This is a genomic window from Paenarthrobacter nitroguajacolicus (assembly GCF_051027655.1).
Classification (GTDB): domain Bacteria; phylum Actinomycetota; class Actinomycetes; order Actinomycetales; family Micrococcaceae; genus Arthrobacter; species Arthrobacter nitroguajacolicus.
The window spans coordinates 3,247,741-3,477,753 of record NZ_CP073234.1 but is presented as its reverse complement, the minus strand read 5'-3'; the positions used below and the strand labels follow the sequence as shown (position 1 = coordinate 3,477,753).

At 62.0% G+C, this 230,013-nt stretch carries 221 protein-coding genes, 5 tRNA genes and 1 pseudogene (2 of these 227 cut by a window edge); 149 read left to right on the top strand and 78 right to left on the bottom strand.

The window, feature by feature from the left end:
• The 4 genes from exaC to KCX59_RS16500 all read left to right on the top strand — a co-directional run.
• Nucleotides 1–1,233, top strand: the 3' portion of a protein-coding gene (exaC, locus tag KCX59_RS16515) for an acetaldehyde dehydrogenase ExaC (protein WP_179019600.1). It extends 291 nt beyond the left edge of the window; the window shows 1,233 of its 1,524 coding nt (coding positions 292–1,524); its start codon lies beyond the left edge, outside the window; its stop codon occupies nt 1,231–1,233.
• A gap of 42 nt (nt 1,234–1,275) precedes the next feature.
• The gene (adhP, locus tag KCX59_RS16510; protein WP_179019882.1) at nt 1,276–2,286 is read left to right on the top strand and encodes an alcohol dehydrogenase AdhP; all 1,011 of its coding nucleotides are present in this window, start codon (nt 1,276–1,278) and stop codon (nt 2,284–2,286) included.
• Nucleotides 2,286–2,702, top strand: a complete 417-nt coding sequence (locus KCX59_RS16505) for a DUF779 domain-containing protein (RefSeq protein WP_179019602.1) — start codon at nt 2,286–2,288, stop codon at nt 2,700–2,702. The genes adhP and KCX59_RS16505 overlap by 1 nt, the downstream gene beginning before the upstream one ends.
• 167 nt (nt 2,703–2,869) lie before the next feature.
• Entirely contained in the window at nt 2,870–4,423 is a 1,554-nt protein-coding gene (locus KCX59_RS16500) for an amino acid permease (RefSeq protein ID WP_179019604.1), read from the top strand.
• A 798-nt stretch (nt 4,424–5,221) separates the two neighbouring features.
• Here the strand turns inward: KCX59_RS16500 and KCX59_RS16495 are convergent.
• From KCX59_RS16495 to KCX59_RS16470, 6 genes are all read right to left on the bottom strand, one after another.
• The gene (locus KCX59_RS16495; protein ID WP_179019606.1) at nt 5,222–5,635 is read right to left on the bottom strand and encodes a hypothetical protein; all 414 of its coding nucleotides are present in this window, start codon (nt 5,633–5,635) and stop codon (nt 5,222–5,224) included.
• Nucleotides 5,636–5,652: 17 nt separating this feature from the next.
• Nucleotides 5,653–6,828 (bottom strand): amidase domain-containing protein, encoded by a 1,176-nt coding sequence (locus KCX59_RS16490; RefSeq protein WP_179019608.1) that lies wholly within the window; start codon nt 6,826–6,828, stop codon nt 5,653–5,655.
• Nucleotides 6,829–7,729: 901 nt separating this feature from the next.
• Nucleotides 7,730–8,365 (bottom strand): DUF2461 domain-containing protein, encoded by a 636-nt coding sequence (locus tag KCX59_RS16485; RefSeq protein WP_179019610.1) that lies wholly within the window; start codon nt 8,363–8,365, stop codon nt 7,730–7,732.
• Nucleotides 8,366–8,497: 132 nt separating this feature from the next.
• The gene (locus tag KCX59_RS16480) at nt 8,498–9,979 is read right to left on the bottom strand and encodes a catalase (RefSeq protein WP_178997340.1); all 1,482 of its coding nucleotides are present in this window, start codon (nt 9,977–9,979) and stop codon (nt 8,498–8,500) included.
• Nucleotides 9,980–9,994: 15 nt separating this feature from the next.
• Nucleotides 9,995–10,471 (bottom strand): Fur family transcriptional regulator, encoded by a 477-nt coding sequence (locus KCX59_RS16475; protein WP_017199873.1) that lies wholly within the window; start codon nt 10,469–10,471, stop codon nt 9,995–9,997.
• A 30-nt stretch (nt 10,472–10,501) separates the two neighbouring features.
• Nucleotides 10,502–11,296 (bottom strand): hypothetical protein, encoded by a 795-nt coding sequence (locus KCX59_RS16470; protein WP_179019612.1) that lies wholly within the window; start codon nt 11,294–11,296, stop codon nt 10,502–10,504.
• Between the two features lie 92 nt (nt 11,297–11,388).
• Between KCX59_RS16470 and KCX59_RS16465 the strand changes: the two genes are divergently transcribed.
• Together KCX59_RS16465 and htpX are read left to right on the top strand one after the other, a co-directional pair.
• Nucleotides 11,389–12,660 (top strand): MFS transporter, encoded by a 1,272-nt coding sequence (locus KCX59_RS16465; protein WP_179019614.1) that lies wholly within the window; start codon nt 11,389–11,391, stop codon nt 12,658–12,660.
• Between the two features lie 195 nt (nt 12,661–12,855).
• On the top strand, nt 12,856–13,725 hold the full coding sequence (gene htpX / locus KCX59_RS16460; RefSeq protein WP_178997334.1) for a zinc metalloprotease HtpX: 870 nt from the start codon (nt 12,856–12,858) through the stop codon (nt 13,723–13,725).
• 78 nt (nt 13,726–13,803) lie between these two features.
• Here htpX and KCX59_RS16455 read toward each other — a convergent pair whose 3' ends face one another.
• Nucleotides 13,804–14,295 (bottom strand): YajQ family cyclic di-GMP-binding protein, encoded by a 492-nt coding sequence (locus KCX59_RS16455; RefSeq protein WP_017200185.1) that lies wholly within the window; start codon nt 14,293–14,295, stop codon nt 13,804–13,806.
• 182 nt (nt 14,296–14,477) lie between these two features.
• Between KCX59_RS16455 and KCX59_RS16450 the strand changes: the two genes are divergently transcribed.
• Entirely contained in the window at nt 14,478–14,744 is a 267-nt protein-coding gene (locus KCX59_RS16450) for a hypothetical protein (protein WP_054808617.1), read from the top strand.
• Between the two features lie 128 nt (nt 14,745–14,872).
• A tRNA-Tyr gene (locus KCX59_RS16445) sits at nt 14,873–14,954 on the top strand.
• 323 nt (nt 14,955–15,277) lie between these two features.
• Here KCX59_RS16445 and KCX59_RS16440 read toward each other — a convergent pair.
• Together KCX59_RS16440 and KCX59_RS16435 are read right to left on the bottom strand one after the other, a co-directional pair.
• Entirely contained in the window at nt 15,278–16,036 is a 759-nt protein-coding gene (locus tag KCX59_RS16440; protein ID WP_179019616.1) for a potassium channel family protein, read from the bottom strand.
• 38 nt (nt 16,037–16,074) lie between these two features.
• A complete protein-coding gene (locus KCX59_RS16435) occupies nt 16,075–16,296 on the bottom strand; it encodes a hypothetical protein (protein ID WP_179019618.1) in 222 nt (73 codons plus the stop codon).
• Nucleotides 16,297–16,471: 175 nt separating this feature from the next.
• Here KCX59_RS16435 and KCX59_RS16430 point away from each other — a divergent pair, with 175 nt between their 5' ends.
• A complete protein-coding gene (locus KCX59_RS16430) occupies nt 16,472–17,017 on the top strand; it encodes an acyl-CoA thioesterase (RefSeq protein ID WP_178997310.1) in 546 nt (181 codons plus the stop codon).
• Here the strand turns inward: KCX59_RS16430 and KCX59_RS16425 are convergent.
• From KCX59_RS16425 to KCX59_RS16415, 3 genes are read right to left on the bottom strand one after another with little or no spacing between them, the layout of a single operon-like run.
• The gene (locus tag KCX59_RS16425; protein WP_179019620.1) at nt 17,014–17,814 is read right to left on the bottom strand and encodes an ABC transporter permease subunit; all 801 of its coding nucleotides are present in this window, start codon (nt 17,812–17,814) and stop codon (nt 17,014–17,016) included. The two genes, KCX59_RS16430 and KCX59_RS16425, sit on opposite strands and share 4 nt — an antisense overlap.
• Nucleotides 17,807–18,805 carry an ABC transporter ATP-binding protein gene (locus KCX59_RS16420; RefSeq protein WP_370629253.1) on the bottom strand — a complete coding sequence of 333 codons (999 nt, stop codon included), beginning with the start codon at nt 18,803–18,805 and terminating at the stop codon, nt 17,807–17,809. Before KCX59_RS16420 ends, KCX59_RS16425 begins: the two co-directional genes overlap by 8 nt.
• Complete coding sequence (locus tag KCX59_RS16415; protein WP_179019622.1) at nt 18,802–19,479, bottom strand: TetR family transcriptional regulator; 678 nt, start codon at nt 19,477–19,479, stop codon at nt 18,802–18,804. The genes KCX59_RS16420 and KCX59_RS16415 overlap by 4 nt, the downstream gene beginning before the upstream one ends.
• Before the next feature lie 142 nt (nt 19,480–19,621).
• On the opposite strand from KCX59_RS16415, the gene KCX59_RS16410 reads away from it, so the two are divergent.
• Nucleotides 19,622–19,999 (top strand): thioredoxin family protein, encoded by a 378-nt coding sequence (locus KCX59_RS16410; protein WP_091469153.1) that lies wholly within the window; start codon nt 19,622–19,624, stop codon nt 19,997–19,999.
• A 132-nt stretch (nt 20,000–20,131) separates the two neighbouring features.
• Here the strand turns inward: KCX59_RS16410 and KCX59_RS16405 are convergent, their stop codons facing one another.
• Complete coding sequence (locus KCX59_RS16405) at nt 20,132–20,410, bottom strand: putative quinol monooxygenase (protein ID WP_024817673.1); 279 nt, start codon at nt 20,408–20,410, stop codon at nt 20,132–20,134.
• Between the two features lie 83 nt (nt 20,411–20,493).
• Here KCX59_RS16405 and KCX59_RS16400 point away from each other — a divergent pair, with 83 nt between their 5' ends.
• Complete coding sequence (locus tag KCX59_RS16400) at nt 20,494–22,170, top strand: AMP-binding protein (RefSeq protein WP_179019624.1); 1,677 nt, start codon at nt 20,494–20,496, stop codon at nt 22,168–22,170.
• Between the two features lie 13 nt (nt 22,171–22,183).
• On the opposite strand, the gene KCX59_RS16395 is transcribed toward KCX59_RS16400, so the two are convergent.
• From KCX59_RS16395 to KCX59_RS16385, 3 genes are all read right to left on the bottom strand, one after another.
• A complete protein-coding gene (locus tag KCX59_RS16395; protein ID WP_091469148.1) occupies nt 22,184–22,996 on the bottom strand; it encodes an ABC transporter permease in 813 nt (270 codons plus the stop codon).
• Nucleotides 22,996–23,964: an ATP-binding cassette domain-containing protein gene (locus tag KCX59_RS16390; RefSeq protein ID WP_179019626.1), complete on the bottom strand. Its 969-nt coding sequence runs from the start codon at nt 23,962–23,964 to the stop codon at nt 22,996–22,998. The genes KCX59_RS16395 and KCX59_RS16390 overlap by 1 nt, the downstream gene beginning before the upstream one ends.
• Nucleotides 23,965–24,067: 103 nt before the next feature.
• Entirely contained in the window at nt 24,068–25,039 is a 972-nt protein-coding gene (locus tag KCX59_RS16385) for a DNA-3-methyladenine glycosylase family protein (RefSeq protein WP_179019628.1), read from the bottom strand.
• Nucleotides 25,040–25,182: 143 nt separating this feature from the next.
• Here KCX59_RS16385 and KCX59_RS16380 point away from each other — a divergent pair, with 143 nt between their 5' ends.
• From KCX59_RS16380 to KCX59_RS16360, 5 genes are all read left to right on the top strand, one after another.
• Complete coding sequence (locus KCX59_RS16380; RefSeq protein WP_179019630.1) at nt 25,183–25,575, top strand: VOC family protein; 393 nt, start codon at nt 25,183–25,185, stop codon at nt 25,573–25,575.
• 68 nt (nt 25,576–25,643) lie between these two features.
• Complete coding sequence (locus KCX59_RS16375; RefSeq protein WP_179019632.1) at nt 25,644–26,648, top strand: type IV toxin-antitoxin system AbiEi family antitoxin; 1,005 nt, start codon at nt 25,644–25,646, stop codon at nt 26,646–26,648.
• Between the two features lie 193 nt (nt 26,649–26,841).
• A complete protein-coding gene (locus KCX59_RS16370) occupies nt 26,842–27,465 on the top strand; it encodes a hypothetical protein (protein WP_179019634.1) in 624 nt (207 codons plus the stop codon).
• Nucleotides 27,466–27,551: 86 nt separating this feature from the next.
• Nucleotides 27,552–28,937 (top strand): cystathionine beta-synthase, encoded by a 1,386-nt coding sequence (locus KCX59_RS16365; protein WP_178997295.1) that lies wholly within the window; start codon nt 27,552–27,554, stop codon nt 28,935–28,937.
• A gap of 62 nt (nt 28,938–28,999) precedes the next feature.
• The gene (locus KCX59_RS16360) at nt 29,000–30,163 is read left to right on the top strand and encodes a cystathionine gamma-synthase (RefSeq protein ID WP_179019636.1); all 1,164 of its coding nucleotides are present in this window, start codon (nt 29,000–29,002) and stop codon (nt 30,161–30,163) included.
• Nucleotides 30,164–30,271: 108 nt separating this feature from the next.
• Here the strand turns inward: KCX59_RS16360 and KCX59_RS16355 are convergent, their stop codons facing one another.
• Entirely contained in the window at nt 30,272–32,392 is a 2,121-nt protein-coding gene (locus tag KCX59_RS16355; protein WP_256871616.1) for a phosphocholine-specific phospholipase C, read from the bottom strand.
• Nucleotides 32,393–32,578: 186 nt separating this feature from the next.
• On the opposite strand from KCX59_RS16355, the gene KCX59_RS16350 reads away from it, so the two are divergent.
• Nucleotides 32,579–33,130 (top strand): winged helix-turn-helix transcriptional regulator, encoded by a 552-nt coding sequence (locus tag KCX59_RS16350; RefSeq protein WP_179019640.1) that lies wholly within the window; start codon nt 32,579–32,581, stop codon nt 33,128–33,130.
• The gene (locus KCX59_RS16345) at nt 33,127–34,569 is read left to right on the top strand and encodes an MFS transporter (RefSeq protein WP_179019642.1); all 1,443 of its coding nucleotides are present in this window, start codon (nt 33,127–33,129) and stop codon (nt 34,567–34,569) included. The genes KCX59_RS16350 and KCX59_RS16345 overlap by 4 nt, the downstream gene beginning before the upstream one ends.
• A 146-nt stretch (nt 34,570–34,715) precedes the next feature.
• Here the strand turns inward: KCX59_RS16345 and KCX59_RS16340 are convergent, their stop codons facing one another.
• From KCX59_RS16340 to KCX59_RS16325, 4 genes are read right to left on the bottom strand one after another with little or no spacing between them, the layout of a single operon-like run.
• Nucleotides 34,716–37,796: a glycoside hydrolase family 2 TIM barrel-domain containing protein gene (locus KCX59_RS16340; RefSeq protein ID WP_179019644.1), complete on the bottom strand. Its 3,081-nt coding sequence runs from the start codon at nt 37,794–37,796 to the stop codon at nt 34,716–34,718.
• Complete coding sequence (locus KCX59_RS16335; RefSeq protein WP_091469125.1) at nt 37,796–38,710, bottom strand: carbohydrate ABC transporter permease; 915 nt, start codon at nt 38,708–38,710, stop codon at nt 37,796–37,798. The genes KCX59_RS16340 and KCX59_RS16335 overlap by 1 nt, the downstream gene beginning before the upstream one ends.
• Nucleotides 38,707–39,666: a carbohydrate ABC transporter permease gene (locus KCX59_RS16330; protein ID WP_178997282.1), complete on the bottom strand. Its 960-nt coding sequence runs from the start codon at nt 39,664–39,666 to the stop codon at nt 38,707–38,709. Before KCX59_RS16330 ends, KCX59_RS16335 begins: the two co-directional genes overlap by 4 nt.
• Nucleotides 39,663–40,997: an ABC transporter substrate-binding protein gene (locus KCX59_RS16325; protein ID WP_179019646.1), complete on the bottom strand. Its 1,335-nt coding sequence runs from the start codon at nt 40,995–40,997 to the stop codon at nt 39,663–39,665. The genes KCX59_RS16330 and KCX59_RS16325 overlap by 4 nt, the downstream gene beginning before the upstream one ends.
• Before the next feature lie 149 nt (nt 40,998–41,146).
• Between KCX59_RS16325 and KCX59_RS16320 the strand changes: the two genes are divergently transcribed.
• Complete coding sequence (locus KCX59_RS16320; RefSeq protein ID WP_178997279.1) at nt 41,147–41,767, top strand: TetR/AcrR family transcriptional regulator; 621 nt, start codon at nt 41,147–41,149, stop codon at nt 41,765–41,767.
• A 62-nt stretch (nt 41,768–41,829) separates the two neighbouring features.
• On the opposite strand, the gene KCX59_RS16315 is transcribed toward KCX59_RS16320, so the two are convergent.
• The 4 genes from KCX59_RS16315 to KCX59_RS16300 are packed head-to-tail and all read right to left on the bottom strand — an operon-like array spanning nt 41,830 to nt 46,501.
• Nucleotides 41,830–43,005, bottom strand: coding sequence for an acyl-CoA dehydrogenase family protein (locus KCX59_RS16315; RefSeq protein ID WP_179019648.1), 1,176 nt, complete (start codon nt 43,003–43,005; stop codon nt 41,830–41,832).
• A 42-nt stretch (nt 43,006–43,047) separates the two neighbouring features.
• Nucleotides 43,048–44,574, bottom strand: coding sequence for an APC family permease (locus KCX59_RS16310; RefSeq protein ID WP_091469113.1), 1,527 nt, complete (start codon nt 44,572–44,574; stop codon nt 43,048–43,050).
• Nucleotides 44,571–45,776, bottom strand: a complete 1,206-nt coding sequence (locus tag KCX59_RS16305; RefSeq protein WP_091469111.1) for a glutathionylspermidine synthase family protein — start codon at nt 45,774–45,776, stop codon at nt 44,571–44,573. Before KCX59_RS16305 ends, KCX59_RS16310 begins: the two co-directional genes overlap by 4 nt.
• A 2-nt stretch (nt 45,777–45,778) precedes the next feature.
• Complete coding sequence (locus KCX59_RS16300) at nt 45,779–46,501, bottom strand: Tat pathway signal protein (RefSeq protein ID WP_179019650.1); 723 nt, start codon at nt 46,499–46,501, stop codon at nt 45,779–45,781.
• 152 nt (nt 46,502–46,653) lie between these two features.
• Between KCX59_RS16300 and KCX59_RS16295 the strand changes: the two genes are divergently transcribed.
• The 9 genes from KCX59_RS16295 (at nt 46,654) to KCX59_RS16255 (ending at nt 55,583) form a co-directional block, all read left to right on the top strand.
• Nucleotides 46,654–48,207 carry a sensor histidine kinase gene (locus tag KCX59_RS16295; RefSeq protein ID WP_178997269.1) on the top strand — a complete coding sequence of 518 codons (1,554 nt, stop codon included), beginning with the start codon at nt 46,654–46,656 and terminating at the stop codon, nt 48,205–48,207.
• A complete protein-coding gene (locus KCX59_RS16290; RefSeq protein ID WP_091469103.1) occupies nt 48,204–48,878 on the top strand; it encodes a response regulator in 675 nt (224 codons plus the stop codon). The genes KCX59_RS16295 and KCX59_RS16290 overlap by 4 nt, the downstream gene beginning before the upstream one ends.
• 32 nt (nt 48,879–48,910) lie before the next feature.
• Nucleotides 48,911–49,567, top strand: coding sequence for an MOSC domain-containing protein (locus KCX59_RS16285; RefSeq protein WP_179019652.1), 657 nt, complete (start codon nt 48,911–48,913; stop codon nt 49,565–49,567).
• A 394-nt stretch (nt 49,568–49,961) separates the two neighbouring features.
• Nucleotides 49,962–52,118 (top strand): DEAD/DEAH box helicase, encoded by a 2,157-nt coding sequence (locus KCX59_RS16280; RefSeq protein WP_091469101.1) that lies wholly within the window; start codon nt 49,962–49,964, stop codon nt 52,116–52,118.
• A gap of 212 nt (nt 52,119–52,330) precedes the next feature.
• A complete protein-coding gene (locus KCX59_RS16275; protein ID WP_179019654.1) occupies nt 52,331–52,837 on the top strand; it encodes a LysM peptidoglycan-binding domain-containing protein in 507 nt (168 codons plus the stop codon).
• 152 nt (nt 52,838–52,989) lie between these two features.
• Nucleotides 52,990–53,061: transfer RNA gene (locus KCX59_RS16270), tRNA-Thr, on the top strand.
• Between the two features lie 61 nt (nt 53,062–53,122).
• A tRNA-Met gene (locus tag KCX59_RS16265) sits at nt 53,123–53,196 on the top strand.
• A gap of 65 nt (nt 53,197–53,261) precedes the next feature.
• Entirely contained in the window at nt 53,262–53,918 is a 657-nt protein-coding gene (locus KCX59_RS16260) for an NAD(P)-binding oxidoreductase (protein WP_179019656.1), read from the top strand.
• Between the two features lie 93 nt (nt 53,919–54,011).
• Nucleotides 54,012–55,583 (top strand): Na+/H+ antiporter, encoded by a 1,572-nt coding sequence (locus tag KCX59_RS16255; protein ID WP_179019658.1) that lies wholly within the window; start codon nt 54,012–54,014, stop codon nt 55,581–55,583.
• An 11-nt stretch (nt 55,584–55,594) separates the two neighbouring features.
• On the opposite strand, the gene KCX59_RS16250 is transcribed toward KCX59_RS16255, so the two are convergent.
• Nucleotides 55,595–56,818: an ROK family protein gene (locus tag KCX59_RS16250; protein WP_179019660.1), complete on the bottom strand. Its 1,224-nt coding sequence runs from the start codon at nt 56,816–56,818 to the stop codon at nt 55,595–55,597.
• Between the two features lie 239 nt (nt 56,819–57,057).
• On the opposite strand from KCX59_RS16250, the gene KCX59_RS16245 reads away from it, so the two are divergent.
• The 5 genes from KCX59_RS16245 to KCX59_RS16225 all read left to right on the top strand — a co-directional run bounded on the left by KCX59_RS16245 (nt 57,058) and on the right by KCX59_RS16225 (nt 62,984).
• A complete protein-coding gene (locus KCX59_RS16245; RefSeq protein WP_179019680.1) occupies nt 57,058–58,356 on the top strand; it encodes an ABC transporter substrate-binding protein in 1,299 nt (432 codons plus the stop codon).
• A 24-nt stretch (nt 58,357–58,380) separates the two neighbouring features.
• Nucleotides 58,381–59,310, top strand: a complete 930-nt coding sequence (locus KCX59_RS16240) for a carbohydrate ABC transporter permease (protein ID WP_179019682.1) — start codon at nt 58,381–58,383, stop codon at nt 59,308–59,310.
• Nucleotides 59,310–60,170 (top strand): carbohydrate ABC transporter permease, encoded by an 861-nt coding sequence (locus KCX59_RS16235; protein ID WP_091469086.1) that lies wholly within the window; start codon nt 59,310–59,312, stop codon nt 60,168–60,170. The genes KCX59_RS16240 and KCX59_RS16235 overlap by 1 nt, the downstream gene beginning before the upstream one ends.
• Before the next feature lie 77 nt (nt 60,171–60,247).
• Entirely contained in the window at nt 60,248–62,002 is a 1,755-nt protein-coding gene (locus KCX59_RS16230) for a glycoside hydrolase family 13 protein (protein ID WP_179019684.1), read from the top strand.
• A gap of 22 nt (nt 62,003–62,024) precedes the next feature.
• Nucleotides 62,025–62,984, top strand: a complete 960-nt coding sequence (locus tag KCX59_RS16225) for an aldo/keto reductase (protein WP_256871617.1) — start codon at nt 62,025–62,027, stop codon at nt 62,982–62,984.
• Between the two features lie 96 nt (nt 62,985–63,080).
• Here KCX59_RS16225 and KCX59_RS16220 read toward each other — a convergent pair whose 3' ends face one another.
• From KCX59_RS16220 to KCX59_RS16205, 4 genes are all read right to left on the bottom strand, one after another.
• A complete protein-coding gene (locus KCX59_RS16220) occupies nt 63,081–64,013 on the bottom strand; it encodes a TauD/TfdA dioxygenase family protein (RefSeq protein WP_091469079.1) in 933 nt (310 codons plus the stop codon).
• A 65-nt stretch (nt 64,014–64,078) separates the two neighbouring features.
• Complete coding sequence (locus tag KCX59_RS16215; RefSeq protein ID WP_179019686.1) at nt 64,079–65,008, bottom strand: ABC transporter permease; 930 nt, start codon at nt 65,006–65,008, stop codon at nt 64,079–64,081.
• Entirely contained in the window at nt 65,008–65,895 is an 888-nt protein-coding gene (locus tag KCX59_RS16210) for an ABC transporter ATP-binding protein (protein ID WP_178997250.1), read from the bottom strand. Before KCX59_RS16210 ends, KCX59_RS16215 begins: the two co-directional genes overlap by 1 nt.
• Nucleotides 65,896–65,897: 2 nt before the next feature.
• A complete protein-coding gene (locus KCX59_RS16205; protein ID WP_179019688.1) occupies nt 65,898–66,923 on the bottom strand; it encodes an ABC transporter substrate-binding protein in 1,026 nt (341 codons plus the stop codon).
• Nucleotides 66,924–67,300: 377 nt separating this feature from the next.
• On the opposite strand from KCX59_RS16205, the gene KCX59_RS16200 reads away from it, so the two are divergent.
• The 7 genes from KCX59_RS16200 to KCX59_RS16170 all read left to right on the top strand — a co-directional run bounded on the left by KCX59_RS16200 (nt 67,301) and on the right by KCX59_RS16170 (nt 72,828).
• A complete protein-coding gene (locus tag KCX59_RS16200) occupies nt 67,301–68,164 on the top strand; it encodes an HpcH/HpaI aldolase/citrate lyase family protein (protein WP_179019690.1) in 864 nt (287 codons plus the stop codon).
• A gap of 2 nt (nt 68,165–68,166) precedes the next feature.
• Nucleotides 68,167–69,084, top strand: a complete 918-nt coding sequence (locus tag KCX59_RS16195) for a DUF2797 domain-containing protein (protein ID WP_179019691.1) — start codon at nt 68,167–68,169, stop codon at nt 69,082–69,084.
• Between the two features lie 158 nt (nt 69,085–69,242).
• Nucleotides 69,243–69,467: a DUF3188 domain-containing protein gene (locus KCX59_RS16190; RefSeq protein ID WP_054809088.1), complete on the top strand. Its 225-nt coding sequence runs from the start codon at nt 69,243–69,245 to the stop codon at nt 69,465–69,467.
• Nucleotides 69,468–69,524: 57 nt separating this feature from the next.
• Nucleotides 69,525–69,974 (top strand): FAS1-like dehydratase domain-containing protein, encoded by a 450-nt coding sequence (locus tag KCX59_RS16185; protein WP_178997244.1) that lies wholly within the window; start codon nt 69,525–69,527, stop codon nt 69,972–69,974.
• A gap of 2 nt (nt 69,975–69,976) precedes the next feature.
• Complete coding sequence (locus tag KCX59_RS16180; RefSeq protein WP_179019693.1) at nt 69,977–70,414, top strand: MaoC family dehydratase; 438 nt, start codon at nt 69,977–69,979, stop codon at nt 70,412–70,414.
• A gap of 41 nt (nt 70,415–70,455) precedes the next feature.
• A complete protein-coding gene (locus KCX59_RS16175) occupies nt 70,456–71,742 on the top strand; it encodes an MFS transporter (RefSeq protein ID WP_256871618.1) in 1,287 nt (428 codons plus the stop codon).
• A gap of 18 nt (nt 71,743–71,760) precedes the next feature.
• Nucleotides 71,761–72,828, top strand: coding sequence for a UDP-N-acetylmuramate dehydrogenase (locus KCX59_RS16170; RefSeq protein WP_178997240.1), 1,068 nt, complete (start codon nt 71,761–71,763; stop codon nt 72,826–72,828).
• On the opposite strand, the gene KCX59_RS16165 is transcribed toward KCX59_RS16170, so the two are convergent.
• Complete coding sequence (locus KCX59_RS16165) at nt 72,825–73,304, bottom strand: hypothetical protein (protein ID WP_179019697.1); 480 nt, start codon at nt 73,302–73,304, stop codon at nt 72,825–72,827. The genes KCX59_RS16170 and KCX59_RS16165 overlap by 4 nt on opposite strands.
• Before the next feature lie 85 nt (nt 73,305–73,389).
• Here KCX59_RS16165 and KCX59_RS16160 point away from each other — a divergent pair, with 85 nt between their 5' ends.
• Nucleotides 73,390–74,520 (top strand): winged helix DNA-binding domain-containing protein, encoded by a 1,131-nt coding sequence (locus KCX59_RS16160; RefSeq protein ID WP_178997236.1) that lies wholly within the window; start codon nt 73,390–73,392, stop codon nt 74,518–74,520.
• 108 nt (nt 74,521–74,628) lie between these two features.
• Here KCX59_RS16160 and asd read toward each other — a convergent pair whose 3' ends face one another.
• From asd to KCX59_RS16120, 8 genes are all read right to left on the bottom strand, one after another.
• Nucleotides 74,629–75,771: an aspartate-semialdehyde dehydrogenase gene (gene asd, locus KCX59_RS16155; RefSeq protein WP_091469060.1), complete on the bottom strand. Its 1,143-nt coding sequence runs from the start codon at nt 75,769–75,771 to the stop codon at nt 74,629–74,631.
• A gap of 108 nt (nt 75,772–75,879) precedes the next feature.
• On the bottom strand, nt 75,880–76,104 hold the full coding sequence (locus KCX59_RS16150; protein WP_054809086.1) for an NF038396 family protein: 225 nt from the start codon (nt 76,102–76,104) through the stop codon (nt 75,880–75,882).
• Nucleotides 76,105–76,106: 2 nt separating this feature from the next.
• Complete coding sequence (locus tag KCX59_RS16145) at nt 76,107–76,724, bottom strand: dihydrofolate reductase (RefSeq protein ID WP_178997234.1); 618 nt, start codon at nt 76,722–76,724, stop codon at nt 76,107–76,109.
• Nucleotides 76,721–77,524: a thymidylate synthase gene (locus KCX59_RS16140; RefSeq protein WP_179019699.1), complete on the bottom strand. Its 804-nt coding sequence runs from the start codon at nt 77,522–77,524 to the stop codon at nt 76,721–76,723. Before KCX59_RS16140 ends, KCX59_RS16145 begins: the two co-directional genes overlap by 4 nt.
• 54 nt (nt 77,525–77,578) lie before the next feature.
• Nucleotides 77,579–78,547: an NUDIX hydrolase gene (locus KCX59_RS16135; RefSeq protein WP_179019701.1), complete on the bottom strand. Its 969-nt coding sequence runs from the start codon at nt 78,545–78,547 to the stop codon at nt 77,579–77,581.
• 8 nt (nt 78,548–78,555) lie between these two features.
• Nucleotides 78,556–80,805 carry an RNA degradosome polyphosphate kinase gene (locus KCX59_RS16130; RefSeq protein WP_091469049.1) on the bottom strand — a complete coding sequence of 750 codons (2,250 nt, stop codon included), beginning with the start codon at nt 80,803–80,805 and terminating at the stop codon, nt 78,556–78,558.
• Nucleotides 80,806–80,907: 102 nt separating this feature from the next.
• On the bottom strand, nt 80,908–81,879 hold the full coding sequence (gene mshD, locus KCX59_RS16125) for a mycothiol synthase (protein WP_178997231.1): 972 nt from the start codon (nt 81,877–81,879) through the stop codon (nt 80,908–80,910).
• A 240-nt stretch (nt 81,880–82,119) separates the two neighbouring features.
• Nucleotides 82,120–82,818, bottom strand: coding sequence for a winged helix-turn-helix transcriptional regulator (locus KCX59_RS16120; protein ID WP_018776718.1), 699 nt, complete (start codon nt 82,816–82,818; stop codon nt 82,120–82,122).
• A 260-nt stretch (nt 82,819–83,078) separates the two neighbouring features.
• Between KCX59_RS16120 and KCX59_RS16115 the strand changes: the two genes are divergently transcribed.
• From KCX59_RS16115 to KCX59_RS16085, 7 genes are all read left to right on the top strand, one after another.
• Nucleotides 83,079–83,813: a permease gene (locus tag KCX59_RS16115; protein WP_091469045.1), complete on the top strand. Its 735-nt coding sequence runs from the start codon at nt 83,079–83,081 to the stop codon at nt 83,811–83,813.
• A gap of 165 nt (nt 83,814–83,978) precedes the next feature.
• Complete coding sequence (locus tag KCX59_RS16110; protein ID WP_017200247.1) at nt 83,979–84,578, top strand: FABP family protein; 600 nt, start codon at nt 83,979–83,981, stop codon at nt 84,576–84,578.
• 49 nt (nt 84,579–84,627) lie between these two features.
• Entirely contained in the window at nt 84,628–85,347 is a 720-nt protein-coding gene (locus KCX59_RS16105) for a flavodoxin family protein (RefSeq protein WP_178997229.1), read from the top strand.
• A gap of 22 nt (nt 85,348–85,369) precedes the next feature.
• The gene (locus KCX59_RS16100; RefSeq protein WP_178997228.1) at nt 85,370–86,455 is read left to right on the top strand and encodes a YgfZ/GcvT domain-containing protein; all 1,086 of its coding nucleotides are present in this window, start codon (nt 85,370–85,372) and stop codon (nt 86,453–86,455) included.
• Nucleotides 86,452–86,844 carry an ankyrin repeat domain-containing protein gene (locus tag KCX59_RS16095; protein WP_091469036.1) on the top strand — a complete coding sequence of 131 codons (393 nt, stop codon included), beginning with the start codon at nt 86,452–86,454 and terminating at the stop codon, nt 86,842–86,844. Before KCX59_RS16100 ends, KCX59_RS16095 begins: the two co-directional genes overlap by 4 nt.
• 125 nt (nt 86,845–86,969) lie before the next feature.
• Nucleotides 86,970–87,599: a PadR family transcriptional regulator gene (locus KCX59_RS16090; RefSeq protein ID WP_178997226.1), complete on the top strand. Its 630-nt coding sequence runs from the start codon at nt 86,970–86,972 to the stop codon at nt 87,597–87,599.
• Nucleotides 87,583–89,100 carry a DHA2 family efflux MFS transporter permease subunit gene (locus tag KCX59_RS16085; RefSeq protein ID WP_179019703.1) on the top strand — a complete coding sequence of 506 codons (1,518 nt, stop codon included), beginning with the start codon at nt 87,583–87,585 and terminating at the stop codon, nt 89,098–89,100. The genes KCX59_RS16090 and KCX59_RS16085 overlap by 17 nt, the downstream gene beginning before the upstream one ends.
• Nucleotides 89,101–89,205: 105 nt before the next feature.
• Here KCX59_RS16085 and KCX59_RS16080 read toward each other — a convergent pair whose 3' ends face one another.
• The 5 genes from KCX59_RS16080 to KCX59_RS16060 form a co-directional block, all read right to left on the bottom strand.
• A complete protein-coding gene (locus KCX59_RS16080; protein WP_179019705.1) occupies nt 89,206–89,955 on the bottom strand; it encodes a GNAT family N-acetyltransferase in 750 nt (249 codons plus the stop codon).
• Between the two features lie 17 nt (nt 89,956–89,972).
• Nucleotides 89,973–90,998, bottom strand: coding sequence for an ATP-dependent 6-phosphofructokinase (locus KCX59_RS16075; protein WP_014922397.1), 1,026 nt, complete (start codon nt 90,996–90,998; stop codon nt 89,973–89,975).
• A gap of 199 nt (nt 90,999–91,197) precedes the next feature.
• Nucleotides 91,198–91,446, bottom strand: coding sequence for a PspC domain-containing protein (locus KCX59_RS16070; RefSeq protein WP_054809083.1), 249 nt, complete (start codon nt 91,444–91,446; stop codon nt 91,198–91,200).
• A gap of 49 nt (nt 91,447–91,495) precedes the next feature.
• Nucleotides 91,496–91,870 carry a hypothetical protein gene (locus KCX59_RS16065; protein WP_179019707.1) on the bottom strand — a complete coding sequence of 125 codons (375 nt, stop codon included), beginning with the start codon at nt 91,868–91,870 and terminating at the stop codon, nt 91,496–91,498.
• Nucleotide 91,871: 1 nt separating this feature from the next.
• Nucleotides 91,872–93,500, bottom strand: coding sequence for a PspC domain-containing protein (locus tag KCX59_RS16060; protein ID WP_179019709.1), 1,629 nt, complete (start codon nt 93,498–93,500; stop codon nt 91,872–91,874).
• 125 nt (nt 93,501–93,625) lie between these two features.
• On the opposite strand from KCX59_RS16060, the gene KCX59_RS16055 reads away from it, so the two are divergent.
• Complete coding sequence (locus KCX59_RS16055; RefSeq protein ID WP_179019711.1) at nt 93,626–95,197, top strand: ATP-binding protein; 1,572 nt, start codon at nt 93,626–93,628, stop codon at nt 95,195–95,197.
• A complete protein-coding gene (locus KCX59_RS16050) occupies nt 95,194–95,868 on the top strand; it encodes a LuxR C-terminal-related transcriptional regulator (protein WP_178997214.1) in 675 nt (224 codons plus the stop codon). Before KCX59_RS16055 ends, KCX59_RS16050 begins: the two co-directional genes overlap by 4 nt.
• Before the next feature lie 112 nt (nt 95,869–95,980).
• Here KCX59_RS16050 and KCX59_RS16045 read toward each other — a convergent pair whose 3' ends face one another.
• Entirely contained in the window at nt 95,981–97,210 is a 1,230-nt protein-coding gene (locus tag KCX59_RS16045) for a pyridoxal phosphate-dependent aminotransferase (protein ID WP_178997212.1), read from the bottom strand.
• Between the two features lie 252 nt (nt 97,211–97,462).
• On the opposite strand from KCX59_RS16045, the gene KCX59_RS16040 reads away from it, so the two are divergent.
• From KCX59_RS16040 to rplL, 9 genes are all read left to right on the top strand, one after another.
• A tRNA-Trp gene (locus KCX59_RS16040) sits at nt 97,463–97,535 on the top strand.
• A gap of 80 nt (nt 97,536–97,615) precedes the next feature.
• Nucleotides 97,616–97,897, top strand: a complete 282-nt coding sequence (gene secE / locus KCX59_RS16035) for a preprotein translocase subunit SecE (protein ID WP_091469017.1) — start codon at nt 97,616–97,618, stop codon at nt 97,895–97,897.
• Nucleotides 97,898–98,011: 114 nt separating this feature from the next.
• Nucleotides 98,012–98,857, top strand: coding sequence for a transcription termination/antitermination protein NusG (nusG, locus tag KCX59_RS16030; RefSeq protein WP_179019713.1), 846 nt, complete (start codon nt 98,012–98,014; stop codon nt 98,855–98,857).
• A 130-nt stretch (nt 98,858–98,987) separates the two neighbouring features.
• Nucleotides 98,988–99,419 (top strand): 50S ribosomal protein L11, encoded by a 432-nt coding sequence (gene rplK, locus KCX59_RS16025; protein WP_011775609.1) that lies wholly within the window; start codon nt 98,988–98,990, stop codon nt 99,417–99,419.
• A 147-nt stretch (nt 99,420–99,566) separates the two neighbouring features.
• Nucleotides 99,567–100,274 (top strand): 50S ribosomal protein L1, encoded by a 708-nt coding sequence (gene rplA / locus KCX59_RS16020; RefSeq protein ID WP_024817602.1) that lies wholly within the window; start codon nt 99,567–99,569, stop codon nt 100,272–100,274.
• Between the two features lie 109 nt (nt 100,275–100,383).
• A complete protein-coding gene (locus tag KCX59_RS16015) occupies nt 100,384–101,493 on the top strand; it encodes a GNAT family N-acetyltransferase (RefSeq protein ID WP_179019715.1) in 1,110 nt (369 codons plus the stop codon).
• A complete protein-coding gene (locus KCX59_RS16010; protein WP_178997209.1) occupies nt 101,472–102,641 on the top strand; it encodes a GNAT family N-acetyltransferase in 1,170 nt (389 codons plus the stop codon). The genes KCX59_RS16015 and KCX59_RS16010 overlap by 22 nt, the downstream gene beginning before the upstream one ends.
• Nucleotides 102,642–102,940: 299 nt before the next feature.
• On the top strand, nt 102,941–103,534 hold the full coding sequence (gene rplJ, locus KCX59_RS16005; protein WP_011775605.1) for a 50S ribosomal protein L10: 594 nt from the start codon (nt 102,941–102,943) through the stop codon (nt 103,532–103,534).
• 76 nt (nt 103,535–103,610) lie between these two features.
• On the top strand, nt 103,611–103,988 hold the full coding sequence (rplL, locus tag KCX59_RS16000; protein WP_011775604.1) for a 50S ribosomal protein L7/L12: 378 nt from the start codon (nt 103,611–103,613) through the stop codon (nt 103,986–103,988).
• 134 nt (nt 103,989–104,122) lie between these two features.
• Here rplL and KCX59_RS15995 read toward each other — a convergent pair whose 3' ends face one another.
• Together KCX59_RS15995 and KCX59_RS15990 are read right to left on the bottom strand one after the other, a co-directional pair.
• Complete coding sequence (locus KCX59_RS15995; protein ID WP_179019717.1) at nt 104,123–104,617, bottom strand: aminoacyl-tRNA deacylase; 495 nt, start codon at nt 104,615–104,617, stop codon at nt 104,123–104,125.
• The gene (locus KCX59_RS15990; protein WP_179019719.1) at nt 104,617–105,816 is read right to left on the bottom strand and encodes an acetyl-CoA C-acetyltransferase; all 1,200 of its coding nucleotides are present in this window, start codon (nt 105,814–105,816) and stop codon (nt 104,617–104,619) included. Before KCX59_RS15990 ends, KCX59_RS15995 begins: the two co-directional genes overlap by 1 nt.
• A 416-nt stretch (nt 105,817–106,232) precedes the next feature.
• Between KCX59_RS15990 and rpoB the strand changes: the two genes are divergently transcribed.
• The 8 genes from rpoB to KCX59_RS15950 all read left to right on the top strand — a co-directional run bounded on the left by rpoB (nt 106,233) and on the right by KCX59_RS15950 (nt 123,169).
• Nucleotides 106,233–109,739 carry a DNA-directed RNA polymerase subunit beta gene (gene rpoB / locus KCX59_RS15985; protein ID WP_091469639.1) on the top strand — a complete coding sequence of 1,169 codons (3,507 nt, stop codon included), beginning with the start codon at nt 106,233–106,235 and terminating at the stop codon, nt 109,737–109,739.
• A gap of 102 nt (nt 109,740–109,841) precedes the next feature.
• A complete protein-coding gene (locus tag KCX59_RS15980; protein ID WP_011775600.1) occupies nt 109,842–113,741 on the top strand; it encodes a DNA-directed RNA polymerase subunit beta' in 3,900 nt (1,299 codons plus the stop codon).
• Nucleotides 113,742–114,170: 429 nt separating this feature from the next.
• The gene (gene rpsL, locus KCX59_RS15975; RefSeq protein WP_009358312.1) at nt 114,171–114,545 is read left to right on the top strand and encodes a 30S ribosomal protein S12; all 375 of its coding nucleotides are present in this window, start codon (nt 114,171–114,173) and stop codon (nt 114,543–114,545) included.
• Between the two features lies 1 nt (nt 114,546).
• Nucleotides 114,547–115,017: a 30S ribosomal protein S7 gene (gene rpsG / locus KCX59_RS15970; protein ID WP_003803829.1), complete on the top strand. Its 471-nt coding sequence runs from the start codon at nt 114,547–114,549 to the stop codon at nt 115,015–115,017.
• 69 nt (nt 115,018–115,086) lie between these two features.
• Nucleotides 115,087–117,201, top strand: coding sequence for an elongation factor G (fusA, locus tag KCX59_RS15965; protein WP_091469000.1), 2,115 nt, complete (start codon nt 115,087–115,089; stop codon nt 117,199–117,201).
• Nucleotides 117,202–117,432: 231 nt separating this feature from the next.
• Nucleotides 117,433–118,623 (top strand): elongation factor Tu, encoded by a 1,191-nt coding sequence (tuf, locus tag KCX59_RS15960; protein WP_011775598.1) that lies wholly within the window; start codon nt 117,433–117,435, stop codon nt 118,621–118,623.
• A 153-nt stretch (nt 118,624–118,776) separates the two neighbouring features.
• Nucleotides 118,777–123,015: a hypothetical protein gene (locus tag KCX59_RS15955; protein ID WP_179019721.1), complete on the top strand. Its 4,239-nt coding sequence runs from the start codon at nt 118,777–118,779 to the stop codon at nt 123,013–123,015.
• A gap of 28 nt (nt 123,016–123,043) precedes the next feature.
• The gene (locus KCX59_RS15950; protein WP_256870824.1) at nt 123,044–123,169 is read left to right on the top strand and encodes a hypothetical protein; all 126 of its coding nucleotides are present in this window, start codon (nt 123,044–123,046) and stop codon (nt 123,167–123,169) included.
• Nucleotides 123,170–123,230: 61 nt separating this feature from the next.
• Here the strand turns inward: KCX59_RS15950 and KCX59_RS15945 are convergent, their stop codons facing one another.
• Nucleotides 123,231–124,664 (bottom strand): GH1 family beta-glucosidase, encoded by a 1,434-nt coding sequence (locus KCX59_RS15945; protein WP_178997201.1) that lies wholly within the window; start codon nt 124,662–124,664, stop codon nt 123,231–123,233.
• Nucleotides 124,665–125,046: 382 nt separating this feature from the next.
• On the opposite strand from KCX59_RS15945, the gene rpsJ reads away from it, so the two are divergent.
• The 23 genes from rpsJ (at nt 125,047) to map (ending at nt 137,925) form a co-directional block, all read left to right on the top strand.
• The gene (gene rpsJ / locus KCX59_RS15940) at nt 125,047–125,355 is read left to right on the top strand and encodes a 30S ribosomal protein S10 (RefSeq protein ID WP_003803825.1); all 309 of its coding nucleotides are present in this window, start codon (nt 125,047–125,049) and stop codon (nt 125,353–125,355) included.
• A gap of 17 nt (nt 125,356–125,372) precedes the next feature.
• Nucleotides 125,373–126,023: a 50S ribosomal protein L3 gene (gene rplC, locus KCX59_RS15935; protein ID WP_011775595.1), complete on the top strand. Its 651-nt coding sequence runs from the start codon at nt 125,373–125,375 to the stop codon at nt 126,021–126,023.
• Nucleotides 126,024–126,027: 4 nt separating this feature from the next.
• A complete protein-coding gene (gene rplD, locus KCX59_RS15930; protein ID WP_091468992.1) occupies nt 126,028–126,645 on the top strand; it encodes a 50S ribosomal protein L4 in 618 nt (205 codons plus the stop codon).
• Complete coding sequence (rplW, locus tag KCX59_RS15925; protein ID WP_011775593.1) at nt 126,642–126,947, top strand: 50S ribosomal protein L23; 306 nt, start codon at nt 126,642–126,644, stop codon at nt 126,945–126,947. Before rplD ends, rplW begins: the two co-directional genes overlap by 4 nt.
• Before the next feature lie 29 nt (nt 126,948–126,976).
• Nucleotides 126,977–127,816, top strand: coding sequence for a 50S ribosomal protein L2 (rplB, locus tag KCX59_RS15920; RefSeq protein ID WP_011775592.1), 840 nt, complete (start codon nt 126,977–126,979; stop codon nt 127,814–127,816).
• Between the two features lie 12 nt (nt 127,817–127,828).
• A complete protein-coding gene (rpsS, locus tag KCX59_RS15915; protein ID WP_011775591.1) occupies nt 127,829–128,110 on the top strand; it encodes a 30S ribosomal protein S19 in 282 nt (93 codons plus the stop codon).
• 38 nt (nt 128,111–128,148) lie between these two features.
• Nucleotides 128,149–128,514: a 50S ribosomal protein L22 gene (gene rplV, locus KCX59_RS15910; RefSeq protein WP_011775590.1), complete on the top strand. Its 366-nt coding sequence runs from the start codon at nt 128,149–128,151 to the stop codon at nt 128,512–128,514.
• Nucleotides 128,515–129,336, top strand: coding sequence for a 30S ribosomal protein S3 (gene rpsC / locus KCX59_RS15905; RefSeq protein WP_011775589.1), 822 nt, complete (start codon nt 128,515–128,517; stop codon nt 129,334–129,336). It begins immediately after the preceding gene.
• Nucleotides 129,337–129,753 (top strand): 50S ribosomal protein L16, encoded by a 417-nt coding sequence (gene rplP / locus KCX59_RS15900; RefSeq protein WP_003803795.1) that lies wholly within the window; start codon nt 129,337–129,339, stop codon nt 129,751–129,753. It begins immediately after the preceding gene.
• A 2-nt stretch (nt 129,754–129,755) separates the two neighbouring features.
• The gene (gene rpmC, locus KCX59_RS15895) at nt 129,756–130,076 is read left to right on the top strand and encodes a 50S ribosomal protein L29 (protein WP_014922387.1); all 321 of its coding nucleotides are present in this window, start codon (nt 129,756–129,758) and stop codon (nt 130,074–130,076) included.
• Nucleotides 130,073–130,369, top strand: a complete 297-nt coding sequence (rpsQ, locus tag KCX59_RS15890; RefSeq protein WP_011775587.1) for a 30S ribosomal protein S17 — start codon at nt 130,073–130,075, stop codon at nt 130,367–130,369. Before rpmC ends, rpsQ begins: the two co-directional genes overlap by 4 nt.
• Before the next feature lie 353 nt (nt 130,370–130,722).
• A complete protein-coding gene (gene rplN / locus KCX59_RS15885) occupies nt 130,723–131,091 on the top strand; it encodes a 50S ribosomal protein L14 (RefSeq protein ID WP_003803789.1) in 369 nt (122 codons plus the stop codon).
• Between the two features lie 3 nt (nt 131,092–131,094).
• Nucleotides 131,095–131,454 carry a 50S ribosomal protein L24 gene (rplX, locus tag KCX59_RS15880; RefSeq protein WP_011775586.1) on the top strand — a complete coding sequence of 120 codons (360 nt, stop codon included), beginning with the start codon at nt 131,095–131,097 and terminating at the stop codon, nt 131,452–131,454.
• Entirely contained in the window at nt 131,454–132,032 is a 579-nt protein-coding gene (gene rplE / locus KCX59_RS15875; protein WP_011775585.1) for a 50S ribosomal protein L5, read from the top strand. Before rplX ends, rplE begins: the two co-directional genes overlap by 1 nt.
• Nucleotides 132,033–132,110: 78 nt before the next feature.
• Nucleotides 132,111–132,509 (top strand): 30S ribosomal protein S8, encoded by a 399-nt coding sequence (gene rpsH / locus KCX59_RS15870; RefSeq protein ID WP_011775584.1) that lies wholly within the window; start codon nt 132,111–132,113, stop codon nt 132,507–132,509.
• An 18-nt stretch (nt 132,510–132,527) separates the two neighbouring features.
• Nucleotides 132,528–133,064: a 50S ribosomal protein L6 gene (rplF, locus tag KCX59_RS15865; protein ID WP_062073167.1), complete on the top strand. Its 537-nt coding sequence runs from the start codon at nt 132,528–132,530 to the stop codon at nt 133,062–133,064.
• 3 nt (nt 133,065–133,067) lie between these two features.
• The gene (gene rplR / locus KCX59_RS15860; protein WP_011775582.1) at nt 133,068–133,451 is read left to right on the top strand and encodes a 50S ribosomal protein L18; all 384 of its coding nucleotides are present in this window, start codon (nt 133,068–133,070) and stop codon (nt 133,449–133,451) included.
• A 29-nt stretch (nt 133,452–133,480) separates the two neighbouring features.
• Complete coding sequence (rpsE, locus tag KCX59_RS15855; protein WP_011775581.1) at nt 133,481–134,152, top strand: 30S ribosomal protein S5; 672 nt, start codon at nt 133,481–133,483, stop codon at nt 134,150–134,152.
• A 2-nt stretch (nt 134,153–134,154) separates the two neighbouring features.
• Entirely contained in the window at nt 134,155–134,361 is a 207-nt protein-coding gene (gene rpmD / locus KCX59_RS15850; protein WP_011775580.1) for a 50S ribosomal protein L30, read from the top strand.
• Nucleotides 134,361–134,843 carry a 50S ribosomal protein L15 gene (gene rplO / locus KCX59_RS15845; RefSeq protein ID WP_011775579.1) on the top strand — a complete coding sequence of 161 codons (483 nt, stop codon included), beginning with the start codon at nt 134,361–134,363 and terminating at the stop codon, nt 134,841–134,843. Before rpmD ends, rplO begins: the two co-directional genes overlap by 1 nt.
• A gap of 185 nt (nt 134,844–135,028) precedes the next feature.
• Complete coding sequence (gene secY, locus KCX59_RS15840; protein ID WP_017200273.1) at nt 135,029–136,339, top strand: preprotein translocase subunit SecY; 1,311 nt, start codon at nt 135,029–135,031, stop codon at nt 136,337–136,339.
• A gap of 5 nt (nt 136,340–136,344) precedes the next feature.
• Nucleotides 136,345–136,914, top strand: a complete 570-nt coding sequence (locus tag KCX59_RS15835; RefSeq protein WP_178997654.1) for an adenylate kinase — start codon at nt 136,345–136,347, stop codon at nt 136,912–136,914.
• A gap of 183 nt (nt 136,915–137,097) precedes the next feature.
• Nucleotides 137,098–137,925 (top strand): type I methionyl aminopeptidase, encoded by an 828-nt coding sequence (map, locus tag KCX59_RS15830; protein ID WP_178997199.1) that lies wholly within the window; start codon nt 137,098–137,100, stop codon nt 137,923–137,925.
• A 63-nt stretch (nt 137,926–137,988) separates the two neighbouring features.
• Here the strand turns inward: map and KCX59_RS15825 are convergent, their stop codons facing one another.
• Genes KCX59_RS15825 through KCX59_RS15815 form a run of 3 tightly spaced genes read right to left on the bottom strand, consistent with a single transcriptional unit; the run spans nt 137,989 to nt 141,285 of the window.
• Complete coding sequence (locus KCX59_RS15825) at nt 137,989–139,335, bottom strand: ABC transporter substrate-binding protein (RefSeq protein ID WP_178997197.1); 1,347 nt, start codon at nt 139,333–139,335, stop codon at nt 137,989–137,991.
• Nucleotides 139,336–139,387: 52 nt separating this feature from the next.
• A complete protein-coding gene (locus tag KCX59_RS15820) occupies nt 139,388–140,308 on the bottom strand; it encodes a carbohydrate ABC transporter permease (protein WP_179019723.1) in 921 nt (306 codons plus the stop codon).
• Nucleotides 140,305–141,285, bottom strand: coding sequence for a carbohydrate ABC transporter permease (locus tag KCX59_RS15815; protein WP_179019725.1), 981 nt, complete (start codon nt 141,283–141,285; stop codon nt 140,305–140,307). The genes KCX59_RS15820 and KCX59_RS15815 overlap by 4 nt, the downstream gene beginning before the upstream one ends.
• A gap of 382 nt (nt 141,286–141,667) precedes the next feature.
• Between KCX59_RS15815 and KCX59_RS15810 the strand changes: the two genes are divergently transcribed.
• The 8 genes from KCX59_RS15810 to truA all read left to right on the top strand — a co-directional run bounded on the left by KCX59_RS15810 (nt 141,668) and on the right by truA (nt 147,024).
• Nucleotides 141,668–142,684, top strand: a complete 1,017-nt coding sequence (locus KCX59_RS15810; RefSeq protein ID WP_179019726.1) for a P1 family peptidase — start codon at nt 141,668–141,670, stop codon at nt 142,682–142,684.
• Between the two features lie 195 nt (nt 142,685–142,879).
• Entirely contained in the window at nt 142,880–143,101 is a 222-nt protein-coding gene (infA, locus tag KCX59_RS15805; protein ID WP_011775571.1) for a translation initiation factor IF-1, read from the top strand.
• A 72-nt stretch (nt 143,102–143,173) separates the two neighbouring features.
• On the top strand, nt 143,174–143,287 hold the full coding sequence (rpmJ, locus tag KCX59_RS15800; RefSeq protein WP_011775570.1) for a 50S ribosomal protein L36: 114 nt from the start codon (nt 143,174–143,176) through the stop codon (nt 143,285–143,287).
• 196 nt (nt 143,288–143,483) lie between these two features.
• A complete protein-coding gene (gene rpsM / locus KCX59_RS15795; protein ID WP_011775569.1) occupies nt 143,484–143,861 on the top strand; it encodes a 30S ribosomal protein S13 in 378 nt (125 codons plus the stop codon).
• A 51-nt stretch (nt 143,862–143,912) separates the two neighbouring features.
• Entirely contained in the window at nt 143,913–144,314 is a 402-nt protein-coding gene (rpsK, locus tag KCX59_RS15790) for a 30S ribosomal protein S11 (protein ID WP_014922380.1), read from the top strand.
• 149 nt (nt 144,315–144,463) lie between these two features.
• Complete coding sequence (locus KCX59_RS15785; RefSeq protein ID WP_011775567.1) at nt 144,464–145,474, top strand: DNA-directed RNA polymerase subunit alpha; 1,011 nt, start codon at nt 144,464–144,466, stop codon at nt 145,472–145,474.
• A gap of 66 nt (nt 145,475–145,540) precedes the next feature.
• Nucleotides 145,541–146,101, top strand: coding sequence for a 50S ribosomal protein L17 (rplQ, locus tag KCX59_RS15780; RefSeq protein WP_091468982.1), 561 nt, complete (start codon nt 145,541–145,543; stop codon nt 146,099–146,101).
• A gap of 32 nt (nt 146,102–146,133) precedes the next feature.
• Nucleotides 146,134–147,024: a tRNA pseudouridine(38-40) synthase TruA gene (truA, locus tag KCX59_RS15775; RefSeq protein WP_256871642.1), complete on the top strand. Its 891-nt coding sequence runs from the start codon at nt 146,134–146,136 to the stop codon at nt 147,022–147,024.
• A 142-nt stretch (nt 147,025–147,166) separates the two neighbouring features.
• On the opposite strand, the gene KCX59_RS15770 is transcribed toward truA, so the two are convergent.
• From KCX59_RS15770 to KCX59_RS15725, 10 genes and pseudogenes are all read right to left on the bottom strand, one after another.
• Nucleotides 147,167–148,057, bottom strand: coding sequence for a type II secretion system F family protein (locus KCX59_RS15770; RefSeq protein WP_179019728.1), 891 nt, complete (start codon nt 148,055–148,057; stop codon nt 147,167–147,169).
• A 9-nt stretch (nt 148,058–148,066) separates the two neighbouring features.
• Nucleotides 148,067–149,017, bottom strand: coding sequence for a type II secretion system F family protein (locus KCX59_RS15765; protein ID WP_011775562.1), 951 nt, complete (start codon nt 149,015–149,017; stop codon nt 148,067–148,069).
• Entirely contained in the window at nt 149,014–150,456 is a 1,443-nt protein-coding gene (locus KCX59_RS15760) for a CpaF family protein (protein ID WP_179019730.1), read from the bottom strand. The genes KCX59_RS15765 and KCX59_RS15760 overlap by 4 nt, the downstream gene beginning before the upstream one ends.
• A complete protein-coding gene (locus KCX59_RS15755) occupies nt 150,453–151,649 on the bottom strand; it encodes an AAA family ATPase (RefSeq protein WP_011775560.1) in 1,197 nt (398 codons plus the stop codon). The genes KCX59_RS15760 and KCX59_RS15755 overlap by 4 nt, the downstream gene beginning before the upstream one ends.
• Entirely contained in the window at nt 151,646–152,392 is a 747-nt protein-coding gene (gene cpaB, locus KCX59_RS15750) for a Flp pilus assembly protein CpaB (RefSeq protein WP_011775559.1), read from the bottom strand. Before cpaB (KCX59_RS15750) ends, KCX59_RS15755 begins: the two co-directional genes overlap by 4 nt.
• Before the next feature lie 44 nt (nt 152,393–152,436).
• Nucleotides 152,437–153,501, bottom strand: coding sequence for a TadE/TadG family type IV pilus assembly protein (locus KCX59_RS15745; protein WP_179019732.1), 1,065 nt, complete (start codon nt 153,499–153,501; stop codon nt 152,437–152,439).
• Nucleotides 153,489–153,770 carry a hypothetical protein gene (locus KCX59_RS15740; protein WP_434122670.1) on the bottom strand — a complete coding sequence of 94 codons (282 nt, stop codon included), beginning with the start codon at nt 153,768–153,770 and terminating at the stop codon, nt 153,489–153,491. Before KCX59_RS15740 ends, KCX59_RS15745 begins: the two co-directional genes overlap by 13 nt.
• A gap of 30 nt (nt 153,771–153,800) precedes the next feature.
• Nucleotides 153,801–153,938 (bottom strand): annotated as a pseudogene (locus KCX59_RS15735) (TadE/TadG family type IV pilus assembly protein); the annotation flags it as partial.
• Nucleotides 153,939–154,033: 95 nt separating this feature from the next.
• Entirely contained in the window at nt 154,034–154,231 is a 198-nt protein-coding gene (locus KCX59_RS15730; protein ID WP_179019734.1) for a Flp family type IVb pilin, read from the bottom strand.
• Between the two features lie 317 nt (nt 154,232–154,548).
• The gene (locus tag KCX59_RS15725) at nt 154,549–155,193 is read right to left on the bottom strand and encodes a prepilin peptidase (RefSeq protein ID WP_179019736.1); all 645 of its coding nucleotides are present in this window, start codon (nt 155,191–155,193) and stop codon (nt 154,549–154,551) included.
• A gap of 289 nt (nt 155,194–155,482) precedes the next feature.
• On the opposite strand from KCX59_RS15725, the gene rplM reads away from it, so the two are divergent.
• The 3 genes from rplM to glmM all read left to right on the top strand — a co-directional run bounded on the left by rplM (nt 155,483) and on the right by glmM (nt 158,002).
• Complete coding sequence (rplM, locus tag KCX59_RS15720; protein WP_024817563.1) at nt 155,483–155,926, top strand: 50S ribosomal protein L13; 444 nt, start codon at nt 155,483–155,485, stop codon at nt 155,924–155,926.
• A 38-nt stretch (nt 155,927–155,964) separates the two neighbouring features.
• Nucleotides 155,965–156,471: a 30S ribosomal protein S9 gene (gene rpsI / locus KCX59_RS15715; protein ID WP_017200290.1), complete on the top strand. Its 507-nt coding sequence runs from the start codon at nt 155,965–155,967 to the stop codon at nt 156,469–156,471.
• A 166-nt stretch (nt 156,472–156,637) separates the two neighbouring features.
• Complete coding sequence (gene glmM, locus KCX59_RS15710) at nt 156,638–158,002, top strand: phosphoglucosamine mutase (protein WP_091468963.1); 1,365 nt, start codon at nt 156,638–156,640, stop codon at nt 158,000–158,002.
• Nucleotides 158,003–158,092: 90 nt separating this feature from the next.
• Here glmM and KCX59_RS15705 read toward each other — a convergent pair whose 3' ends face one another.
• Together KCX59_RS15705 and coaA are read right to left on the bottom strand one after the other, a co-directional pair.
• Entirely contained in the window at nt 158,093–158,965 is an 873-nt protein-coding gene (locus KCX59_RS15705) for a D-alanyl-D-alanine carboxypeptidase family protein (RefSeq protein WP_179019738.1), read from the bottom strand.
• 1 nt (nt 158,966) lies between these two features.
• Nucleotides 158,967–159,938, bottom strand: a complete 972-nt coding sequence (gene coaA / locus KCX59_RS15700; RefSeq protein WP_011775550.1) for a type I pantothenate kinase — start codon at nt 159,936–159,938, stop codon at nt 158,967–158,969.
• Nucleotides 159,939–160,077: 139 nt separating this feature from the next.
• Here coaA and glmS point away from each other — a divergent pair, with 139 nt between their 5' ends.
• From glmS to KCX59_RS15660, 8 genes are all read left to right on the top strand, one after another.
• Nucleotides 160,078–161,961 (top strand): glutamine--fructose-6-phosphate transaminase (isomerizing), encoded by a 1,884-nt coding sequence (gene glmS / locus KCX59_RS15695; RefSeq protein WP_178997168.1) that lies wholly within the window; start codon nt 160,078–160,080, stop codon nt 161,959–161,961.
• 4 nt (nt 161,962–161,965) lie between these two features.
• The gene (locus KCX59_RS15690) at nt 161,966–162,313 is read left to right on the top strand and encodes a holo-ACP synthase (protein ID WP_011775548.1); all 348 of its coding nucleotides are present in this window, start codon (nt 161,966–161,968) and stop codon (nt 162,311–162,313) included.
• Between the two features lie 18 nt (nt 162,314–162,331).
• Entirely contained in the window at nt 162,332–163,909 is a 1,578-nt protein-coding gene (locus KCX59_RS15685; RefSeq protein WP_179019740.1) for an NAD(P)H-hydrate epimerase, read from the top strand.
• A gap of 69 nt (nt 163,910–163,978) precedes the next feature.
• Nucleotides 163,979–166,261 carry a glycogen debranching protein GlgX gene (glgX, locus tag KCX59_RS15680; RefSeq protein ID WP_178997164.1) on the top strand — a complete coding sequence of 761 codons (2,283 nt, stop codon included), beginning with the start codon at nt 163,979–163,981 and terminating at the stop codon, nt 166,259–166,261.
• A complete protein-coding gene (gene treY / locus KCX59_RS15675; RefSeq protein WP_179019742.1) occupies nt 166,258–168,570 on the top strand; it encodes a malto-oligosyltrehalose synthase in 2,313 nt (770 codons plus the stop codon). Before glgX ends, treY begins: the two co-directional genes overlap by 4 nt.
• A 75-nt stretch (nt 168,571–168,645) precedes the next feature.
• Nucleotides 168,646–170,418, top strand: coding sequence for a malto-oligosyltrehalose trehalohydrolase (treZ, locus tag KCX59_RS15670; protein WP_179019885.1), 1,773 nt, complete (start codon nt 168,646–168,648; stop codon nt 170,416–170,418).
• An 80-nt stretch (nt 170,419–170,498) separates the two neighbouring features.
• On the top strand, nt 170,499–171,536 hold the full coding sequence (gene mgrA / locus KCX59_RS15665) for an L-glyceraldehyde 3-phosphate reductase (protein ID WP_179019744.1): 1,038 nt from the start codon (nt 170,499–170,501) through the stop codon (nt 171,534–171,536).
• Between the two features lie 168 nt (nt 171,537–171,704).
• The gene (locus KCX59_RS15660; protein WP_017200299.1) at nt 171,705–172,790 is read left to right on the top strand and encodes an inositol-3-phosphate synthase; all 1,086 of its coding nucleotides are present in this window, start codon (nt 171,705–171,707) and stop codon (nt 172,788–172,790) included.
• A 223-nt stretch (nt 172,791–173,013) separates the two neighbouring features.
• Here KCX59_RS15660 and KCX59_RS15655 read toward each other — a convergent pair whose 3' ends face one another.
• Together KCX59_RS15655 and mshA are read right to left on the bottom strand one after the other, a co-directional pair.
• Nucleotides 173,014–174,702 carry a formate--tetrahydrofolate ligase gene (locus KCX59_RS15655; RefSeq protein WP_179019745.1) on the bottom strand — a complete coding sequence of 563 codons (1,689 nt, stop codon included), beginning with the start codon at nt 174,700–174,702 and terminating at the stop codon, nt 173,014–173,016.
• Between the two features lie 99 nt (nt 174,703–174,801).
• Entirely contained in the window at nt 174,802–176,046 is a 1,245-nt protein-coding gene (gene mshA, locus KCX59_RS15650) for a D-inositol-3-phosphate glycosyltransferase (RefSeq protein WP_179019747.1), read from the bottom strand.
• 111 nt (nt 176,047–176,157) lie between these two features.
• Here mshA and KCX59_RS15645 point away from each other — a divergent pair, with 111 nt between their 5' ends.
• Entirely contained in the window at nt 176,158–176,676 is a 519-nt protein-coding gene (locus KCX59_RS15645) for a GNAT family N-acetyltransferase (protein WP_179019749.1), read from the top strand.
• Here KCX59_RS15645 and KCX59_RS15640 read toward each other — a convergent pair.
• Entirely contained in the window at nt 176,673–178,046 is a 1,374-nt protein-coding gene (locus KCX59_RS15640; RefSeq protein ID WP_179019751.1) for a 6-phospho-beta-glucosidase, read from the bottom strand. The genes KCX59_RS15645 and KCX59_RS15640 overlap by 4 nt on opposite strands.
• A gap of 64 nt (nt 178,047–178,110) precedes the next feature.
• On the opposite strand from KCX59_RS15640, the gene KCX59_RS15635 reads away from it, so the two are divergent.
• The 6 genes from KCX59_RS15635 (at nt 178,111) to tsaD (ending at nt 183,409) form a co-directional block, all read left to right on the top strand.
• A complete protein-coding gene (locus tag KCX59_RS15635; RefSeq protein ID WP_243836821.1) occupies nt 178,111–179,205 on the top strand; it encodes a carbohydrate kinase family protein in 1,095 nt (364 codons plus the stop codon).
• 66 nt (nt 179,206–179,271) lie between these two features.
• Nucleotides 179,272–180,513, top strand: a complete 1,242-nt coding sequence (gene alr / locus KCX59_RS15630) for an alanine racemase (protein ID WP_179019753.1) — start codon at nt 179,272–179,274, stop codon at nt 180,511–180,513.
• Nucleotides 180,510–181,085 (top strand): tRNA (adenosine(37)-N6)-threonylcarbamoyltransferase complex ATPase subunit type 1 TsaE, encoded by a 576-nt coding sequence (tsaE, locus tag KCX59_RS15625; RefSeq protein WP_091468933.1) that lies wholly within the window; start codon nt 180,510–180,512, stop codon nt 181,083–181,085. The genes alr and tsaE overlap by 4 nt, the downstream gene beginning before the upstream one ends.
• Entirely contained in the window at nt 181,085–181,756 is a 672-nt protein-coding gene (gene tsaB / locus KCX59_RS15620) for a tRNA (adenosine(37)-N6)-threonylcarbamoyltransferase complex dimerization subunit type 1 TsaB (RefSeq protein ID WP_179019755.1), read from the top strand. Before tsaE ends, tsaB begins: the two co-directional genes overlap by 1 nt.
• Before the next feature lie 13 nt (nt 181,757–181,769).
• Entirely contained in the window at nt 181,770–182,267 is a 498-nt protein-coding gene (rimI, locus tag KCX59_RS15615) for a ribosomal protein S18-alanine N-acetyltransferase (protein ID WP_091468928.1), read from the top strand.
• Nucleotides 182,264–183,409, top strand: coding sequence for a tRNA (adenosine(37)-N6)-threonylcarbamoyltransferase complex transferase subunit TsaD (gene tsaD, locus KCX59_RS15610; protein ID WP_178997146.1), 1,146 nt, complete (start codon nt 182,264–182,266; stop codon nt 183,407–183,409). Before rimI ends, tsaD begins: the two co-directional genes overlap by 4 nt.
• Before the next feature lie 20 nt (nt 183,410–183,429).
• Here tsaD and KCX59_RS15605 read toward each other — a convergent pair whose 3' ends face one another.
• Nucleotides 183,430–184,581, bottom strand: coding sequence for a glutamate--cysteine ligase (locus tag KCX59_RS15605; RefSeq protein WP_178997144.1), 1,152 nt, complete (start codon nt 184,579–184,581; stop codon nt 183,430–183,432).
• Nucleotides 184,582–184,745: 164 nt separating this feature from the next.
• Here KCX59_RS15605 and KCX59_RS15600 point away from each other — a divergent pair, with 164 nt between their 5' ends.
• The 3 genes from KCX59_RS15600 to KCX59_RS15590 are packed head-to-tail and all read left to right on the top strand — an operon-like array spanning nt 184,746 to nt 186,887.
• Nucleotides 184,746–185,897, top strand: coding sequence for a GTP-binding protein (locus KCX59_RS15600; protein ID WP_179019757.1), 1,152 nt, complete (start codon nt 184,746–184,748; stop codon nt 185,895–185,897).
• A gap of 29 nt (nt 185,898–185,926) precedes the next feature.
• Nucleotides 185,927–186,049 carry a type B 50S ribosomal protein L36 gene (ykgO, locus tag KCX59_RS15595; RefSeq protein ID WP_011775528.1) on the top strand — a complete coding sequence of 41 codons (123 nt, stop codon included), beginning with the start codon at nt 185,927–185,929 and terminating at the stop codon, nt 186,047–186,049.
• Between the two features lie 25 nt (nt 186,050–186,074).
• Nucleotides 186,075–186,887: a shikimate 5-dehydrogenase gene (locus tag KCX59_RS15590; RefSeq protein WP_178997139.1), complete on the top strand. Its 813-nt coding sequence runs from the start codon at nt 186,075–186,077 to the stop codon at nt 186,885–186,887.
• 13 nt (nt 186,888–186,900) lie between these two features.
• On the opposite strand, the gene KCX59_RS15585 is transcribed toward KCX59_RS15590, so the two are convergent.
• Nucleotides 186,901–188,130, bottom strand: a complete 1,230-nt coding sequence (locus tag KCX59_RS15585) for a class I SAM-dependent methyltransferase (RefSeq protein WP_178997137.1) — start codon at nt 188,128–188,130, stop codon at nt 186,901–186,903.
• Between the two features lie 67 nt (nt 188,131–188,197).
• On the opposite strand from KCX59_RS15585, the gene KCX59_RS15580 reads away from it, so the two are divergent.
• The 17 genes from KCX59_RS15580 (at nt 188,198) to KCX59_RS15500 (ending at nt 213,351) form a co-directional block, all read left to right on the top strand.
• The gene (locus KCX59_RS15580; RefSeq protein WP_178997135.1) at nt 188,198–188,560 is read left to right on the top strand and encodes a hypothetical protein; all 363 of its coding nucleotides are present in this window, start codon (nt 188,198–188,200) and stop codon (nt 188,558–188,560) included.
• Between the two features lie 191 nt (nt 188,561–188,751).
• Entirely contained in the window at nt 188,752–189,048 is a 297-nt protein-coding gene (gene groES, locus KCX59_RS15575; protein WP_011775524.1) for a co-chaperone GroES, read from the top strand.
• 84 nt (nt 189,049–189,132) lie between these two features.
• A complete protein-coding gene (gene groL, locus KCX59_RS15570; RefSeq protein ID WP_017200315.1) occupies nt 189,133–190,746 on the top strand; it encodes a chaperonin GroEL in 1,614 nt (537 codons plus the stop codon).
• Between the two features lie 173 nt (nt 190,747–190,919).
• Nucleotides 190,920–192,557 carry a response regulator transcription factor gene (locus KCX59_RS15565; RefSeq protein WP_179019758.1) on the top strand — a complete coding sequence of 546 codons (1,638 nt, stop codon included), beginning with the start codon at nt 190,920–190,922 and terminating at the stop codon, nt 192,555–192,557.
• A 116-nt stretch (nt 192,558–192,673) separates the two neighbouring features.
• On the top strand, nt 192,674–192,991 hold the full coding sequence (locus KCX59_RS15560) for a hypothetical protein (RefSeq protein WP_178997131.1): 318 nt from the start codon (nt 192,674–192,676) through the stop codon (nt 192,989–192,991).
• The gene (locus KCX59_RS15555; protein ID WP_179019760.1) at nt 192,988–194,088 is read left to right on the top strand and encodes a flavin-containing monooxygenase; all 1,101 of its coding nucleotides are present in this window, start codon (nt 192,988–192,990) and stop codon (nt 194,086–194,088) included. The genes KCX59_RS15560 and KCX59_RS15555 overlap by 4 nt, the downstream gene beginning before the upstream one ends.
• Before the next feature lie 216 nt (nt 194,089–194,304).
• Nucleotides 194,305–196,368 (top strand): acyltransferase family protein, encoded by a 2,064-nt coding sequence (locus KCX59_RS15550; protein ID WP_179019762.1) that lies wholly within the window; start codon nt 194,305–194,307, stop codon nt 196,366–196,368.
• Nucleotides 196,365–198,446: an acyltransferase family protein gene (locus KCX59_RS15545; protein WP_179019764.1), complete on the top strand. Its 2,082-nt coding sequence runs from the start codon at nt 196,365–196,367 to the stop codon at nt 198,444–198,446. Before KCX59_RS15550 ends, KCX59_RS15545 begins: the two co-directional genes overlap by 4 nt.
• A gap of 244 nt (nt 198,447–198,690) precedes the next feature.
• Nucleotides 198,691–200,202 (top strand): IMP dehydrogenase, encoded by a 1,512-nt coding sequence (gene guaB, locus KCX59_RS15540; protein ID WP_091468897.1) that lies wholly within the window; start codon nt 198,691–198,693, stop codon nt 200,200–200,202.
• 103 nt (nt 200,203–200,305) lie between these two features.
• A complete protein-coding gene (locus KCX59_RS15535; protein WP_178997123.1) occupies nt 200,306–202,192 on the top strand; it encodes an ABC transporter ATP-binding protein in 1,887 nt (628 codons plus the stop codon).
• A 42-nt stretch (nt 202,193–202,234) separates the two neighbouring features.
• Nucleotides 202,235–203,371 carry a GuaB3 family IMP dehydrogenase-related protein gene (locus tag KCX59_RS15530; protein ID WP_091468893.1) on the top strand — a complete coding sequence of 379 codons (1,137 nt, stop codon included), beginning with the start codon at nt 202,235–202,237 and terminating at the stop codon, nt 203,369–203,371.
• A gap of 167 nt (nt 203,372–203,538) precedes the next feature.
• The gene (locus KCX59_RS15525) at nt 203,539–205,293 is read left to right on the top strand and encodes a glycerol-3-phosphate dehydrogenase/oxidase (protein WP_179019766.1); all 1,755 of its coding nucleotides are present in this window, start codon (nt 203,539–203,541) and stop codon (nt 205,291–205,293) included.
• Nucleotides 205,294–205,340: 47 nt separating this feature from the next.
• The gene (locus tag KCX59_RS15520) at nt 205,341–205,829 is read left to right on the top strand and encodes a PTS sugar transporter subunit IIA (RefSeq protein WP_091468888.1); all 489 of its coding nucleotides are present in this window, start codon (nt 205,341–205,343) and stop codon (nt 205,827–205,829) included.
• A gap of 112 nt (nt 205,830–205,941) precedes the next feature.
• Nucleotides 205,942–206,799 (top strand): SURF1 family protein, encoded by an 858-nt coding sequence (locus KCX59_RS15515; RefSeq protein ID WP_179019768.1) that lies wholly within the window; start codon nt 205,942–205,944, stop codon nt 206,797–206,799.
• Nucleotides 206,796–207,296: a DUF3817 domain-containing protein gene (locus KCX59_RS15510; protein ID WP_054809347.1), complete on the top strand. Its 501-nt coding sequence runs from the start codon at nt 206,796–206,798 to the stop codon at nt 207,294–207,296. The genes KCX59_RS15515 and KCX59_RS15510 overlap by 4 nt, the downstream gene beginning before the upstream one ends.
• A gap of 107 nt (nt 207,297–207,403) precedes the next feature.
• Nucleotides 207,404–208,993, top strand: coding sequence for a glutamine-hydrolyzing GMP synthase (guaA, locus tag KCX59_RS15505; RefSeq protein ID WP_091468881.1), 1,590 nt, complete (start codon nt 207,404–207,406; stop codon nt 208,991–208,993).
• A gap of 176 nt (nt 208,994–209,169) precedes the next feature.
• Nucleotides 209,170–213,351: an ATP-binding protein gene (locus KCX59_RS15500; RefSeq protein WP_179019770.1), complete on the top strand. Its 4,182-nt coding sequence runs from the start codon at nt 209,170–209,172 to the stop codon at nt 213,349–213,351.
• A 26-nt stretch (nt 213,352–213,377) separates the two neighbouring features.
• Here KCX59_RS15500 and cpaB (KCX59_RS15495) read toward each other — a convergent pair whose 3' ends face one another.
• From cpaB (KCX59_RS15495) to KCX59_RS15485, 3 genes are all read right to left on the bottom strand, one after another.
• On the bottom strand, nt 213,378–214,175 hold the full coding sequence (gene cpaB / locus KCX59_RS15495; protein WP_179019772.1) for a Flp pilus assembly protein CpaB: 798 nt from the start codon (nt 214,173–214,175) through the stop codon (nt 213,378–213,380).
• A gap of 65 nt (nt 214,176–214,240) precedes the next feature.
• On the bottom strand, nt 214,241–214,510 hold the full coding sequence (locus KCX59_RS15490) for an FmdB family zinc ribbon protein (RefSeq protein ID WP_179019774.1): 270 nt from the start codon (nt 214,508–214,510) through the stop codon (nt 214,241–214,243).
• A 154-nt stretch (nt 214,511–214,664) separates the two neighbouring features.
• On the bottom strand, nt 214,665–215,279 hold the full coding sequence (locus KCX59_RS15485; RefSeq protein ID WP_091468872.1) for a 5-formyltetrahydrofolate cyclo-ligase: 615 nt from the start codon (nt 215,277–215,279) through the stop codon (nt 214,665–214,667).
• 97 nt (nt 215,280–215,376) lie between these two features.
• Between KCX59_RS15485 and galU the strand changes: the two genes are divergently transcribed.
• From galU to KCX59_RS15460, 5 genes are all read left to right on the top strand, one after another.
• Entirely contained in the window at nt 215,377–216,312 is a 936-nt protein-coding gene (gene galU, locus KCX59_RS15480) for a UTP--glucose-1-phosphate uridylyltransferase GalU (protein ID WP_178997109.1), read from the top strand.
• Nucleotides 216,313–216,323: 11 nt separating this feature from the next.
• Nucleotides 216,324–216,935 (top strand): GNAT family N-acetyltransferase, encoded by a 612-nt coding sequence (locus KCX59_RS15475; protein WP_179019886.1) that lies wholly within the window; start codon nt 216,324–216,326, stop codon nt 216,933–216,935.
• A 145-nt stretch (nt 216,936–217,080) separates the two neighbouring features.
• Complete coding sequence (locus tag KCX59_RS15470; RefSeq protein ID WP_091468869.1) at nt 217,081–217,971, top strand: hypothetical protein; 891 nt, start codon at nt 217,081–217,083, stop codon at nt 217,969–217,971.
• A gap of 6 nt (nt 217,972–217,977) precedes the next feature.
• Nucleotides 217,978–218,787 carry an SDR family oxidoreductase gene (locus KCX59_RS15465; RefSeq protein WP_179019776.1) on the top strand — a complete coding sequence of 270 codons (810 nt, stop codon included), beginning with the start codon at nt 217,978–217,980 and terminating at the stop codon, nt 218,785–218,787.
• Between the two features lie 37 nt (nt 218,788–218,824).
• Nucleotides 218,825–218,897 (top strand) — tRNA-Ala (locus KCX59_RS15460).
• 56 nt (nt 218,898–218,953) lie between these two features.
• Here KCX59_RS15460 and KCX59_RS15455 read toward each other — a convergent pair.
• Together KCX59_RS15455 and KCX59_RS15450 are read right to left on the bottom strand one after the other, a co-directional pair.
• A complete protein-coding gene (locus tag KCX59_RS15455; RefSeq protein WP_179019778.1) occupies nt 218,954–219,421 on the bottom strand; it encodes a hypothetical protein in 468 nt (155 codons plus the stop codon).
• A 502-nt stretch (nt 219,422–219,923) separates the two neighbouring features.
• Nucleotides 219,924–220,358 carry a GNAT family N-acetyltransferase gene (locus tag KCX59_RS15450; RefSeq protein WP_179019780.1) on the bottom strand — a complete coding sequence of 145 codons (435 nt, stop codon included), beginning with the start codon at nt 220,356–220,358 and terminating at the stop codon, nt 219,924–219,926.
• Nucleotides 220,359–220,410: 52 nt separating this feature from the next.
• Here KCX59_RS15450 and arr point away from each other — a divergent pair, with 52 nt between their 5' ends.
• The 7 genes from arr to KCX59_RS15415 all read left to right on the top strand — a co-directional run bounded on the left by arr (nt 220,411) and on the right by KCX59_RS15415 (nt 225,321).
• Nucleotides 220,411–220,821: an NAD(+)--rifampin ADP-ribosyltransferase gene (gene arr, locus KCX59_RS15445; RefSeq protein ID WP_179019781.1), complete on the top strand. Its 411-nt coding sequence runs from the start codon at nt 220,411–220,413 to the stop codon at nt 220,819–220,821.
• 305 nt (nt 220,822–221,126) lie between these two features.
• Entirely contained in the window at nt 221,127–221,663 is a 537-nt protein-coding gene (locus KCX59_RS15440; RefSeq protein WP_091468858.1) for a PadR family transcriptional regulator, read from the top strand.
• 4 nt (nt 221,664–221,667) lie between these two features.
• Complete coding sequence (locus KCX59_RS15435; RefSeq protein ID WP_179019782.1) at nt 221,668–223,371, top strand: ABC1 kinase family protein; 1,704 nt, start codon at nt 221,668–221,670, stop codon at nt 223,369–223,371.
• A 29-nt stretch (nt 223,372–223,400) separates the two neighbouring features.
• Nucleotides 223,401–223,922 carry a universal stress protein gene (locus KCX59_RS15430; protein WP_179019783.1) on the top strand — a complete coding sequence of 174 codons (522 nt, stop codon included), beginning with the start codon at nt 223,401–223,403 and terminating at the stop codon, nt 223,920–223,922.
• Nucleotides 223,909–224,352: a fluoride efflux transporter FluC gene (locus KCX59_RS15425; protein ID WP_091468850.1), complete on the top strand. Its 444-nt coding sequence runs from the start codon at nt 223,909–223,911 to the stop codon at nt 224,350–224,352. The genes KCX59_RS15430 and KCX59_RS15425 overlap by 14 nt, the downstream gene beginning before the upstream one ends.
• Nucleotides 224,349–224,720, top strand: coding sequence for a fluoride efflux transporter CrcB (gene crcB / locus KCX59_RS15420; protein ID WP_178997093.1), 372 nt, complete (start codon nt 224,349–224,351; stop codon nt 224,718–224,720). Before KCX59_RS15425 ends, crcB begins: the two co-directional genes overlap by 4 nt.
• A gap of 70 nt (nt 224,721–224,790) precedes the next feature.
• Entirely contained in the window at nt 224,791–225,321 is a 531-nt protein-coding gene (locus KCX59_RS15415; RefSeq protein ID WP_179019784.1) for a ferritin, read from the top strand.
• A gap of 41 nt (nt 225,322–225,362) precedes the next feature.
• On the opposite strand, the gene zapE is transcribed toward KCX59_RS15415, so the two are convergent.
• Genes zapE through KCX59_RS15395 form a run of 4 tightly spaced genes read right to left on the bottom strand, consistent with a single transcriptional unit; the run spans nt 225,363 to nt 228,474 of the window.
• Complete coding sequence (gene zapE, locus KCX59_RS15410; protein ID WP_370629254.1) at nt 225,363–226,511, bottom strand: cell division protein ZapE; 1,149 nt, start codon at nt 226,509–226,511, stop codon at nt 225,363–225,365.
• Complete coding sequence (gene corA / locus KCX59_RS15405) at nt 226,508–227,503, bottom strand: magnesium/cobalt transporter CorA (RefSeq protein ID WP_178997089.1); 996 nt, start codon at nt 227,501–227,503, stop codon at nt 226,508–226,510. Before corA ends, zapE begins: the two co-directional genes overlap by 4 nt.
• Before the next feature lie 10 nt (nt 227,504–227,513).
• Nucleotides 227,514–227,939, bottom strand: coding sequence for a DUF1761 domain-containing protein (locus KCX59_RS15400; RefSeq protein ID WP_178997087.1), 426 nt, complete (start codon nt 227,937–227,939; stop codon nt 227,514–227,516).
• A 19-nt stretch (nt 227,940–227,958) separates the two neighbouring features.
• On the bottom strand, nt 227,959–228,474 hold the full coding sequence (locus tag KCX59_RS15395; protein WP_179019785.1) for an Lrp/AsnC family transcriptional regulator: 516 nt from the start codon (nt 228,472–228,474) through the stop codon (nt 227,959–227,961).
• Nucleotides 228,475–228,648: 174 nt separating this feature from the next.
• Between KCX59_RS15395 and KCX59_RS15390 the strand changes: the two genes are divergently transcribed.
• Nucleotides 228,649–229,884: an MFS transporter gene (locus KCX59_RS15390; RefSeq protein ID WP_178997085.1), complete on the top strand. Its 1,236-nt coding sequence runs from the start codon at nt 228,649–228,651 to the stop codon at nt 229,882–229,884.
• 10 nt (nt 229,885–229,894) lie between these two features.
• Here the strand turns inward: KCX59_RS15390 and KCX59_RS15385 are convergent, their stop codons facing one another.
• On the bottom strand, nt 229,895–230,013 hold the 3' end of the coding sequence (locus KCX59_RS15385; protein ID WP_026539896.1) for an Lrp/AsnC family transcriptional regulator. It continues 388 nt past the right edge of the window; 119 of the gene's 507 nt are visible here — the last part of the coding sequence; the start codon falls outside the window, past its right edge; the stop codon is at nt 229,895–229,897.

Genomic DNA, 230,013 nt, shown 5'->3' with positions numbered 1-230,013 from the left:
CTTCTCGCGGTGGCGGAAACGTGGGACAACGGCAAGCCCGTCCGCGAAACCCTGAACGCCGATATCCCGTTGGCTGCCGACCACTTCCGTTACTTCGCCTCCGCAGTCCGCGCGCAGGAAGGTCATCTCTCCCAGCTGGACGAGGACACCACGGCCTACCACTTCAAGGAACCGTTGGGCGTCGTCGGTCAGATCATCCCGTGGAACTTCCCCATCCTCATGGCCGTGTGGAAGCTGGCACCGGCGCTCGCCGCCGGCAACGCCGTGGTTCTCAAGCCCGCCGAGCAGACGCCCACGTCCATCCTGGTCCTCATGGAACTCATCGGAGACCTCATACCGGCAGGTGTGGTGAACGTCGTCAACGGCTTCGGTGTAGAGGCCGGAAAGCCTCTCGCTTCCAGCTCCCGGATCCGTAAGATCGCCTTCACGGGTGAGACCACCACCGGCCGCCTCATCAGTCAGTACGCATCCAACAACCTCATCCCCGTCACCCTGGAACTCGGCGGCAAGAGCCCGAACATCTTCTTCGATGACGTCGCCGCCCAGAACGATGCTTTCTACGACAAGGCCCAGGAAGGCTTCACACTCTTTGCCTTCAACCAGGGCGAGGTCTGCACCTGCCCGTCCCGTGCACTGGTCCAGGAAGGCATCTACGACTCCTTCATGACTGATGTCGTGGCCCGGACCAACAAGATCATCCAGGGAAACCCGCTGGACACCGACACCCAGGTAGGTGCCCAGGCCTCGAATGACCAGCTGGAGAAGATCCTGTCCTACATCGACATCGGAAAGCAGGAAGGTGCCAAGGTCCTCACCGGTGGTGCCCGGGCCGAGCTGTCCGGTGACCTGGCAGGTGGCTACTACGTCCAGCCCACCATTTTCGAAGGCCACAACCGGATGCGCATCTTCCAGGAGGAGATCTTCGGTCCGGTGGTGTCCGTGACCAAGTTCAGTGACTACAACGACGCCATCGGAATCGCCAACGACACCCTCTATGGGCTGGGTGCCGGAGTCTGGTCGCGTAACGGAAATGTCGCCTACCGCGCGGGCCGGGAAATCCAGGCCGGCCGTGTGTGGGTCAACAACTACCACGCCTACCCGGCAGGTGCCGCCTTCGGTGGCTACAAGTCCTCAGGTATTGGCCGTGAGAACCACGCCATGATGCTGGACCACTACCAGCAGACCAAGAACCTCCTGGTCAGCTACAACGAGAACAAGCTCGGCTTCTTCTAAACCGTCCTGTTCATCGATCAAAGGAGATCGCAAATGGCCACCATGCAAGCTGCAGTAGTTACGAAATTCGGAACCGACCTTACAGTCAAGGAAGTGGAAAGGCCGACGCCGGGTCCCGGCCAGGCGCTGGTCCGCCTCATCACCTCCGGGGTATGTCATACCGACCTCCATGCCGCCGAAGGCGACTGGCCGGTCAAGCCCACGCCGCCCTTCATTCCCGGACACGAAGGTGTCGGTGAAGTGGTGGCTCTGGGAGAGGGTGTCACGGACGTTGCCGTGGGCGATCTTGTGGGGAACGCCTGGCTGTGGTCCGCCTGCGGAGACTGCCAGTACTGCCGCACCGGTTGGGAAACCCTGTGCGAGTCTCAGCAGAACGGTGGTTACAGCGTTGACGGCTCGTTCGGCGAGTACATGCTGGTTGACACGCGCTTTGCTGCCCGCATCCCGGAAGGCTCGGACCCGGTGGAAGTCGCACCGGTTCTGTGTGCCGGAGTCACGGTCTACAAGGGCCTGAAGATGACCGAGGCCAGGCCCGGTCAGTGGGTCACCATCTCCGGCATCGGGGGACTGGGGCACATCGCCGTGCAGTATGCGGTGGCCATGGGGCTCCGCGTCGCGGCGGTGGACATTGCCGACGACAAGCTGGCGCTAGCCCGCGAACACGGCGCCGAGCTGACCGTCAACGCCCTGCATGAGGACCCGGCAGAGGTCATCCAACGTGAAACGGGTGGCTGCCACGGTGTCCTGGTGACAGCGGTTCACCCTTCGGCGTTCGGCCAGGCGATCGGTATGGCGCGCCGTGGTGGAACGATCGTTTTCAATGGGTTGCCTCCGGGAGACTTCCCTGCGCCGATCTTCGAGATCGTCCTCAAGGGCCTTACGGTCCGCGGCTCGATCGTGGGAACACGGCAGGACCTGGAGGAAGCACTGGAGTTCTACGCCCAGGGAAAGATCAAGCCAACGGTCTCCACCCGGGAACTCTCCGAAGTCAACGCGGTCCTTGACGAGATGAAGCACGCCAAGATCGACGGCCGAGTGGTCCTGAAGTTCTGATGGACAACACCAGCTTGGAAGCTGCGGTGACGCTGCCCGGGGAGGATTTCTCCCGGGTGGCGCTCACCGCGGTGTCCCTGGAACTCCTCCGCAAACTTTGGGACCAGCACGGGCCACTCATGTTCCATCAGTCGGGTGGTTGCTGCGACGGCTCTGCACCTATGTGCTATCCCGCGGGGGAGTTCCTCACCGGCGACTCTGATGTCCTTCTGGGCCGCTTCGATATCGGAACCGGAGGAGAGCGGCAGCCCTTGGAGTTTTGGATGTCCAAGGAGCAGTTCAACTACTGGTCCCACACGCACCTCACAGTCGATGTGGTCCCGGGCCGCGGTAGCGGATTCTCAGTGGAATCACCTGAGGGCAAACGGTTCCTGATCCGTTCCACCCTCATGGACTGGGACGTTCCAAGCGTTTAGGAGCCCATGGATGGTGTGACGGGGACTACGTGTCCTCGTCACACCAGCCACAGCTGTCACAGCGTTTCGTGGGTCGTCTCACTATCTGGGATAAATATGGTCGTCCAAGGGCCGGACACTATTCTTGATGAGTCCTATACCACTCCCATCCAGAATGTGGCATTTTCATGAACATTTTCAGGACCAAGTCGATCGAGCAGTCGATCGCCGATGCCGACGAGCCCGGGCGAAAGCTGAAGCGCAGCCTCAGCACCTGGGACTTGATGATCATGGGCGTCGCCGTTGCTGTCGGCGCCGGGATCTTCTCAGTGGGCGCCAAGGCTGCCGCGAACTTTGCCGGCCCTGCTGTCACCATCTCCTTCGCCATCGCCGCTGTCACGTGTGCTTTGGCCATCATGTGCTACGCGGAGTTCGCCACAGCGATCCCCGTGGCAGGCTCCGCCTACGTGTTCACGTACGCCACCATGGGCGAGGTCCTCGCGTGGATCATCGGCTGGAACCTCATCCTTGAACTTTTCACCGCCGCAGCCGTGATCGCAAAGTATTGGGGCATTTACCTCAGTACGGTCTTCGGCCTGATGGGCGTGGAAATGCCGCCGTCAATCCAGGTGGCTGGTGTTGATCTCTACTGGGGAGCCTTCCTCATTGTCGCGATCTTCACCGTCCTGCTGGTGCTGGGGACAAAGCTGTCCGCCCGCGTTGGCAACGTCTTCACGCTGATCAAGATCGCCGTAGTGCTGTTCGTGATCGTTGTTGGCTTCAGCTACGTGAAGTTCTCCAACTACACCCCCTTCATTCCTGCCTCCGAGCCCACCGACTCCGGCGCCGTCGACGTCATGAAGCAGTCCTTCTTCGGCTTCCTCACTGGCGCTGCTCCGGCCCAGTACGGAACGCTCGGCGTCTTCGCCGGCGCAGCTTTGGTGTTCTTCGCCTTCATCGGCTTTGACGTGGTGGCAACCTCCGCAGAAGAGGTCAAGAACCCGCAGAAGACCCTTCCCCGCGGTATTTTCGGTGGCCTTGCAGTGGTTACGCTGCTCTACATCCTGGTGTCCCTCGCACTGACCGGCATGGTGTCCTACACGCAGTTGGCCGAGGTGAAGAACCCCACCCTGACCACGGCTTTCGAGGCCGTGGGCAACACCGACGCTGCCAAGATCATCGCGTTCGGTTCCCTGGTGGGCCTGACCACGGTGATCATGGTGCTGCTCATGGGCCTGTCCCGCGTGGTCCTGGCCATGAGCCGCGACGGCCTCCTGCCCCGCTCGCTGTCCAAGACGAGCGAAAAGCGCTCGACGCCGGCCCGGTTGCAGATCATTTGTGGTGCGGCCGTGGCCCTGGTAGCAGGCGTAACCAAGGTGGACCTGCTCGAGGAAATGATCAACATCGGAACGCTGTCCGCGTTTGTGATGGTCAGCCTGGGCATCCTGGTATTGCGCAAGAAGCGGCCTGACCTCAAGCCGGCCTTCCGGGTCCCGTTCGGGAAGGTTCTGCCGTGGGTCTCCGCAGTCCTCTGTTTCTACCTCATGACCAACCTGGCCGTGGAAACCTGGATCTTCTTCGCGATCTGGCTGGTCATCGGCATGGCCATCTACTTCGCCTACGGCCAGCGCCACTCGCGGTTGAATGAGAAATTCGCCGCAGCCAAGGCCTCCGTCAATGGTGCCGCCGAAAGCCGCCAGACCAAGGGCGACGAGGACGAGGACAGCTACACCAAGGTTTAGACCAATGTGAGCAGCTTGTCGGACAGCTGCACCGTATTGCTGCATAGGCGCCCGGGAACCATCGTGAACTGGGTCCTGAAATTGGATTGGCCAAATAAGAGCCGAAGCCGCGGGGGCCTGGGTCCGGTATTGAACTGGGCTCAGGTCCTTTGAGGTTTGTCGAGTTTCGTCTGGTCTTGTACTTGTGGATGTAGTCGTCTAAATGGGTGGCCAGTGCGTCCGTGCTGATGAACCGTACGTCGCGGAACGCCTTGAGGGCTTGGACCTTCACCGCTCCTTTTGAACCCTCAAGGCCCGTAATTTTCCCAATTGCGCCATTTCGGCCGCAACGTCCGAGCCCTCGCGACGATACGCACGCACCCACCTTCAAAACAGGACAGGCGACGACGAGTCAGCCTCCGCTGCCAGATCCTGTGCACTCTCGCCCGCCAGGAACCGTTCGACCAACGCGAGCTTGAAGTCGAAAGAAAATGACTGTTTCTACGGCTTGGTCAACGGCGCTCCTTGCCCACGAATCCTTTACTTCAGTTGCAGACTCTTGACCGGCCAGTGGGACACACCCAGCCGATTGGCTGTCGCCGTATCCGCAAGACACTTCTCCAACCACGCTACAGCGGTCTCGCCGCTGGACCTCATGCAACGAACTCTGCGAATGCAAAACTGCTCCCCGGAAGTCAGAACTGAATTCTCAAATCCAACTTCCGGGGAGCAGTTCAAAGGGCTTCCCGGCTTCTTCTCTTTACTGCCCTAAATGCCGCTCTTTGAACGCCGTTGTAAAGCGGAATGTGCCAGTGCGGACTACGGTGTTGCGGCGGGTGATTTCGGTGGGCCAGCCGTTCCTAGTGCCAGCTGCCATCGTGACTCATGCCAGTCGAGCTCGAAGGTGAGATCATCGCCTTCGTTATCGCTGGCTGTCACCAGATAGTTGTCAGGTGCTCCGTGATGTTCCTGGTACTGGATTTCGTATCCGCTGGATTCAAGAGCCTGGGATTTGGTGATGAGTTCGTTGGCTCCGGCCTCTCTTTCTTGCATGTCGACAAGCGCGAGTTCCAAGAGCTTCTTTTGATCACCATTCTTTGCAGCGCTAATAACAGTTTCGGCTGTGGAATTACGTTGTCCCATGTCTGGGTCGAAATTTCTGTCGCAACCGCCGAGCACCAGGCCGAAAATGCAGAGCAATATGACAAAAAATATCCGTCCTAGATTGTGCATGGTATTTAGCTTAGCTCTTAGGTCCGCAGGCCGTACCAGGTTGCGTATGGGAATGACGAATAAAGATTCCAGATACTCCTGTTGAGGGTATCGGTGGTGTGATAGCTAACGCGGATGTCACGAGTACCCGCACTCCACGGGGAGTACGTCACGAACATGGAATGGTCGACATCAGGCGTACCTTCAGGCCAATGCACCTGCAATACGTCTGCAGGACCAAGGTCATTTAGGTAGCTCAGATAGCTGACCCGGCCTTGGCCGACTGCAAAGTTGCGGAAGTTTTGGGCACCCACCCATGAATACGTTTGATTGGCGAATGTGTACCACCAGCTGTTGTCGTAGGTATACCAACCTCCTTGGTCGGCCCACCCTCCCGTCTTCAGCGACTGGGAGACAAAGTTTTGGCAGTCGTTGCCGAATGATCGGCAAGCGCCGTTGCGGCCAAGTGCCCAGTTGAGGGCGTAGTTGGTCATGGCCGTGTAGTTGTACCCCGCGGCCAGTGTGACTTCCTGGTCCGACTTGGGACCGGTACCCGGCTTCGTCTGGGGTACATGGGAGTTAGGTGCTGAAGCCTTCGCCTCAGTGGCTACCTGGCCCGGTCCTAGGATAAGGGGCTTTCGAGCCCCGGGAGCCGGGGCCAGTTGTGCCGCGCTGACTACTGTTGAAGGTGGTAAGCCTCCTTCATTCTTGGGTTTGACCGAGTCGATTGTCCATCCGGAGTCCGTCTTTGTGAACTCCACAATCTGCTCGTACCTGTAGCTCTCCGGCGGTCCTCCCGTTGTGTAGGTCAAATCTGTTCGTTCGGTGATTTCCGCGGAGGCCCGTTCGGCTTCGAACTTGAAGATTTCTGATTCGAAGGTTGTAATGACTGACGAATAGCCCTGTCCGTATGCAGCCAGTCGGGTCTTCCGCGCTTTCAGTTCGTCGTATTCCGCGGCCACTTTGGCCTTGGATTTCGCGCTAAACAGCTGCAGCTGTGTCCGAGATGAGGAGGTGGCAGGGTCGCCAAGGATCTGCTGGTTTCTCTCGGTGATGACAGCTTTCAGCGTTGCGGATAGTTCCCCAATGTCAGCTGGCGGCTGCAAAACCTGCTCAGTTGCGGCAAGCGCAGTAGTTGGCTGAAAAGCAGTAAGCACGACTCCGATGGCTACGAAGGTTGCGCTTAGATTTCTGGTTCTTCGCGTGGTACTCACGTCCACGTCCTTTCAAACGATCATGCCAGAGCGCCTCCCTCAATTGAAAGGCTGAGCGCAAGATAACACTTATTGACTAGAGAAACACCGGTTATTACAAGTAACTTTACTAACTCACTGAAATACAAAACAGGCAGGAGTCTTACCATTTTTTGGGCGAACGGAGCATTCTGTTTGCGCGACAGCTTCCTTTGACGCGGGTCCGGTGCTCAGTGCTGCAGAGCGTCGACCTCGATGTTCTCAGCCAGAAGTGGGTGAGCGTGGGCTTGACGAGTCGAGTGACAACAGATCCTAGGAGTTGACGACGGCCGGCTAACTATGCCGGTGTCACTTCTAAGGGAGGGCTGCCGCTGATCCGGACATGGACTCATATCAGGGGTGGGGAAAAAGTACCGCTGTTTTATAGCCGAGGTCCGCTGGCAGCAAAACAAGCAAAGCAAGCAATTGGGAAGTTGCGCCTGGGTCGACTTTGAAACCCGCCCAGGGGAGCCTGGGGACGAGTATAGGCCGCACATCCTATGAGCCGTCGCGGAGCATGGACCAGCACATCCATATCTCTGCGCTGGAGACCTATATGGACGTTACCCACCCCCCACCGTCCGGGCTAGTTACTCAAGACGGCAAGTCACGCCCGGTTGCAAAGGGATGCTGGGAACAGATCGGGCGCCACGGCTTCCCAGTGCCGGCACGGCGAACGGCAAGAGGAGCAGCAGACAACACACGACTCCGGCGGTCTTTGGCGCTTTGCGGTTTCCAGCCATTGGGGAAGTGTGTTTGGGAAGGCCAACGGCAAAGACCTTGTGAATCTCCTCGACGCAACGCCGGCGTATCTCACTGACCAACAGCCCGGCGAACGAGCGGGCGTCTGAGGTGAGTTTCGAGGACCAACATCAGAGAATATCTACGGCGCAGCATGCTCACCGACCCACTCCACCAGCGGCCTCAGCACTTCCCAACGGCCGGCGATCTCGTCCCGGGCTGTGGGAGTGGACCACCACTCCGGCTGACCCACCTGAACGCTGGCGGACAAGGACTTGTGCTTGAGCAGCTCTGCGCGTGGATGGTCTTTGTCGAAACCCCGTGGAACGGTCTTGAGGGTCTCACCCTCAATGGCGAAGCCTGCCGCTGCCACCGCATCGACGATTCCCTGCAACTCCAATCCACTATCAGGAGCATCCACTGCGGCCCGGAAACGTGTCAGTTGGGCGGGCGTGTGAGAGTGGTAGCCGCCGCCGATCAGCAGGCCGTCGGCACTGATCTGGAGATAGAAGCCGACGCCTTCCTGGCTGGCAGCGAAGGCGCCTTGCGCTGTCTTGTACGGTGACTTGTCCTGGGAGAATCTGATGTCCCGGTTGGGCCGGAAGATCTTTGCCGGCCCGAACTTCGGCTCCAGCTCCGAAAGGAGGGCTGTCAGCGGTCCCTTCACCTCGGCGTCGTACGTTGTTTTATGCTCCAGCCACCACTCCCGGTTGTTGTTCTCTTCAAGCTCGGCGTAGAAACGGAATGCGGCAGTGGGGATGCCTTCGAATGTGCTCATAGAAGGATCCTAGGGACGGCATGACCCGCCCAGCCATAACCAACAAGAGCTATGTGGAAAACAAAAGGAACACCCCGTCGCGGAGAAGATCCGCAACGGGGTGTTCCTGGAAAAGCAGTAGAGCAGAGACGCTTAGAGCTTGTTGGCTGCTTCGGCGTCGGACTCGGTCTGGCCTGCACCGAGGTTGGCGCGGAGCTTGGCGCCGAGCTCGGAGTCAACGTTGGTCCAGTACTGGATGGCGCGTTCCTTGATGTCGGCGGTCTTCACGCCGCCAACGGCACCGGTGATGGTGTCCAGGAGGCGGGCCTTGGCAGCGTCATCGTAGACCTCGCGGTACAAGGTACCGGCCTGGCCGAAATCGTCGTCCTCAGCGTGCAGGGTGTGGGCGGAGAGGGTGAGCTCACCGTCGTTCTCCCAGCCACCGGCAGGCGAAGTGGGCTCAACAGCAGCCGGGCCACCCACCGAGTTCGGTGCGTACACCGGAGTGGAAGGGGAGTTGAACAGGAAGCGGCCCTGTCCGTCCTGGCTGTAGTTGTTGACCTGGTTCTTGGGCTGGTTCACCGGGATCTGTGCGTGGTTGGTGCCCACGCGGTAGCGGTGTGCGTCTGCGTAGGAGAAGATGCGGGCCTGCAGCATCTTGTCCGGGGAAGCGGCAATGCCCGGTACGAAGTTCGACGGCGCGAAGGTGGCCTGCTCGATCTGCGCGAAGTAGTTCTCCGGGTTCTTGTTCAGCTCCATGGTGCCCACGTGGATCAGCGGGTAGTCGGAGTGCGGCCAAACCTTGGTGAGGTCGAACGGGTTGAAGCGGTACGTCTTGGCGTCCTCGTACGGCATGACCTGGACGTGCAGTTCCCAGGAGGGGAAGTTGCCATCGGCAATGTTCTCCTGGAGGTCGCGGATGTAGAAGTCCGCATCCGAGCCGGCAAGCTGTTCAGCCTGGTCGCCCGTGATGGTCTTGACGCCCTGGTTGGACTTGAAGTGGTACTTGACCCAGAAACGCTCGCCGGCGGCGTTGATCCACTGGTAGGTGTGCGAGCCGTAGCCCTGCATTTCGCGCCAGGAAGCCGGGAGGCCGCGGTCGCCCATGAGCCAGGTGACCTGGTGTGCGGACTCGGGGGAGAGGGTCCAGAAGTCCCACTGCATGTCAGCGTCACGCAGGTGGCTGCCCGGGAGGCGCTTCTGGGAGTGGATGAAGTCCGGGAACTTGATGCCGTCACGGATGAAGAAGACGGGGGTGTTGTTGCCAACGAGGTCGTAGTTGCCCTCGGAGGTGTAGAACTTCACAGCGAAACCGCGGGGGTCGCGCCAGGTGTCGGGAGAACCGTTCTCGCCTGCAACGGAGGAGAAGCGGATCAGCATGTCCGTCTCAACGCCCGGCTGCAGGAAGGCTGCCTTGGTGTAAGCCGAAACGTCCGAGGTGGTCTTGAACGTACCGAATGCGCCGCCACCCTTGGCGTGCACTACACGCTCCGGGACCCGCTCGCGGTTGAACTGAGCGAGCTTTTCCACCAGGTAGTGGTCGGTGAGGATGATGGCACCGTCAGCGCCGACGGACTTCGAGTGCGCGTCGGAGGTAACGGGGGCACCTGACTGGGTTGTTGAAATGGCAGTCATTGTTCTCCTTTTTCTTTATTTCTGAGTTACGGAAGTTACGGGAAGCTGTTGTTTGGACTGGCAGTCCTGGCAGATGCCTTGGTACAGGACGTCTGCGATCTGGATGGTCATGGGCTTGGAATTTTCATCCCAGTGCGGGGTGAGGCACGGTGCGTGTCCCACGGCGCAATCCACGTCCTCCACCTTGCCGCAGCTGATACACACGGCGTGATGGTGGTTGTCACCCACCCGGGTTTCGTACAGCGCCGGGGAGTGTGGGGGTTCGAAGCGGCGCAGCATCTGCAGGTCCGTGAGGTCGCTGAGCACTACGTAAACGGACTGCGCCGTCAGTTCAGGAAGCTCTTTGCGGGCAGCGGCAAGAATGCCTTCTGCCGGAGAATGCGGATGGTGCTGGACTGCGGCAAGCACGGCCAGCCGCTGTTTGGTCACACGCCGGCCGTGGGCATGCAGGGCGGCGGCCCATTCTGCTTGCTCGGCTGTGTGATCTGTCATGCATTCATTGAAACACTTATTTTGATCAGTTCACAATAAGGCAAGGCTAACTTCTGGTGAACGGAACAGATCCTCCATGGGATTCGCGTTCTCAGCTGCTGATCGAGCCAGCGCATGCACCCGTAGAGGCGCGCCAGCTGTCTCTGATTCCAATGCCAGGCAACTGAAACCACTGAGACCTCCGCTGAGGGGAAGGGCGGCCAAGGCCCCCGCCATGGCCAGCAGTTCCGTCGGCAGGACGTCACGAACGTTCGCCACAGCCCGGACAGGTTCGATCACCGTATGGCGGGGCCCCGTTTCCACCGCCCGTACCAGCGGACCAGCGTCAGAAGCGGGCACGACTTCAGAAGAGCGCTCGACGGCGGCGCCCGCCCCGGGTTCGGAACTTACGGAGGTCTCAGGTCGGCTCAGCCGCAGCGCCTCACGGACCGCCGTGTCGGTGGCTTCCAAGGTGTGCTCAGGCTCCCCGACACGACGGTGGGCCGGCAAGGAAAGCTGAGCGCCCGGCGTCGTGGTTTCTCCGTCCCAACGCCCGAACAGGTGGAACGTGGGGGTTGAGGACTCGGCCACTGGCTCGCCTATTGCGGAACCAAGCGGGTGCCAGCGGTGGGCGAACATCACGGAGAAGCGTGTTGCCCCCAGTACGTCCTGGAGTGCGGTGCGTACCAGGTTGTGGCAGAAGAGCCAGTCGGACGCGGAAGCCTGCGCGAATTCGGTGGACGGATCGGACAGCCTGATCAAGATGTGCCCGGCCGTGAGGGGATGGCGAGGCCGGGCGATTTCCCAAAACCTCGAACGGTACAGCAAACGTCGCTCCAAGCCCATGTCAACTCCCTCCCCGGGGTGAGCCTACCAAGCACCTCCCGCAGCCAGGGAGAGTTGCGGGAGGTTGCTGTAATGCTCGTTAAGGTAGGACGGTGGCGAAACTACTGGCAGACATCACTCCCCTGAAGGAGAGTCCCGCTTTTCGGCGGCTCTGGCTGGGGGCTTCAGTAGCTGCCATCGGAACCCAGTTGACCCTGGTGGCTGTCAGCCTGGAGGTCTATCGGCTCACGCAGGAGAGCTTCTATGTGGGCCTCCTGGGAATCTTTGCGCTGGTTCCGTTGGTGATCGCCGGGCTCTACGGGGGTTCCGTTTCGGACGCCTACGATCGCCGCAAAGTAGCCCTCATCGCTTCCCTTGTTCTGTGGGCAACCACTGCCGGACTGGCCTTGCAGGCTTGGCTGGAGGTCGGCAACATCTGGCTCCTTTACGCACTGGTGGCCATCCAAAGTGGCGCCCAAGGCATCAACGGCCCCGCCCGGAGCGCCATTATCCCGCTCCTGGTCCGCAAGGACCTCCTTCCCGCTGCCAATGCCCTGAGCATGCTGACGTTCGGCTTGTCCATGACCGCTGGACCACTCCTGGCGGGCGTGCTCGTGGCCACCATCGGCTTTGGCTGGACCTATACCATCGACGTCATCAGCTTCACGTTCGCACTGTGGGGGCTCTTCAAACTCCCGCCCCTTCCGCCGTCCAAGGATGCCGTGCGGCCAGGGCTTCGCTCCGTGGTGGAAGGCTTTAGGTTCCTCGGGACGCGGCCCAACGTCCGCATGACCTTCATCATCGACCTCATCGCCATGATCTGCGCCCAGCCCCGCGCACTGATGCCGGCCATCGGTGCGGTAATGATCGGCGGGGGCGAGACCACCGTTGGAGTGCTGCTCGCGTCAACGGCCGTGGGCGCATTCCTGGCCGGCCTGTTTTCCGGGCCCTTGGGGCGGGTCCGCAAGCAGGGCAGTGCCGTGGTGTGGTCCGTGATTGGTTGGGGCGCGTCCATTGCCGGCTTCGGATTGGTGGTGCTGCTGGCAGGGGATGCCGGCCGCGACGGTGTCACGCCGTGGCTGATCCCGGCAGCATTCTGTTGCGCCCTTGCCGGAATCTCGGACTCCGTCAGCGCCGTTTTCCGCACCACCATCCTGCAAGCAGCCACACCGGACCACTTGCGGGGGCGACTCCAGGGCGTGTTCATCGTGGTGGTGGCCGGAGGGCCCCGGGTAGGGGACATGCTGGCTGGCGGCGTCACCCAGTTCCTGAGCGAAGGCGGAGTGTTGCTGCTGGGCGGGCTCCTCTGCATCCTTGTTGCATGGTTCGCTTCGCGCATGCAGCCCGGATTCGTCGCGTACGACGCCAAACACCCGGTGCCCTAGCCACAAGGGTCACGCCTCGGAGACCGGGCCCCTTTGCGTAGCCCCTTCGCGTTGCGAGGCCAGCTCTGCAGGGTTTCGGGGACGTTTACTCTGCGTAGCGGGCCTCGCAACGTAGGCTGACAACGGAACACGAGGGGCGGCGTCGGCGTTAATCCGTACAGAACCCTTGCGACAACGAAAGCGACAAGAACAACCGTGCATAAACACAACAATGGACTCAAGACCGCGGCGCTCTTCGGTGTGCTGTGGGCGGTGTTGTTGGGTTTGGGCGCCATCATCGCGGCCGGGACGCGCAGCACCACGCCCATCTGGATCATGGCTCTGATCGGTGTGGCCACCACGGCCTATGGTTACTGGAACAGCGACAAGATCGCCATCCGTTCCATGGCCGCCTACCCCGTCACCGAGGCACAGGCACCGCAGCTGTACCAGATTGTTCGAGAGCTGTCCGTGCGTGCCAACAAACCCATGCCGCGGATCTACCTCTCGCCCACCATGACGCCCAACGCCTTCGCCACCGGACGCAATCCCAAGAACGCTGCCGTGTGCTGCACCGAGGGGATACTCCACCTGCTCGACGCCCGCGAACTCAGGGGAGTACTGGGGCATGAGCTGATGCACGTGTACAACCGCGACATCCTCACCTCATCGGTTGCTGCTGCCGTGGCCGGCGTCATCACTTCAGTGGGTCAGATGCTGCTGATCTTTGGCAGCGGGGACCGGCGCAACGCCAACCCGCTGGCTACTATCGCGATGGCCCTGCTCGCACCTTTCGCGGCGTCACTGATTCAGATGGCCATCTCCCGTACACGTGAGTTCGACGCCGATGAGGACGGTGCGGAGCTGACCGGCGATCCACTGGCGCTCGCCTCAGCCCTGCGCAAGATCGAATCCGGTGTCACCCAGTTGCCGCTCCCGCAGGACCAGCGGCTGGTCAATGCCTCACACCTCATGATCGCCAACCCGTTCCGTGGCGGCGGCATGCGGCGCATGTTCTCCACGCACCCGCCCATGAAGGAGCGGATCAGCCGGCTGGAGCGGATGGCCGGGCGCCCGTTGCTGTAATTGCCTTAAACGTCGCTGGCCCGCTTTTCCGTGGTTGGTCAACAACGGAACAGCGGGCCGGCAACGTGTCAGCAGAGACTAGCTGCGGAAGTTCACGAACTGCAGGTCAGCCTCTTCGAATTTCTTGAGGATGTTCATGGTCTCCTGCAGGTCATCACGGGACTTGGAGGTGACACGGAGTTCGTCGCCCTGGATCTGGGACTTGACGGACTTCGGGGCTTCGTCGCGGATGATCTTGTTGATCTTCTTGGCGATGTCCTGGGCAATGCCTTCCTTGATGGTGCACTCCAGGCGGAATTCCTTGCCGGAGGGGAAAGGCTCACCCTGGTCCAGGGACTTCAGTGAGATGCCGCGCTTGATGAGCTTGGACTGGAAGACGTCCAGGACAGCCAGGACGCGGTCCTCGGAATTGGCCTTCATGAGGATCTTTTCGCCACTGAAATCAATCTCAGCGCCGACGCCCTTGAAGTCGTATCGCTGCGCGATTTCCTTCTGGGACTGGTTGAGCGCGTTGGCGACCTCTTGCTTGTCTACCTTGCTTACGACGTCGAATGTGGATTCGCCTGCCATGACTCTCCTTAGGTTGGGGGCCCTGTGAGGGCGGGTTGGTCTGGCATCCAGCCTAGTACGGAAGGCGTGGGTTAGGGCCGTGGACTTCTTTCACAGTTCGCTCACAGCACATGCAGGGTTGGAACAGAGGCTGCTGGTTGAGAGTTGTACCAGTTGGAAGAACGCATCCACGGAGGATCAGCATGAGCAGCAAGGCCGTCCAGTCCATCAGCAAATCCGCATCTGCAGCAGCAGGCTCCATTGGCACGGCTGCAGTCGCCGCAGCGAGTGCCGTAGCTGCCGCGGCTGTTGCCGCATCGATCGTCCTGAGCCCGGTTCCCGACGCTACTGCCCGGATGGACGGAGTGCACGCGGACTTGTTGCGCGCAGTGCAGCTCAACCAGATCACCGCCGAGCAAGCCGAAAAGTTCGAAGCGAAACTGGCCGGCCGGATCCTCGGGGAAGCCTGAAATAGTGCGAATTCCCGGGTGTCTGCGGCCGATTAGATTCTTCGCAGAAAGTTCTGTAAGGTTGTCTCTGCCTTCGGTTACCGGATCTAAAAGAAACGGTCTCCGGAAGTGATCTTCTTTTGAAGTTCGGCAGATTACCCGAGCGGCCAAAGGGGGCTGACTGTAAATCAGCTGGCAACGCCTACGGGGGTTCGAATCCCTCATCTGCCACCCAAGGAGAATCCCCGGAACCACTGGTTCCGGGGATTTTTTCGTGTGCCCTCGCGCCGCCTGAGGACACTCATATCCGTTCGTGCCGCGCAAATGCGGCGGCGACACTCGATTCCGCGTGTCGCCAGCGGGTCAGGACGAACGCAGGGGTGTGCGGCTACCACCCACTTTGGACCTGCAATCCGGGTGACACACCGCAAGCGACGGCGGGTCACGTGACATTAGTGTTCAGAGTTGGTGGTGACGGTACGGCCGGCCCAATCCCGGGGTTGTCCGCCTGGCAGAGCGTTGACCGGCGGGGTATCCGAACAATCAGGGATCGGTCAGCGGCGCTCCGTCGCTTGCCGGAGCTCCGCGATCTCCATCCGTAGGGCCGCGATTTCCGTGACCAGGTCGGCCATCTCGGCGCGGACGGGTTCCTCGGCCGCGGCGGCCTTGATTTCCGCTGCCGCTGCTACGCCCTCGGCGTTCTCCTCGATTCGTTGAAGCAGCCAGGAAGCAATTGAGGCTGTCACGATGCCAAGGACCGCGATCCCGCTCATCATGAGGGCCGCAGCGACGATCCTGCCGATGGGGGTTACCGGGTAGAGGTCGCCGTAGCCCACGGTGGTGATGGTGGTGATGGCCCACCACGCGGCGTCCCCAAAGGTGACGATCTTGGCGTCGGGTGCGTTCTGTTCGACATCCAGCACGGCCAGTGCTCCGATGAGGATGAGCATCGCGGCTGCTCCTGCTACGTATGTGGCGACGCGTCCGCGCAGGGTTTCACCTACGGTGCGTTGCAGGACGGAGAGCAACGTGACCAGCCGCAGCAACCGGAGTGGCCGGAAGAACGGGAGTACCACTATCAGGAGTTCGTGCAGGTTCCACAGGAACCACCGCATCCGGTCTTCGGCAAGCCAGAGATTGACGAAGTAGTCCAAGGCGAAAATTCCCCAGGTGATCCAGAGAACAACCTCGAAAGGTATTGCCTCGGCTCCGGTGACGCGACCGATGACCTGCCACGCGTAAGCCGTGAGGAAAATCAGTGCCGTGGCCATGAGGGGCCATTCAACGAGGTCCCTGTATCGCGCTTGAGTCATACGGGAATACTAGCCACCGCGGAAGTACTCAACAGCTTTCAGGCGGCCGGTGTCTCCAGCCAGTAGCCGTCCAAGTGGTGAATCAGTTGGCGGCCCAAGCCGCCCTTCAGTTGGATCCACAGCGTGCTGCGATCATTGGTCATGCCATCGATGGTTCCCTCGATGCGGTTGCCGCGGGCATCCTGGAGAACCACGTTCTGGTGGCGGGAGAGTTCCGGCCAAACGTCGCCTTCCGGCCTGGCGGTTTGCAGTGTGCTCAAAGGGTCCCCCTTATGTGTTCGATCAATATGAGTTTCAGATATTGTGCACGTCTTTCATGAACCGGCGGTAAACGTTAGTGCAATCGTTGTACATAAACGGTCTTTGGGCTATGAGCCGGGTCCGCGATGTGGTCTGCATATTCCCCAGGAAGTTACCGGCGGGTAACATTGAGCCATGCACTTGCTTCTTCGTACCCTCATGCTGCTGTTCACGTCATCCAAGCGTTCGCCCTTGGGTGTCTGGGAAGAATCCTCGCTGCCTTTGCGGGTTCTGCCCACTGACATCGACATCGCGATGCACGTCAACAACGGTATGTATTTCTCGCTCATGGACCTCGGCCGTTTCGACCTGATGGTCCGCAGCGGCATCTGGACAAGAATGCGCAAGCGGGGTTGGAGCCCGGTGGCAGCCGGTGAGACCATCGCTTTCCGCAAATCGCTGCAGCTCTGGCAGCAATACACCATCGAGACCCGCATCATTGGCTTGGACAGTAAGGCCATCTACTTCGAACAACGCATGGTGGTGGACGGTGAAATCTATGCACGGGCACACATCGCCACCCGCCTGGTGCACAAGGGCAAGCCTGTCTCTCAGGAAGAAATCATTACCGAGTTCGGCGCGCCGCCGGCTGACCTGGAACTGCCCGAGTGGATCCACGAGTGGCGCGAAAACAACGCCCTCCCCGGAGCGCGTCGTCCCGCCCCGCACGTCTGGAGCTAAACCCCTACGTCGCGTCGCTGCAGCGCCACGGCTCCGAGCACAATGAGTGCTGCCGAGATGCCGTACAGGCCCGCGGTGGCTCCCCAGTCAGCACCGTTGGCCACTGGGGAGTTGCCGTACGCCCAATGGTAGGGCGACAGGTTCAGCAGCCACTCGACGTCGGGACTTTGCCGCCCCACTGCGTTGAACACATACCCGAGGACGGCCACGGCGGCGCCCGCCGCGATCCCATAAACTTTCCGGCCGCTCAGCGATCCGGCGCAAAGCGCAGCTGTCCCGCTGAGCAGCGCCAGGGCGGCGAACAGCAGCACCGCTCCGGCGAGATGTCCGACGTCGATGCCCAGTTGCGAGGGCCCGTTCAGTCCCAGCACCAGCAGGAAAACGAGAACGGAAAGCAGCGCGATACGAACCACGATGGCCAGTGCACGCTCGAGGACTACCTGCACCCGGGTGACACTGTGAGCGAGCGTCAGTTCAAGTAATCCGGATTCCTCGTCGCCGCCCACGGCCGCGGCGCCCCATCCGACCGAGGCCATGGACATCAGCAGGAAGCCGATCAACCCGAACATGGTGGCTTGGGTGTAGCCGGGGCCCGAAGCGATTTGATCGTAGTTCAGGGCTTTGGTCATTTCGGGGGGAAGCGCGTTGATCAGGTCCTGCATCTGCGCACTGCCCCCGATCGAGGGATACAGAGGCAGGTAGAGCATGCACGCCGCCGACAAGCCCAGTGCCCATGCCAACGTTGAACGCCACGAGTCAGTCAGGGCCTTGGTGAACAATGGGAGAACCCTAGGCACGGTGGGCTCCTTCCGCGCGGCGTCCCGAAGCATGAAGCTTCCCGGAAGCGTGGTCATTCCCCACGGATTGCGCCGTGTAGAGAGTCAATACGGCTTCCTCCAGATCGGGTTCTTCAAGGACCAGATCCGTCACGTTCAGCTTGGACAACTCCTGGATCAAGGGCTGGACGTGGCCGGAGAGCGTTGCCGTAGCCTCAACTGTTCCGGCGGCGTGACCGTCGGCCTTGAGCTCCCGTACTGCCACGTTGGCGACGCCGGGCACCCTGGCCAGCAGCGCGCCGACGTCGTGCGGCTCCGTCCCTGTGCTGTTGAACCGCAGCTGCCGGACTGCTGCGGTCCTGAGCGCCTCCACGGTGGAAACGGTGACGATTTCGCCGTCGCGGAGGATGGCGACGGCGTCGGCGGCTTGCTGTACTTCGCTGAGGACGTGCGAGCTAAGGAATACCGTGGCGCCGTCATCCACGGCTTCACGAACCATCGCATGGAATACCTGCTGAACCAAGGGATCCAGGCCGCTGGTGGGTTCGTCGAGCACCAGGAGTTCCGGCTTGTGCATAAAGGCCTGCAGCAGTCCGAGCTTCTGCTTGTTGCCTTTGGAGAGCTTCCGGGTTTGGCGATCGAGGTCAAGGTTCAGCCGCTCGGCGAGTTCGATGACGTGCCGTTGCTCAACGGGGCCGCTGATGGCTGCGAAGTGCTCCAGCATGCGCCGGCCCGTGGTCCTGTTTTCCAAATGCAGTTCGCCGGGCAGGTAGCCGATCCTGCGGCGAAGGGCAGTGCCTGCCTGTCGCGGGTCCTGGCCCAGCACCGAGATGGACCCCGCGCTGGGCCTGATGATGTCCAGAAGGCAGCGCATGGTGGTGGTCTTGCCCGCTCCGTTCGGCCCGATGACGCCGAACACCGTCCCGCGTTCCACTGCGAAGTCGAGCCCATGGAGGACTTCCCGGGCTCCGAATCTCTTGCGCAAACCCTCGACGACGATTGCCTGGGTCACAGTGCATGCTCCCTTCCGGCGCTGGTGCTGTCATGCTGCAAGGCGTCGCGGGCCGCGTCCAGGAATCGCGAGTCCGTGTAAAAGCCGTGTGTGTAAATCTCCAGGGCGGGCAAGGTGAGTTGCCGGAGAAGCTCGGGGCCGATGCCGTGGGGCTCGGGGGCTACAGTTCTCAATGTCCGGGAGAGGTGCCTGCCCAGCATGAGGATCGACAGGCTGTTGGAGGCGATGACGACGGCGGTGGACCGGACGTCGTCGAACTTCCGGATGGTGCCGGCCTCGATTCCGGCGTGGATGATGTCCTGGGTCTGCCTGACCACGGCATCAAAGAAGGCGTCACCCGCCTCGGACTCGTCGCTGAGGACACGACGGATGTAGGCGATCTCGTCCGAGTATTGGTCGGGGTGGTTGAGGTAATCCTGGATGAGTTGCCGCGTGGACTCCGGGTGGGTTTTCTCGCGACCCTGCGTTGCTGTTTGGGCCAGGACGTGCTGGTCGCAAGCGTCGCGGAGCCCGTCTTTGCTACCGAAATGGTGGATGACCAGGCCTGGGCTGACTCCCGCAGCAGCGGCTACCGCCCTGACGGTGGCGCGGGCAAATCCTTCACGGCCGAAGAGGCCGATGGCGGCGTCGCGGATGCGCGCCCGGGTGGTCAGATCTTCTGCGCTTGAACGCATGTTTCAAACACTAAACAGCTGTTCAACCGGGATCAAGGGGGTGCCGTGATATGCAGTTCGTCCCTTTATTCCCGGTGACGCGGGAAGCGAACAGGCCCCGCCTCAACGGGACTTAGCGGGCAGGGTCGCGTACCGTGGAAGCATGGCTACAGTTGACATCACTGGAGAACAGTTCGCATCGACCATCGAGGACAACGACATTGTCCTGGTGGATTTCTGGGCGGCCTGGTGCGCCCCGTGCCGTCAGTTCGCCCCCACGTACGGGGCAGCTTCAGAAAAGCACACTGACGTCGTGTTTGCGAAGGTAGACACCGAGGCTGAGCAACAGCTCGCCGCCGAAGCCGGGATCACATCCATCCCGACGCTCATGGCATTCCGTGAAAAGGTCCTTGTCTTCTCGCAGCCGGGAGCCCTCAACGGTCCGCAGTTGGAGCAGGTCATCGAGGCCGTGAAGGGCCTGGACATGGAAGAGGTCCACGCCCACGTTGCCAAGGCGCGTGCCGAGGCTCAGGAAAACTAAGACTAAGCGGCGGCTCGAAACATCGAGCTCGCCGGAACGCATCGAGGTCGCCGGAAAATTCCGGCGGCCTCGATGCGTTTTAGGCGTTCTCGCAGTCTTGCAGCGATTTCGCCGCCCTGAAGCAGGTAAAGCCTAGAGCCGTTCCAGCTTGACCGGCTCGGCGAGCAGTGCGCTGAGGGACTCGTTCAGGTCCTGGACGGCGATGCCCTTGGAGTGCTTCTCCAGAAGCTCCTCGGATTCCCATCGCTCAGTCAGGACTAGCTTCTCTTCGGTGGCCTCGGTCAGTTCATAGCGGATGCAGCCAGGCTCGTTGACGACCTCGTCGATCGCGATTTCCAGGGCGAGCTTCACGCGGAAAAATTCGCCTTCGTTGGGGATGAACGTGGCCTGCAGGTCAATGGGTTCACTCATGGCTCCAACCCTACCGGCAGGACACGGCGCTGCTGGAGGCGGTTACGGTTCTGTTGCGCGCCGTCCCTTGGTAGCGTTCCGTCATGTTGTCCTACACTGCCGGAGACACTGACGTCCCGCTGCTCGAAGAGACCATTGGCGCCAATTTTGAGCGCATCGCGGCCCGGTTTCCCCTGCGGGACGCGCTTATCGAAGCGGCTGTGGTGCCGGGCGGTGACGCCCGCCGCTGGAGCTACCAAAAGCTTAACGACGACGTCGATCGCCTCGCCCGCGCCCTGCTCGCCATGGGCGTGGCCAAGGGCGAGCGGATCGGCATTTGGAGCCCCAACTGCGCCGAGTGGACCATTCTTCAGTACGCCACAGCCAAGATGGGTGCGGTGCTGGTCAACGTGAACCCGGCCTACCGGAGCCATGAGCTGGAGTTTGTGGTGAAGCAGAATGGCATGCGGATGCTGGTGGCAGCGCCATCGGATAAGCACAGTGACTACGTGGGCATGGCCAGGGATGCGGCCCGTAACTGTCCCGAGCTCCGGGAGATCGTCTTCCTCCCGGGAGAGCCGGAATTGGGACTCACTGCGGGCGTCCCGGAAGCCAACCACGAACTCACCTACGGTGAACTCCTGACCCGGGCAGACGGCGTCGGGCTTTCAGCGCTTCGGGACCGCATGGCCGGCCTTGACCCACACGACCCCATCAACCTGCAATATACCTCCGGCACCACGGGGTTCCCCAAGGGCGCCACCTTGACGCACCACAACATCCTCAACAACGGGCACTCGATCGGCCGGCTCCTGAACTACACCGAGCACGATCGGGTGGTGATCCCCGTGCCGTTCTACCACTGCTTCGGCATGGTGATCGGGAACTTGAATGCGCTGAGCTTTGGGGCTGCGACCATCATTCCGGGCCGCGGTTTCAACCCGTCGGCGGCGTTGGAAGCAGTTCAGGACTTCGGCGGGACTTCCCTATATGGCGTGCCCACCATGTTCATTGCCGAGCTCGCACTGGAGGACTTCAACTCCTATGATCTCTCCACGCTGCGTACCGGAGTCATGGCCGGTTCCTTATGTCCCATGGAGGTGATGCGCCGGGTCATCGATGAGATGCACATGGTTGACGTCGCCATCTGCTACGGCATGACCGAGACCTCGCCCGTGTCCACCATGACCCGCGCGGGGGACACCCTGGAGCAACGGACCAGCACGGTGGGCAGGACCATGCCGCACCTTGAGAGCCGCATTGTCGATCCGGGATCGGGTGAAGTGGTGGAGCGCGGCGTCATCGGTGAGCTCTGCACGCGGGGTTACTCGGTGATGCAGGGCTACTGGGGCCAACCGGACAAAACGGCGGAGGCAATCGACGCTGAGGGGTGGATGCACACCGGCGACCTCGCCCGCATGGATGAGGAAGGCTATGTGGTGATTGAGGGCCGGATCAAGGACATGGTGATCCGCGGTGGAGAGAACATCTACCCGCGCGAGATCGAGGAATTCCTGTATCTCCACCCGTCCATCCAGGATGTGCAGGTGATTGGTGTTCCCGACGAGAAGTATGGAGAGGAGCTGATGGCGTGCATCATCCTCAAGCCCGGTACTGAGACGCTGACTGCCGAGGACCTGGCCGATTACTGTCGCGGAAAGCTGGCCCACTACAAAATCCCGCGTTACATCGACGTCCGTGAGTCCTTCCCGATGACTGTGTCCGGGAAGGTACGGAAGGTGGACATGCGCCAGGAGGCGGTGTCCCGGCTGCACCTGTAGCTGAAACAGGCCGTCAGTTGGTATTCCGGCTGATGGTCCGGATTCCCACTACAAGTCCGACGGCGGCCGTCACCACGGCGGCCACGAGACCCCACATCGTGTCCATCCCAATGCGTCCGGCAAACAACTCCCGTTCGGCGTTCACCAGGTAGGTCAGGGGATTGAAGAGGCTTGCCACCTTCATCCACCCCGGACCGGCTTCTATGGGCAACATGATGCCGGAAAGGATCATCAGCGGGAACAGCAGCGTTTGCTGCACGCCCCAGAAGATCCATTCCTTGTTCTGCGAGACCAGGGCAAGGGCATAGGACAGCGCGCCGAGCCCGATGCCGAAGATGCCCAGAATGACCAAGCCCAGCACCACATGCAAAGGGTAGAAAACGAAACCAAAGGGAATGCAGACCACGGAGATCAGCAGACCCTGCAACACCAGGGGAGCCCATTCCTTCAGCGCCCGGCCGATCATGAGCGAAGACCGGGAGAGCGGCGTGGCCAAGATCCGTTCGTAGGAACCGGTCATGAGTTCGTACTGCAGGTTGGAGCCGGTCATGGAGGTGCCGAACAGTGCGATCATCACCACCACTCCGGGAAGGAACCATTGCAGCGTGGACTGGCCACCGAAGGCCGGGGCACCAACAGCTGAGCCGAGCAGCGGCCCGAACAACCCCAGGAAAACCAGCGGTTGGATCAGGGAGAAAATCAGCGAGAAAGGATCCCGCAGCGGCAGCAGCATCTCGCGCCAGAAAACGAACCACGTGTCAGTGACTACGCTGCGTGGTCCACGCCTTTGGAGGGCCACACCCGGGGCAACGGCTTGTTCAATCATCAGACTTCAGCTCCTTCCCGCAGGCTGCGGCCGGTCAATTCCAGGAAAACGTCGTCCAGCGTGGGTGGTTTCAGTTCGAGCGACTGGGCGGGAGCGCCGGCGTCGTGCATTTCCTTCAGCAACCCCGGTGCAAGTCGGGCACCCTGCGCCAACCGAAGGCGGAAGCGGACCACGCCGTCGTACGCGTTTTCCTCCATGTCGCCTTCCGCGGCCGCGCGGCCCAGCAGCCCCCGCACCTCGGACGCGGAACCGGCGGCAACTTCCACGGCGAGGAGGTCCCCGGCGAGGTTCGCCTTGAGCCGTGACGCGGTGTCGTCGGCAATGATGGTCCCGTGGTCGATCACGATGACGCGCTCGGACATGGAATCGGCCTCGTCCATGTAATGGGTGGTCAGCACAATGGTGGTCCCGTGCTCCTCGCGCATCCGCATGATGTGCTCCCAGAGGTTGGCGCGGTTCTGGGGGTCCATTCCGGTGGACGGCTCATCGAGGAACAGCAAGCCGGGGGAGTGCATCAACCCGAGGGCCACGTCCATGCGGCGCCGTTGCCCGCCGGAAAGTTTGATCACGGTGCGCTTTGCGAGGTCGCTGAGGTCCAGGGATGCCATGAGTGTCTCGGCACGGGCTTTCGCGTCTGTGGTGTTCATTCCGTAGAAGCGGCCTTGCATGATCAGTTCGTCGATCACGCGGTAGCTGTGCCCGCCGCCATTGCCTTGGCCGATGTAGCCGATCCGGGCGCGCACCCCCGCCGGGTCCTTGGCCACATCAACGCCCGCCACTGTGGCCGACCCGGAGGTGGGTTTCAACAGGGTGGTGAGCATCCGCAGGGTCGTGGACTTGCCGGCGCCGTTCGGGCCAAGGAAGGCGACAAGTTCGCCGGGCGCGACGTCGATGTCCACGCCCTTCACGGCCTCGACGGTTTCCTTCTTCACGGTGAAGGTCTTGGTGAGCTTGTTGGTGTGGATCACGGTCACTCCAGGGATGGCAGGTGATGGCTCCTAGGCGCCACGCTATACCCGTGGATGAAGGCCGTCCATGCTCCTGCGGACAGGTCCCGTCCGCAATTAAAACTTAGTGGCCGCGGTGATCCTGGACCGTCATCCGCGGCCCGAAAGTGGGTTTGCGGAAGCCGCTCAAATACAGCATCCGTACCAGCCGCTGCCGTTGTCCGCGCCATGGTTCCAGCAGCTCGAGCATGCCGGCGTCGTCGGTCTTTTGACCTGTCAGGGCGTACCCCACGTAAGCCGCCAGATGGTAGTCGCCCACGGAAATCGAGTCCGGGCAGCCGTGGGTGCGTTGGACCACTTCGGCTGCCGTCCAGATGCCGATGCCAGGAATGGTTTGCAGCTTGGCGCCAGCCTGCGTTGAGTTCAGGTCCGCCAGGCGTTCAAGCGCGACGGCGGACTGCAGCGCCCGCATCACCGTGGCCGAGCGCTGTGGTCCAACGCCGGCTTTGTGCCATTCCCACGAAGGGACGGCCAACCACTGCCTGGCGGTAGGAGGGACAAGGAGCCCGGCAGGGGCCTTGCCCGGCGCCGGCGTTCCGTAGCGATACATCAGGTACCGGTAGCCTCGCCTTGCCTCAAGGGTGGTGACCTTTTGCTCCAAAATGGTGGGCACAAGGGAGTCAACCATCCGCCCGGTGGAGGGCAACCGCAGAGCCAGGTTCCGGCGTCGTGATTCTGTCACCAGCCGCGGAAGGGTGGCATGGAAGGCGGGGTCATCGAAGGCCGACCAATCGTCATCGGCGCCGAGCAACCGTGGAACTCCCGCGATGGCGTCGTCCGCGCCGGGTCCCCAGGCTTGGGCGTCCACGAAGGAATCGACTCCCAAGCCGCCTCCCGAGAGGCGGAGCGCCACCGGACCGGAGGGAGCAGTGAACGCCATCCAGAAGCCACTGGGATGCGCTGAGAAGGATGGATCGGCGTTGCCGCGCATGAGCGGAAACATGGTTTGGTCAAGGCGGAAGGACCCGCCCGGATGCCACCGGACGGCCGCATCTGCCGCGGCCGCAACAACGGGCGGGGCGTCTGCGATGGTCATGTTTTTATAGTCCCACGCCGGGCTGACAATCTCCTGACGGAACCCCTTACGGCAGGAGTCCCCCGGGTCTAGACTCCCTGATGTGGCGTGGGTGGGCCGCGCCATATCTGAGGAAAAACTTCCAGGGACGAGGAGCGCGGACCATGGCCGCCATAGTGCATTTCGAGATTCCGACGGACAACACGGACAGAGCCAACACCTTCTACGAGAGTGCCTTCGGCTGGAACCTGAGCCCCATGCAGGGGATGGACTACACGATCGCAATCACAGCGCCTTCCGACGAGCAAACCGGCACGCCCAAGGAGCCTGGAGCCATCAACGGAGCCCTGTTCCCGCGCACGGATCATCTGAAGACCCCCATCCTCACCATCGATGTGGACGATATTGATGCCGCGCTCGAACAGATCGAGTCGGCAGGTGGCAGTGTGGTCCAGGCCAAGGACGCCGTACCCACCATGGGCTGGTACGCCTACTTCAAGGACACGGAGGGCAACGTCCTGGGCGTGTGGGAGACCGACACCTCTGCCGGCACCTAGCGAAGGGACGACTCACTGTTCATCATTCGTCGTTGTTCACGAATCGTGAACATGCAAGAATAATGAACATGATCTCCGGTGACTTGCTCGGTGCGTTTCATGAGACTCTCAGGCAACGGGGCTGGGACTTCGAAGTTGTTGACGACGATGTAGATACTGCACACTCAGCGTTGATTATGCTCCACACGCCGGGTAGGAGCTTAGAGGTCCTAGTCCAGGCGACAGCCGACAAAGACCTATTGCATCCGCCCTTGGACTACGACCGAGGGCGGATGGTTCCATGTCGAATGGTGCTTAGACCTAGTGTGCGGCCCTCCCAGGCGGAGGCGTTGAGGAGGGCAGATATCAACTTCGCCGATGCTCAGGGGAACATGTTCTTGAACGCTCCCGGAGTCTACATAGATATACGGGGCCAGCGATCAGATAAACGACACTGGAAATCGCTCCCAGAGGAAAATCTTGCTTTGAAGGCCCCGCTGGATCTATTTACGCCGGCAAGGTCCCAGGTTGTATTCGCCCTCGTGACATGGCCCGAACTGCTTGACGGAACTATCCGTGAAATATCCCGCGTTTCAGGGGCGTCGTTGGGTGCCTCGCAGCGCGTTGTTGAGGCGATTCGAGAACAATATGACCGCTTTGACACGACCGCCCGTGCTGACCTTTATCGCGATTGGCTTGCGGCGTACCCGCGAAGATTACTGCCGAAGATCAGAATCGCAGAATTTCAAGCGGCCGACCCACGGACCGTGGTCGGTTGGGATATATGGCTCAGCGGGGAGTCAGCTCTGCTCGATCGCATTCGGCCGGCGACTGCCACGGTCTATGTTGACGACCTCAGGCCCGAATTGATGAACACAAATCGATGGCGAAAGTCGCTGACGCCGAACGTTTTTGTCAGGCGCAAATTCTGGGAAGACCCAATTGACTGGCGACTACAGGACGGCCAGCCAGGCCGTGTACCGGGCACCTTGATCTACGCAGATCTGTTGGCCAATGGCGATGCAAGAATGAGAGAGGTGGCGAGGGAATTTGCCTGGGATGATGTACGACTTAGAGAGCTCACCTCCCGCTGACTTCCAGATAGTGATGGACGTCATGTCGCACCTCGACAAGGCTATCGATGGTGTGCGGGGTCGAACTATGTTGGTGGGGGCCCAAGCCCGCGACTTAATGCACAGGCGGCTGGGTGACCCAGCAAATTTTCTACGGACTACTTCTGACGTCGATCTTGCGCTCGCAGTAGCCAGTGGAGAGGATTACGCCAATTTGACTGCAAGCTTCGAGGCGCGCAGGTCATCCTCAGAGGTGAAGTATGTCATTGGCGGGCTCGCGGTTGACCTTATCCCATTCGGCGGCATAGAGCGCCCAAAGGGTTCCGCCCGGCCGTCACCTGCCTCGGAGCCGCTTAGTGTTCTGGCTTACTCCTCAGCGTTTGCGGCAGCAGATGAATACACCTTCCCGGACGGACACCGGATTAAGGTTGTGGACCCTCTTCACTACGCAGCGCTCAAACTGGACGCGTGGGTTGATCGTAGTAGCTACGGTGAATACAAGGACGCTTCTGACGTCCGCGTCGTCTTCGACTGGTTCCGCGAACATCCAGAGCACATAGACGGTGCATACCTCGGCGATCCATCGCCCGCTGAGCGATGTGACTGGGATCAAGCGCTGGCCTGCCTCTGGATTCTCGGATCAAAGGTAGCTCACGCGATTGGCGCTGCTAACACTGAGGCCATTGTGGCCAAATGGGACCAGCCCAACCGTGAATCGCTTGCGAGGCATCTTGGCAAGCCTTGGGAATCCGTGGGAGACCTGGCAGGCGCGTTCAGCGAAGTCAAAGCGTTCGCAGAAGGACTGCAGGCCAAAATTGCAGACCCAACGTCGCAATGACGAGGAAACGAGCTAGCCGGCTACTTCACTGGGCCCGGTCGGGGCCGGGTCAATCCCCATAGCGACCAGGCGGTAACTTTGTACCTATGAAGTACGCCCAGTCCGTGTTGGACCTCATCGGCAATACGCCCCTCATCAAGCTCAACCACGTCACGGAGGGCATCAAAGCCACCGTCCTGGTGAAGCTCGAGTACATCAATCCCGGCGGATCCATCAAAGACCGGATCGCCGTGAAGATGATCGAAGATGCGGAAAAGGACGGCCGGCTCAAGCCGGGTGGAACCATCGTTGAACCGACGTCGGGCAACACCGGAGTGGGACTGGCGCTCGTAGCCCAGCAAAAGGGCTACAAGTGCATTTTCGTGGTGCCGGACAAAGTAGGCGAAGACAAGCGCGCCGTGCTTCAGGCGTACGGTGCCGAAGTTGTGGTGACGCCCACCGCCGTCGCGCCCGACAGCCCGCAGAGCTATTACGGGGTCTCCGACCGCCTGGTCAAGGAGATCCCGGGCGCCTTCAAGCCGGACCAGTTCTCCAACCCCGCCGCTCCCGGCAGCCACTTCGAGTCCACGGGCCCGGAAATCTGGCAGGACACAGACGGGCGGGTCACGCACGTAGTCATCGGCGCCGGAACCGGCGGCACCATCACCGGCACCGGCCGCTACCTCAAGCAGGTCTCGGCGGACCGTTCGGAGTCCGACGGCGGCCCGGTCAAGGTCATCGGCGCTGATCCGAAAGGCTCGGTCTACTCAGGCGGAACCGGCCGGCCCTACTTCGTGGAGGGCGTGGGCGAGGACATGTGGCCCGGCAACTACGATCCCGCTGTTCCGGACGACGTGATCGCTGTCTCCGACGCCGACTCCTTCTCCATGACCCGCCGGCTGGCCCGGGAAGAGGGCCTCTTGGTGGGCGGTTCCTCCGGCATGGCCGTGGTCGCGGCGCTCCAGGCTGCCAAGGACCTGGACGAGTCCGCCGTGGTAGTGGTGATCCTCCCGGATTCCGGCCGCGGCTACCTTGCCAAGATTTTCAACGACCAATGGATGCGTTCCTACGGCTTCCTCTCCGGCGGCGAAGAAGCTTCTGTGGGCGAGGTGCTCAAGTCCAAGACGGGCGAGATGCCGGACCTGGTCCACATCCACCCGAATGAGACGGTGCGCGACGTCATCAACATCATGAACGAGTTCGGTGTCTCCCACATCCCGGTGCTCTCGCAGGAACCACCGGTGGTGATGGGCGAGGTCTTGGGTGCCGTGGACGAGCGCAGCCTCACCAGCAAGTTGTTCCGTGGGGAAGCGAAGCTGACTGACATGATCTCCGAACACATGGGGGACAGACTCCCGGTCATCGGATCACTGGAGACCATTTCCGCCGCGCGTGAGCTGCTGTCCGACGTCGATACGGTCATGGTGACTTTCGTCGGCGCGCCGGTGGGCATCCTGACGCGCCACGACCTTTTGGCGTACCTGAGCAATTAGGCGCCCCGCGCTGATCCAAGCAAGTCCACGAACCAATTCTGAACGAACCTAGAGGAGCTTCCATGTCTGCCAGCAACAACGCCGGGTTCAACACACGCGCCGTCCACGCCGGACAGGCCTTCGAACCGGTGACCGGTGCTGTGGTGCCCCCGCTGCACTTCAGCTCCACGTACGCCCAAGACGGCATCGGCAACCTGCGCTCAGGTTATGAATACGGCCGCGGCGGCAACCCCACCCGCGACGCCCTCCAGGAGCAGCTGGCCGCGCTTGAAGGTGGAACCGCTGCGTTTTCCTTCGGCTCCGGCCTTGCAGCCGAGGACTCCCTGATCCGCGCGCTCGCCCGGCCAGGCGATCACATTGTTCTGGGCAACGACGCCTACGGCGGGACCTACCGCTTGATCAACCGCGTGCTGGGTGATTGGGGCATCGGCAACACGCCCGTGGACATGTCCGACCTCGACGCCGTAGCAGCTGCGGTTGCGGCCAACAAGACGCGCATAGTGTGGGTGGAGACGCCGTCCAACCCGATGATGAAGATCACGGACATTGAGGCACTCGCCGCAGTAGCGCACGACGCCGGGGCCCTCCTGGTGGTGGACAACACCTTCGCGTCTCCCTACTTGCAGACCCCGCTCGCCTTGGGCGCCGATGTGGTGGTCCACTCCACCACCAAGTACATCGGCGGCCACTCCGACGTGGTTGGCGGTGCGATCGTGGTCAAGGACGCCGAGCTTGCCGAGAAGATCGGTTTCATCCAGTTCGCCGTTGGCGCGGTGTCCGGCCCGATGGATGCCTTCCTGACAACCCGTGGCCTGAAGACGCTGGGCGTTCGCATGGACCGCCACAGCGAGAACGGCCAGGCCGTGGCCGAATGGTTGCTGCAGCGTCCCGAAGTTGAGGCCGTCCTTTACCCGGGCCTCCCGGACCACCCAGGACACGAGCTCGCGGCCAAGCAGATGAAGAAGTTCGGCGGCATGGTCTCCGTACAGTTCAAGGGTGGCGAGGCTGCTGCCCGGACGGTTGCCGAATCCACGTCGGTGTTTACTCTTGCCGAATCCCTGGGTGGCATCGAGTCCCTCATGAACTACCCTTCGGAGATGACCCACGCTTCCGTGAAGGGTACTGAACTGGCTGTCCCGGTCAACCTCCTCCGCCTTTCCTGCGGAATCGAAGAAGCCGAGGACCTGATCGCAGACCTTGAGCAGGCCTTCGCCAAAATCGGCTAGCGCCAACATCAGCTAGCACTGACGAATCCGGCCCTTGTCCGCTCTTCTCACCGTTCTACGGCGAGGGCTGCGAACAAGGGCCGGATTTCTTCATGCCGGTGCTGTTGGCTAGCCGGAGATTCCCTCGTGGCCGTCTTCTTCACGGCCCGTCAGGCGGCGACGGAACGTGGTGTCTTCGGCAGAGGTGATTTCCAGGTCGTACCAGCCGTTCAGGGTCTCCCAACCGATCTTCCTGGTATGTCCCGGCTTGAGCTTCACGGTTTCGACGCCGTCCGCATACTGCAGCGACTTCAGCCCCAGGCTTACCGTTGCGGTGCCGTTGTTGCGCAGCTCCAATTCAACGTCCTTCCTGCCGCGGCGGCCATTGACGGTGACGTCGACGCCGAAGGCCGCGCCCGCCGTCGTGCCTTTCAGTTCGTACTGGTACCGGTTGGGGCCGGTGACGACGACGTCGAAGGCGCCGGACGCGACTGGGAGGTCCACGTTTTCCCGGCCGAGGACGTCCACGTGCCGGGGTTCGGTAACTTCGCCTGCGTACCCGTACACGGTGAAGTGGGTTGAACTGGTGCCTGCGTTAGCTAGCGTCAGGGCGATCTTTCCGGCTTGCACAGAAGCCGAAACCCGAGGCCTGTAGGGGAGCGGGCGGGCAGGCCGGCTGCCCGTTTCCTGGATGGGCGCTACCTGGACGGCCGGGGGATTCGGGCGCCAGCGGCTGATCTTGGCGGGGACAGCGTCGGGGTGCTCAAGAGTTGGCGGTGTGCCGGGGGATGCGAAGTTGAAGACACCCGTCAGGTCACCGCAGACTTCGCGGCGCCACGGGGAGATGTTCGGTTCCTCTACGCCGGTCCAGCGCTCCAGGAAACGGAGAACCGACGTGTGGTCGAAGACTTCGGAGCTGACGTAACCGCCCACGGTCCACGGTGAAACCACGGTCATGGGCACTCGAGGTCCCAGGCCGATGGGCCGTGCCGTGGTCCATTCAGTGGACTCGCCTGACGCTGGTCGCGGCTGGACAGGTGGCGGGACGTGGTCGAAGTAGCCATCGTTCTCGTCAAAGTTGAGGAAGATGGCAGTGCTGTCCCACGTGTCAGGGTTGCGGGCCACAGTGTCCAGGAGGCGGTAGACGAAGTTGGCGCTGCCCACCGGTGTGGAGGCGCCGGGGTGTTCGGAGTCAGCTGCGGACGGTACCAGCCAGCTGACCTTCGGGAGGGTGCCGCCGCTGATGTCTGCGCCAAGGCGTTCCAGGAGGGTGTCGGGACGTCCGCGCCACATGGCTTTGTCGAACAGGGACCTCTCGGCTTCGGTGAGGGCGGCGCGGCTTTGCTCCAGCTGGGCGAGGAGGCGGTCCTGCTCGGCCGTGGACTTCCCGGCGAGGTGGTCGTAGAACTCTTCCGTGGTGCGGAGGTTTCCCTCCACGGATGCCAGCATTTTGCGGCCGATCGCCTTGAACGTTTGGAAGTACTCCACGGCGTTGTCGGTGAAGTTGTCCCAGTCCTGGTAGATCTTCCATGACACCCCGGAGTTCTCCAGGCGCTCAGGGTAGGTGGTCCAGTCGTAACCGCCGTGATCGTAGCCGTAGGCCGCGTTGGTCACGGCACGCTTGGTGCTGCCGGGCTCATTGCCTGTGGTGCCGCTCCAGAGGTAGTTGCGGTTAGGGTTCGTGGAGCCGTTGACCGAGCAGTGGTAGGCATCGCAGATGGTGAAAGTGTCCGCGAGTTCGTACTGCAGCGGGATGTCCTGGCGCTCGTAGAAAGTCATGGTGGAGGCGCTCTTCACGGGAATCCACTTGTCACACCAGCCGTTGTTCCACGCCGTCGTGGTCCCGTTGAACGAGTGGTCCAGATCGCCCAGGTACTGGATGTCGGAACCGGGCCTGCCGGCTAGTTCCGCGGCCTTGCGGAGGGAGAACGGCAGGACAGTTTCGCCGGTGGCCCGGGGCTGCTCGAACATGGACTTGCCATTTGGCAAGCGGGTCACGGACTTGTCACCGTATCCTCGGACGCCTCGCAGCGAGCCGAAGTAGTGATCGAAAGATCGGTTCTCCTGCATCAGGACAATCACGTGCTTGATGGACTGCAAGTTTCCGGGCGGGACCGGCCTGGCCATGGCAGCCTGCACTGACGGAGGCAGTAGGGAGCCCGCAGCAGCAAGCGCCGTCGCTGCAGCTGCCGTGCCGAGGAAGCCGCGACGGGAAAGTCCGCCGGTTCCTTCGGTTGAACGATTCACCATATCAGGGATTTTCGAGGACATTCAGGGGTGCCTTTCGTGGTCGGAGTCGACTGGGCCAGCGTAGGCATGGAGAGTGAACCGATGATGAAACTGCGGCAAACCGGCGGGGTGTGTTTTGCCGTAGCTGCTCGCATCCGGTGCAGCAGCACGTGGCTTTCTTTAGGGAAGTCAGCTAGTTTTGTGCGCATGCCTCTTCGTTCCGACTGGTCTGCACGCACGTGCAGCCTTGCCCGTGGCCTGGATGTCCTCGGCGACCCTTGGGGGAGCCTGGTCCTCCGCGAAATCTTCTTCGGCAACGGACGCTTCGATGCCATCAAGCAACGCCTCGAGGTAGCGGACAACGTCCTCAGCAAACGCCTGGGATGGCTCCTCGACGCCGGTCTGCTCGCCCAGCGCCCATACCAGGACGGCTCCCGCACGCGGCAGGAATATGTCCTCACGCGCAAAGGCGAGGACGCGCTTCCAGTGCTCAACGCCATCATCATCTGGGCCGAGAAGCACCTGGACGCTCCCAACGAGGTGTCCCATATGAAGGTCATCCACACCGACTGCGGGCAAGCCACGTTGTCAGCGGACACGTGCACCAACTGCGGGGCCCAGCTGACCGCCGCCAACACCAGCTGGCATAGCCTCAAACGCAGTGACCACCCACTACCACTCGCCATTGCACCGCCGGAAACCCGCCCCACCGCTGAAACCGCCACCCCGGCTTCCCCTGAAACGGAGATCCTCGCATGACCGCTTCCGACGTCACCGGGGCTCCGCCCGAAAACCCCGGGACACGTGCCGGCAAAACAAGCAACGGCAAAACTCCTGCCGGCAAGAACCGCCGTCTCCACCCGGCCTGGATCGTGGCCGCAGTTGCCTTCCTGGCGCTGGTTGGAGCCGCAGGCTTCCGTGCGGCGCCCGGGGTGCTCATGGTCCCGTTGCAGGAGGAGTTCGGCTGGTCCACCACGGTGCTGTCACTGGCCGTGAGCATCAACCTGGTCCTGTTCGGCTTGACGGCCCCGTTCGCAGCCGCCCTCATGGAACGCTTCGGCATCCGGAAGGTCACCTCGCTGGCGCTGTGCCTCATCGGGCTCGGCTCAGCGTTGACCGTCTTCGTGAACCAGTCCTGGCAGATCCTGCTCACCTGGGGGCTGCTGATCGGCCTGGGAACCGGCTCCATGGCCCTGGTTTTCGCTGCGACCATCGCCAACACCTGGTTCGCCACGAGCCGTGGCCTGGTCACTGGCATCCTGACCGCAGGAAGTGCAGCCGGACAATTGGTGTTCCTGCCCTTCATCGCCGCGCTTGCCCAGAATCCGGGCTGGCGAGGCGCTTCCTTGCTCATCGCTGCCGGTGCGCTCGCAGTCGTCCCGCTGGTCCTGCGCTGGCTGCGGAACTCGCCCGCCGACGTCGGGGTCTTACCGTACGGTGCGGAGAAGCCTGACGGCGGGAAGCCGGGTGACGAGGAACCTGACGCTAAAGAGGCCGACGTCGGGACAAACGCGACGACACAAAGCCGGCCCGCCGCTGTGGTTGCGTCGCCCGGATCGGGGGATTCGCCCAATGCAGCGATCCGTGCCCTGCAAGTCCTCAAGCGCGCAGCTAAAGTCCGCACGTTCTGGGCCTTGGCTGCCGGTTTCGCGATTTGTGGAGCCACCACCAACGGACTGATCGGCACGCACTTCATTCCGTCGGCGCACGATCACGGCATGCCCGAAACCACGGCGGCAGGCTTGTTGGCCGTCGTCGGAATCTTCGACATCGTGGGGACCATCGCGTCCGGCTGGTTGACCGACCGCTTCAACCCCAAGGTCCTGCTGGCGGTTTACTACCAGTTCAGGGGGATCGGCCTGCTGGTGCTGCCGCTGCTGCTGGGCTCATCGGTGGAGCCGAGCATGATCATCTTCGTAGTGGTGTACGGGCTCGACTGGGTTGCCACCGTGCCTCCCACTGCAGCTATCTGCCGCTCGGTGTTCGGTGCCGATGGTTCCGTGGTGTTCGGCTGGGTGTTCGCGGCCCACCAGCTCGGCGCTGCAGTGGCCGCCCTCTTGGCCGGGTTCATCCGCGACGCCACCGGGCACTACAACTACGCCTGGCTGGGTGCAGCTGCCATGTGCACGGTGGCCGCGGTCATCAGTGCCACCATCCGCAAGGACGCCGTGAAGAAGGAACCCGTGCCGGTTGCCTGAGGCGGGTTGCGAGGCCCGCTCTGCGCGTTATTCGTCCCCGAAAGCAAGCAGAGCAGGCCCCACAACGGGGTTCCGGCGGGTTGCGAGGCCCGCTCTGCGCGCTATTCGTCCCCGAAAGCAAGCAGAGCAGGCCCCGCAACGCACGATTAGCGCGCTTCTGTGATCCGGAAAGTCAGCGTCCGCGCTTCCGGGCGCAACGCGTACTCCGGCCAGACATCCGGTCCGCATGCCCTGGAACCGAGCCCGTGCTGAGCGGCATCGAGGTACAAGTAACTGCCCTTGCTTGCCGGCAACTCGTGCGGATGTGCTGCGGACGAGATCTCCTGCGCTGTGTGCCGGGAGAGCGTGAAGCCGGGCAGACGGCCGCGTGAGTCCGGGACGGCATCGAGTTGCAGCCAGGAAGCGCCGTGGTTCTGGAGATCCAGCGTCCGGACAGCACTGCGGTGGCCCGTTTCCTGCGGCTTGGCGTAATTTACCGAAAGCTCGTCGATGCCCGCCGAGTAGCTGCCCACAAGCGTCGCGTGCATGCTGTCCGGGTAGGACTCTCGAGGTCCCGCGCCGAACCACGACACACCGTCCACCGATCCGGGCAGGTCAAAGCGCACCCCCACCCGCGGCCAGATGATGTCCCATGCCGCGCTCGGAGCAATGTCCAAGCGGAGCCACAGCTCGCCGTCGGACAGTTGCCAAGTCTCCTCCACAGACACCCAATGCGCGGCGTCGGCTGCGGCGTACCGGGTGCGGGTCACTACGCTGCTTTCGCTGGTTGAGACCTTCTCTACCCGGGCCGTGAGCCTGTCCAAACCGGCATGGCGCCACACCTTTTCCATCGAAGGTGCAGCAACGCCGTTACCGTTGTTGAGCCAAGGATCTGCGAGGTCGTAGCTGCCGCGGCCGGCACCGGCGTCGTTATCCGTGGGAGCACGCCACAGCTCCAGCCGCGGCCCGGACACCGGCAGCCCCGCGAGCGAGACCAAGCGACCATCCTCAAAGACACCAGGACCCAGCGAGACGGTCCCGGAAACCAGCGAACCTGCCCGGCCGGCTGATGCCAAGGGGCGAGGGGCCGCCAGGCGCGGACGTGCTGTGGCCAATTCCAGCTGCGCGGCGGAGATGACATGCCCGGCTTCGGCCCAGGCCGTGTCCTTGCGAAGCGCCACCTCCACGGTCAGCCACTGCTCGCCGACTTCCACACCATCAACATCAGGCAACCCGATAAGCGCCGAATCCCCGGCGGCGAGGGGCGCACCCGATGCAGTGACGATGTCGAGCTCGCCGGAAGTGGTCACCACGCCGTCCACCTCCGTGCGCCAGCGCAGTACGACGTCGGACGCGTCCGCCGTGTGCCGCAGGTTGGCGACCGAGACGAAGCGGCGCGTGCCGCCGTCGTGGGTTTCCGTGCTGAAGCCCAAGCGCAGGGGAGCGACGATCTGCTTGTACTCATAGAGCCCGGGGCTGGGAGTGGAGTCGGAGAGGACCATGCCGTCCATGACGAAGTTGCCGTCGTGGACAACCTCGCCGAAGTCGCCGCCGTAGGCGAAGAATTCAGTGCCGCTGGCCGTGGTGGTACGGATTCCGTGATCCCGCCACTCCCAGACGAATCCGCCGTGCAGCCGCGGGTAGCGGTCCACCAGGTCCTCGTACTGGTCGATCGCGCCGGGACCGTTGCCCATGGCGTGGACGTACTCGCACAGGATGAACGGTTTGGCGCGTTGGCGTGCGGACTCCGCCGCGGAGCAGCCCAGCAACAGCGAGCCGGAATCGTCGCGGCCGATCGCCTCAGTCTCAGGAACTGAGGAGTACATGCGTGAGTAAACGTCTGTGTAAGCACCGCTGTAGTCGCCCTCGTAGTGGACGGGCCGGCTGGCATCGCGGGCATGCGTCCAGGCAGACATTGCGGCGAGGTTTGAGCCCGTTCCGGACTCGTTGCCCAGGGACCACATGACGATTGAAGGGTGGTTCTTGTCCCGCTCCACCGTCCGCTCCATGCGGTCCACGTACGCCTCCCGCCAGACGGGGTCGTCACTGGGATTGCCTACCCAGCCGTGCCGTTCAAAGCCGTGGGTCTCGAGGTCGCATTCCAGGATCACCCAGAAGCCCATCTCGTCGGCGATGTCCAGCAAACGAGGATGCGGCGGGTAATGGCTGGTACGTATCGCGTTGACGTTGAACTGCTTCATCAAAGCAAGGTCGGCGCGGGCAAAATCTTCGTCGAACACGCGGCCGCGGTCAGGATGCGTTTCATGCCGGTTCACGCCGTGGAACACCACACGGCGGCCGTTCACCAGGAACTGGTCGCCCTTGATCGCCACCGTACGGAAACCGATGCGCAGCGAAATGGTCTCGCCTCCGCTTGCCACCGTTACGTTGTAGAGGCGCGGAACCTCTGCGGACCAAGGTTCGACGCCGGTGATCGCCACCGGGGCGACGTCGGCAGGGGAGTCCCAGACGACGTCGACGTCCAGTTCCGGGACTGCCAGCCGAATCGGGTAGGCGGCCCGGTCCGCGGTGATTTCGGAATCGATGACGCCCGAGCCGATGGTGTAGGACGTCCGCAACCAGACGTCGTCGATGCCCTTCCTGGGGCGGGCCTGGAGGGTGACGTCGCGGAAGATGCCCGGCATCCACCACTGATCCTGGTCCTCCACGTAGCTCGAAGCCGACCATTGATGGACCCGGACAGCCAGCACGTTGTGCCCGGGACGCGCGGCGTCGGTGACGTCGAATTCCTGGGCCAGCCGGCTGCCTGTCCCTACGCCGATTTCGCTGCCGTTGAGCCATACCTTGTAACGGGATTCGACGCCGTCGAACCTCAGCACGATACGCTCGGATTCGCTCCAATCCGCTGGCAGATCGAAGGTTCGACGGTAATCACCTGTGGGGTTCTCATCCGGGACGTACGGTGCGTCCGTGGGGAAGGGGAACTGGACGTTGGTGTAAATGGGGTTCCCGTAGCTGCCCCCTCCCTCCAAAACCCAGTGCGCCGGGACCGGGATCTGGTCCCATGTGGAGTCATCCAAACCTTCCTCGGCGAAGCCTTCGATTGCCTCACCCGCGGGAAGGACGCCCCGTCCGCCGAGGGTTCCGGGTGCTCCGGGGAGAAGTCGGAAACGCCACTGGCCGTTCAGGGAAAGTGTTGGCGCGTCAGAGTGCAGCCAGGAGCGGGCGGGGAGTCTCTTGCCGGTGCCGGGACCGGTATCAGTGATGTAGTTGGCGGTGTCGGTCATTACTTGACGGCTCCTTCTGTCAGCCCGCCGCGCCAGAAGCGCTGCAGGACAACCATGGCGATGCTGAGCGGAATGATGGAAAGCAGCACCCCGCCCGTGGTCAGTTCATAGAATTCGGGCAGACGGTCAACCTGGCTCAGCCAGTTATTCAGGCCGAGCGTGATGGGGTACAGCTCGGAGTCGGACAGCATGACCAGCGGCAGGAAGTAGTTGTTCCAGATGCCCACCAGCTGGAACAGGAATACGGTGACCAGGGCCGGTGTGAGTACCTTCAACCCGATGGTGTGGAAGATGCGGAGCTCGCCGGCGCCGTCGATCCTGGCGGCCTCGATCAGCGAGGTATCAACGGTGGCCTGGGCGTAGATGCGGCAGAGGAACAGCCCGAAAGGGGAGACCAGTGATGGCAGCAGGACACTCCAGTAGGTGTTCGCCAGGCCCATCTGGCTAAACAGCAGGAAGAGCGGCAAGGCAGTGGCCGTACCGGGGACCAGCACGCCGCCCAGGATGGTGCCGAACACCAGGTTCCGGCCCCGGAACTGGTACTTGGCCAGCGCGTAGCCTCCGGCCGCAGCGAAGTACGTGGCCAGGAGTGCGCCGATGCCGGCGTAGATCGCCGAGTTCAGGAACCAGCGGCCAAAGATGCCGTTGTCATAGCTGACCACCCGAGCGATGTTTTCCCACAAAGAGAATGTGGGCGCGAACCAGAAGCCGTTGGTGGAAAAGAGATCGGCGGTGGACTTCGTGGAGGCGACGAACACCCAGTACACGGGAATCAGGAAGTACAAGGCCACCACCACCAAAAGTGCGGTGACGATGATGGTGGATGACCGCCGTCGTCCTGCTGAGCGGTCCGGGCCTGCCGAAGCCTTGCTGCGGACGGCGGTGGTGGTGGGCTTCGTGGCGGTGGCGGTCATGAGGACTTCCTGTTCGTCAGTGCGAGGAAGGCGAAGGAAAGGGCAAAAGCGGCCACGGCGATGATGACCGACTGGGCTGCTGCGACGTTGTAGTCGTTATAGGCAAAGGCCGTTGTGTAGGCACTGAGGTTCGGCGTGTATTGGCTGTCGATTGCCGGAGCCACCGTCTTGAGGACTTGCGCCTCAGCGAAGAGCTGCAGGGTTCCGATGATGGAAAACACGGTGGTGAGCATAAGGGCGGGACGAATCAGGGGGAGCTGGATGCTCCGGGCAACGCGCCACGTGGAGGCACCATCCACCTTTGCGGCCTCGTAAAGTTCCACCGGAATGGCTTTCAACTGCGCCACGATGATCAGCATGTTGTAGCCCGTGTAGCTCCACGTGACGATATTCGCGATGGACCACAGGACGCTGTTCGCGCCGAGGAAATCCGGGGTCAGGCCAACAATCTTGGCCGCGTCAAACAACGGGCTGAGCCCGGGCACGTACAGGAAGGACCACAGGATGGTGGCGATCACGCCCGGCACACCGTAAGGGAGGAAGTAGGCGGCACGGAAGAAGCCCGGCCATTTTGCCGAGGCCGATTCCAGCATGAGGGCCAACGCCGTGCACAAGACGATCATGACGGGCACCTGGACTACGCCGAACAGCAGCATTCGACCGATGGACGCGACGAAGCTGCCGTCGGCAAGGGCTTGAGCGTAGTTGCTGAAGCCGGCGAACTCGCTGGTCACGCCTGCCTCGCCGAAGAGTCCACTGCGGGTCACTTTGGTGAAGCTGGAAATGATGGCCACAACAATGGGCAGCAGGAACGTGAGGACGAAGAGTCCCAGGAACGGTGCCAGCAGGAGCCAGGGAGCGCGGGCGGCAGCGTCGGCCCGCTTGCCGGCCCGTTTGCCGGAACGGCTTGGTGCTGCGGGGCGCTGGGCGGCGGGTGCGGTGCGGGTGGTGGTCATGCCGTTTCCTTCCGGATGCTGAGGCCCTTGTTCTTGAAAACGGTCATGATCTGCTGCTCCGAAGCGGCAATGGAATCCACCAATGAGGTGCCGAAGGCTTTCTTGCGGAAACCGTCGCTGAGGATGTTGAAGGACTGCTGGGTTACCGGCCACCATGACCAGTCAGGGTTCTGCTGTTGGGTGGCGGGGACGAAGACTTCCTCGTTGTAGCGCTGGCCGCCGAAGAACGCCGACGGTTGTTGCCGATCCGTGCCGATGAAGTCGGGGTTGGGTGACCAGCCGATGCCGCTGTTCTTGATTTGGGCGTCGATTCCCTCGGTGGACGTAGTCATCCACACCGCGAACTCGAGTGCCTCCTTGGGGTGCTTACTATTGGCCAGGACTGCTGCCGTGGAACCGCCGAGGTAGCTTGATCCGAAGCCTGTATCGCCCCATGTGGGCATCGGTGCTGCGCGCCACTTTCCTTCGGAACCGCTGACACCCTGAACCAAAGCATCACCCCAGCTGCCGGTTATGGTCGAGGCAATTCCGCCCTTGGCGGCAGCCGCAAACCAGCCCGGGGAGAAGGCTCCATACGCGGTGGTGACGAGGTCGTCGTCGATCGCTTTATCGAAGAAGCGCGCGGTGTTGAGCGTGGCGTCGTCGGTCATGTTGATGACCCAGCCATCCTCCTCCGGGCGCAGCCACTGCGCGCCGGCCTGCCCCGCGAAAGAGGCAAAAGGAGAGGCATCACTGATGGGGAAACAGTCCAGGTAGCTGTCCACGGAGCGAAGTTCGGCGGCGAGCGCGGCCCATTCGTCCCAGGTCGTCGGAGTGCTGCCGCCTACTTTGTCCAGGATGGCCGGCTGGTAGAACATGCCCATGGGGCCCGCGTCCTGGGGGATGCCATAGACGCCCCCGGTGTAGCTGACTTGCTTCCATAGGGTGGGGTCGTACAAGTGGGCGTGATCGTTGGCGCCGTAGCGGGACACATCAACCAGGCCATTTACCAGCATGAACTCCGGGATGGAGCGGAACTCGATCTGGGCCAGGTCCGGTCCGCCTCCTGCTGCCAAGGCCGAGTAAAGCTTCTGATATCCGCCGTTGTTGCCGCCCGGGATCCACACCACGTCCACTTGGATGTTCGGGTTGGCTGCATTCCAGACGTCTGCCACTTTCTGGAAGTCCTTGAGCCAGGCCCAATAGGTCAGCCGCACGGGCTCACCGGCGGCAGGGATGGTTGGCGCAGCGTTGACGGACTGCGTTCCTGGGGTAGCGCACCCGGTCAGCAGGCCCATGGCTGCTGTTCCCAGGCCTGCGCCCAGGAGTTGTCTTCGCGTGAATCGGGTCATTAGCCTTCACCTCTTCGTGTCAGGTTGACGATGACGCGGGCTTGGATTCGTGGGTCCCGCCGCGGCAAGTGTGACCACGGTAACAGAAAATTCGAGTGGGTACTCGAATTTCATAGTGAAGCCGTAACACGCATGTACACTGGCTAGCCATGACCACAAAGGACGTGGGTCGCGCAGCGCGGCGGGGCCCCTACGCGAAATCCGAAGAACGGCGCCGGACCATCCTGGATGCTGCCCATGAGGTGTTTGCTGCCCACGGCTATCGTGGCGGATCACTTCAGGATGTCGCCGACAAGGTGGGGCTGAGCCAAACCAGCCTGCTGCACTATTTCCCGTCCAAACGCGATCTCCTGATGGCAGTCCTGGAGCGCCGCGACGAAATCACCGGCGATGCCTTCCCGGACGACATGGAAGATGGCTTGGTTGACTCAGTGATCCGGACGGCGCTGTTCAACGAGAACATTCCAGGCGTGGTTGAGCTGTACAGCGTTCTGTGCGCGGAGTCGGTCACCGATTCGCACCCGGGGCGGGTTTACTTCACCGAACGGTTCGAACGCCTCCGCAAAAGCTATGCCCGGCGGTTCGCCGAGCTGGCTGCCCAGGGCAGGCTCCGACCCGGCGTCGATCCTGAATTGGCTGCCATGTCCCTGGTTGCTTTGTGGGACGGGCTGCAGACGCAATGGCTGCTGGCCCCCGATGAGGTGGACGTGGTGAAGGGCCTGCGTGGCTACTTTGATCTGGTGGTGCTCCCCGAACCCTCACCCAACTAGGTAACAGCAAACGTCCCATTGAGCGCTCTAACCGACATGTGCTGTTACCTAGTTGGGGGAGGCTAGCCGCGGAAGGCCCCGATGCCCGTGATGTGCTGGCCCAGGATCAGCGTGTGAACCTCATCTGTGCCCTCGTAAGTCCGCACGGATTCCAGATTGTTGGCGTGGCGCAGCGGTGAGTAATCCAGCGTGACCCCGTTACCGCCCAGGATGGTGCGCGCCTCGCGGGCGATTTTGATGGCCTCGCGGACGTTGTTCAGCTTGCCCAAGGAAATCTGCTGGGGCTGAAGGTGGCCAGCATCCTTCAAGCGGCCCAGATGAAGGGCCAGCATGGTGCCCTTCTGGATCTCCACCAACATGTTCACCAGTTTCTCCTGTGTGAGCTGGTATCCGGCCAGCGGGCGGCCGAACTGGAGTCGGCTTCCGGCGTACTCCAAAGCAGCTTCGTACGAGTCCCGGGCAGCGCCCATGGCGCCCCACGCGATACCGTAGCGCGCCTCGTTCAAGCAGGAGAACGGTCCTCGAAGTCCAAGCGCACCCGGGAGGATGGCCTCGGCACCCAGCCTCACGCCGTCGAACTTCACATCGCATTGAATGGACGCGCGCATGGAGAGTTTCGGCTCAATGGGCGTCGCGGTTACACCCGGCGTTCCGGCGGGAACAAGGAACCCGCGGATTCCGTCCTCGGTGTTTGCCCACACCACCATGACGTCCGCGATCGAGGCGAGGCCGATCCACCGCTTGGCACCGTCCAGGACCCAGCCATCGGCGGTTTCGCGGGCAGATGTTGTCATGGACGCCGGGTCCGACCCCGCCGTCGGCTCCGTCAGGGCGAAGCAGCCGATCAGCTCGCCGGCAGCCATCCGCGGGAGCCACTGCTCTTTCTGCGCCTCCGAACCCCACTTGTGGATCGCCGTCATGGCAAGGGAGCCCTGCACCGAGACGAACGTGCGGATCCCCGAATCGCCGGCCTCCAGTTCCATTGCCGCAAGGCCATACTCGACGGCGGTCCGCCCGGGACAGCCGTAGCCTTCCAAATGCATGCCCAGGACACCGAGCTCGCCCAACTCCGGGGCGAGCTCGAGCGGGAAGTGAGCGTCCTCGTACCAGCGTGCGATGTTGGGACGGATCCGTTGCGATGTGTAGTCGCGGACCCGGTCGCGGAGGGCCAGCTCGTCCACAGCCAGCAGGGAATCGAGGGCAAGGACGTCGGAGGTGTTCGTCGTTGAATCGCTCATTCCAGCATCCTAGGTGGCTAACCCGCCGCCCGGCAGCACAGCCTACTCGCCGCGGACCGCCCCGACGTCTGCGCGTTCGCCCGTGAAGTAGCCCTTGGTGGAGGGCGCGAAGCGGCACACGATGGCCAAAACGACGCCCAGAGCGAGCAGCAGCACGCCGCTCACGAACGCCCCGCCAATGCCGAAGATCTGCGTGTCGCCATACGCCGGGTCCCACATCTGGACTGCGGAGATGAAGAACGCCACAGTGAGGGACAGCGCACCGAGGAACGGCAGGATGCCCCGGAACCACAGGTTCCGTGCCGAGTCCCGGAGCGTAGAGCGGAAGAACCATACACAGGAGAAGCCGGTCAGTGCGTAGTAGAACGCGATGAACAGGCTGATGGCGCTGATGGAGTCTGAGAGCAGGTTTTCGCTCAGGAAGCTCATGGCCACGTAGTACACCACGGCCACCGCACCCATCACCTGAGTGGAGAAGCCCGGCGTCATGAAGCGCTCGTGTACTTTGCCGAAACGGGGAGGAAGCGCGCCGTGGACACCCATGGACAGGGTTCCGCGGGCAGTCGGAAGGATGGTGGTCTGAGTGGAGGACAGGACGGACGCCAGCACGGCCACGATGATCAGCCAGCCCCAAGGACCCAATACGACGTCCTTCATGGCCAGGAAGACGTCGTCCTGGTTGGCTTCGTTGCCCAGCCCGATACCGTCGGTACCGATCGTGGCGTACATCATCACCAGGAGGGCCACGGAAACGTAGATCGCCACCAGGACAGAGGCCGAGATCACTGCGCCGCGGCCGGGGGTCTTGGCCGGGTTTTCGGTCTCCTCGTTGAGCGCCAGGCACGTGTCCCAGCCCCAGTAGATGAACAGGGCGAGCAGGACACCGTGGACCACGGCGCCGGGATCGGCAAAGGCGCCGGCCGGGTTGAACCACTCGAAGTCGAAGGCCTGCCCTTCAGGCGCTCCACCGGCGATCCGGAAGACGATGGCCACCGCGAAGATGCCCAACGAGATGTACTGGATATAGGTCAGGGTGCGCTGGACATGCTCGCCCAGCCGGATTCCGCGATGGTTCACGTACGTCATGAACACGATGAACAGCACGCCGGTGGCGGTCACGAGCCACGTGTTATCGGCCAGGGAACCGTCGCCGATCAACAGCCACAGATACTTGCCCGCGATCTGCGCCAGGTTGGCCAGCACCACCACCCCCGCAAGTGCCACGCCCCAGCCGCCCAGCCAACCGGCCCACGGCCCGAAGGCCTTCCGGGCCCAGAAGAACGTAGTGCCGCAGTCGGGCATGGCGCTGTTGAGCTCACGGAACGCGTAGGCGATGAACAGCACCGGGATGAAGCCGAGGATCAGGATCAGGGGAGTGTAATTGCCGTTGACGGCAACAATGAGGCCCAGCGTTGCCGCCAGTGAGTAGACGGGCGCGGTGGATGCAAGGCCCAGCATGACGGAGTCGCCAAGGTCCAGGATCCCGGCGTGGAGGCCTTTGGAAGGTACGACGGCGGTACGGTCGCCGCCCGCTGAGCCGCCACCCGGCGTCGAGGTTTCAGTGCTCATAGTGCAGCTCCGTAGGAAGTAGCAGGGGGCGCGATGGGCGCGGGGGAGTCGATGGTGTTGGGGACAAAGCGGCAGAAATAGTCCGTAATGGGTCCGTCGGATTCCCGGATGCCACACCCCACGGATTCGCCATCCACTACCCAGAGACCCAAGACGGGATGGTTCCCGTCGAAGTCGGGGAGGGAATGGTACTGCTGGAAGCACCAGCCTTCGCGCCCGTAACCACCGGGCTGCTGGATCTCGATGCCCGGGGCGTGGATGCGGATGTTGTCGCCCTCACGTCCGTGCAGCGGCTTGGCTACCCATTCTTTGAGGGGACCAGGATCGCCCAGGTAGGCGGGAAGCAGATTCTCGTGGTTGGGGTACAGATGCCACAGCGCAGCCAGCAAGGCTTTGTTGGACAGCAGCATCTTCCACGCCGGTTCAACCCAGCGGGGGTTGTGGGCGCGCTGGAAGAGACGCTGTCCGAAGGGCTCCTTCATCATCAGTTCCCACGGGTACAGCTTGAACATGGTGCTGATCATGAAGTTGTCCAGGTCCACGAACCGGTTCAGGTTGGGGTCCCAGCCAATATCGGACATGTTGATGCCAATGGTGGTCCACCCTCCTTGGCTTGCGACATCGCGCATGTAGGCCGCAGTCATCCAGTCCTCGCCGGATTCCTCCGCCTCCGAGTGGGCAACGTGCAGGGTGCTCATGCCGGTGCGGAACTGGAGCTTCTTCCACTGGCGGATCAGGGCCTCATGGATTCCGTTCCACTGGTCCTTCTCCGGGAAGACATCCTGCAGCCAGAACCACTGGGCCACGGACGCTTCGATCAGGCCGGTGGGGGTATCGGCGTTGTACTCCAGCATCTTTGCCGGGCCGCCCTTGCCGTCATAGATGAAGTCGAAGCGACCGTAAATGTCCATGTCGGCGGCCAGCAGTGATTCGCCGGCGAGTTCCAACGCCTGCTGCCCGATGCCGATATCGCCCATGGCCCCGGTGGCGAGGTACTTTGCGGCCTCCAAGCACATGATGTGCATGTCCTCGGCCGTCTTTTCGAGGGTTTCCACCTCGTCCATGGTGAATTCGTAGTAAGCCGATTCGTTCCAGTATTCGATTTTCCGGCCATCGGGCATGGTGGTTGTGGAAAATACCAAGCCCTGTTCCTCGATCTTTTGCTTCCAGTCCGGCCTGGGCTCGGAGAGCAGTCGACGCACGCCTAGCCTCCCGAGCTTCCGCCGCTTTTGGAGCTGCTGCCGAAGCCGCCACGGCTCACCGTGCCGCCCTTGGTGCTGTAACCCTTGGAAGTCTTGGCGTCCGTAGGCACGTTCTTGGTATAGCTCGGGTAGGAACTGCGGTTCTGGCCCACGGCGGGCACACTGGCTCCGCGTGAGTAGAAGTACCAGGCGTAGACGCCTGAGCTGCGGCCCGCCGAGCTGCTGTTGTCGCACTGGTTGTCGTCGACGCGCTCGCCGGTTTCCTCATTGAAACAGACCTGGGCGTAGTCAGCTTCCTTCTCGTTGCTGGCCACGATCGCGGTGATGGTTCCGGCCAGGAGGGCAGTTACACCCAGACCCACGACGACGGTGCGGCGCTGCGAGCGCTTTTTCTTCTTTGCTGCCTCGGCTTCACCGCGTTCGCGTTCTTTGGCGAAAGGGTCGACCACGGGGAGGGGCTGGCCGGGCTGGGGCGTCCCGGCCGGGAATGCCCCGCCCGGCGGTGCCCCGGCGGGAGTTTTCTTCCTCTTGCCTGTGCCCCCGTTGCCGGAACCGCCTTGCGCCGGGTCGTTTTTCACGGGCGTGAACAGCTCAGGATGCAGCTCGGGTTTGGGTACCTGCCAGGGAGGAGGCTTGGGCTGGTTGTTGCCCGCTCCGAAGTCGCCGTTGTTGTCCCTGCCGCTGCCGTTGTTGCCGGCTGCGTCAGGGCTGTCTTTCGGGCCCATGTGTATCCCCCTGGATAGACCGTTGAAGTGTCCGGCGCCACGCCGGACCAGAATGCTCAGAGCAAGCCTAGTCCTTGTGCGCGGTGCAGGCACGGGTGACAGCCGTAAATGGGGAGAAGTCCCCATCTGCGGAACCATGTAAGGATGTAGCCATGCCGGGACAAGAAGCACACAGCAACGTCGACGACGGCGTTCTGCTGCGGCTTCCGCCGGTCCGCGGTATTGGCTCCGCCCGGGTCATCACTGGCCTGGTCTTGGCTGTCCTGTTACCGCCCGGCATTGAACTCATGGTCACTGTCCTCGGGTTCCGCAACTTCGCCATGATCATGCTGTTGCAACTGGCAGTAGCTGTTGCGGTGGCGGCCATCGGTGGTTTGTGGCCGGCAGTGGTCGCCGCGGTGCTGGGCAGCTTCCTCCTTAACTACTTCTCCGCCGACCCCGTTGGTTCCCTGTCCATCGCCGATCCCACCACGTTGTTCACGCTGGTGGTTTTCCTTGCGGTGGCCTGTGGGGTGGCGCTCGCTGTGGGCCTCGCAAGCCGCCGTGCCCAGGAGGCGGCTCGCTCCGGAGCCGAGGCCACGGCGCTCAGTGGGCTCGCCCTGCAAATCCTTAGCTCGGATGGAAGCTTGGAAGCGTTTCTTGAAAAAGTGCGCAGCAACCTGGGCATGGAGGCGGTAACGCTGCTGGGTTCGTGGGGCCAAGGTTCATCAGGTCAGGCGCCCGGAGCCCCGGGTACGGCGTCAGCCGGTACCCAACCCGAGTTGCGTGTCTTGGCGAGTGCCGGCCCGAATCCGCCGTTGACCCATGCCGCCGCCGACCACACCGCCGTCGTCGATCCCCATTACACCCTGCTGTTGCGCGGCGGACCGTTATCAGCGCAACGCCAACGGATGTTGGCTGCGTTCGGGGCTTTCGTGGTGGCTGTCCGGGAGAGGCAGCAGCTGGTGAAGAGCCGGCGGGATAACGTGCGGTTGGCCGAGGGCAACAAGATGCGGACGTCCATCCTGCGTGCTGTGTCGCATGACCTTCGGACTCCCTTGGCCGGGATCAAGCTCGCTGTCAGCAGCCTGCGCCAGGAGGATGTGCATTTTCCGCCGGATGTTGAGCGCGAGTTGCTGGAGACCATCGAGGATTATGCGGACCGACTGGACCATTTGGTGGACAACCTCTTGGACATGTCGCGGATCACGGCGGACGCGGTGAATCCGCTCTTGAGCGGGATTGTGTGGGCGGAGGTGCTGCCGCAGGCGCTGAGGGGGATTCCCCGGGAGCGGCTGCGCAACGAGCTCCCGCCCAACCTTCCTCCGGTGCAGGCCGACGCCGGAATGCTTGAGAGGGTGGTGGCCAACATCGTGGAGAATGCCGTGAAGTACGCGCCCGACTCCGACGTCGTCCTCACCGCCCGTGCGGGTGCGGGCATCACGCTGGGGGACCGGCCCGCCAGCGAACTGAGAATCATCGATCACGGCAGCGGAGTAGGGCAGAAGGAAGTGGTGGATATTTTCCAACCTTTCCAGCGCTTTGGTGATTCGCCGTCGCCTGCGATCGGAGGCGGAACCACCGCCGGCGGCGGGATTGGACTGGGACTGGCCGTCGCGAAGGGTTTCAGCGAGGCCATGGGCGGCAGGCTCGCAGCGGAGCCGACGCCGGGTGGCGGGCTGACCATGGTGGTCACCTTGCCGCTGTGGACAGGGGGCCCGCAATGACGCTGGTGCTTATCGTCGAGGACGAAGCCCGCATCGCCAGGGCCATGCAGATCACCCTTCAAGCCCATGGCTACCAGGCACTGACGGTGGGAAATGGCGCCGACGCCCTGCAAGCCGCTGCCAAGCAGCCCGTGGAGATCGTGGTGCTGGACCTTGGCCTGCCGGACATGGACGGGGTGGAGATCATCAGGCGCATCCGCGGCTGGAGCAGTATGCCCATCATTGTGCTGTCCGCCAGGCATGCCTCGGAGGACAAGGTTGAAGCGCTCGACGCCGGTGCGGACGACTACGTGACCAAGCCTTTCGGTTTGGATGAGCTGCTTGCGCGGCTTAGGGTCGCTTCGCGCCGGGTTGTGACCGAACATGAGGAACCAACGCTGGCCACCACGGACTTCATGGTTGACCTGGCGGGCAAGAAGATTCTCAAGGATGGCTCGGAAGTGCGCCTGACGCCCACGGAATGGAACATCCTGGAGTTGCTGGTCCGTAATAAGGGCAAGCTCGTGAGCCAGCAGCAGATCCTCACCCAGGTATGGGGACAGGCGTATGCGAAGGAAACACAGTACCTGCGCGTATATATAGCCCAGCTCAGGCGAAAGCTGGAGCGGGATCCTGCCGAGCCCCGGCATCTGCATACGGAAGCCGGTATGGGCTACCGATTCGATCCTTAATCTTGGAGCTGCCCGTCCGTACACTGGTGATCATGAACACCGCATCCCTCCTTGCCGTCTGCCGGGTCCACCAGTTGCTGCCCGATCCCGAGGGGAGTGTGGGAGTCACCGGCATGGACAAGCGTCCGGTAGAAGGGCAAGTCAAGGTTCACAAACTTGGGCTTCACGGGGACGTGCAGGCGAACCGGGTGGACCACGGCGGTGAAGACCAAGCCCTGTACGCATACTCGCAGGCGGATGCGGACTACTGGGCGGGCGAGTTGCAGCGGGAGTTGCCTGCCGGCGTCTTCGGAGAGAACCTTCGCGTGGCTGGAATCGAAACCACCGGAGCGGTCATCGGGGAACGCTGGAAGATTGGCCTGGATGTGGAGCTGGAAGTCACGTCCCCGCGCGTACCATGCGCCACTTTCCAGCGGGTGATCGGCGAAGCCCAATGGGTGAAGCGCTTCACCCAGGCCGGCCGGGTTGGAACGTACCTCCGGGTGATCAAGACAGGCACGATTTCCGCAGGGGACCACATTCACCGCACCTTCATCCCCCAACACGGCATCACGGTGGGTCAGTGGTTCAGTGAGCCCACTCCTGAACTGGTACAGATCCTGCTGGATGCGGACGCCGATGGGGAGATCCGTTTGCAGGAGGATTACCACCCGGTCTTCGAAAAGGTGCTCCGGAGAAACGGGCTCTAGAACCTTGGCGGGGGAGCCTTCCAAGCCGGTGTGAACAAGCTCACCTGGCCTTCGAGGACTCTCAACTCGCGGTGATGGGCCTCTGTGCCCTACACTTGAAATATCCCCCACTCCGGAAATCCCTTTATCCTGCCCAATTCTTGAGGCAGGACTGGTAAGTGTTGGGGCCCGCAAATGTGTGCGGGCATTTTCATAGGGAGAGCCGGCTAAAGAAAACGCTGTACAGACTGCTGGGATAGCAGCCAAGAGATGCAGCGGGAAGTCCTGCCATGGGATTGCGATAGCGCCGGACTTCTTGCGAAAGCAGGGCACCTTTTCCTGTTTCTCGCGACGAGTAATGCGGCCAGCCCAACCGGGCCGCGCCGACTGCCCTATGGATGAGGAATTTCCCCCTATGACCGAAAATCTCAACGAAAACTTCGACGCCAACACTGCTGAGTCCGCTGATGTAGCAGAGACCTCCGCACCCGCCGAAGCTGAAGCACCGGCTGCTGCCGCTGCCCCCGTCGAGACCGCTGCAGCCGAGACTGCAGCCCCCACCTTCACTGAAGCTCCTGCCCCCAAGGCAGAAGAAGAGGAAGAAGAAGGCGTCCGCTTCGTCGATCTTGGCATCGACGGTCGCGTTCTGGCCGCCCTGCAGGACGTCGGCTACGAGAAGCCGTCTCCCATCCAGGCAGCCACCATCCCGCTGCTCCTCGAAGGCCGCGACGTAGTTGGCCTCGCCCAGACCGGTACCGGCAAGACCGCAGCTTTCGCTGTTCCTGCCCTGTCCCGCCTGGCCGAACTTCATGACCTCAACGGCCCGTCCCGCAAGACCCAGGCCTTGGTCCTGGCTCCGACGCGTGAACTGGCTCTCCAGGTTGCCGAGGCTTTCACCTCCTACGCCAAGCACATTGATGATTTCACCGTGCTCCCGGTTTACGGTGGCTCGGCTTACGGTCCCCAGCTCGCAGGCCTTCGCCGAGGCGCACAGGTTGTTGTAGGTACCCCCGGCCGCGTGATCGACCACATCGCCAAGGGTTCCCTGGACCTTTCGGAACTCCAGTACCTGGTACTGGACGAAGCTGACGAAATGCTGCGCATGGGCTTTGCCGATGACGTAGAGCAGATCTTCCAGCAGACTCCGGAAACCCGCCAGGTTGCGCTGTTCTCTGCCACCATGCCGGGCCAGATCCGCCGCATGTCCAAGCAGTACCTGAACAACCCGGCCGAGATCTCGGTGAAGTCCAAGACCACCACCGGCGCCAACACCAAGCAGCGCTACCTTCAGGTCATGGGCCCGCACAAGCTGGACGCCCTGACCCGCATCCTCGAGGTTGAAGAATTCGACGGCGTTATCGCCTTCGTGCGCACCAAGATGGCTACCGAGGACCTGGCTGACAAGCTCAAGGCCCGCGGTTTCCAGGCTGCCGCCATCAACGGCGACATCCCGCAGCAGCAGCGCGAACGCACTGTGGACGCGCTGAAGGAAGGCCGCATCGACATCCTGGTTGCTACCGACGTCGCGGCCCGTGGCCTTGACGTTGAGCGCATCAGCCACGTGATCAACTACGACATCCCCCACGACACCGAGTCCTACGTGCACCGCATTGGCCGTACGGGCCGTGCAGGCCGTTCCGGCGATGCCATCCTGTTCATGACGCCGCGTGAAAAGTACCTTCTGCGTTCCATCGAAAAGGCCACGCGTCAGCCGGTGGAGCAGATGCACCTGCCTACCGCCGAGACCGTCAACACTCTTCGCCTGGGCAAGTTCGCCGAGCGCATCACCGAGACCCTCGAGTCCGAGGATGTTGCAGCGTTCCGCGACCTCATCTCCTCCTACGAAGAAGAGCACAACGTTCCGGCGTCGGAAATCGCTGCAGCCCTGGCCGTCATGGCCCAGGGTGGACAGCCGCTGCTGGTCAAGGAACTGCCTGCCGCTCCTGAGTACCAGAAGCGCGAGCGCTCCAAGGACGGCTTCGGCTCACGTGGCCCGACCCGTGCACTGACCGAGGGCAACGCCACCTACCGGATCTCCGTGGGACGCCGCCAGCGCGTCATGCCGGGTTCGATCGTTGGCGCCATTGCCAACGAAGGCGGCATCTCCTCTGCACAGATCGGCGGCATCGACATCCGCTCGGACCACTCCCTGGTGGAGCTCCCGGCAGACTTGAGCGCCGATCAGTTGCGCGCACTGTCCCGCACCCGTATCGGCGGCGAGCTGATCAACCTTGAGCTGGATAACGGCCGCAAGCCCAGTGGCGACCGCGGCAGTTACTCCGGTGGTGGCCGTGGTGGCTATGGCGACCGCGAGAACCGTGGCGGCGGAAACTTCAAGGGCGCCGGTGGCTTCAAGAAGGACTTCCGCAAGTCCGACGGCGAGCGTACCTCCGCTGACCGTGGCGGCCGCTCCTACAGCGACCGTTCCGAGCGCACCGCAGGCAGCTACGGCGACCGCGATCGCGGCCAGGCCAGCGGTTCACGCTTCGGCGGTCACGGTGACGGCGCCCGCAAGCCCCGCACCGGTGGAGAAGGCGCAAACCGCGACTTCAACCGCAAGGGCAAGTGGTAAACACTCTCTTGGTGATCCTCACTGAGTAGTTCCCGTGAGGGGGTCGGCTTTCGAGCCGGCCCCCTCACGCGTTTAACGCTCATTCCGGTTCTTGTTCGCTGTGCACGCCCTTGTGCGGCTCGGATTTCGAACAGGACCGGGTTCCATGGGGCCGGGCTCGGCCGTACGATCGAGGCACGGCTGAACGCAAGCAGAAATCAGGAGGGTGCTCCATGGGATTGCTGGACAACGTGAAGAAGAACCTGGGCTTCGGCCGCAAGGACGCTGGTGAAAGCGACGCAGCTCGGGTAGGCCAGGGTGCGGCGAACCCGGTGCCAGTAGACCAGAGTGCGGCGAGCCAGGCAGCAGAGGATGCTGCCGCCGTCGAGGTTTCCGCTGCGGACAAGGCCGCTGCGGAGGCTGCCGCCGCGCAGGCAGCCCGGCAACAGGAGGCTGCGGACGCCGCAGCAGCGCAGGAGGCCGAGCAGGAGGGCTTGGAGCCCGAGGCCCCGGAAGTCCAGCTGCAGGCGCAGGAGGCCGCCTCAGAGGCCGCCGCAGGGACCGGTCTGCCGGGTCCGGTGGCGCCGCGGGTCACGGAGGTCGTGGTGGAGCAGGGGGACACCATGGACGGAATCGCTGCGCAGTACGGCGTGGACCTTGGAGCCCTCATCGCCACCAACGCAGATACGGTGCCCAATCCGGACAGGATCTACCCTGGGCAGGTGCTCCGGCTGCCCTGATTCGATCCGCCAAAAACGCCGACGGCGGTTGCCGGCGTCGCGAAAAATGGATCAGGAAATCTGCGTCTTCGCAAATTGTGTCGGCGCCGCTTTTCCGCGTTTTTTCGCCGATTTGTAGCTTCCGAAAACGTCCGGTAGAGTATTTACTCGTTGCCCCCCTAGCTCAGTGGTAGAGCGCGTTCTTGGTAAGAACGAGGTCACCGGATCGATTCCGGTGGGGGGCTCTGGATGAGGGCCTGTGTCAAGGCGGTTTTGACCGGCTTGACACAGGTTTTTCTCATTCGTGGCGGTGTAGCTCAGTTGGTTAGAGCGCACGACTCATAATCGTGAGGTCGGGAGATCGAGCCTCCCCACCGCTACAGAGCAAGACCCCGCAGCATTCGCCTGCGGGGTCTTTTTTCGTTCTGTGGGACAGAATGGGTCCATGAGCCGAATCGCAATCATTGGCGGCCACGGGAAAGTGGCCCTGCATCTGTCCCGCATTCTGAGTGGCGAAGGTCACGACGTCACGTCTTTCATCCGAAATCCAGATCATGTGGCAGATGTCACGGAGACTGGCGCAACTGCTGAGGTGCTGGACGTGGAAAATTCGACGACGGCGGAACTCGCCCAGGCGTTCGAGGGCCACGACGCCGTGGTCTGGTCGGCCGGGGCCGGCGGAGGCAATCCGGCCAGGACCTACGCCGTTGATCGTGACGCAGCCATCCGCTCCATGGACGCGGCGGCCGAAGCCGGCGTCAAGCGGTATGTGATGGTGTCCTACATCGGGGCCTCCAAGGATCATGGCGTCCCGGAAGACCACCCGTTCTTTGCCTATGCCGAGGCCAAAGCGGCGGCAGACGACTACCTGCGCAGCACTGACCTCGACTGGACTGTCCTGGGCCCGGGAACTTTGACGGACGAACCTGCCACCGGTCTGATCGAAACGGATCCAGCCAACCCCGGCAATGGCACGGAGACTTCCAGGGCCAATGTTGCCTTGGTGGCAGCGGCCGTCCTGGAACTCCCGGGGACCATCCGCCGGACCATCGCGTTCAAGGATGGCACCGACGATGTTGTAGACGCCCTCACGGAGGACTGACTCAGCGCTGCCTGTTCCGCCGGGATATGTTGGTAGGGAACTTTTTCGGCCTGGCCTGGGGAAGTGCCGTACAACCTCTGGGGAAGCAGGAAAATGGATCAGTTGGCGCTCATTGTCGGGTTGCTGCTTGCAACGGTGGTGGCAGTGGGCCTGGGGGATAGGCTCCGGCTTCCCTACCCTGTCCTGATGCTGCTTCTGGCTGTTGCCCTCACCTTCATTCCGGGTTTTCCCGAGTTTGAGATCTCGCCTGAACTGATCCTGCCCATCTTCCTTCCGCCCTTGCTTTTCGCAACAGCGCAGAAGAGTTCATGGGCTGTTTTCCGTGTCCGCTGGCGGACACTGCTGCTGATGGCTGTGGCCCTGGTGGTGGTGTCCACGGCAGTGGTGGCTGGCGCTGCGTGGCTCATGATTCCGGGCATTGGTATCCCGGCTGCCATTGCCTTGGGTGCGATGGTGGCCCCGCCGGACCCCGTTGCCGTGGAGTCCGTAGCTGGCCGCGTGCACATGCCGCGCCGGCTCATTACCGTCCTTCAGAGCGAAGGGCTCTTCAACGACGCCGCGGCAATCGTGATCTTCCAGGCAGCGGTGGCAGCAACAATGTCGGGCAAGGACGTGGGCCCGGAAGTCGTTCCACAGTTTGTCATCGGCGCTGCGCTGGCCGTTGTGATTGGCATCGCGATGGGCTGGCTGACCAAGTTCATCACCACGCTGGTCACCTCCATGGTTGCCCGTAGTGCAGTGACCTTGGTGGTTCCTTTTGCCGCCTACATCCTCGCGGAAGAGCTCCACGCCTCAGGTGTGGTGGCCGTCGTCGTTACCGCCTTGGAACTGCAGCGTCATACGCGGCCGCAGGACGCCGCTGAACGCATTACGCGCACCGCCTTCTGGGACGTGGTGGAGCTGCTGGCCACAGGGCTGGCCTTTGGGCTGGTGGGGCTGGAGATCCGTCACGTCATCCGGGATGAAGGCACCGCCATATTCGGGATGATCGGTATGGCCGTGGTGATCTGCATCCTGGTGTTCGGGGTGCGCTTCCTCTGGCTTGGCCTCCTCGCCCTCACCGCACGTAAACGCAGAAACCTGTTGCAACCAACGTCGCCCAAGGAAGTGCTGATCCTGACCTGGTGCGGCATGCGCGGCCTGGCCACCTTGGCCCTTGCTTTGGCCCTCCCCATGACCTTGCCGGATGGCAGCGACTTCCCGGCCCGTCACGAGATCCTGGTGATTGCCTGCGCGGTGCTCCTGGCCACTTTGGTTCTCCCCGGCCTGACTCTGCCGTGGCTCATGCGCGTCCTGGATGCGACGGAGGACGGATCACATGAGCAGGACGCAGCAAAGGTCCTTGCCAAGCGGGCCCAGTCGGCGGCGGTGGCTGCTTTGAAAGACCATGACCTCATGAAGGAACTTCCCGCCGAGAAGGTGACACTGGTCAAGGAAAAGATGCGCCGCCTCCATGCCGAGCTGTTGGATGGCACGCTGCAGAACGAATCCGTTGCTGAGAAGCGCAAGCGTGGACGGGAACTGTCCATCGCAGTGCAGACCATCGCCCTCGATGCCGCCCGCCAGGAAGTGGTGGCAGCCCGCAACGAGCCAGGCACCGACCCGGAAGTGGCTGACAGGGTCCTCCGGCAACTTGACCTGCGGACGATGTCAATGCCGGACTAGGTCGAGCCGGATCAGCCCGCGGCAACCTGCTTTGACAGGGAAGCCGGGTAGAGATCCAGTGCATTCTCTTCTACGTAGTCCAAGGCGTGGCGGATCGCGCCGAGGGACACAATGCCATCTCCCAAAGCTGATGTTGCCAGGCGTGGGGGAGTGAAGGTGAAGTCGGGCACCTGCTTTTCCATGGCTGGGATCAGGGCCTGGGCAGAGGCTGCGACGGCTCCTGCTATAACCACCAGCTCGGGATTGACCAACGTACTGATGGAGCCAATCACCCGGGCCATGCGGTGCGCCATACGGTCCATGACCTTGCGCGCTGCGTGGTCGCCTTCTTTTGCCGCCCTGAAAACCATCTCTGCCGTCAGGGCTTCGGGATCACCACCGCACAGTGCCCGCAGGTTGGTTTCCGCGCCGGAATCGAGGGCTTCCCGGCCCCATAGGGTTGCGTAGTGGGCAATGCCGTAGGTGTCGCCCACACCATCCACGTTGTCCAGGTATCCCAGCTCGCCAAAACCACCAACCTGCCCGTGGAGCAATCGGCCGGATTCGAGGATTCCGGACCCCAAACGGTCGCCGGCGAGCATGACTACCAGGTTGTCGACTCCCTGTGCGCTGCCCTGCCAGCGTTCCGCGAGGGCTGCGAGGTTGGCGTCGTTTTCCAAAAGTACGTGCCAACCGTGGCGCTCGGATACGATCTTGCGGACATCGAACGATTTCCAGAATTCCTGTGCCCTAAGGACCTCGCCCGCACGGCTGACCGGCGCGGCCACGCCAACAGACACGGCTAGAACAGAGTCGGCAAATACGCCCGCCTTCTCCAAGGCCTCTGCCGCTATGCTGTCCAGCACGTCTGCGCGTTCATTGGCCGGAACGTTGTAGGCACGGAAAGGCATCGTGACCTGGGACAAGGGCGTACCGGCCATGTCGGCCACAATCGCTGTGATCTTGTTGGCACCTATGTCAATGCCGATCACGCTGGCCGCACTGTCATCAAATGCGAAGCGCCGCGCAGGCCTGCCCTTGACGTAGTCACCGGCTCCTCGCTGGTTCTCCAATTCCTGAAGCCAGCCGAGCCGGACCAGTTCGTCGCAGATCGAAATGACGGTGGCCCGTGAGAGCCCCGTGGCGGCCATTAGCTCGGTGCCGGTGACGATGCCGACGCCGCGCATGGCTTTGAGCATGGCGCTGGCGTTGACCCTGCGTACCAGTTGCGTTGACGGTGCGGTCCCGGCCTGCATTCGGAGCTCCCACTTTTCAGCCGCCCTATCGGAGTGATAGAGCGGTCTCTCTAAATTTAGTACATAAATTTAGATGACGACGCATTTCGGCAAACTCTTGACCCTGTGGCGGGCATCACTCACCATGGTTAGCGATAGGGCATAAATTTAGCTCCTATCTAAACTTCGGGTGGCGATGCGCATGGTCCGCCGCACGATGGAGATGCGGCCACTGAGGTCCGCAAGACGAAAGGGCTACGGTGTCTGTGAAATCGACACGCAGGAAACGCTTTGCAGCAATGGGCCTGGGCTTGGCACTGCTCGCCGGCCTACTCTCCGGCTGCACCGGGAACTCAGGTAATAGCGGGGGCCCGGGGGATTCGGACAAGGAGACAATCCGCTTCACGTTCAGCAAACGGGAAGCCATCGGCTTCATGACCAAACTTGTTGCCGACTACAACGCGTCCCAGGACGAAACCGAGGTGGTACTCGATACTTCCGGCGTCGACGTCGTGTCTGCGAGTTTCGTTCGCGGCAATCCGCCGGACATCGCCCTTGCCAACTACAACATGGAGACGTCCCGGTTCGTCCAGCGCGGAGCGTTGAGCGACTTGTCAGGGACGGAGGCGGCATCCCGCATCCGCGAGGACCTCCGGCCGCTCATGGAACAGTACGGTTCGTATCCCGGACGGACCAGTGCCCTGCCGTATTCGGTCATGGCGTCCTCCGTGATTTACAACAAGGAAATCTTCGCTGCCAACAACCTTGCCGTGCCCACCACCTGGAGCGAATTGATCGCGGCGTGCGAAACGCTGAAAGCTGCTGGAGTAACGCCGTTTTATGCCACCTGGAAGGATGACTGGACTATCGCCCAGGGGTGGTTTGACTACTCGGTAGGAGGGCAGGTGGACACCCTTGACTTCTTCAAGAAGCTTGAAGCTGAAGGGGTAGACGTTGGGCCGGAGTCTTCGGTGTCATTCCAGAAGGACTTTGACCAACCCGTCCAGAAAATGTTGACACTGGCAAAGAGCTACGTGAACAAGGATGCTGCGAGCCGGGCGTACGGCGACGGCAACTTGGCGTTCTCACAGGGCAAGGCTGCTATGTATCTGCAAGGCCCGTGGGCCTTCAGCGAGATCGCCAAGACCGCCCCCGACCTGAAGCTCGGAACCTTTCCGCTGCCGATGACTGAGGACCCCAAGGAATTGCGCGTCCGCGTCAATGTGGACCTCGCGGCCTGGATTCCGGAGGCATCCAAGCACAAGGACGCTGCCCGAGGCTTCCTCGAGTATTTGTACCGGCCCGAGGTGATTGATGCCTACAACAAATCGCAGCTGGGTTTCACGCCCACCAAGGAGACCGCAAACGTCCCGGACCCCCGGATTGAGGGAATGGTGGAGTACTACGACAACGGCAAGGTCTATCAGGGTCCTTCGGTGCTCGTTCCCCGCACCATCCCCATCATGAACTACACGCAGGCAATCGTGTTCGGCGCACCCCCTGCATCCACCCTCCGCACCCTCGACGCAGATTGGGCGCGCCTGGCGTTCCGCCAGTAGTGCAGACCATAGGGAGTCAGCTACATGTCCACCATCACCACCCCAACCACGTCCAAGCAAGGTCTTCAAAAGAACGGTCACCCGGCCTCACGCAGCAGGCGGCGCGTTGAACCGATCTTCTACCTTTTCCTGGTCCCCAGCCTCATCCTGTTCACGCTGGCCATCACGATTCCCGGCATCATGGGCATCTTCTTCAGTTTCACGAACTCCATTGGAATCGGTGACTGGGAGTTCATCGGCCTCACCAACTACATCGCGATCTTCAGCGACCCGGCGATCCTGCAGAGTTACCTCTTCACTTTCGGGTTCTCCATCGTCACCGTGATCGCGGTCAACGTGGTCGCTTTCCTCCTTGCCGTCGGGCTCACGTCGCGCATCCGGATGAAGTCGGCGCTCCGGACCATCTTTGTCATCCCCATGGTGGTTTCCGGCATCATCATCGCCTATGTCTTCAACTTCCTGTTTTCGAACTCCCTGCCGTCGCTTGGAGCTGCGACAGGGATTCCTTGGCTGGAAAGCAGTCTGCTCGCCAACCCGGACCTGGCATGGATTGCGATCGTGATGGTTACGGCGTGGCAGGCCGTTCCCGGCGCACTGCTCATCTATATTGCGGGCCTTGTGGCCGTTCCTGGAGATGTCTATGAGGCCGCCGACATCGACGGCGCGAGCAAATTCCAGCAGCTTCTGAAGATCACGCTTCCGCTGGTGGCCGGTTACGTGGTCATCAACATCATTCTCGGGTTCAAGGGCTTCCTCAATGCCTACGACATCATCGTCGGGCTGACGAACGGAGGCCCGGGAACCTCCACCAGGAGCATCGCGATGACTGTCATTTCCGGCTTCAACGGCGGCGATTACGCCTATCAGATGGCCAACGCAACGATCTTCTTCGTGGTCGCCATCCTCATCTCTCTCGTACAGCTCTCGCTGACTCGCGGACGGAATGCACTGTAATGACCAACCAACTGATGACCAAAAAATCCAGCTCCAAAGTTGAACGCGTCAACTGGCCGGCAACCACCGTCCTCGTTCTTTGTGCAGTGACTGTGCTTCTTCCCCTGTACGTCACGGTCTCCATGGCTTTCAAGACCCAGGGGCAGGCGGTGGATGGCAACGCCTTCTCCTTCCCCGCACCCTTTAGCCTCGAGGGCTTCGTCCAGGCCTGGACCCTGACGAACTTCCCGGTGGGAGCCGCGATGTCGCTGCTGGTGACAGCGGGGACCGTCTTTGCCACGATTATCCTGGCCGCCTTCGCCTCCTATGCGATCGTGCGCAACTGGGAACGGCGGCTTTTCAGGTACTCGTTCTTCTATCTTCTGGGCGCAATGTTCATTCCCTTCCCTGTGGTTGCGCTGCCGCAGATCCAGCTCACGGGCCGGCTCGGCCTGGACAACCCGTTCGGCGTGATCCTGCTGGCCACCATGTTCCAACTGAGCTTCAGCGTCCTGCTCTTCACCGCGTTCCTCCGTTCGATCCCGATGGAACTGGAGGAGAGCGCCAGGATAGATGGCGCAACCACGTGGCAGACCTTCTGGAAACTGATTTTCCCGTTGCTGGCGCCAATGAGTGCCACCGTGGGGATCTTCGCGTTCCTCTATGCATGGAACGACTTCATGATGCCGTCGCTGATTATTTCCGATCCGGCAATGCAGACGCTGCCCGTGCGGCAGAACCTTTTCCAAACGCAGTTCAGCAACAACTATCACGTGTCCTTCGCGTCCTACCTGATGGCGATGGCACCGGCCATTGTTGCCTACCTCTTTACGCAACGCTGGGTCATGGCCGGCGTGACACAAGGTGCCGTAAAGGGCTAGCCGTTGTTGACCTTCCCGGACCGGGCATTCCATACTGGTCCGGAAGATAAATTTAGATTCTAAATCAAAGGAGTTTCGTGAGCACTTCCGCCACTCAGGCACACCGTACCGACGTCCACCGCATGTCTGATCCGAACTGGTGGCGCCAAGCGGCCGTCTACCAGATCTACCCGCGAAGCTTCTACGATGCCAACGGTGACGGCCTCGGAGACATCAAGGGCATCACGGCCAAAGTTCCTTACCTGAAGGAGCTGGGGATCGACGCCGTCTGGCTGAGCCCGTTCTACCCGTCGGCGCTCGCGGACGGAGGCTACGACGTGGACGACTACCGCAACGTGGACCCGAAGTTGGGAACCCTTGAGGACTTCGACGAAATGGCAGCAGCCCTGCACGCCGCAGGCATCAAGATCGTGGTGGACATCGTTCCCAACCACTCCTCCGACCGCCACGAGTGGTTCAAGGAAGCGCTCGCATCACCCAAGGGTTCTGCGGCTCGCGACCGCTACATCTTCCGCGACGGCCGGGGCGAAAACGGCGAGTTGCCGCCGTCGGACTGGGACTCCGTCTTCGGCGGACCTATCTGGGACCGCATCACCGAACCCGACGGCACGCCGGGACAGTGGTACCTGCACATCTTTGCCAAGGAGCAGCCGGACTTCAACTGGGAGAACCCGGAGATCCGGGAGGACTTCCTCAAGACACTGCGCTTCTGGTCCGACCGTGGGGTGGACGGCTTCCGCATCGACGTGGCCCACGGCATGGCCAAGGATCTTTCCGAGCCGCTGCCCATGAAGGCCGATTTGGAAGCCAAAGCCCACGGCACCGATGGTTTCACTGATGGTTCGCACCCTTTCTGGGACCGCGACGAAGTCCACGAGGTCTACGCCGAGTGGCGGAAGCTCTTCAACGAGTACAACCCGCCCCGCACCGCCGTTGCCGAGGCTTGGGTGCACGAGTCACGCCGTGCCCGCTACGCCAGCCCCGAAGGACTGGGCCAGGCGTTCAACTTCGACCTCCTGCAGTCCGATTTCGACGCCGGGTCGTTCAAGAAGATCATCACTGACAACCTGGTAGCGGCCAAGGAATCGGGAGCATCCTCCACGTGGGTCTTCTCCAACCACGACGTCGTCCGCCACGCCACCCGTTACGGCCTGCCCAAGGGCGGTTCCGTAGCGCAGGGAACCAATGCGGCGCAGGACATCACCGGCGGCAAGCCCAAGGGCCAGGACGGCAAGGGGTGGCTGCTGGCCGGCGCGCCGGCGGAAGAGCTCGACGTCGAACTTGGCTTGCGTCGTGCACGCGCCGCGACGCTCTTGCTGCTTGCGCTCCCTGGTTCTGCCTACCTCTACCAGGGTGAAGAGCTCGGGCTGCGTGAAGTGTCGGAAATTCCTGACTCTGAACGCCAGGACCCGTCCTTCTTCCGGAACCCCGGCGTCGAGATTGGCCGTGACGGTTGCCGTGTGCCGCTGCCGTGGACCGCAGAAGGTGCTTCCTTCGGTTTCGGTGCGGGCAAAGCACACCTCCCGCAGCCGGAGTGGTTCAAGGACTACGCAGTCTCCAGGCAGGAGGGTGTGGAAGGTTCCACCCTTGAGCTCTACCGCAAGGCACTGGGCTTGCGCAGCGAACTCCAAACCGACGAGGAACTCGAGTGGGTGGAAACCGGCAACCAGGACGTGCTGCACTTCAGCCGCCCCGGAGGCTGGCACACGGTGACCAACTTCGGCAGCGAGCCTGTGGAGCTTCCGGAAGGTGACATCGTGGTGACAAGCGGTCCGTTGGAGGACGGTAAACTGCCGTCCGACACCACTGCCTGGGTTGTCCGCAAAGCCTAAGGGCCGCGGTGATACTGAAAGCATGACTGTTGCGAACGGGCGGGGACGCCTCATTTACGGCTGCATGGGACTCGGCGGCCCTTGGGACGGCACGTCCTACGGGGCTTCGGAGATCGATCAGGCAGCCGCGGTGATTGAAGCTGCGCAAGGGATTGGCATTGAGCTTTTCGACCATGCGGATATCTATCGCAGCGGAAAGTCCGAGGCGGTCTTTGGTGAAGTCCTCGCCCGTTCGCAGGGTCTGCGCGACAAGATCCAGCTTCAGACCAAATGCGGGATCAGGCTGGGGGAGCGCGGACTGGAGACGCATTACGACCTCAGCCGTGACGCCATCCTTGAACGGGTCCATGAAAGCCTGAAGCGGCTCCAAACGGACTACGTGGACGTACTGCTCCTGCACCGGCCCGATCCGTTGATGGACCCGCGCGAGGTGGCGGACGCCGTCGGACAGCTCATGGCGGAAGGCAAGGTGCGGCAGTTGGGTGTGTCCAACATGTCCGGCGCTCAGATCGCCTTCCTGCAGGACAGGTTGGAGGCGCCCATCATGGCGAACCAGCTGGAAATGAGCCTCCTTCGCCGGGGCTGGCTGGAGAGTACCGTGCTGGTCAACCATGCGGACAGTCTGGAATACAGCTTTCCGCACGGGACTCTTGAGCACTGCATGGCCAAGGGAATTGAACTGCAGGCATACGGGTCGTTGGCCCAGGGGCGCTATACAGGTGCGCCGTCCGCGGAGCATTCGCCGGCCGAGTCGGCTACCGCGGACATGCTCGAAAAATTGGCGGGGGAAAAAAGCACCACGCCGGAGTCAGTACTGCTGGGTTGGCTCATGAAGCACCCGGCCAGGATCTCGCCGGTAGTGGGAACCACCAACCCTGCCCGGATCGCTGCCAGCGCCGATGCCGCCTCCGTGGCTGCCGGCATGACCCGTGCCGAGTGGTACGGACTGTGGTTGGCAGCGCGGGGAAACAACATCCCTTAACTCCGGTTTTAACCCAACTGAGTCGCAGTTGTGCGCGTTATGACGACTCAAAACGCGCTTAACTGCGACTCAGTTGGGTCACAACAGCAACACATACTACGAGGCGCGGCTGATCGGAGCGACCACGGAGTACGTGCTCGAGTCACCCTGGATGGCCTGGCTGGGTTTGCCATCGATGCTGACGGGAATGTCGCCCGCAATGGTCACGCGGTTGAGCTTGCGGGGCTGGCCGTCGTAGTTGTCCGGTGCGTAGTGCTGCGTGATGCGGTTATCGAACAGGACCACCTGGTTGGGCTCCCAGTTCACCCGGACCACGTTCTCCGGACGCGTCACGTAGGCCTGCAGCAGGCGGATGATGTCCTTGGATTCGGTGTTGGACAGGCCCACGATCCTGAGCCGCTGCGCGAAGCCCCCAATAAACAATCCGCGCTCGCCGGTCAAAGGGTGGACCCGCACCACAGGGTGGGCGGTTTCGAACTTCAGCCGGGTGAATTCCTTGCGTCGTTCTTCCGCGTTGGAGTGCTCAAGGTTCTTGGGCACCGAGTAGTCGTAGTCGTTGGTGTGGATGGCCCACAGGGTGTCCGCGAAGTTCCGCAACTCCTCCGGAAGGTCCTGGTATGCCCCGGCCGAGGACGCGATCAGGGTCTCGCCACCGTAGGCGGGGAGATCGATGCTGCGCAGTGTGGAGGCCTGCGGCGGGTTGACCACGAAAGTGACGTCCGTGTGCCAATTGTTGGCCGAGCCATTCTCGCTGTCCACGGGCAGGACATTCTCTTCGCCGTCCACCGAAGCGACCGTCGGGTGCGCCTTGGTGAGCGGGCCGAAGTGGCTGGCGAACTTCACCTGGGCTTCGTCCGTGAGGATGTTGGCCTCGCGGAAAACAAGTGCCTTGTGCTCGTTCAGGGCTGCCCGGATCTGCGCAACAGTTTCTTCACCCAGGTCGCCGCTGATGTCCAGGCCACGGATTTCGGCGCCGATACGGGAGCCGAGTTTGGCGAACTCGAGTTTGGTTTCGGTAATGACGGTCATGACGTGTTCCTTACTTGTTGAGATGGATCTTGTTGTGATGGTTGCGGCAGATGCCGCGGGGTGGGTCAGGAAGCGGCAGCGCCAACAGCGGTCCGCCAGCGGGAGAAGTGCTTTTCAAGGGCAACCAGCAGGAAGTTCACGCCGAGCCCCAGCAAGGACACTGTGAGGATGCCCGCGTACATATCCGGGATGAGGAAGCTGCTCTGCGCATTCACGATCAAGTAACCAAGCCCAGCCTTGGCTCCCACCATTTCAGCGGCGATCAGCACCAGGATGGAGGCGGTGCCGGCCATGCGAATGCCCGTGAAGATCGTTGGTACAGCCGACGGGAGAATGACCTTCTGGAAGAGCCTGAAGCTGTTGAGTCCCAAGGAGCGGGCGGCCCTGATCAGGAGCGGGTCCACGGTCTTCACACCGGCAATGGTGTTGAGGAGAACCGGGAAGAACGCAGCGTACGCCACGATGCTGATCTTGGATTCTTCTCCAATGCCCAGCAGCAGCGTGAACACGGGAAGAAGAGCCAGCGCGGCTGTGTTGCGGAAAAGCTCCAGCAGCGGGTTCAGCACCGAGTTCAGGCGTCCGTACCAAGCGATGAGCAAGCCCAGCGAGACACCCGCCACCAATGCCGCGCCGAAGCCGGCCACGGACCGGGTGAGGCTGGCCGCGATATGGCCTTGGATGGTGCCTGCTTCGAAGAGCTTGCCCCAGGCCAGCAGCACTTCGTGCAGCGGCGGGAGGAACACCCGGGTGGACGGGCTCGCCAAATAGGTAGGTCCAAGCTCCCACAGTGCCAGGAAAGCCAAGACCGCTGCGGACTTCCACAGACCCGACCCCACGGCTCCGGCGACGCGTCGCGCTATGCCGGGTGCCGGCGTCGTACGCTCTTCAGTTGCCACCTGAGTAACGGAACGTTCGACGGCGGCACTTGGGTCAGTCGCGGTACTCGCCTTGGGCGCTGTGGCGGCAGTTTCGGCTTGAGTGAGTGTAGTGGTCATCAGGCGGCGCTCCTTTCGGTGATGGTTGCCGGTTCGTCCGGTGCGCTGCCGTCCGGCAGGATCTTGCGGTGGCCGGCGTCCTGGGCCCGGCGGACTTCGTCGTGCAGAAGAGTCCACACCTGGTGGCGGTGCTCCACAAAGGCGTGGTTGGAACGGATGTCCTCGTCGCCGTCGCGGTCCGGGATGTTGATGTCCACGATTTCCTTGAGCCGGCCGGGGCGGGCGCTCAGCACAGCAACGCGCTCGCCGAGGTACACAGCTTCATCGATGCCGTGCGTGATGAAGACGATGGTCTTGCCGGTGGCCTTCCAGATCCTGAGGAGCTCATCCTGAAGCTGCTCGCGGGTCTGGGCGTCCAAGGCTGCGAACGGCTCGTCCATCAGCAGCACATCCGGCTCGTAGGCCAGGCTTCGGGCGATGGCAACACGCTGCTTCATACCGCCGGAGAGTTCGTGGGGGTAGCGGTCCTCGAAGCCCGCGAGCCCCACCAGTGCCAGGTATTCGCTGGCTTTCGCGGCGCGTTCGCGGCGATTCAGCTTCTTGCCATCCGGACCCGCACCTTCGAGCCCGATGGAGACGTTGGCCGACGCCGTCCGCCACGGGAACAACGCATACTGCTGGAACACCACGGCGCGGTCCTTGCCCGGCCCTGTGACGGCCTTGCCATCCACCAGGACTTCACCGGAAGTCGGGGTGGAGAGCCCGGCCAGGAGGTCCAGGAGCGTGGTCTTGCCCGAGCCGCTGGGCCCTACCAAGGTGAGGAACTCGCCGTCGCGGACGTCCAGGCTCAAAGAATCTATAGCGGTGAGGCGGGTGGCGCTTGTGGTTTTGGTGGCCCGGACCGTGAATTCCTTGGTGACGTTCCGGAGGCTGATTTTGGCGGTCATGGCTATCCTTTCGCTGCAGCGAGCTCGTTGAACTCGTTCGTGTAGTACTTGGACGGCGTGAGCTTGTCCTTGACGATTCCAGACGAGTTCAGCCAGGCCTCCCAGCGGGTGAAGTCCTCATCCTTGACCACACCGTTTTCCGGAACGCCGGGGCTCTTCCAGAACTTCAGGTTGGCTGTGCTCTCGTTGCGGCCACGGCTCTCGATGATCTTGGTGTAGCGGGCAATGACCTCATCGCGGGGCGTTTCAGTGGCCCACTTGAGAGCTTTCGCGATGGCCGAGGTGAAGGTCCGGGTAGTGGTGGGGTTCTTCTCGATGAAGTCGTTGCGGAGCACAATCTGCCCGCCGGCGAACGTGCCGAACAGCTCGTAGTCGTTGAACAGGGACCTCAACCCACCGGCCTCGATGGCCCGGTCCTGCAGGACGCCGCCCAAGGTTCCCACGTCCACTTGTCCGCGGCGGATGGCTTCTTCGGTGTCATTCGGCGCGAGGGGTACCAGCTGGACTTGCTTGATCTCGTCCTGGCTGAGCCCGTTCTTGGTCAGGTACGTGTTGATGACGGCCTCATGGTGGGCGCCGAGTGTGTTGACGGCGATCTTCTTGCCGATCAGGTCCCGCGGTTCCTTGATGGCGCTGTCCGCTTTCACGTAGTAGCCGCTGAAGTTCTTCTCGTCGGCGCCGTAGTAGTTGATGACGCCTTTCACGGGCGCCCCGGCTTCGATGAGTTTGGTGACGGCGCCGGTGAACGCGCCACCAAAATCGGTCTGGTTTGTGGCCGCTGACTGGATGTCCTGGGGGCCGCTGGTGGTGTTTCCCACCCACTTCAGCTTGACGTCACCCAGGTATCCAAGGTCTTCCGCCAATTCCGGGAAGGTGACTTGGTTGGCCCAGCCCTGGTACCGGAGTTCCGTGATTTCGTTGCCGGCTTGAGCGCCTTGCCCGGCTTCGGCTGCACCGCCGCAGCCGGACACCGTCAGCGCTAGTACGACGGCGGCCGCGACGCTCAGCAGGGGCAGGTGCAGTTTCATGGGAGCTACTTTCGATGGTTTGTGATCTGTTGGGTGGCCGGCTTAGGCAAGTGCTTGGGAGCCTTGCAACGGCTTGGGAACGATGTAAACCCATCCCGACGCCGACTGGGAAGTGCGGCGGTAACTCCCGGAAACCCTGCGAAACAGCCCGAAATGGAACGAAATCCGGGGCCATTCCCGGCAACCCTGGGACACAAAGACGCCGTGTTGAGCCCTGTGAACAACAGCGACAGGTGGGCCGGATATGACTGGCGCGTCACGCCGTCGGGCGTTCATACTGCGGGACCCCACAGTCATATGGGGTTTAGTTCGTATTGATCCTCACAACCGGGCGGAATTCTTCGCTGTGCGGGGTGCCGGACGGATACGGTAGATACATGACGTCTAGCATCGCCGCCGAATCAGTTCGGCCTACCCGCAATATTCCCGCCGACATTGCCCGTTCATGGCTCCTTGTGAATGCCATGAAGACGGAGCTTTTTGACGAATCCGCGGGTTCACGGGCAGACGCCATCATCCTTGACATCGAAGACGCCGTTGATCCTTCCCAGAAGGACATTGCCCGCGAGAACGTGGTCAACTGGCTGACCTCCGGCGGCAAGGCGTGGGTCCGCATCAATGACGCGACCAGCCCGTTCTGGGCCGACGACCTTGCTGGATTGCGTGGCACCCCGGGCCTGCTCGGCGTCATGCTCGCCAAGACCGAGTCCGCTGACCAGGTCACAGAGTCCTACCACCGCATGGACGGCAAGACTCCCGTAGTCGCACTGGTTGAGTCCGCCCTCGGCATCGAGGAAGCAAACCACATCGCCCGTGCACAGGGTGCTTTCCGGCTTGCCTTCGGTTCCGGCGACTTCCGCCGCGACACCGGCATGGCGGCCACCCCGGAGGCCATGGCCTACCCGCGCGCAAAGCTCGTCGTTGCCAGCCGCGTTGGTAACCTGCCGGGCCCCATTGACGGCCCCACTGTCGGCACCAACCACCCCATCCTGCGTGAGCAGACCGGCATCACCGTGACCATGGGCATGACCGGCAAGCTCTGCCTGGCCATCGACCAGACCACTGTGATCAACGAGGTCATCAGCCCCACGCCTTCGGACGTCGCCTGGGCCACGGACTTCATGAACGACGTCGAGGCCAACGGCCGCGTCATCCGCGATGGTTCCGACCTCCCGCGCCTGGGCCGTGCTGAGAAGATCATGAAGCTCGCAGTGGCCTTCGGAGTCCAGCCTTCCCTGTAAACATGCTTGTCCACGGGGTCGCTTGGGACACTACGTCCCCTTCGCTGCGAATGTTCACGCCGGACGCGGAGTTCAGTGACGTTGCGTTGGTCCAGGGTTCAGCCCTGGGCCTTCGCGTAATCCCCGGATTGTGGTGCCTTGGCCACACCAAAGTCCACGGCCCCGGGGATCGGACGCATGTCCCGTGCCGCAGCGGTTCTCCAGCCGAGCGTGGGAAGCAATGCGGAGCCTGCTTCGCGCGGGACGACTCCCGGCTGATGCACGACTTCCACCGCGGCACGGCCGTTCCCACCGGCCTCCGTGCCTACCTGATGCAACCGCACTGGCTTTATGTGGCTACGTTCGCCAACGGTGCCAGCAAAGTGGGTACGGCCTCTGCTCCGCGCAAGTGGAACCGGCTCGCCGAACAGGGCGCTGTCCACGCTTCCTATGTGGCGCACACCGATGACGGCCGCGTCGTTCGTGTTCTCGAGGACTTGGTGACGCGCGAGCTTGGCCTCGTCCAGCAAGTCCGCTCTGCTTCCAAGGCAGCGGGCCTCGTGGAGCCGCGTGCCGGCGTCGAGCTTTTGACGCTGAACCGTCAGCACGCTGGCCGGGTGCGCGAGCTTCTAGGCGGTCTGGCGATGACCGGCTATTCCGTCGTGGAGGAAGAGTGGGAGCGGCCCGCCTTTGCGGAGCGGCTCTGTGCTGCTGCCGAAGGGGTCCGTCGCCACGCCTACCCGGCAACCTTCGACGGCGGCGGGCACGGTTTGCGGATCCGCTCCCTATCGGGGGCGATCGCCTTGGCGGGCCTCCCGGATGCTTCGGGTAACGAGGTAGAGGGCAGTTTTGTGGCGGACCTGGGTGCTTTGAAGGGCCGCAAGATCGAGTTCGGCCCGCACACCACGGAAATCCCGGCGCTGCAGGACTCCTTGTTCTAATTCGTTGTGAGGCCCGCTTTGCGGGGTATTTCGTGGTTTTGGGGTGCAGAGTAGGCCTCGCAACGCCCCCCTTTTTCGTTGTGAGGCCCGCTTTGCGGGGTATTTCTGGGTTTTAGGGTGCAGAGTAGGCCTCGCAACGCACCCCGTAGACTTGGACGGTGCTGGAACAATTTTGGGCTACGGCCTCTACGTCTTACAAAGTGCTGGTTTTCAGCGCCATGGGGCTGATCGCCGTCGGGCTCATCCTGTCCATCGTGGGGAATACCTCCGGCAACCAAGGTCTGGCCATTGCTTCGTTGCCCGTCATTGGCGTTGGCCTGGTGCTCCACGTCGCCGGACTGGTGGTTCGGGGCCAGAAGATCCGCAAGAGCTACAAGAAGTAACCTCTTCACCCAAGCAACGCGCTGCGTCCGGGCTCCCGGGGCCGATAGGGTTGGAGCATGAGTATCAATCCGGACTTGCAGGGCCGAAGCTACCCTGCCGCAGAGGTATATGACGTCGGCCGTGAAAAGATCCGCGAGTTCGCAAAGGCTGTAAAAGCCGGCAACCCGGCGCATTTTGATGTTGAGGCAGCCAAGGCCCTGGGCCACAGCGACCTCGTAGCCCCGCCGACTTTCGCCATCATCGTCGCCCAGCGTGCTGACGCCCAGTTGGTCCAGGACCCGGAGTCGGGCATCGACTTTTCCCGTGTGGTCCACGCCGACCAGCGTTTCACGCACCACCGAGCCATCGTTGCCGGCGACCGCCTTGTTGCCGAATTGCATGTTGACGGCGTCCGGGCCATGGGCGGGGGAGCGATGATCACCACCCGCTCCGAGATTTCCACCGAAGCCGGCGAAAAGGTCGCCACCACAACCTCGTCCATCCTGGTCCGCGGAGAGGGACAGTAACCATGAGCCCAATATTCGAAGAACTGACGGTCGGCCAGGAAATCGGCACCCGCAGCATTGACGTCACCCGTCAGGACCTGGTCAAGTACGCCGGAGCATCGGGCGACTTCAACCCCATCCACTGGAACGAATCGTTCGCAACCTCCGTGGAACTGCCGGGTGTCATCGCGCACGGCATGTTCACCATGGGTGCCGCAGTGCAGCTGGTGAGCGACTGGGCAGTCGACCCCGCCGCCGTCGTCGATTACCAGACCCGCTTCACCAAGCCCGTCCTCGTCACCGACACCACCGGGACCGATGAGGCCGGTGCTGTCATCGACGTCACCGGCGTGGTGGGAGCGCTCGACGCCGATGCCCGCACCGCACGCATTGATCTCACCGTCGTTGCGGGCGGACAGAAGGTCCTCATGAAGTCGCAGGCGGTTGTGAAGGTCTCTTGAACCAACCGAACACCACTCAACGGCGCGCTACTTCGACTGACATGTCGCGGTGGCGCGCCGCCGTTCTTGCTTCATACGGGGCCAGCGGTATCGCGTTCGCCACCTGGGTTTCCCGCCTCCCTGCCATCCGTGACGGGCTGAATCTTACGCCTGGTGGCATCGGCCTCTTGCTCATGTGCATGACGGTGGCCTCGTTCATTTCGATCTCCGCCTCGGGGCTCATTGTGCTGCGGCTCGGTCCCAAGCTGACCACGAGGATCGGCAGCTGCATGGTGGGTGCGGGCCTTGTCATCGTGGGTGTGGGCACCTCTATTGCAGCCAATCCACTGGTGGTGGCCGCAGGCTTGGTAGTCCTGGGTCTGGGTACGGCCAGTTGGAACACTGCGTCCAATGTGGAAGGGGCCTCGCTTGAACGCGAATTGCAGCGGCACATCATGCCGCACTTGCACGGCGCTTTCAGCCTCGGAACCGTCGCCGCTGCGGGGTTCGGTGCCTGGGCCGCTGCCATCCATATGCCGGTGTTCTGGCATTTCCTGATCTCGGGTGTGGTTGTAGCGTCATCCGTGGTTACCGCAACCTTCTGGTTCCGTGCGGAAATGACCGCTGCAGCCACGCACACGTACCGCGCCGAAGAAACCGACACTTTCCAGGATCCGTCCACGGGCCCGCTGCCCATCATCTCCGGAGACGCGGCCGGCCCTCAGACGGACGCCGGCAAAGCCGCCGCTCCACTGGATAACAAGCGGCTCGTGGCCCTTGCCTGGCGTGACCGAAGGACTTTGCTGATCGGCGTCCTGGTCCTCGGCTTGGCGTTAGCCGAAGGAGCCGCGGGGGACTGGGTTGCACTGGCACTCGCTGACGGTTACGGGCAGTCCGATGCCGCTGGGGCTGTCGGTTATGGGCTCTTCGTTACCTTCATGACCATCGGGCGTTTCACTGGCACTGTCATCCTGGATCGATTTGGACGTGTAGTGGTGATGCGCTGGTGCTCGGCCACCGCCGTCGTGGGCCTTGCGCTGTTTGTTTTTGCTCCGGTTCCATGGCTCGCGTTTGTAGCCTTGGCGGTGTGGGGCCTTGGTGCCTCACTCGGGTTCCCCGTGGGGATGTCTGCCGCTGCCGACGATCCTGTGCACGCGGCGGCCCGCGTGTCAGTGGTGTCCACCATTGGCTACGGCGCTTTCTTGTGCGGACCTCCGCTCCTGGGGCTGTTGGCCGAACATTTCGGCATCCTGCATTCGCTGCTGGCACCCCTGGTACTGCTGGTGGTCAGCTTCTTCCTGGCACCATTGGCCGGTCAACAGAAGGCGAAGTCAGCGCACGCCAGCTAAGCCCGTTAGGCTTGATTGGTGACCCAAACGCTGCTTTCCGAACTGACCACTGCTGCCGTTGGCGGCCCCGCGGGCAACTATGTTGAGGCCCGCACCGAGGCAGAAATTATCGACGCCGTCCGGTCGGCCGACGCTGCCGGTGAAAAACTCCTGATCATTGGCGGTGGCTCCAACCTCCTGATTTCCGACGAAGGCTACCCCGGTACCGTTCTCAGAATCGCCTCCGAAGGATTCACCGTGAACTCCGAAGACAGCTGTGGAGGCGTGTCCGTCGTAGTGCAGGCAGGCCACAACTGGGACGCCCTGGTGGAACACACGGTGCTTCACGCATGGTCAGGCCTGGAAGCATTGTCCGGTATTCCGGGAGCGACCGGAGCCACCCCCGTGCAGAACGTGGGAGCCTACGGCGCCGATGTTTCACAGACCATTGCAGCTGTCCGCACCTGGGACCGCGAACGCAACGCAGTGCAGACATTCACCAACTCCGAGCTCAAGTTCGGATACCGCGATTCCATCCTGAAGCAGACCACAGTTGAGGGCTCGCCCCGCTACGTGGTGCTGACCGTGGAGTTCCAGTTGCCGCTGGGACGGATGAGTGCCCCCATCAAGTACGCCGAGTTGGCCCGTGTGCTGGGCGTCGAAGCAGGTAAGCGCGCCTACTCCAATGATGTGCGCAGGGAAGTCCTCCGGCTCCGCGCGTCCAAGGGCATGGTCCTGGACTCAGCAGACCGCGACACCTATTCCACGGGCTCATTCTTCACCAACCCGATCGTGCCGGCGGAGCGTGCCTCAGCTCTGCCGGAGAACGCGCCAAGGTATCCCGCTGGCGACGACGGACTCGTGAAGCTCTCCGCTGCGTGGCTCATCGATCAGGCCGGATTTGGTAAAGGCTTCGGTCTCGAGGAATCCAGCGTCTCCGGTGGGCGGGCTTCCCTGTCCACCAAGCACACACTTGCCATTACCAACAGGGGTTCAGCAACGGCTACGGACATGGTGGCCATCGCGCGTGAGGTGCGTTCCGGCGTCGTCGAGCGTTTTGGCATTGAACTGCACCCGGAACCATTGCTGATCGGCGTCAACCTCTAGCGAGTGCGGCGTTCGGCTATCGGCAGGACCTTATTGAGCAGCAGGAATGTGAGGCCGCAGCTGACCGCTCCCAACAGGAAGATCTGGCTGAACGCGATACTTTGCGGCGACGGGCCGCTGGGCATGAACAGTCCGGCTGTGGCGAAGCCGACTAAACCCAGGAGCAGGACGATCGCTCCGAGCAGGAAGCTCCGGACCTGGGCTGCGGCTGCCGGGTAGAACCAGGGTTCGGGGGCGTCGTCGTCGCGGTCGGCTACGGGCTGGGTGGCGGCAGCGGTTCCCATGAGTAGCGCGGCTGCCGCAGTTGCCACCAGGCTGACCGTCTGAATGAGCTGCATTGAGGGGGAGAGGCTCACCCCGGTACCCACCGCCACGATCAGCCCGGCGCCGAGCCCGGCGAGCGTGCAGAACCAGCCGGCGGTAGCCAACCACCGGCTCATCGGCCGCACGAACGGAGCAAGATCACCAAAAAGCATGAACCCATCCTAGGATCTACTGCTGGGTGACGGCTGGGAGGCGCGGCAAGGTTCCCTGTGCTGGCCGGTCCTTTTAGGATGAAGCATGCCTGCAGAGAGAACCACTCCCACTCCGCGCGTCATGGGTCGGATGCGGCTCGCCAGCCAAGGCCTGTTGGGTAGCGGCTTCACTACAGTTTCGGACGCCGTCCGGTGGATGACGGCCATGCAGGCGCAGGACCTCGGCTCAGCTTTGTGGGCAGTAGGCCAGCGTGTTCCGGGCACGGTTGCGTCGGATATCCGGGCCGCCCTCGACGCCGGGACAGTGGTCCGTTCGTGGCCCATGCGCGGGACACTGCACTTGGTTGCCCCCGAGGACCTCCGCTGGATTCTGGGCATCACCAGTGACCGACTGATGAATTCACTGGCAGCTCGCCACCGTGAACTCGGCATCACGCCCGATGACATCAGCCATTGCCGGGACATCGCGTTCAAAACCACTGAGGTCCTTAAAGCAGGGGGTGCGCCAGGAGCCACACGGGAGCAGTTGTTCCAAGCGTTCGAGGAAGCCGGCCAGCTCACCAAGGCGCAACGTGGCATTCACTTGCTGGGGAGCCTCTGCCAGCGTGCGTGGCTGGTCCAAGGGCCAATGGCAGGGACCAACGGCAAAGTGGGCGTGCAGCAGCTGTTCGTGCCGTTCGACGAGTGGATTCCGGAGTCCAGGGAGCTGGGACGCGAGGACGGAATTGCCGAGCTGCTGTTCCGCTACTTCCAGAGTCACGGCCCCGCAACCATCAAGGATTTTTCGTGGTGGAGCCAAGTGCCCCTGACGGAAGCGCGCAAAGCCCTGAACGAGGTACAGGGCCGCCTGGTTGAGCTGCAGTTCGGTGGCACTAGTTACTGGCTCTCGCCGGAGACAGCAGAAATGCTCGACGACGGCGTTCCCGGCTCGCGCTCGTTCCTGGCGCTCCCGGGGTTCGACGAATTCCTGCTCGGGTATCAGGACCGGGACCTCGTGCTGGCTCCCGAGCATGCGGAATTGGTGGTGCCTGGCAGGAATGGAGTCTTCAAAAGAATCATGGTGTCAGGCGGAGAAGTGGTGGGAACGTGGGCAAGGACCGTGAGCGGGAAGACCATAGGTGTGGTGCCTGAACCATTCACGGGGCCCTTGGGTCCGGCCGCTGAGCGTTCGTTCCAAGCCCAGGGCCGTGCCTACCTGAAGTTCATGGCCGGCTGAACCCGCCGGCAGAGTGCCAAGCAGAACCCCTAAGACGTCGAAAACCCGCTGTTCCGTTGCTGGGCAGTAACGGAACAGCGGGTTAGCGACGTGCCAAGCCGGTCAGGATTAGAGCTTGCCCGTCACAATGTTGAGCATGCGGCGGAGCGGCTCGGCTGCACCCCACAGGAGCTGGTCTCCCACGGTGAAGGCGCTGATGTATTCCGGCCCCATTTCGAGCTTGCGGATACGGCCAACCGGGATGTCCAGGGTGCCGGAAGCGGCCACGGGCGTCAGGTCAGCCATGGAGGCTTCCTTGGTGTTGGGAACAACCTTGGCCCATTCGTTGTCCTTGGCCAGGAGATTTTCGATTTCGGTCACGGACAGGTCTTCGCGCAGCTTGAGCGTAAGGGCCTGGGAGTGGGAACGCATGGCGCCGATGCGGACGCACAGGCCGTCCATGGCGATGTGGTCCTTGCCTGCGGTGCCATTGCCGGTGCCGAGGATCTTGTTGGTCTCCACCCCGGCCTTCCACTCTTCCTTGGACTGGCCATTGCCGAGATCGGCGTCGATCCACGGAATGAGGGAGCCCGCCAGCGGCACGCCGAACTGGGTGGCGTCAACGCCGGTGCGCTGGGCAGCGAGGACCTTGTGGTCGATTTCGAGGATGGCCGATGCAGGATCGTCCAGTTCGCTGCTGACCTCGTTGTTGAGGGTGCCGAACTGGTTGAGGAGTTCACGCATGTGCCGGGCGCCGCCACCTGAAGCTGCCTGGTATGTCATGGAGGTGCCCCACTCGACCAGGTTGTTCTTGAAGAGACCGCCGAGGCCCATCAGCATGCAGGAAACCGTGCAGTTGCCGCCGATGAAGTCCTTCACCCCACCGGACAGGCCGGCGTCGATGACATCGCGGTTGATGGGGTCCAACACGATGATCGAGTCGTCGTTCATGCGCAGGGTGGAAGCAGCATCGATCCACAGGCCATCCCAACCACGGTTGCGGAGTTCGCCGTGGACCTGCTTGGTGTAGTCGCCACCCTGGGCCGTGACAATAATCGGCAGCTTGGCCAGCGTCTCAATATCGAACGCATCCTCGAGCTTGCCGGCCCCCTCAGCAAAGGACGGGGCGGCACCTCCTGCGTTCGAGGTGGAGAAAAATACCGGGTTGATGTTGGCGAAGTCGTTCTCTTCCTGCATGCGCTGCATCAGGACGGAGCCGACCATGCCACGCCAACCGACCAGTCCAACGGACGGATTAGCTGCTGTAGTCATTCACCAAGTCTAAACTTTCGGAGCGAACTGCCGCTGTTGGTTACGTCACGCACACACTGCACGACGACGGCACTCGTTGTGGCGGCACCAGGCGGCTGACGCGCGTGGCTAGAGGCTGCCGGCGTCGGGTTCCTGGAGAAGGAGGGCTTTGCGCTTGCGCAGGGCAAAGAAAGCACCAAACGTAAAGACCTGGGTGACAACGATCAGCACGATAATTCCGGCAATCCTGTTGCCGCCCAAGATCATGGTGAGGCCCACAATGGCAGAGATCAGGGCGAAGAGCGGCAGCAGCATATAGCCCAGCACGAACAAGGTTTCAGGTTTTTTCAGCATGCTTAGTCTTCCTGGGTTTCCTGGCTAGCGTTCCGGCGCCAAGTAGTGAACCGGTAGTTGGTGCCGTTTTTAGCAGTGAGCCAGCCTTCGGACGGGGCTACCGCGTCGAAGGTCCAATCCTCACCGAGTTCCGGTGCGAAGGTGTCGCCTTCCAGTTCGGCATCAATAATGGTGACTACGGCCAAGTCAGCGATGCCCATGGACTGTTCAAAGATTTCACCGCCGCCGATAATCCACACTTTCTGGCCACCGGGCGCGAACTGCGATTCCAGCAGTGCCGCATCAAGGGATGAAACCACGACGGCGCCCTGGGCCTCGGGCGTGGACGCCCAGTCAGCGTTGCGGGTCACCACAATGTTGGTGCGGCCGGGAAGTGGACGATACTTTTCGGGGAAGGACAGCCAGGTCTTGCGGCCCATGATGACGGGGTGCCCCGTGGTGAGCTGACTGAAGTGCTTCAAGTCCTCGGGGAGGTGCCACGGCATGGCTCCGTCCTTGCCGATCACGCCGGACTTGGTTTGGGCCCAGACCAGTCCGATGCCCGTCATGCGGGCTGCGATGTCCTGGGTGAAGATGACGCCGGGAAGCTGGGATGGAGTCTCAGGGGTAGGCATGCTCATACCGCGATCGGCGCCTTGATGGTGGGGTGGTGGCGGTAATCCACAACCTCGAAGTCATCCAGCGTGTAATCGAAGATGGAGTCCGGCTTGCGGAGGATCTTCAACTGCGGGTACTCGTACGGCTCCCGGCTGAGCTGCTCGGCAACCTGGTCAACGTGATTGTCGTAGACGTGGACATCGCCGCCGGTCCAGACGAATTCGCCGGGCTCGAGTCCAAGCTGCTGCGCCACCATGCACGTCAGCAGGGCGTAGGAGGCGATGTTGAAGGGGACGCCCAGGAACGTGTCCGCGGAGCGCTGGTACAGCTGGCAGGACAACTTGCCGTCCGCCACATAGAACTGGAAGAACGCATGGCACGGCGGCAACGCCATGTCCTTGAGTTCGGACACGTTCCAAGCCGACACAATGTGGCGCCGGGAATCGGGGTTGGCCGCCAGATTGGTCATCAGCTCAGAGATCTGGTCGATGTGCCCGCCGTCGGGAGTTGGCCAACTGCGCCACTGCACACCGTACACAGGGCCTAATTCGCCGTCGGCATCCGCCCATTCGTCCCAGATGGAGACGCCCTGATCCTGCATCCACTTCACGTTCGAGTCACCGCGCAGGAACCACAGGAGTTCTACTGCCACGGATTTGAAGTGAACCCGCTTGGTGGTGATGAGCGGGAAGCTTTCGGCGAGATCGAACCTCAACTGGCGGCCGAAAACGCTGCGCGTTCCGGTTCCGGTGCGGTCCGACTTGTGCGTGCCGTTGGCCATGACGTCACGCAGGAGGTCTTCATAAGGGGTGGGGATGCTCACGAGTCCAGCTTACTGGGTTCGGCGAGGCGCCCGCGGAGCAGGTCCACGAGCGCCTTAGTCGTCAAACGGCTTGACCTGCTCCACTGACACAACTTTCCGTTCAGATCCCCTCGCTACCTGGCAAACAATGACCTCACCCGGCGACAGGTAGGGGTCAGAGGAAGGCAGCAGGTTCCGCAGGGCCTGTGACATGTGCTGGCCAAGCTGCTTCAGCGCCGTGGGCAGGGCGGGGCGATGCGTACACACAGCGATCGGCACTTGCTTGTCGAACAGGGCCTCAACAGCGGCTGCGGTTTTCTTGGGGGAGCGTTGGTGGGTGTGCTCGGTGAGTGCTTCCACCAGTTTCACCTTGGCTCCGCTGGCCTTGGCATAGGGGGCGATCGTGGCGACACAACGCGCCCAAGGGCTGGTCACAACACGTTGCGGTTTCCACACCTCCAAAAGGCGCTGGACAGCCACTGCCTGCCGTTGGCCGGTTGCTGCCAAGGGGCGGTCGCCCTCGGCTTTTGTCCATGAGGAGCGCGGCTTCGCTTTGGCATGGCGGATCAGTACCAACGGCCACGTGTCCAGTTCCCCGCGGACGTGGGCCTTCTCGAGATATTCGAGCGGCTCCACGTCCGTAGGGTTGCTCAGGAAGCTGGCCGCCCGGTCCGGGCTGCACCACATGACGCTGTCCACTTCTTTGCCGTCGGGCCGGAGCTGCGCTCCGTTGACCTTGACCGCCCAGTACCGGACCACCTTTAAGCCGGCAGCTACCTGGTAGTGAATAGCTGGAAGAGGTATGCCCAGTGGTGCCTGTAGGCCTATCTCTTCCCACACTTCACGGGCGGCGCATTCGGGGACTGTTTCGCCGGCGTCGAGCTTTCCTTTGGGCCATGACCAATCGTCGTAACGGGGGCGGTGGATCAGGAGAACCTCAAGGGCACCTTTGGTGACGCGCCATGGAATCGCGCCGGCGGCTACAACGGCCACCGGCTCGCCGGGGTGATCTGTTTGATCTGCCACGGGGGTATCGCTGTTCAACTGGGTCCTTACCGCCGGGCCGCAGCGCGCTGGCGTGAACGGGAAGCCAGGAGCCAGGACTGCATGTCCAGCAACGGCTTGCCGTCTTCGTCCAAGTGGTGCCTGGTCCAATGTCCGTGATCGTCCAGGTGCCAGCTGGCGGTCCCGTCGTCAACATAGCGGCGCAGCAGGTCCATGACAGTCGCTGTGTCTTCCTTGCTGGCGAGCTGCACCAGTGCCTCTACGCGGCGGTCCAGGTTGCGGTGCATCATGTCGGCGGAGCCGATGTACACCAACGGATCGCCACCGTTGCCAAAGGCAAAGACGCGTGAGTGTTCAAGGAAGCGACCCAGGACGGAACGGACCCTGATGTTTTCGCTGAGTCCCGGCACGCCAGGGCGCAGGGAGCAGATGCCGCGCACCACGACGTCAACCTTCACGCCGGCCTGCGAGGCCCGGTAGAGGGCATCGATGATGGCTTCGTCCACCATGGAGTTGACCTTGATCTGTACCAATCCGGGAGCGCCGGCCTGGGCATGGCGGATTTCGGCTTCAATCCTGTCCATCAAGCCGGCCCGCACCGATCGCGGCGCAACGAGCAACCTCTTGAACGTGGACTTTGGGGCGTAGCCGGAGAGCTGGTTGAACAGCTTGGAGAGGTCTTCTCCCACTTGTTCGTTGGCGGTCAGCAAGCCAAGGTCTTCGTAATAGCGGGCTGTGCGCGGGTGGTAGTTGCCCGTGCCGATATGGCAGTAGCGCCGCAGTCCGTCCACTTCCTGGCGGACCACCAGGGACAATTTGCAGTGGGTCTTCAGGCCGACGATGCCGTATACCACGTGAACGCCCGCTTGTTCGAGCTTTCGCGCCCAGGAAATGTTGGCTTGCTCGTCGAAGCGGGCCTTGATCTCCACGAGGGCCAGGACCTGTTTGCCTGCCTCAGCGGCATCGATGAGGGCGTCAACGATGGGGGAGTCACCTGATGTCCGGTACAGGGTCTGCTTGATGGCCTGCACCTTGGGATCCGCTGCAGCCTGCTCCAGGAAGGCCTGAACGGAGGTGGAGAACGAGTCATACGGGTGGTGGAGCAGGATGTCCCTGCGGCGCATCGCTGCAAAGACGTTGGCGGCCTTCGAAGTCTCGGACTCGTTGAGGTACCGGGACGTGTGCGGGACATGCTTGGGGTAGTGCAGGTCAGCGCGATCAATGGCGCTGATAGCTGACAGTCCCCGGAGGTCCAACGGCGCGGGAACCGAGTAGACCTCGGACTCTTCAACCCCGAGCTCACGGATCAGCAAAGCCTTGATGTTCGGGTTGATATCGGTGGTGACCTCTAGGCGGACCGGCGGGCCAAACCGGCGGCGCAGGAGTTCCTTCTCCAAGGCCTGCAAGAGGTTCTCGGCGTCGTCCTCTTCTACTTCCAGGTCCTCATTGCGGGTGACGCGGAAGGTGTGGTGTTCCAGGACTTCCATGCCGGGGAAAAGCTTGTCCAAGTGGACAGCGATGACTTCTTCCAAGGCGATGAAGCGGGCTACGCGGCCGGGAATGGCGCCGGCGCGCGGTCCGTCCACGGAAATGAGGCGGGGGAGTTGGTCCGGAACCTTGACGCGGGCGAAGAGCTCCTTGTCGCTTATCGGGTTGCTGACGATCACGGCGAGGTTGAGGGAGAGGCCGGAGATGTAGGGGAAGGGATGTGCGGGGTCCACAGCCAGCGGCGTCAGGATGGGGAAGACCTTCTCCTGGAACATGATGCTGATCCGGTGGCGGGCATCCTCATCCAGTTCATTCCAGTGCATGATGTGGATGTGTTCGTAGGCCAGCGCCGGGCGGATCTGCTCAGCGAAGACCCTGGCGTGACGTTCCTGAAGCCTGTGGGCCTCTTCGCTGATCTGTTCCAGCACCTCAATGGGGCTCAGCCCGGCCGGTGAAGGCACAGCCAGGCCTGTGGCTATGCGCCGCTTGAGGCCGGCAACACGGACCATGAAGAACTCGTCGAGGTTGGAGGCAAAAATCGACAGGAAACCGACACGTTCCAACAGGAAAAGGTCAGGATCTTCGGCGAGCTCCAGCACACGGGAGTTGAAGGCCAGCCAGCTCAGCTCGCGGTCCAGGAAGCGGTCCGGGGAGATGTCGCCTTCGGGCTCCAGGCTCGGTGCGAATTCCGGAATATCGATGCGGTCCTGGGTGGCTCGCGAGGCCGGCACTTCCGATGATCCGAAGCGTGGGGGCAGGGTTGCGCCCTTCGAGGTGGATCCGGCGGTGCCGACGGGGTCCGGCTGCATGGGTTCTCCTAAGCTCAGGACGGGGTTTCCTCCCACATTACAAGCAATTGCGGTGCTCGAATCCAAGATGTCACCGGCTTTCCGGCAACTGATCCCCTCAGGTTAATTTTTGGTTAAAGGCCCATACATCACGTCGGTGTCCCAGCGAACAAAGCCAAGCTTCTGATATAGAGCTACTGCTGCCTCATTGTCAGCATCAACGTAGAGCATGACGGCGTGCAGGTCCTGGTCCTGGAGGTGCTTGATGCCCGCAACCGTGAGCGCCTTGCCAAGCCCCAAACCCTGCGCCGCTGGAGTCACGCCCACCACATAGACCTCGCCGATGGCCGGGTGGGGACCTTGCCGGGGATGGACCTTGGTCCAGTGGAAACCCAGCAGCTCGCCTTCAGCGTTCACAGCCAACAGGAAGCCTTCGGGATCGAACCAATCCTCAGCCTTGCGTGCCTCGAGGTCCGCCAGTGTCATGGACCCCTGTTCGGGGTGGTGGGAGAACGCAGCCCTATTGGCTGCCAGCCACGCCTGCTCATCCTGGCCCGGCACGAAGGCGCGGAGCGAAACACCGTCCGGAAGACCGGCGTCGGGCAGTGCCGCGGTTGAAGACATCAATCGCATCTTCCACAGTTCGCGCATCGGACCGTAACCGAACCGCGTGGCCAGTTCGGCGGCGGCCTCATGGTTGCCGTGGGACCATGCGCTTAATCCGTCGAGGCCCCGCTTGCCCTGCAGCGCGCCCAGCAGCCTTCCAGCAACGCCCTGGTTGCGGTAGCTGGGGTGGACGGCCAACTCCAGGACACCGCTTCCGTCTTCACTTTCAACGACGACGGCGACACCTGCCAGATCCTCTCCGGTGGCCGGATCAGAATCTTCGTCCGGTGCATACAGGACGAAGGACAGGACTGAATGCTCGCCCGAGTCCGCACCGCGCAGCATGACAAACGTCTGTTCGGAGAAGGGCGGATTCCCGTCGGACTCCCCGGCGGCTGCGGCGAGGGTCTTGACGTCCCTGAGGAGTTCAGTGTCCAAAGCTCCGGCAATGATCAGTACGGGCCAGTTTTCCGGGTGCGCGTGACTCATGATGCAAGGCTATACGTCCGGTGCAAGCCTGATGATTTGATGTCACTGGAAATGGGAGGTAGTCTCAATATCTCGTTCGGCTTTGCGGTTTGTCCGCGAGTCAGCACAGGGGGGATCCACCAGTGGGGTGGCCTCGATACGTTCGACCCGTATGTCCTCCACCAGAAAATGAAAAAGAGGCCAGGATCCGTGTGGATCCTGGCCTCTTTTTTGGTCTGCTTCATCTGTCCGGGTTGCCGCTCAGGCTTCGGACAACTCATCGTCCGGGAGGCGGACAAGGGTGAGCCGGTAGCCCACGTTGCGGACTGTACTGATCAGGTTCTCGTGATCCACGCCGAGCTTGGCCCGAAGCCGCCGGATGTGGACGTCCACTGTCCTGGTGCCTCCGTAGTAGTCGTAGCCCCACACTTCGGTCAGCAATTGCTGGCGGGTGAATACGCGGCCCGGGTGCTGGGCCAGGTACTTCAGGAGTTCGAACTCCTTGAATGTCAGGTTGAGTGGCTGGCCGCTGACTCGGGCGGTATAGCTTGCCTCGTCAATCACGACGCCGGCGGCCCGGATTTCGGTCTGGGTTTCCTCTTCGCCGGGGACGGCACGCGCCATGGCAAGCCTGATGCGGGCCTCTACCTCCGCAGGCCCGGCGGAGTCCAGCACAATGTCATCCACTGCCCAGGCCGAGGAGACAGCAGCCATGCCGCCCTCCGTGAGGATCAACATGAGCGGGGCACTGAGGCCGGTGGCTTTCAGCAACTGGGTCAGTGAGCGGGCACCCACCAGATCCTTCCGGGCATCCAGGAAAACGATATCCGTGGGGTCGGTTTCCAGTAGTGCTGTGGGTTCTGCCGGGAGGATGTGCACGCGGTGGTTCAGCAACTCCAAGGCAGGCAAAATGTCCACCGAAGAGCCGGTGCTGTTCGTTAGGAGCAGGATGTGCGACATAGTTCCTCCAATGGGCTGTACGCGCATCATCGGGCGTCGAAACCGGAGTCTCACCGGTCGGTCACAACGCATTGGCAGCCTCTCCCGTTGTAACGGGATCGCGGCCAACACAGTGCGCTGTTGAAGTCTGAGTATACCCATCAGTGCCTTGCGACACATGGATTCGTGACGGGCAAGCGCTGGAATTACGACATATTGGGTCAGCTTAAGGCAGGATTGTCGAGAGGTCGTAAGGCGCATCGGATTGAGGTCGGCACACAGTGAAGTCTTGGAGCATCGGGGTATTCGGACTCGTGGCGCTCGCAGCCATCGTGGCCAGCACCTTCGTTTCCCGGGAAGCCATGGTGGGCGCAGGCATCGCGGCGTCAGCGGCTGTCGGGATCGGGTGGCCGCACTTTCTGGCTGTCCCGGCCAAGAAAACGCTGGCCGCCGTCATTGGTCTCGCCGGCGCGGGATCTGCTGTCACCGCTGCCTATATGCCGGCGCCTGGATTCCTGGACGGTACACCCGCGTTCGTGGCCTTGGGCGTGATGGCAGTGTTCGTCGTCCAACTGGTCAGGGGCACCGGGCAGGCCCAACGCTTGGAATCCACCCTCGGCTGCTCTGCCGGTGTGCTGCTGAACTGCCTTGGTGCGGGATGGATCGCCAGTGCACGGTTCAACGGCGTCAAGGAGATGGTCCTTGTGGCCGGACTCAGTGCCGCGGTGGCCCTGCTGGTGGGAATCATCCGTTGGCCGGACCGGATCGTGGCTCCGCTCGGCGTTGTGATGGCTGGCCTGATGGGACCGCTGGCGGGCCTTGTTTTCTCCGATATCGCCGTGCTTCCGGCCGCTTTGGTTGGCGTGGTGGTGGGTTCCGTCCTCGTTTGCTTCCGGCGGATGACCACCCTCCGGCGGGGGCGCCTCAACATCCCGGCAGCAATAGGAATGGGCGTAGCACCCGTTTGGGCTGTGGGGGCCTTGGCTTACTTCATAGACAAACTACTCATCTACTAACGGTTAGGATTGCATCATGTCTGTACTCGCATTTGAAATCTTCTTCCTCGTTCTCCTTGGTCTGGCCAGCGTCGCCATGGCATGGTTTGCCGGATTTGTCGTTTACCGCCTTTTCAAGGGCCAGAAGTAACCTTCTGATCCTGCAGCTCGACAGAGGTAATCGTTGTGCCTATTGAGATCCCAACAGATCTGACGCCCGAACTCGTCCCTCTTTCCTGGCTCATTGGTGAGTGGGAAGGCCGCGGCCGGCTCGGCAGCGGAGACGAAGATTCCGAGCATTTCGTCCAGCACGTGTCCTTCACCCACAACGGGCTTCCGTACTTGCAGTACCGGGCCGAGACCTGGCTCAGTGACGACGCCGGCGAGAAGTTGCGCCCGTTGACCGTTGAGACAGGGTTCTGGGCGTTGGAGCGGAAACTTGAAGAGGGCGACGGAGGCCCCGGCCTGATCCCGGCCGACATCGTCCCCGTCCTCAAGACAGCTGACGAAGTCGAGGAGCGTCGAAACAAGGAGGGCGGCTTCGACATCTCAGTGTCGATCGCCCACCCCGGCGGAATCACCGAGCTTTACTACGGCCAGATCAAGGGACCCCAGATCCAGCTGAGCACCGACATGGTGATGCGTGGAAGCCACTCCAAGGAGTACACGGCGGCCACCCGCATCTTCGGTTTGGTAGATGGCAACCTCCTTTGGCGCTGGGATGTCGCTGCCAGCGGCAAGGCTCTCGAAGCGCACGCCTCGGCATTCCTCCACAAGGTGTCCTGACCCGAGGCCTCACTGTACGTTCCACGGCAACCAGCAGAAGGAGCAGATAGTGAACAACCTCAAACCGGAGGGCTACAGCGGGCTTAAGGCTGTCTTTTTCAATGGCACGCTCAAGCCCTCGCCGCAGCTCAGCAACACCGACGGCCTGATCAAAATCAGCCGGGACATCATGGAGAAGCAGGGCGTCAGTACCCGCCTCATCCGGACCGTGGACCACGACATCGCCAGTGGTGTCTACCCGGACATGCGCGAGCACGGCTGGAAGACCGACGAGTGGCCTGAGATCTACCCGCATGTCCGCGACGCCGACATCGTTGTGGTTGCAGGGCCCATCTGGTTGGGCGACAACTCATCCATGACCAAGAAACTCATCGAGCGCTTGTATGCCCACTCCGGCGAACTGAACAGCAAGGGCCAATGGGCTTTCTACCCCAAGGTGGGTGGCTGCCTCATCACCGGCAATGAAGACGGCATCAAACACTGTTCCATGAACGTGCTGTACAGCCTTCAGCACATCGGCTTCACCATTCCGCCCCAGGCCGACGCCGGATGGATCGGCCCGGTGGGACCCGGACCCAGCTATCTTGATGAAGGATCGGGCGGGCCGGAGAGTGATTTTACTAACAGGAACGCCACCTTCATGACGTGGAACCTGCTCCACATGGCCAAGCTCCTGCGGGATGCCGGGGGAATTCCCGCCTACGGCAACTTGCCGGAGGAATGGAAAGCGGGCACCCGATTCGATTTCGAAAACCCGGAATACCGCTGACTCGCAAGGACTTCTACTACATATGACTTACAAGAGCCCCCTGTTGTCGCGCCCTGGCGCCGTTGAAGATACTGGCCTCGATGCCGGCGTCGCGGCCCACTACGGTGAACCACTGCGTGAGCAGCGCGCCCTGGCAACCGGTACCGCCGTCGTCGATCTTTCGCACCGTGGCGTGGTGACCGTGGGCGGCCCGGACCGGCTCAGCTGGCTGAACACACTTTCATCCCAGCAGCTCACGAATCTCCAGCCGGGCGTCGCCAGCGAACTGCTGCTGCTCAGCGTCCAAGGCCGCATCGAGTTCGATGCCCGTGTCATTGACGACGGCAGCACAACGTGGCTGATCGTAGAGGCCGCCGAGGCCGCGCCGCTTGCTGAGTGGTTGAACAGGATGAAGTTCATGCTCCGCGTCGAGATCGACGACGTCTCGGAGCAGTGGGCCGTGCTGGGCGCCACCAAGCCGGTGGAGCGGCTGTCCGGCCGCCTGGTGTGGGAGGATCCGTGGCCGCACGTGAGCCCTGGGGGTTACGCGTACAGCATCGTCCCGGAAGAATCGCATCCCGGACTTGAACGCCCTTGGTTCGAGTACCTTGTACCGGCCAGCGAGTTGGCTGAAGTCGTGGAAGGCCTCCCCTTGGCAGGTGCCATGGCGGCAGATGCCTTGAGGATTGCAGCGTGGCGGCCCCGCCTTGGCGCTGAGACTGATGAAAAGACGATTCCCCACGAGCTGGATCTCTTGAGGACCTCGGTGCACCTGAACAAGGGCTGCTACAAGGGGCAGGAGACCATAGCGCGTGTCCACAATCTTGGCCACCCGCCCCGGCGCCTCGTGTTCCTCCAGCTTGATGGGTCACAGCACACGTTGCCGGCCGTTGGCAGCGTCGTATTTGTCGGGGAGCGCAAGGTAGGTACTCTGACATCGGTGGCGCAGCACTTTGAAATGGGACCCGTTGCTCTGGCCGTGATCAAACGGTCCGTTTCGGCGGAAGAAACCCTGACGGTGATGGACGGCGAGGAACCGTACATCGCAGCCCAGGAAGTGATCGTCGCCCCCGACGCCGGCCAGGTTGTCGGGCGCCAGACCGGATTCCTGAAGGGACCCCACCGATGACCCAAGCTACAGGCCCCGACGACGAAACGTTGGCCTTGGCCCATGCCTTGTTCGATGCTGCCCGCGAAGGTGACACAGAACTGCTGCGTGGCTACTTGAACGCCGGCGCTCCTGCCACGTTGACGAATGCCGCTGGTGACTCCCTGCTGATGCTGGCGGCCTACCACGGGCATGCGGAAGCCGTGCAGCTGATCCTCCATCACGGTGCTGACGTCAACGCCGCGAATGATCGAGGACAGACCCCACTCGCCGGAGCTGTCTTCAAGGGATACACGGATGTGGCGCGGGTCCTGCTGGACGCGGGAGCAGATCCCGACGCCGGAACTCCCACCGCGCGTGAGGCCGCTTCGATGTTCGCCCGATCGGAGATTCAAGCCCTCCTGGGCTAAAGCAGGTATGACGAGGGAAGCCCGGTCGCTGTGCGGCCGGGCTTTCCTGCGTCCGGGCTTTCTTGCGTGCCGATACTCCACGTGGAATAGTTGTTGTGGAATATTTGATGGGGAAGAAGGTCATCGTGCCAAAAATCGCGGAACTGACGCCGCTCGGTGTCGCTTCACTGGCGCTCCTGGCAGAGCAACCCATGCATCCGTACGAGATGTACCAATTGTTGATGGCACGCCATGAGGACCGCCTCGTCAAAGTCCGCCCCGGCACTCTTTATCACGCAGTGGGCCGGCTGGCGGAAAGCGGGCTTGTGGAGGCCGCAGGAACGGAACGCGAAGGCAACCGTCCCGAACGGACCACCTACAGGATTACCGCCGCCGGACATGAGGCCCTCGATGCGCGGATCCAAGACATGCTCTCCACGCCCGTCAACGAATACCCCGTGTTTCCCCACGCAATCGCCGAAGCCCATAACCTTCCCGCGGCTGTGGTGATGGAACTGCTGGCGGAGCGGCTGGTAGCCCTCGGAACCGATCTCGACTTCCTCGTTCATGCCGAGGCAACCGTGACGGCCAAGGGGCTGGATCGCAAGTACTGGATCGACATCACGTATCAACAAGCAATGCGCCGAACGGAGATCGCGTGGATCCGCGAACTCCTCGAGGAGTTGCGCACTGGGCGCCTGCCTTGGGATGAACCCCGGCCAACTCCAACCGAACTTTCATACAAGCCAAAGGAATCCCTTGGAAAACGTAGCTAAGCCGTGGCCCGCCCTGTGGTCACTGGTGGTGGGCTTCTTCATGATCCTCATCGACACCACTATCGTGTCGGTGGCCAACCCTCGGATCATGGAGGGCCTCAACACGGACATCAATGCCGTCATTTGGGTTACCAGCGCCTACTTGCTGGCCTATGCCGTACCGTTGCTGATCACTGGCAGGCTGGGTGACCGTTTCGGGCCCAAGAACCTGTACCTGATCGGCTTGGTTGTCTTTACGCTTGCTTCGCTGTGGTGCGGACTCTCCGGCGACGTCACCATGTTGATCGCGGCCCGGGCAGTCCAAGGCTTGGGTGCGGCCATGATGACTCCCCAAACCATGGCCGTAATTACGCGCATTTTCCCTCCGGACCGCCGTGGTGCAGCCATGGGGTTGTGGGGAGCCACAGCCGGCATGGCTGTGCTGATCGGGCCGATCCTCGGTGGCTTGCTCGTGGACAGCCTCGGCTGGGAGTGGATCTTCTTCGTCAATGTCCCCATCGGGATCGTGGCCTTCATCCTGGTAATGCGTTTCGTGCCGAAACTGACCACGCACAGCCATACGTTCGACGTCGTGGGCGTGGTGCTTTCCGCCGTCGGCATGTTCCTGCTGGTCTTCGGCATCCAAGAGGGTCAAACGTACAAGTGGGGAACAGTCACAGGCTTCGTTTCCGTGTGGGGACTGATCATTACAGGACTTGTGGTCCTGGTGCTGTTTGTCGCCTGGCAGTGGCTCCTTGAACGCCGCGGCGGGGAACCCCTGCTGCCGCTTGGCCTGTTCAAGGACCGCAACTTCTCCCTGGGCAACACCGCCATCATGGCGGTTGGCTTCACGGTGACCGCCTTCCCGCTGCCCACCATCTTCTACTACCAAACCGTGCGGGGCCTGACGCCGACGCAGTCTGCGTTGCTGATGATTCCCATGGCCGTTATTTCAGGTGCGCTGGCCCCGTTCGTGGGCAAGCTCATAGACCGTGCCAACCCGCGCTGGTTCGCATCCTTCGGCCTCGTCTGCCTGGCCGGGGCTCTGTTCTGGACGGCGTCCCTGCTGGGGCCGGATACTCCCATCTGGATGTTCCTGCTGCCCAGCGCACTGCAAGGTGTTGCCAATGCCTTCATCTGGGGGCCGGTGTCCAACGCGACCACCCGCAACCTGGAACCACGCCAGGCAGGGGCCGGTTCCGGCGTTTTCAACACCACACGCCAAATCGGTGCTGTCCTCGGTTCGGCTGCCATCGCCGCCCTTATCCAGTCGCGGCTCGCAGCGGAGTTGCCCGCAGCTCCCGCCGGGGCTCCTGTTGGCGAAGCCTCCCTGGGCGGAGTGTTGCCGGAAGCGCTCCACGCGGGATTCTCGACGGCGATGAGCCAGTCCATCTTGTTGCCCGCCTGCGCGATTCTGCTGGGTGCCGTGGTGGCGTTGTTCTTTGGCAAGCCGAAGTCGGTCAGCGGTTGGGGTGGGGAAGCGGCTGGAGAGCCGGCCGTACAGGAAACTGTCCGGAAGTAGCATTTGTTCGGTGTCGGGACCAGCCCGCTTTTGGGCTGGTCCTGCCCTTTTTAAGCGCTGTTCCAGCCCTTTATTTGCCCAAAGCAGGGCCGGTTCGGCGCTTTGTCAGCCGAGGAGCACGCTCGCGTGGAGCCCGCCGGTGGCAAAGCCAAGGCTGCGGGCCATCGCGAGCGCTCCGGTGTTGCTGACATCGGCCTTCCATTGGAGGGTCAGCCCGGATGCCAGGGCCTCGTGCGCAGCGATGGACGCGGCCAGGGTGCCCACGCCGCGTCGTCGCCAGGGAGGCGCAACCAGGACACCCATGTTGGCCAGGATGCCTTCCCACTCGGCATAGGCTCCGCAGGCCACGGGCGTAGGCTGGTCCTCTTCGGGGTGCATGATAGTGAAGCGATGCTCGAGCCCTTGCAACCCGACTTCATTGACGTCATCCGGCGGGCATAATCCCTCCAGGCTGATTGCTTCGGGGTTGCCCTGCGAAACCGTGAGTTCGTCGGACGGCTGCTTGAGCGGTAGATCGTCCGCAAAGAACAAGGCGGATGACCCCAGGCCGTGTCCGCCGTGTGATCGGGTGATGGTCAGCAGCGTCACGTGCTGAGCGAGCTCGGTGTCCGGAATTGGCGCCGCCGCATCCAGCGCCCACTGCGGCCCCACGAGCGCCGAGACGCCAAAGAGGCGCAGGAAAACCAAGGCCCGCGCAGAATCATCCACACGGGTAATGCGGTTGCCGGGTTCCTCTGGGTCTACCGCAGAAGCGGTGAGCCGGGCAGCCGCGCTGGCGAAAGCGTCGTCGTCGAGCCCCAAACGGCGAGCCCACGCCAGCTGGATAATGGCAGCAGACGTGGGCTCTAGAGTCATGGATTCAGCCTAGCCGACTAGCCGAACAGCACAGACGCTTCGTCGTAGCGGTGTTGCGGCACGGTCTTGAGCTTGCCGAGAGCTTCCTCGAAGCCCACGTGGGAGATGTCCGTCCCCTTCAGGGCCACCATGGTGCCCCAGCGACCTTCCACCACGGAGTCGATGGCTGCCATGCCCAGGCGCGTGGCCAGGACGCGGTCGTAGGCCGTGGGGACGCCACCACGCTGGATGTGGCCGAGGATGGTGGCCCGGGTTTCGATGCCCGTGCGCGCTTCGATTTCGGGGGCGAGTTGATCAGCGATGCCGCCAAGGCGGGGACGGCCGAACGTATCCAGGCCGCGCTCGGAGTGCGGGGACTCCATGTGGTCCGGAACGAAGCCCTCGGCAACCACTACCAGCGGCGCACGGCCACGGTCGTGGGCTTCCTGGACCCATTCAGTGATCTGTTCGATGCTTGCCTTCTGCTCCGGAATCAGGATGGCGTGGGCCCCGGCTGCCATGCCGGCGTGCAAGGCGATCCAACCGACGTGGCGGCCCATGACTTCGGCGATCATGCAGCGGTGATGGGATTCGCCGGTGGTGCGCAGCCGGTCGATGGCCTCAGTGGCGATCTGGACAGCGGTATCGAAACCGAAGGTGTAATCAGTGGCATCAAGGTCGTTGTCCACGGTCTTGGGGACGCCAACAATCTTCAGGCCCGCGTCGGTGAGGCGCTTGGCAGCTGCCAGTGTTCCCTCGCCCCCGATAGCGATGATGGCGTCGATGCCAAGGCGTTCCATGTGTGCCTTGATGACGTCCGGGCCGCCGCCGTTTTCAAACGGGTTGGTGCGGGAAGTGCCCAGAATGGTGCCACCCTGCTTGGCGATACCGCGGACCATGGTGCGGGGGATGTCGATGACATCACCTTCAACTACGCCGCGCCAGCCGTCGCGGAAGCCCACAAACTCCTGGCCGTGGATGGCAATGCCCTTAAGGACTGATCCCCGGATCACTGCGTTGAGGCCGGGGCAGTCGCCACCGCTGGTAAGAATGCCAATTTTCATGTTTGCTCACTCATGGCTTGGAGGAATACGTGCAGAGCGCCACGCTGAGCTCCCAATGATTGTAGACGCGCATGTGGGGTGGGACACAAATGGTTACTTTTGACCCTGACCGTGCGGTATTGGAAACCTGGCTGAAAACAAGGAAACGCCCCGCCATTTGGCGGGGCGTTCCATTGTTTCGGCTGGCCGTAACCGGCAACTACCGGGAACGCTGGCTGATGAAGGATTCGAGCGCGATCTTGTTGTTCTGGTCCGGCAAGATGAGCCAGCCCAGGATATAGGCCACGAATGCGGGGCCGGGCAGCAGGCAGAAGAGCAGGAAAGCGACCCGGACGTACGCTACGTCGACCCTGAGCTTTGCTGCGATTCCGCCGCAGACTCCCCCGAGCCAGCGTTGCGGACCACGCTTCAGGCCGAAGCCCCTGACGATGCTGAAGAACTTGTCCATGGCTACACCCTTCCCTGTTGCGGTTGCTTTGTCACGTTGCTGCTTCGAGTCACTTCGCCGGGCTCTTCGTGGTGCCGGAGCCCTTACGGGCCGAGAGGAGACCACCCACGACCAAGGCGGCGCCGGCGCCGATCATCAGGCCGATCAGGACATACGTACCGTTCAGCGTGACCCAACCGAGTGTCGAGATGACGATTAGGGCCGCCAGGGCGATCACAATCAATCCCCACACCACTGTGCCGATCCGGGCCTGGCGGGGTTCGTCGTCGTCCGCGTGCTCCACCTTGAAGCTGGGCTCCAGCGGTGGCGTGAGCGGGATCTGCTGAAGGCTCGGCTTTGGAAGGGCCTCCGTGGGGCGGGTTTCCTTGGGCAGTGGCTCGCTTGCTTGGGCTTCGCGTGCCTTGCCTGGCTCGTTGGTGCTCATATCAGTTTCCTTCCTGGATGGTCACGTTGCTGAACGTGCCGTCAATTTCCACCACGAGGTTGGCTCCGGGCTTTTCTGTGTTGTAGAGGGTCCTCTCGTCCTGCAGCCGGCCGCCCCGGTCCGTGCCGCGTTCGTTGAGGTTGCCGAATGTCATGTCTGCCCGGACCTCAACGGGGACGTCATCGGGAATGACCACGGTGACGTTGCTGGCTGTGGCATCAACCGGAATCAGGACCTCGGAAACCAGCGGGGGCGTCATGGTGATTTCGCTCAGGTCCACCACACCTTGTGCCCCGGTTACATCGATGCCTTGCCGTGCCTGCTCCAGACTGGTGGGCGCCCAGTTCACGTCATGGAAGGTGAAGCGGTCGCCGTCCCTGGGGACCACATTGAAGATTCCGCCGATGATCAGGGCGGCCACGGCGAGAAAGCCAAGGAAGCCTGACGTCCGCCCACGAAGTCCCGCGATGAGGATGCCCAACCCGAGTACGGCGGCACCGGCAGCCCACACCACGGCGTTGCCCGAGTTGCCCAAATCGATGACGTTTCCGGCGTCGAGCGCTTTCAACGTGCCGCCGGCAAGAAGTGCCGCACCGGCTGAGACCGAAACGATCGCAGCCCCGGGTCCCCTGCGCTTGGGAACGGCGGGCTCGGGCTGCCAACCTTGCGGGGGAGTGGAACCGTAAGGAGGACGCGGGCCCGAAGGCGTGGACGGTCCTGAGGGGCCGAACGGCCCTGACGGGGGAACCGGCCCGGAACCGTAGCCACCTGCCGGGCCGTAGGCACCGCCTGCGGAAGGAGCTCCGTAGGATTTGCTGCCGGGCTGGCCACTGCCGTAGACAGGCACACCGGTGTTAGTGCCGGTGGTCGTGGTGGACGCGAAGGACGTGGGCGTACCGTAGGCAGCTGTCCTGCCGGAAGAGTACGGCGTCGCGGAGTAATTCTGATGGCCCACAGGTGGAGTTCCCTTCGAAGCTTTGTTGCGTTGAACCAGGAAGTAGATGAGGTAGAAGACGCCGCCCATCCAGAAGAGCGTCCAGAACAGTCCGGGCAGTCCATCCCAACCCCAGCCCCAGAAGCCGCGGCCCAGGCTGGGCAGGCCGATAATGGTGGTGATCAACGCACCGGTCATGCCCCCTGACCATCGGCCCGCGGCTGCTTCCTGCACGTGGATGCGGCCGTCAGGCTCCGGGAGGAGCGCCCAGGCTACGCCGTACAGCAGCACGCCGACGCCCGCGAACAGTGCCAGGACAATGAAGATGCCCCTCACAATCAGGGGGTCGATGCCGAACCGGTGGGCCACTCCGCTGGAGACGCCGCCGATCCAACGGTCCGGTCCCCGGCGGATGCCTTGGTCACGGATCCAGTCGAAGAAGTTCTGCTGGGAGGTTGCAGGAGCGCTGCCGGCTTGCGGATAACCGCCGCTGGGGGCACCGGTTCCCGAGGGCACGCCGGCTTCATCGGGTGCCGCGGATGGTGCCCCCGAAGGTGCCCCGGAGGGTGCCTCGGACGTGGCCCCGGATGTAGCGCCAGGGGCGCCGGTGGAAGCGCCGGTGTTGGCGCTGGAGCCGGATTCGCCGGCGGTGCCTGGCGTTCCGGGTTCCTCTGGGTTCATGCTGTTCGCGTTCATACTTCGATCCTGCCGCCCGGGCCATCCTTCCCTCTACTGGGGGATACCCTGATTGATCCCTGAGGGACCCCCGAACAACGCCGGTTTCCGGTCCGGGGCACCCTGATCCGTGTTTGGATTGGTACATGACAACCGTTGTGCAACGCCCCACGCTGGTCCGCAGCAGCGACCGCATGATCGCGGGCGTTTGCAGCGGTTTGGCCGATCATTTGGGCTGGCCGGTCAAGTTCGTCCGGCTGGGGATGATTCTGGCCTGCTTCGCCGGTGGAGCAGGCGTGGCCTTCTACGCGTGGCTGTGGACCATGGTTCCCACCGCGGACGAGAACGCCAAGCGCAACGCCCGCCGCCCGGCGTCGCCCATTGCTCCTGCGGTGAGCCTCCCGCCCACCTCTGTGGCACTCGGCCCTTCCGCGGCGCCAACGTACGACGCCGGACCCTCGCCGACGGTGGCCGGCGCGCCTCCGGTGTCCGGTTCAGTCGCAGGGAGCAGTCGTGTTCCAGGCAACGGTTCTGTCCCGGGTATCGGTTCTGCCCTCGGGCATGCAGGCGCCGGGTCCGTCGCCGAACCTGCGGCCTTTGGCAGTGCCGCGTCATCGTGGGATTGGGCAGCATCCAGGGACAAAGCAACCAACGGCACCGGAAGTACGTTGTCGTCGTGGTTCACGTTCCGCAAGATCCAGTACGGCAAGGAAATCCTGCTCGGCGCAGCCTTGCTCTTGGTTGCTGCGATCCTGATCGCCCGCCAGTTCGGCGTCGACGTCCCTTTGGGGACACTCATTCCGGCGGCCGCCATCCTCGGTGGCGCAGCGATTGCCTGGATGCAGCTCGATGAGACCCGCAGGGCCGGCCTGGTGGACAAGACGAAGGCCGACCAAGCCGGCGGATGGACGCGCTTGGCAGCGGGATTGGCCCTAGTGGTTGCCGGCGTCCTGGTGATGGTGTCCGGTTCGGGGTCGTGGGAGCAGACGTGGCTGGCGCTCCTTGCCTCCGTCGCTGTCCTGGGCGGTGTTGCCTTGGTATTGCTGCCGTGGGGGCTGAAGTTCTGGAAGGACCTTGAAGCGGAACGGGCCGGCAGGGTCCGTGAAACTGAACGCGCAGAGATCGCTGCCCACTTGCACGACTCCGTCCTTCAGACCCTGGCACTCATCCAGCGCCGTGCGGGATCCGAGCAGGACGTCATACGGCTCGCGAGGGCCCAGGAACGCGAACTCCGCTCCTGGCTGTTCAGTGATCCCGCCAAGGAATCGGGCCTTCTGGCAGACAGGATCAAGGCCGTGGCGGCAGAAGTGGAGGACTCCCATGGACATGCCGTGGAGGTAGTCACTGTAGGGGACACCGACATGACGGACCGGCACGAGGCCTTGGTCCAGGCAGCCAGGGAAGCCATGCTCAATGCCGCCCGCCATGGTGGCGGGACAGTGTCCGTTTACTTGGAGAGCACTGCCGGTAGTACGGAGATCTTCATCAAAGACCGCGGCCCGGGCTTCGACCCTGATGCTGTCCCGGATGACAGGCTGGGCGTTAAGGAGTCGATCATCGGCCGGATGAAGCGGCACGGCGGCACGGCGGTCATCAACAGCAGCAGCGATGGAACGGAAGTCCGATTGGCCCTTCCATCAATAAGTCCGGACGCCAGCGAGCAGCGGAATGGCGACCTGCGGAATGCCGAACATCGGAATGGAGAAACAAAGCAATGAACAACAGCCCTGAAAGTGGTGTCGGACGCAGGGTGCGCGTGGTCATCGTGGACGACCACACCATCTTCCGTTCCGGTTTGAAAGCGGACCTCGACGAACGTATGGATGTGGTGGGCGAGGCCGGCACCGTGGAACAGGCCATTGCCGTCATAGCCGGGACCCGCCCTGAAGTCGTGCTCCTGGACGTGCACCTCCCGGGCGGATTGGGCGGTGGCGGACGTGAAGTCATTGCCGGCTCCGGCGCTTTGCTCGGCACCACCAGCTTCCTGGCCTTGAGCGTGTCCGACGCCGCCGAGGACGTGGTGTCGGTCATCCGGGCCGGAGCACGTGGATACGTCACCAAAACCATCTCGGGCAAGGAGATTTCCGACGCCGTCATCCGCGTGGCCGATGGCGATGCCGTCTTCTCTCCCCGTTTGGCAGGCTTTGTACTGGACGCTTTCGGGACCGCTCCCGCTGACATCGCAGACGACGAATTGGACAAGCTTTCTGCCCGCGAACTCGAAGTCATGCGGCTCATTGCCCGGGGTTACAGCTACAAGGAGGTGGCCAAGGAGCTGTTCATCTCCATCAAGACGGTGGAAACACATGTGTCGGCAGTACTGAGGAAGCTCCAGCTATCCAGCCGCCACGAACTTACCAAGTGGGCGGCCGAGCGTCGACTCCTCTAACGCTCTCTCATTTCCCGTCGGGTTTTCCCGATCGCTCTCTCACTTCCCGCGCCTTAAACGGAAACGCTCTTCCACCTGTCACAGGTGGAAGAGCGTTTCCGTTGGCTGGTTGCTACTTGGCCTTGCCCAGGAACTCCTGGATGCGGCGGACACCCTCTGCGAGGTCGTCATCGCCGAGTGCGTAGGACAACCGCACGTAGCCGGAAGGACCGAAGGCTTCGCCCGGAACGACGGCAACTTCAACTTCGTCGAGGATGAGGGTGGCGAGTTCCGCAGAGGTGGACGGGCGGACGGGACCATTGGAGGTCTCAAATTCCTTACCCAACAGGCCGCGCACGTCCGCGTAGACGTAGAAGGCGCCGGTCGGCGTCGGGCATTCAACACCTTCGATCGCGTTCAGGCCGGCGACAATCGCCTTGCGGCGTCGGTCGAACGCAACTTTCATTTCGTCGACGGCGGTCAGCGGACCCGTGAGGGCTGCTGCGGCTGCGATCTGCATGATGTTGGAGACGTTGGACGTCGCATGGGACTGCAGGTTGGTGGCGGCCTTGATGACGTCGGCAGGGCCGATCATCCATCCCACGCGCCAACCGGTCATCGCGTAGGTCTTGGCAACACCGTTGAGGATGACAACCTTGTCGCCCAGTTCCGGCGCAGCAGTGGCGATGGACGTGAACTCGACGCCGTCGTAGGTCAAGTGCTCGTAGATCTCGTCAGTGACAACCCAGAGGCCCTTGGACGCGGCCCACTTGCCGATCTCCGCAACCTGCTCCGGGCTGTAAACAGCGCCGGTGGGGTTGGACGGGGAAACGAACAACAGGATCTTGGTCCTGTCCGTGACAGCGGCTTCGAGCTGCTCGACGGTTACCAGGTAGCCCTGTTCCGGGCCGGCGAAGACCTCAACGGGCACGCCGCCGGCGAGTCGGATGGCTTCCGGGTACGTGGTCCAGAAGGGAGTGGGGATGATGACTTCGTCGCCCGGGTCCACGAGGGTCGCGAACGTGTTGTAGACGGCCTGCTTACCCCCGTTGGTCACCAGGACCTGGGAAGGATCAACCTGGTAACCGGAGTCCCGCAGGGTCTTCTCGGCGATAGCCTTCTTCAGCTCGGGGAGGCCACCGGCGGGGGAGTAGCGGTGGTACTTCGGCTGGCCTGCCGCCTCAATGGCGGCCTGGACGATGTAGTCCGGGGTTGGAAAATCAGGTTCGCCGGCACCGAAACCGATCACGGGACGTCCCGCGGCCTTCAGTGCCTTGGCCTTGGCGTCAACGGCAAGGGTGGCGGATTCTGCAATGGCGGAGATTCGCTGTGAAATGCGGGCGGTAGTTGTTCCGGCAGACATCTATGTACCGTTCTACGCAGGCAGCTCGAGGGCTGGATGATGGGATTCGACGTAAACTACCTTATGCTGTTCTGCGGAGCTCCCGGGTGCCTACAGAACTTTGTGACTGATAATGCTGGTCACAGGCTTTTACGGCTGGGGACTCCGGAATCGGGCCGGTTCGACTAACGCGAATTTCTTGCGTAGACTGGTTCACCGGTGTTGAAAAGCACCACAGGCTGAAGTGCGGCCTGAAACATGGATTCGATCCATAGGGTAGTGGCGCAATTGGTAGCGCAGCGGTCTCCAAAACCGCAGGTTGCAGGTTCGAGTCCTGTCTGCCCTGCGCAAGCTGTTCCGGCGGAAACGCCGGGGCACGCGCAGCAACCATGGCTCTGATCAGAGTCGGGTCAACGACTTTGCAAGGTGAGTGAGGACCAGGTGACCGAAACAGCTGCCAGCAGCTCGAAGGGCCGTCCCGCCAAGAAAGCCGATCGTGGCTTCTTCGCCCGTATTGCACTCTTCGTCCGCCAGGTAATTGGTGAACTGAAGAAGGTCGTTGCACCCACCCGCAAGGAACTGATCAATTACACGCTCGTGGTGCTGGTGTTCGTGGCCATCATGATGCTCATCGTCAGCCTGCTGGACATCGCCTTCGGGACGGGAGCCAGCTGGGTCTTCGGTGGGACAGGCGTCACGGACCGCTAAGCGGATCTGTCCGCAAACTGTGTGAAATTCCTTGTTAGCTCAGGGATTTTGCGGGGTTTGCGGAATTGAGCCATTTAAATAGGCATGTTAGGCAATGAGGAAGCAGGAGACCAAGTGTCTGAGCAGGAGCTCGAGGTAAACGAGACTGAGCTGGAAGAAACTGAGGGCGCCGCAGCTGAGGCTGTGGAAGAGTCCGAGGTTGATTCCGCTGCGCCCGAATCTGCCGACGCCGACGATTCCGAAGAGGACTTCGAAGGCGACGTGGACGCCGAGTCTGATGACGCGCCGGACGACGCTGCAGGCGACGAGGAAGAGTCCGACGGCGACGACCTGGCAGCCGCTGCTGCTGCAGCGCCGGCCGATCCGGCTGAAGAATTCAAGGGCAAGCTGCGCCGCCAGGAAGGTGACTGGTACGTCATCCACTCCTACGCCGGTTACGAAAACCGCGTGAAGGCCAACCTTGAGACCCGCATCCAGACCCTGGACATGGAAGATTACATCTTCGAGATCCAGGTGCCCATGGAAGAGGTCGTCGAGATCAAGAACGCGCAGCGCAAGGTCATCAACCGCGTGCGCATTCCCGGCTATGTCCTTGTCCGCATGGACCTGACCGACGCTTCCTGGGGCGCCGTTCGCCACACGCCGGGTGTCACCGGCTTCGTGGGCAACGCCCACAACCCCGTCCCGCTGCGGCTCGATGAGGTCTTCTCCATGCTCGCCCCGGTCTTCGAAGAAGAGCAGGCAGAGCAGGGCAAGCCCGTCAATAAGCAGAACCAGGCTCCCGTGGCCGTCGACTTCGAGGTCGGCGAGTCGGTCATCGTCAAGGAAGGTCCGTTCGAGACCCTCCCGGCAACGATCTCCGAGATCAAGCCCGAGTCCCAGACCCTGGTGGTCCTGGTCTCGATCTTCGAGCGCGAAACCCCGGTGACGCTCGCATTCAACCAGGTCACCAAGATCTAGCTGATTCCAAAATTTCGCTCCAGTCCTGCCTGCTTAGCAGTTCGGGAGCGGCCGGCCGCCTCGCCATGGCGGCCACCAACCTGGGACGCGCTCCTGTGTCCCAGGAAGCTATTGAGAGAAGGACCCTACATTGGCTCCCAAGAAGAAGGTCACCGGCCTCATCAAGCTGCAGATCCAGGCAGGTGCCGCTAACCCGGCTCCGCCGATCGGTCCTGCGCTTGGCCAGCACGGTGTCAACATCATGGAATTCTGCAAGGCGTACAACGCTGCAACGGAATCCCAGCGCGGAAACGTTATCCCGGTTGAAATCACGGTTTACGAAGACCGTTCCTTCACCTTCATCACCAAGACCCCGCCGGCTGCAGAGCTCATCAAGAAGGCTGCAGGCGTCGCCAAGGGTTCGGCTACCCCGCACACCGTCAAGGTTGCAAAGCTGACCCAGGCACAGGTTGAGGAAATTGCTTCCACCAAGATGGAAGACCTCAACGCCAACGACATCAAGGCAGCTGCCCTGATCATCGCAGGCACCGCCCGCTCCATGGGCATCACCGTAGAAGGCTAGTAACCTTCGAAGGCCCTTGTGGCCTTCACCCGCCGGGCAACCGGCATCTGAAACATTGAAATGTCGCAGGATCCTTGCCGGATCCGCGACTTGTGGCAGGGCCCAGCGCGGTCCGCAGACCACAACTGCACAAGGAGAAATAGCAGCATGGCAAAGCGCAGCAAAGCATATGAGGCAGCCGTAGCCAAGATCGAGGCAGACAAGGTCTACGCCCCGATCGAGGCCATCACCCTCGCGAAGGACACCAATCCTTCCAAGTTCGACGCAACCGTTGAGGTCGCTTTCCGTTTGGGCGTTGACCCGCGTAAGGCTGACCAGATGGTTCGTGGCACCGTCAACCTGCCCCACGGCACCGGTAAGACCGCCCGCGTCCTCGTTTTCGCAACCGGCGACAAGGCTGAAGCAGCTATCGCTGCCGGCGCCGACTTCGTTGGTTCCGATGACCTGATCGAAAAGATCGCAGCCGGCTGGACCGACTTCGACGCCGCAGTGGCAACCCCTGACCTCATGGGCAAGGTTGGCCGCCTCGGTAAGGTCCTCGGCCCGCGTAACCTGATGCCGAACCCGAAGACCGGTACGGTTACCCCGGACGTCACCAAGGCTGTCAACGACATCAAGGGTGGCAAGATCGACTTCCGCGTCGACAAGCACTCCAACCTGCACTTCATCATCGGCAAGGTGTCCTTCGACATCAACAAGCTGGCTGAGAACTACGCAGCTGCTCTGGAAGAGGTGCTTCGCTTGAAGCCGTCCGCTTCCAAGGGCCGCTACATCCAGAAGGCTACCGTTGCCACCACGTTCGGCCCGGGCATCACCGTTGACCCGAACGTCACCAAGGTCCTCGTCGACGCGTAAGCTTCGCGGGCACTTGCTCTGATAAAAGGACCGTCCGGCTTTGCCGGGCGGTCCTTTTTCTTGCCCTTTTCCCTGTTCACCACGGGGGGAGAGCCGTAGGCTGTGGTGCGTGCCGACGTCGAACTCTTCCGCCATTGCCGGGTTGTCCGTGCAGCGGATCCCGGTCCCGAAAAGCCCCGACGCGAAGGGGGAGCCTGATTTCCGCGCCTTCCATGACCTGGACGTTGCCCACCACATGGATCTCTGGGGAAACCTGGACCGTTGCTCCACGCTGGCCGAAGCTGTCCTCTTCTGGCAGGGCAATGAATACGAAGAACGGCATGTTTTCCTGGCATGCCTCGACGGAACCGTAGTGGGCAGCGGCACACTGACTCTGCCCCTTAGCGAAAACACGACGACGGCGGGCGTGGACGTCCTGGTGGACGCTGCCTTTCGTCGGCGCGGCATTGGGACTAGGGTCCTCGGGGTGCTGGAGCAAGTGGCGCGTGAGCGGGACCGCACGTCCTTTGACGCGTTTTGCGCGGAACCAATCCGGCTCCTCATCCCGGGCATTGAGTTGCTGGAGGCAAAGTCAGGAACGGGTGGCGTCCCAATGAATTCCGCCTCTACCCGCTTTGCCCTCCATCACGGATATTCCCTGGAGCAGGTCGAAACCAACAGCACGCTGCCCCTCCCGGTCGAAGAAGCGCTGCTGCAGAACCTTGAAGAGCAGGCAACAAACCGGGCAGCAGGCTACAGCCTCATCGGGTGGCAGGACCGCTGCCCTGATGAGCTTGTGGATGTGTTCGCGAAGCTCAAAAGCCTCATGAGCACCGAGGTGCCCATCGCAGGCCTTGGCTGGGAGGGCGAGGACTGGGATGCCAACCGCGTCCGTCTCGAGGAATCCACGTGGCTGGCAGGCGGCGTTGCTTCCATGGCAACTGTTGCCCGGCACGACGCCACAGGGGAGTTGGCGGCCTACACCATACTTACCCACCGCGAGGCTACCCCGGGCATGGTCTACCAAGAGGACACGTTGGTTGCCCCAGGGCACCGCGGACACCGCCTTGGCATGCTGGTCAAGATTGCCAATCTTCGCCGTATTCACGAGCTATGGCCCAGCGCCACGTCCGTTATGACATGGAACGCCGATGAAAACCGGCATATGCTGGCCATAAATATCGCACTAGGATTCAAGCCCTCCGGCTTTGACGGCGAATGGCAGAAACGGCTGGAATGACTGTAGACGAGGCGAAGACCGTTCAAGTCGAGCAGCTGTGGGTGCCTGACACCCTGGACAGCCCCGACGCCGCTGATTTCCTGGACGCCGTTGAAGTTGGGCGCCGGGTACGTATGGAGACATGGGGGAGTGACGACCTCGCCTATACGCCTTTGGAAAAGCTGTTGGAGTTTTCCGATCCCTATGAGCGCCAGATTATTTTGGTGGCAAAAGTAGAGGGCGTCATTGTGGGCACGGTAGATATTGCCTTGCCCTTGGCGGATAACCTGGACCTGGCCGAGTTCACCCTGGACATCCTTCCTGAGTTCCAGGGCCAAGGGGTTGGCCGTCAGTTGCTGGAGGCAGCGGAGCAGCTCGCCCGGGCGGAGGGACGCACCATGGCGTTGGTGGATACCAACCACCCGGCAACGTCGCTCACTGAGATACCCGAGGACCAGTTGATCCCGGGCAGCGGGGCCGGGTTTGTTCCTGAGAGCAGCAGGGAGGTGGACTTCGCCAAGCGTGCCGGGTACACCCTTCAACACATCGAACAGTTCAGTTCATGCGTGCTCCCCCTGGATTCCAAGCTGGTGGGGGATCTGCAGCTTGAAGCCGAAGAAGCCAACGGCGGCCGGTACACCCTGCACCACTGGACTGACCGTTGCCCCGAGCCCTGGCTGGAAGCCGTGGCCGCCCTGGAGAACGCCGCTGGCGAGGTAGTCCGTGACGCTGGCGACGAAGACGCCCCTGAAGTGGAAGCGAGCGGCATGGTCTTCGACGCAACGGTACTTCGCGAAACCGAGGATGCGGCCTTGGCGCAGGGCCGGCGCACGGTGGTGACCGCCGTCGAGCATGTAGAGAGCGGGCGGCTGGTGGGTTTGACCACCATCAGCGTCCTTGCGCACCGCCAGGATGTGGTTTTCCAGGACGACACGTTGGTCCTGCAGGAGCACCGGGGCAACAAGCTCGGTCTGTTGATCAAGATCGCCAACATGGAACGGCTGAGTGAGCAGTTTCCGGACGCCCGGGTCATCTATACCTGGAACGCGCCCGAGAACAGGTACCTCCTGACCGTGAACAAGCAGTTGGGATTTACCACCGCGGGCGTCACCGGACTGTGGCAGAAGGAACTTCCGGGCAGGCTCACAGGGGCTACATCGTCAGACTAGGCATGGCCGATTTGGTTTGCCGAACACTCTCCCGTAACCTTGAAGTACCAAAGACCGTCGGTTGATGGGAATCCACTCTTTCGAGCAAAGCTCAAATCTGTAGCTGTGCCCTTGAGGTAAAAGCGGATTCCTTGACGAAGGACCCTGAACATAGGGCGGCCGGCGCAGGTGAACGAAGCAAGTCTCCACGGATCAAACTGTGTTGAGCCAAGCCCCGTGCATCTGCGCGGGGCGTTTTTAGTTTTAGCTCTCGTGAGCGGGGACCCGGAAGACCGGCTTTATTCCCCGGAAGGAGGGTTATGACAACGCCTAGCAAGATCTCAGCAGTTGCAGAGATCACCAACGATTTCAAGGAATCGAACGCGGCTGTCCTGACCGAATACCGCGGGCTCACTGTTGCACAGCTCAAGGAACTGCGTGTTGCGCTCGGCCAGGACACCAAGTTCTCGGTCGTCAAGAACACCCTGAGCGCCATTGCAGCCAAGGAAGCTGGAGTTGAAGCATTCAACGATCAGCTCGCCGGCCCTACTGCAATCGCCTTCATCAAGGGTGACGCTGTTGCTGCTGCCAAGAGCCTGACGGACTTTGCCAAGGCCAACAAGCAGCTGGTTATCAAGACCGGCGTCTTCGAAGGCAAGGCATTGGACGCAGCAGGAGTTGCCGCACTGGCAGCCCTCGAGTCCCGCGAGCTGCAGCTTGCACGTGTTGCTGGTGTCCTCAAGGCTCCCGCATCCGCTGCTGCACGCATCATCGACGCCCTGCGCCTCAAGCTTGAAGAAGAGGGCGGCGCATCTGCACCGGCCGCTGAAGAAGCCCCGGCCGCTGAAGAGGCTGCTGCTGAAGAGGTCGCGGCTCCGGCCGAAGCCGCTGAAGCTGCAACCGAAGAGAACTAAGTTCTCCCCTCAATCAAACTCTGGTGCATGGACAGGCTTAGCCCGGATCTGCATCAACTAATGGAAGGACGCCACCATGGCGAAGCTCAGCAACGAAGAGCTCATTGAAGCTTTCAAGGAACTGACCATCATCGAGCTCTCCGAGTTCGTCAAGCTCTTCGAAGAGACCTTCGAAGTTACGGCTGCTGCTGTTGCAGTTGCTGGCCCCGCTGCCGGCGGTGCTGCTGAAGCTGCTGAAGAGAAGACCGAATTCGACGTCGTTCTCGAAGCTGCTGGCGACAAGAAGATCGCAGTGATCAAGGAAGTTCGCGCCATCACCTCCCTCGGCCTCAAGGAAGCCAAGGACCTGGTTGACAGCGCACCGAAGGCTGTTCTCGAAGGCGCCACCAAGGAAGCTGCCGAGAAGGCAAAGGCTCAGCTCGAAGAAGCTGGCGCAACGGTTACCCTCAAGTAACTCGTCTTGCTTGTGGAAGCCCCGTCCGGTTCGCCGGGCGGGGCTTCCTGCGTTTAATACACGCAAGGTTTCGGGCACCCAAGTAGGTAGCAGTTAAGCGCGTTTTGGGCTCTCAAAACGTGCTCAGCTGCGACTTAGTTGGGTTCGCTGATGTCCGCTACTACCGCGCCCAGTGCTGCGGTGAGTGCGTCCGCGTCAACGAAAGCACTTCGGCCATGCGCCCCGGCACCCATCGAGATACGTCGCCCGGCAATGGTGGCGTCGGCATAAACAGGCCACGGTGTGGTGCTGCCAAGCGGAGTGATGGTTCCACGCTCGTAGCCGGTGGCGGCCAAGGCGACGTCGGCGTGGGGGAGCGAGAGCTTATTGACGCCTACCAAGGCTCGCAGCTTGGGCCAGGAGATCTGGCGGTCCCCGGGAATGAGTGCGAAGAGGAAACTGCCGTCGCGGTGTTTGACCACCAACGACTTGACAATGTCCGCGGGCCTGATGCCCAGGATGACGGCAGCCTCTTCCAAACTGCGGGCAGCTGGACGCTCGACGACGTCGACGTCCAGACCGCGCGCGGCGGCGTCTGACAGGAATCGTTCGGCACCCTCCATCCCGGGCACAGGCACTGCGTTAGTCATCAGTCGCGGTAAAGGAGGAGGGCTTCACCCTGGCCTCCGCCTCCGCACAAGGAGACAGCCGCTTTTCCGGTCCCCCTGCGCTTGAGCTCGTGTGCGGCATGCAGCGCGAGCCGTGCCCCGGACGCCCCGATGGGGTGGCCCAAGGCAATGGCGCCGCCGTGGATGTTGCACTTCTCCAAGGGATAGCGGAGGTCCTTGAGGGACTGGACGGCCACGGAACCGAAAGCCTCATTGATTTCGATGAAGTCCAGGTCCTCTGCCGTCCAACCGGCGCGCTTCAATGCCTGGGCTATGGCGTTCGAAGGTTGTGAATGGAGCGAGTTGTCAGGTCCTGCAACCTGCCCGGGCTTGCCCACCACAGCCAGGTAGTCCAGCCCGTTGTCCTTGGCGAAGCGGCGACTGGTCAGTACCAGTGCGGAGGCGCCGTCGGACAGGGGAGAGGAGTTGTCGGCCGTGATGGTGCCGTCGGTGGCGAATGCAGCCTTGAGCGGTGCCAGCGTCTCCACTGTGGTGTTGGGGCGAATGCCTTCATCCGTGGTGAGCACCAGTGGATCGCCCTTGCGCTGCTTGACGCTTACCGGAGCGATTTCGACGTCGAAGGTTCCGGCCGCGATGGCGGCGGCAGCCCGTTGGTGCGAGGCTGCCGCAACTTCATCCTGGGCCTTGCGATCGATGCCGAGCGTGACGTTCTTCGTTTCCGTGGACAATCCCATGGACTGTCCGTCGAAAGCATCGGTGAGGCCGTCATGGGCGGCGACGTCCAGCGCCTGGATGGCTCCGTACGTCCACCCTTGCCGGGATCCCGGGAGGAGGTGTGGCGCCCGGGTCATGGATTCCTGGCCTCCGGCAACTACCACTGTGGCGTCGCCGCTGCGGATCATGCGTGCGGCATCAATGACGGCTGTGAGGCCGGATAGGCACACCTTGTTGATGGTGACGGCAGGGATGTTCCAGCCGACACCTGCGGCGATTGCGCTCTGCCGGGCCGGATTCTGGCCTGCACCGGCCTGAAGAACCTGGCCCATGATGACAGCGTCCACCTGCTCGGCTTTGACACCGCTGGCCGCCAGCGCGGCGGTTATGGCATGAGCGCCGAGGTCGACGGCGGTGAAGCCCGCCAATTGCCCGTTGAGCCGACCCTGTGGTGTGCGGGAAGCAGCAAGGATGACAACGTCATTGTCGTCAGCGGAGTTGGTCATGGTCTCTCTTCCGATCCGGGAGTGGTGTAGCAAGGCTATCGCGGAGCGCGCGCCAGCCTATCTCTTCAACAATTGTGCCGTTACCCCCATTCCTTGCCGGCTTCCCCAAGTATGTGCCCGGGCATTGGTGCCTGCAGCAACCGTGCTTGCAATCACGGCCGATCTGGGGTAGACAGAAAGGCTGCTTTGCCGTATCGTAGATATTTGCGTCTTCCCTGTTAACCTTCAGCCTTCATATAGCGGTGGGCTTTACCTCTCAGCTGCGTCATTGACGTGCCGTTCCGAAACGTGCACTGTCATAAGCGGACTGGGTCCGGGTCATATAGCGGAACCGGAACAAGTATCCTGCGGAGCACTCTGCAGGATGCAAACGGGGGAGATCTGAAAACGCCTGAAGGTCTGTGGAAGGATCCCTCTTGGTCGCCTCGAGCACCTCTAATAACGAAACCGCTAACACGGCAAGCACCGATGGTGCCACCCGCCGCCTCTCATTCGCAAAGATTCACGAACCACTTGATGTTCCGAATCTTCTCGCCCTGCAGACAGACAGCTTTGACTGGCTGGTCGGAAACGAACGCTGGCAGGCGCGGGTAGCGAAGGCTGTCGAGGAGGGCGACCTCAGCGTCGCCACCACCTCCGGACTTGCCGACATCTTCGAAGAGATCTCCCCCATCGAGGACTTCCAGGGCACTATGTCCCTGAGCTTCTCCGAGCCGGAGTTCGCTGACCCGAAGTACACCATGGCCGAATGTAAAGACCGTGACGCCACCTACTCGGCCCCGCTGTACGTCAAGGCCGAGTTCATGAACAACAACACGGGCGAAATCAAACAGCAGACCGTGTTCATGGGCGACTTCCCCCTCATGACTGAAAAGGGAACGTTCGTCGTCAACGGCACCGAGCGTGTCGTTGTCTCCCAGCTGGTCCGTTCGCCGGGCGCCTACTTTGAGCGCACCGCTGACAAGACCAGTGACAAGGACATCTTCACTGCGAAGATCATCCCGTCGCGTGGCGCATGGTTCGAACTCGAAATCGACAAGCGCGATCAGGTCGGCGTTCGCCTCGACCGCAAGCGCAAGCAGTCGGTCACGGTTCTCCTGAAGGCCCTTGGCTGGACCGAAGGCCAGATCCTGGAAGAGTTCGGCCAGTACGACTCCATGCGTGCAACGCTGGAGAAGGACGCCACCGAGACCCGCGAAGACGCGCTTCTGGACATCTACCGCAAGCTGCGTCCAGGCGAGCCGCCCACAGTTGAGGCTGCCCAGTCCCTGCTGGACAACCTGTACTTCAACGCCAAGCGCTACGATCTTGCCAAGGTTGGCCGTTACAAGATCAACCGCAAGCTCGGCATCGACCGTTCCCTTGGCGACAAGGAAGCATCGGTCCTGCACGTTGAAGACATCGTTGCCATGATCAAGTTCCTCGTTGCGCTTCACGCCGGCGAGAAGACCCTCATGGGCAAGCGCGACGGCGAAGACCACGAGCTTCGCGTCGACGTCGATGACATCGACCACTTCGGCAACCGTCGCATCCGCGCCGTTGGCGAACTGATCGAGAACCAGGTCCGCACCGGCCTCTCCCGCATGGAACGCGTCGTCCGCGAACGCATGACCACGCAGGACGTCGAGGCCATCACGCCGCAGACACTGATCAACATCCGTCCCGTCGTGGCAGCCATCAAGGAGTTCTTCGGAACTTCCCAGCTGTCGCAGTTCATGGACCAGAACAACCCGCTCTCGGGTCTGACCCACAAGCGCCGCTTGTCCGCGCTTGGCCCGGGTGGTCTGTCCCGTGACCGTGCAGGCATGGAAGTTCGAGACGTTCACCCGTCCCACTACGGACGTATGTGCCCCATCGAAACTCCTGAAGGCCCGAACATTGGTCTGATTGGTTCGTTGGCATCCTACGGCCGCATCAACCCGTTCGGCTTCATCGAGACGCCGTACCGCTTGGTTTCCGAGGGCGTCGTGTCCGACGAAGTCCAGTACCTGACAGCCGACGACGAAGCCGAGGTCCTGATCGCACAGGCCAACGCTCCGCTGGATGCCGACAAGAAGTTCTCGGAAGAGACCGTTCTTGTCCGTGCCCGTGGTGGTGGAGGCGAACCTGTTCTGGTTCCCGCTGCCGACGTTCAGTTCATGGACGTTTCCCCGCGCCAGATGGTGTCCGTGGCAACCGCCCTGATCCCGTTCCTTGAGCATGACGATGCCAACCGTGCACTCATGGGTGCCAACATGCAGCGCCAGGCCGTGCCGCTGGTCCGTTCCGAGGCTCCTTTCGTGGGCACCGGCATGGAGCGCGCAGCAGCCGTCGACGCCGGTGACGTTGTCATCGCGAAGAAGGCAGGTGTGGTCACCGAGGTTTCCGCCGAGCTGGTTGTCATGATCAACGACGACGGTACCGAGACCAACTACCGCATCAACAAGTTCGCCCGTTCCAACCAGGGCAACTGCTACAACCACCGCGTATTGGTCAGCGAAGGCCAGCGCCTGGAAGTTGGCGGCATCATCGCTGATGGTCCCGCAACGGACCAGGGCGAGCTCGCCCTTGGTAAGAACCTGCTCGTGGCATTCATGTCATGGGAAGGCCACAACTTCGAGGACGCCATCATCCTCTCCCAGCGCATTGTTGCTGAGGATGTACTCTCCTCCATCCACATCGAGGAACACGAAATTGACGCCCGCGACACCAAGCTTGGTGCCGAGGAAATCACTCGTGATATCCCCAACGTGTCCGAGGAGGTCCTTGCAGGCCTGGACGAGCGTGGCATCATCCACATCGGTGCCGAGGTTGAAGCCGGCGACATCCTGGTCGGAAAGGTCACCCCTAAGGGTGAAACCGAGCTGACTCCGGAAGAGCGCCTTCTCCGCGCGATCTTCGGTGAGAAGTCCCGCGAAGTCCGCGACACCTCCCTGAAGGTGCCCCACGGCGAGTCCGGTACGGTCATCGGCGTGCGCGTCTTCGACCGCGACAACGATGATGAACTGCCCCCGGGCGTGAACCAGCTGGTCCGCGTCTACGTTGCAGCCAAGCGCAAGATCACCGACGGCGACAAGCTCGCCGGCCGTCACGGCAACAAGGGTGTCATCTCCAAGATCCTTCCGATCGAGGACATGCCCTTCCTTGCAGACGGTACCCCGGTGGACATCGTCCTGAACCCGCTGGGTGTTCCGGGTCGAATGAACGTTGGCCAGGTTTTGGAAACCCACCTCGGTTGGGTTGCCAAGACCGGTTGGAAGATCGAGGGCGAGCCGGAGTGGGTCAAGAACCTCCCGAACCTGCCCCGTGAAACCGGCCAGACCACCGTTGCCACCCCGGTGTTCGATGGCGCCCGCGAAGAAGAAATCACGGGCCTGCTTGACTCCACCAACGTGACCCGCGATGGCGACCGCCTGATCGACTCCTCCGGTAAGACCCGTCTGTTCGACGGCCGCTCCGGCGAGCCGTTCCCGGATCCGATCTCCGTCGGTTACATGTACATCCTGAAGCTCCACCACCTGGTGGACGACAAGATCCACGCGCGTTCCACCGGCCCGTACTCCATGATCACGCAGCAGCCGCTGGGTGGTAAGGCTCAGTTCGGTGGCCAGCGCTTCGGTGAAATGGAAGTGTGGGCGCTCGAAGCTTACGGTGCCGCTTACACCCTTCAGGAACTCCTCACGATCAAGTCGGATGACATCCATGGTCGTGTGAAGGTCTACGAAGCCATCGTCAAGGGCGAGAACATCCCTGAGCCTGGCGTTCCCGAGTCCTTCAAGGTCTTGATCAAGGAAATGCAGTCGTTGTGCCTGAACGTGGAAGTTCTTTCCACCGATGGAACCACGATCGAAATGCGTGACTCTGATGACGCAGTCTTCACGGCTGCGGAAGAACTGGGCATCGATCTGTCTCGCGCAGAGCCCAGTTCCGTAGAAGAGGTCTAGCAGCTGTTCCGGCGGGCAGCCTCACAACTGTCCGTCGGAACAACTCCCTCTTCCCGTAACCAAGACTTCAGAATTTAGAGAACAAGAGAGAACAGGGACCATATGTCCAGCGAATCCTCCTTCGGCCTCATGCAGATCGGCCTCGCCACCGCGGAAGACATCCGCGGATGGTCTTACGGTGAGGTCAAGAAGCCGGAAACCATCAACTACCGCACGCTCAAGCCCGAGAAGGACGGCCTCTTCTGCGAGAAGATCTTCGGCCCGTCCCGCGACTGGGAATGCTACTGCGGTAAGTACAAGCGCGTCCGCTTCAAGGGCATCATCTGCGAGCGTTGTGGCGTTGAAGTCACCCGCGCCAAGGTGCGTCGTGAGCGCATGGGCCACATTGAGCTGGCCGCGCCTGTAACCCACATCTGGTACTTCAAGGGCGTTCCCTCGCGCTTGGGCTACCTTTTGGACCTGGCACCGAAGGACCTTGAAAAGGTCATCTACTTCGCTGCCTACATGATCACCAGCGTTGACACCGAAAGCCGTCACGCTGAACTGCCGAACCTCCAGGTCGAGCACGACCTCGAGAAGAAGCAGATGGTGGACAACCGCGACAGCGACATCGCCACGATCGCCCGCGACCTTGAAGACGAGCTTGCCCGTCTTGAAGGCGAAGGCGCCAAGGCTGCCGACAAGAAGAAGGCCCGCGACTCTGCTGACCGCCAGATGGCGAACGTCCGCAAGCGTGCCGACGCCGACATCGAGCGCCTTGAGCAGGTTTGGGACCGCTTCAAGAACCTCAAGGTCGCGGACCTTGAAGGTGACGAAGGCCTCTACCGCGAACTGCGCGACCGTTACGGGCTGTACTTCGAAGGCTCCATGGGTGCCGAGGCCATCAAGAAGCGCCTCGAGACCTTTGACATGCAGGCTGAAGCTGAGTCACTGCGCGACACCATCCAGAACGGCAAGGGCCAGCGCAAGACGCGTGCCCTGAAGCGCCTGAAGGTTGTCAACGCGTTCCTGACCACCAACAACAGCCCGCTCGGCATGGTTCTCGACGCCGTTCCGGTGATCCCGCCGGAATTGCGCCCGATGGTCCAGTTGGACGGTGGCCGCTTCGCGACCTCCGACCTAAACGACCTCTACCGCCGTGTGATCAACCGCAACAACCGACTCAAGCGACTGCTTGACCTCGGTGCTCCGGAGATCATCGTCAACAACGAGAAGCGCATGCTTCAGGAAGCTGTTGACAGCCTGTTCGACAACGGTCGTCGTGGCCGCCCCGTTACGGGTCCGGGCAACCGTCCGCTGAAGTCCCTGAGCGACATGCTCAAGGGCAAGCAGGGTCGTTTCCGCCAGAACCTCCTCGGCAAGCGCGTTGACTACTCCGGCCGTTCGGTAATCGTCGTCGGCCCGCAGCTGAAGCTGCACCAGTGTGGTCTGCCCAAGCAGATGGCCCTGGAGCTCTTCAAGCCGTTCGTGATGAAGCGCCTGGTTGACCTCAACCACGCACAGAACATCAAGTCGGCAAAGCGCATGGTCGAGCGTTACCGTCCGCAGGTTTGGGACGTGCTGGAAGAGATCATCACCGAACACCCGGTGCTGCTCAACCGTGCACCTACCCTGCACCGCCTCGGCATCCAGGCCTTCGAACCGCAGCTTGTGGAAGGCAAGGCAATCCAGCTTCACCCGCTGGTTTGTGGCGCCTTCAACGCTGACTTCGACGGCGACCAGATGGCAGTACACCTGCCGCTGAGCCCGGAAGCCCAGGCCGAGGCCCGCATCCTGATGCTGTCCTCGAACAACATCCTGAAGCCGTCCGATGGCCGTCCGGTGACCCTTCCTTCGCAGGATATGATCATCGGCCTGTACCACCTGACCACCAAGCGCGTCGGTTCCGCCGGCGAAGGCCGCATCTTCTCCTCGGTTTCGGAAGCCATCATGGCGTACGACGCCCGTGACCTGCACCTGAACTCCCAGGTGAAGATCCGTCTGGACGACTTTGTGCCTTACGCAGGATGGGAAGCTCCGGAAGGTTGGGAGCCCGGTCAGCCGGCGCTCGTTGAAACCTCCCTGGGCCAGGTCATCTTCAACCAGACGCTGCCTGAGGATTACCCGTGGGTTGAGGCTGTTGCGGATAAGGGCGAACTGTCCCGGATCGTCAATGACCTCGCCGAGCGCTACCCGAAGGTTGTTACGGCGGCAACGCTGGATAACCTGAAGGATGCCGGTTTCTACTGGGCCACCCGTTCGGGTGTCACGGTTGCCATCTCCGACATCGAGGTGCCGACTTCCAAGCCTGCCATTCTGGCCGGTTACGAGAACATGGCTGCCAAGATCCAGGGCCAGTACGACAAGGGCCTGATCGACGACGACGAGCGTCGCCAGGAACTGATCGAAATCTGGAACAAGGCAACCAACGAAATCGCCCAGGCGATGCGTGACAGCCTGTCCCCGATGAACACCATCAACCGCATGGTGTCCTCCGGTGCACGTGGTAACTGGATGCAGGTCCGCCAGATCGCGGGTATCCGTGGTCTTGTGGCCAACCCGAAGGGTGAGATTATCCCTCGCCCGATCAAGTCCTCGTACCGCGAGGGCCTGTCGGTTCTGGAATACTTCATCGCCACGCACGGTGCCCGTAAGGGTCTGGCCGATACCGCTCTCCGTACCGCCAACTCGGGTTACCTGACCCGTCGTCTGGTGGATGTTTCGCAGGACGTCATCGTCCGCGAAGAGGACTGCGGTACCGAACGCGGTCTGGTCACCCCGATCGCCGTGCCGGATTCCAACGGTGAGCTCGTCCTGGACGAGAACGTCGAGAACAGCGCCTACGCCCGTACGCTGGCCGTCGACGTCGTCGATGCCCAGGGCAACGTCCTGGCTGCCGGCGGCACCGACTGCGGCGACGTCGTCATCGACCAGCTGCTGGCTGCAGGCATCACCGAGGTCAAGGTCCGCTCCGTGCTCACTTGTGAGTCCAAGGTCGGCACCTGTGCACTTTGCTACGGCCGTTCGCTGGCCACTGGCAAGACCGTGGACATCGGCGAGGCCGTGGGCATTATTGCCGCACAGTCCATCGGTGAGCCGGGTACCCAGCTGACGATGCGTACGTTCCACACCGGTGGTGCTGTTTCCGCCGGTGGTGGCGACGACATCACCCAGGGTCTGCCCCGTATCCAGGAGCTCTTCGAAGCCCGTACTCCGAAGGGTGTCGCACCGATTGCTGAAGCAGCCGGCCGCATCACCATCGAAGAGTCCGAGCGCCAGATGCGCCTGGTCATCACTCCGGACGATGGTTCCGAAGAGATTGCCTACCCGGTGCTGCGCCGTTCACGTCTCCTCATCGAGGATGGCGAGCACGTCAGCGTCGGCCAGAAGCTGATCAACGGTCCGGTGGACCCGAAGCAGGTTCTGCGCATCATGGGCCCCCGTGCCGCACAGAAGTTCCTTGTGGACGAGGTTCAGGGCGTTTACCGCAGCCAGGGTATTGGTATCCACGACAAGCACGTCGAGGTTATCGTCCGCCAGATGCTGCGCCGCGTGACCGTCATCGAATCCGGCGACTCCGACCTGCTCCCCGGTGAGCTTGCAGAGCGCGCCCGCTTCGAGGACGAGAACCGCCGCGTCGTGTCCGAGGGCAAGGCCCCGGCTTCGGGCCGTCCGGAACTCATGGGTATCACCAAGGCTTCCTTGGCTACCGAGTCCTGGCTGTCGGCAGCTTCCTTCCAGGAAACCACCCGCGTCCTGACGCAGGCGGCCATGGAAGGTAAGAGCGATCCTCTGCTCGGCCTCAAGGAAAACGTCATCATCGGTAAGCTCATCCCGGCTGGTACGGGTCTGCCCCGCTACACAGAGGTCACTGTGGAGCCGACGGAAGAAGCGAAGGCAAGCCTGTTCACGGGCCCCAGCGCTTTCACGGACTTCTCCTATGACGCCCTGGGTGGCGACGGCGCTCCCGAGTTCCACGCCATCCCGCTGGATGACTACGACCTCGGCAACGACTTCCGCTAAACCGGCTCACGCCGTCACCGCAAAGTTGACGCTGTAAGGTCCGGCCCCGTACTCAATGAGTGCGGGGCCGGACCCGTTAACGGCGGCTTTTGCCCGGCGAGGCGGGGGAGCGGAGGACGACGGCGGCAGCCGGCCTGCGCCGTCGTCCTCCATACACCCGATTAAGGCGCCAGATCAAGCCGTGCTAGACTTTTGGTAATTGTTCTGTGTGGCAGTGGATGAAGGCCGCCGCAGCATCATTTTGGTTTTGTTCTCATGGTGCTGGGTGGAGCCTGTTTCCGGGTTGCGGGCAACATGCGCAACGAATGCCGCACTTTTGCACGCCTACCGGAGTTTCGGCCGGCTGCACGAGCAACGCCAAAGTTCCCACGTTTACACCGGCTGGCGCCTGTGTGTGGGGGCAGAGATCAAACAACGGAGAACACGAAAGTGCCTACGATTAACCAGCTGGTCCGCAAGGGCCGCACGCCGAAGGTCTCCAAGACCAAGGCTCCCGCGCTGAAGGGCAGCCCGATGCGCCGCGGTGTTTGCACCCGCGTTTACACCACCACTCCCAAGAAGCCGAACTCGGCTCTCCGTAAGGTGGCACGTGTGCGTCTCAACGGCGGCGTAGAAGTTACCGCCTACATCCCCGGTGTTGGCCACAACCTCCAGGAGCACTCCATCGTGCTCGTTCGTGGTGGTCGTGTTAAGGACCTTCCGGGTGTCCGCTACAAGATCGTCCGCGGCGCACTCGACACCCAGGGTGTAAAGAACCGCAAGCAGGCTCGCAGCCGTTACGGCGCAAAGATGGAGAAGAAGTAATATGCCTCGCAAGGGTCCGGCCCCGAAGCGGCCGCTAGTTTCCGATCCCGTTTACGGCTCCCCGTTGGTCACGCAGCTGATCAACAAGGTTCTTGTCGACGGCAAGAAGTCCACCGCAGAGCGCATCGTTTACGGCGCACTCGAAGGTGCACGTGCCAAGTCCGGCGGCGACCCCGTTGCCGCTCTCAAGAAGGCCATGGACAACGTCAAGCCTTCCCTCGAGGTGCGTTCACGCCGTGTCGGTGGCGCTACCTACCAGGTTCCGGTTGAGGTCAAGCCGGGTCGCTCCACCGCCCTCGCTCTGCGTTGGCTCGTGGGCTACTCCAAGGCCCGCCGTGAGAAGACCATGACCGAGCGCCTCCAGAACGAAATCCTGGATGCCTCCAATGGTCTTGGTGCCGCTGTGAAGCGTCGCGAAGACACCCACAAGATGGCCGAGTCCAACAAGGCCTTCGCACACTACCGCTGGTAAAAACTTTCCGGACGCCGCCGGCTCACTGAGCCGGCGGCGAACGTGTAGTCCATCCGAAAGGGAGACCCCGTGGCACAGGACGTGCTTACCGACCTTAATAAGGTCCGCAACATCGGCATCATGGCCCACATCGATGCCGGCAAGACCACCACTACCGAGCGCATCCTGTTCTACACGGGTGTGAACCACAAGATCGGCGAGACGCACGACGGCGCTTCGACGACTGACTGGATGGAACAGGAAAAGGAACGCGGCATCACCATCACGTCTGCCGCCGTGACTTGCTTCTGGGACAAGAACCAGATCAACATCATTGACACCCCGGGCCACGTTGACTTCACGGTTGAGGTTGAGCGCTCCTTGCGCGTCCTCGACGGTGCAGTCGCAGTGTTCGATGGCAAGGAAGGCGTGGAGCCGCAGTCTGAGACTGTTTGGCGCCAGGCTGACAAGTACAACGTTCCGCGTATCTGCTTCGTCAACAAGATGGACAAGCTGGGCGCTGACTTCTACTTCACCGTAGACACCATCATCTCCCGCCTTGGTGCCAAGCCGCTGGTCATGCAGCTGCCCATCGGTGCTGAGAACGACTTCATCGGTGTTGTTGACCTCCTCGAAATGCGCGCCCTGGTTTGGCCTGGCGACGCTAAGGGTGACGTCACCATGGGCGCTTCCTACGAAGTGCAGGAAATCCCGGCGGACCTCCAGGCGAAGGCCGAAGAGTACCGTGCACAGCTCGTTGAGACTGTGGCCGAGGCTTCCGAAGAGCTCATGGAGAAGTACCTCGAAGGTGAAGAACTCACCCTCGAAGAGATCAAAGCCGGCATCCGCAAGATGACCATCAACTCTGAGCTCTACCCGGTCTTCTGTGGTTCTGCCTTCAAGAACCGCGGTGTCCAGCCGATGCTTGACGCTGTTGTTGACTTCCTGCCGAACCCGCTCGACGTCCCGCCGATGATCGGTCACGATCCCCGCGACGAAGAGAAGGAACTCACCCGCAAGCCGTCTGCAGACGAGCCGTTCTCGGCCCTCGCCTTCAAGATTGCCGCGCACCCGTTCTTCGGCCAGCTGACCTTCGTCCGCGTGTACTCCGGTCACGTCGAGGCAGGCGCCCAGGTGGTTAACTCCACCAAGGGCAAGAAGGAACGCATCGGCAAGCTGTTCCAGATGCACGCCAACAAGGAAATGCCCGTCGAGGGCGCTACCGCCGGCCACATCTACGCAGCCATCGGTCTGAAGGACACCACCACGGGCGACACCCTGTGCGATGCCAACAACCAGATCGTCCTCGAGTCCATGAGCTTCCCGGAGCCCGTGATCTCGGTTGCCATCGAGCCCAACACCAAGGGTGACCAGGAGAAGCTCTCCACGGCCATCCAGAAGCTCTCCGCTGAGGACCCGACCTTCCAGGTCTCCCTCAACGAAGACACGGGCCAGACCATCATCGCCGGCATGGGCGAGCTTCACCTGGATATCCTGGTGGACCGCATGCGCCGCGAATTCAAGGTCGAGGCAAACGTTGGCAAGCCGCAGGTTGCTTACCGCGAAACCATCAAGCGCGCCGTTGAGCGCCTTGACTACACGCACAAGAAGCAGACCGGTGGTTCGGGTCAGTTCGCAAAGATCCAGATTGCGATCGAGCCCATGGACACCGCTTCCGGCGAGCTGTACTCGTTCGAAAACAAGGTCACTGGTGGCCGCGTTCCGCGCGAATACATCCCGTCCGTTGACGCTGGTATCCAGGATGCACTGAACGACGGCGTCCTGGCCGGTTACCCGGTTGTCGGCATCAAGGCCACGCTGATTGATGGCGCGTCCCACGACGTTGACTCCTCGGAAATGGCGTTCAAGATCGCCGGGCGTATGGCTTTCAAGGAAGCTGCACGCAAGGCGAACCCTGTTCTGCTTGAACCGCTGATGGATGTTGAGGTCCGCACACCTGAGGAATACATGGGTGATGTTATTGGTGACCTGAACGCCCGTCGTGGCCAGATGCAGTCCATGGAAGACGCAGCAGGTGTGAAGGTTATCCGTGCACACGTTCCGCTGTCCGGCATGTTCGGCTACATCGGTGACCTGCGGTCCAAGACCCAGGGTCGCGCTGTGTACTCCATGACGTTCAACAGCTACGCGGAGGTCCCCAAGGCAGTAGCCGACGAGATCATCCAGAAAACCCGCGGCGAGTAATCTCCCGGTAACGGATGCAATTCCGGTATCGGGAAGGCATCTGAGCGCTTGAGGCGGGGCTGCGGCGACAGCCGCGGCCCGGCCCCTGCGCAAACAGGCTCGAGGAACTACCATTGGTTCCTGAATCTGCAATTTCACCAAAACCAAGCCCCCAAGTAGACTTGCTAAAGTTTCTGCCGCGAAAAGCGCGGCCGAGGAGCACTTCACTTGAAATCGTTCTAGGAGGAACCTGTGGCAAAGGCAAAGTTCGAGCGGACTAAGCCGCACGTCAACATCGGCACCATTGGTCACGTTGACCACGGTAAGACGACGCTGACTGCCGCCATTTCCAAGGTGCTGTACGACCAGTACCCGGATCTCAACGAGCAGCGCGACTTCGCGTCGATCGACTCTGCTCCGGAAGAGCGCCAGCGCGGTATTACCATCAACATCTCCCACGTGGAGTACCAGACCGAGAAGCGCCACTACGCACACGTAGACGCCCCGGGTCACGCTGACTACATCAAGAACATGATCACCGGTGCTGCCCAGATGGACGGCGCAATCCTCGTGGTTGCTGCAACCGATGGTCCGATGGCTCAGACCCGTGAGCACGTTCTGCTCGCCCGCCAGGTTGGTGTTCCCTACCTGCTGGTCGCACTGAACAAGTCCGACATGGTTGATGACGAAGAACTCCTCGACCTCGTCGAAATGGAAGTTCGTGAGCTCCTGAGCTCGCAGGGCTTCGATGGCGATGAGGCTCCGGTTGTTCGCGTTTCCGGTCTCAAGGCTCTGGAAGGCGACCCGGTTTGGGTCAAGTCCGTCCAGGACCTGATGGCAGCTGTCGACGAGTCCGTTCCGGACCCCGTACGTGACCGCGACAAGCCGTTCCTGATGCCGATCGAAGACGTCTTCACGATCACCGGTCGTGGCACCGTTGTTACGGGCCGCGCCGAGCGTGGAACCCTCGCCATCAACTCCGAGGTTGAGATCGTCGGCATCCGCCCGATCCAGAAGACCACGGTTACCGGTATCGAGATGTTCCACAAGCAGCTCGACGAAGCATGGGCCGGCGAGAACTGTGGCCTCCTGCTCCGCGGTCTGAAGCGCGACGATGTCGAGCGTGGCCAGGTTGTCGTCAAGCCGGGTTCCATCACCCCGCACACCGACTTCGAGGCTAACGTCTACATCCTTTCCAAGGACGAAGGCGGACGTCACAACCCGTTCTACTCCAACTACCGCCCGCAGTTCTACTTCCGTACCACGGACGTAACCGGCGTTATCACCCTGCCGGAAGGCACGGAAATGGTTATGCCTGGCGACAACACTGAGATGACCGTTGCGCTCATCCAGCCGATCGCTATGGAAGAGGGCCTCGGCTTCGCTATCCGCGAAGGCGGCCGCACCGTTGGTTCGGGACGTGTCACCAGCATCATCAAGTAGTCTCTACTTGTAGATCGGTGAAACTCCGGCCCAGCCGGTAGTTAGCTAAGAGAACCCCACCGCTACGGCGGTGGGGTTCTTTTTGCTATAGTTACTCTATCGAATGGATAAAGGCAGGCCAGCTGCTGCGTCCGGCGCAACCTAGGAGCTTCCATGACTGCATTCCTCATACTGCTGCTCATCGTCGTCGTTGGCGGGGTTGGCTTTGCGGTCGGTTTGGCTAAGGGGCGCCGAGGGACTTCGTCCGATGCTTTTTCCACGCCGGACCAAGCCGCCTATCAAGCGGGCTACCTCGCCGGCCACCTGGCTGGTTGGCGGGATGCGGAGGCCAAGGGGCAGGGTAAGGACGGACCCTCGACCATGACAGTCACTCCTTCCCCTGTGAGCCCGCCAGTGGCTCCGCCCTACACGCAGTCGTCCACGGGGTTGCCCCCCCAGCACTCCATGCCAGCACCAGGTGTCCGGCACCCCGTGCCGAACCAAGCGGAGTATTTCCAGCCGCCTGGCCCGCAGCTCGTAGGCCCGACAGTCCCGTATTCATCGCGGCGGGCCGTTCCGCAACAGGCCGTGCCACGGCAACCTGTCCCTCAGTCGCAGGCGGCTTTCCTTGCTCAGCAGCCGCCGGTCGTGCGGGAAACTCCCGAAGCCGCCGCTGCCCGCAAGGCGAAGCGTGACCAGCAAAACATCAACGTCACCCTCTACGTGGCCAGCCTTCTGCTGGTAGCTGCAGGGGCCTTGTTCGTGGGCACGAGCCTTCCTGCACTCTTCCGCTTCGTGGGTATTTGGTTCATCACTGTCTTGTTCTATGTGTCGGGCATGGTGATCCATTCCCGGGTTCCCCGCCTGCGACCAGCTGCGGTTGCCTTCGTCGGAACCGGCCTGGCACTCATCCCCGTCACCGGCTTGGCCATGTACAACTTCGTTCTCCACAACGGTCCGGCTGCCTGGCTGGTCACATCGTTGCTGGGCACGGCCGTTTATGCATACACAGCAGTAAAACTGGACAACAAAGTCCTGGCCTTCCTTTCCCTGAGTTTCGTCGTCTCAACGGCGTGGTCCGGTGTCTCCGTGCTTGGGGGCGCCTTGGTCTGGTACTTCACGGCACTCATCGGCGTGGCCGTTCTCCTGACTGTTGTTTCCTTGCTGCGTCCCAAGTGGCTTCCTCCGTTGTATGTCCGTCCGCTGATGGTGCTGCACCCCTCCCTGGTTCCCCTCGTGGCCGTTGTCGTGACCTTCACTCCGCAGCTTTTGTCGAAGGGGGAGTACGCCTGGGTGATGTTGATGTGCGGCATCTACTTCGCTGTCATGTTCTTCGTGCCGCGGGCCCGGTACAGGAGGCAGCATCTTTATGCTGCCAGGGCTGCGCTGACACTGGCTGTCCTCGGGGTGGTGTGGGATATCACCGGTGACGTGAGCTCGGTGATGTTGGCAGCCATAGTCTGCCTCAGTGTTCAGTCCCTGGCAGTTGCCTTCGGCGGCAGGAAGTTGTTGCCGCGCTTCTGGTGGAACGACGCCATTTCCTGTCTGGCCTTGCAATTGATCACTTCGGCCGTACTCACTGTTGTGCTGGAGTTCGGGGCGTTCGACCTTCCCAACTATGTTCCGCTGTCCCTGACAATGCTGACTGCCATGGTGGTTGGTTGGAAACTGGGCCAAGGCATGGAGTTCGCCCCGGCCGTGGTGCTCGGGGTGGGAGGTGCGCTCGGAGGCCTGCTGGGTGCATGGACCGTCGCGGCACTCTTGGCTTCAGCGGCACTCTACTGGTTCGTGCGCGCAACGATTGGGCCGGTTGCTTCCCGCCGGTACTTGATTCTTGCGGGACGGATCGCGTTCACCCTGGCAGTGCCCGCCGGTGTGGCAGGCATGATGACCGGAAATCCGGACAGGACTGCCTACTCCCTGATAGCGCTAGTGGCCGTGGCTGCTGTGCAGCAAGTTGTGAGCGCAGGGCTTGAACGAGGGGGAGTCCGCCTGTTGGCTCCGCAAGCGTCTGTGGCCGGCTTCGGCGGTGCCGCCGCGGCTGGGCTTCTTGTCCTCCCGGTGTTCGATGACGGCGCCGGACGCCCGGTAGTGGCTGCAGCTGTTCTGCTCCTCTTGTCGGCGGGCCTGGTCTCGGGCCTCCTGATGTTTCCGGGAACTCATCGGGCGCCGGATGCACCGGTGGCGTGGCGCCCGACGGTGGCTGAGGTAATCGCTCCGGCAACTGCGGTTCTTGCTGGCGGCATGGCAGCATCATTCGTGTCCTGGACGCTTGGAAATGCTGTCCTGCTGGCTTTGCTTGCTTACCTTGTGGTCACGGCCCTTCGAATCCACCCGTCCTTCCACAGGCAGTGCTATTGGTGGCTGGCCCGGGCAACCGGCACGGTGCTGGCGGCGTCGGCCTACGGAGATGCAACGCGCGATGGCTGGAGCATTCGCCTCGTAGGTGAAGTTCCCGCGATTGGGCTTGTACTCGTCATGGCTGCTGCGCTCCAGTTGTTCCTTCCCCTGCACGCCGGCAACCGACGCCGTTACCCCCGTGCTTCCGTGCTCGATGCCGGCGCTGTGGTTGTCGTCATGGCCGCGGCTACCACCTTCCTTACTGTCACCACCGAGTGGGGAGCTTGGAGCGTCAGGGACAGCTGGCAGCCGGGTGTTGCCGCGGTAACAACTGCCGTCGCTGCCGTCCTGGTCAGTTCGGTTCTCCGAAGTCACTCCGCAGCGTGGATCTTCGCTCCCTTGGCATTTGTGCTCCTCCTGGCTCTTCGGCTGGGGAATATCCGGGACGTCGAAATCTTGCTTGCCATCTTCGCGAGCTACAGCGGTTTCATGATGGGCGTGGTAGGCGACCGGTTGATCCGGGGTGGTTACCTGCTTGGCGTCCGGGTGCTTGCGGGCGCCTTGATCGCTGTAACGGTCGGTGATGTCACGGACTCGCCCGCAGCGGTGACCATCAGCCTGGCCCTCGTGCTTGCGTTCCAGCATGTGTTCACCTTGGTCCTGCGCAGGCGTGGCGTGGATGTCGCCTTCCAACAGGCAACCGTTCAGCTCACCTTGGGTGCCCAACTCCTGCTGCCGTTCACCTACTTGCTCGCTGGAGATTACGACGGCGGTGGCCGCTGGGTGCTGTTGCTTCAGTTGGCCTTGGTCCCGGCTTCCGCTGTGGTCGCCTGGCGTGTCCTCGGTGCACGCGGATCCCAATACTTCGGTGTCGCGGCCATAGGAGCGGGAGTCATCGCAGCCGGGCCCGCGCTCACGTTCCCTGTATCTACCTGGCTGCACCAACCACTGCTGGACAAGTCCCAAGTACCCGTAGTCTTGCTCGCGCTGGCTTTCGCCATGATTGCGGCAAGGGCCGTGTTCCGGCCGGAAAAGACGCCTGCCGGTGCAATCGAGGGTGTTACAGAGCGGTGGTTCTGGCTCATCTCTGCCATCGCGTTCACGGTTGTGGGTGGCCTACTGACCTTCGGTGTGTCCTACTCCCTGACCGGACTTTCCGTGTTGGTCCTGGCTTGTGTTCTGTTCTCAGCCTCACACTTTGAACGAATCCCGGCTCTTTATGGGGCAGCCGCTCCAGCCGTGCTGGTAGGGGCGATTCCCGCCGTCGACGGGCTGCTGCAAGGCCTGCCTGCGGGCGTCTGGAGCGATTACGCTGTTTGGCTCATTGGCGGAGTCGGGACCGCTGTGCTCCTTTATTCGCTAAAGACCTTTGGCGGACCGGCAATGAGGGACGAGGACTGGCGGCGGAACTCCCTGGTTGCGGCCGCGGCCTTGGCTGTTGCATCATCCGCGGCGGTGGGACTGGGAAGCGACGAAACATCCATGGTCGGGTTTATCCTGGTGGTCGCAACCGGGGTGCTGGTGGTGGCTGAGGTTCCGCACGGTAAATGGGTGGCCGCTGAGGTTGGGGGACTGGTCTCTGTCGCAGCCCTCCAACGGGCGGTCCTGTTTGTGGACGCATCCAGGCCTGATTGGTTCTGGGCCGCGCAGTGGTACGTGATAGCCGGCGCCGTTATAGCAGGGCTGCGCTACATGAAGGGGCAGCGGGCGGAGGGCCTGCTTCGGCTGTGCGTTGCAGCCGGAGCTCTGTCGCTCACGTCCGTGGGGACCATCTTCAGCGGTACTTCATCGCAGCAACTGTACGTACTCGTGGCACATGTCCTGCTACTGGCCGCCGGCCTGCTGCTGGCGGAGCGGGTACTTGTCTGGTGGGGTGCCATTGCCGTTGCGCTGAGCATCATGTGGGCGTTGCGCTCCTATGCCTTTGCGATGCTTGCCCTCGTCGCTTTGGGCCTGATTGTGCTGGCGGTGTGGCGCTTGAACCGGAAGCCGCCAGGCAATACAGGCGGACCGGGAGAGGGCGGAGCTCCGAGTGACGCCCCGCCTGCGCGGACCCGTGACGGAATCCGATAATGTTGCAGTCTACGGAGAGGAGCGCACCATGGAATTTCTGATTTTCCTGGCAGTCATTGCAGCTATCGGCGGCGGCGTGTTGTGGGGTCGAAAGAACTTTAAGACCGAGATCGAACGCGCCAAGAGGATTCGGCGCGCCAACAAAAACAAGTAGGGCAACGTTCCGTAGTGCCGGAGTTAACCCGGGCGGGCTACATGAAGGTAACGTCCGCGGGCTATAAGTGACGGTGACGTGCACGGCCCAGCGCCCGGTACCAGTAGAACGAATCCTTGGGCGTCCTTTCCAAGGTTTCGAAGTCCACATGGATCAGGCCGAATCGCTGCGAGTAGCCCGCCGCCCACTCGAAATTGTCCAACAAGGTCCAGACGTAGTACCCGCGAAGATCCACATCCTCGGCGATGCCTCCAGGCCCGGTTGCCGTCAGTGCGTGTCCTAGGTGTTCAGCCAAGTACGTGATGCGGTTGGTGTCCTGGACGGGTCCTTCAACGTGGGCAGGTTCGGGATAGCTGGCTCCGCCTTCGGTGATGTAAATGGGAGGAAGTGCATCACCGTACCGGTCCTTCATTTCGCGTAGCAGCAGGGCCAGGTACTCAGGCGCAACCGGCCAGCCGAACCCGGTGGTCTCATACTCCTGGTAGGCGGCCAGGTGGAATGGAACCTTGGTCATCTCCGGCGACCTTCCGGTGGGTATCTCCGCCGGACCGGGGCCTGCCGCGGCCTTCACGGGGTAGTAGTAGTTGAGCCCATAGAAGTCCAGCGGTTGGCTGATCAATTCGAGATCGCCGTCGTGAACTGTACCCAGCGAGCGGAACCACGGTTTCATGGGCAGGGGTGGCTTGGGATATTGGCCCAGCAGTATCGCATCGGCATAGATGCGGTTGAGGATCAGGTCCAGGGCCTGCGCCATCAATCGGTCGCCGAGACTGGTGCTGGCGGGTTCGACGGGGCAGTGCATGTTGGACACGCCGATCTGACCCTTCACTCCGGCGCCTCGGAGGGCCTGGACCGCCATTCCATGGCCCAGCAATTGATGATGTGCGGCAGGCAGTGAGTCGAACAGCAGTTGCCGGCCTGGTGCGTGCACTCCCAACGAGTATCCCTGGACGGTGACTGACACGGGCTCGTTCATGGTCACCCAGTGCTCAACGCGATCCCCGAAGCGCTCGGCTGCGGCTTGGCAGTAAACAGCGAAGCGTTCGGCTGTGTCCCTGTTCATCCACCCCCCGGCATGTTCCAACTCCAGCGGGGTATCCCAGTGGTACAAGGTGGCCATAGGGGAGATGCCTGCGGCAAGGAGTTTATCGATCAGGCGATCATAGAAGTCCAACCCCCGCTGGTTGACCGCGCCCTTGCCTCCGGGCTGGATGCGCGGCCACGAGAGTGAGAATCGGTAGGAGTCGACTCCGAGCTCCTGCATCAAGGCGATGTCTTCGTCCGAACGGTTATAGTGATCGCAGGCCACGGTGGGGGAGCCGCCGTCGACTATTGCTCCAGGCTTTTCACAGAACGCATCCCACCCGGACGGTCCCCGCCCATCAGCGGTCAGCGAACCTTCTATCTGGAAGGCTGCGGCCGCGACACCCAGCGTGAACCCCGGGCGGAGTCGGGCGGCGAGATCTTCCACGGAGCCTGAATCCTGGGCGTTCATGACCCCATCATCCTCACCGGATGGGGGCCGGGCAATGGCTCCTCAGCGTCGATTGGCCTTTACACCATATTTCCGCCATACTGGATGAGTTGTTCAAGCGCTTCTTCGTGTCCCGATCCGGATAATGCCGGGTGTCAGGGTCCAGGCTGAAGCCCAAACATAACCCTGAACCCCATGATTGCGGTCGAGTTTGCGTGGAAATCGCGACACGCCCGACCGCGGGGGTCGGTGCGCCGACAAGGTGAGGAACCCGGATTACTTCGGATTCAGCTTGTGCGGCGTGTGGTGGTAAATCCTCAAACGCTTCGGCGGCCACATCAACAGGTAAGTAAACAGAGCAGCCCTAACTAGAGCAGCACTAGCTGAAAGAGAGTCAGGCGACATGGCGGGACAAAAAATCCGCATCCGGCTGAAGTCATATGACCACGAGGTCATTGATGTTTCAGCGCGGAAGATCGTTGAGACGGTCACGCGCGCAGGCGCAACGGTAGTCGGCCCGGTGCCGCTGCCGACGGAGAAGAACGTTTACTGCGTTATTCGCTCTCCTCACAAGTACAAGGACAGCCGTGAGCACTTCGAAATGCGTACTCACAAGCGTCTGATCGACATCATCGACCCCACGCCGAAGGCTGTTGACTCGCTTATGCGTCTCGACCTGCCCGCCGACGTGAACATCGAAATCAAGCTCTAGGGAGGTGCTGAGAGACTATGACCGCAACCCGTAACGTAAAGGGCCTGCTGGGCACGAAGCTCGGCATGACCCAGGTCTGGGACGAGAACAACAAGCTCATCCCGGTAACTGTTGTCCAGGCTGACTCGAACGTCATCACCCAGCTGCGCAACGCAGAGGTAGATGGCTACGTCGCCGTACAGATCGGCTACGGCCAGATCGACCCCCGCAAGGTCACCAAGCCGCTGGCTGGTCACTTTGAAAAGGCTGGCGTGACTCCTCGTCGCCACGTCGTCGAACTGCGTACCGCAGACGCCGCATCCTACGAGCTGGGCCAGGAGCTCTCTGTTGAGATCTTCGAAGCCGGCCAGAAGATCGACGTCGTCGGCACCTCCAAGGGTAAGGGCTTTGCCGGTGTTATGAAGCGTCACGGCTTCCACGGCGTTGGCGCTTCCCACGGTGCCCACAAGAACCACCGTAAGCCTGGCTCCATCGGTGGCGCATCCACCCCGAGCCGCGTCTTCAAGGGCCTGAAAATGGCCGGCCGCATGGGCGCCGAGCGTCACACCACGCTGAACCTCACGGTTCACGCCATTGACGCTGAGAAGTCGCTGCTCCTTATCAAGGGTGCCGTTCCCGGTGCCCGCGGCCAGGTCGTACTCGTACGCACCGCCGTGAAGGGAGCCTAGTTAAATGACTAGCACTGTCAAGGTAGACCTGCCTGCAGAGATCTTCGACGTCCAGACCAACGTGCCGTTGCTGCACCAGGTCGTCGTCGCACAGCTCGCTGCTGCACGCCAGGGTACCCACAAGACGAAGACCCGCGCCGAGGTTTCCGGTGCAGGTCGCAAGCCGTTCAAGCAGAAGGGTACCGGCCGCGCCCGTCAGGGTTCCATCCGTGCTCCTCACATGACCGGCGGTGGCGTTGTCCACGGTCCGACTCCTCGTGACTACAGCCAGCGCACCCCCAAGAAGATGAAGGCTGCTGCACTCCGCGGCGCCCTGTCTGACCGCGCCCGCAACGGCCGCATCCACGTCATCGCTGAACTGGTAGCCGGCACCAAGCCGTCCGCCAAGGAAGCACTGGCTTCGCTGCGTGCAGTCTCCGAGCGCAAGAACCTGCTCGTCGTAATCGAGCGCGCCAACGATGTTGCTGCACTCTCCGTGCGCAACCTCGAAGGTATTCACGTTCTGTACGCAGACCAGTTGAACACCTACGACGTGCTTGTCTCCGACGACGTGGTCTTCACCAAGGCTGCTTTCGAGGCGTTCGTCGCTGACAAGGCCAAGAACGAGGAGGCCTCCAAGTGAGCGTAACCACCATCAAGGACCCGCGCGACGTCGTGCTTGCACCCGTCGTTTCGGAAAAGAGCTACGGTCTGATCGACGAAGGCAAGTACACCTTCCTGGTGGACCCTCGCTCGAACAAGACCGAGATCAAATTGGCCGTTGAGAAGATCTTCTCGGTCAAGGTTGACTCGATCAACACCATCAACCGTGCCGGTAAGCGCAAGCGCACCAAATTCGGCTGGGGACAGCGCAAGAGCACCAAGCGTGCAATTGTCACCCTCAAAGAAGGCACAATCGACATCTTCGGCGGTCCGCTCGCGTAGCGGAGACCACTTTAACGAGGAAATAAATTATGGGAATCCGTAAATACAAGCCGACTACCCCGGGCCGTCGTGGCTCGAGCGTAGCCGACTTCGCTGAAATCACGCGATCGACTCCGGAAAAGTCGTTGCTGCGTCCGCTGCACAAAACAGGCGGCCGTAACAACTCCGGTAAGATCACCACCCGTCACAAGGGTGGTGGGCACAAGCGCCAGTACCGTCTGATCGACTTCCGTCGTCACGACAAGGACGGCATCAACGCCCGCGTTGCCGAAATCGAGTACGACCCGAACCGTACGGCTCGCATCGCACTCCTGCACTACGTTGATGGCACCAAGCGTTACATCATCGCTCCTAACAAGCTGTCCCAGGGTGACTTCGTCGAGGCTGGTCCTGACGCTGACATCAAGCCGGGCAACAACCTGCCGCTGCGCAACATCCCGGTTGGTACCGTAATCCACGCAGTTGAACTGCGTCCGGGTGGCGGCGCCAAGATGGCACGTTCCGCAGGTGCTTCGGTACAGCTCGTTGCCAAGGAAGGCCGCTTCGCACAGTTGCGTCTGCCCTCCGGCGAAATCCGCAACGTTGACGTGCGCTGCCGCGCAACCGTCGGCGAGGTCGGCAACGCCGAGCAGTCGAACATCAACTGGGGCAAGGCCGGCCGTATGCGCTGGAAGGGCGTTCGCCCGACCGTCCGTGGTGTAGCCATGAACCCGGTTGACCACCCGCACGGTGGTGGTGAAGGTAAGACTTCCGGTGGACGTCACCCGGTTAACCCGAACGGCAAGCCCGAGGGCCGTACCCGGCGTCCGAACAAAGAGAGCGACAAGCTTATTGTTCGTCGCCGCCGTACTGGCAAGAACAAGCGATAGGAGCCTGGACACATGCCACGCAGCCTGAAAAAAGGTCCTTTCGTTGACCAGCACCTCTTTGTGAAGGTCGCACGGGAAAACGATAAGGGCACCAAGAACGTCATCAAGACCTGGTCCCGCCGTTCGATGATCATCCCCGACATGCTCGGGCACACGATCGCCGTACACGACGGACGCAAGCACATCCCGGTGTTTGTCACAGAGTCGATGGTCGGGCACAAGCTCGGCGAATTCGCTCCCACGCGGACATTCCGCGGCCATGTTAAGGACGACCGTAAGGGCAAGCGCCGCTAGGCGCCTGACTTTACGTCTTAGACGAGAGAAGGAAAGCAATGGAAGCCAAGGCTATTGCGCGTCACATCCGCGTAACGCCTATGAAGGCCCGGCGCGTCGTCAACCTTGTTCGTGGTAAGCAAGCGAATGAGGCTCTGGCAATTCTGAAGTTTGCCCCCCAGGCAGCTTCGGAGCCGGTATTCAAGGTACTTCAGTCGGCAATGGCCAACGCACGTGTCCTCGCGGACCGTGACGGCGTTGCATTCGACGACAGCGACCTCTTCATCACCGAAGCATTTGTTGATGAAGGCCCGACCATGAAGCGGTTCCAGCCGCGTGCCCAGGGCCGCGCCTACCGCATTAGGAAGCGGACCAGCCACATCACGCTGGTTGTCGCAACCCCGGAGAAAGAGGAGGCTCGCTAAGTGGGACAGAAAGTAAACCCGCACGGGTTCCGACTCGGCATCACCACCGACCACGTTTCGCACTGGTTCGCTGACAGCACCAAGCCCGGACAGCGCTACAAGGATTTCGTCCGCGAGGACATCAAGATCCGTCAGCTCATGTCCACCGGCATGGAGCGCGCCGGCATCGCCAAGGTCGAGATCGAGCGCACCCGTGACCGTGTCCGCGTGGATATCCACACGGCACGCCCGGGTATCGTTATCGGCCGCCGCGGCGCTGAAGCAGACCGCATCCGCGGCGAGCTCGAAAAGCTCACCGGCAAGCAGGTTCAGCTGAACATCCTCGAGGTCAAGAACCCCGAGATGGAAGCACAGCTTGTTGCCCAGGGCATCGCTGAGCAGCTGACTTCCCGCGTGGCTTTCCGCCGTGCGATGAAGAAGGCAATGCAGTCCGCACAGCGTGCGGGTGCCAAGGGTATCCGTGTTGCTTGCTCGGGTCGTCTGGGTGGCGCAGAAATGTCCCGCTCGGAGTTCTACCGCGAAGGCCGTGTGCCCCTGCACACCCTCCGCGCGAACATCGACTACGGCTTCTACGAAGCCAAGACCACCTTCGGCCGTATCGGTGTGAAGGTTTGGATCTACAAGGGTGACGTAACTGCCAAGGAACTGGCTCAGCAGGCAGCTGCTGCTCCGTCCCGTGGCCGTGCAGGAGACCGTCCGGGCCGCCCGGGTGGCGACCGCCGTCGTCGTAACGACCGTCCGGCAGCTGAGGCAGCACCCGCTGCCGTTGAAGCACCGGCCGCTGAAGCTGCTGCTCCGGCAGCAGAAGGAGGACAGGCTTAAATGCTTATCCCACGTCGAGTCAAGCACCGTAAGCAGCACCACCCGGGTCGTTCCGGCGCTGCAACGGGCGGCACCAAGGTCAGCTTCGGTGAGTACGGTATCCAGGCTCTCAGCCCGGCATACGTAACCAACCGTCAGATCGAGTCCGCTCGTATCGCGATGACCCGCCACATCAAGCGTGGCGGCAAGGTCTGGATCAACATCTACCCGGACCGTCCGCTGACGAAGAAGCCTGCTGAAACCCGTATGGGTTCCGGTAAGGGTTCTCCGGAATGGTGGGTCGCAAACGTCAAGCCGGGCCGGGTTCTCTTCGAACTCTCCGGTGTCAATGAAGAGGTAGCTCGCGAGGCCCTGCGCCTGGCAATCCACAAGCTCCCGTTGAAGGCACGCATTGTGCGTCGCGAAGGTGGTGAATAGAAATGGCAGTAGGGTCGAAGGATCTCGCACCCGCACAGCTGGACGGTTTCGACAACGAGCGTCTCGTTGAAGAACTCCGCAAGTCCAAGGAAGAGCTGTTCAACCTGCGTTTCCAGTCCGCCACCGGACAGCTGGAGAACCACGGTCGCCTGCGTGCGGTAAAGAAGGACATCGCACGCATCTACACCGTTCTCCGTGAGCGCGAGCTGGGCATTCGTGCCGAGGTTGCCGCACCGGTTGTGGAAGCCAAGGAAGAAAAGAAGTCCAAGAAGGCTGCCAAGGCTGAAAAGGCCGAGGTTGAAGCTGGAGAGGACGCCAAGTGAGCGAGAAGGAAACTGTGACGGAAGCAGCAGCCAGCGCTGAACAGCGCGGTTACCGTAAGACGCGTCGCGGCTACGTTGTCTCTGACAAGATGGAAAAGACCATCGTTGTTCAGGTTGAAGACCGCGTGAAGCACGCTCTGTACGGCAAGGTTATTCGCCGCACCTCGAAGATCAAGGCTCACGACGAAGAGAACACCGCCGGCATCGGCGACCTCGTTCTCATCTCTGAGACCCGCCCGCTGTCCGCTACCAAGCGGTGGCGTCTGGTGGAGATCCTCGAAAAGGCCAAGTAAATCCGACGCCGGGCACGCCTGGCAGTGATTCACTGGAAAGGCCCGCATTCCTTTGGGAATGCGGGCCTTTCCGCTTCTCCCGCCGTTTCGGTTTCAGGCTGTAAACGTGCTAGGATATTGAGTTTGTATGGCGCCACTTGTGCGTCGTCCACTACCTCGTAAACAATCGTGCCGCTGCATACTGCCCCGCGCAGAGTTTTCTGCAAGGGAAGCTGATGCTTGTGGCACGGGCGTTTAGGCCTGTACTGGCAAAATCCAGGCAGGTCAAGAGACACCCCGATCAACCGTTCCGCAAGGCTCATTCCGTATGCATGATTTCGGTCTGAGAACCGGCGCGACGCAAGGAGTAAAAATTGATTCAGCAGGAGTCGCGACTCAAGGTCGCCGACAACACGGGTGCTAAGGAAATCCTTACCATTCGCGTTCTCGGTGGATCCGGTCGTCGCTACGCAGGCATCGGCGACGTCATCGTCGCCACCGTCAAGGACGCTATCCCTGGCGGCAACGTAAAGAAGGGTGACGTCGTCAAGGCTGTCATCGTTCGTACCAAGAAGGAACGCCGCCGTGCGGATGGTTCCTACATCAAGTTTGACGAAAACGCAGCTGTGATCCTGAAGAACGACGGTGACCCCCGCGGTACCCGTATCTTCGGCCCGGTTGGTCGTGAACTTCGCGACAAGAAGTTCATGAAGATCGTTTCGCTGGCCCCGGAGGTGCTTTAGTCCATGGCTAAGATCAAGAAGGGTGACCTCGTTCAGGTCATCACTGGCGCCAAGCAGGAACGTGGCGGCGACCGCGGCAAGCAGGGCAAGGTCCTGCGCGTATTCCCCGACACCAACCGCGTGCTGGTAGAGGGAATCAACCGCGTCACCAAGCACTCCAAGGTCGGTCAGTCGCAGCGCGGCACCAAGACCGGTGGCATCGAGGTTGTTGAAGCCCCGATCCACGTTTCCAACGTTGCTTTGGTTGACCCGTCCACCAAGAAGCCGACCCGTGTTGGTTTCCGTCTCGACACCGTTGAGAAGGATGGCGCTACCAAGACCGTCCGTATCCGCGTGTCCAAGGCCACCGGGAAGGACATCTAATGACTGAGACTCTCGAGACTCCGGTAAAGATCGTTCCGCGTCTGAAGACGAAGTACGCAGAGACCATCAAGAAGTCACTGCAGGACGAATTCAGCTACGCGAACGTCAACCAGGTTCCCCGCCTGGTGAAGGTTGTAGTGAACATGGGTGTTGGAGATGCCGCCAAGGACTCCAAGCTGATCGACGGCGCTGTCCGCGACCTCACCCTGATCACCGGCCAGAAGCCGCAGGTAACCAAGGCCCGCAAGTCTATCGCACAGTTCAAGCTGCGCGAAGGCATGCCCATCGGTGCACACGCAACTCTGCGTGGAGACCGCATGTGGGAATTCGTGGACCGTCTGGTTTCGCTGGCACTGCCGCGTATCCGCGACTTCCGCGGCCTCAACGGCAAGCAGTTTGATGGCAACGGCAACTACACCTTCGGTCTGACCGAGCAGGTTATGTTCCACGAAATCGACCAGGACTCCATTGACCGCGTTCGCGGTATGGACATCACGGTCGTCACCACCGCCAAGACCGATGACGAAGGCCGCGCGCTGCTCAAGGCGCTTGGTTTCCCGTTCAAGACCGAAAACTAACTACGTGACAGGTCCGTCCGCGCAGGCTCTTAGGAGCAAGCGCAGCGGAAACCGGTACGAGGAAGGGCTATAGCCCAAATGACTATGACAGATCCTGTCGCAGACATGCTCACGCGTCTGCGCAATGCAAACTCGGCATACCACGACACCGTGTCCATGCCGTACAGCAAACTGAAGGCACGCGTTGCTGACATCCTGAAGGCAGAAGGCTACATTGCCGGCTGGAAGGAAGAAGACGCCGAGGTTGGCAAGAAGCTGACCATCGACCTGAAGTTCGGTCCGAACCGCGAGCGTTCCATCGCTGGCGTCCGCCGCATCTCCAAGCCGGGCCTCCGCGTTTACGCGAAGTCCACCAACCTGCCGCACGTGCTGGGTGGCCTGGGTATCGCAATCCTGTCCACCTCTTCCGGCCTCCTGACTGACAAGCAGGCCGGCAAGAAGGGCGTGGGCGGCGAAGTCCTCGCGTACGTCTGGTAACGGGAAAGGAAGAGAATAATGTCACGTATTGGACGTCTCCCCATCACCGTTCCTGCCGGAGTTGAGGTCAAGCTCGATGGCTCCGTCATCAGCGTCAAAGGTGCCAAAGGCGAGCTGAGCCACACTGTGGCCAGCCCGATCGAGGTTACCCAGGAAGAGAACACTCTCACGGTCACCCGCCCGAACGACGAGCGCAACTCGCGTTCGCTGCACGGCCTGACCCGCACCCTGATCGCCAACATGATCCAGGGCGTTACCGAGGGCTACGAGAAGAAGCTTGAAATCGTTGGTACTGGTTACCGCGTTCAGGCCAAGGGTTCTGACCTGGAGTTCGCTCTGGGCTACAGCCACCCGGTCAGCGTCTCTGCACCCGAAGGCATCACCTTCGTAGTAGAGGGTCCGACCAAGCTCTCTGTTGCGGGTATCAACAAGCAGCAGGTCGGCGAGGTTGCTGCCAACATTCGCAAGCTGCGCAAGCCCGACCCCTACAAGGGCAAGGGTGTCCGTTACGCCGGCGAAGTCATCCGCCGCAAGGTCGGAAAGGCTGGTAAGTAAACCATGGCCATCGCAATTAACAAGAAGCGTTCGAACAAGAGCAAGTCTGCTGCACGCAGCCGTCGCCAGCTTCGTATCCGCAAGCGCATCACCGGTACGGCTGTACGTCCTCGTCTGGTCGTCAACCGTTCGGCACGTCACGTATTCGTCCAGGTTGTCGATGACAGCAAGGGTGTAACCGTGGCTTACGCTTCCACCCTGGAAGCTGACCTCCGCGCATTTGACGGAGACAAGACTGCCAAGGCCAAGCGCGTCGGCGAGCTCGTAGCCGAGCGTGCCAAGGCTGCAGGCGTCGAAGCTGTTGTCTTCGACCGTGGCGGTAACAAGTACCACGGCCGCATCGCCGCCGTCGCTGACGGTGCTCGCGAAGGTGGGCTGGCACTGTGACCGTTGAAAATAACGAAAAGGACACCCAGGTGACTGAAGCTGTAGCTGCTGAAGCAACTGAGACCGCACCCGCTACCGATGACCGCCGCGGCGGACGTCGTGGTGAGCGCGGCGACCGTGGCCAGGGCCGCGGCGACCGTGGTGGCCGTGGTGGCCGCGACGGCGGTCGTGAGGCTGAGAAGAGCCAGTTCGTAGAGCGCGTTGTCACCATCAACCGCGTTGCCAAGGTCGTCAAGGGTGGTCGTCGCTTCAGCTTCACCGCTCTCGTCGTCGTCGGTGACGGCAACGGTATGGTCGGCGTCGGCTACGGCAAGGCCAAGGAAGTTCCCGCGGCTATCGCAAAGGGCGTTGAAGAGGCCAAGAAGTCCTTCTTCCGCGTTCCCCGCGTTGGCAGCACCATCCCGCACCGTGTGCAGGGTGAGGCCGCTGCAGGTGTAGTCCTGCTGCGTCCGGCTTCCGCCGGTACCGGTGTTATCGCCGGTGGTCCGGTCCGCGCGGTATTGGAGTGCGTGGGTATCCACGACATCCTCTCCAAGTCGCTCGGTTCCTCAAACGCGATCAACATCGTTCACGCGACTGTTGCCGCTCTGAAGCAGCTCGAAGAGCCCGCTTCCGTGGCTGCCCGCCGTGGCCTGCCGCTGGACGAGGTTGCTCCTGCTGCTCTGGTGCGCGCGCTCCAGAACCAGAAGGCAGGTGTTTAGTCATGGCTAAGAACCTGACTCCCTCCGACGCCAAGTTGGAGATCACCCAGATCAAGGGCGTCATTGGCGCCAAGCAGAACCAGAAGGCCACCCTCCGGTCTCTCGGCCTGAAGCGCATCGGACACACCGTTGTCCGTAACGCTGACGCTGTGACCGTTGGAATGCTGAACACGGTTCCGCACCTCGTGAATGTAGAGGAGGCGAAGTAATGGCAGAGAACAAGACCGCCGAAGAGACTGCTGAGAAGCAGCACGCTCTGAAGGTCCACCACCTGCGCCCCGCCCCGGGTGCCAAGACCGCCAAGACCCGTGTTGGTCGTGGTGAAGGCTCCAAGGGTAAGACCGCTGGTCGCGGTACCAAGGGTACGAAGGCCCGCTACCAGGTAAAGGCTGGCTTTGCCGGCGGCCAGCTGCCGCTGCACATGCGCCTGCCGAAGCTGCGCGGCTTCAAGAACCCGTTCCGGGTTGAGTTCCAGGTTGTTAACCTGGAGAAGCTCAACGAGCTGTTCCCGGAAGGTGGCGTTGTCACCGTCGAGTCCCTGGTTGAGAAGGGTGCCGTTCGCAAGAACCAGCCCGTCAAGGTGCTGGGCACCGGCGACATCACCGTCAAGGTTGACGTCACCGCCCACGCATTCTCTTCCAGCGCTGCGGAAAAGATTGCTGCAGCAGGCGGAAGCACCACTGCTCTCTAAGAGCCAGTGGGGCAAATGCCCGTTGTAAAAGGATCCCGGTATGCGGGGCTTCGGCCCTGTATACCGGGATTTTTTGCGTGATTGTGGACTCTCGATTATTCCGACGGCGTCACAAGCGGTTAGACTCGGTTGTTGGGTTTCATTGATCCCATCCACATCCTTGTACTTTCTACTCAGGAGGACGCTTGCTAAGCGCATTCGGCCGGGCGTTTCGGACGCCTGATTTGCGACGCAAGTTGTTGTTCACGCTGGGAATCATCACAATCTTCCGCTTGGGAGCTTTTATCCCCTCGCCTGGTGTGAACTACCAGAATGTCCAGCAATGCTTGAACACCGGTGACACCTCGCAGGGCATCTACCAGCTGGTGAACTTGTTCAGCGGCGGCGCGTTGCTGCAGGTTTCAGTGTTTGCCTTGGGCATCATGCCCTACATCACGGCGAGCATCATCGTGCAGCTGCTCCGGGTGGTCATTCCCCGGTTCCAGCAGCTCTACGAAGAGGGCTCCTCCGGTCAGTCAAAGTTGACGCAGTACACCCGGTACCTCACTATCGCTCTCGGACTGCTGAACGCCACCACGTTGGTGTCGCTCGCCCGGTCCGGCCAGCTGCTGCCAGGCTGCAACCTGCCCATCATTCCTGATGAGAGCATCATGACCACCATCCTCATCATCATCACGTTGACGGCCGGCACAGGCCTCATCATGTGGATGGGCGAACTGGTCACCGAAAAGGGTGTGGGCAACGGCATGTCGCTGCTCATCTTCACCTCCATCGCTGCAAGCTTCCCCGGCTCGCTGGGCTCCATCTGGGAGTCGAAGGGCCCGGGCACCTTCTTCATGGTCCTGGCCGTCGGCTTGCTGACGGTGGCCTTGGTGGTCTTCGTGGAGCAGTCCCAGCGCCGCGTTCCCGTTCAGTACGCCAAGCGCATGATCGGACGCCGCACAGTGGGTGGCACCAGCACCTACATCCCCATCAAGGTGAACATGGCCGGCGTCGTGCCTGTTATCTTCGCCTCCTCCATGCTCTACCTGCCCGGGCTGATTTCACAGTTCAACCAGCCGGCGCCAGGGGAGCAGATGGCCCCGTGGGTTGAGTGGATCAACAACAACCTCACCCGTGGCGACCACCCCATCTACATGGCGCTGTATTTCGCCATGATTGTTTTCTTCACCTACTTCTACGTTGCCATCACCTTCAACCCTGAAGAAGTGTCGGACAACATGAAGAAGTACGGCGGGTTTATTCCGGGCATCCGGGCGGGTAAACCGACCGCGGACTACCTGCAGTACGTGCTTTCCAGGATCACCTTGCCTGGAGCCCTTTACCTGGGCTTCGTGGCGTTGATTCCTTTGGTTGCACTCGTCCTGATCAACGCCAACCAGAACTTCCCGTTCGGTGGCACGTCAATCCTGATCATGGTGGGTGTTGGCCTGGAGACCGTCAAGCAGATTGATGCGCAGCTACAACAACGTCACTACGAAGGGCTTTTGCGATGACGAGAATGCTGATCATTGGACCTCCCGGTTCGGGCAAGGGTACGCAGGCTGAGCGGATTTCCGAGCGCCTCGGCGTAGTCGCCATCTCCACCGGCGACATCTTCCGTGCCAACGTAAAGGGCGAAACCCCTTTGGGCATCGAAGCAAAGAAGTACATGGACGCCGGGGACTTCGTTCCGGACAGCGTCACGAACGACATGGTTCGCGATCGCCTGAGCCAGAGCGACGTCGAAAACGGCTTCCTCCTGGATGGCTACCCGCGCACCACCGCGCAGGTGGACTACCTTGACCAGATCCTCGCTGAGGGTGAGCAGGAGCTCGACGTCGTGCTCCAGCTGACCGCCGACGATGAAGAGCTGGTAACCCGCCTCCTTGGCCGCGCCAAGGAAACGGGCCGTTCGGATGACAACGAAACCGTCATCCGGCACCGCCTGGATCTCTACCACGAGCAGACTGAGGCAGTTGTGGCCAAGTACGCCGAGCGTGGCATCCTCACGCAGGTTGATGGCATCGGTGGTATCGACGAAGTTACCGACCGTGTGCTGACGGCGATCGAGTCGGCCAAGGCCGTTTAGCTGGTTCTCCACATAGCCGGTAAAACGGCAGTGGAGCGAGGGGTGTGTCCCGTACGGTGAGTGCGGGACACGCCCCTTTCTTTTTCACGCTGCATTCCAATTTCGGCCATGCTCCCGGGTACGGGAAAATGGTTGAAGCACGGGGCCTGGTCGGCCTCGACAGCAAACCTTCCAGAGGAGATCATGGCGTTCGGTCAGCCCCGCATTGAATACAAAACCAACGAGCAGATGCGCACCATGCACCAGGCAGGCCTTGTCCTGAGCCGTGCACTCGACGCTGCCGTTGCGGCGGCCAAGCCGGGCGTCACCACCAAGGACCTGGACGATGTCTTCGCCGCAGTCCTCAACGATGCCGGAGCAAAGTCGAACTTTCTTGGTTATCACGGCTTCCCGGCCACCATCTGCACCTCGGTCAATGAGGAAGTGGTGCATGGCATCCCGGGCGGCAGGGTCCTCAACGACGGCGATATTATCTCCATCGACGGCGGCTGCATCGTTGACGGCTGGCATTCCGACTCTGCCAGGACCGTAATTGTTGGCAACGTTGATCCCGAAGACCAGCGTCTTTCCGATGTCACCGAGGCAGCCATGTGGCGGGGCATCGCAGCCCTCGCCCAAGGCAAGTTTGTGGGAGACATCGGCAACGCGATCGATGACTATGTGTCATCCGTCCCTGGAAAGCCGTTGGGCATCCTGGAGGATTACGTCGGCCACGGCATTGGTTCGGAGATGCACATGGCCCCGGACGTTCTGAACTACCGGACCAGCCACCGCGGCCCCAAGATCCGGCCCGGCCTATGCCTGGCCATTGAACCCATGCTGGTACGTGGAGGCATCGAGACTGCTACCCTCGACGACGACTGGACCGTCGTCACCACGGACGGCAAGCGTTCCTGCCAGTGGGAGCATTCGGTAGCTGTTCACGAAAAGGGCATCTGGGTCCTGTCCGCCCCGGATGGGGGCGCCGAGCAGTTGGCACCGCTCGGCGTCGTGCCTGTTCCCATCCCGTAACACCTGCAAATGAAGAGCTGGGCTACTCAAGTAGCCCAGCTCTTTGCATATCCAGGAAAGCAGTTATGCCTTCAGTTTGGGCTTTACATCCTTGGTGTAGATGCCCTCGAGGGTCTTCTTTAGCTCGGTCATGGTTGTTTGGACGTCACCTTGTTGCGTCAGTATCTTGGCCGCCGATTTGGCCATCTCCTGGTCAGCGCCCGGCAAGAACACGCGGGCATTGTCCTGAACCCTGGTGGCGGTGAGTTGATCCATGGCGGTCTTGATCTGTGGCGTTGCCGCAAGAACCGCTGTCATGTCAGCTGAGAGCCTGGTGGGCATGTAGCCGGTGGCGGCCGAGAAGGCGGCAGTGTTCTCAGGTTCGGTCATGAACTTGAGGAACGTCGCCGCGGCCAACTGCTCTTCCTTGCTGATGCCGCTGGGGATGCCGAGGCCCGCGCCGCCCGTGGGGCAAACGCCGCTGGGCGCCTCAGGGCCGCCGGGCAGGAAGCCGACGCCAACGTTGAATTTGGCGGCCTTCAGGACGCCGAGCAAGGAACCTGTGGAAGAGATAGTTGACGAGGTGATCCCGGCGGCGAAGTCGTCTGCTGCCTCTTTGGACGAAACGCCGGCCCAACCGTCCTTATAAATGGAGTCCTGGGCCCACTGAAGTGCGGCTACGGACTGCGGCGAATCGCAGGTGATGTTCCAGTCCTTTGACCAGCTGCCTCCCCAACCCCACAGGTTGTTCTGCAGGGTCCACCCTGCGTAGCCGGCCAGGGCGGGGTAGATGTAGGCGTATTGTGCACCCGAGGTGGCCTTGAGTTTCGGCGCCCACTCTGCGAACTCTTGCCAGGTGGCCGGCGCCCTGTCGGGAAGTCCGGCGGCCTTGAAATGGTCCTTGTTGTAGTAGAAAAGCGGCGTGGAACGGCCGTAGGGGAGCGCCCACTGCTTGTCCTCGTATTTGTAGTCGTCCACCAGCGACTTTTGGAAGTCGTCGATTTTGATATCCAGCTGCTTCACCAAGCTATCGATGGGAATGATGCTGCCGTTGGAGTAGTAGCGGAACCACCAGACGTCAGAAAGGACTACCAGTCCCGGCAAGCCCGTCTTGGCTGCCTGCGACGTCTGGAACTTCTGGGCGATCTCTTCGTAGTTGGCGCCCGCCGTCACCAGGTTGACCTTGATGTCTGGGAATTTGGCGTGGAACTTCTCGATAATCGCCTTCTCCACGTCCTGTGACTTACCCGGGTGGTTGGTCCAGAAGTCGATGGAAGCTGCGGGCTTTACTCCGCTGAAGTCAATCGTGGCGGTGTCGACGGCGTCTGCCGTACCCGCCGTCGACGGTCCGCCGCATGCGGCGAGGGCCGCAGCTCCGGCGCCGAGGCCTGCCAGTCCAAGGAAATGTCGGCGGTCAAGGTTGGTGTGCATGATGCTTCCTCTCAATAACGTACTTCGATGCGAATGGTGCGGTGGGAGAAAATCAGCCGGTGACACTGCCTTGGGTCAGGCCGGCAACGATGTAGCGCTGGAGCGCTGCGAACACCAGCAGAATGGGAACGATCACCAGTACGGCGCCTGCCATGAGGATTCCCCAACCGGCCCCATTGCCTTCCGAGTTCTGCAGCAGGGTCAGGCCCACCGGGAGCGTCATGGTTTCGGGGCGGTCAGTGATGATGAGCGGCCAGATGTAGTCGTTCCATTCGCTGACCACAGTTACCAGAGCGACCGTTGCGATCGAGGGCACCGAGACGGGCACGATGATCTGCCACAGCCGGCGCCAATGACCCGCGCCGTCGATTTCAGCTGCTTCGAGGATCGACGGCGGCAGGGTCAGGAAGTGTTGTCGGAGCAGGAAGGTACCGAACGCCGTCCCCAAGCCTGGAAGGATGATGCCCCACAGGGTGTTCTTGCCGCCCATCCCGGCGATCAGGATGTAGTTGGGCAGGATGGAGACCTGCGCAGGGACCATGAGGGCCACGAGGATCAGCACGAAGATCACGTTCTTGAACGGGAAGCGAACAAACACCAGCGCGTAAGCCGTCAGAATCGCCAGGACGACCTTGATGCTCGAACCCACCACCGTAACGATCAGGCTGTTGGCGAAGAACTGTGCGAACGGGACCGTGGTCATGGCCGTGGCATAGTTCTCCAGGTTCAGGGACTCAGGCAGGATCTTCAGATCCATGGTGACGATCTCGCCCGGTTGCTTGAAGGAACTCAACAACATCCAGAGCAACGGAAGGAACACCACAAGCGTGGCAATGATCAATGGAATGTAGCCGGTAGCCAGTGTCTGGAGGAGGTTTGCGCTGGAGAAGGGGCGCGGACGCTCTGGCTGTGCAGCTGGCTGTGCGGCCTCTTGCGGGGGATCAACGACGACGGCGGGTGAGGGCTCGCTCATGAGTAGTGGACCTTTCGCTCAACGAACCGCAGTTGAAGAACAGTAATGATCAGTAGGATCGCGAAAAGGATCACCGAAATCGCCGCAGAGTAGCCTGCCCGGTTGTAGGCCCCGAACGCCTGCAAGTACGCCTCGTAAATCAGCGTGCTGGTGCCGTTGCCCAACGGTGTCATGATGCGGATGAGGTCGAAGGCCTGCAATGAACTCAGCATCGTGGTGATCAGCAGGAAGAACGTGGTGGGGGAGAGCAAAGGCATGGAGATGTTGAAAAATCTCCGCACGTTGTTTGCGCCGTCCAACGCCGCAGCTTCCATCACGTCGCGGGGCAGGGACTGCAGGCCCGCCAGATAGACCACGGCACAGTAGCCGAGGTTCTTCCAGACGTACACGATGATGACCATCACCAACGAGAGCTGGGGATCGTTGATCCACTGCGGGCTCTGTTGTCCAAGGCCGCGCAGGACCCAGGCGAGCACTCCGTAGCCGGGATCGAAGATAAACAACCACACCAAGCCAACACCCACGCCGGACAGCACATAGGGCGCGAACACCGCGGAACGGGCGAACGTGGTGCCGCGGACCTTGGAGTTCAAAGCAAGGGCAACCAACAGGCCGAGGACCATCGAACCGCCCACCGTCACCAGGGTGAAGATAGCCGTAGTCCCCAGGACCTTGGACGCATCCTCACTGGTGAAGAACGTGACATAGTTCTGCAGCCCAACAACCGTGGCCGAAGCCGAGCCGAGCGTCCAATCCAACGTTGAGTAGTAGATGTTATTGATCAGCGGCCAATAGGTGAACGTGCCGATCAGAACGAGGTTAGGCAGGGCCATGGCCAGGAAGACCAGGAAGTCCTTGCGGCTGCGGCCGGACGAGCGCCGTCTCCCCGGACGGGGCCGGGCGGCGTCGACCGACGGCGTGGAATCCGGCCTTCCAGCAGGTGCAGCACTGCTGCTTTGAATCTGTCGGGTAGTCATGAGTCACTAACGTTTTCGGGCCAAGGCGGGCGCCAGCTCCCGGACCGGGGCGGCGAAGACAGGCCTAGCTCACCACACCGAAAGTCACCGACCGGACGAAAAGGATGCCCCGTACCGATAGTTGGCTGACACTTCCAGAGCCGTTTACGCGACGTTACTCGCGTGTTCGAATTCGAGGCTCGGCTCCCACTTTCCATGGGTCCTTGCCCTGCGGGCGGGCTGAGCCCCTCTGCGCGCTCGGTCGTTCCTCCCCAACGGCCCCCTAACCTCGCAAGCTCGGCCAGGGAACCCGGCCGTCGTGGGCCCACCTTAGACGCGCGCTGCCGGGTCACCGCCCGGCTGGCCTTCGAGGCGGGGAGTGTGGCAGGTGGAGAATGGAGCCATGAATTCGATCACCGATGTTGCTGGCATACGGGTTGGGCATGTGCAGAGGGTGGGGGAGGGGTGGTTGTCCGGGGTTACTGTGGTGCTTCCGCCTGTGGGGACGGTGGGGTCCGTGGATGTGCGCGGCGGGGGGCCGGGGACTCACGAGACAGATGCCCTGGATCCGACAACGCTGGTTTCCACCGTGGATGCCGTAGTGCTGACCGGGGGTAGCGCGTTTGGACTGGCCTCCGCGGGTGGGGCGCAGCTGTGGTGTGAGGAGCAGGGCAGAGGTTTCGCTGTTCCCGGGACTGTGGTGCCGATTGTGCCGGCGGCCGCCATCTTCGACCTCGGGCGCGGTGGCGACGTCAAAGCGCGACCCGGCGCCGACATGGGCTACCAGGCAGCCGCCGCAGCCTTCGCCGCAGGCGACCATGCCGCCGTCGAGCGTGGAAACGTGGGTGCCGGGACCGGGGCCGTTGTTGCGCGCGGCCAGTTCAAGGGCGGGATCGGTACGTCGTCCATCACTCTTGAAGGCGGGGTGATCGTTGGAGCCATTGCGGTGGTGAACGCGATGGGGGCGCCTGTGTTTGGCCCTGCGGACCTGCAGCCCTCTGCGCGCTCGGTCGTGCCTCCCTTAGACGCGCGCCGCCGGGCCCCAGGCCCGCAGGATCAGCCGGGTGCGCCGTTCGCGACACCGCCGCAGGGGCTCAACACCACGTTGGTGGTGATTGCGACCAATGCCGTACTTGATGTGGCTGAGTGCAAGCGGACTGCTTCTGCCGGGCATGCGGGCTTGGCCCGGGCGTTGGATCCGTCCCATACTTTGGCGGACGGTGACACCGTGTTCGCGTTGGCGACCGGCGCCGTCGGGCTTGACCGCAGCACTGAACAGGCGCGGCAGGTGTCGCTGATAACGCTCCAAAGCGCCGCTGCGGAAGCTGTTCGGCTGGCGATTCTCGACGGCGTCCTGGCAGCCGAAAGCGTTTCGACGGCGGCGGGTGACTTCCCCCGGTATCGGCAAGCGGGGGAGTGACGGCTGGAGGCAGGTGCGCTACCATTGACGGATTTAACTTTCCGGCCTCATTGGCGTAGAGTTATTTGTTGGTTGTCTGTGCAGCCACGCCCTTTTTAGTGTCGTGGTTCCAAGAGGGCCAAGCAAACAAAAAACGTCCGCTGGATCTTCGGTGCCTAACTGGAGGACAGCGGCAAACAACAGTTAGCGGAGGATATGGCCAAGAAGGACGGGGTCATTGAGATCGAGGGCGTTGTGACTGAGGCGCTGCCCAATGCGATGTTTCGTGTTGAGCTCACCAATAAGCACGTCGTTCTCGCACACATCTCTGGGAAGATGCGACAGCACTACATTCGAATCCTCCCCGAGGACCGGGTAGTGGTGGAGCTGAGCCCATACGACCTCACACGTGGTCGTATCGTCTACCGCTACAAGTAAATTGCTGGGCGGCAAGGCAATAGTGCCTAAGCCGCTCCAGCAGATCAACTGCAAAACACGCAAAGGAACGCCATGAAGGTCAAGCCGAGCGTCAAGCAGATCTGCGACAAGTGCAAAGTGATCCGCCGTAACGGCCGGGTCATGGTGATCTGCGAGAACCCGCGCCACAAGCAGCGCCAGGGCTAATTCCCCTTTCGGGAATCAGCGTCCGCGAGGACAAACCTGGGCTGCTAGCCCACGCAAGTAAATAAAGGCAGCACAAGCTGTGCCAGGACTGCATTACAGAGCCTGGTCAGCGAACCCCCGGTCGGAGGCTGGGGCCACACTGAACGTGTGGGTGTACTGCCTACGACCTCCGGTTTATTCAAGGAGTACTGCCACTATGGCTCGTCTCGCTGGCGTAGACATTCCCCGCGAAAAGCGGTTGGAAATTGCGCTTACTTACATCTACGGCGTGGGCAAGACCCGTGCACACGAAACCCTGGCTGCCACCGGCATCAGCGCTGACGTTCGCGTCAAGGACCTGACTGACGCCGAGCTGGTCCAGCTGCGTGACTACATTGAAGGCAACTACAAGGTTGAGGGTGACCTTCGCCGCGAGGTAGCCGCTGACATCCGCCGCAAGGTAGAGATCGGCAGCTACGAAGGCCTGCGCCACCGCAAGGGCCTGCCCGTACGCGGACAGCGTACGAAGACCAACGCTCGTACCCGTAAGGGCCCGAAGCGCACCGTCGCCGGCAAGAAGAAGGCCGGACGTTAATCCCTCGGGATTGATCCGGTTTTCCCCCGATAACTTTCTGTAGGAGAAACAATGCCCCCGAAGACTCGTGGAGCGGTTCGTAAGCCGCGTCGCAAGGATAAGAAGAATATTGCGCTTGGCCAGGCGCACATCAAGAGCACCTTTAACAACACCATCGTGTCCATCACGGACCCGAACGGTGCTGTAATCTCATGGGCTTCCGCCGGTGAGGTTGGCTTCAAGGGCTCCCGTAAGTCCACCCCGTTCGCTGCCCAGATGGCTGCCGAAGCTGCTGCAAAGCGCGCTCAGGAGCACGGTCTGCGCAAGGTTGACGTATTCGTCAAGGGCCCGGGATCCGGACGCGAAACCGCAATCCGTTCGCTTCAGGCCGCTGGCCTCGAGGTTGGCTCCATCCAGGACGTCACCCCCAGCGCCCACAACGGTTGCCGCCCGCCGAAGCGCCGCCGCGTCTAATTAGGTCTTCCCCGCCTGACCGGCCGGGCCTGCTATGGATGGTTTCGATCATCCATCAGCATGGCCCGGCTGGTCAGGCTGGAAACCGAAGCCGATTTCCACCACCTGTGTTGCGTCATATAGCGGATGCTCGCCGAAAGGAAACCTAAGTGCTCATTGCACAGCGCCCCACCCTGTCTGAAGAAGTTGTATCCGAGAACCGCTCCCGTTTCATCATTGAACCGCTGGAGCCGGGCTTCGGCTACACCCTCGGAAACTCCCTCCGCCGTACCCTGCTCTCCTCCATCCCCGGTGCCGCTGTAACCAGCATCCGGATCGATGGCGTGCTGCACGAGTTCACCACGGTTCCGGGTGTCAAGGAAGATGTCACCGAGATCATCCTGAACATCAAGAACCTTTCGGTTTCCTCCGAGCACGATGAGCCGGTTGTTGCTTACCTGCGCAAGCAGGGCCCCGGAGTCGTCACCGCCGCGGACATCGCTCCGCCGGCCGGCGTCGAATTCCACAACCCGGATCTGCACATTGCCACTCTGAACTCGAAGGGTAAGTTCGAACTCGAACTGACCATCGAGCGCGGCCGTGGCTACGTTTCGGCAGCTCAGAACAAGTCCGGCGACTCCGAGATCGGCCGTATTCCGGTTGACTCGATCTACTCGCCGGTCATGAAGGTAACTTTCCGCGTGGAAGCTACCCGTGTTGAGCAGCGCACCGACTTCGACAAGCTCATTGTCGACGTCGAGACCAAGCAGGCTATCGCCCCGCGCGATGCTGTCGCTTCCGCAGGCACCACCTTGGTGGAACTGTTCGGTCTGGCTCGTGAGCTGAACACCGCAGCTGAAGGTATCGAGATTGGCCCGTCGCCGACGGACGCTGCCCTGGCAGCGGACATGGCTCTGCCGATCGAGGATCTGGACCTCACCGTCCGTTCCTACAACTGCCTCAAGCGTGAGGGCATCCACACCGTGGGTGAACTCGTTGCCCGCTCCGAGGCTGACCTGATGGACATTCGTAACTTCGGTGCGAAGTCCATTGACGAGGTCAAGGCAAAGCTCGTGGAACTGGGTCTGTCCCTCAAGGACTCCCCTCCCGGTTTCGATCTCGCAGCCCGCGCCGCAGCCATCGAAGAGGACGACGCCGCGTTCAGCGACGACGAGCTCTAAACAGCAGATCTTGGCCGCCGGGTCCAGCGATGGACCTGACCGGCTTACATAACAGGAGAAATAACTATGCCTACCCCCACTAAGGGTCCGCGCCTCGGAGGCGGCCCGGCTCACGAGCGCCTGATGCTCGCGAACCTGGCAGCTGCTCTTTTTGAGCACAAGCGCATCACCACCACGGTCACCAAGGCCAAGCGCCTCAAGCCGTACGCAGAGCGTCTGGTCACCTTCGCCAAGCGTGGCGACCTCGCTTCCCGCCGCCGCGTTCTCGGCCTGATCAGCGACAAGGGCGTTGTCCACGAGCTGTTCACCGACATCGCCGGCGCCGTTGCTAACCGCGATGGTGGCTACACCCGCATCACCAAGATCGGCAACCGCAAGGGCGACAACGCTCCCATGGCTGTCATCGAGCTCGTTCTCGAGCCGGTTTCCCCGAAGCAGGCCGTTGTTGCTGAAGCAACCGCTGCCGCTGCCAAGGCTGCTCCGGCTGCCGAGGAAGAGGTCGTTGAGACCGAAACCGCAGAAACCGAAGCTGCTGAAACCGAAGAGGCTCCGGCCGCTGAGGCAGAAGCTGCTGAAGCTGAAGCTGCTGAGACCGAAGAGGCTCCGGCCGCTGAGGACAAGAAGTAATTCACTGAATTCTTCACAGTAGACTTAAGTCTATGAACGAACGAAAACCCGCTGCCCCCGTCATGGGGGGCGGCGGGTTTTTGCGTGTCCGGCTGGATCTTTCCTACGACGGCGGCCCGTTCAATGGGTGGGCCCTGCAGCCTGGTCTTCGCACCGTTCAAGGATCCGTTGAAGAGGCTTTGGCGCTTCTCCTGCAGCGCCCGATTCGCGTGACGGTTGCCGGCAGGACCGACGCCGGAGTCCACGCCCGGGGCCAAGTGGTTCACCTGGACCTGAGCGAAGCCGAGTGGCTGTCGCTGCCGCGGGGGCACGAACTTGATCCCGGCGCTGCGCTCTTGCGCCGCCTCCGTGGCGCCTTGAGCCGAATTCTCGGTGACCTGACGGGTGCTATTGAAGTGCACGACGCCGGTCTGGCGCCCGAGGGCTTCGACGCCCGCTTCTCAGCGTTGTGGCGGAGATACAGTTACCGCATAGCCGACGGTCCGGAACGCTGGGACCCGGTTCTGCGCGGGATTACTTTGTGGCATAAGGCGCCGTTGGACGTTGCGCTCATGAACGAAGGGGCCCGTTCGTTGCTGGGCCTCCAGGATTTCCGTTCCTATTGCAAACCCCGAGAGGGAGCGACGACCATCCGCGAGCTGCAGCAGTTCTCGTTTGCTCGTGGAAGCGAGGACGTTATTGTTGCCACCGTGCAGGCCGATGCGTTCTGCCACAACATGGTGCGGTCCCTGGTAGGTTCGGCCTTGCGAGTTGGAGAGGGCCTGGAAACTCCGGCGTGGCTGCACTCGCGGCTCCTGGAACGGAAGCGCGATGCCAAGTCTGTTCTCGCTGCGCCGCATCCCTTGGTGCTGGAGGAAGTTGCCTACCCGTCCGACAGCGAGTTGCTGGCTCGCGCCGAGCTGACTCGGGCGCGGCGGGAGTAGCCCTATCTGCCCCTGGCTATGGTGAGTTGCGCCGACGTGGGAGGACCCCCTCCCGGCTCTGGGTACCGGAAGGGGGCCGTTGTGGCCGCCCGTGGTCTGGGATCCGCGAACGGCCGGTTTTTAGGGCAGTAACACCAGAACCCTAAAAAGTGCCGGCCAGATTAGTCATCACATTGAGGACGGCCGGACCCATGATGACGATGAAGAGCACTGGCAGGATGCAGAACATCAAAGGGAACAGGACCTTCACAGGCAGCTTCATTGCCTGCTCCTCCGCCCTTTGGCGGCGTTTGATACGCATTTGCTTGGCTTGGGTCCGCAGGACGTTGGCTATGGCGATCCCATAGGTATCGGCCTGCACTATGGCCCCGACGAATGCCCTGAGGTCGTGGACATCCACACGTTCGGCCAAAGCCACGTATGCTTCCTTGCGGCTGCGTCCCGCCTGCATGTCCTGCAGTGTTCGGAGCATTTCCATGGCCAGCGGTCCCGAACCATTCTGCCCGGCCCGGGCCATGGCCCCTTCAAAACCAAGGCCGGCTTCAACGGAGATGAGCATCTGGTCCAGAGTGTTGGGTAGCTCAGTTTGAATTGCCTTTTGCCGTTCGGCAGCGCGGCCGTGGATGATCAGGTCCGGGATGAAGTACACCAGCAACACTGCGGCCAGGTACAGCAGGAAACCCTGGCCCGAAGGGGCCCTCAGGAAGAACAACAGACCCACGAGACCTGCTGCCAAGGCCAACGCTGGTTTGAGGATCAGGAGGCGTCCCAAGGGCATTCCCGCTGGTCGGCCCAATTTGGCCAGCAACTTGTCCAGCCAGATGGTGTAGCCCTTTGGGGTGAGCTTTGCACCCAGACGATGCAGGTTGAATGCTGACGGCTCTGCCCCCAAGTCAGTGGCCATTCCTGCGCTTCGACTCAAGTTGGTACGGACGGTTGCGAGGCCAGTACGGTCTACTGAAATGAACGCCCATGCCATAAAGGCGATGGGAACTACGATCAAGGCGACGGACGCCCATGCAATAACGTTCATGGTCACTCCCTAGAACTTGATCTTGACGACGCGGCTGAGCCAGAAGGAGCCCAACGCAAGAAGGACGACGGCTACCACGAGCATGATCCAACCCACGGGGTGCGTGAAGAGAGGCTGGATGTACGTCCCGTTGGCGAGGCTGAGGTACAGAAACATGCCGGTCGGCAGTGCTATGAGCACATACGCTGACAGTCGACCTTCAGCGCTGAGGGCCCGCACTTGGCCTTTGATTTGTGACCGCTCGCGGATCGTTTCAGCCACGTGGTCCAGTACTTCAGCCAAGTCGCCGCCCACTTCACGGTGAATTTCGATGGCCTGGGTGGCCCAGAGGAAATCCTCGCTGTGTAGACGGTTTGCTGCGTCCAGGAGTGCATCGCGGAGGTCACGTCCCAGACGGACTTCTCCTACGATCCTGGCGAATTCTTCCTTGGTAGGTGACTGTGCCTCCAGAGCCACAGCATCGACTGCCCGCAGCAAGCTATGACCGGCCCGCATGCTGCCGGACAGCATTTGCAGCGTGTCGCCCAGTTGAGCTTCGAACTGCGCCCGGCGTCGGGACGTCATGACGCTCAGAACCATGCGTGCGCCGATGGGCACTAAGATTCCGAAGAGTATTGCCACCAAGAGACCGCCGAGGATGAAGCCTACGACGGCGCCAGTGAAGGTGGCGCAGATGACCAACAGTACGTAGTCCGCCGGCCGCATCCTGGAGCCGGCCTGCTCAAGGAGAAGCCTGGTTCCGGAAGCCCTGCTGGCCGAAACTGACCCATCTACCAATGCGACAGCAGAATTTGTCATCCGGGTCAGCACTGAGTCCTGGGTGCCGGCGTTTGGACGCCGCCGGGACAATGCGATTGCCGAGTTTCTCGACCGAGGGATGAGAAAGAGACCGATTGCCAGGGCCGCGATTCCGAGGATTACCCCGCCGATGAGCAGCAGGGGACTGGTTGCGGTGATCATCGCTTTCCACCGCCAGCTGCCATTGTTCCAAAGACCGCTGGTGAAATATGGATGCCCAAGTCCGCAAAGTGGTCTACGAACCGTGGCCGCACACCGGTCGGAACCGGTTTCCCTAGGAATCGCCCGTTTGCGTCCATCCCTGCTGAGTAATCGAAGGTGAAGGCATCCTGCAGGGTGACAACATCACCTTCCATGCCTTGGACTTCCGTCACATGCGTGATGCGGCGGGTGCCGTCGCGCAACCGCGAAATTTGGACAACCAGGTTCACAGCGGACGAAATCTGCTCTCGAATTGCGCGGAGAGGTAAGTCCATGCCGGCCATCAGTACCAACGTTTCAAGGCGTGCGATGGCGTCGCGCGGAGAATTCGCGTGGACAGTGGAAATGGAACCATCGTGGCCGGTGTTCATTGCCTGAAGCATGTCCAGTGCCTCACCGCCACGAACTTCGCCCACTACGATCCGGTCGGGGCGCATGCGCAGGGAATTTCGCACGAGATCCCGGATGGCGATCTCACCCTTTCCTTCGATGTTGCTTGGTCGGCTTTCCAACCGGACAACGTGCGATTGCTGGAGCTGCAGTTCCACGGCGTCTTCGATGGTGACGATGCGTTCATCTGAAGGAAGAAACGATGACAGGACGTTCAACAGCGTTGTCTTTCCTGTTCCTGTACCGCCCGAGACGATGATGTTCAGCCGGGCCTGTACGCACGCGTGAAGCAGTTCGGTGATCTCGGGGCTCATGGTTCCCAATTGGATGAGATTCTGGGCCGTTAGCGGCACGCGGCCAAACTTTCGAATCGTGAGCGACGATCCATTGACAGCGAGCGGAGGAATAATCGCATTGACTCGGGATCCGTCCGAGAGCCTTGCGTCCACCAGTGGAGAGGACTCGTCAATCCGGCGGCCAACCTTGGAGACAATCCGCTCAATGATTCGGCGAAGATGCTCTTCGGAGCTGAAATGAACATTGGTTAAGTGAAGTCTTCCGGCAATTTCCACGTAGACCTTGTCGGCACCGTTCACCATGATCTCTGTGACGTCCTTGTCGTCAAGGAACCGTTGAAGCGGCCCAAGACCAAGAACGTCGTCAGCGATTTCCTGGACCAGTCGTTGTCTCTCCTGGGATGTCAGCGGAATGTCGTCTTCGTCAATAACGGCACGGAGTTCCTCTTTGACGTAGCGGTGGAGTTCCGCCTCATCCAGTGTGGTGTCTGAAATTCGGGAACCCATACGATCAAATAACGCTGAACTGGTGCGTTCTTTGACTGCTGACAACGCTTGGCTGGAGTCCTCGGTAGTTCCTCCTGCTCCCGTTGAATCGGCGATGTAGTCAGGGGTGTGGGTTGCTGGCCCGGCCCATGGATCTCCCAATGTTGACGTGCCCGGGGTCTCAACTTCCAGCCCCCGAGCGGTCTGAAGGCGCTTTGCGAGGTTCACTTGACTACCGCCCTTCGGTGCAGCTGCTTGTGCGGCCGTTCTTCCCAGCCCGGCTTGAAGCGATCAACGAGCTGACGGAGACCGCGGAGCGTGACATCCTTCGTCCCGTCTTGAAGTACGGGGATGCCCCTATTGGTTGAGTAGGGGAGTGAACGGGACCGCGGTAAAGTGACATCCACCGGGCACCCTATGGTTGCTTCCACATCAATCAAGGTCAGCCCGCTGCGTTTGTCCGCGAAGTTCAGGACAACGTGGCGCTGTTCGGGGACCAGCCCGATCTCGTCAAGTATTTCGAGACCGTTCCGAAGTCCTCTGATGCTCGGGATATCCATTCCACATACCCACACGACGTCGGAGGCACGTTCTAGGGTCGCCAGGACGTGCTCACCAAGACCCGGTGCGGTATCCACAATCACGTAGTCGAATTCCCTGGCCAGTTGTTCAAGGAGATGCCCCACCTGTTCCGCGGAAATCTGCTCGATTTGGGAGGGGTTACGGGGCGCACAGAGGGCATAAATACCGGCGGGATGAACTGAGAGATATGACTTCAGCACCATGCTGTCCTGGACTGCCGCACCGGTAACCGCATCCGCGATTGTCCTATCCGGGTCTATGAGGAGCCCGGATGCGACGTCGCCGAACTGGAGATCCAAATCGGCGATGACAACCCTCATGGGAGAGATTCGCCCCAGCCCAATAGCGAGGTTGGTTGAGATAGTCGTCTTGCCCACGCCGCCCTTGGGCGACATGACGGCGATAATCCGCCCTCCCTGTGGCCCTGCGTCTACTTGTGCACCCAAGCCCCTGCGACGCCCGGCAGCCGCGAGGCTGGCACGCTCCAACAGCGCCCGAATGGTGCCCGGATCCGCGGAAGGCTCCAACAAGTCACGGATGCCTGCGCGCATTGCCGGGAGTGCGACTTCCGCTGCATCCGTCGAAGCGAGCACTACGCTGATCTCCGGATACTGAAGATCGAACAGGCTTGCCAATCGGATTGCGTCGTCAGCCTGTAGCCCGGGCCCCAGGACAAGGACTTCCAGCAGTTGTCCGGACAGCACCCGGAGGACGTCGTCCGGGCCCTGCGGCAAGTAGTCGGCAATGATGGACTGCACATCGCCATGCATGCCGGCCGCGGCTTGGCGGACGCGCTTTTCGAAATCTACATCAGCCGTGATGACTAGAAAGCGGCTCATTGGAGTACCTCTGCCTTCTTGATGGTGACGCGTGCGCTTTCCTGGGCCTCGGCGGGTTCTTTCGTCAGCCAGATATCCCCGTACTTTGCTCCGTAAACGATCTTGGTGGCGTCCACATCGCTGCGGGCGAGTGTCACGATGAATGAACCCTCCGGCAGCTGTGTGTTGGCCTGCTCCGAGCTTGCTTGCGCGGTGTTCGAGTTCCTGGCTGTGGCCCGCTGAACGCTGGTAACGAGCACTTTATGGAAGACGAGCTGGGCTGAAGCGTCAGTGTCGGATTGCCCGTTCTCGCCCACCAGCACCACGACGCCTACGGTGTCGCCGGCGGCCAGTCGCCCGCCTACAACGCGCTGCGCATCAAGTTGTACTGAAACTTCTTGAAGTCCGTCGGGGACAGGGACTGATCCCGGGGCCGCCAGGCTGTTGGGATCCACCAGGCGGTTTCCCAGCAGGGCTTCACCAGGCATGAGTTCTGCCCCCGCGACTTTGCCCTCCATTCCGGAGAGGCTCTTGAGGGCACCATTGGGTACCGAAGCCGCGGGTAGCGAAGCAAGCTTTACAGCAGACTTGATCTGCTGAAGATCGGCTCCCTCGGGAACCTGACTTTGGATAACAAGGACATCAACGGGCTGGAGGTCCTTTTGTGCCCGCGCGTCTGCTGCTTGAACGTATGTGACCAGTAGCAGCGTGCCGACTATTGCCAGCACGACTGCCACTATGCCTCCCAGTAGGCGAGTTTTCACTTTGATTCTCCTTAGTGCAATGGAGTTTTCTCCCAGATTGGTTACTACTCGGTGAGTTGGACGCCCAAGGCGCCGTACGTGGTTGGGCCGCCCAGAGTTGCGGCCTCCGTCAGACTTACTTTCTTGATGAAGGTGCCGTACAAACCTGTGTCGCTGTTCTTGAGACCCAGGGACTTCTGAAGCGCAGAGGCATCGGAGGTCATGTAGCTGGATCCGCCGCCCGTGAGATGCCACCCCCGGAGAGAGATCTGCGCGAAGGCCTCGATCTTGAAGGACTTCTTATAGGGTGAGGAAGCGCAGGGGTTGGTTCCCGTACCCTTCTTCACTGGGCAGGCTGTTTCGAAAATCGGAATGAGAAGTTCCACAGGCTTGCCGGCTTTGAGCTTGGTCTCCCAGGACGCGAAGGCGGCAGCGCACGTCGAATCGAAATCATTGCCCTCGTTGGCCTCCAACCAGGGATCGTCAATGTCTATGTGCACCGTGCAGGTGGAGCCTGGGTGTTTGAGCCAGCCGAATCCACCGGGAAGCTCGAATCCCGATGAGGACTGGTGCTGGCATGCGTAATCCGGGTCGTTGGAAAGCGTGGTGCCGTGAACCGGGAAGAACTGCAGGCCCTTGGTGAAGCTCGGGTCCGCCTCGCATTGGGAGAACGTCAGCGGGATGGCATCCGTAGCTGAGAATCCGCCGAATTTAGCTTGGGCCGAGGCCTGGATGTTGGCTGTCTCGACGCCCAAGGCTCGCGCGAACACCAGAGTGAAGTGATTATCGCCGGAGGTGTTACGGGATTGGGTCGTGACATCAACGGTCCCGGTGCCCAGATTTACCGAGGCTTGTGGCGCATTGCTGACACCGTCGAGTGCATTCAAGCCCGCCAAGGAGGTTGCTGCTGATGTGGGTGCAGCACAGTCGGCTGAACCTGCGTTCTGTGCACAAGCCTGGGCGATGCCTATTGCTGATGAGTCGGCACCATTCTGCAACTGAGCGTGCTCGGAGTACATCATGGCAACATCTACGGCGAAAGCGGTCATGCCCAGTAGGGCCACCATCAGCATGGCGGTCATGGGAGCAACAGCGCCGCGCTCGCGATCATCGTGTTTCAGCCGCCGCATCGCATGACTCCTGTCCCGGAGATGTCCAGTTCGGCCGGCATCCCAGGCACCAGTCCTGGAAATCCAGTCATCCACGGCGTGCTGTAGGAGATATTGACCTCCACGTTGCACGGGCTTGTGCCCGACGACGTGACGGTGATGTCGCCCGGAGCCAAGTCCACGGTGGGCGCGGCGGCCACACCAGCCGCCTGCGCGTCGCCGACGCTGTAGGTGGAATCTGATTGATGAATAGCTGCGTAGCGCGCTGCTTCGCGAGCGGCCTCAGACAAGGAAATCTGGATGTTGAATGCCCGGCCGAACTCAAAAATCCCCAGTACCAAGACGAGGAATATCGGCAGTACAAGTGCAAATTCAACTGCTACCGCACCAGACTGGCTTTTGGCGGTAGAGGGCTTTCTGTTAAAGAGCGTTTTACTCTTCCTACCTTTGGATCTCATAGCAACTCCCAGAAAACGATTCCGGGCCGGCTGCAGCCGATGAGTGTATCGGAGCAGCCGGCCCGGGTTTCGATATGAAGCCGGCCAGTTCCGAGCTACGGAAGGGTGTTGACGACCGTGGTGAAGCCCTTGAGTACCTCAGTGCCCAGTGTGAGCACGGTGCCCACGATGACAGCCGCGATCAGTGCAACGAGCAGGCCATATTCAACAGCCGTCGCACCCTTCTCCTCGGAGGTGAAGCGGTCCTTGACGCCGGCGATGAACGAAATGACAGAAACCATGAGAGATGACATTGGAAAATCCTTCCCAGAATAAAATTGGCGAATGATGAATGACGAACTCCAAATTGAAATTCGTCCGACTTTCGAACTGCCCCATGTAGCCTTAAGCGGTTCGGAATTCGATGAGATAAGAATTCACCAGGGCAGGCAGAAGCCACAATGCGTAGTCGTACTCGATTTCATAGGCCACTCATTACTTGGTGGCGCACTGCGGAGGCGGTGAGTACTCAGTTTTCGAAGCCATAACAGGCGGAAACTACTTGGTTTGCAAAGCAGCCTTATTAATTGCGGCGCACTCCGAAGTCACAGGAAGGGCGTACTAACCTCGGCTAGTTCATGAACAGGGCAACGCCCAGCGCAGCGATGACCATTGCAGGGCCGTGAGCCGTCTCCACGGGCTTTTCAGCTGATCGCAGGCGCAACATCAGCACCGTGAGCACCCCGCCCACCACGAATCCCAGAAGCCCCCCGAAGAGTACTTGGCCCCAACCCAAGTACCCCAAGTACAGCCCCAGGGGCGCTGCGAGCTTCACATCGCCCATTCCGAGGCTTCCCGGCGAAATAAGTCCCAGAATTAAGTAGCCGGCGAACAGGATCGCCCCTCCGGCGAGAGCTCGAATCAAGTCCGCCCATCCTGGCGTGAGGGCAGCGGAGGCAAGGAGCAGGACCAATCCGCCCCCAAACAAAAGCAAAACCAGTGCGTTCGGCAGCAAGTGGACGGTGAAATCAATCCGCGAAAGCTGAACGCCAAGCAATGCCAATAAAAGAAATGCCGGCAACTCCGGAGAAAACCCAAAACGCCACGCCAGTAAGCCAAAAAGCAGCGCGGTGACCGCCGCAGTCGTGATCCGGACCTTGAGGGCAGGCGTGCCGCCGAGTCGCGGCAGCGTGCGGGCGATCACTAGCTCGACAGTAGGGCTGAGCAGCAACCCGAGGAGCGCAATGAGGAGCGGGACGCCGGGGCCATCGGTCATGTTTCTCCCTTAGTAAAGGTGCGCTACCCCGAGGGGCGGTTACCCCATTTTGACCCGGACGCCCTAGTGACGGTATTGTTTAGAGTCGTTGTGCGTGTCCTATCTCGATGACACATGCCTTCCGGGGGATCCAGTTGCAGGATCGCTAACTCCTGAGGCATTTCGAGATCCTGGGATAACTGGTACATAGAGCCCTCACCTCTGCTCCGGTAGCGCATACATAGATAGGTGCACGCCTTATTGCGTGCCGCCTAAAACATGAACGCCAGAACAAGAACGAGGCAAAACCGTGCGTACGTACACCCCGAAGCCCGGCGATATCAACCGCCAGTGGCACGTCATTGACGCCACCGACGTTGTCCTTGGTCGTCTTGCCAGCCAGACCGCAACACTGCTGCGCGGAAAGCACAAGCCGACCTTTGCGTCCCACATGGACATGGGCGACTTCGTCATCATCATCAACGCTGAAAAGGTTGCCCTCACCGGCGCCAAGCTGGAGCAGAAGCGCGCATACCGCCACTCCGGTTACCCGGGCGGCCTGACCTCCGTCAACTACGCCGAGCTGTTGGAATCCAACCCGGTTCGCGCTGTTGAGAAGGCCATCAAGGGCATGCTCCCCAAGAACTCCCTCGCTGCACAGCAGTTGGGCAAGCTCAAGGTCTACCGTGGCGCTGAGCACCCCCACGCTGCACAGCAGCCGAAGACTTTCGAAATCACCCAGGTCGCCCAGTAGTCCTGGCCACCAACCAACTTTTCATTACAAGGAGAACCGTGGCTCAGAACGAAGAACTGACCGCCGAAGCCGTCGAGGCTGAGGAAACCCTCACCAGCTACACCTCTGAAAGCACATCTGGAGAAGATGCGCCCAAGAAGGAGCGCCCGGCACTGACCGTTGCCGGTGCAGCTGTTGGCCGCCGCAAGGAAGCCGTTGCACGCGTTCGCGTTGTTCCGGGTTCCGGCAAGTGGACCATCAACGGCCGCACGCTGGACAACTACTTCCCGAACAAGCTGCACCAGCAGGACGTCAACGAGCCCTTCAAGATCCTTGATCTCGAAGGTGCCTACGACGTCATCGCCCGTATCCACGGCGGTGGCATCTCCGGCCAGGCCGGTGCGCTGCGTCTCGGTGTTGCCCGCTCGCTGAACGAGATCGACGTCGACAACAACCGCGCCACCCTCAAGAAGGCCGGTTACTTGAGCCGTGACGCCCGCGTCATCGAGCGCAAGAAGGCTGGTCTCAAGAAGGCACGTAAGGCTCAGCAGTACTCCAAGCGTTAATCCGCTTCACCCCGTTCGGGGTATCGAAAGTCCGTTCCGCCGTTTCGGCGGGGCGGGCTTTCGTCGTTTTCAGAACCCGGACAGGGGAGTCAAGAGGAGCGCCGCTTGTGACCCTCCGGCGGCCCCTTGAACCAGTGCTGCCCCGGCGTCGTCTAAACTTGACCCGATGTCTAGATTATTTGGAACAGATGGCGTCCGCGGTCTCGCGAACGGATTGCTCACCGCCGAACTGGCTATGCAGCTCGCTCAGGCAGCCGCCGTCGTACTCGGCCATGACCGCACAACCGATGGCAAGCGGCCGCGCGCCGTCGTCGCCAGGGACCCCCGGGCCAGCGGCGAGTTCCTTGCCGCTGCCGTTGAAGCCGGGCTTTCAAGCTCTGGCATCGACGTGTACGACGCCGGTGTGCTCCCCACTCCCGCAGCGGCTTACTTGGTGGCAGATCTCGACGCCGACTTCGGCGTCATGCTCTCGGCCTCCCACAACCCGGCTCCGGACAACGGTATTAAGTTCTTCGCCCGGGGCGGTCAAAAGCTTCCGGACGATGTTGAGGACGCCATCGAGGCGCAGCTGGGTAAAGAGCCCCAGCGGCCGGTAGGCGCCGACGTCGGACGCATCCAGCGGTTCTCAGACGCCGAGGACAGGTACATCGTGCACCTGCTGGGCACGCTCCCCAAGCGTTTGGAAGGCCTGAAGGTGGTCCTGGACTGCGCCCACGGCGCAGCAAGTGGCTGTTCGCCCCAGGTGTTCAAGGACGCCGGGGCTGACGTCGTGGTGATCGGAGCAGAGCCGGACGGCCTGAACATCAACGACGGCGTAGGTTCCACGCACCTGGGCCCCCTGAAGGAAGCGGTGGTCAAACACGGCGCGGACCTTGGCGTAGCGCACGACGGCGACGCCGACCGCTGCCTGGCCGTTGACCATGAAGGCAATGAAGTGGACGGCGACCAGATCATGGCGATCCTGGCGCTGGCACTCAAGGAAGCCGGAAAGCTCAAGGACAACATCCTTGTTGCCACGGTCATGAGCAACCTTGGCCTTAAGATCGCCCTTCGCGATGCCGGTATCACCATTCGCGAGACCGGAGTTGGTGACCGTTACGTTCTGGAGGAAATGCGCGACGGCGGGTACAACCTTGGTGGCGAACAGTCCGGCCATGTGATCTTCTCGGACTTCGCCACCACGGGTGATGGTGTTCTGACTGGTCTCCAGCTTGCCGCGCAGGTTGCCCTGACGGGCCGTAGCCTCAAGGAACTGTCCAGCGCCATGACCAAGCTTCCGCAGCTCATGATCAACGTCAAGGACGTGGACAAGGCCCGTGCCGCCACGGACGAGGGCGTTGCCCAGGCCGTTGCAGCAGCTGAGCTTGAACTGGGCGAAACCGGCCGTGTGCTGCTCCGCCCCTCAGGCACCGAGGCGTTGGTCCGAGTCATGGTGGAAGCCGCTGACATGGAAACAGCAGAGCGCATCTGCAAGGGTCTTGCTGCCGTGGTCAAGGACCGTTTGGGCGCCCCCAGCGAAATGGCAGTCTAGGAAAGCACACTTTTTGGCCCGCTCCCTTGCTTGAGTTGAAGCAGGGGAGCGGGCCTCAGTATTTAAGGACTAGAGCCTAAGCATCATGTACTAGAGGTAGTCCGGCGCTGCTTCGAGCCCAAAATACTCTTCCACGGTCGCAATGCCGCGCGTGACCATGTCCGTGGCTGCTTCCACTCCGATGTAGCGCAGGTGCCAGGACTCGTAAAAGTACCCGGTGGTGTCGTGGAACATCCACGGATAGCGGACCACAAAGCCGAACTTGTGGGCATTGGCTTTCGCCCACACAGCGGCAGGTTGTTCGGCAAAGCACGGTTGGAAGCTGCAGGCACCCGCGCCGTCGCCAATGTCGAAAGACCAACCAGTCTGGTGCTCGGAGTGCCCTGGGCGGGCGGACGCGCGGTCCGCTGCAGCCTGACCGGTACTGGCTACATATCCGTTGTAGGTAGTCACCTGAGTGGAATAAGAACGGTAACCGGAGGCCAACGTCATGATGACGCCCTCCGCGGCGGCTGCGCCGAACATCTTTTCTGCGGCAGACGCCGTCGTGCTGTTAAGCAGAGCCGCTTCGCCACTGACGGCGAGCCGTACGCCCGGCTGGACCAAATCTGCCGGAACGAAATCCTGGGGAGCCAATGGCCGGTGCTTGTTGACTACAACCCAGGGGCTCGCCGGATCCGTCAGCGAGTGCTGAGGGGCTACGGAATGCGACGGAGCGGTGCTGGCAGGTATGTCGCTGGAGGGTGCAGGCTCCACGGGTGCAGGCTCGGTGGTAGCGGCGCCGGGCGTAGCCACGGAGGACGCTGCAGAGGTCGAGGGGACGTCGCTGGCGGCGTTGGCTGCGACAGGGGAGGGAGTGGTGTTGTCCGGCGTGCAGGCGGCCAGGGCTGCCATTCCGGCACCAGCGGTCAGGAAGCTCGCGAAAACCCGCCGGCTGGGCAGTGGTTGAGGATTGTTCTGCAAGCTAGACCTTCCTCAGCAGCATGCGGCGGATGGAGTGGTCTGCGTCCTTGGTAAGGACCAGCTGTGCACGTCCGCGGGTAGGCAGGACGTTCTCCTCAAGGTTTGGCTCGTTGATGCGTTTCCAAATGCCGCGTGCGGTGGATTCGGCGTCGTCGTCGGACAACGTGGCGTAGCGGTGGAAGTAGGACTCGGGCTGGGCGAAGGCTGTGGTCCGCAGCTTGCGGAAGCGGTCTACGTACCACTCCTCAATATAGGAAGTTTTGGCGTCGACGTAGATGGAGAAATCGAAGAAGTCGCTGACGGCCAGTCCTTGTTTGCCGTCCATGCGGGGACGGGCGGGGGCCAGGACGTTGAGGCCTTCAACGATCAGGACGTCGGGTCGCCGCACCACGACTTCCTTGCCCGGCACGATGTCGTAAGTGACGTGGGAGTACCAGGGGGCGCGGACTTCCTCGGCGCCGCCTTTGACTTCTGAGACGAAGCGAAGAAGGCCACGGCGGTCGTAGGACTCCGGAAAACCCTTGCGCTCCAGCAGATGCCGGCGCTTGAGCTCGGCCAAGGGGTAGAGAAAGCCGTCTGTGGTGATGAGTTCCACGTTGGGAGTTCCGGGCCAGCGCCTGAGCATTTCCCGGAGCACGCGGGCGATGGTGGACTTACCAACAGCAACTGAACCGGCCACGCCGATCACGAACGGGGTCCGCTGGGTTTGCTCGCCCAGGAAGGTGGTGGTGGCTGCGTGCAGCTGGTGGGACGCCTCGACGTACAGGTGCAGGAGGCGTGACAGCGGGAGGTAAACCTCCCGGACTTCCTTCATATCCAAGGGATCGCCGAGGCCGCGGAGACGGAAAATGTCCTCTTCGTTGAGGGGCTGCTCCATCTGCGCTGCAAGCCTGGACCACGTTTGACGGTCCAGCTCTACAAACGGGGAAGCGCCGTCGCCATTAGCTTCGGTGCGTTGCAAAGTCACGCTCATGATTCTGCCCTCCGCGGGGCGGATCAGGAAATGCGCGACGACGGGCAGGTGAATTGTGAGTGGTCGATCTCGCGCGGAAAGGGGGTGGAGGGAGGATGTCCCACATCAGTTGTTTGCCCTTGCCGCTAGGCTTGTACCCATGTGTGGAATCGTAGGCTATGTTGGCAATTCGTCTCGCAAGGCAGCTGGATACAGCGCTCTTGACGTTGTGGTGGAAGGGCTGCGCCGTCTGGAATACCGCGGCTATGACTCCGCCGGCGTCGCAGTAGTCGCTGATGGGACCATTTCGTCCCGCAAAAAGTCCGGCAAGCTGAGCAACCTGATCGCGGAACTGGAAGCAAATCCCGTTCCCGAGTCCCTGACCGGCATCGGCCATACCCGTTGGGCTACGCACGGCGGGCCCACCGACCGTAACGCACACCCGCATCTTTCCGACGGCGGCAAGCTGGCAGTCATTCACAACGGCATCATTGAGAACTTCGCTGAGCTTAAGCAGGAACTGTTGGGTAAGGGTGTCACCTTCGAGTCGGAAACCGACACCGAAGTTGCAGCCGCCCTTATCGGTGACATCTTCCGCACCCGGCTCAATGGCGGCGGCGGCAACCTCACCGAGGCGATGCGCCTGGCTTGCCAGCGACTCGAAGGCGCTTTCACCCTTCTCGCAGTCCACGCGGACCAGCCCGACGTCGTCGTGGCCGCCCGTCGCAACTCCCCGTTGGTGGTGGGCCTGGGCGATGGCGAGAACTTCCTCGGCTCCGACGTTTCCGGCTTCATCGACTACACCCGCCGCGCCGTGGAACTGGGACAGGACCAAATTGTCACCATCACCGCGGACACCGTAGAGATCACCGATTTCTTCGGCGCTCCCGCCGAGGGCAAGGAATACCACGTTGACTGGGACCCGGCTTCGGCTGAAAAGGGTGGATTCAGCTCCTTCATGGAGAAGGAAATCAACGACCAGCCGGACGCCGTAGCGCAGACCCTCCTGGGCCGCTCGGACCTCAACGGCAAGCTCACCCTTGACGAAGTCCGCATCGATCCTGAGCTCCTCAAGCAGGTGGACAAGATCATCGTGCTGGCTTGCGGTACCGCAGCGTACGCCGGTCTCGTAGCCAAGTACGCAATCGAAAACTGGTGCCGGATTCCCACCGAGGTGGAGCTCGCACACGAGTTCCGCTACCGTGACCCCATCGTTGACTCCAACACGCTGGTGGTCTCCATCAGCCAGTCGGGCGAGACCATGGACACGCTGATGGCTGTCCGCTACGCCCGCGAGCAGGGCGCCAAGACGATCTCAATCTGCAACACCAACGGTTCAACCATCCCGCGTGAATCCGACGCCGTGCTCTACACGCACGCCGGTCCTGAAATTGCCGTTGCATCCACCAAGGCATTCCTGGCGCAGATCACAGCGGCGTACCTGCTGGGCCTGTACCTGGCCCAGCTGCGGGGCAACATCTTCTCCGGCCAGATCAAGGATGTCCTCGCGGACCTCAACAAGATCCCGGCCAAGATCCAGAAAATCCTGGACAACGCAGGGCCCCTGCGCGAGCTCGCCCGCAGCATGAAGGACGAGAAGTCCGTCCTGTTCCTGGGCCGCCACGTGGGTTACCCGGTAGCCCTGGAAGGTGCCTTGAAGCTCAAGGAAATCGCCTACATCCATGCTGAAGGCTTCGCCGCCGGCGAGCTCAAGCACGGTCCGATCGCCCTGATCGACGACGGCCAGCCGGTCTTCGTTGTTGTCCCGTCCCCTCGTGGCCGCGATTCCCTGCACGCCAAGGTAGTCAGCAACATCCAGGAAGTCCGCGCACGTGGTGCCCGTACCCTGGTGATCGCTGAAGAGGGCGACGAATCGGTCAAGGATTACGCAGAGCACGTCTTCTACGTACCGGAGACCCCCACACTGCTGATGCCGCTGCTGACCACCGTTCCGCTGCAGATCTTCGCTGCTGAACTCGCTGGTGCCAAGGGTTACGACGTCGATCAGCCGCGTAACCTGGCCAAGAGTGTGACCGTAGAATAACGCCATGATTGTTGGCATTGGCGTAGACGTCGTAGACATCGAGCGGTTCGGCCGGCAGTTGGAACGGACACCGGGCCTGCGGGACCGCTTGTTCGTTCCTGCCGAGCGAGAACTCAACACCCGGTCCCTGGCTGCACGTTTTGCTGCCAAGGAAGCTGTAGCCAAGGTGCTGGGCGCTCCGGCGGGCATGAACTGGCAGGATTGCTGGATTGGCCTCGACGAGAACGGACCCACCGTTCAAGTCAAGGGAACTGTGCTTGCTGTGGCTGAGGCCAAGGGCGTCAAGCGCTGGCACTTGTCCATGAGCCACGACGGCGGCATTGCTACGGCGACTGTCCTCGCCGAGGGCTAAGCGAACTTCATAAAAACAATGATCAGCGCCTTCACCGGACAACAGATCAGGGATGCGGAACAACCGCTCCTGAACTCCGGTGCGGGCGCTGTTCTGATGCAACGGGCAGCTTATGGCCTGGCCCAGGCAGTGGCTCGCGAGGTCAAAAGCATCCGAAAGCTTGCAGGCGCCAGTGTCACGGTGCTGGCCGGCAAGGGCAACAACGGCGGCGACGGCCTTTTCGCTGCGGCAATGTTGGCCCGTCGCGGAATGCGCACGACGGCGGTGCTCGCCGCACCTGAGGTGCACCAGGAGGCCTTGGCCTCTTTCGTCGCAGCAGGCGGGCGCGTTGTCCAGCTGGAGGCCGGGAACGAAGAGGAGCTTGCGGTCCTCAGCGCGGGCAGTGACTGCATTATCGACGCGCTGCTGGGGACCGGTGCCCGCGGGGGATTGAGGGAAGCCCCGGCGGAGTTGGTGGCTTCACTTCAAGAACTGCGTCCCCGGCTGGTGGTGGCATGCGACCTCCCCAGCGGACTGGACGCCAATAGCGGGGAAGTGCACTGGCCCGTCCTGGATGCGGATATCACCGTGACGTTTGGCGGCATCAAAGCCGGACTCATGGCCGACCCGGGTGAGGGCTGCGCCGGGCGCGTGGAGCTGGTGGCGATCGGGATTGAGCGATCCTTGGAAAGTATCAGCCCTGAGCTTCGCCGCCTCACTGACCCGGACCTTGGCACTTTGCTTCCCAAGCCAGGCCGACGTGCGCATAAATACTCGCGGGGCGTCCTGGGAGTAGTAGCAGGTTCGGCGCGTTTCGCGGGAGCTGCTGCTCTGAGCGTTCACGCGGCGGCTCTCGCCGGAGTGGGCATGGTGCGCTATCTCGGGCCTCAATCCGCGGCCCAACTGGTGCTTGCCCGAACTCCGGAAGCCTTGTGGGAGACGGATCATTCCGGCCGAGTCCAAGCGTGGTTGCTGGGGTCCGGGGTTGACGGCGAGGAACAGCTGCAGCGGGCGAAGGAAGCCGGCGCGTTGGCCCTTGCTGACGATTTGCCGGTGGTCGTCGACGCCGGAGCCTTGAGCCTCCTGCCGGAACGCTGCCCCGCTCATTGGATACTGACACCCCATGCCGGCGAGCTGGCTACCTTGCTGAACTCGCTCCCTTCCACGGGGGAAGTGAAGGTGACCCGCGACGACGTCGAATCCCGACCCCTCCACTTCGTGCGGCAGGCCGCCGAGCAGACCGGTGCCACAGTGCTCCTGAAGGGTGCCACCACGCTGGTGTCGTCGCCGTCGGGCGTGGTGTTCAGCCAATCCGAAGGCACCGCGTGGATGGCCACCGCAGGCAGCGGCGATGTCCTGGCCGGCGTTCTGGGCGCCCTTCTGGCGCAGGCCGCGGAATCCATCCGGCACGACGACGGCGCATATGCCGCCTTGTGCGTGGACCCCGCCGACCGCTGGGCTGCCCTGGCCGCGGTTGCTGCAAGCGTTCACGGCCGGGCTGGTGCTCTGGCATCGGCAGATTTCGACGGAGGACCCATTACAGCCTCGGCGATCGCGGAGGCTGTACCCCGCGTTATTGGTTCGCTCAGCGCGGAATACGACCCAACAAGACCGTAAGGTTGCTGTCGGTGTCTGGGGGCTTGAGTAGGCTTGCAACAGTTGTTCGCATCATCAAGAGGAGAACGCATGGAAGTCTGGCCTGGATCGGCTTATCCGCTGGGTGCCACCTTTGACGGCACCGGCACCAACTTCGCGCTTTTTAGCGAGAAGGCCGAAAAAGTGGAATTGTGTCTCTTCGACGACGACGGCGGGGAAGTCCGCGTAGACGTTACCGAAGTGGATGGTTACGTATGGCACTGCTATCTGCCGCAGGTCCAACCGGGACAGAAGTACGGCTACAGGGTGCACGGCCCCTACAACCCTGACGAGGGCCAACGCTTTAATCCCAACAAGCTGCTGCTGGATCCTTACGCCAAGGCCATCCACCGTCAGATCGACTGGGACCCGGCCCTGTTCTCATACAACATGGGTGACCCGGATTCGCGCAACGACGAGGACTCTGCACCGCACATGATGCTGGGCGTGGTCATCAACCCGTTCTTCGACTGGGACGGTGACAAGCTCCTGCGGATTCCGTATCACAAGTCCGTAATCTATGAGGCGCACGTCAAGGGCCTCACCCAGATGCATCCGGAAGTGCCCGAGGAGCAGCGCGGCACATATGCCGGCGTCGCCCACCCGGCGGTTATTTCCCATCTGCAGAAGCTGGGGATCACGGCGATCGAACTCATGCCGGTGCACCAGTTCGTCAATGACGGCATCCTGCAGGACAAGGGCCTGAACAACTACTGGGGCTACAACACCATCGGTTTCTTTGCGCCCCACAACAGCTACAGCTCCAAGGGTGATACCGGACAGCAGGTCCAGGACTTCAAGGCCATGGTGCGGGCGCTGCACACAGCTGGTATCGAGGTCATCCTCGACGTCGTGTACAACCACACGGCCGAGGGAAACCACCTTGGACCCACGCTGTCCTTCAAGGGCATTGATAACTCCGCGTACTACCGCCTGGTGGAAGACGACCAGAAGTACTACATGGACTACACCGGCACGGGCAACTCGCTCAATGTCCGCAGCCCGCACTCCCTCCAGCTGCTCATGGATTCCCTGCGCTACTGGGTGACCGAGATGCACGTTGACGGATTCCGCTTTGACCTCGCCTCCACGTTGGCCCGTGAGTTCTACGATGTGGACAAGCTGTCCACCTTCTTCGAACTCATCCAACAGGACCCGGTGGTCTCCCAGGTGAAGCTCATTGCCGAGCCTTGGGACGTTGGGCCCGGCGGCTACCAAGTGGGCAACTTCCCTCCCCAGTGGACAGAGTGGAACGGCCAATACCGCGACACCGTCCGCGACTTCTGGCGCGGCGAACCTTCCACCTTGGGCGAGTTCGCATCCCGGTTGACGGGGTCGGCGGACCTTTACGAGCACTCCGGGCGTCGCCCGGTGGCCTCGATCAACTTCGTCACCGCCCACGATGGCTTCACGCTGGCTGACCTTGTGTCCTACAACGAGAAGCACAACGAAGCCAACGGCGAGGGCAACAACGACGGCGAATCCCACAACCGTTCCTGGAATTGCGGTGCGGAAGGGCCCACGGATGATCCCACCGTCCTTGGTCTGCGGGCACGCCAGCAGCGCAACTTCATTGCCTCGCTGTTCCTGTCCCAGGGTGTTCCCATGCTTCTGCACGGCGACGAACTCGGCAGGACGCAGAACGGCAACAACAACGGCTACTGCCAGGACTCCGAGCTCACGTGGATCAACTGGGACAACGTGGACCAGCCCCTGATCGAGTTCACGGCGGCGGTCAGCGCACTCCGTGCCAAACATCCGAGCCTGCGTCGCAGTCGATTCTTCGATGGTCGTCCGGTATTGCGTGGTGAAGGCGAGCGGCTCCCGGACATCGTATGGCTGGATGCCGACGCGAGCACCATGACGCCGTCCGATTGGGACGAAGCCCTGGGACGCTCCGTGGGCGTGTTCCTTAACGGCGACGGTATTCATGGCCGGGATACACAGGGCCGGCGTATCACTGACGTCAACTTCCTGTTGTACTTCAATGCCGACCAGGATGAAGTAGGCTTCCGGATTCCTTCCGACGAGTATGCGCCCGCTTGGGATGTCATGATCGACACCGCTGGAGAAGGCGCTGAAGCAGGCGTCATCAAGCCCGACCAGATCCTGATGGTCGGCGGTAAGTCACTGGTGGTACTCCGTGCCCACAGCACCCCGGAAATTGAACCGGATCACTCTGTTGCAGCTTCCCTTGCCGCGCTGACTCATACGAGCACTCCGGAAACGGCATCCATCACCGCCCCTGCGGTGACGTCGTTGCCGTTCGATTACAAGGGCGCTGCGCCCGAGGGCAATGACGATGAAGGTGAAACGAAGGAGCCGAACGCATGAGGACCCCTGTCTCCACATATCGGCTCCAAATTCGCCCGAGCTTCACTCTTCAGGATGCAGCTGAGCTCACGGGATACCTGCAGTCCCTGGGTATCGACTGGGTCTATGTGTCACCGATCCTGACTGCAGAAAAGGGCTCGGACCACGGCTATGACGTGACCGATCCCTCCACTGTGGATCCCTCCAGGGGAGGCCCGGAAGGGCTCTCCGCCCTGTCCAAGGCAGCGAAGGACAAGGGCCTGGGCATCTTGGCCGACATCGTGCCGAACCACATGGGCGTTGCTTCGCCCAAGCAGAATGCATGGTGGTGGCAGCTGCTGAGGGAAGGCCGTGGCTCAAAGTATGCCGAGGCCTTCGACGTCGACTGGGAGTTCGGCGGGGGGAAGATCCGCATCCCCGTCCTGGGAAGTGACGACGACCTTGACGAGCTGAAGGTCGTGGACGACGAACTTCGCTACTACGACCACAGTTTCCCGTTGGCCGAGGGGACGTACACGTCCGGGGACAACCCGCGTGAGGTCCATGCCCGGCAGCACTATGAGTTAGTTGGCTGGCGCCGGGCTGACGCAGACCTGAACTACCGGCGGTTCTTCGCAGTGAACACCTTGGCCGGAGTGCGCGTCGAGGTTCCCTGGGTCTTTGACGAGTCCCATGAAGAGATTGTCCGCTGGTTCCGCGAAGGTCTGGTGGACGGCCTGAGGATCGACCACCCGGATGGGCTCGCCGACCCCGAGGGTTACCTCGCCAGGCTGCGCGAGGTGACGGGGGGCGCTTACCTGTTGGTGGAGAAGATCCTGGAACCGGGGGAGCGACTGCCCGAGACCTTCGACTGCGAAGGGACCACAGGATACGACGCCTTGGCTGACGTTGACCGCCTTTTTGTGGAACCGGCTGCGGAGGAGTACCTGGACTCCCTCGATGCCCGTCTGCGGAATGCGGACGCTCCGGCGGATTACCACGCCATGATTCATGCCACCAAGCGCCGCATCGCCGATGGCATTTTGCGCTCGGAAATCCTGCGGCTGGCCCGCCTGGTGCCCGAAACCTTGGAGCTGCCGTTCGCCAAGGTTGCCGACGCACTGGCTGAAGTAATTTGTTGCTTCCCCATCTACAGGACATATCTGCCCTACGGCGGGAAGACGCTCGTAGAGTCCGTGGAAAATGCCGCCAAGGAGCGACCTGACCTGGCAACCGTCCTCGGCCAGCTTCAGCCGCTCTTGCTGGATGAGACCAGTTTGCTGGCCCGGCGTTTCCAGCAGACGTCCGGCATGGTGATGGCCAAGGGTGTGGAGGACACTGCGTTCTTCCGCTATACCCGGCTAGGATCGCTGACGGAAGTGGGCGCGGATCCCACGGAATTCTCCATCCCCAGTGGAGTCTTCCATGAGCGAATGGCCCGCAGGCAGCAGCTCTTGCCGCTCTCCATGACAACGCTGAGTACCCACGACACCAAGCGGAGCGAGGACGCAAGGGCCAGGATCTCGGTCATCTCCGAGGCAGTACCTGAATGGGAGCTTTTCCTCGGCACCGTCCAGGAACTCGCCCCCATCCCCGATGGACCCCTCTCGGCACTGATCTGGCAATCGATCGTCGGCGCATGGCCCGCGGATCGCCAGCGTTTACAGTCCTATGCCTTGAAAGCAGCCCGCGAGGCCGGTAATTCCACTAACTGGACCGACCCCAACCAGGAGTTCGAGCGCAAGTTGGCTGCCGCCGTCGACGCCGTATTCGACGTCCCGGAGGTAACCGCCGCCCTGACGAACTTCGTGGACGAGCTCGAACCTTATGGAACGTCCAACTCGCTGTCCGCCAAACTGATCCAGCTGACCATGCCCGGCGTCCCCGACGTCTACCAAGGGACGGAATTCAGGGACGGCTCGCTGACTGACCCTGACAACCGGCGGCCAGTGGACTTCCAAGCCCGCATCGCTGCCTTGGCGGAGCTGGATGATGGTTCCAAGCCCGCATTCACGGAGGAAGCTGCCAAACTGCTGGTGATTTCCCGTGCGCTGCGGTTGCGTCGCGACAGGCCTGGGTTGTTCGCCGGCTACCTCCCCGTCGCGGCCCAAGGCGCTGCCGCCGCACACGTGGTGGCTTTCGATCGAGGGGCTGACCGTCGGGGAGCTCTCACCGTTGCTACGCGCTTGCCCAAGCGCCTGGCCAGGGAAGGCGGCTGGCGGGACACGTCAATCGAACTGACAGTGGAATGCCGGGATGAACTCACTGGCGCTACGTACGGTGCCGGTGCTGTGCCTGTGGCCACTTTGCTGGAGCAATACCCGGTGGCCCTACTGGTACCCACGGACTGATTGTTGGACGGTCCTGATGAGCTGACCGTCAACATCGTCACTGCAAGCACGCTTGAACACGTACAGGGGAACTTGATGCTGGAAAACGCTGCTGGAAAAAACCGTTACGACGTCTGGGCGCCGAACGCCAATTCTGTTCGGTTGCTGGTCGAGGACCGGGAGTACGGCATGGAACACCACCACGACGACGGCGCCCGCGGTTGGTGGCGCGCGCCGGCTGATGTGGCGGCGGAGCAAGCCGACGGGGTGCGGTACGGCTACATCGTTGACGGGGAGGGGCCGTTTCCCGATCCCCGCTCGCGGAGGCAGCCGGACGGGGTCCACGGTTTATCTGCGACCTTCGATCCCTCCACCCACGAGTGGAAGGACAGCGGATGGAAGGGCCGGAATCTCAAAGGTTCCGTGATCTACGAGATGCATCTGGGCACCTTCACACCCGAAGGAACGTTGGATGCCGCCGCCGGGAAGCTGGACTACTTGGTGGAGCTTGGTGTCGACTTCATCGAGCTGCTGCCGGTCAACGGCTTCAACGGTGTCCACAACTGGGGCTACGACGGTGTCCTTTGGTATGCCGTCCACGAACCCTATGGCGGACCTGAGGCATACCAGCGCTTTGTGGATGCTGCTCATGCTGCGGGTTTGGGTGTCATTCAGGACGTTGTTTACAACCACCTCGGGCCGAGCGGCAACTATCTGCCCAAGTACGGTCCCTACCTGAAATCGGGGGAGGGCAACACCTGGGGTGATTCGGTCAACCTGGACGGACCCGGCTCGGATGACGTTCGCCGCTACATTCTGGAAAATGCGGCGATGTGGCTCCGGGACTACCATGTGGACGGACTTCGTCTCGATGCCGTGCATGCCTTGCGTGACGAGCGTGCCGTGCACATCCTTGAGGAGTTCGGCGCGCTGGGAGATGAGATTGCGGCGGAGACGGGAATTCCCCGGACCATGATCGCTGAATCTGACCTGAACAACCCGCGGCTCATCTATCCGCGCAAGGACAATGGCTACGGGTTGGAAGGCCAGTGGAGCGACGACTTCCATCACGCAGTGCACGTCAACCTCAGCGGAGAGACTACCGGCTACTACGCTGACTTCGACTCCCTGGCAGTCTTGGCGAAGGTCTTGCAACATGGCTTCCTTCACGATGGCAGCTACTCCAGCTTCCGGGAACGGCATCACGGCCGGCCCATCAGGCACGATTTGGCGCAGCCGTCTGCGCTGGTGGTCTGCTTGCAGAACCACGACCAAATCGGCAACCGGGCAACTGGCGACCGGCTCACAGCTTCGTTGTCGTATGGAAAGCTGGCCATAGGGGCTGTGCTGACCATGACGTCCCCGTTCACGCCCATGTTGTTCATGGGCGAGGAATTTGGGGCCTCAACGCCGTGGCAGTTCTTCACCTCCCACCCGGAACCTGAGCTTGGGAAGGCCACAGCGGAGGGGCGGATCAAGGAGTTCGAACGTATGGGTTGGGACCCTGCCGTGGTCCCTGATCCGCAGGACCCGGAAACGTTCCAGCGTTCCAAGCTCAAGTGGGACGAAGCAGGAGAAGGCGACCACGCACGCTTGCTGCAGCTGTACAAGGATTTAGCACAGCTGCGCCGGAACACTCCGGAGCTGGCGGACGGTGGATTCGGTGAGACCTCCGTTGAGTTCGACGATGACGAACACTGGCTGCAGTTCTCCCGCGGCTCAGTCCGGGTGGTTTGCAACTTCGGGAACGAAGCACTGGGGACGCCGCTGACCGGTTCCGTGCTGCTGGCCACTGACAGCGAAGCAGCACTGGAAGAAGGGACACTGACGCTTCCCGGCGGTAGCGCCGCCGTCGTGCGCGTGCACTAAGCCCTGCCGATCGAGGGTGACGGCGCCCACATTGCGGACAGCGCCGTCACCCCGGTTTGTGCAGTGGCAGGATGGTACGTATGACTTATTCGGCTGCGGAAAACCGCTACGAAACAATGCCCTACCGCCGCGTCGGACGCAGCGGACTCATGCTCCCCGCCATCTCGCTGGGACTCTGGCACAACTTCGGCGACGACAAACGCTTCGACGAACAGCGCGCCATCCTGCGCCGGGCATTCGACCTCGGCGTGAACCATTTTGACCTCGCCAACAACTACGGACCGCCCGATGGATCGGCCGAGACCAACTTCGGACGTCACTTGAAGGACGACTTCAAGCCGTACCGCGATGAACTGGTCATCTCCACCAAAGCCGGCTACTACATGTGGCCCGGGCCGTACGGGGAATGGGGATCCCGTAAGTACCTGATTTCCAGCCTCGACCAGTCGCTGGAGCGCATGGGCCTGGACTATGTGGACATTTTCTACAGCCACCGTCCCGACCCCGAAACGCCGCTGGAAGAGACCATGGGTGCGCTGGACTACGCGGTCCGGTCGGGCAAGGCACTCTACGCGGGCATCTCCTCGTACACCCCGGAGCAGACCCTCGAAGCTGCCCGGATTCTGAAGGAGCTCGGAACCCCGCTGCTCATCCACCAGCCCAGCTACTCCATGCTGAACAGGTGGACGGAAAACGGGTCACCCAACCTGTATGAAGCGCTGGACCAGGTGGGCGCCGGTTCAATTGCCTTCTCACCGCTCGCCCAGGGCATGCTCACCAACCGGTACCTCAACGGTGTGCCGGCCGACTCCCGAGCAGCCAAGGAACGCTTCCTGTCCGAGTCCGCATTGACTGAAGACAAGCTGGACCGCGTGCGCGGACTGAACGCCATTGCCGAGGGGCGTGGGCAGACCCTCGCACAGATGGCCATTGCGTGGATCCTTCGCGATCAGCCCAAGGGTTCGCCGGTGACATCTGCACTTATTGGTGCTTCCAGCGTGGACCAGCTTGAGGACACTCTTAGCGCAATCAACAACCTGAAGTTCACTACGGACGAGCTGACTGCGATTGACGAGTTCGCCGTCGAGTCGGACATCAATCTGTGGGCGCAGAAGTAGCATTCAAGAACTGACATAAACAGCGGAAGCCGGTAGGGAACAAAACCGGCTTCCGCTGTGTTGGTTACAATGCAAGTGTGCGCCGAATGGCGCCGTGCCAATCAGCCGTGCCCTGGACTCAGTCAGGGATGCGCCTGGCACCTGAGGTTATTTCTCAAAAGGAGTTCCGTGTCTTCACATCCGATTCGTGTTGCCATTGTCGGCGTAGGTAACTGCGCCGCATCGCTGGTCCAAGGTGTTCAGTACTATCGCGACGCTGACCCCAAGGCCACGATCCCGGGTCTGATGCACGTCGAGTTCGGCCAGTACCACGTCAACGACGTCCAGTTCGTTGCTGCTTTCGACGTCGATAGCAAAAAGGTTGGACTTGACCTCGCAGACGCCATCGGTGCCAGCGAAAACAACACCATCAAGATCGCCGACGTTCCGGCCACTGGTGTGACCGTGCAGCGCGGCCACACCCTGGACGGCCTCGGCAAGTACTACCGCGAGACCATCGTCGAGGCCTCGGAAGAAGCCGTTGACATTGTTGCCGCCCTCCGCGAGGCCAAGGCCGACGTCATGGTCTGCTACCTGCCCGTCGGTTCGGACCAGGCCGCCAAGTTCTACGCCCAGTGCGCTATCGACGCCGGTGTTGCTTTCGTCAATGCGCTGCCCGTCTTCATCGCAGGCACCAAGGAGTGGGCGGACAAGTTCACTGAAGCCGGTGTCCCGATTGTTGGTGACGACATCAAGAGCCAGATCGGTGCCACTATCACGCACCGCGTCATGGCCAAGTTGTTCGAGGATCGCGGTGTCACTTTGGACCGCACGTACCAGCTGAACGTCGGCGGCAACATGGACTTCAAGAACATGCTGGAACGCGACCGCCTGGAGTCCAAGAAGATCTCCAAGACCCAGGCCGTTACCTCCAACGTCGAGGCTGAACTGCACGCCGACGATGTCCACATTGGACCGTCCGACTACGTTGCATGGCTCGACGACCGCAAGTGGGCCTTCGTCCGCCTTGAGGGCCGCAACTTCGGTGACGCTCCTGTTTCCCTCGAGTACAAGCTCGAAGTGTGGGACTCGCCGAACTCTGCCGGCGTGATCATCGACGCCATCCGCGCTGCGAAGATCGGCCTGGACCGTGGCATCGGCGGCCCGCTGCTTTCAGCTTCCAGCTACTTCATGAAGTCGCCGCCGGAGCAGTTCAACGACGACCTCGCCCGCGACAAGGTTGAAGCCTTCATCCGCGGCGACATCGAACGCTAAACACCCCGGTACACCAAACGCCCCCGTATTCCGATACGGGGGCGTTTGTCGTATCCCGGACGCTCTACCAGATCCCTCGGGCTTGGGCCGGACGCTCTATCAGATCCCTCGGGCTTGGGCCGGACGCTCTATCACTTTCTTCAGAAGAGTGAGAGATGGTCGGGTTAGAGGGGATGGGATGTGAGAGATGGTCGGGTTGGAGGGGGTGGGATGTGAGAGATGGTTAGAAAAGGCCCGTGGGGTTACCTTCCGAGTCGACGTCCATGCGCATCGCGGCGGGTTCCTTGGGGAGGCCAGGCATGGTCATCACCGCGCCGGTCAACGCAACAATGAACCCGGCACCCGTCTTGGGAATCAGTTCGCGGACGTGCACCCGGAATCCTTTGGGCGCACCAAGCCTGGAGGCATCGTCGGTGAAGGAATACTGAGTCTTGGCCATGCACACAGGGAGCCCTGACCAGCCATTTTTCTCGATCTCGGCGAGGCGCCTGAGTGCCGGAACTGAGAACTCCACGCCATCGGCCCCGTAGATCTCCTGCACAATCGTTTGGATCTTGTCCTCGACGCTCAGTTCCAGCGGGTACAGGTGACGGAAGTTGGACGGCGCATCCAAAGCCGCCGCAACTTTGGCTGCGAGCTCGTCACCGCCGTCGCCTCCGCCTCCGCGGCCCCAAACATCAGCGACGGCGGCTTCCACGCCTTCTGCTGCACACCAGGCGAGGAGCCATTCAAGTTCCTCGGGAGTGTCGGTTCCAAACTTGTTGATGGATACAACGGGCGAAATGCCGAACTTCGCAACGTTGCCCACGTGCCTTTTCAAGTTCTCGACGCCTGCTGCCATGGCCTCGACGTTTGGCTCGCTGAGTTTCTCCTTGGGAACCCCGCCCTGCATTTTGAGGGCGCGGATTGTTGCAACCACCACGACGGCGGATGGCGCCACGTCGGCGATGCGCGCCTTGATATCCATGTACTTCTCAGCGCCAAGGTCTGCGCCGAAGCCGGCCTCGGTGACCACGATGTCCGCAAGCTGCATGGCGGTGCCGGTAGCGATCAGGGAATTGCAGCCGTGGGCAATGTTCGCGAAGGGTCCGCCGTGCACCAACGCAGGGGTGCCCGCGATGGTTTGGACGAGGTTCGGCTTGATGGCGTCTTTCAGGAGCATTGTCAGTGCACCCTCCACGCCGAGGTCTGACACGGTGACCGGGGTGCGATCGTAGGTGTACCCGAAGGTGATGCGCCCCAGCCGGGCCCGAAGGTCGTCAAGGTCCGTGGCGAGGCAGAAGACCGCCATGATTTCCGAGGCGACGGTGATGTCGAAGCCGTCCTGCCGAGGTACTCCTTGTATGGGGCCGCCGAGACCAATGACAACTTTCCGTAGCGAGCGGTCGTTCATGTCCAGGACGCGTTTGAACGTCATGCGCCGGGGATCGATTCCGAGTTGGTTGCCTTGGAATATGTGGTTGTCTACGAGTGCCATGAGGGCGTTGTTCGCAGACGTGATGGCGTGGAAGTCCCCGGTGAAGTGCAGGTTGATGTCATCCATGGGCAACACCTGGGAGTACCCGCCGCCGGTAGCCCCTCCCTTCATGCCCAGGATGGGGCCTAGAGAGGGTTCACGCAGGGCGATCATCACTTTGTGCCCTGCACGGGCCAAGGAGTCTGCGAGTCCCACTGTGGTGGTGGATTTGCCTTCGCCGGCCGGGGTGGGAGACATGGCAGAGACCAGCACCACCTTGCCGGGGGCCTTTCCCTGGGGGAGTACCAGCTTGGCCCGGTTGATTTTGGCCTTGTAGGGTCCGTACAGCTCGAGGGCGTCCACATTGATGCCTGCGCGTTCGGCGATGTCTTCAATGGGAAGCATGGTTGCGTGGTGGGCAATTTCAAGATCACTCAGGACCTTGTTTTCAGACATCCTTGTCCTTCGGCTCTGCCCGCAGCGGGGATGCAGCTGCTGGGGTTCTTTCGCTGTGCGCGACAATCTATCAGCCCGGGAGCGGATACGAGCGGAGACTCAGCGCCGGGGAAGCAGCAGGCCGCCGACGGCCTCCCGATAACTTTCCAAGGTGATCGCTGCAGTGCGCTGCCATCCAAAGGACTCGGCGTGGGTGGCAGCGAGCCGGCCCATGTCCTCCCGGGTTTGCACGTCGTCGTAAAGATCCTCAAGGGCATCGGCCCAGTCGGAGGGGTCGTGCCCGTCCACCAGCAGGCCGGTGCGTCCGTCCGAAATGGCGCGGGAGAGGCCACCAACGTTGGTTGCCACCACGGGTGTACCGCACGCCTGTGCTTCCAACGCCACCAAGCCGAAGGATTCGCTGAAGGACGGCATCACCACCACGTCAGCGGACCGGAACCAACTGGCCAGCTCCGGTGCCACGACAGGCGGCCGGTGAGTGACGACGTCGGCCAGTCCGGCGTCTTCGATGAAGTGCTGGAGGTTGAAGTCCTTGGCGCCGCTAAGGGAACCCAGAATAGTCATTTCCAGATCGATATCAGGCCTGCGTTGGCGCAGGATCCCGGCCGCCTTGACGAAAACCTGCGGGCCCTTGAGCCGCTGGATCCTTCCGGCGAAGAGGATATGGAAGCTTTCGGGCCTGACTCCCCGCAAGGAACGGGACTTCCTCCGGAATGACGGGGTGAACACCTTCAGGTCCACCCCGGGTGGAGCGACGTCGATGCGGTCAAGGTCTGCCCCGTAATGGGAAACCAGTTCGTCCGCCTCGGCAGGAGTGTTGGCAACCAGCCGCGAAGCACCATCCACGATCCGTTGTTCGCCTTCTTCGCGGCGCCGTGGCTCAGGCCGTTCGCCGGACTCCAGGACCAGATTCTTGACCTTTGCCATGGTGTGCATGGTGTGGACCAGCGGGACACCCCACAGTTCTGACAACTCAAGCCCTGCCACCCCGGAAACCCAGTAGTGGGAATGGATCGCGTCGTAACGCCCATGGAGCTGTTGGTGGCGGATCTTGTCGATTTCTTCCACCATGTGGTGCAGGAGCGCCGGTAGTTCTTCCTTGGGCAGTTTGCGGCGCGGGCCAGCCATGACGTTATGGACGCAAACGCCCGGCCCGGGATGCTCGACGGCGGGCTGGCCGGCTTTCGTGGAACGGGTGAAGATCTCCACCTCCACACCGGACTCGGCCAGTGCCATGGCCAGGGCGCGGACGTAGACGTTCATTCCGCCGGCATCTCCTGCGCCGGGCTGCTCCATGGGGGAGGTATGCAACGACAGGAACGCCACACGACGGATCAACGGCACCCGGTCCTCCTCACGATCACGGCAATAATCAGCTTTGCCCTGCAGAAAACACTACTCCTGCCCTCGAGTCCCGGGCCGAGCAAGCCCCGCTATGTGGACAAGGCTGCTAGCGTGGCGGCTGTGAGCCACGAACAAAACTTCCACGTCCGCAAAGCAACGCCTGAAGACTGGCCCGGAATGTGGTCCATCCTGGAGCCTGTGATCCGCAGCGGCGAGACCTTCACCTGGGACCGTGACACCACGGAGGAAGCAGCCAGGACCAAGTGGATCAAGGAAGCTCCCGGTCAAACGTTCGTGGCGGCGCGCCAGGACACGGGCGAGATATTGGGAACGGGGGAGTTCCACGCCAACCAAGCCGGCGGCGGCAGCCATGTTGCCAACGCGGGGTACATGGTGGGGGCCAACAACTCGGGCCAGGGCATCGCCCGGGCGCTCTGTGCCTACTCCCTGACCGAAGCCAAGGCAGCCGGGTTCCTGTCCATGCAGTACAACGCCGTGGTGGAGAGCAACGTCAGGGCTGTGTGGTTGTGGCAATCCATGGGGTTCAAGATTTTGGCCACGGTTCCTGAAGCCTTCAACCACCCGGAGATCGGCTACGTGGGCCTCCACGTCATGTACAGAAAGCTCTAGGCCCACAACTGGCTTAGCCCGGGAAAAGCTGCCTCGTACCCTTCCAGCAGCTGCCGGCCCAGGGGGGCCGAACCTACCAACGGGTGAGCGGCAAAGGCTTGGACGGCGGCCTCGCGCTCGCCGGCGACTACGGCCCGGATGGTCAGCCGCTCAACCTCTTTCACATGCTGCATCAAGGTGAGGAACTGCCCGTCCGGCCGGTCCTGCGGAAGTGGCGACGCGCCGTCGGGCGTTACCTCGCAAGGAACCTCGACGACGGCGTCTGCCGGCAACCCCGGAACGGCCACCTCTGCGGTAGACGAGGCGTGCAACACCGGCGAGTTGGGCACGTTGAGGATCAGCTGGGCGGTCCCGCCCCCGGACAGTGCACGCATAACGGACAGGGCAACACGTTCGTAGCCGCCCCCTGCCAGATCAGACTCGTCGCGCTGCTCACCATGCGTCCGCGCTTCGGCCAGGTAGCCTTCCTCGCGGGAGCGCCGGGCAGCATCCCAGACCTTATAAGGATGTGGGGCCTTAAGAAGCGAGGGGTAGAGCGACTGTTGCTGGTCGTGGATGGACGCCCCGCGCGTTTCGCGTTGCTGTCCAATGGCTTCAGTGGCCTGTGACGTTTGGTAGTAGTAGTACAGGTATTCGTTGGGCAGGCAGCCAAGTTGCAGCAGGGTGTGCTGGCCGAACAACCGCCCCTCCTCCATGGTTTCGAGAGCAGCGTGATCGGACAGCAGGGCAGGTAGCAGATCCGTTCCACGAGGAGCCAGCCGGTAGAGCCAGCCGAGGTGGTTCAGCCCGTAGTAGCCCACGCCGTCGAGCGTTCCTTCTTTGAGGGGCGCCCCGGCAGCCCGGGCGGCACGCTGGACCAAACCACCGGCGGAGTCGCAGATGCCGATCACCTTACGTCCCAGGACGGGAACCAGCGCTTCGGTGACCATGCCGGCAGGATTGGTGAAGTTGATGAGCCACGCGTCGGGGCAATGGCGACGCATCGCCTCAGCGAGCTGCAGCATGTGGGGGATCGAGCGGAGCGCATACGAGATGCCGCCGGCGCCGGTGGTCTCCTGTCCCAGCAGCCCCAGCCTCAAGGGAATCTGCTCGTCCGCGATCCTCCCCGCGGTACCGCCTGGGCGGATTGCGGCGAACACCATGTCTGTTCCCGTGAGTGCCTGCTCAAGGTCTGTGGAAACCACGACGGCGGGTGCGGAACCTCTGTCCGCCGGCATGTCGCGGAGTACCGCCTCAATGGCCGCCAGCCGCGAGCCGTCCACGTCAAAAAGGACGAGTTCATCCACCAACCCGGCGAACGGACCCGCGCACAAAGCCCGATATACAAGGGGAACCCGGAATCCGCCGCCACCGGCAATCATGAGCCGCATGGTCCGAGTCTATGCAGGCCCGCAAGTCTATGCAGCCCAGTACGTGCAGCGTAGTCTGCCGTGCATGGATGCTAAACCCCAGCGACGCTTCGACCCCCTGGCTGCGCTGCGGTCGGATGGGGACCACCAGTGCGACCTCCTCCTCACTGGAACGGTTTTCCAGGACATCATCTTCACCGGGCTCCCGCACGCGCCGGAACCCGGCACGGAGGTTTGGAGTGAGGGCATGGGCAGCTGCCCCGGTGGTGTCGCCAACCAGGCCATTGCCGCCGCGCGCCTCGGCTTGCGGACCAATCTCGCGGCAACCTTCGGGGACGACGGCTACGGTGACTACAACTGGCAGATCCTGGAAAGCCAGGAACACGTCGACCTTTCGCTTTCGCAGAAGGTTCCCGGCTGGCACTCACCGGTCACGGTATCCATGTGCGTGAACCAGGACCGATCCATGGTGACCCACGGCCACCCTGCCCCGATCAGTTCCTCCGAGCTGATCGGGAAGCCACCCAAGGCGCTCGCCGCCGTCGCTGATCTGGGGGAGGAGCTGGAACCGTGGATGCTCGCAGCGAAGGAGGCCGGAACCAAACTCTTCGGGGTGGTGGGCTGGGACCCGACAGGGGAGTGGTCGGAGCGCCGGCTGAACCAGCTGGGGAACTTCTACGCCTTCCTGCCCAATGCCCCGGAAGCGATGGCGTTTACCGGGAAGGCCGACCCCTGGGCGGCCCTGTACTCCTTGGCTGACCGGGTTCCCGTGGCAGTGGTAACCCTTGGCCCCCAAGGCGCGGTGGCAGTGGATTCGGAAACGGGTGAAGAGGAGTGGGTGCCGTCCCTGCCCGTATCAGCTTCCGATCCCACGGGCGCCGGGGACTGTTTCGGGGCGGCCTTCATCGTGGGATGCCTGGCAGGGTGGAGGTTGGGGGACCGGCTCCGGTTCGCGAACCTTTGCGCCTCCTTGGCGGTCCAGGAAGTGGGCGGCTCACTGGCAGCACCGGGTTGGGGTGACATCGCCGACTGGTGGCAACGGGCGAATGCGCGGAAGGAGCGTCAGTCAAGTCAGTGGTTGAGGCGCTTCGCCTTCCTGGAACCGATCGTCAAGGACATCCCGGCGGAAGCACAGCGTCGGGCCCGGGCGACCATCGCGCATTTGTCGGACGCGCAGTAGCCGTGAGAGCCTCACAGCTAACCGCGCAGTTAACCCGAGTTCACTGACAGCACTAGAATCTCTAGGGTGACTTACGAAGCAGCTGCAGATATCGGTATCGGGTCGAAGGCCTCCATAGCAAAGTCAGCGGTGCTGGAACGCTCCGCCGTGATTGACCTCGACGCCGTGCGGCACAACGTTCGTCAGTTCGTCGGCATCGCCTCCCCGGCCGCTGTGATGGCCGTGGTGAAGGCAGACGCTTATGGCCACGGTGCCGTGCAGGTTGCCCGGGCAGCCCTCGACGCCGGAGCGGCCTGGCTGGGTGTCGCCCACATCTCCGAGGCGCTCGCCCTGCGTGCCGCCGGGGTTGATGCCCCGCTACTCGCCTGGCTGCACACCCGCGAGAGCAACTTCCAAGCGGCAGTGGCCGCCGGCATCGACGTCGGAATTTCCGGTTGGGAACTTGAAGCCGTGGTGGCTGCCGCCCGGGAGCAGGAGCGGCCGGCGCGTGTACACCTCAAGGTGGACACGGGTCTGGGCCGGAACGGCTGCACCATCGCTGACTGGGACCAGTTGTTGGGCCAGGCCATGGAATACCAGGATCAAGGCCTCTTGCGGGTGGTGGGTATCTTCTCCCACCTCGCCGTTGCGGACGAACCCCAACGCCCTGAAACCGATGATCAACTGGCTGTCTTCCGGGAAGCCATCGCCATGGCCGAGGACGCGGGCGTGGATACCGAGGTCCGGCACATTGCCAACACGCCGGCGGCGTTGTCCCGCCCGGATTCACACTTCGACCTCGTCCGAGTGGGCCTGGGCATCTACGGATTGTCGCCCTTCGACGGGGCTACGTCTGCGGAACTTGGCCTGCATCCCGCAATGACGGTCCGGACCCTCCTGTCCAACTGCAAGACGGTGCCCGAAGGCCAGGGCGTTTCCTACGGACTCAATTACCGGACCAGCCAGGAAAGCACGCTGGGCCTGGTACCGCTGGGCTATGCAGACGGTGTCCCGCGGATCGCCACGGGAGGTCCTGTGCGGGTGGACGGCATCAACTACCCGGTGGTTGGCAGGATTGCCATGGACCAAATGGTCATTGACCTGGGGCCGCTGTCCCCTGAAGCGGCGGCAAATCTCAAGGGCGCCGAGGCTGTTATGTTCGGCAACGGTGCCGACGGCGGGCCCACCGCCGATGATTGGGCGGCCGCCGCGGGAACCAACAACTACGAAATCGTTACGCGCATCAGCCCCAGGGTTCCGCGCAGTTACGTCAATGAGCTGCCCGCCCGGGTCGAAGTCAACAGCGCAGCAGATACGGCCGCGCTGTGAGTGAAGCCCAGTGGGAGCGCACGCTGACGGTCACGACGGCGGAGCAGACCCATGCGCTCGCGGCAGAATTGGGTGGGGTGCTTGAGGCCGGGGATCTTCTGGTCTTGACCGGCGAACTGGGTGCGGGCAAGACGACGTTCACCCAAGGACTTGGTGAGGGCCTGGGAGTCCGTGCCGGCATCATTTCGCCGACGTTTGTCCTGGTACGGATCCACCCCAATCTCGCTGATGGACCCAGGCCAGGGGGCCCGGACCTGGTCCATGTTGACGCTTACCGGCTGGACTCGGCAGCGGAGATTGACGATATCGATCTGGAGAACACCATGGATACAGCGGTCACCGTGGTGGAATGGGGCCGGGACCGGGTGGAGCACCTCTCGGACAGCCGCTTGGAGGTTGACCTCCTCAGGTCTGTTGGCGGGGATAACACGGCAGCCACAACGGACGGCGACGTCATGGACTTCGATACCGATGACGACGACGAACCCCGCACCATCGTTTTCCGTGGATTTGGTCCCCGCTGGGCCGAGGCACCGAAGCTCTTGGAGACCAGCGAAAACGGAGGCTACTGATGCTGATACTGGCCATTGATACCTCAGCGGTTGCAAGTGCGGCCCTGATCTCGGATGATGCCATGGAAAGTGTGGTGGACTCTTTCGCTACGGAGGACACCCGAAGCCACGCGGAAGTGCTGGCTCCCGGGATTGAAAAACTCCTGGCTGGTGCCGGGGTCACCGGCGCGGACATCGATGCGATTGTCACCGGTGTGGGACCTGGCCCGTTCACCGGGCTCCGCTCCGGTATCGCGACAGCCCGCACCCTCGCCTTCGTGTGGGACAAGCCGCTGTATGGGCTCATGAGCCTGGATGCCATCGCCTTGGAAGTGGCGGAGTCCACCGCAGCGACCCCCGAGTTCCTGGTGGCTACGGATGCCCGACGCAAGGAGGTCTACTGGGCCCGATACAGCCTGGCCGACGGCCAGCTTCCGGAGCTCGTGGACGGCCCCCACGTTGGTTTCGCCTCGGATCTTCCGGACTTGCCGGTGTTCGGCGCAGGGGCAGGCCTCTACGCCGATGTCCTCACGGCGGATGAAGATTTCACCACCACCCAGCCGGATGCAGCCTCGTTGGGCCAATTCGCCTTGGCCAAGCTCACTGCCGGGCAGGCTTTGCTTGACTCAACACCCTTGTATTTGCGGGAATCGGACGCCCAGGTGCCTGGCCCCAGGAAGCGTGCACTGTGATGGGAGGGACACTGTGAAATTGTCACCCAAGCTGGAACTCGCAGGAGTTTCCTTGCGCGACATGACCGAGGCCGATGTCCCGGCCGTGGAGACGCTGGAGCGCCGGCTGTTCCCCGTGGACGCGTGGCCCCTGCAAATGTTCTTCGACGAGTTGGCCCAGCCTGAGACCCGGCGCTACGTGGTGGCAGAGGTGGCAGGGGAGATCGTGGCTTACGCCGGATTGATGTGCATCGAGCCGATCGCGGACGTCCAGACGATCGCCGTCGTGCCTGAATTCGAGGGCAAGGGCATTGGCTCAGCTGTCCTGACGGAACTGATTGACGAAGCGCGGCGCCGCCGTGCCGAGGACGTCCTGCTGGAAGTGCGGGCGGACAATCCCCGCGCCCAGCAACTGTACTTGCGGTTCGGTTTCGAGCAGATCCACGTCCGTCCCCGCTACTACCGGGACGGCACGGATGCCCTGATCATGCGCCTTGAACTGAACAAACCCCAAGAAGGAGCCACAGCGTGAGCGGGCCGAATCCGGAACAGCCCAAGCAGCCGCTGGTGCTTGGCATTGAGTCATCCTGCGACGAGACGGGTGTGGGAATCGTGCGGGGGACCACCCTGCTGACCAACACGGTGTCATCGTCCATGGATGAGCATGTTCGCTTTGGCGGCGTTATCCCGGAGATCGCGTCACGCGCACACTTGGACGCCTTCGTGCCCACCTTGCAGGAGTCGCTCCACGAGGCCGGCGTCACCTTGGATGACATCGATGCCATTGCCGTCACGTCCGGACCGGGCCTTGCGGGGGCGCTGATGGTGGGTGTTTGCGCTGCCAAAGCCCTTGCCGTTGCCACCGGCAAGCCGCTCTACGCCATCAACCACTTGGTGGCGCACGTTGGCGTGGGTTTGCTGGATAGTGGGGCAGCTTCGGAAAGAGCGTCCGACGCCGTTGCTGCCGCCGGCCTGGGTGCCGGAAAGCTTCCGGAGAACCTCGGAGCATTGCTGGTATCGGGAGGCCATACGGAAATCCTGCGCATCCGGAGCATCACGGACGACGTGGAGCTACTGGGTTCAACCATCGACGACGCCGCCGGCGAAGCGTACGACAAAGTGGCCCGCATCCTTGGCCTCGGGTACCCGGGTGGGCCTGCCATCGACAAACTGGCACGCCAGGGCAACCCCAAGTCCATCCGTTTTCCCCGGGGACTCACGCAGCCCAAATACATGGGCACCGCGGAGGAGAAGGGACCGCACCGTTACGACTGGTCCTTCAGCGGCCTGAAAACAGCCGTGGCCCGGTGCGTTGAGCAGTTCGAAGCCCGGGGCGAGGAAGTTCCCGTGGCAGATATCGCGGCAGCGTTCCAGGAGGCCGTGGTGGACGTCATAAGTTCAAAGGCAGTCCTGGCCTGCAAGGAGCACGGCATCACTGACGTCCTGCTGGGTGGGGGCGTTGCAGCGAACTCGAGGCTGCGGGAACTGACTGGGCAGCGCTGTACCTCCGCAGGTATCAAACTGCATGTTCCGCCGCTGGATCTTTGCACGGATAACGGAGCCATGGTTGCCGCGCTCGGAGCTCAGCTGATCATGGCCGGCATTGCTCCCAGCGGGGTTTCCTTCGCACCGGATTCTTCCATGCCGGTGACTACGGTCTCAGTGCCCGCCTAACGCTCCGCGGGGTAGTACAGCTAGGCGTCCGGACCCTTGCGCATCTGCTGTACGAGGTCCATGACCACTGCCTGCAGGTCGCCGTTGTGTTCAGCGGCCACCCGACGCTGTCGTTGGTAGCTTGCTCCGCGCTCGATGATCTTCAGGACGTCAGAGAGTTCTTCGGAGCAACCGAGCTTGGCCGCTACAGGTTCCAGCCGGGCGACGGTTTCAGCGAGGTGCTCTGTGACCAACTGCTCGTTGCCCTCGGCGTCGAGAATGATGATGGCTTCCATGCCGTACCGTGCGGCGCGCCATTTGTTCTCCTGCACATGCCACGGCGGCATGGTGGGGATGCTGCCGCCGGCATCAAGGATGGAGGAGAACTCGTCCACAAGGCATTGGGTCAGCGCAGCAATGGCGCCTACTTCTTCAAGTGTGGCCAAGCCGTCGCAGATGCGCATCTCGATGGTGCCCAGGTTCGACACGGGGCGGATGTCCCAGCGGATTTCGGAGGTCGCGTCAATGACACCTGTGGTGAACATGTCCTGGACGTAGGACTCGTAGGCCTCCCATGTTTCGAACTGGAAGGGCAGCCCGGCGGTGGGAAGCTGCTGGAACATGAGCGCACGTTGGGAAGCGTAGCCGGTTTCTTCGCCGGCCCAGTACGGGCTGGAGGCGGACAACGCTTGGAAGTGCGGGAAGTAGTTGACCAGGCCGTCCAGGATGGGGAGGACCTTGTCCCGGCGGTCGATGCCCACATGGACGTGAACGCCGTAGATCACCATCTGGCGTCCCCACCATTGGGTCCGCTCGATCAGCTTGGCGTAGCGTTCCTTGTCCGTGACGGGCTGGAGCAGGGGAGGGCTGAACGGGTGGCTGCCTGCGCAGAAGACCTCCACGCCCATAGGGTCGGTGACTTCACGGACGGCGGCCAGGGATCGGCTGAGGTCTTCCTTGGCATCCTTGACGGTCTCGCAAATGCCAGTGACCAGTTCCACGGTGTTGAGGAGCAGTTCGCGCTTGATATGGGGGTGTTCGTCGTCCTCATTGAGGTCGGGGTGGTTCGCGGCGACGCCCTTCAGGACATCGTTGGCAACTGATACCAATTCCCCGGTGCGTGCATTGACGAGCGCCAACTCCCATTCCACACCCAGTGTCGATTGCCTGGATGGCGCAAAATCAATCTGCACGTAGTCCCCTCATGGTCTGTCTCAGCCGGACACGGTTCCCCGCTGTGGGGCCGCCAGCGGTCGGATCAAGTCTAATGCAGCCGGAACACCGGTGGCTGCTGGGGGCTAGCGGGAGACAACGACTATCATTTGCTAATGAGAATGATTCGCAATAGAATCAACGCATGCATCTTACAGTCCTCAGTTCCCTGGACAGCCAATGCCGGGAGTCAGCCGCCGCCAGGCTCGGCCAGACCCACGCCAATTCCGTTGTGGTCCTTCACGATCTTCTGGATGGTTCACTGGTCTTGCGTCGCGTCTATCGGAACGGCCAGTTATTCGAACGCGAAACCACGGTATTGGAGCATGGTTGCCTTAGCTGCACCGTCAGGTTGGATGTTGTCCCGACGGCGGAACGCCTCGGCTCATGCGGCTTCGACCACGTTGTCCTTGGCCTCCCACCCGGCGTCGCAGCAGGGATGGCTGTTGCCGGGCTTCGGCGTGGATTGAGCCGCACGGCGGTGATCGACAACGCCGTGCTGGCCTTGGACCCCGTAGACCTGGACGACCATATCTGGGATCGTCACACGTTGTTTGAATCAGGATTCACGTCCATGCCCACTGATGATCGCACCAGTGGGGAATTTCTGATCGGCGAGTTCGGGCAGGTGGACACCGTGATGGTGCACCCCGGACTGGGGGCCGTGCTGACCGGCGAGCCACGCGAGGGCTCCGCCCAGTGGCTGCTGGGTGTCGAATTACTCGGCCAGTTGGCGTCCCATGCCGGAGTTGTTGGCGCGGCTGACGACTACCGCCCGGGATGCTTCGACGACGCCGAAGCGGCGGCCCGTAACCGGCCCGGCGTCGTGCGTGTGCCCGTCAGCGAAGCCAAAGGTTCCTTCCGGACGGTGCTCCGGAAAGCGGGTCGACCACTGCATCCTGGGCGCTTCCGTGATGCGCTGCCACAGCTGGCGGCCGGCACGCACTGGCTGCGTGGCCGCCTCTGGATCGCGTCGGCGCCTAAAACGCGGATCGCCGTCCAGGGAATCGGGCCGCGTGTGTGGCTGGAAAGCACCGGAAAGTGGCTTGCTGACACTGTTGAATCAGCGCCTGGCCTCGCGCGCCCGGGGAAGGCAGGTGCCGACGTCGACTCCCTCCTTGACTGGCACCCCAGCCATGGCGACCGCGGAACTGTGCTGGCCATCACCGGAAGGTCGGAGGACATTGATCCCCAGGAAATCAGCGATCTGCTGGACGGCTGCCAACTGACGGAGGCGGAGATGGAGCAGGATTTCGGCGTCTGGGACGACCCCCTGGAACTCAGCGACGCCCTCTAAACCGAACACCCACACAAAGGAGAAACACTATGAAAGTCAGGAATTCGCTGCGTGCCCTCAAGAAGATCCCCGGCGCCCAGATCGTGCGCAGGCGGGGACGCACCTTCGTCATCAACAAGAACAACCCGCGGATGAAGGCGCGGCAGGGCTAGCTTCACGGCGTTGTTTAATAGGGGAATGCCAATCCTGAACAAAGACATGTCCCTGTGCATTTCGCTTGCGGCCCGGCCCAGCAATATCGGGACCAGGTTCCACAACTATCTGTACGATCTGCTCGGCCTGAACTTTGTCTACAAGGCATTCGCCCCCGCGGACATCACCCTTGCGGTGGCGGGCATCCGCGGCCTCCCGATCCGGGGCGCCGCGGTGTCCATGCCGTACAAGGAAGCTGTCATCCCGCTGGTTGACGTCATGGATCCGTCAGCCAAAGCCATTGATTCGGTGAATACCATCGTCAATAACCACGGTGTCCTCACCGCCTACAACACGGACTACATCGCGATCGCCCGGCTCCTGAAGGACCACCAGGTTCCCAGCAGCCACACGGTGCTGCTCCGCGGTGCCGGCGGCATGGCCAAGGCCGTAGCCGCAGCCCTTCGGGACGCCGGGTTCACCGCCGTGACCATCGTGGCACGCAATGAGGGCGCCGGTCGTGCGCTCGCAGACCTCTACGGCTTCGGATGGCAGGACGACGTCAACGGCTCAACCGCGGACCTCATCATCAACGTCACTCCGTTGGGAATGGCAGGTGCGGATGAAACCGCCCAGTCCTTCGATGACGCCACTATTTCCGCTGCCCAGGTGGTGTTCGACGTCGTGGCATTGCCGTCGGAGACGCCGCTCATCACCGCTGCCCGGCGAGCTGACAAGAAGGTGATCACGGGCGCCGAAGTCATCGCTATCCAAGCCGAGGAGCAGTTTGTCCTGTACACGGGCGTGCGTCCGAGCGCCGAGCAGGTGCGTGAAGCTTCGGAGTTCTCCCGCCGCTAGCTCTTGTGACACATCAGGCCGTCACTGGCTCCACGACAACAGCCACTCTTTCCTCGCCGATCCGGGTGAGGACCAAGGTGGCTGTTTTCGCATCCTTGCCCTTGATGGGTTTGGCGGGAAGTAGTTGCTTCCGCAGCTCTTCCGGGGTCACTGCCGTGCCGCGCTTCTTGATATCCAGCACCGTGACGCCGTTGTTCTTCACCCATGCCTTGAGCGCCTTGACGTTGTAGGGCATCACTTCAAGCACTTTGTAGGCACGGGCGAACGGGGTGTCATGCAGCTCGGGGGCGCAGATGTAGGCGATGTGCTCGTCCACCAGATGCCCACTGAGGCGTTCTGCGACGTCGGCCACCAGCCCTGCCCGGATCACCGCCCCATCGGGTTCGTAGAGGAAGCCCTCGACAGGTCCGACGGCGGCTACCGGGCCGCCGTCGAAATCCGCACCGCTGGTGATTTCAGCGGCGCCTTGGCTGCCGATAACCAGCGCTGCGCGACGCACGCCGGGGCGGGCCACTGCGTTGAACCATAAGGTCACTTCGGTAACATCGCCGCCCACTGAGACCCATTGGGCCTCGCAGCCTGACGGCACGGAATCATGGGGGATGCCGGGACCCATTTTGACGCCGATTGCTCGACCGGTGGCTGCCAGGCGTTCAACGAAGGATAACGGGGGAGAGAACGCTTCAGGGTCCCAGATCCGCTTGGTTCCGGAGGTGGACGTGGTTCGCCGGGCAGGATCCAGCCACACACCGTCGATCCCGTCAAGTTCCACGGACGTGGCATCCGAGTGCACCACAGTGGCGTGCGGGAATGGCATGAGGTTGATCGTGGCGCAGGCGGCAGTGGTTTCATCCATCTCAACGGCGGTCACCGAAATGTCCATGGAAGCCATCGCCATGGAATCGGCACCAAGGCCGCAGCCGAGGTCGGCAACGTGCGGGATGCCCGCCTTCGCGAAACGCTCGGCGTGCCGGGCCGCGACGTTCAAGCGCGTTGCCTGCTCCAGTCCCGCTTGAGTGAAAAGCATCTGCCGGGCGAACTCGCCGAACTTGGCCTCGGCACGTGTCCGCAGGCGGGATTGCGTGAGGACCGCGGCCACGAGTTCGGGGGAGTGGCCCGCTTTCCGGAGCTCGGCATTGACGCTGAAAGAGTCGGCTTCCCGGTAGGGCCCCAAGGAGGCAAGAAGTTCCCATCCTTCAGTTGTCAGCAAGGGCGCGATCTGTTCCTGCGGTGCGTGAGGCATGGGATCAAGCCTAACGGCGCGGTGCTTGACAACGTGACCGCCGAATCAGCCCGATAGGGTTGTTTTCATGGAAGACAACGCAGCCCCGCATCACTCCACCATGACAAAGTTCGCTCGTCCGGCCCTGATAGCGGGGGCAGTGATCGCGGTGGTTTGCGTCGGCCTGCTCATCATTATCTTCGCGCTGGATTCCTTCAATGCCGCCACCTACTCTGTCGCCGGCAAGAGCGTTAACGACGCCACCGAAGAAGCGCGGGGCATCCGCGAACTCTACAGCGGCGCCAGAACCGGTGGAATCATCACCTTGGTGATCTCCGGTGTCGTAGCTCTTGCCGCTGCCGTAGTGCTGTATCTGAACCGCGGCAACGCTCCGCTGGACGAGGACGACGACGGCGAAGACTACGACCTGGACGACCTCACCGGCCGGTGACGGAGGTTCACTCATGACGAAATTCTGGCACTCGCCTTGACCGAGTGCTAACGCTTACATAGAGTCTTGTTAGCACTCTCCCCCGGAGGGTGCTAATCACGCCAAGCGTCTTCCGGCACCGCGACGACGGTTGTACGCTCCGGCACCCTAGTTCTTAGTCCATGAATCAGCTCATGAAAAGGAGAGTCCGAGTGTCGGTCTCGATTAAGCCTCTTGAGGATCGTATTGTTGTTCGCCCGCTCGAAGCAGAGCAGACCACGGCTTCCGGCCTGGTAATTCCGGACTCCGCACAGGAGAAGCCGCAGGAAGGCGAAGTTGTTGCAATCGGCCCCGGCCGCTTCGATGACAACGGCAACCGCGTACCGGTTGACGTAGCTGTTGGCGACGTCGTCATCTACTCCAAGTACGGTGGAACCGAAGTCAAGACCGGCGGCAACGAGTACCTCGTTCTGTCCGCCCGCGACGTCCTTGCGATCGTCGTAAAGTAACTTCCTGGAGCCCCGCACCGCCGCCGCGTTGGAATCATTCCGACCGTCAGCGGTGCGGGTTTTCTGTCTTGAAAGGACACAACCATGGCAAAGCAGCTTGCTTTTAACGATGCTGCCCGCCGGTCTCTTGAGGCCGGTATCGACAAGCTCGCCAACACTGTCAAGGTGACGCTTGGCCCGCGCGGCCGCAACGTCGTGCTGGACAAGAAGTGGGGCGCTCCCACGATCACCAACGACGGTGTGACCATCGCCCGCGAAGTTGAGCTTGACGACCCCTACGAGAACCTTGGCGCACAGCTGGCCAAGGAAGTAGCAACCAAGACCAACGATGTCGCCGGCGACGGCACCACCACGGCCACCGTGCTGGCACAGGCCCTGGTCAAGGAGGGCCTCCGCAACGTTGCTGCCGGCGCCGCTCCTGGCGAGATCAAGCGCGGCATCGAGGTTTCCGTCGAAGCCATCGCAGCCCGCCTCCTGGAGAACGCCCGCGAAGTCGAAGGCACCCAGGTTGCCAGCGTCGCAGCCATCTCCGCGCAGAGCGACGAGGTTGGCGAACTGCTGGCCGAGGCGTTCGGCAAGGTTGGCAAGGATGGTGTCATCACCATTGAAGAATCCTCCACCACCCAGACCGAACTGGTGCTCACCGAGGGCATGCAGTTCGACAAGGGCTACCTTTCCCCGTACTTCGTCACCGACGCAGAGCGCCAGGAAGCAGTTCTTGAAGACGCCCTCATCCTGATCAACCAGGGCAAGATCTCCTCGCTGCAGGACTTCCTGCCGCTGCTGGAAAAGGCCCTGCAGGCCAACAAGCCGCTCTTCATCATTGCTGAAGACATCGAAGGCGAAGCCCTCTCCACGCTGATCGTCAACCGTATCCGCGGCACGCTCAACGTTGTTGCCGTCAAGGCTCCGGGCTTCGGCGACCGCCGCAAGGCCATGCTCCAGGACATCGCGACGCTCACGGGCGCCCAGGTTGTTTCCCCGGACCTCGGCCTGACCCTGGACAGCGTTGGCCTCGAGGTACTTGGTACCGCTCGCCGTATCACGGTGACAAAGGACAACACCACCATCGTTGACGGCGCCGGCACGGCCCAGGACGTTGCCGACCGCGTGGCGCAGCTGCGTGCTGAGCTTACCCGGACGGACTCCGACTGGGACAAGGAAAAGCTGCAGGAACGCCTGGCCAAGCTGGCCGGCGGCATCGGCGTGATCAAGGTTGGCGCAGCCACCGAGGTTGAGCTGAAAGAAAAGAAGCACCGCATCGAGGACGCTGTTTCCTCCACGCGTGCAGCCCTCGAAGAAGGCATTGTTTCCGGTGGCGGTTCCGCTCTCATCCACGCCCTCAAGGCGCTGGACGAGTCCCCGGCCGTCAAGGCCCTGGAGGGTGACGCGGCAGCTGCTGTGGGCATCGTCCGCCGCGCCTTGGTTCAGCCTTTGCGCTGGATCGCCCAGAACGCCGGCTTCGATGGCTTCGTGGTTGTTGCCAAGGTTTCCGAGCTGGAAGCCAACCACGGCTTCAACGCCAAGTCGGGCGAGTACGAGGACCTGATCGCCGCTGGCGTGATCGACCCCGTCAAGGTCACCCGTTCGGCTCTCCGCAACGCCGCTTCCATCGCTGCCCTGGTTCTCACCACCGAGACCCTGGTTGCCGAGAAGCCGGCTGAGGAAGAAGACGCACACGCAGGCCACCAGCACTAAGAGCCTGTTATACAGAAGCCCCGGTCGCCTTGACCGGGGCTTCTGTTGTTTCCGGGGTGGTGTCGTGGCCTGTGTCGCTCAGCTATTGTGAGCGCACGACGGCGGCGGTAACCTGACGCTAATACGGCGGCTTGGGTGCGTCAACGGGGCGCATCGACGCCGACGGGTGAGCCATGACGATGCCTGCCACAGCTTTGGACCTGGGACGCTCGGCATTCTCCGAGCACCGCTGGAGCGATGCCTTCGAATGCCTCGCACGCGCCGACACCGCAGGGGGACTGCCTCCTCAAGATATCGAGTTGGTGGCCTCCGTAGCGATGCTGTTGGGCAAAGACGCCGAGGGCGTGGCCTACCTGACCCGGGCGCACGACGAATTCATCACGCTGGGCGACACGGATAGTGCCGCACGCTGCGCAGCGTGGCTGGTGCTGTACTTGATGGATCTCGGTGAGCCCGCCCGCAGCAGCGGCTGGATGTCCCGGGCCAAGCATCTGGTGGAAGGGCTGGATAGCCCTACCGCAGCGGAGGGCTACCTGTTGGTGCCGGAGGCACTTGGTGCCCTGTACGGAGGAGCTCCGGAGGCGAGCTTTGCGATTTTCAGCCGGGCGTTGGAGATCGGCCGGCACTTCCAGGACAAGGACCTCATGGCGCTGGGCCAGCTCGGCGTCGGAACCGCCAGGCTCACCCTCGGATTCCCTGATGAGGGCCTTCAACTTCTTGATGAAGTGATGGTCTCGGTCATCGCGGGCGAAGTTTCGCCCATCCCGTCCGGGATCATCTACTGTGCGGTGATCGGCAACTGCCGTTTGGTGTTGGATGTCCGCCGTGCCCAGGAGTGGACGGCCGCGTTGGAGAAATGGTGCGGGGACAGGCCGGACATGGTTATGTTCAGCGGGCAATGCCAATCCCACCGGGCGGAGTTGTTTCTCCTCCATGGCGCATGGGATGACGCCCTTGCCGCGGCGCGGATTGCCCAAGACCGTGCGCGGCGGGGCGATCCGGAAGCCACTTACGGCGCTTGGTACCAGCAAGGGGAAATTCTCCGTCTCAGGGGAAGCCTGGCCGAAGCCGAAGCTGCCTATGCAAGGGCCGGGGAGACGGGTTTCGAGCCTCTTCCCGGTATGGCCCTGGTGCGATTGGCCCAGCAGAACGGCCCCCAGGCCCAGTCCATGATGCGTCGGGCAGTGGCAGCATCGGATCCTGCCAACCGGCGAAGACTTCTTCCGGCTCTTGTTGAGGTGGAACTCGCCGCCGGTGAGCTGACAGCGGCAAGGTCCGCTGCCAGCGAATTTGCGTCCCTTGTTGACCCGGAAAAGCGCCCTCTGGAAGCTGCCCTCGCTGCCCACGCGGAGGCGAGCGTGCTCTTGGCTGAAGGCAGCGCGGAAGCTGCCCTGATGGCGGCACGGACGGCATGGAGGCTGTGGTTCTCCCTTGAAGCCCCGTATGAGGCAGCCCGTTGCCGCGTGCTCGCGGGCAGGGCCTGCGCGGCGCTGGGCGACCCTGATTCGGCGACCATGGAATTCGAAGCGGCCCGGGCGGAATTCGTGGAGCTGGGTGCCGCTCCCGCGGCCTCAGAAGTAGTGGGCATCAGTGGGGAACGCGATCAAGGCACCAACTCGCCGCTTACTGTCCGCGAACTGGAGGTCCTGCGTCTGGTGGCGGAGGGCAACGCGAACAAAACCATTGCCCGATCCCTTTACCTCAGCGAAAAGACCGTTGCGCGGCACGTGAGCAATATCCTCACCAAACTCGCTGTGCCATCGCGCGTGGCTGCGACCCGGTATGCGTTCGATCACCACCTGTTGAGCTAACGCCATCTGTTGAGGTAACGCTCGTTCGCCTGTGCGCATAAGTACCCATGCAGCTCGGGTGGGAATGGGTCATTCTGCCGACGCGGTGGATGGGGCTGGACTCATAGCTTGGCTGTATGAACATTCCACTGCTTGCCGGCACCGTATCCACCGTGCTCTTCGCCGCCAGCATGCTCCCCATGCTTCTGAAGGCCGTGCGCACCAAGGACCTTGAGTCATACAGCGTCGGCAACATCGCCACCACCAACGTGGCCAACGCAGTGCATTCGTTCTATGTCTTTGATCTTCCGGCAGGCCCCGTATGGCTGCTGCACTCCTTCTACGTTGTGGCGTCTGCCCTCATGCTCCTGTGGTGCCTGCGCTACCGGAAGGTTCCTGAAGACACACACAAAGAACCCATCGGAGAACCAGTAATTGAAGGGAAAAAGCCATGAACTGGAGCCAGAACCCAGCAGTAGACACGCTCATAGTAGGAGGTGGACAGGCAGGCTTGGCGATTGGATATTGGCTGGCACAAGAAGGCAGCAGCTTCCTGATAGTGGATGAAAATGCCAGGACGGGAGACTCTTGGCGGCAGCGATGGGATTCCCTGCGGCTGTTCACTCCCGGCAAGTACGACGGCCTTCCCGGGGTGCCGTTCCCCGGCGACAGGTTGAGTTTCCCCACCAAGGATGAGCTGGCTGACTACCTTGAGGACTACAAGCGTCGCTTCGACCTGCCGATCGTACACAATGTGCGTGTCGACGGCCTTGAGAGCGACGGGGATGGATTCCAAGTCACCTCCGGGCAGCGAGCATGGCATGCCAGGAACGTGGTTATTGCCACGGGGGGATACCGCGTGCCCAAGACCCCGGCCTTCGCCGGGGAACTGTCGGCGGACATACTCCAACTCCATTCCCAGGACTACAAGAATCCTTCCCAGCTCCAGCCCGGCCCTGTCCTGGTGGTGGGACTGGGGAACTCAGGGGCGGAGATCGCCCTGGAGGTTAGCGGGAGCCATCCGACCGCTGTGGCGGGAGGCCCCGGTGGCGAGCTCCCCGTGCGCCACGGACGTGCAGCAGCGCGCTTCGTGCTTCCGGTCATTCGTTTCGCGGGCCTGCACGTGCTCACACTGGACACCCCTGTTGGCCGCAAGGTTGCTCCAAAGTTCATGCAGAAGGCTGCGCCGCTGATCCGGACCAGGACCAAGGAACTGCGCGCTGCAGGTGTTGAATTGCTGCCCAGGGTCACCGGTGTCCGGGACGGGTATCCGGAAGTTGGCGGAGACATCCAAACGGTCAAACCTGCCAACGTTATCTGGTGCACGGGTTACCGGGACGACTACTCGTGGGTCCGGGTGCCCGTGGTGGACGGGGCCGGCAGGCTGCTGCAAAAGCGGGGAGTGGTGGCCGATGTTCCAGGTGTGTTCTTCATCGGCCAGGAATTCCTGTTCGCTGCGGCTTCGGCGACCCTTCCGGGTGTCGGACGGGACGCGCGCTACCTTGCCCGTCGGGTGGCCGCACCGCGTTCCAGCGGACTGGTGAACGTGTAATGGGTCACGTTAGTGAGGGGCGTGGCCGGCTGCAGTGTTAACGAGAGCGGGGAGTATCAGCACAGGTCACGCACAGGTTCGGGGGGCACAATGTATGGCTGGACCTGTGCTGATGGGGCTTCGGATGGCGGCCAGGGACACCCTTCCACATCGGTTGCGCGACTGAAACCGCGTAATATTGATGCTTTGTGCCAGAGCTTTGAGGAACTGCCTAACGTGACGACGCCAACGATTCCAGCCCCTGCCCACCACGGTAAGCGGGCTGCCGGACCCGTTGCAAAGTCTAAGTTCCGCCCCGAAATCCAGGGCCTTAGGTCCCTCGCAGTCCTGATGGTGGTCAGCTACCACATCTGGATCGGCAGGGTCTCCGGAGGCGTTGATGTCTTCCTCCTCATTTCAGCGTTCCTCATGACCCTCCAGTTCACGGGACGTTACAAACAGGGCCGCCCCATGGACCTTGTGCGCCACTGGCTGCACCTGTTCAGGCGGCTGCTGCCCGCCGTCGTCGTTGTCCTGGTGGGCACTCTCGCAGCAACCTTCGTTTTCCTGCCAGCCACGCGTTGGGTTGAAATTGTCCAGCAAACCTGGGCTTCGCTGTTTTACTTTGAGAACCGGCTGCTGCAGGACCTGGCGGTTGATTACTATGCCACCGACCACAGCATGGCGAGCCCCGTTCAGCACTTCTGGTCCTTGTCCATCCAGGGCCAGGTATTCATTTTGTGGCCCATCATCTTTGCGACGGTTGCGCTGGTGTGCCGCCGCTTTGCCCTCCGCTACCGCGCCACTCTGGTGTATGTTTTCGCCATCATTTTCCTGGTGTCGTTCATCTACTCCATCATCTTCACAGCCAGCAACCAGGCCGTGGCATACTTCGATACCTTTGCCCGTTTGTGGGAGTTCGCCTTGGGCACGCTGGTGGCGTTGGTGCTACCGGGCCTGGACTTCTCCAAACCCGTCCGTGTGATCTTGGGATGGGTGGGGGTGGCAGCGATGCTCACTTGCGGAATCCTGTTGCAGGTACAGACTGCGTTCCCGGGATTCGTCGCCTTGTGGCCTACGCTGGCCGCGGTCGCGGTGATCGCAGCCGGTCAGACCGGGAGCCGTTTCGGGGTGGACCGGATCCTGAGTTCCAAATTCCTGGTCCGGCTCGGTGACAACTCCTACGCCCTATACCTCTGGCACTGGCCCATCCTGGTAATTGCCCTGGCCTGGAGCGGCAAGGGTCAGGCCGGTTGGCTTTCCGGCACCGCCATCATTGCGCTGTCACTCGTTTTGGCCTTCCTGACCACCAAGTTCGTGGAGAAGCCGTTCCGGGAATGGAAATGGCCCGAGATGAAGCGCCGCCGCTCGGTCATCGCAATCGCGACGTGCCTGGCAGTCGTTTCCGCGCCCCTGCTCGCTTTCCAGTACAAGCTGGACTTGGACCAGCAAGCTGCAGAGGCGCGAATGGTCTTCGACAATCCCGGGGCAAAGGCACTCCTGCCAACGTACGTGAATGAAGCGGCTCCAAATGCGCTCACTCAGCCCACCGCGGAAAGGATCGGGCGTGACTGGGCCCAACTGCCCGAGGGGTGCTCCGGAGACACGAAACCCGAGTCGCAGTTGCTGCAGGACAACTGCCGGCAGAACGGTGTGGGTTCCGACGCCACCAAGACAGTCCTGGTGGTAGGCAACTCCCACTCCCAGCAGTGGCTTGCCGCCATGGAAGTATTGGCCGAGCAGCATCATTGGCGCCTCTACTCGCTGCTGTACGGGGCGTGTCCCTTCATGACTGAAGACCCCGAGTCGGAGCCTGGCTGTAACGAGTTCAACAGTGAAGTGCGCAGCCACATCCGGGACCATACGCCGGATGCCATCTTCATGGTGGGCACAGCGGCTGTGTCGTCCTTGCCTGACGAAAGACTGACCCACGGCTTTGAGGACCTCGTTCCCGAGGTCACGGCACTGGGCATCCAAATGGTGGCAGTGCGGGATAACCCAAGGTTCACTTACAGCCTGACGGACTGCGCCCTCGCCAAAGGGGTGGACAGCCCTGATTGCCGTCCGCTGAAGTCGGACGTCCTGGCCGAACCCAGTCCTTTTGACGCCGTGGCGGGTAAATACCAGGACCTGGTCCTGCTGGATATGACCGACCTTGTGTGCCTGGGGATCTACTGCCCGCCCATCATTGGTAACACCTTCGTGTACCTGGATGACAACCACCTGACCAAAACGTACGTCAAGAGCATGTCGGGCATGCTCGATGAAAGGTGGTTTGCCGCGACAGGGTGGCAACGATGATGGACACGCGCGCAAGAACGGCTGCCCCGCCAAGCAAGGAATCCACGACGTCGAAACCCGGCTTCCGCCCGGAAGTCCAGGGCCTGCGTGCCCTGGCAGTGCTCATGGTCGCGGCCTACCATATCTGGCTCGGCAAGGTCTCGGGCGGCGTGGACGTTTTCCTGCTGATCTCGGCTTTCCTGCTGACGCTGTCCTTCACGCGCAAGCTCGAAAGTCATAAGCCATTACGACTCCTGCGGCATTGGCTGCACGTGTTCAAGCGGTTGCTGCCCGCCGTCGTCGTTGTCTTGCTGGCAGCCCTGGCAGGCACCTGGGCACTCATACCGCAGAGCCGGTGGCCCGATATCCTCACCGAGGCCTGGGCATCCCTCATGTACCGGCAAAACTGGCAGTTGGCCGCTTTCGCGGTGGACTACTACGCCCAGCAGCACGTTCACGCCAGCCCCCTGCAACACTTTTGGTCGCTATCCGTGCAAGGCCAGGTGTTTATTCTGTGGCCGTTGATCTTCGCCGGAGTCGCGTTTCTGCAACCGCAGCTGGCTAAGCTGTCTCCGCAGCGGAAGGCCGCAACCCACAGGCAGTTGCTGTTCTTCGCCTTCGGCGCAGTCTTCCTGGCATCACTCGTGTTCTCCATCGAGCAGACCGCCAACAACCAAGCCCACGCTTACTTTGACACCCGTGCACGCCTATGGGAATTCGCGCTGGGTTCCCTTCTCGCTCTGGCGATCCCATACCTGAAACCGGGACGCCGGTTCCGTGTTTTCCTGGGATGGGCAGGTATTGCAGCGATGCTCGCCTGCGGGCTGATGCTCACGGTGGACCGCTCCTTCCCGGGTTTCGTAGCCCTTTGGCCCACCCTTGCGGCTGCAGCCGTCATCATCGCGGGTCAGAGCGGTAGCCCCTTCGGTGCCGACCGTCTCCTGGGCTCACGCCCACTGGTCATGGTGGGTGACAACTCGTACGCCCTGTACCTGTGGCACTGGCCGGTTTTGGTGTTCTTCCTCCTGGCCACCGGCACTACCGCGCCCAGCCTCCTCCAAGGCCTGGGAATCATGACGGTTTCCATGCTGTTGGCGGTAGCCACCACAAGGTATGTGGAAGTTCCCCTGCGCCGCTGGAAGTGGCCGGACGTGCGGTCCTGGCGGGCCGCCGTCGTGATTGCCACGTGCGGTGCGCTGTTGGCGTTGCCGGTCACGGTGTGGCAAAGCGCCATCACTGCTGAAGCTGCAGCGATTGCGGATCAGCCCCACGAACTGACGCCGGGTGCTGCCGCGTTGTCCCCGGAGTACGCCGGTGAGCCGAGCGAAGAAGCCCTCATCATCCCCGCGCCCGCAGCCATGAAGGACGAGTGGGCAAACGTCGACGGCAAGTGCACCGGCGACAACGTACCCAGCGATCCGTTGCTGCAGGACTGCCTGCAAAATGAGGAACCGGCGGTGGTCACCAAGAGGATCGTGGTGCTCGGTGATTCCCATTCCCAGCAGTACACGGCTGCTCTTGGCCCGATTGCCAAAAAGCACGGCTGGGAAGTGGTGACGCTGCTTAAAGGTGGCTGCCGGTTCGGTGCCCAGTCGCCGGAGCGCCCCGATTTCTGCAACGAGTTCAACAAGGCAAGCTCCGCCTACGTGATGGAGCACAAGCCCGACGCAGTTTTCACCGTGGCATCCAAGACGCACGTCGATGCTCCCTTTGAAACCGAAGTGCCCGGATACCTCGAAGGCATCAAGCCGTTCACGGACCTGGGAATCGATGTGGTGGGTGTCCGGGACAACCCGCGGTTCAGCTTCAATATGCCCGAGTGCGTGCAGAAGAAGGGCAAGGATTCGCCCGACTGCAATGTGCCCCTTGAAGAGTCCTTGGCGGCGTCATCACCTATGGACGACTATGTAGGCAAGGTGGAGCGGCTCTACCTAATGGATATGAGCGACTTCATCTGCGAGCAAGGGACCTGTCCCGCGGTGGTTGGTAACGTCTACGTGTATAAGGATGACAACCACCTCACCAAGACCTATGTTCAAACCATGATCCCCATGTTTGAACAGCGGCTGCTGGCCGCTACCGGTTGGTCCGCAAGCTAGGTTCCGCGCTCGCCGGCTGTTTCAAACGTACGACGACGGCCTGCCGCCAGTGCTGTTGCTCACAGTCAGGCGTCGCGGAATATGGCGATCGGCGCGGAGGTTCTAGTATTTATCCAATACCTTCTGCACAGGTAACTTTTGCACAGGTACTCTCTGCACAGGCCAGTCCCGTAATGACGGGCTGGTCATCAGTTGCAACCCCTACCAGTTAAGCCCCCGGAACCCAGGTAAGAGGCGCACACTCATGACCCAGCCCGAACACGATCCCTTTGGCTTTGTAGGCCTGACCTACGACGACGTCCTGTTGCTGCCCGGCCACACGGACGTCATCCCGTCCGACGCTGACACGTCCTCCCGCATTTCCAAGCGCATCTCCGTACAGACTCCTTTGCTTTCAGCAGCAATGGACACCGTGACCGAATCCCGCATGGCCATCGCCATGGCCCGGCAGGGTGGTTTGGGCGTGGTTCACCGCAACCTGTCCATCGATGACCAGGCCGAGCACGTAGACCGCGTCAAGCGCAGCGAATCCGGCATGATCACCAACCCGCTGACCATCGGCCCGCAGGCCACGCTGCAGGAGCTGGACGAGCTGTGTTCCCGCTACCGCGTTTCCGGGCTTCCCGTCGTGGACACGGACGGACGCCTGCTGGGTATCGTCACCAACCGCGATACCCGCTTCATTCCCGAATCTGAATTTCCGCTGCGCAGCGTCAGCGATGCCATGACCAAGATGCCGCTCATCACCGGTCATGTGGGTATCAGCCGTGAGGAAGCCTCCCACAAGCTGGCCACCAACAAGATCGAGAAGCTCCCGCTCGTTGATGAGCAAGGCCGCCTGATGGGCCTCATCACCACCAAGGACTTCACCAAGGCTGAGCAGTACCCGTTGGCCACCAAGGACGACGAAGGCCGCCTCCGCGTAGGTGCCGCCATCGGATTCTTCGGTGACGGCTGGGAACGCGCCATGAAGCTCGTCGACGCCGGCGTGGACGCACTGTTCGTTGATACCGCCAACGGCCACTCCCAAGGTGTACTGGACATGATCCGCCGCCTGAAGTCGGATCCCATTGCCGCGCACGTGGACATCATCGGCGGCCAAGCAGCCACTCGTGAAGGTGCCCAGGCACTGATCGACGCCGGTGCTGATGGCATCAAGGTGGGCGTGGGTCCGGGATCCATCTGCACCACCCGCGTCGTCGCCGGCGTGGGCGTGCCGCAGATCACCGCCATCTACGAATCCGCCAAGGCAGCAATCCCCGCCGGTGTTCCACTGATTGCCGACGGCGGACTCCAGTACTCGGGCGATATTGGCAAGGCACTGGTTGCCGGAGCCGACACCGTGATGCTGGGCTCCCTCCTCGCCGGCTGTGAAGAGTCCCCGGGCGAGCTCATCTTCGTCAACGGCAAGCAGTTCAAGAGCTACCGTGGCATGGGCTCCCTTGGCGCCATGCAGTCGCGCGGCAAGAACACGTCCTACTCCAAGGACCGCTACTTCCAGGCCGACGTCTCGGGCGACGACAAGCTCATCCCCGAAGGCATCGAAGGCCGCGTTGCCTTCCGCGGCCCGCTGGCCTCCGTGGCTTACCAGTTGGTGGGTGGCCTCCGCCAGACCATGTTCTACACGGGCGCCCCCACCATCCCGGAGCTGAAGGCACGCGGCAAGTTCGTCCGCATCACGCCCGCAGGCCTGAAGGAATCGCACCCGCATGACATTCAGATGACCGTCGAAGCGCCGAACTACGGTTCCCGCTGATCACCCATCTGCCCAACAGCTGTTCCCCGTGGAAGTTTCCACGGGGAACAGCTGTTTAACAGGACGCGACATAAATGTCGGTCCCGAAGAATAGGCTGGGCACATGTCAGAAAAGCCCGCACAATCGCGGCACCCGGAGTCGGTCCGGTTGAACTCGGTCCCACCGGGGGCGCCGCCCCGCAAGCTCGCCTTGCGGCCATACGCGCGCGCCGTCGGGCAGGTCCTCAAGGTGAGCTTCAAAGCTTCACCCGGCGCAGTCATCATGAAGGTGGCAGGGTCCCTGATTTCGGCCACTCTGCCGCTGGTCACCACGTATTTCGCTGCACTGACCACCACAGCACTGGCGGCCGGTTACGCGGGAGACCCCGACGCCGGTCCCCGGGCCATTCTGTACGTCATCATCACCGCAGCACTGGGATTGTTCTGGGGCGCCTTCAGCAGCGTTGACCGCTACATCCAGCAGTTGATGAGCTTCAAGGTGGGCGCCATCGTGGGCGACATGATGTACCAGCGCTTCCTCGCACTGGAATTCTGGCGCTATGACGACAAAGAAACGGTGGATCTTTACGACCGCGCCAAGCGGTTCTCCGATTCGTATGCCCGCGTCCTGGACCGGATAGCCGCCATCTTTACACAGTTCGTTTCCGTGGTCCTGGCTATCGGTGCTTTGCTCCTGGTCAGCTGGTGGATCGCAGTCATCGTACTGGTGGCCATCGTGCCCAGCGTCTACCTGCAGTTCAAACTGTCCCGCGAACAGATCGCGCACTGGAATACGCAGGTGGATTCGAGGCGGCAACGCCGGATGATCGAACAAAACCTGCTCCGGCCCCAACACATTGCCGAGATGCGGCTGTACGGGATCGTCGGATACCTCATGGATCTGCGATCGAGGCTGCGGGATGCTGACGAACGCAGGCGCCTGGACTTCCAAAAGCGGTACATTCCCAAGCAGCTTGCCGCCGATTCCCTGCAGTACGGGGCCGAGGTTGTGTCCCTGATCTGGGTTGTTGGCCAGATCATCGCCAGGGCGCAGCCAGTTGGACAGTTCCTGTACGTGCAGCAGATTGTGAGCCGCGCGCTGTCTACCGCCAACAGCCTTGTCTCTTCCCTGAGCTCCATTGACGAGGACCTCGCCAACCTCAAGGACTATGAGCTTTTCATGGCCCTCCCTATCCCAAGCGGGAAAGAAAAGCCGCTGTCGTCGTCGCCCGCAACCGTGGAGCTGCGGGACATCCGGTTCAGCTACACGGGGAGTGACATCGAGGTCATCAAGGGCATCTCCATGACCATCAGGGCAGGTCAGCACATCGCCATTGTGGGGGAGAACGGTGCAGGCAAATCAACGCTGATCCGAATCCTGGCTGGACTGTACCGCCCCGACTCCGGCCAAGTGCTGCTTGACGGCGTGGACCTTGCCGGGATCGACGTCACCAGTTGGCACCGGCACCTTGCAGTGCTGAGCCAGGAGTTCCTGAAATACGAGTTCGCCACCGCGGCGGAGAACATCTATCTCGGCGACGTGGACCAGCCCCGGGACGACGACCGGATCCGGCGGGCGGCCTCGGACGCCGAAGCCATGGAGTTCATTAACAAGTTGCCCAACGGCCTGGAGAACCACGTCAGCAACTGGATGGAGGACCCCCGGGGACGCAAGGGAAGCGGGCTGTCGGGTGGCCAATGGCAGCGCCTGGCCATGGCACGCAACTTCTACCGCGATGCCTCGTTCATGGTCATGGACGAGCCCACGTCAGCCATCGACGCTTTGGCGGAACATCGCATTTTCACCCGGCTTTTCGCAGACCGGAGCAGCACCATCATTGCCATCAGTCATCGCCTCGCCACCATCGAGAAGGCAGATATCGTGTACATGCTGGAGGACGGCCGCATTGCCGAGCAGGGAACCCACAAGGAACTGGTGGCATTGAGGGGACGTTACTTCCGGATGTTCGAATCCCAGCTGTCGGTGGATGAAACCAGCCGGAACACCTAGGGGGAAAACGGGGCCTTCGTTTTGGTGGGATAAACTCGAGCAGTGACTTATGAGATTGAGATTGGCCGTGGCAAGCGTGGGCGTCGTGCCTACTCCCTGGATGACATCGCGATCGTCCCGAACCGCCGGACGCGTGACCCGAAGGACGTCTCTGTCTCCTGGCAGATCGACGCCTACAAGTTCGACACCCCCGTTATTGCGGCTCCCATGGACTCCGTGATGTCCCCGGATACTGCCATCGCTTTTGGTCGCCTCGGCGGCTTGGGCGTCCTTGACCTCGAAGGCCTCTGGACGCGCTACGAGGATCCCCAGAAGGTGCTTGACGAGATCGCGGACTTGGCCGACGAGACCAACAGCCCCGCCGTGACGCGTCGCATGCAGGACCTTTACCAGGCACCCATCCAGCCTGAACTCATCAGCTCCCGCTTGGCGGAGATCCGCGCCGCCGGCGTGACTGTTGCAGGGTCCTTGACCCCCCAGCGCACCCAGGAGCACTACAAGACCGTGGTGGCTGCCGGCGTCGACATCTTTGTCATCCGCGGAACCACGGTTTCGGCTGAGCACGTCTCCAAGAATCACGAGCCCCTGAACCTCAAGCAGTTCATCTATGAACTGGACGTTCCGGTGATTGTTGGCGGAGCAGCCGGCTACACGCCTGCCCTGCACCTCATGCGCACCGGCGCTGCCGGTGTCCTGGTCGGTTTCGGCGGCGGAGCCACCACCACTACGCGTCGCGCCCTCGGTATCCACTCACCCATGGCTTCAGCCATTTCCGATGTCGCTGCCGCCCGCCGCGATTACATGGATGAGTCCGGTGGACGTTACGTCCACGTCATTGCCGACGGCGGCATGGGCAGCTCCGGAGACATCGTCAAGGCCATCGCCATGGGTGCCGACGCCGTAATGCTTGGCAGTGCACTCGCTCGCGCCGAAGAGGCACCGGGCCGGGGCTGGCACTGGGGTCCTGAAGCACACCACCTCGAATCTCCCCGCGGCGATCGCGTCAACGTCGGAACGGTTGGTCCGTTGGAAGAGGTCCTCTTCGGACCCGGCCACCACACCAACGGGACGTCGAACCTTATCGGCGCCCTGCGCCGCTCCATGGCGACCACCGGCTATTCGGACCTCAAGGAGTTCCAGCGCGTCGACGTCGTGGTTTCTCCTTACGCAGGCAACTGAAACTAGTCGCTGAAGGCCCGTGTTGGCTCCGATCACCATCGGAGCCAACACGGGCCTTCTTCGTTGGGGCGGTTCTTCCGATCGCGGCTGCACCCGTGCCCTGCCCAAGGAGGCGAGCAACAAGTAGGGTAGGTGACTACCAGCTGTTGCGTTTGAGGAGGGGTCCGATGAGCAATGTCGCAGGCGGTCCGCAGGTGAATTCCCCGGGAGCACTGAGCCCGGAATCCCGTGCCGCGTCGATCGAAGTCCTGAAAGCCACTGCCCAGCCGGGCAAAGAGCTCGACATCCTGATTGTTGGCGGCGGAGTAGTAGGAGCCGGTGCAGCGCTGGACGCAGTGACTCGTGGCCTCACGGTAGGCATCGTCGAGGCTCGGGATTGGGCGTCCGGAACCTCCTCCCGATCGTCCAAGCTCATCCATGGCGGCCTGCGGTACTTGGAGATGCTGGATTTTGGCCTCGTCCAGGAAGCCCTTCAGGAACGGGGGCTGCTGATCCAGCAGATCGCGCCGCACCTGGTGCGCCCCGTCCCCTTCCTCTACCCGCTGACGCGCCGCATCTGGGAGCGCCCTTACGTCGGTGCGGGCATTATGCTCTACGACACCTTGGGTCTGACCTCCGGCCACAGCCGGGGCGTCCCCATGCACAAGCACCTCTTCCGGCGCGGAACCCTGCGCGCAGCTCCTAGCCTCAAAGAAGATGCCTTCGTCGGATCCATCCGCTACTACGACGCCCAGGTGGATGATGCCCGTCTGGTGGTCAATCTTGTAAGGACTGCGGCGCACTATGGCGCCCATGCAGCGAACCGCGTCCGCGTGGTTGATTTCCTGCGCGAGGGGGAACGCGTGGTCGGTGCCAAGGTGGAAAACCAGGAGGATGGTACAGTCTTCGAGGTCCGGGCCAAGCAGGTGGTCAACGCTACAGGCGTATGGACCGATGAAACCCAGGCAATGGTGACGGACCGTGGGCAACTCAAGGTGCGGGCCTCCAAGGGAATCCACCTTGTGGTGCCGCGCGACCGCTTCCAATCCACGGTCGGGTTGATCCTCCGCACCGAAAAATCTGTGCTTTTTGTGATCCCTTGGGGCAGGCACTGGATCATCGGCACAACAGATACCGATTGGACGTTGGACAAGGCACACCCGGCAGCTTCCAGCAAGGACATCGATTATGTGCTGGAACATGTCAACAAGGTTCTCAAGCGTCCCCTGACCCGCGAGGACGTGGAAGGCGTGTACGCGGGCCTCCGCCCCCTGCTCGCTGGTGACAATGACTCCACTGCCAAACTGTCCAGGGAGCATGTGGTGGCGCACCCCGTGCCCGGACTCGTGGTGGTAGCCGGCGGGAAGTACACAACGTACCGTGTCATGGCCAAAGACGCCGTGGACGAGGCAACCAGGGCCATGGACGAACGTGTTCCCTCCAGCTGCACTGAGACAATTCCGCTCCTGGGCGCCGAGGGATTCAAAGCCGCGTGGAACCGTCGCGGCAGGTCCGCCGAGCAGGCGGGTGTGCATGTGGCACGCGTGGAGCACCTGCTCAACCGTTTCGGATCCATGACCCCCGAAGTCCTGGACATTATCGCTGGACGGCCGGAACTGGGTGAGCCCCTTCCTGGAGCGGATGACTACTTGGCTGCCGAAGTTGTCTATGCAACAACCCACGAGGGCGCGCGCCACGTTGACGACGTTCTGACCCGCCGCACCCGGATCTCCATCGAAGCGTGGGACCGGGGTGTGTCTGCCGCGCCCGTTGTAGCTAAGCTGATGGGAGAAATCCTTGGCTGGAGCGAGACCCAGCGTGAGAGCGAAATCAAGCACTACCTGGCGCGCGTGGAAGCTGAACGACTTAGTCAGCAGCAACCCGATGACGAATCGGCCGATGCCGCGCGCATGGGAGTGGATGACATCGTTCCCCTTCGCTGACCAGCTCAAGGAATTGAGGCCGGGAGGCCACATGGAGGGAACATAACTTGGCTGAACCACTTGACCGTTACGACGCGGAACTGACCACCCCGGATACGGTCATCCTTGAACTTGTTGCCAAAGACAAGATCGATGCCGCAGCGCAACTGGCTCAGAGGCTCCACGCAGCAGGCAGGATCTCCAATCTTGAAGGCTTCCTGGAGCAAGTGCATTCGCGTGAGCACCAGCTTGCCACCGGGCTTCCGGGTGGCATAGGACTGCCGCATGCCCGAAGCGAATTCGTGGACAGGATCTCCATTGCGGTAGGCGTGACCAAGTTTGGCCATGCCTTGGACTTCGGCGCCACTGACGGTCCGGCAAACCTGGTCCTCCTTATCGCCACCCCGGCCAGTTCCTTCTCCGACCACCTGGAGGTTCTTGCCACGCTCGCGCGTTCCCTCTCCAAGGAGTCATTCCGGGAGTCCCTTCGCCGGGCACACGATACCGAGGTCATCTCCGAACTCATCAACTCCAGCCTCGTGTTCTTCGACCACTAGAGATTGGGGCAGGCCCTTTCGTGTCGACTTCGTCGCCACGTAGGGACCCTGCTGCCCCACTCTAGCCAACCTCGTTTCGTTGTTCTACAGCCGGACGAAGTACGGTTAAGGGGTGTTGAAAACCGCGTTGAAACCCCGCTGGATCGCAGGACTGGTCTTTGCGCTTCTGTTGTCCGGGGTGTTTGTGCTGCTCAGCCAATGGCAGCTCAGCCGGTCCGCCCAGCACGAGCCCCCCGCTCCGTCCAGCATCGAAGAAGTGAAACCGCTGGTGGACGTCCTCCAGCCGGGCCAGTTCTTCCCCGGCTCTGTCTCGGACCAGATGGTCACCGCTACGGGATCGTACGATCCCGGCAAGCAGGTCCTCGTTGAAGGCCGCCTTTACAACAAGCAAAAAGGCTTCTGGATCGTCTCAGCCTTTGCCGTCAACAACGCTCCCACAATCAAGGGCGCAGGCGCCTCGCCCCAGACTTGGATTCCGGTGGCCCGCGGCTGGGTGGCGGACCCCGCCCAAGCCGGCCCGCCGCCGTCGGGAACCATCACGTTGACGGGTCGCCTCATCCCATCCGAAGCGCCGCTTCCAAACGTCGACGCCGGTCCAGACCGGGCGTCTGCAGTCTCAACGGCGGAGCTCATCAACAAGTGGGAAGTCTCCAGCTATCAGGGTTTCGTCGCCGCGACATCCGAGGCCTCAGGCGGAGTGACCATTCCCCTTGACGGTGACGTCAAAGCACTTAATATCCCGCCGCAGCCCCCTGCAGAACAAGTCAACTGGCTAAACCTCTTCTATGCGGTGGAATGGGTTGTCTTTGCCGGGTTCTCGATCTTCATTTGGTGGCGTCTGGTGAAGGACGACTACCGGCGCGACCTCGAAGAAGACGAAGACGAGGATGATGACTTCGACGAAACGGGCCACCCCGAAGCAGCCACAGAACCCACAAGCCCAGAGCCAGAACATAAGGTGCAGCAATGATTGAGCCAAAACCGGCTATCCAGCCCGAACATTCCGGACCCAAGCCCAAGAAGCGACGCTTCGGCGGCACGGAAGCGCAGATCCGTTCGGCGTTGAAGTTCTACAAAGTCATGGCATACCTGACAGGTGCCATGCTGCTCCTGCTATGCGCCGAGTTGATTGCCCGCTACGGCTTTGGTGTCTCGCTCTTCGCGGGCGGCACGAATGCGGTTACGGGTCAACCCTTTGGCTTTGGCTTTGCTGAATCCGAACCCAAGGGCGTCATCGGTGGCTTCAACATCTCCACCTCCGTGCTGATCGTGCACGGTTGGATGTACGTGGTGTATCTGGTTTCAAACTTCCGCCTGTGGTCGCTCATGCGCTGGCCTTTCTCCAAAATGGTCCTTCTGGCGCTGGGCGGAGTCATCCCGCTGCTGTCCTTCATCGTGGAGAAGAAATTCCACGCGCAGGTGGAAGCGGAACTCGCAGCCAACCCGCAGGCGTCCAAGCGCTACTAGGACTTCACGGCGTCCCGGTGTGAGATGCCTAACGGCAGGCCCTGTTTTGGGCCTTGGCCGCCCTTGTCAACGTGCACCGGGGCGGCCCGGCAAAGTAGTCTTGTCTGGTGACTACTCCCACCGCACCCCAAACTTCCCAGAAGCCGGTGCTGGTTGTTGACTACGGTGCCCAGTACGCGCAGCTGATTGCCCGCCGCGTCCGCGAAGCGAATGTGTATTCGGAAATCGTTCCGCATACCTTCACCACCGAGCAGCTTCTGGCCAAGAACCCGGCAGCCATCATTCTCTCCGGAGGGCCTTCCAGCGTCTACGCCGAGGGCGCCCCGTTCGTGGGTGCTGACCTCTTCGAGGCCGGCGTTCCCGTTTTCGGTATCTGCTACGGCTTCCAGGCCATGGCGAATGCCCTGGGTGGCAAGGTGGCCCAGACCGGTTTGCGGGAGTACGGTGCCACCGAAGCACTCCTGGTGGGTGACGCACGCTCCATCCTCGACGGAGTCCCGGCGTCCCAGAACACGTGGATGAGCCACGGCGATTCCGTTCACGAAGCCCCCGAAGGCTTCGAGGTGCTGGCAACTACGGCCGGAGCCCCAGTGGCTGCCTTCGCCAACGATGAGAAGCGACTTTACGGTGTGCAGTGGCACCCGGAAGTGAAGCACTCCGTCCTTGGGCAGCACGTCCTGGAGAACTTCCTGTTCAAGGGCGCGGGCCTGAGCCCCAACTGGACCACGGGCAACATCCTCGAAGAGCAGGTGGACCGTATCCGCCAGCAGATCGGCGACTCGAAGGTCATCTGTGGCCTCTCCGGTGGTGTCGACTCTGCAGTGGCTGCCGCTCTCGTCCAGCGTGCTGTCGGCGACCAGCTGACCTGTGTGTTCGTTGACCACGGCCTGCTGCGTGAAGGCGAAGCAGAGCAGGTTGAACGCGACTTCGTGGCAGCAACGGGTGTCAACCTGTACGTTGCCAACGAGCAGGAGCGCTTCCAGTCGGCATTGGCCGGTGTCAGTGATCCCGAGACCAAGCGCAAGATCATTGGCCGGGAGTTCATTCGGGCCTTCGAGGAAGCGGAACGGGCCATCATTGCCCAGGCCGCTGCCGAGGGTGAAAAGATCAAGTTCCTCGTCCAAGGCACGCTGTACCCGGACGTCGTCGAATCCGGCGGTGGCGAGGGTGCTGCCAACATCAAGAGCCACCACAACGTTGGTGGGCTTCCGGAGGACCTGCAGTTTGAGCTGGTCGAGCCACTGCGGGCCCTGTTCAAGGACGAAGTCCGTGCCGTTGGCGCCCAGCTCGGCCTCCCGCAGGAAATCGTCGGCCGCCAGCCGTTCCCCGGTCCCGGCCTGGGAATCCGCATTGTGGGCGAAGTGACCAAGGAACGCCTGGACCTTCTGCGCAAGGCTGATGCCATCGCCCGCGCCGAGCTGACAGCTGCCGGCCTTGACAATGACGTATGGCAGATGCCGGTGGTCCTCCTGGCCGATGTCCGCAGCGTTGGAGTTCAGGGCGACGGCCGGACTTATGGCCACCCGATCGTGCTGCGTCCGGTGTCTTCCGAAGACGCCATGACGGCAGACTGGTCGCGCTTGCCGTATGACCTGCTCGCACGTATCTCCAACAGGATCACCAACGAGGTGGACGGCGTTAACCGCGTGGTACTGGATGTCACCAGCAAGCCTCCGGGAACCATCGAGTGGGAATAGCATTCTGAGTGGCCGGCTTCCTTTGGGAGGCCGGCCACTGTGCTTGAACCGGGCAACGTCATCCGGGGTACGTCTTTGCCCCAGGAAATGCTGCCAACTGTGAAATGACGGCGAATTTCACGTTGGAACAGCGTTGCGGAGCGGGCTGAACGAGGATTCCCGCTACCCTCGAACGTATGCCGGTATGGTCCAAGGCGTCTAAAGCTAGTACAGAAAAGAAGGCAGAAGTCGTGTCAGTAGGTCAAGGCCAGGAAGAGGGCTCCGAAGAGCTCCGCAAATGGCTGTCTGGTCTCAAACCCGTCACCGGGGCAGATACGATGCTGCGCTTCGTCAAGACACCCGAAGGCGCGATCGATCTCAGCAATGCCCACCCTTCCGGGCTGGCTCAGTTGCTCGCCGGTCGCAGAACACGGCTGTCCACTCTTATCAGGGACCGCCAACAGTACTTGGTGGCGGCCAGGGCGGCCCGCAACATCCGGTCCAAGATCTTCGAGCTCAGCAACGACCGCGGCATCGAGGCCGGGTACTTGTCCGCCGGGACAGTGGTGTGGACCTCGGCCGTTGGTGGTAAGCCGCAGCGCGTCTCCGCACCAGTGATGCTCACGTCCATCGTCCTTACAGTCAGGCCGGGCGAAGACGACTTCGAACTTCAGCTCACCGAACAAGCACGCATGAACCCCGCGCTGGTGCGTCACCTGAAGACAGTCCACGGCATCGTTTTCGACGTCAACGCTGTAGCACGCATGGCTTACAACACGGCCCGGCTGGATCCCCAGCCGGTTCTGGACCGGTTGTCCACGCTCATTAAGCCTATCCATGGTGCAGAGGTGGAGTTCAACCTGCTGGTCACTACCCTGGCTGACCTTTCGGGCAACCTGGATGATCCCTGGATCAACATGAACAACCCAACGGTTGCGGCCCTCTCGACCGCAGCCAATGGCGGCGACATTGAGCCGGAGCCCATTAAAGCGGGCAGGTTCCCCAGCTTGGATCTTCGGGACCCGGCCGACGAACTTCTCTTGCTCGACGCCGATACGGACCAGCAGTACGTGGTGGACGCCGTTCGCGCGGGAGACTCCCTGGTTGTCTCCACTCCTCCTGGAAGTGGGCAGACGCAGACGGCAATCAACGCTATCGGTGCCTTAGTCAGCGAAGGCAAGTCCGTGTTGGTGGTAGGAGACAGGCAAGCCAGCCTCGCGGGTCTTTCCGCCCACCTTGAATCGCTGGGCCTCGAATCGGTGCTCTTCAGGCCTGGTAACGGGACCACGCCGCAGCAACTCAAGGGTCAGCTGGTCAGGGCCATCATGCGCAATGAGAAAGCGCTTGAACCACAGCTTGGCAACCTTCACCAGACACTGACAGGCCACCGTCATGCCTTGATGGATCATGTTGCCTCGCTGCACAACGTCCGTGAGCGCTGGGGGTGCTCGCCCTATCAAGCGATGCAATCACTCGCCGAGCTGACGTCCATCCATCCGGCACCCTCCACTACTGTGCGCTTGAAGCGAAGCGTCCTGGACAATATCAAGGACCGTGAAGAGCTCGCGGGGCGCCTTCGTCGCGCTGCCGAACTTGGTAGCTTCAGCCGGGCCTCCACTTCCAGCCCTTGGTATGGCGCCCGTTTGGTCACCCGTAAGGAGACCGAGGAAGCCCAGCAGCTGGCACGCTTGGCCGAGGAGAAGCTCCCCGTCCTGCGGGATCGCATGAAGCAGGTTTCCGATCACGCCGAGATTCGCCTGGGCGAAACCTTTACCGAGTGGGGTGCGCAGCTTGAACTGCTGATCGCCGTCCGCGAGAGCTTGGATAAGTTCACTCCGGACATCTTCGACCGGCCGGTGCATGACCTCATCTCAGCCACTGCCAGTTCCGCTTGGCGCCGTGAGCGCAATCTTGAGATGCCTTCCATGCAGCGTTCACGCCTGCGCCGGGTCGCCAAGGAGTACGTACGCCCCGGTGTCCACATCGCGGACCTCCACAGCTCCCTGGTCCTTGTCCAGGAGCAGCGCGCCCTGTGGGCAGGCTATGCCACAACCCAGCGACACCCGGCGGTGCCATCCGGCCTTGCCGATCTCGGGGCCCTCTACCGCGAACTCGACGCCGAGCTGCGCCGTCTTGGTGATTCGCTCAAGCACACGTCCGATGGCGGTTCGTTGCAGGAGACGCCGTATCTGCAACTGATGGAACGCCTCGAGCGTCTCGTCGCGGACACGGCCACATTGGAGACCCTTCCTGAGCGAACACTCCTCATCGAGGAAATGCGGGAGCACGGGCTCGGCGAACTGCTTGCCGACCTTGCTGCCCGGGAAGTCCCGGCGTCGTCCGTAGCGGCCGAGCTGGACCTTGCCTGGTGGCAGTCCGCTTTGGAAGCCATGATCAGTGGTGATGACTACCTCGCCATGTCCGACGGTGATTCGCTGCGGCGCCTGGAAGCTGAATATCGCCTGGCCGACCAAGCACACATTGCCAGTGGCGCCGCCCGCCTTCGTTGGCAGCTGGCCCAGAAGTGGCGTCAGGGCCTTCTTGAGCACCCGAGGCAGGCGGAGTTGCTCCGTGCCTTGTTGAAGGACGGCCGTGTGACGTTGCCCGCCTTGAGCGCCCAAGCACCGGATCTTGTGCCTCTGTTGGTTCCTGTGTGGTCCGTCAGCCCTTATTTGCTCACAGGCGTTCTCCCGGCCGAGCAAAAGTTCGACGCCGTGGTGGTCATCGACGCCGAATCCACCTCTCTGCAGGCGGTTCTTCCCGCGATCGCCCGAGCACGACAGGTAGTTGCCTTCGGTGATGCAAAAATCGCCAATGCGCGTACTTTCAGCGTGGCCGTGGAACCTCCGGTTGCCGGGGTTGCCAGCCATGAAAACGTGGACAGTGCATTCAAGGCTTTGGCCCGGGTCCTGCCCACCTGGCAATTGAACTGGGTCTATCGCGCGGTGGACGAGGACTTGATCCTCCAGTTGAGCAAGAACTACTACGACGGCGGTCTGCGACGCCTGCCGGACGGCAATTCGGTCACTGGCCTGGATCGATCGATTCACGTGGAGTACATACCCGACGGCACCGGGCTGCCCGGAGCGGACCATGAGGGCGTTGAGTCTGTCACTGCAGAAGTGAACCGCGTGGTGGACCTTGTCTTCGAACACGCCAGGCTCCGGCCCCGTACTTCCTTGGCAGTGGTGACCGCAAGCCTGCGCCATGCTGCCAGGATCGGCGAGGCCATCAGGCTCCAATTGCCTAACCACACTCTTTTGTCCAGCTTCTTCGGAGCGGGCCCCGAGTCCTTCCGGGTGGTGGACCTTGAGCGCGCCCAGGGGCTGGTGCGTGACCACGTGATCTTCTCGCTGGGCTATGGCCGCACTCCGCACGGCCGTGCGCTCCATTCCTTCGGCCCGTTGTCCACCGAAGGTGGGCGAAACCGTTTTGCCTTGGCGATGACGCGCGCTCGACGCTCCATGCACGTCCTCACGTGCTTCCGGCCTGAGGATCTCGACCTTGATCGCCTGGCCCATGGTGCAGTGGATTTCTATGAACTGCTGGACCGGGAACTCTCCGGTAACAGTAACCTTGGAACACCTGCCTCCCGCGCTGTAGCTAGTGAGCAGGCGCTGGGTGAGGATCCGTTGGTGGCCGATCTTGGCGAACGCCTGCGTGCACGTGGAGCCCGGGTCTGGCATCTTTACGATGGTGTGCTGGATATCGCGGCGGCCGCGGACCCCGTCCACACCATTGGCCGCGAGGGTGCGGAAATCCCCACCCCTGTCGCCATCGAATCGGATGGCACTGAACGGTACCGGCGGATGAGCGTCCGTGAACGGAGCCGGTTGCGGCCGCAGTTGCTTGAGCGTATGGGCTGGCGCTACATGTCGCTTTGGACGATCGAAGTGTTCACGGATCCGTCCTCCTGCGCTGACCGGATCGGTTCGTACCTGGGGCTTGAGAACCACATCGCCCAGTCCGCTTCTGCCCACCATGGCTTCCTGCATTCGGATGGTGAACAATTGAATCCGGGCAATGAAGACCAGAGGGTGGACCAGGGCTCCGCCGTCCATGCAGACGGCGAAGCTCAGGCCGTTGCCCGTGAAGAACATGGCGTCGCCGCGACCAAAGGCTACGCGGAGAATGGGAAAGAAGCACCACTGATGGATCAGGAAACAGGCACAGAAGACCGCGCCGCGCAGGACTCCGGCGAGCCGGTCAACGATGCCACTGAAGAAGCCGCGGATGCCAAGGCCACGGCAGCTAAGACAGCCTCCAACGGAATTCTTCCTACGAAGGCCGCAGAGGATGATCCCCGGCGATGGGGCGACGACTCCGGCTACGACCATGAACAGTGGCTGAAGGAACAGAAGCCCCCGCATTGGGGATGAGCTCCATCCGGCAGCAGACCCACGCACTATGGGCTGACTAAAACAAAGAAGAGCTTGCCTTGCGTTGATGCGCCGGCAAGCTTTTCTGCTTGTTGGGGATCGGCGGCCACCACTACCAAGCCGTCGGTATCACTTGTCCCCAGCCATTCGCCGGGCTTGCCGCCTTGGGCTGATGTCCATAGAACGGGCACCGGGCCCGCAAGAACCTGGCTTTGCCGGGCCTCGTCATAGGAGCCCGCCGCGGTAAGGACCACTGTAACCAGCTGGCCGGGGGAGAGAAGCTGGATGGATGAGGGATCAGCCATCCTGAGTGGGACCGCTGCCGAGCCCACGGGTGCGCCCGTCAGGAGTCCCGGGCCCAGCAGGCTGGCCTCCGTAGGTATCTGCCCCCTGCGGAGGGGGGAAGCAAGCTGACGGCCAACAAGGGTGCCGATACTATGCACCGATCCGGTAATCGCGAGATCGGGCGGCACTCCAACGCTGGTGAAATCAGATTCTGTGAGGCTGCTACCTGTCGGCAGGTCGCGGGCTGCTACCACGATGCTCACGCGCTGCTCAGACGCAGGAGTGAGTTGCTGGACGGCGATGCCGGCAGCCACGCACAGCAGGAGCGCAACGGCCAAGCGGCGGTTGCGTGAAATCCATGATCCAAATCCGCCCCGCTGACCGACATGACCTCTTGGACGGCGGCTGAACCGCGAGGTGTCTCCGGCTCGGGAACGGGATGGTCGGGCAGGAGAGCGGTTCAGCGGCGGCCAGTCACCGGCGGCTGCTGCTGACCGCTCGGCGCGGGCAATGAGGGCTCTGCGGGAGGAAGATGACATCCCGCCACGTTAGCCAGTCGCACCGGGCCGCAAACAGCGGTCCGGTGCCTTATGTGGAAAACCTTTTAGCTGGCTGCGGCTGCAGTTGCGGGTGCTGCTGCCGGGGCCGCCGGAGCGGCGGGTGAAGCTGGTGCGGCCGAAACCGTGCTGCCCTTGGCATCGCGGGAATCAGTCCGGTAGAACCCGGAGCCCTTGAAAACGACGCCAACGCTGTTGAACTTCTTGCGAAGCGCGCCCTTGCATTCGGGGCACTCCGTCAAGGAGCTGTCAGAAAAGGACTGGACGATGTCAAAGGCATGGTCACAGTCTTTGCAGGCGTATGCGTATGTGGGCACTGAGTTCCTCCTTCAGGACAAAGTTCAGGTCCTGTGCAACACCGGCGGAGAATGTCCGCCTTAGCAGTCGCAGGGCCTGAGTGCTAATTCTATCATTGGTCCCTGTCTGGTGTACCAGCGGATGTGCCGGACCGCACTTGCCGGGACAAGGCTGTCAGCCGGGCTCCGGTCCGTCGTGGAGTTGGACGACACCCGACGGGGTCAGCACCTGGCGTACCGGGCGATCAAATGCCTCGGCGGGAATCGAGCCTGAAGGCAACAAATCGTCGTCGTACACCACTGCGATGGTGGGCGGCCGCTGGCCGGCAGCATCGAGGCCTTGGAGAAGCCGGTCGTAGTAGCCACCGCCTTGGCCAATGCGGTTTCCGTCCCGATCCACGGCTGTGGCGGGCATGAAGATCCCGGCAGCTTTGGCAATCACGGTGCTTTCCAAGCGTTCACCCTCCGGTTCGTCTATGGGCGCATAGGCGGACCTGACAAAGGCCGTGGAAGGCGTCCAATACACCCAACTCAGTAGCCGGCCAGGCTCGCAAACAGGCAGCAGCACTTGATGCCCGGCCTCGTGCAGGGACTCGATGAGGGGGATAGTGGGCGGCTCGAAGGCGACGCCAAGGTACACAGCAAAGGTGGCTGCGCCGCCGGGGGAGAGCTCCGCTGCCCAGGCTGTCCCATGCCGCGCAAGCGACTCGCCAGCAGTTGCTATGTGCTCCGGAGTGAGTGTCCGCCGGTGCAGCCGCCGACTGCTGCGGATGTCTTCCTTGGATGCCATATGTGTCCAATCTGAGGTTCTCCCCGCTCGCTGAAGAGCAGGGGCTGTCCGCTACCAAGACGAAATGTGCGTCCCGCCGCGGCGAGGGGTTTAGCCTATGATGTGTTCCTTCCGTTACATTAGTCCGGTGACTCTAGAAAACAACGCTGTCCGTAAGGCCGTCATCCCCGCAGCGGGCCTTGGCACCCGGTTCCTTCCCGCCACCAAGGCGATGCCGAAGGAAATGCTGCCCGTGGTGGACAAGCCCGCCATCCAGTATGTGGTCGAAGAAGCAGTCAAGGTGGGCCTGCACGACGTCCTGATGATCACGGGGCGCAGCAAGCGCGCGCTGGAAGACCATTTTGACCGCGTGCCCGCTCTGGAAGCCACCTTGGCTGAAAAGGGCGACACCGCCAAGCTTGAGGCCATCCAATCCGCCACCAACCTCGGCGACATTCATTACGTCCGCCAGGGTGACCCGAACGGCCTGGGCCACGCAGTCCTTCGTGCAAAGCAGCATGTTGGCTACGAGCCCTTCGCCGTTCTGCTGGGCGATGACCTGATCGATGCCCGCGAGGACCTGCTAAGCGAAATGATCGCTGTCCAGCAGAAGACCGGCGGTTCCGTGGTTGCCCTTATTGAGGTGGAGCCGTCCAAGATCAGTGCTTATGGTTGCGCTGATGTTGAGGACAATGGCGAGGACGGCTACGTGCGCATCAAGCAGCTCGTCGAGAAGCCTTCTCCGGAAGAGGCCCCGTCCAACCTTGCTGTGATCGGGCGCTACGTCCTGCACCCGGCCGTGTTCGACGTCCTGGAGAAGACTGCACCCGGACGCGGTGGAGAGATCCAGCTGACAGACGCCCTCGAGGTTCTCGCTGCCGGCGAGGGCGAAGGCTATGGCGTCTACGGCGTTGTCTTCCGCGGCCGTCGCTACGATACCGGTGACAAGCTCAGCTACCTCAAGGCCTGCATCGAGCTTGCCTGCGAGCGTGAAGACCTCGGTCCTGAGCTTCGCGAGTGGCTGCCCAACTTCACAGCCGCTCTTCCCAAATAAACAAACTCATGATGTACGGCTCCGCGATCTGGCCGGTGACGCTGGAAAGCGGAGACCTGCTGCTTCGGCCTATCCGTTACCGCGACAAGCGGGAATGGTCCGAAGTCCGTTCGCGGAACAGCGAGTGGCTCGCGCCATGGGAGGCGTCCAACCCGGCACCGGGTGGGCGCCTCCCCAGCTACCGCCAAATGGTGGGTTCCTTGAATGAACAAGCCCGTCAGTCCACCGCCCTGCCATTCCTCATTGTTGAGCGAACCGATGGCTTTGGTGAGCCGAAAATCGTCGGGCAACTGACGGTTTCATCGATCGTTTGGGGGTCGGCCATGATGGCCACCCTCGGATATTGGGTTGATAAGGACCGTGCCGGGCACGGCATCGCTCCCACAGCGGTTGCGATGGCCACAGACCACTGTTTCAGGGTGCTGGGACTGCACCGTATGGAAATCAACATCCGCCCCGAGAACTCAGCGAGTTTGCGGGTGGTGGAGAAGCTTGGATTCCGCGACGAAGGTTACAGGGAGCGCTACCTGCACATCAACGGCGAATGGGCTGACCACCGCTCCTTTGCACTGACCTCCGAGGAAGTTCCAGAGGGACTTCTGTGCCGGTGGCTCAGAGGATAAACGGGCAGGTCATCGGCCTTTTTGCCCGTATCTCCAATCATTTGCGGACTCGCGGGCGACACACCGGCCGCAATGCCGCCGCACCCGAAGATTTGCTTCTACGGTTTTGAATGTGGACTTCCCTCTCAGCAGCTCAGTGATACTCGTGGTCACTGTTGCGCTGTGGATGGTCTGGGTGGCGCCCTATGTTCTGCGGAACAGGCGGCAACAAGTCCAAACGGCCGGTGTTCCAGCAGAGGCTTTTGATGACGAACCAGACGAAACGCAGGCAGGGGTGGTACTGACTTTGGCACCTCAGCAGGAGAAACCGATGGAGACCATGCATAGCGAAGCACCGGCGTCGCCCCAGGAATCCCGCGCGGCCGAGCCCGCCCTCGGGAAGGTACCCACTACTCCATTCACTATCCGCTATGCCCGGCTAACACTGGCCCTGGCAGGTCTTGCCCTGCTGGTGACAGCTGCGGTGTCCGGAGTCCTACGAATTCTTGGGATCGGTTCTGTCTGGTTGCCGCTGGTGTCGCTCATCGGTGCGGTGCTCGCCGTCGTAACGCTGCGGAAGCTGGCCCTGCGGGATCTTCGCGAACGCCGGGCCCGCCGTGCTGCTCAGGCCTCGCCCATCCCGACGCCTGCGCGATACCTGCCGAAGGAACCGGCTGTGGAGTCGAAGGAAACCACGGTTTTCGACGCCGAAGCCACCAGCCGTGAGGCTGCTCGCTTATCCGCGGTGGAACTGCGGCAGGCAGCGCTGGCCGTGGCTATTGCCGCGGGAGACAAATCTGCTCAGAATACGAAGGATTCGAAGGGTGCCTCCTGGCAGCCAGTCGAGGTCCCGAAGCCCACTTACGTGGCTGCTGCCAAAGCACCGCGTCCGGCTCCAGAGCCCTTGGATCTGCCCGAAGCACCAAAGCCTGTGGGCAAGCCTGTCCTGAAGCAGAACGTTGAACAGGCTGAGGTTGCGGCCGCCGTAGTCGCATCCGCCAAGGGCCACAGTGCTCTGAGCAACTTGGACGATGTCCTGCAGCGTCGACGCGCCTAACCACACGTGACAACGCTGTGCGTTGCGGGTGGCACGGGCCAGGTAGGTCATGAGCTTGTCCGGCTCGCCCTTTCAGCGGGGTACCAGGTTTCGGTCCTGAGCCGCAATGTGCCGCCTGCCGGCTCACCGAAGCACCACGACGGCGCCACGTACTTCGCCGGCGACGTGACCTCAGGGGATGGCCTGGCGGCCGCGGTGGCGGGAGCCGACGTCGTCATTGATTGCCTTGAGGGACAGTTCGGTAAAGCCCAAAAGCAGTTCGCCGACGGCGGCGCCAGGCTTCTTGCTGCGGCGCACCTGGCTGGCGTCCGCAAAGCTGTGGCTCTGTCCATTATCAACTGTGATCTCAGCTCCGTTTCCTACTACGCCTCCAAAGCCGCCAAGGAACGGAAGTACGCGGAGTCGCCATTGAAGACCGTGGTGGTCCGGTCAACGCAGTTCCATGGCTTGGTGGCAAGGATTTTCACGGCCGGTGCAAAGGTAAGGCTGATTCCCACCTTCAAAGCCGTCAGACTCCAGTCGATCGCGCCGGCAGATGTTGCAGCGGCGTTGCTTGAGGCAGCGGTGGGTGAATCGCGGGATAACTCGCATGCCGAGCATCTCGTGGTGACAATTGCGGGCCCGGAAACCCTGGCAATGAGGGAGATGGCAGAGTCATGGAAATCGGTGGTGGGCTCGAGGGGCAAGATTATTGAGCTGCCTTTGCCCGGAAGGATGGGTGAATTTCTTCGCGCCGGACACAACGTGAACTCCGAGCAGCCGTATGGCACGGAGACGTTCGTGTCGTGGTTGGAAAAGCGCAGGGAAAGTTTGTAGCCTAAGGAAACCGGTCGGGCAGTTGAGGCTTGGTTCAGGGGCTATAGCTCAGTTGGTAGAGCGCTTCGTTCGCATCGAAGAGGTCAGGAGTTCGAATCTCCTTAGCTCCACAGATTTTCTGGCCTTCGGTGGTCCGCATCGCCGAAGAACGTTCCCATCAATCGCTTTAGGGGCAGTTCAGCGTGCCGCTGAGGGGCTGCCCGGCCCAGAAGTTGGTGGAGTTGGGAACCTTGTAGTAACCACGGATCTGGTATGTCCAGGTGCCGGACAAGTCCCCTATGCTGTGGATTCCGGAGCTGTAGGAACGTCCGGAGCTCTTGCTCATGTCGCCGGTGAACTGCACGACGCCATCCGGGTCGATGACCTTGAGCTCGTGGTAGTTGGCGAACGGAACAGCCGGGAAGCTGCCGACGCTGATTTTGGCTTGGGCGAACCAGAGGAAGGAATCGCAGCTCTTGGTCACGGCCACGGTGTTTGCTGCTGGTGCCGGAATACGTGCGGCAGTAAGTGCCATTGCGCCGGCATCGGTGTCGTTGAATTGCGCGTGCGCGGGTGAAACCTGGGCACCCATCAAGAGGAGTACCGCGGCCAGGATGATGGCCGGTACTTGCCAGATGATGCCCTTGTACTGCATGCGTGTGGTCCTCGTTCCCGTAGCGTGGTGATCTCTCCCTCCAAAAGTGTGCCCGGGCGGTCTCAGGAATGACCTCGGTGAACACTCAAGGTCTGCTCAAGAATGAAAGTACCCCCGATGCCGGTTCAACGAGGCGTGGGCTGCCCGGAAGACGCTGGACCGTGACGCCAAGCAGCGGTCGGCTGTCGGTCGCAGGGCGTTCCTTTCTCGTGTTCGTTCTGCTTTTGTTGGGCGGCCTGACTCAAGGCAGGGTGCGCAACGGCCTCAAGACTTGCTCAGGAAATGGCTATGAGACTGGATCAGGAAAGTGGACCGGGGACCGGCCTGAAGGGCAAACGGGCCGGCCCCCGGGGCCTTGGGTGGAACCTCTGGGGCTCCTGCTGTTGCTGCGTCTGGCTGACAAGAACTACTGTGCAGGGCCCGGATCAAGAACAAATCCTGCTCTTCCTCAGGAAATCATCAAGACTCCCGCATTGCCCGGATGAGCGGCTACGAGCCGGCTTTAGAGCGGTCGCCGGAACTGGGCGAAGACCCGCACAGGTTCCGGTCGGAAGTCCGATCCCTCGGTAAGCCCCAACGATTCGTAGAAGGCTCGCTGCCGCGGTTCGTCGTCCGTGATGAGGACGGTCTGCCGGACGTGCCGGTATCTCTCTTGGATTTGGCCAAAGAGTGCACGACCAACGCCTGCTCCTTGGAAGCTGGGGTTGACGAGAATGTCTTGGACGTAGGCAATGGTGGCGTCGTCGGAGATCGCCCGGGCCAAGCCCAGTAACGCGCCTTCTTCGTCCCTGGCCACCACCACAAAGGACGAACTCCTGATCGCCTGATCGAGCAAGAGTGGGTGGTTGGTGTAGGCGGACCAGCCGACCGATGCATAGAGAGAAAGCAATTCCGTCTGAGATACCGTGCCATCGGTTGAAAGTGTGAATGCAGGCATTCGACCAGCCTTACACGATTGCGGTGCCTGCGCGTGCAAGTAGGCTGTACCTGTGAGTCAACCGTTGGACGAGGGTCCGTTCTTTCACGGCACCAAAGCCCATCTTCGGGAGGGCGATCTCCTGAGGCCAGGCTTCAGGTCGAACTACCGTCCTGAAGTGGTGATGAACCATATTTACTTCACCGCTCTTCGGGACGGTGCGGGGCTGGCTGCCGAGCTGGCGGCCGGCGAAGGGGAACCGCGCGTCTATGCCGTTGAACCCACCGGAGCATTCGAGGACGACCCGAACGTGACCGACAAGAAGTTCCCGGGCAACCCCACCCGATCATTCCGCAGCAGCTCCCCGCTCAAGGTCACTGGTGAAGTGACTGACTGGACTCGCCTGACTCCCCAAGCGCTGGAAGAGTGGCGGGAACGACTGGCGGCAATTGTTGCGGACGAACGCGGCGAAATCATCAACTAACGGCTTTGCGCGAAGCAAGCGCTCAGGGCAGGTAGTGGCCCCTCCAGAAGCAGCAAAAGACGAGTACCAACTACTCGTGTGCCGGCTTGGCGGCTCGTCTTTACTGGACCCAGCGGATCCCCGCAACGGCCAGTGACCCCCCTCGTTGGCCGGGGCTGCCCAAGGATCCGCGGCAGGGGCCGGACGGCATCACCCAGAAGTGCTGTCCGGCCCTGCGCAAAGGGCCCTGCCATTGTCTCAGGGACAAACCGTGTATATCGTTAACTATCGTTCAGTATCGTTGGCGACATACCGAGGTGAGCCTGATGCATAATTCATTCCCCGCAAACGGATTTATGGGAAACAACCTGGACGGCATGTGGCAAGCCGTGGAGGAGTTCCGGTCACGCTTCGAGAAGCGTTCAGGCACCCGGGCTGGGCGGGGCGAGCTGAGGACAGCCATTCTGGCCCTCCTCGCTGAGCGTCCGATGCACGGCTATCAGATCATCCGTGAAATCGAAGAGCGGAGCGGTGGAAGCTGGAAGCCAAGCGCTGGCTCCGTTTATCCGACCCTGCAGTTGCTGGCAGATGAGGGTTTTGTCAGCACTGAGGAATCAAATGGCCGCAAGATCTACTCCCTCACCGAAGCGGGCCGCGAGGACGTTGCAAGTGCCGAAACAGCAGCGCCTTGGGAGTCCGCCGGCAACACTCCCGGCTTCGGCGCACTGCCCAAGGCTGGGGTAGAGCTTGCTCAGGCGGCGGCCCAGGTGGGGCGCACCGGAACGCCAAAACAGGTGCAGGAAGCTGTGACGGTGCTGGAAGACGCACGCCGTCGGCTGTACTCGATCCTCGCCCAGGACTGAAGGGGTGACGTCGGTTCGACGTAACCGGACGGATCCCTTGGCCGGTGAAGCCCGAGCCCGTTATCGCCGAATCCTGCGCTTTGCCGCATGGCATTTACTGGTCACCTGGTGGTTCGAGTTGTTTCTGCCTCGAGTCGGGCTGCGCCGACTGACTGAGCGCAACCGGGCTCAAAGGATGCGGCGCTTCGCGCAACGCTTCCATGGCCTTGCGGTGGAGCTTGGCGGCCTGATGATCAAGGTGGGCCAGTTCATGTCGTCCAGGCTCGATGTACTCCCGCCGGAGATCACTGCCGAGCTGGAGGGCCTTCAGGACGAAGTCCCGCCGGTCCCGTTCCCGGCCATTCGCGCGCTTGCTGAAGCCGAGCTGGGTGCGCCTTTGGAAGCAGTGTTCGCTTCGATCGAGGAGACGCCGATCGCAGCCGCGTCACTCGGGCAGGCCCACCGGGCGAAATTGCTCCCCGGCAACGCCGAAGACACTGGCCTCAGCAGCGTGGTCTTCAAAGTGCAGAGACCGGGCATCGATACCATCGTGGACGTAGATCTCGCTGCCCTGAGGAGAGTGGGTGGCTGGCTTAGCCGCATACGTATCGTCTCAAACCGTGCTGATGTGCCAGCCTTGATCAAAGAGTTCGCCCAGACCAGTCTGGAGGAAATCGACTACCTGAATGAGGCGGCAAATTCAGAGCGTTTTGCTGCTGACTTCGTCGACGACGCCCGGGTAACCGTGCCGGGGGTGGTGTGGGAACGGACCACGCGCCGCGTGCTCACTTTGGAAGATGTCACAGCCATCAAGATCACTGATGCGGAGTCCCTGCGAATGGCGGGGATCGACCCTGCCTCGGTTGCCCCTGTTTTCGCTTCCGTGATGTTTGACCAGTTGTTCACCAACGGCTTCTTCCATGCCGATCCGCACCCTGGCAATATCTTTGTCACACCCAATGCCGGATCAGCGGAACATCCATGGAAGCTGACGTTCATCGATTTCGGGATGATGGGCGAGGTCCCTGCGAAGACCAGGAGCGGACTGCGTAAACTCCTGATCGCGGCTGCCTCGCGGGATGGAAAGGGCCTCGTCGCCGCCATCAGCGACGTCGGCGTCTTGATGCCCTCGGCTGATACTGCCGAGTTGGAGCGGGCAATGACGCAGCTGTTCGCGCGTTTTGGCGGGATGGGTTTCGCTGAACTTCGCGATGTGGATCCGCGGGAATTCCGTGATTTTGGTGCGGAGTTCGGCAACGTGATCAGATCGCTTCCGTTTCAGTTGCCGGAAAATTTCCTGCTCATCATCCGCGCAATGTCGCTCACGTCGGGGGTATGCAGTTCGCTGGACGCCCGTTTCAATCTTTGGGATTCCGTGGAACCGTATGCGGCACAATTGCTGCGGGATGAGCGCAGCAATCTCGTCAATGACGTCGCTGCACAGGCGTTCGACGCCGCTGCGGTCGCCTTGCGCCTGCCGAAAAGGCTCGACGGGCTGGTCACCAAGCTTGAGGACGGCTCACTGCAGGTATCCAACCGGCGGCTGGAACAACAAATGGCCCGCATTATGGTCTTGCTAAAGCGAGCAGTGGGTGCGCTGATCTTCGGAGCAATGCTGGTGGCCGGATCCGTGATGAGGGCCGACGACCTAGTGCTCGGCAATGTGCTGATGATCGGGTCGGTGGTTCCGCTGCTCTACGGGTTGTGGCCGGGCCGGGGTCATCTCTAAGCCAGCCGTCGTCGTCGTAGAATTGCCCTGTGACTGAGACCCCCACCCCACGTCCCGAGGCCTCCGGCAACATGTCCGGCCCCATCCTGGTGGGGGTGATGCCCGGGCAACATGCCATCGTTGTGGAGCGGGCAGCACAGGTTGCCGCCGGCGCGGGTGTTCCACTGGTCTGCGCCTATGCGGATGTCACGGTGTACCCCGTGGACGGAACAGCGGGCGGTCCGGCCGCCCCGATTGATCCGGATGGGGTTGCCGGAGCCCAAGGCATTCCGGAATCACTGAAGGCGACCATTGCCCACCAGCTGGATGGCCTGGACGTCGAGTGGTCCATCGTGCCGCTCGCGGGGGAGCCCGCGCGTGCTCTGGCACGCGAGGCCGGGGATATCGGCGCCTCCATGATCGTGGTGGGTACACGGGAGCATAAACTGACGGCCGCCCTCAAAGAGCTGACGGCCGGTTCGGTGGCCCGGCATCTGTTCCATCGTCAAGACCTGCCAGTGCTCGTTGTCCCCGTGAACCCCAGGGTCCCGGACGACGATGACGACGACTGAGGCAACAAAAGCACTCCACCGTCAGTGGGGCTTCATCGGCATAGTTGCAGCGGGCGGGGTGTTCGGAGCGCTCGCCCGGTACGGCTTGGGACTGGTGATACCGGCGCCAAATGCTTGGCCGCTTCCCACCCTGGTCATTAATCTCTCCGGCGCGTTGGCACTGGGCGCCCTTCTGGAAGGACTTTCCCGCAGAGGGTCCGACGTCGGTAATCGTCGGGTTTTGCGGCTCGCCTTGGGTACGGGGTTCCTGGGGGCATACACCACCTACAGCACCCTCGCTTTGGACGCAGTTCACTTGTTTACGGTGGGTGAGGCACCTGGAGCTGTCGGATACTTGGCTGTGAGCCTGCTCGGTGGAGCCGCGGCCACGACTGCGGGCATCTGGTTGGGTGCCTGGCACCATCGGCGTGCAACCGGACGCCAACAATGACGGTGGTACTCCTTGCGCTCGCGGGCGGAATCGGAGCAGCTGTCAGGTTCATGGTTGACGGTTTCATTAGGCAGCGCTTCAAGACGGCCCTCCCGTGGGGAACCATCCTGATCAATGTCTCAGGTTCCTTGGCGCTCGGGTTCCTTGCCGGACTGCTGATGCGGGGCCAAGCACCTGAGTCGCTGTTCTTAATCGTGGGAACAGGCTTCCTCGGTGGATACACCACGTTCAGTACGGCAAGCCTGGAGACCATCCGGCTGATTCAAAGTGGCAGGACGGGCCTGGCGCTCATTAACGGCTTGGGATCCATGGCGGCAAGCGTTCTTGCTGCAGCGGCAGGAGTGGGGTTCGGCCTGTTGCTCGCTTGAGCGGTTTATGGCTCCAGCAGTGGCGAAGCTCACCCACAAAAGTGTCATGGCCCGGCTGTAGGATCGAGCCATGGCTAAGAAGACTTTCAATGAGCTGTTGTCCGCCCAGGTCGCCAATGAGTTTGCGGCCTCCCAGCAATACATCGCAGTAGCTGTGTATTTTGATGGCGAAGACTTGCCGCAGCTGGCCCGTCACTTCTATCGCCAGTCCCTCGAAGAGCGCAATCACGCCATGATGATGGTCCAATACATGCTGGACCGCAACGTGCACGTGGAGATCCCGGGTATCGCCCCGGTGCGCAACAACTTCAGCAACGCCAAGGAGCCCATCGCCCTCGCCTTGGAGCAGGAAAGGGAAGTTACCCGGAGCATTGAGGAGATGTTCCGCGTTGCCCGTGCAGAGGGCGATGCTTTGGGTGAGCAGTTCATGCTGTGGTTCCTGAAGGAACAGGTCGAGGAAGTTGCCTCAATGACCACGTTGCTGAACATCACGGAACGTGCCGAGAACCTCTTCGACATCGAGAACTACGTCGCGCGCGAAACCGTAGGCGACGGCGGACACGACACCAGCGCGCCATCGGCCGCCGGCGGGGTCATCTAGGTAACTGCCTCGGTTAAGTGCCTCAAGGGGCCGCTGGATGCTTAGCTTCCGGCGGCCTCTTCGCTGTCCGTGTCCTTGTCCGGATGGGAGCGGCTCAATAAGGACAATCGGCTGGCGATGCGCGCAAGGTCTACCGGCAGGGCAGTGCCGCTAGGCTCAACGTCCCAGTCGAGAGGCCCAGCGCCCACCAGGAACAGCGTGATGTCCTGGTCGTAAAGGACATCCACCACGTTGCTGAACCGCTGCCAAGCAGGCGCGGACGCAGCATCATCGGCCGGCGAGGGAACGTCGTCGATGACCCATGTCCTGAATGTTTCAGCCAAGGCGAGAAAGTCCGACGTCGAGGTCAACCCACCGCACAGTTCCTCAAATCCAACCCACAGGAGATCCGGATCGGAGTTCTTGACCACGATCGGTTGGGTGGTGGGGGTCAAAACGCGGCTTTGCGGGGGCGTTGGCTGGAACAAGCCCAAGCGCCCCAGCTGTCGGGGTGTGCCGGGGGAAATAATGCGGCCTGAGCGGAACGCACCACTATCGGCAGCGGGGTCGGTTCCAGCAACCGGATAGCGACGAAAATCCGAGGCGCCACTGATTTCCACGGTATCCATCATCTCCTTGATCGCCTCGATGGTGGGCAGGAAATGGTCATGCCATAGGGGATTGGGCAGTAAGTCGTCCGGTGCGTAGTTGGATGTCACCACAAGGGGAATCCGACGCTGCGCCGCGGCCCGGAGCAAACGGGAAATGAACATGCCGTCGCCGATGTCGTGGACGTGGAACTCGTCAAAGAACAGAACCTCAACGTCGTCCAGCAGCGCGTCCACTGACTGCTGGATTGCTGGTCCATTGCCGGACTCCACAGCATGCGCGCCGCTATGGAGCTTTCTAAAGAAATCGTGGAAGTGGACACGCCGCTTCCGCGCCTCAAGCCGTCCGTAGAAGCTGTCCATCAGCCAAGTTTTACCGCGGCCGACGGGTCCGTGGAGGTATAGGCTTCGAGGTGGCTTCCGGGGAAGCGCCCGACGGCGGCGGGTTACTTGGGCGCCAAAGGCTGCCAGTCGCTCGGCTGCTTGCCGCTGGCTGGACTCGAGCTCAAAACCCGACCGCGCGGCGTCGTGCGCCATGCCCTCAACCAAAGTCCTCATGACGTCCCGCGGAGTGCGCGGATCAGGCCTCAGCGGCGGCGTCACAACCAGCCTTTGCGTTTGAAGATGACATACATGAGCAATGCGGCGCCGAACATGAGCCCAACAGCCAGTGGATAGCCAAAGTCCCAATGCAGCTCAGGCATATGGTCGAAGTTCATTCCGTAGACGCCTGCCACGAAGGATGGAGCGAAGAGGATGGCAGCCCACGAGGAGATCTTCTTGACCTGCTCGTTTTGGGCAGCACTGGCCTCGTTCTGGCGGTTGGCGGTCAGCGTGCCGTCAAGGGTGAGGGCGTTTTGGAGGAGATCCCGGAACGAGTTTGCCCTGGAGATCACGCGTTGGACGTGGTCCTCGACGTCCCGGAGGGAGCGCTGCAGCTCGATGTCCACGCCGTACTTTTCGAAGCCCTTCTCCAGGAGCACCATCATGTCCGGCAGGGGATGAATGGCACGCTGGAACTGGATGACTTCGCGGGCGAGCTCATAGATACGGCGAGATACGGCGCTGTCGCCGCTGAAGAGCTGGTCCTCAATCTCGTCAATGTCGTTTTCAAGACCTGCAACCACAGGGGCGTAGTCGTCCACTACTTGGTCCAGGAGGGCGTACAGCACCGCCTCCGGGCCGTGGCGGAGGAGATCCGGGCGTTCCTCCAGCCGCTTGCGCACCCGGGCCACGCCACCGGTTTCGGCATGCCGGATGGTCACCACAAAGTTCGGTCCCGTGAAGACATGGAGCTCGCCGAACTCCACAGTTTCGGTTTCGTCCAGATACCGCGCCGGACGGAGGACCGTAAACAGGTTGTGGTCGTAGCGCTCCAGCTTGGGTCGCTGGTGCGCGGAGACGGCATCTTCCACGGCGAGTTCGTGAAGCCCGAACTCTTCGGCGACGGCGGCCATTTCGTCTTTGGTGGGACGGTAGAGGCCAATCCAAGCCATGCCGCCGTGTTCCGCGAGTGTCTCAAATGTCTGTTCGAGGCTTTGCGGGGTGGCAGTGCGTACGCCGTCTACATATACGGCGTTGTCGATAATGGTCACTGGTTGAACGCTACTGCATGGCCCCGATGATGGCGCCCGCGACGGTCATTGCCACGATGTCGTGGCCGGAGTCGATGAGGGTCACTGCCCATGGGCGCCCGGCGAAGCCGTTATGAATGACATGGCCGCCGGCGCGGAATACCAAGGCAAGGATCAGCGCGAAGAAACCGCCGGCAAGGAAAGTGTTGAGGTCCAGGGCGCTGATGAGGACAGCGAGGAGAATGCTGGTCACGGCAGCTGCCACCATCATGGGAACCCAGATGCCTGCGCCGCCTTCAATGTTCTTGAGGTCGTCTTCGGTTTTGCCGATTGCCTGCATCCACTTCCGCCCCAGTACAGCCGGCATGTACCAGACGAAGCCGATCACCATGCTTGAAACGAAGGCCAGAAGTACGGCGAGCCAGTTGATCTGGGAGATGTGTGAGAGCCAATCCATGCATAAAAGCCTAGTGCGTTCAGGTCTCTGGGCTCGCGCTCCGGCCTTCTTGCCTGGACCGTGTTGGTGTTGCAGCCATTCTCCCGATGAGGGGCTCAGTGCGGTACGGGATATGGGTGTGCAGGGCCAACACTGTTTCGGTCCTGATGACTCCCTTAGTACGGAGTACTGACCGCAAAGCTGACTGGAGGTTGTGTGTATCCGTTGCCACCACGCGGCACCACAGATCGCCGCGGCCGGAGATTTCATGGACCTCCAACACTTGGGGGATCAGGCGCAAGGCGCCGATGACGCCGTCGAGTTCCCGGTGGTTGACTTCAATCGTGACGAAAGCGACGACGTCGTAGCCCACCTTTTCGAGGTCCACTTCCCGCCCAGCGGCTTGCAGCACGCCTGAACGGAGAAGGCGCTTGACCCTGCTTTGGGCTGTATTGCGTGCTATGCCCAGTTCGTCGCTTAACTCCGCGATCTGGATGCGGGGGTCTTTGATCAGTTCCAAGAGGATCTTCAGGTCCAGGGGGTCAAGGGTGTTCAAATGGTCACTCCAGCTCACTTGGCTCGTACTAGTTTGAGTATTCTGCTCAATTCTTGCATTCTGATAGTCCTCAAAGATCAGTGCTACTGCATTCTATTGCCATCACTACATAGCTGGGCTGCAATTCTCACAAGGAAACAAACAGTCCGGCCACCGAGTCCGAAGGCATGGAAAATGACTGTCTTGAGCGAACTCCGCATGCGTCCGGTTACCGCCGGGCGCTGGGGATGGGATGCCTCCACCACTGCCAGGTTGGTCCTGGCCGGGGTTGTAATCTTTACGTTGCTGGTCGGCGCCAACCTGGCCACGCCTTTGTACCCCTTGCTGCAAGCCAGGATCGGCATGTCTTCGCTCGGCGTGACGGTTGCGTTCTCCAGCTACGTCCTCGCACTCGTAGCGGTTCTCATGGTGGCGGGCCATTGGTCGGACCACATCGGGCGGAGGGCAGCGCTGGTGCTCGCTGTCCTCGTCGGTTTGGCGGGAGGCGTCATCTTCGCGAACGCGGACACTCTCATCACCTTGTCCCTGGGCCGGGCGCTGCAAGGCGTAGCGGTTGGCCTAGCCACGGGAGCCAGTTCGGCTGCACTGCGCGAATTACTGCCCCAGCGGCCCGACTGGGCGTCCCGCTTTACGTTGCTTTCTTCTGCCGGCGGCGTGGCCGCGGGCCCTGCAATCGGTGGTCTCTTGTCGCTCCTGCCGGACCCGACGCGCACTCCGTACTATGTGCACTCCGCGGTATTGGTAGCTGCCCTCATTCCCTTGTGGCTGCTGAAAGCCAGGCCAGCCATCGCGCCGGCGGAAGGACCGAAGCCACTGAAGGTCCTTGCCCCCCGGAAACCGTCCATATCGCATGATGCGCGCGGAGCATTCTGGATGGCTTCGGCTACCGGGTTCCTGAGTTTCGCGGTCTTCGGCTTCTGCCTGTCCTTGGCGCCCGGGTATTTCGCCAGCGTTGTCCACGCCGATTCCAGGCCGCTGATCGGACTTCTTGCCGGCGTCACTTTGGGCGCGTCAGCCCTGAGCCAACTGCTGGGTGCACGCGGGCGTTTCGTTGTCCCCGTGGCGCTTGCCGTACTGGGGGTCTCGGTTGTTTTGGTGGGAGCCGCCGCAGCATGGTCCAGCCCCTGGTTGCTGGTGGCAGCAAGCATCACCGCCGGAGTGGGACAAGGGATTGCTTTTCGACAGGTATTCAACGAAGTGGCCGGGAAAGTGGAAGCAGCCCGCCACGCCCAGGTCATCAGCACCGTCTACGTCATCACTTATCTGGGGAGTGCTGTTCCGGTGATTGGGCTGGGGCTGGCTGTCTCGGCGCTCGGCCTGCAGCCCGCCGTCGTGGGTTTCACTGCTTTGTGCGGCCTGGCCGCCTTGTCGCTTGCGACGGTGTCCCTTCGAAGCGCCTTGCGTCCCTGAGCTGCTCCGTTTATTCGGGCAGCGGTCCCCGGTTGCCGGGAATGTGCTGGAACACCATGGTGGTTTCCGTGTGACCCACCACCGGATCGGTGGCGAGGTTGTCCAGGAGCCAGTTGCGGAGGTCGTCCG

Bases quoted from the DNA above. Each gene is read 5' to 3' on its own strand.
- adhP (WP_179019882.1), top strand. From the start codon at position 1,276: ATGCAAGCTGCAGTAGTTACGAAATTCGGAACCGACCTTACAGTCAAG.
- KCX59_RS16505 (WP_179019602.1), top strand. From the start codon at position 2,286: ATGGACAACACCAGCTTGGAAGCTGCGGTGACGCTGCCCGGGGAGGAT.
- KCX59_RS16500 (WP_179019604.1), top strand. From the start codon at position 2,870: ATGAACATTTTCAGGACCAAGTCGATCGAGCAGTCGATCGCCGATGCC.
- KCX59_RS16495 (WP_179019606.1), bottom strand. From the start codon at position 5,635: ATGCACAATCTAGGACGGATATTTTTTGTCATATTGCTCTGCATTTTC.
- KCX59_RS16485 (WP_179019610.1), bottom strand. From the start codon at position 8,365: ATGAGCACATTCGAAGGCATCCCCACTGCCGCATTCCGTTTCTACGCC.
- KCX59_RS16480 (WP_178997340.1), bottom strand. From the start codon at position 9,979: ATGACTGCCATTTCAACAACCCAGTCAGGTGCCCCCGTTACCTCCGAC.
- KCX59_RS16475 (WP_017199873.1), bottom strand. From the start codon at position 10,471: ATGACAGATCACACAGCCGAGCAAGCAGAATGGGCCGCCGCCCTGCAT.
- KCX59_RS16470 (WP_179019612.1), bottom strand. From the start codon at position 11,296: ATGGGCTTGGAGCGACGTTTGCTGTACCGTTCGAGGTTTTGGGAAATC.
- KCX59_RS16455 (WP_017200185.1), bottom strand. From the start codon at position 14,295: ATGGCAGGCGAATCCACATTCGACGTCGTAAGCAAGGTAGACAAGCAA.
- KCX59_RS16450 (WP_054808617.1), top strand. From the start codon at position 14,478: ATGAGCAGCAAGGCCGTCCAGTCCATCAGCAAATCCGCATCTGCAGCA.
- KCX59_RS16440 (WP_179019616.1), bottom strand. From the start codon at position 16,036: ATGACTCAAGCGCGATACAGGGACCTCGTTGAATGGCCCCTCATGGCC.
- KCX59_RS16430 (WP_178997310.1), top strand. From the start codon at position 16,472: ATGCACTTGCTTCTTCGTACCCTCATGCTGCTGTTCACGTCATCCAAG.
- KCX59_RS16415 (WP_179019622.1), bottom strand. From the start codon at position 19,479: ATGCGTTCAAGCGCAGAAGATCTGACCACCCGGGCGCGCATCCGCGAC.
- KCX59_RS16410 (WP_091469153.1), top strand. From the start codon at position 19,622: ATGGCTACAGTTGACATCACTGGAGAACAGTTCGCATCGACCATCGAG.
- KCX59_RS16405 (WP_024817673.1), bottom strand. From the start codon at position 20,410: ATGAGTGAACCCATTGACCTGCAGGCCACGTTCATCCCCAACGAAGGC.
- KCX59_RS16400 (WP_179019624.1), top strand. From the start codon at position 20,494: ATGTTGTCCTACACTGCCGGAGACACTGACGTCCCGCTGCTCGAAGAG.
- KCX59_RS16395 (WP_091469148.1), bottom strand. From the start codon at position 22,996: ATGATTGAACAAGCCGTTGCCCCGGGTGTGGCCCTCCAAAGGCGTGGA.
- KCX59_RS16385 (WP_179019628.1), bottom strand. From the start codon at position 25,039: ATGACCATCGCAGACGCCCCGCCCGTTGTTGCGGCCGCGGCAGATGCG.
- KCX59_RS16380 (WP_179019630.1), top strand. From the start codon at position 25,183: ATGGCCGCCATAGTGCATTTCGAGATTCCGACGGACAACACGGACAGA.
- KCX59_RS16375 (WP_179019632.1), top strand. From the start codon at position 25,644: ATGATCTCCGGTGACTTGCTCGGTGCGTTTCATGAGACTCTCAGGCAA.
- KCX59_RS16365 (WP_178997295.1), top strand. From the start codon at position 27,552: ATGAAGTACGCCCAGTCCGTGTTGGACCTCATCGGCAATACGCCCCTC.
- KCX59_RS16360 (WP_179019636.1), top strand. From the start codon at position 29,000: ATGTCTGCCAGCAACAACGCCGGGTTCAACACACGCGCCGTCCACGCC.
- KCX59_RS16355 (WP_256871616.1), bottom strand. From the start codon at position 32,392: ATGGTGAATCGTTCAACCGAAGGAACCGGCGGACTTTCCCGTCGCGGC.
- KCX59_RS16350 (WP_179019640.1), top strand. From the start codon at position 32,579: ATGCCTCTTCGTTCCGACTGGTCTGCACGCACGTGCAGCCTTGCCCGT.
- KCX59_RS16345 (WP_179019642.1), top strand. From the start codon at position 33,127: ATGACCGCTTCCGACGTCACCGGGGCTCCGCCCGAAAACCCCGGGACA.
- KCX59_RS16340 (WP_179019644.1), bottom strand. From the start codon at position 37,796: ATGACCGACACCGCCAACTACATCACTGATACCGGTCCCGGCACCGGC.
- KCX59_RS16335 (WP_091469125.1), bottom strand. From the start codon at position 38,710: ATGACCGCCACCGCCACGAAGCCCACCACCACCGCCGTCCGCAGCAAG.
- KCX59_RS16330 (WP_178997282.1), bottom strand. From the start codon at position 39,666: ATGACCACCACCCGCACCGCACCCGCCGCCCAGCGCCCCGCAGCACCA.
- KCX59_RS16325 (WP_179019646.1), bottom strand. From the start codon at position 40,997: ATGACCCGATTCACGCGAAGACAACTCCTGGGCGCAGGCCTGGGAACA.
- KCX59_RS16320 (WP_178997279.1), top strand. From the start codon at position 41,147: ATGACCACAAAGGACGTGGGTCGCGCAGCGCGGCGGGGCCCCTACGCG.
- KCX59_RS16315 (WP_179019648.1), bottom strand. From the start codon at position 43,005: ATGAGCGATTCAACGACGAACACCTCCGACGTCCTTGCCCTCGATTCC.
- KCX59_RS16310 (WP_091469113.1), bottom strand. From the start codon at position 44,574: ATGAGCACTGAAACCTCGACGCCGGGTGGCGGCTCAGCGGGCGGCGAC.
- KCX59_RS16300 (WP_179019650.1), bottom strand. From the start codon at position 46,501: ATGGGCCCGAAAGACAGCCCTGACGCAGCCGGCAACAACGGCAGCGGC.
- KCX59_RS16295 (WP_178997269.1), top strand. From the start codon at position 46,654: ATGCCGGGACAAGAAGCACACAGCAACGTCGACGACGGCGTTCTGCTG.
- KCX59_RS16290 (WP_091469103.1), top strand. From the start codon at position 48,204: ATGACGCTGGTGCTTATCGTCGAGGACGAAGCCCGCATCGCCAGGGCC.
- KCX59_RS16285 (WP_179019652.1), top strand. From the start codon at position 48,911: ATGAACACCGCATCCCTCCTTGCCGTCTGCCGGGTCCACCAGTTGCTG.
- KCX59_RS16280 (WP_091469101.1), top strand. From the start codon at position 49,962: ATGACCGAAAATCTCAACGAAAACTTCGACGCCAACACTGCTGAGTCC.
- KCX59_RS16275 (WP_179019654.1), top strand. From the start codon at position 52,331: ATGGGATTGCTGGACAACGTGAAGAAGAACCTGGGCTTCGGCCGCAAG.
- KCX59_RS16260 (WP_179019656.1), top strand. From the start codon at position 53,262: ATGAGCCGAATCGCAATCATTGGCGGCCACGGGAAAGTGGCCCTGCAT.
- KCX59_RS16255 (WP_179019658.1), top strand. From the start codon at position 54,012: ATGGATCAGTTGGCGCTCATTGTCGGGTTGCTGCTTGCAACGGTGGTG.
- KCX59_RS16250 (WP_179019660.1), bottom strand. From the start codon at position 56,818: ATGCAGGCCGGGACCGCACCGTCAACGCAACTGGTACGCAGGGTCAAC.
- KCX59_RS16240 (WP_179019682.1), top strand. From the start codon at position 58,381: ATGTCCACCATCACCACCCCAACCACGTCCAAGCAAGGTCTTCAAAAG.
- KCX59_RS16235 (WP_091469086.1), top strand. From the start codon at position 59,310: ATGACCAACCAACTGATGACCAAAAAATCCAGCTCCAAAGTTGAACGC.
- KCX59_RS16225 (WP_256871617.1), top strand. From the start codon at position 62,025: ATGACTGTTGCGAACGGGCGGGGACGCCTCATTTACGGCTGCATGGGA.
- KCX59_RS16220 (WP_091469079.1), bottom strand. From the start codon at position 64,013: ATGACCGTCATTACCGAAACCAAACTCGAGTTCGCCAAACTCGGCTCC.
- KCX59_RS16215 (WP_179019686.1), bottom strand. From the start codon at position 65,008: ATGACCACTACACTCACTCAAGCCGAAACTGCCGCCACAGCGCCCAAG.
- KCX59_RS16210 (WP_178997250.1), bottom strand. From the start codon at position 65,895: ATGACCGCCAAAATCAGCCTCCGGAACGTCACCAAGGAATTCACGGTC.
- KCX59_RS16205 (WP_179019688.1), bottom strand. From the start codon at position 66,923: ATGAAACTGCACCTGCCCCTGCTGAGCGTCGCGGCCGCCGTCGTACTA.
- KCX59_RS16200 (WP_179019690.1), top strand. From the start codon at position 67,301: ATGACGTCTAGCATCGCCGCCGAATCAGTTCGGCCTACCCGCAATATT.
- KCX59_RS16195 (WP_179019691.1), top strand. From the start codon at position 68,167: ATGCTTGTCCACGGGGTCGCTTGGGACACTACGTCCCCTTCGCTGCGA.
- KCX59_RS16185 (WP_178997244.1), top strand. From the start codon at position 69,525: ATGAGTATCAATCCGGACTTGCAGGGCCGAAGCTACCCTGCCGCAGAG.
- KCX59_RS16180 (WP_179019693.1), top strand. From the start codon at position 69,977: ATGAGCCCAATATTCGAAGAACTGACGGTCGGCCAGGAAATCGGCACC.
- KCX59_RS16175 (WP_256871618.1), top strand. From the start codon at position 70,456: ATGTCGCGGTGGCGCGCCGCCGTTCTTGCTTCATACGGGGCCAGCGGT.
- KCX59_RS16165 (WP_179019697.1), bottom strand. From the start codon at position 73,304: ATGCTTTTTGGTGATCTTGCTCCGTTCGTGCGGCCGATGAGCCGGTGG.
- KCX59_RS16160 (WP_178997236.1), top strand. From the start codon at position 73,390: ATGCCTGCAGAGAGAACCACTCCCACTCCGCGCGTCATGGGTCGGATG.
- asd (WP_091469060.1), bottom strand. From the start codon at position 75,771: ATGACTACAGCAGCTAATCCGTCCGTTGGACTGGTCGGTTGGCGTGGC.
- KCX59_RS16150 (WP_054809086.1), bottom strand. From the start codon at position 76,104: ATGCTGAAAAAACCTGAAACCTTGTTCGTGCTGGGCTATATGCTGCTG.
- KCX59_RS16145 (WP_178997234.1), bottom strand. From the start codon at position 76,724: ATGAGCATGCCTACCCCTGAGACTCCATCCCAGCTTCCCGGCGTCATC.
- KCX59_RS16130 (WP_091469049.1), bottom strand. From the start codon at position 80,805: ATGCAGCCGGACCCCGTCGGCACCGCCGGATCCACCTCGAAGGGCGCA.
- mshD (WP_178997231.1), bottom strand. From the start codon at position 81,879: ATGAGTCACGCGCACCCGGAAAACTGGCCCGTACTGATCATTGCCGGA.
- KCX59_RS16120 (WP_018776718.1), bottom strand. From the start codon at position 82,818: ATGTCGCACATCCTGCTCCTAACGAACAGCACCGGCTCTTCGGTGGAC.
- KCX59_RS16100 (WP_178997228.1), top strand. From the start codon at position 85,370: ATGACTTACAAGAGCCCCCTGTTGTCGCGCCCTGGCGCCGTTGAAGAT.
- KCX59_RS16095 (WP_091469036.1), top strand. From the start codon at position 86,452: ATGACCCAAGCTACAGGCCCCGACGACGAAACGTTGGCCTTGGCCCAT.
- KCX59_RS16080 (WP_179019705.1), bottom strand. From the start codon at position 89,955: ATGACTCTAGAGCCCACGTCTGCTGCCATTATCCAGCTGGCGTGGGCT.
- KCX59_RS16075 (WP_014922397.1), bottom strand. From the start codon at position 90,998: ATGAAAATTGGCATTCTTACCAGCGGTGGCGACTGCCCCGGCCTCAAC.
- KCX59_RS16070 (WP_054809083.1), bottom strand. From the start codon at position 91,446: ATGGACAAGTTCTTCAGCATCGTCAGGGGCTTCGGCCTGAAGCGTGGT.
- KCX59_RS16065 (WP_179019707.1), bottom strand. From the start codon at position 91,870: ATGAGCACCAACGAGCCAGGCAAGGCACGCGAAGCCCAAGCAAGCGAG.
- KCX59_RS16060 (WP_179019709.1), bottom strand. From the start codon at position 93,500: ATGAACGCGAACAGCATGAACCCAGAGGAACCCGGAACGCCAGGCACC.
- KCX59_RS16055 (WP_179019711.1), top strand. From the start codon at position 93,626: ATGACAACCGTTGTGCAACGCCCCACGCTGGTCCGCAGCAGCGACCGC.
- KCX59_RS16050 (WP_178997214.1), top strand. From the start codon at position 95,194: ATGAACAACAGCCCTGAAAGTGGTGTCGGACGCAGGGTGCGCGTGGTC.
- KCX59_RS16045 (WP_178997212.1), bottom strand. From the start codon at position 97,210: ATGTCTGCCGGAACAACTACCGCCCGCATTTCACAGCGAATCTCCGCC.
- rplA (WP_024817602.1), top strand. From the start codon at position 99,567: ATGGCAAAGCGCAGCAAAGCATATGAGGCAGCCGTAGCCAAGATCGAG.
- KCX59_RS16010 (WP_178997209.1), top strand. From the start codon at position 101,472: ATGGCAGAAACGGCTGGAATGACTGTAGACGAGGCGAAGACCGTTCAA.
- rplJ (WP_011775605.1), top strand. From the start codon at position 102,941: ATGACAACGCCTAGCAAGATCTCAGCAGTTGCAGAGATCACCAACGAT.
- rplL (WP_011775604.1), top strand. From the start codon at position 103,611: ATGGCGAAGCTCAGCAACGAAGAGCTCATTGAAGCTTTCAAGGAACTG.
- KCX59_RS15995 (WP_179019717.1), bottom strand. From the start codon at position 104,617: ATGACTAACGCAGTGCCTGTGCCCGGGATGGAGGGTGCCGAACGATTC.
- KCX59_RS15990 (WP_179019719.1), bottom strand. From the start codon at position 105,816: ATGACCAACTCCGCTGACGACAATGACGTTGTCATCCTTGCTGCTTCC.
- KCX59_RS15980 (WP_011775600.1), top strand. From the start codon at position 109,842: ATGTCCAGCGAATCCTCCTTCGGCCTCATGCAGATCGGCCTCGCCACC.
- rpsG (WP_003803829.1), top strand. From the start codon at position 114,547: ATGCCTCGCAAGGGTCCGGCCCCGAAGCGGCCGCTAGTTTCCGATCCC.
- KCX59_RS15955 (WP_179019721.1), top strand. From the start codon at position 118,777: ATGACTGCATTCCTCATACTGCTGCTCATCGTCGTCGTTGGCGGGGTT.
- KCX59_RS15950 (WP_256870824.1), top strand. From the start codon at position 123,044: ATGGAATTTCTGATTTTCCTGGCAGTCATTGCAGCTATCGGCGGCGGC.
- KCX59_RS15945 (WP_178997201.1), bottom strand. From the start codon at position 124,664: ATGAACGCCCAGGATTCAGGCTCCGTGGAAGATCTCGCCGCCCGACTC.
- rpsJ (WP_003803825.1), top strand. From the start codon at position 125,047: ATGGCGGGACAAAAAATCCGCATCCGGCTGAAGTCATATGACCACGAG.
- rplC (WP_011775595.1), top strand. From the start codon at position 125,373: ATGACCGCAACCCGTAACGTAAAGGGCCTGCTGGGCACGAAGCTCGGC.
- rplD (WP_091468992.1), top strand. From the start codon at position 126,028: ATGACTAGCACTGTCAAGGTAGACCTGCCTGCAGAGATCTTCGACGTC.
- rplB (WP_011775592.1), top strand. From the start codon at position 126,977: ATGGGAATCCGTAAATACAAGCCGACTACCCCGGGCCGTCGTGGCTCG.
- rpsS (WP_011775591.1), top strand. From the start codon at position 127,829: ATGCCACGCAGCCTGAAAAAAGGTCCTTTCGTTGACCAGCACCTCTTT.
- rplV (WP_011775590.1), top strand. From the start codon at position 128,149: ATGGAAGCCAAGGCTATTGCGCGTCACATCCGCGTAACGCCTATGAAG.
- rplP (WP_003803795.1), top strand. From the start codon at position 129,337: ATGCTTATCCCACGTCGAGTCAAGCACCGTAAGCAGCACCACCCGGGT.
- rpmC (WP_014922387.1), top strand. From the start codon at position 129,756: ATGGCAGTAGGGTCGAAGGATCTCGCACCCGCACAGCTGGACGGTTTC.
- rplX (WP_011775586.1), top strand. From the start codon at position 131,095: ATGGCTAAGATCAAGAAGGGTGACCTCGTTCAGGTCATCACTGGCGCC.
- rplE (WP_011775585.1), top strand. From the start codon at position 131,454: ATGACTGAGACTCTCGAGACTCCGGTAAAGATCGTTCCGCGTCTGAAG.
- rpsH (WP_011775584.1), top strand. From the start codon at position 132,111: ATGACTATGACAGATCCTGTCGCAGACATGCTCACGCGTCTGCGCAAT.
- rplF (WP_062073167.1), top strand. From the start codon at position 132,528: ATGTCACGTATTGGACGTCTCCCCATCACCGTTCCTGCCGGAGTTGAG.
- rplR (WP_011775582.1), top strand. From the start codon at position 133,068: ATGGCCATCGCAATTAACAAGAAGCGTTCGAACAAGAGCAAGTCTGCT.
- rpmD (WP_011775580.1), top strand. From the start codon at position 134,155: ATGGCTAAGAACCTGACTCCCTCCGACGCCAAGTTGGAGATCACCCAG.
- rplO (WP_011775579.1), top strand. From the start codon at position 134,361: ATGGCAGAGAACAAGACCGCCGAAGAGACTGCTGAGAAGCAGCACGCT.
- KCX59_RS15835 (WP_178997654.1), top strand. From the start codon at position 136,345: ATGCTGATCATTGGACCTCCCGGTTCGGGCAAGGGTACGCAGGCTGAG.
- map (WP_178997199.1), top strand. From the start codon at position 137,098: ATGGCGTTCGGTCAGCCCCGCATTGAATACAAAACCAACGAGCAGATG.
- KCX59_RS15825 (WP_178997197.1), bottom strand. From the start codon at position 139,335: ATGCACACCAACCTTGACCGCCGACATTTCCTTGGACTGGCAGGCCTC.
- KCX59_RS15820 (WP_179019723.1), bottom strand. From the start codon at position 140,308: ATGAGCGAGCCCTCACCCGCCGTCGTCGTTGATCCCCCGCAAGAGGCC.
- KCX59_RS15815 (WP_179019725.1), bottom strand. From the start codon at position 141,285: ATGACTACCCGACAGATTCAAAGCAGCAGTGCTGCACCTGCTGGAAGG.
- KCX59_RS15810 (WP_179019726.1), top strand. From the start codon at position 141,668: ATGAATTCGATCACCGATGTTGCTGGCATACGGGTTGGGCATGTGCAG.
- infA (WP_011775571.1), top strand. From the start codon at position 142,880: ATGGCCAAGAAGGACGGGGTCATTGAGATCGAGGGCGTTGTGACTGAG.
- rpmJ (WP_011775570.1), top strand. From the start codon at position 143,174: ATGAAGGTCAAGCCGAGCGTCAAGCAGATCTGCGACAAGTGCAAAGTG.
- rpsM (WP_011775569.1), top strand. From the start codon at position 143,484: ATGGCTCGTCTCGCTGGCGTAGACATTCCCCGCGAAAAGCGGTTGGAA.
- rpsK (WP_014922380.1), top strand. From the start codon at position 143,913: ATGCCCCCGAAGACTCGTGGAGCGGTTCGTAAGCCGCGTCGCAAGGAT.
- rplQ (WP_091468982.1), top strand. From the start codon at position 145,541: ATGCCTACCCCCACTAAGGGTCCGCGCCTCGGAGGCGGCCCGGCTCAC.
- truA (WP_256871642.1), top strand. From the start codon at position 146,134: ATGAACGAACGAAAACCCGCTGCCCCCGTCATGGGGGGCGGCGGGTTT.
- KCX59_RS15770 (WP_179019728.1), bottom strand. From the start codon at position 148,057: ATGAACGTTATTGCATGGGCGTCCGTCGCCTTGATCGTAGTTCCCATC.
- KCX59_RS15765 (WP_011775562.1), bottom strand. From the start codon at position 149,017: ATGATCACCGCAACCAGTCCCCTGCTGCTCATCGGCGGGGTAATCCTC.
- KCX59_RS15755 (WP_011775560.1), bottom strand. From the start codon at position 151,649: ATGAGCCGCTTTCTAGTCATCACGGCTGATGTAGATTTCGAAAAGCGC.
- KCX59_RS15745 (WP_179019732.1), bottom strand. From the start codon at position 153,501: ATGCGGCGGCTGAAACACGATGATCGCGAGCGCGGCGCTGTTGCTCCC.
- KCX59_RS15730 (WP_179019734.1), bottom strand. From the start codon at position 154,231: ATGTCATCTCTCATGGTTTCTGTCATTTCGTTCATCGCCGGCGTCAAG.
- KCX59_RS15725 (WP_179019736.1), bottom strand. From the start codon at position 155,193: ATGACCGATGGCCCCGGCGTCCCGCTCCTCATTGCGCTCCTCGGGTTG.
- glmM (WP_091468963.1), top strand. From the start codon at position 156,638: ATGTCTAGATTATTTGGAACAGATGGCGTCCGCGGTCTCGCGAACGGA.
- coaA (WP_011775550.1), bottom strand. From the start codon at position 159,938: ATGAGCGTGACTTTGCAACGCACCGAAGCTAATGGCGACGGCGCTTCC.
- glmS (WP_178997168.1), top strand. From the start codon at position 160,078: ATGTGTGGAATCGTAGGCTATGTTGGCAATTCGTCTCGCAAGGCAGCT.
- KCX59_RS15690 (WP_011775548.1), top strand. From the start codon at position 161,966: ATGATTGTTGGCATTGGCGTAGACGTCGTAGACATCGAGCGGTTCGGC.
- KCX59_RS15685 (WP_179019740.1), top strand. From the start codon at position 162,332: ATGATCAGCGCCTTCACCGGACAACAGATCAGGGATGCGGAACAACCG.
- glgX (WP_178997164.1), top strand. From the start codon at position 163,979: ATGGAAGTCTGGCCTGGATCGGCTTATCCGCTGGGTGCCACCTTTGAC.
- treY (WP_179019742.1), top strand. From the start codon at position 166,258: ATGAGGACCCCTGTCTCCACATATCGGCTCCAAATTCGCCCGAGCTTC.
- treZ (WP_179019885.1), top strand. From the start codon at position 168,646: ATGCTGGAAAACGCTGCTGGAAAAAACCGTTACGACGTCTGGGCGCCG.
- mgrA (WP_179019744.1), top strand. From the start codon at position 170,499: ATGACTTATTCGGCTGCGGAAAACCGCTACGAAACAATGCCCTACCGC.
- KCX59_RS15655 (WP_179019745.1), bottom strand. From the start codon at position 174,702: ATGTCTGAAAACAAGGTCCTGAGTGATCTTGAAATTGCCCACCACGCA.
- KCX59_RS15640 (WP_179019751.1), bottom strand. From the start codon at position 178,046: ATGCGGCTCATGATTGCCGGTGGCGGCGGATTCCGGGTTCCCCTTGTA.
- KCX59_RS15635 (WP_243836821.1), top strand. From the start codon at position 178,111: ATGGATGCTAAACCCCAGCGACGCTTCGACCCCCTGGCTGCGCTGCGG.
- tsaB (WP_179019755.1), top strand. From the start codon at position 181,085: ATGCTGATACTGGCCATTGATACCTCAGCGGTTGCAAGTGCGGCCCTG.
- KCX59_RS15600 (WP_179019757.1), top strand. From the start codon at position 184,746: ATGCATCTTACAGTCCTCAGTTCCCTGGACAGCCAATGCCGGGAGTCA.
- ykgO (WP_011775528.1), top strand. From the start codon at position 185,927: ATGAAAGTCAGGAATTCGCTGCGTGCCCTCAAGAAGATCCCCGGCGCC.
- KCX59_RS15590 (WP_178997139.1), top strand. From the start codon at position 186,075: ATGCCAATCCTGAACAAAGACATGTCCCTGTGCATTTCGCTTGCGGCC.
- KCX59_RS15585 (WP_178997137.1), bottom strand. From the start codon at position 188,130: ATGCCTCACGCACCGCAGGAACAGATCGCGCCCTTGCTGACAACTGAA.
- KCX59_RS15580 (WP_178997135.1), top strand. From the start codon at position 188,198: ATGGAAGACAACGCAGCCCCGCATCACTCCACCATGACAAAGTTCGCT.
- groL (WP_017200315.1), top strand. From the start codon at position 189,133: ATGGCAAAGCAGCTTGCTTTTAACGATGCTGCCCGCCGGTCTCTTGAG.
- KCX59_RS15565 (WP_179019758.1), top strand. From the start codon at position 190,920: ATGACGATGCCTGCCACAGCTTTGGACCTGGGACGCTCGGCATTCTCC.
- KCX59_RS15560 (WP_178997131.1), top strand. From the start codon at position 192,674: ATGAACATTCCACTGCTTGCCGGCACCGTATCCACCGTGCTCTTCGCC.
- KCX59_RS15555 (WP_179019760.1), top strand. From the start codon at position 192,988: ATGAACTGGAGCCAGAACCCAGCAGTAGACACGCTCATAGTAGGAGGT.
- KCX59_RS15545 (WP_179019764.1), top strand. From the start codon at position 196,365: ATGATGGACACGCGCGCAAGAACGGCTGCCCCGCCAAGCAAGGAATCC.
- guaB (WP_091468897.1), top strand. From the start codon at position 198,691: ATGACCCAGCCCGAACACGATCCCTTTGGCTTTGTAGGCCTGACCTAC.
- KCX59_RS15535 (WP_178997123.1), top strand. From the start codon at position 200,306: ATGTCAGAAAAGCCCGCACAATCGCGGCACCCGGAGTCGGTCCGGTTG.
- KCX59_RS15525 (WP_179019766.1), top strand. From the start codon at position 203,539: ATGAGCAATGTCGCAGGCGGTCCGCAGGTGAATTCCCCGGGAGCACTG.
- KCX59_RS15510 (WP_054809347.1), top strand. From the start codon at position 206,796: ATGATTGAGCCAAAACCGGCTATCCAGCCCGAACATTCCGGACCCAAG.
- KCX59_RS15500 (WP_179019770.1), top strand. From the start codon at position 209,170: ATGCCGGTATGGTCCAAGGCGTCTAAAGCTAGTACAGAAAAGAAGGCA.
- cpaB (WP_179019772.1), bottom strand. From the start codon at position 214,175: ATGTCATCTTCCTCCCGCAGAGCCCTCATTGCCCGCGCCGAGCGGTCA.
- KCX59_RS15485 (WP_091468872.1), bottom strand. From the start codon at position 215,279: ATGGCATCCAAGGAAGACATCCGCAGCAGTCGGCGGCTGCACCGGCGG.
- galU (WP_178997109.1), top strand. From the start codon at position 215,377: ATGATGTGTTCCTTCCGTTACATTAGTCCGGTGACTCTAGAAAACAAC.
- KCX59_RS15475 (WP_179019886.1), top strand. From the start codon at position 216,324: ATGTACGGCTCCGCGATCTGGCCGGTGACGCTGGAAAGCGGAGACCTG.
- KCX59_RS15455 (WP_179019778.1), bottom strand. From the start codon at position 219,421: ATGCAGTACAAGGGCATCATCTGGCAAGTACCGGCCATCATCCTGGCC.
- KCX59_RS15450 (WP_179019780.1), bottom strand. From the start codon at position 220,358: ATGCCTGCATTCACACTTTCAACCGATGGCACGGTATCTCAGACGGAA.
- KCX59_RS15440 (WP_091468858.1), top strand. From the start codon at position 221,127: ATGCATAATTCATTCCCCGCAAACGGATTTATGGGAAACAACCTGGAC.
- KCX59_RS15425 (WP_091468850.1), top strand. From the start codon at position 223,909: ATGACGACGACTGAGGCAACAAAAGCACTCCACCGTCAGTGGGGCTTC.
- crcB (WP_178997093.1), top strand. From the start codon at position 224,349: ATGACGGTGGTACTCCTTGCGCTCGCGGGCGGAATCGGAGCAGCTGTC.
- KCX59_RS15415 (WP_179019784.1), top strand. From the start codon at position 224,791: ATGGCTAAGAAGACTTTCAATGAGCTGTTGTCCGCCCAGGTCGCCAAT.
- KCX59_RS15400 (WP_178997087.1), bottom strand. From the start codon at position 227,939: ATGGATTGGCTCTCACACATCTCCCAGATCAACTGGCTCGCCGTACTT.
- KCX59_RS15390 (WP_178997085.1), top strand. From the start codon at position 228,649: ATGACTGTCTTGAGCGAACTCCGCATGCGTCCGGTTACCGCCGGGCGC.